This window comes from Thiomicrospira sp. S5, assembly GCF_003991075.1.
Lineage (GTDB): Bacteria > Pseudomonadota > Gammaproteobacteria > Thiomicrospirales > Thiomicrospiraceae > Hydrogenovibrio > Hydrogenovibrio thermophilus.
In genome coordinates, this window is record NZ_CP014470.1 from 573,329 (window position 1) to 804,014 (window position 230,686).

General features: G+C 51.6%; 198 protein-coding genes, 5 tRNA genes and 3 rRNA genes (2 of these 206 cut by a window edge). 115 read left to right on the forward strand and 91 right to left on the reverse strand.

Annotated features, from left to right (window positions below):
- The 4 genes from AYJ59_RS02605 to AYJ59_RS02620 form a co-directional block, all read left to right on the forward strand.
- Positions 1-727 carry the final stretch of a hybrid sensor histidine kinase/response regulator gene (locus AYJ59_RS02605; protein ID WP_029938864.1) on the forward strand. Its footprint begins 2,630 nt before the window's first position, so the window shows 727 of its 3,357 coding nt (coding positions 2,631-3,357); its start codon lies off the left edge, out of view; the stop codon is at positions 725-727.
- On the forward strand, positions 720-1,790 hold the full coding sequence (locus tag AYJ59_RS02610; protein WP_127119250.1) for an HD domain-containing phosphohydrolase: 1,071 nt from the start codon (positions 720-722) through the stop codon (positions 1,788-1,790). The genes AYJ59_RS02605 and AYJ59_RS02610 overlap by 8 nt, the downstream gene beginning before the upstream one ends.
- A gap of 242 nt (positions 1,791-2,032) precedes the next feature.
- A complete protein-coding gene (locus AYJ59_RS02615; protein ID WP_127119251.1) occupies positions 2,033-3,142 on the forward strand; it encodes a hypothetical protein in 1,110 nt (369 codons plus the stop codon).
- A gap of 65 nt (positions 3,143-3,207) precedes the next feature.
- Entirely contained in the window at positions 3,208-5,211 is a 2,004-nt protein-coding gene (locus tag AYJ59_RS02620) for a BCCT family transporter (protein ID WP_127119252.1), read from the forward strand.
- A 3-nt stretch (positions 5,212-5,214) separates the two neighbouring features.
- Here AYJ59_RS02620 and AYJ59_RS02625 read toward each other — a convergent pair whose 3' ends face one another.
- Entirely contained in the window at positions 5,215-5,934 is a 720-nt protein-coding gene (locus AYJ59_RS02625; RefSeq protein WP_029938860.1) for a ZIP family metal transporter, read from the reverse strand.
- A 158-nt stretch (positions 5,935-6,092) separates the two neighbouring features.
- Between AYJ59_RS02625 and dut (AYJ59_RS02630) the strand changes: the two genes are divergently transcribed.
- From dut (AYJ59_RS02630) to AYJ59_RS02640, 3 genes are all read left to right on the forward strand, one after another.
- The gene (dut, locus tag AYJ59_RS02630; protein WP_127119253.1) at positions 6,093-6,554 is read left to right on the forward strand and encodes a dUTP diphosphatase; all 462 of its coding nucleotides are present in this window, start codon (positions 6,093-6,095) and stop codon (positions 6,552-6,554) included.
- 86 nt (positions 6,555-6,640) lie between these two features.
- Positions 6,641-8,026, forward strand: coding sequence for a phosphomannomutase/phosphoglucomutase (locus AYJ59_RS02635; protein WP_127119254.1), 1,386 nt, complete (start codon positions 6,641-6,643; stop codon positions 8,024-8,026).
- 106 nt (positions 8,027-8,132) lie between these two features.
- Positions 8,133-8,951, forward strand: coding sequence for an HDOD domain-containing protein (locus tag AYJ59_RS02640; RefSeq protein WP_029938857.1), 819 nt, complete (start codon positions 8,133-8,135; stop codon positions 8,949-8,951).
- A 199-nt stretch (positions 8,952-9,150) separates the two neighbouring features.
- Here the strand turns inward: AYJ59_RS02640 and AYJ59_RS02645 are convergent, their stop codons facing one another.
- Positions 9,151-10,362, reverse strand: coding sequence for an aminotransferase class I/II-fold pyridoxal phosphate-dependent enzyme (locus AYJ59_RS02645; RefSeq protein ID WP_127119255.1), 1,212 nt, complete (start codon positions 10,360-10,362; stop codon positions 9,151-9,153).
- Positions 10,363-10,600: 238 nt separating this feature from the next.
- Here AYJ59_RS02645 and AYJ59_RS02650 point away from each other — a divergent pair, with 238 nt between their 5' ends.
- Entirely contained in the window at positions 10,601-11,086 is a 486-nt protein-coding gene (locus tag AYJ59_RS02650; protein WP_127119256.1) for a YajQ family cyclic di-GMP-binding protein, read from the forward strand.
- A 192-nt stretch (positions 11,087-11,278) separates the two neighbouring features.
- Entirely contained in the window at positions 11,279-12,586 is a 1,308-nt protein-coding gene (locus AYJ59_RS02655) for a hypothetical protein (protein ID WP_127119257.1), read from the forward strand.
- A 22-nt stretch (positions 12,587-12,608) separates the two neighbouring features.
- On the opposite strand, the gene AYJ59_RS02660 is transcribed toward AYJ59_RS02655, so the two are convergent.
- Positions 12,609-13,157: a YbjN domain-containing protein gene (locus AYJ59_RS02660; protein ID WP_127119258.1), complete on the reverse strand. Its 549-nt coding sequence runs from the start codon at positions 13,155-13,157 to the stop codon at positions 12,609-12,611.
- 143 nt (positions 13,158-13,300) lie between these two features.
- Here AYJ59_RS02660 and argB point away from each other — a divergent pair, with 143 nt between their 5' ends.
- Positions 13,301-14,215, forward strand: a complete 915-nt coding sequence (gene argB / locus AYJ59_RS02665) for an acetylglutamate kinase (protein WP_029938852.1) — start codon at positions 13,301-13,303, stop codon at positions 14,213-14,215.
- A gap of 35 nt (positions 14,216-14,250) precedes the next feature.
- Complete coding sequence (locus tag AYJ59_RS02670) at positions 14,251-15,006, forward strand: sulfite exporter TauE/SafE family protein (RefSeq protein WP_029938851.1); 756 nt, start codon at positions 14,251-14,253, stop codon at positions 15,004-15,006.
- A 99-nt stretch (positions 15,007-15,105) separates the two neighbouring features.
- Here AYJ59_RS02670 and AYJ59_RS02675 read toward each other — a convergent pair whose 3' ends face one another.
- The 3 genes from AYJ59_RS02675 to pyrE all read right to left on the reverse strand — a co-directional run bounded on the left by AYJ59_RS02675 (position 15,106) and on the right by pyrE (position 19,918).
- Positions 15,106-18,612: a methyl-accepting chemotaxis protein gene (locus tag AYJ59_RS02675; protein WP_127119259.1), complete on the reverse strand. Its 3,507-nt coding sequence runs from the start codon at positions 18,610-18,612 to the stop codon at positions 15,106-15,108.
- Positions 18,613-18,704: 92 nt separating this feature from the next.
- Complete coding sequence (locus AYJ59_RS02680; protein ID WP_127119260.1) at positions 18,705-19,244, reverse strand: SixA phosphatase family protein; 540 nt, start codon at positions 19,242-19,244, stop codon at positions 18,705-18,707.
- Positions 19,245-19,276: 32 nt separating this feature from the next.
- A complete protein-coding gene (gene pyrE / locus AYJ59_RS02685) occupies positions 19,277-19,918 on the reverse strand; it encodes an orotate phosphoribosyltransferase (protein WP_127119261.1) in 642 nt (213 codons plus the stop codon).
- 274 nt (positions 19,919-20,192) lie between these two features.
- On the opposite strand from pyrE, the gene AYJ59_RS02690 reads away from it, so the two are divergent.
- Both AYJ59_RS02690 and AYJ59_RS02695 read left to right on the forward strand, forming a co-directional pair.
- Complete coding sequence (locus AYJ59_RS02690; RefSeq protein ID WP_029938847.1) at positions 20,193-20,690, forward strand: hypothetical protein; 498 nt, start codon at positions 20,193-20,195, stop codon at positions 20,688-20,690.
- Between the two features lie 108 nt (positions 20,691-20,798).
- A complete protein-coding gene (locus tag AYJ59_RS02695; protein WP_127119262.1) occupies positions 20,799-21,896 on the forward strand; it encodes a hypothetical protein in 1,098 nt (365 codons plus the stop codon).
- 8 nt (positions 21,897-21,904) lie between these two features.
- Here AYJ59_RS02695 and ppx read toward each other — a convergent pair whose 3' ends face one another.
- The 3 genes from ppx to yidD form a co-directional block, all read right to left on the reverse strand.
- Complete coding sequence (gene ppx, locus AYJ59_RS02700; RefSeq protein ID WP_127119263.1) at positions 21,905-23,419, reverse strand: exopolyphosphatase; 1,515 nt, start codon at positions 23,417-23,419, stop codon at positions 21,905-21,907.
- A 175-nt stretch (positions 23,420-23,594) separates the two neighbouring features.
- Positions 23,595-25,706: a polyphosphate kinase 1 gene (ppk1, locus tag AYJ59_RS02705; protein ID WP_127119264.1), complete on the reverse strand. Its 2,112-nt coding sequence runs from the start codon at positions 25,704-25,706 to the stop codon at positions 23,595-23,597.
- A gap of 173 nt (positions 25,707-25,879) precedes the next feature.
- Entirely contained in the window at positions 25,880-26,188 is a 309-nt protein-coding gene (gene yidD / locus AYJ59_RS02710; protein ID WP_127119265.1) for a membrane protein insertion efficiency factor YidD, read from the reverse strand.
- A gap of 165 nt (positions 26,189-26,353) precedes the next feature.
- On the opposite strand from yidD, the gene AYJ59_RS02715 reads away from it, so the two are divergent.
- A complete protein-coding gene (locus tag AYJ59_RS02715) occupies positions 26,354-27,688 on the forward strand; it encodes a dihydroorotase (RefSeq protein WP_127120363.1) in 1,335 nt (444 codons plus the stop codon).
- Here the strand turns inward: AYJ59_RS02715 and AYJ59_RS12920 are convergent.
- The gene (locus AYJ59_RS12920; RefSeq protein ID WP_164730730.1) at positions 27,678-27,881 is read right to left on the reverse strand and encodes a hypothetical protein; all 204 of its coding nucleotides are present in this window, start codon (positions 27,879-27,881) and stop codon (positions 27,678-27,680) included. The genes AYJ59_RS02715 and AYJ59_RS12920 overlap by 11 nt on opposite strands.
- On the opposite strand from AYJ59_RS12920, the gene AYJ59_RS02720 reads away from it, so the two are divergent.
- From AYJ59_RS02720 to AYJ59_RS02730, 3 genes are read left to right on the forward strand one after another with little or no spacing between them, the layout of a single operon-like run.
- Positions 27,880-29,082, forward strand: coding sequence for an EAL and HDOD domain-containing protein (locus AYJ59_RS02720; protein ID WP_127119266.1), 1,203 nt, complete (start codon positions 27,880-27,882; stop codon positions 29,080-29,082). The genes AYJ59_RS12920 and AYJ59_RS02720 overlap by 2 nt on opposite strands.
- On the forward strand, positions 29,000-30,523 hold the full coding sequence (locus tag AYJ59_RS02725) for an NAD-dependent succinate-semialdehyde dehydrogenase (RefSeq protein ID WP_257791234.1): 1,524 nt from the start codon (positions 29,000-29,002) through the stop codon (positions 30,521-30,523). Before AYJ59_RS02720 ends, AYJ59_RS02725 begins: the two co-directional genes overlap by 83 nt.
- A complete protein-coding gene (locus tag AYJ59_RS02730; protein ID WP_029938839.1) occupies positions 30,523-31,305 on the forward strand; it encodes an EI24 domain-containing protein in 783 nt (260 codons plus the stop codon). The genes AYJ59_RS02725 and AYJ59_RS02730 overlap by 1 nt, the downstream gene beginning before the upstream one ends.
- A gap of 95 nt (positions 31,306-31,400) precedes the next feature.
- Here the strand turns inward: AYJ59_RS02730 and AYJ59_RS02735 are convergent, their stop codons facing one another.
- From AYJ59_RS02735 to ppnN, 6 genes are all read right to left on the reverse strand, one after another.
- Positions 31,401-31,850 carry a hypothetical protein gene (locus tag AYJ59_RS02735; protein WP_029938838.1) on the reverse strand — a complete coding sequence of 150 codons (450 nt, stop codon included), beginning with the start codon at positions 31,848-31,850 and terminating at the stop codon, positions 31,401-31,403.
- A 1-nt stretch (position 31,851) separates the two neighbouring features.
- Positions 31,852-32,478 carry a TetR/AcrR family transcriptional regulator gene (locus AYJ59_RS02740; RefSeq protein WP_029938837.1) on the reverse strand — a complete coding sequence of 209 codons (627 nt, stop codon included), beginning with the start codon at positions 32,476-32,478 and terminating at the stop codon, positions 31,852-31,854.
- Positions 32,479-32,587: 109 nt separating this feature from the next.
- On the reverse strand, positions 32,588-35,710 hold the full coding sequence (locus tag AYJ59_RS02745; protein ID WP_029938836.1) for an efflux RND transporter permease subunit: 3,123 nt from the start codon (positions 35,708-35,710) through the stop codon (positions 32,588-32,590).
- Entirely contained in the window at positions 35,707-37,074 is a 1,368-nt protein-coding gene (locus AYJ59_RS02750) for an efflux RND transporter periplasmic adaptor subunit (protein ID WP_029938835.1), read from the reverse strand. Before AYJ59_RS02750 ends, AYJ59_RS02745 begins: the two co-directional genes overlap by 4 nt.
- A 142-nt stretch (positions 37,075-37,216) precedes the next feature.
- Complete coding sequence (locus AYJ59_RS02755; RefSeq protein ID WP_029938834.1) at positions 37,217-38,425, reverse strand: DEAD/DEAH box helicase; 1,209 nt, start codon at positions 38,423-38,425, stop codon at positions 37,217-37,219.
- Between the two features lie 69 nt (positions 38,426-38,494).
- Complete coding sequence (ppnN, locus tag AYJ59_RS02760; RefSeq protein WP_127119268.1) at positions 38,495-39,871, reverse strand: nucleotide 5'-monophosphate nucleosidase PpnN; 1,377 nt, start codon at positions 39,869-39,871, stop codon at positions 38,495-38,497.
- Between the two features lie 38 nt (positions 39,872-39,909).
- Here ppnN and AYJ59_RS02765 point away from each other — a divergent pair, with 38 nt between their 5' ends.
- Positions 39,910-41,013, forward strand: a complete 1,104-nt coding sequence (locus AYJ59_RS02765) for an AI-2E family transporter (RefSeq protein ID WP_127119269.1) — start codon at positions 39,910-39,912, stop codon at positions 41,011-41,013.
- 179 nt (positions 41,014-41,192) lie between these two features.
- On the forward strand, positions 41,193-42,290 hold the full coding sequence (locus AYJ59_RS02770) for an MBL fold metallo-hydrolase (protein WP_127119270.1): 1,098 nt from the start codon (positions 41,193-41,195) through the stop codon (positions 42,288-42,290).
- Between the two features lie 172 nt (positions 42,291-42,462).
- Here the strand turns inward: AYJ59_RS02770 and AYJ59_RS02775 are convergent, their stop codons facing one another.
- The 3 genes from AYJ59_RS02775 to AYJ59_RS02785 form a co-directional block, all read right to left on the reverse strand.
- Positions 42,463-45,288: a bifunctional diguanylate cyclase/phosphodiesterase gene (locus tag AYJ59_RS02775; RefSeq protein ID WP_127119271.1), complete on the reverse strand. Its 2,826-nt coding sequence runs from the start codon at positions 45,286-45,288 to the stop codon at positions 42,463-42,465.
- Positions 45,289-45,488: 200 nt separating this feature from the next.
- Positions 45,489-46,364, reverse strand: a complete 876-nt coding sequence (locus AYJ59_RS02780) for an SMP-30/gluconolactonase/LRE family protein (RefSeq protein WP_127119272.1) — start codon at positions 46,362-46,364, stop codon at positions 45,489-45,491.
- 336 nt (positions 46,365-46,700) lie between these two features.
- Positions 46,701-48,332, reverse strand: coding sequence for a 2-isopropylmalate synthase (locus AYJ59_RS02785; RefSeq protein ID WP_237260367.1), 1,632 nt, complete (start codon positions 48,330-48,332; stop codon positions 46,701-46,703).
- A gap of 376 nt (positions 48,333-48,708) precedes the next feature.
- Between AYJ59_RS02785 and AYJ59_RS02790 the strand changes: the two genes are divergently transcribed.
- The gene (locus AYJ59_RS02790; RefSeq protein ID WP_206197895.1) at positions 48,709-49,179 is read left to right on the forward strand and encodes an Lrp/AsnC family transcriptional regulator; all 471 of its coding nucleotides are present in this window, start codon (positions 48,709-48,711) and stop codon (positions 49,177-49,179) included.
- A 99-nt stretch (positions 49,180-49,278) separates the two neighbouring features.
- Here AYJ59_RS02790 and AYJ59_RS02795 read toward each other — a convergent pair whose 3' ends face one another.
- The 5 genes from AYJ59_RS02795 to AYJ59_RS02815 form a co-directional block, all read right to left on the reverse strand.
- Entirely contained in the window at positions 49,279-51,351 is a 2,073-nt protein-coding gene (locus tag AYJ59_RS02795) for a BCCT family transporter (protein WP_029938827.1), read from the reverse strand.
- 303 nt (positions 51,352-51,654) lie between these two features.
- A complete protein-coding gene (gene folE2 / locus AYJ59_RS02800) occupies positions 51,655-52,605 on the reverse strand; it encodes a GTP cyclohydrolase FolE2 (protein ID WP_029938826.1) in 951 nt (316 codons plus the stop codon).
- Between the two features lie 167 nt (positions 52,606-52,772).
- Positions 52,773-53,813 (reverse strand): CobW family GTP-binding protein, encoded by a 1,041-nt coding sequence (locus AYJ59_RS02805; protein WP_051673426.1) that lies wholly within the window; start codon positions 53,811-53,813, stop codon positions 52,773-52,775.
- Complete coding sequence (locus AYJ59_RS02810) at positions 53,797-55,137, reverse strand: FAD-dependent oxidoreductase (protein ID WP_127119273.1); 1,341 nt, start codon at positions 55,135-55,137, stop codon at positions 53,797-53,799. The genes AYJ59_RS02805 and AYJ59_RS02810 overlap by 17 nt, the downstream gene beginning before the upstream one ends.
- Before the next feature lie 119 nt (positions 55,138-55,256).
- Entirely contained in the window at positions 55,257-55,610 is a 354-nt protein-coding gene (locus tag AYJ59_RS02815) for an ArsR/SmtB family transcription factor (protein WP_127119274.1), read from the reverse strand.
- A 234-nt stretch (positions 55,611-55,844) separates the two neighbouring features.
- On the opposite strand from AYJ59_RS02815, the gene AYJ59_RS02820 reads away from it, so the two are divergent.
- From AYJ59_RS02820 to folM, 5 genes are all read left to right on the forward strand, one after another.
- Positions 55,845-56,810 (forward strand): permease, encoded by a 966-nt coding sequence (locus AYJ59_RS02820; protein ID WP_127119275.1) that lies wholly within the window; start codon positions 55,845-55,847, stop codon positions 56,808-56,810.
- Positions 56,811-56,880: 70 nt separating this feature from the next.
- A complete protein-coding gene (locus AYJ59_RS02825; protein ID WP_127119276.1) occupies positions 56,881-57,465 on the forward strand; it encodes an MTH895/ArsE family thioredoxin-like protein in 585 nt (194 codons plus the stop codon).
- 69 nt (positions 57,466-57,534) lie between these two features.
- A complete protein-coding gene (locus AYJ59_RS02830) occupies positions 57,535-58,560 on the forward strand; it encodes an ArsJ-associated glyceraldehyde-3-phosphate dehydrogenase (protein ID WP_127119277.1) in 1,026 nt (341 codons plus the stop codon).
- An 11-nt stretch (positions 58,561-58,571) separates the two neighbouring features.
- Positions 58,572-59,780, forward strand: coding sequence for an organoarsenical effux MFS transporter ArsJ (gene arsJ, locus AYJ59_RS02835; protein WP_127120365.1), 1,209 nt, complete (start codon positions 58,572-58,574; stop codon positions 59,778-59,780).
- A gap of 119 nt (positions 59,781-59,899) precedes the next feature.
- Complete coding sequence (gene folM / locus AYJ59_RS02840; protein WP_127120366.1) at positions 59,900-60,607, forward strand: dihydromonapterin reductase; 708 nt, start codon at positions 59,900-59,902, stop codon at positions 60,605-60,607.
- Between the two features lie 45 nt (positions 60,608-60,652).
- Here folM and hemH read toward each other — a convergent pair whose 3' ends face one another.
- Complete coding sequence (hemH, locus tag AYJ59_RS02845; protein ID WP_127119278.1) at positions 60,653-61,771, reverse strand: ferrochelatase; 1,119 nt, start codon at positions 61,769-61,771, stop codon at positions 60,653-60,655.
- Positions 61,772-61,984: 213 nt separating this feature from the next.
- On the opposite strand from hemH, the gene AYJ59_RS02850 reads away from it, so the two are divergent.
- From AYJ59_RS02850 to AYJ59_RS02910, 13 genes are all read left to right on the forward strand, one after another.
- Complete coding sequence (locus AYJ59_RS02850; protein ID WP_127119279.1) at positions 61,985-62,992, forward strand: YbgA family protein; 1,008 nt, start codon at positions 61,985-61,987, stop codon at positions 62,990-62,992.
- Positions 62,993-63,187: 195 nt separating this feature from the next.
- A complete protein-coding gene (locus AYJ59_RS02855) occupies positions 63,188-63,397 on the forward strand; it encodes a cold-shock protein (protein WP_029938814.1) in 210 nt (69 codons plus the stop codon).
- A gap of 498 nt (positions 63,398-63,895) precedes the next feature.
- Positions 63,896-64,747 (forward strand): formyltetrahydrofolate deformylase, encoded by an 852-nt coding sequence (gene purU, locus AYJ59_RS02860; protein ID WP_029938813.1) that lies wholly within the window; start codon positions 63,896-63,898, stop codon positions 64,745-64,747.
- Between the two features lie 9 nt (positions 64,748-64,756).
- Complete coding sequence (locus tag AYJ59_RS02865) at positions 64,757-65,998, forward strand: FAD-dependent oxidoreductase (protein ID WP_029938812.1); 1,242 nt, start codon at positions 64,757-64,759, stop codon at positions 65,996-65,998.
- Between the two features lie 9 nt (positions 65,999-66,007).
- The gene (locus AYJ59_RS02870) at positions 66,008-66,277 is read left to right on the forward strand and encodes a sarcosine oxidase subunit delta (RefSeq protein ID WP_127119280.1); all 270 of its coding nucleotides are present in this window, start codon (positions 66,008-66,010) and stop codon (positions 66,275-66,277) included.
- On the forward strand, positions 66,267-69,152 hold the full coding sequence (locus AYJ59_RS02875; RefSeq protein ID WP_127119281.1) for a 2Fe-2S iron-sulfur cluster-binding protein: 2,886 nt from the start codon (positions 66,267-66,269) through the stop codon (positions 69,150-69,152). The genes AYJ59_RS02870 and AYJ59_RS02875 overlap by 11 nt, the downstream gene beginning before the upstream one ends.
- A complete protein-coding gene (locus AYJ59_RS02880; RefSeq protein ID WP_127119282.1) occupies positions 69,149-69,637 on the forward strand; it encodes a hypothetical protein in 489 nt (162 codons plus the stop codon). The genes AYJ59_RS02875 and AYJ59_RS02880 overlap by 4 nt, the downstream gene beginning before the upstream one ends.
- Positions 69,627-70,961 carry a type III glutamate--ammonia ligase gene (gene glnT, locus AYJ59_RS02885; RefSeq protein ID WP_127119283.1) on the forward strand — a complete coding sequence of 445 codons (1,335 nt, stop codon included), beginning with the start codon at positions 69,627-69,629 and terminating at the stop codon, positions 70,959-70,961. The genes AYJ59_RS02880 and glnT (AYJ59_RS02885) overlap by 11 nt, the downstream gene beginning before the upstream one ends.
- A 30-nt stretch (positions 70,962-70,991) precedes the next feature.
- The gene (locus tag AYJ59_RS02890; protein WP_127119284.1) at positions 70,992-71,891 is read left to right on the forward strand and encodes a class II glutamine amidotransferase; all 900 of its coding nucleotides are present in this window, start codon (positions 70,992-70,994) and stop codon (positions 71,889-71,891) included.
- Positions 71,892-72,090: 199 nt separating this feature from the next.
- Positions 72,091-72,768: a protein glxC gene (locus AYJ59_RS02895; RefSeq protein WP_127119285.1), complete on the forward strand. Its 678-nt coding sequence runs from the start codon at positions 72,091-72,093 to the stop codon at positions 72,766-72,768.
- A gap of 29 nt (positions 72,769-72,797) precedes the next feature.
- Positions 72,798-74,120 carry an FMN-binding glutamate synthase family protein gene (locus AYJ59_RS02900; RefSeq protein ID WP_029938805.1) on the forward strand — a complete coding sequence of 441 codons (1,323 nt, stop codon included), beginning with the start codon at positions 72,798-72,800 and terminating at the stop codon, positions 74,118-74,120.
- Between the two features lie 10 nt (positions 74,121-74,130).
- Positions 74,131-74,985, forward strand: coding sequence for a bifunctional methylenetetrahydrofolate dehydrogenase/methenyltetrahydrofolate cyclohydrolase FolD (gene folD / locus AYJ59_RS02905; RefSeq protein ID WP_029938804.1), 855 nt, complete (start codon positions 74,131-74,133; stop codon positions 74,983-74,985).
- 154 nt (positions 74,986-75,139) lie between these two features.
- Positions 75,140-75,832, forward strand: a complete 693-nt coding sequence (locus AYJ59_RS02910; protein ID WP_127119286.1) for a type 1 glutamine amidotransferase — start codon at positions 75,140-75,142, stop codon at positions 75,830-75,832.
- 66 nt (positions 75,833-75,898) lie between these two features.
- Here the strand turns inward: AYJ59_RS02910 and AYJ59_RS02915 are convergent, their stop codons facing one another.
- The 5 genes from AYJ59_RS02915 to AYJ59_RS02935 form a co-directional block, all read right to left on the reverse strand.
- The gene (locus AYJ59_RS02915; protein WP_029938802.1) at positions 75,899-76,351 is read right to left on the reverse strand and encodes a GNAT family N-acetyltransferase; all 453 of its coding nucleotides are present in this window, start codon (positions 76,349-76,351) and stop codon (positions 75,899-75,901) included.
- Positions 76,352-76,473: 122 nt separating this feature from the next.
- The gene (locus AYJ59_RS02920; RefSeq protein ID WP_029938801.1) at positions 76,474-77,727 is read right to left on the reverse strand and encodes an ammonium transporter; all 1,254 of its coding nucleotides are present in this window, start codon (positions 77,725-77,727) and stop codon (positions 76,474-76,476) included.
- Between the two features lie 24 nt (positions 77,728-77,751).
- The gene (locus tag AYJ59_RS02925) at positions 77,752-78,090 is read right to left on the reverse strand and encodes a P-II family nitrogen regulator (RefSeq protein WP_029938800.1); all 339 of its coding nucleotides are present in this window, start codon (positions 78,088-78,090) and stop codon (positions 77,752-77,754) included.
- Positions 78,091-78,313: 223 nt separating this feature from the next.
- Positions 78,314-78,910: a helix-turn-helix domain-containing protein gene (locus AYJ59_RS02930; protein WP_029938799.1), complete on the reverse strand. Its 597-nt coding sequence runs from the start codon at positions 78,908-78,910 to the stop codon at positions 78,314-78,316.
- A gap of 136 nt (positions 78,911-79,046) precedes the next feature.
- A tRNA-Arg gene (locus AYJ59_RS02935) sits at positions 79,047-79,123 on the reverse strand.
- A 192-nt stretch (positions 79,124-79,315) separates the two neighbouring features.
- On the opposite strand from AYJ59_RS02935, the gene AYJ59_RS02940 reads away from it, so the two are divergent.
- The 5 genes from AYJ59_RS02940 (at position 79,316) to AYJ59_RS02960 (ending at position 85,903) form a co-directional block, all read left to right on the forward strand.
- Positions 79,316-80,887 carry a pyruvate kinase gene (locus tag AYJ59_RS02940; RefSeq protein WP_127119287.1) on the forward strand — a complete coding sequence of 524 codons (1,572 nt, stop codon included), beginning with the start codon at positions 79,316-79,318 and terminating at the stop codon, positions 80,885-80,887.
- A 167-nt stretch (positions 80,888-81,054) separates the two neighbouring features.
- On the forward strand, positions 81,055-82,902 hold the full coding sequence (locus AYJ59_RS02945) for a sensor domain-containing diguanylate cyclase (protein ID WP_127119288.1): 1,848 nt from the start codon (positions 81,055-81,057) through the stop codon (positions 82,900-82,902).
- 134 nt (positions 82,903-83,036) lie between these two features.
- The gene (gene gcvH / locus AYJ59_RS02950; protein WP_127119289.1) at positions 83,037-83,423 is read left to right on the forward strand and encodes a glycine cleavage system protein GcvH; all 387 of its coding nucleotides are present in this window, start codon (positions 83,037-83,039) and stop codon (positions 83,421-83,423) included.
- Between the two features lie 108 nt (positions 83,424-83,531).
- Complete coding sequence (locus AYJ59_RS02955) at positions 83,532-84,728, forward strand: class I SAM-dependent rRNA methyltransferase (RefSeq protein WP_127119290.1); 1,197 nt, start codon at positions 83,532-83,534, stop codon at positions 84,726-84,728.
- A gap of 11 nt (positions 84,729-84,739) precedes the next feature.
- On the forward strand, positions 84,740-85,903 hold the full coding sequence (locus tag AYJ59_RS02960) for a hypothetical protein (RefSeq protein ID WP_237260368.1): 1,164 nt from the start codon (positions 84,740-84,742) through the stop codon (positions 85,901-85,903).
- Between the two features lie 19 nt (positions 85,904-85,922).
- Here AYJ59_RS02960 and lysA read toward each other — a convergent pair whose 3' ends face one another.
- Together lysA and lptM are read right to left on the reverse strand one after the other, a co-directional pair.
- Positions 85,923-87,188, reverse strand: a complete 1,266-nt coding sequence (gene lysA / locus AYJ59_RS02965) for a diaminopimelate decarboxylase (protein WP_127119291.1) — start codon at positions 87,186-87,188, stop codon at positions 85,923-85,925.
- Positions 87,185-87,451 (reverse strand): LPS translocon maturation chaperone LptM, encoded by a 267-nt coding sequence (gene lptM / locus AYJ59_RS02970; protein WP_127119292.1) that lies wholly within the window; start codon positions 87,449-87,451, stop codon positions 87,185-87,187. Before lptM ends, lysA begins: the two co-directional genes overlap by 4 nt.
- A 157-nt stretch (positions 87,452-87,608) precedes the next feature.
- Between lptM and AYJ59_RS02975 the strand changes: the two genes are divergently transcribed.
- Positions 87,609-88,283, forward strand: coding sequence for an alpha/beta hydrolase (locus tag AYJ59_RS02975; protein ID WP_127119293.1), 675 nt, complete (start codon positions 87,609-87,611; stop codon positions 88,281-88,283).
- Positions 88,284-88,358: 75 nt separating this feature from the next.
- Positions 88,359-89,291: a PilZ domain-containing protein gene (locus tag AYJ59_RS02980; RefSeq protein ID WP_127119294.1), complete on the forward strand. Its 933-nt coding sequence runs from the start codon at positions 88,359-88,361 to the stop codon at positions 89,289-89,291.
- A 44-nt stretch (positions 89,292-89,335) separates the two neighbouring features.
- Here AYJ59_RS02980 and AYJ59_RS02985 read toward each other — a convergent pair whose 3' ends face one another.
- The 11 genes from AYJ59_RS02985 to AYJ59_RS03035 all read right to left on the reverse strand — a co-directional run bounded on the left by AYJ59_RS02985 (position 89,336) and on the right by AYJ59_RS03035 (position 101,642).
- Positions 89,336-89,761, reverse strand: coding sequence for a hypothetical protein (locus tag AYJ59_RS02985; RefSeq protein ID WP_029938790.1), 426 nt, complete (start codon positions 89,759-89,761; stop codon positions 89,336-89,338).
- Between the two features lie 17 nt (positions 89,762-89,778).
- Entirely contained in the window at positions 89,779-90,723 is a 945-nt protein-coding gene (locus tag AYJ59_RS02990; protein WP_127119295.1) for a PilZ domain-containing protein, read from the reverse strand.
- A gap of 359 nt (positions 90,724-91,082) precedes the next feature.
- Positions 91,083-91,364, reverse strand: coding sequence for a FeoC-like transcriptional regulator (locus AYJ59_RS02995; RefSeq protein WP_127119296.1), 282 nt, complete (start codon positions 91,362-91,364; stop codon positions 91,083-91,085).
- Positions 91,365-91,379: 15 nt separating this feature from the next.
- Complete coding sequence (gene feoB / locus AYJ59_RS03000) at positions 91,380-93,692, reverse strand: Fe(2+) transporter permease subunit FeoB (protein ID WP_127119297.1); 2,313 nt, start codon at positions 93,690-93,692, stop codon at positions 91,380-91,382.
- Positions 93,689-93,943, reverse strand: coding sequence for a FeoA family protein (locus AYJ59_RS03005; protein WP_029938786.1), 255 nt, complete (start codon positions 93,941-93,943; stop codon positions 93,689-93,691). Before AYJ59_RS03005 ends, feoB begins: the two co-directional genes overlap by 4 nt.
- A gap of 77 nt (positions 93,944-94,020) precedes the next feature.
- Positions 94,021-94,635, reverse strand: coding sequence for a methionine biosynthesis protein MetW (gene metW / locus AYJ59_RS03010; protein WP_127119298.1), 615 nt, complete (start codon positions 94,633-94,635; stop codon positions 94,021-94,023).
- Positions 94,632-95,792, reverse strand: coding sequence for a homoserine O-succinyltransferase MetX (gene metX / locus AYJ59_RS03015; RefSeq protein WP_127119299.1), 1,161 nt, complete (start codon positions 95,790-95,792; stop codon positions 94,632-94,634). Before metX ends, metW begins: the two co-directional genes overlap by 4 nt.
- A gap of 99 nt (positions 95,793-95,891) precedes the next feature.
- Positions 95,892-96,458: a YggT family protein gene (locus AYJ59_RS03020; protein WP_029938783.1), complete on the reverse strand. Its 567-nt coding sequence runs from the start codon at positions 96,456-96,458 to the stop codon at positions 95,892-95,894.
- Positions 96,459-96,479: 21 nt separating this feature from the next.
- On the reverse strand, positions 96,480-97,316 hold the full coding sequence (proC, locus tag AYJ59_RS03025) for a pyrroline-5-carboxylate reductase (protein WP_029938782.1): 837 nt from the start codon (positions 97,314-97,316) through the stop codon (positions 96,480-96,482).
- 134 nt (positions 97,317-97,450) lie between these two features.
- Positions 97,451-98,728, reverse strand: a complete 1,278-nt coding sequence (locus AYJ59_RS03030) for a Glu/Leu/Phe/Val family dehydrogenase (protein ID WP_029938781.1) — start codon at positions 98,726-98,728, stop codon at positions 97,451-97,453.
- A 139-nt stretch (positions 98,729-98,867) separates the two neighbouring features.
- Positions 98,868-101,642: a methyl-accepting chemotaxis protein gene (locus AYJ59_RS03035; protein WP_127119300.1), complete on the reverse strand. Its 2,775-nt coding sequence runs from the start codon at positions 101,640-101,642 to the stop codon at positions 98,868-98,870.
- Between the two features lie 398 nt (positions 101,643-102,040).
- Here AYJ59_RS03035 and AYJ59_RS03040 point away from each other — a divergent pair, with 398 nt between their 5' ends.
- Complete coding sequence (locus AYJ59_RS03040) at positions 102,041-103,057, forward strand: hypothetical protein (protein WP_127119301.1); 1,017 nt, start codon at positions 102,041-102,043, stop codon at positions 103,055-103,057.
- Between the two features lie 160 nt (positions 103,058-103,217).
- On the opposite strand, the gene AYJ59_RS03045 is transcribed toward AYJ59_RS03040, so the two are convergent.
- The gene (locus AYJ59_RS03045) at positions 103,218-103,907 is read right to left on the reverse strand and encodes a YggS family pyridoxal phosphate-dependent enzyme (RefSeq protein ID WP_127119302.1); all 690 of its coding nucleotides are present in this window, start codon (positions 103,905-103,907) and stop codon (positions 103,218-103,220) included.
- Positions 103,908-104,143: 236 nt separating this feature from the next.
- Between AYJ59_RS03045 and ppk2 the strand changes: the two genes are divergently transcribed.
- Together ppk2 and AYJ59_RS03055 are read left to right on the forward strand one after the other, a co-directional pair.
- Positions 104,144-104,935: a polyphosphate kinase 2 gene (gene ppk2, locus AYJ59_RS03050; protein WP_029938777.1), complete on the forward strand. Its 792-nt coding sequence runs from the start codon at positions 104,144-104,146 to the stop codon at positions 104,933-104,935.
- Between the two features lie 35 nt (positions 104,936-104,970).
- On the forward strand, positions 104,971-105,198 hold the full coding sequence (locus AYJ59_RS03055; protein WP_029938776.1) for a hypothetical protein: 228 nt from the start codon (positions 104,971-104,973) through the stop codon (positions 105,196-105,198).
- 74 nt (positions 105,199-105,272) lie between these two features.
- Here the strand turns inward: AYJ59_RS03055 and AYJ59_RS03060 are convergent, their stop codons facing one another.
- The 6 genes from AYJ59_RS03060 to AYJ59_RS03085 all read right to left on the reverse strand — a co-directional run bounded on the left by AYJ59_RS03060 (position 105,273) and on the right by AYJ59_RS03085 (position 110,286).
- Positions 105,273-105,860 (reverse strand): hypothetical protein, encoded by a 588-nt coding sequence (locus AYJ59_RS03060; protein ID WP_127119303.1) that lies wholly within the window; start codon positions 105,858-105,860, stop codon positions 105,273-105,275.
- A 9-nt stretch (positions 105,861-105,869) separates the two neighbouring features.
- A complete protein-coding gene (locus AYJ59_RS03065) occupies positions 105,870-107,156 on the reverse strand; it encodes a dihydroorotase (RefSeq protein ID WP_029938774.1) in 1,287 nt (428 codons plus the stop codon).
- Positions 107,153-108,172 carry an aspartate carbamoyltransferase catalytic subunit gene (locus AYJ59_RS03070; RefSeq protein ID WP_029938773.1) on the reverse strand — a complete coding sequence of 340 codons (1,020 nt, stop codon included), beginning with the start codon at positions 108,170-108,172 and terminating at the stop codon, positions 107,153-107,155. The genes AYJ59_RS03065 and AYJ59_RS03070 overlap by 4 nt, the downstream gene beginning before the upstream one ends.
- Positions 108,169-108,618 (reverse strand): Holliday junction resolvase RuvX, encoded by a 450-nt coding sequence (gene ruvX, locus AYJ59_RS03075; RefSeq protein ID WP_029938772.1) that lies wholly within the window; start codon positions 108,616-108,618, stop codon positions 108,169-108,171. The genes AYJ59_RS03070 and ruvX overlap by 4 nt, the downstream gene beginning before the upstream one ends.
- On the reverse strand, positions 108,611-109,177 hold the full coding sequence (locus AYJ59_RS03080; RefSeq protein ID WP_029938771.1) for a YqgE/AlgH family protein: 567 nt from the start codon (positions 109,175-109,177) through the stop codon (positions 108,611-108,613). The genes ruvX and AYJ59_RS03080 overlap by 8 nt, the downstream gene beginning before the upstream one ends.
- A gap of 65 nt (positions 109,178-109,242) precedes the next feature.
- Complete coding sequence (locus AYJ59_RS03085; RefSeq protein WP_127119304.1) at positions 109,243-110,286, reverse strand: FAD:protein FMN transferase; 1,044 nt, start codon at positions 110,284-110,286, stop codon at positions 109,243-109,245.
- 206 nt (positions 110,287-110,492) lie between these two features.
- Here AYJ59_RS03085 and AYJ59_RS03090 point away from each other — a divergent pair, with 206 nt between their 5' ends.
- A complete protein-coding gene (locus AYJ59_RS03090) occupies positions 110,493-113,141 on the forward strand; it encodes a methyl-accepting chemotaxis protein (protein ID WP_127119305.1) in 2,649 nt (882 codons plus the stop codon).
- Between the two features lie 71 nt (positions 113,142-113,212).
- Here the strand turns inward: AYJ59_RS03090 and gshB are convergent, their stop codons facing one another.
- The 5 genes from gshB to metK form a co-directional block, all read right to left on the reverse strand.
- Positions 113,213-114,184 (reverse strand): glutathione synthase, encoded by a 972-nt coding sequence (gene gshB / locus AYJ59_RS03095; RefSeq protein WP_029938768.1) that lies wholly within the window; start codon positions 114,182-114,184, stop codon positions 113,213-113,215.
- Complete coding sequence (gene gshA, locus AYJ59_RS03100; protein ID WP_029938767.1) at positions 114,181-115,500, reverse strand: glutamate--cysteine ligase; 1,320 nt, start codon at positions 115,498-115,500, stop codon at positions 114,181-114,183. Before gshA ends, gshB begins: the two co-directional genes overlap by 4 nt.
- 233 nt (positions 115,501-115,733) lie before the next feature.
- On the reverse strand, positions 115,734-116,489 hold the full coding sequence (locus AYJ59_RS03105) for a 16S rRNA (uracil(1498)-N(3))-methyltransferase (protein WP_127119306.1): 756 nt from the start codon (positions 116,487-116,489) through the stop codon (positions 115,734-115,736).
- Between the two features lie 13 nt (positions 116,490-116,502).
- Positions 116,503-117,360: a methylenetetrahydrofolate reductase [NAD(P)H] gene (metF, locus tag AYJ59_RS03110; protein WP_127119307.1), complete on the reverse strand. Its 858-nt coding sequence runs from the start codon at positions 117,358-117,360 to the stop codon at positions 116,503-116,505.
- 85 nt (positions 117,361-117,445) lie between these two features.
- Positions 117,446-118,603, reverse strand: coding sequence for a methionine adenosyltransferase (metK, locus tag AYJ59_RS03115; protein WP_127119308.1), 1,158 nt, complete (start codon positions 118,601-118,603; stop codon positions 117,446-117,448).
- Positions 118,604-119,001: 398 nt separating this feature from the next.
- Here metK and AYJ59_RS03120 point away from each other — a divergent pair, with 398 nt between their 5' ends.
- From AYJ59_RS03120 to AYJ59_RS03130, 3 genes are all read left to right on the forward strand, one after another.
- Entirely contained in the window at positions 119,002-120,801 is a 1,800-nt protein-coding gene (locus tag AYJ59_RS03120) for a GGDEF domain-containing protein (RefSeq protein ID WP_127119309.1), read from the forward strand.
- Between the two features lie 196 nt (positions 120,802-120,997).
- Complete coding sequence (gene purE, locus AYJ59_RS03125; RefSeq protein WP_029938762.1) at positions 120,998-121,510, forward strand: 5-(carboxyamino)imidazole ribonucleotide mutase; 513 nt, start codon at positions 120,998-121,000, stop codon at positions 121,508-121,510.
- A 164-nt stretch (positions 121,511-121,674) separates the two neighbouring features.
- Positions 121,675-122,793, forward strand: a complete 1,119-nt coding sequence (locus tag AYJ59_RS03130) for a 5-(carboxyamino)imidazole ribonucleotide synthase (RefSeq protein ID WP_127119310.1) — start codon at positions 121,675-121,677, stop codon at positions 122,791-122,793.
- A gap of 19 nt (positions 122,794-122,812) precedes the next feature.
- Here AYJ59_RS03130 and AYJ59_RS03135 read toward each other — a convergent pair whose 3' ends face one another.
- The 3 genes from AYJ59_RS03135 to AYJ59_RS03145 all read right to left on the reverse strand — a co-directional run bounded on the left by AYJ59_RS03135 (position 122,813) and on the right by AYJ59_RS03145 (position 126,421).
- On the reverse strand, positions 122,813-124,297 hold the full coding sequence (locus AYJ59_RS03135) for an NAD(P)H-hydrate dehydratase (RefSeq protein WP_127119311.1): 1,485 nt from the start codon (positions 124,295-124,297) through the stop codon (positions 122,813-122,815).
- A gap of 87 nt (positions 124,298-124,384) precedes the next feature.
- The gene (locus AYJ59_RS03140) at positions 124,385-125,194 is read right to left on the reverse strand and encodes an undecaprenyl-diphosphate phosphatase (RefSeq protein WP_206197896.1); all 810 of its coding nucleotides are present in this window, start codon (positions 125,192-125,194) and stop codon (positions 124,385-124,387) included.
- 42 nt (positions 125,195-125,236) lie between these two features.
- Positions 125,237-126,421 carry a class I SAM-dependent methyltransferase gene (locus AYJ59_RS03145; RefSeq protein ID WP_127119312.1) on the reverse strand — a complete coding sequence of 395 codons (1,185 nt, stop codon included), beginning with the start codon at positions 126,419-126,421 and terminating at the stop codon, positions 125,237-125,239.
- A 182-nt stretch (positions 126,422-126,603) separates the two neighbouring features.
- Between AYJ59_RS03145 and AYJ59_RS03150 the strand changes: the two genes are divergently transcribed.
- Together AYJ59_RS03150 and AYJ59_RS03155 are read left to right on the forward strand one after the other, a co-directional pair.
- Positions 126,604-127,068 carry a FliG C-terminal domain-containing protein gene (locus tag AYJ59_RS03150; protein WP_127119313.1) on the forward strand — a complete coding sequence of 155 codons (465 nt, stop codon included), beginning with the start codon at positions 126,604-126,606 and terminating at the stop codon, positions 127,066-127,068.
- Between the two features lie 8 nt (positions 127,069-127,076).
- Complete coding sequence (locus tag AYJ59_RS03155; protein ID WP_127119314.1) at positions 127,077-127,538, forward strand: FliG C-terminal domain-containing protein; 462 nt, start codon at positions 127,077-127,079, stop codon at positions 127,536-127,538.
- Positions 127,539-127,597: 59 nt separating this feature from the next.
- On the opposite strand, the gene folB is transcribed toward AYJ59_RS03155, so the two are convergent.
- The gene (gene folB / locus AYJ59_RS03160; RefSeq protein WP_127119315.1) at positions 127,598-127,957 is read right to left on the reverse strand and encodes a dihydroneopterin aldolase; all 360 of its coding nucleotides are present in this window, start codon (positions 127,955-127,957) and stop codon (positions 127,598-127,600) included.
- A gap of 182 nt (positions 127,958-128,139) precedes the next feature.
- Between folB and plsY the strand changes: the two genes are divergently transcribed.
- Positions 128,140-128,739 carry a glycerol-3-phosphate 1-O-acyltransferase PlsY gene (gene plsY, locus AYJ59_RS03165; RefSeq protein WP_127120369.1) on the forward strand — a complete coding sequence of 200 codons (600 nt, stop codon included), beginning with the start codon at positions 128,140-128,142 and terminating at the stop codon, positions 128,737-128,739.
- A 39-nt stretch (positions 128,740-128,778) separates the two neighbouring features.
- On the opposite strand, the gene tsaD is transcribed toward plsY, so the two are convergent.
- Entirely contained in the window at positions 128,779-129,846 is a 1,068-nt protein-coding gene (tsaD, locus tag AYJ59_RS03170; protein ID WP_127119316.1) for a tRNA (adenosine(37)-N6)-threonylcarbamoyltransferase complex transferase subunit TsaD, read from the reverse strand.
- Between the two features lie 229 nt (positions 129,847-130,075).
- Here tsaD and rpsU point away from each other — a divergent pair, with 229 nt between their 5' ends.
- The 14 genes from rpsU (at position 130,076) to glnT (AYJ59_RS03240) (ending at position 143,761) form a co-directional block, all read left to right on the forward strand.
- A complete protein-coding gene (gene rpsU, locus AYJ59_RS03175) occupies positions 130,076-130,291 on the forward strand; it encodes a 30S ribosomal protein S21 (RefSeq protein ID WP_011371230.1) in 216 nt (71 codons plus the stop codon).
- Positions 130,292-130,314: 23 nt separating this feature from the next.
- Positions 130,315-130,764 (forward strand): GatB/YqeY domain-containing protein, encoded by a 450-nt coding sequence (locus AYJ59_RS03180; protein WP_127119317.1) that lies wholly within the window; start codon positions 130,315-130,317, stop codon positions 130,762-130,764.
- A gap of 134 nt (positions 130,765-130,898) precedes the next feature.
- Positions 130,899-132,638, forward strand: a complete 1,740-nt coding sequence (dnaG, locus tag AYJ59_RS03185) for a DNA primase (protein WP_206197897.1) — start codon at positions 130,899-130,901, stop codon at positions 132,636-132,638.
- Between the two features lie 140 nt (positions 132,639-132,778).
- Entirely contained in the window at positions 132,779-134,563 is a 1,785-nt protein-coding gene (rpoD, locus tag AYJ59_RS03190; protein WP_029938749.1) for an RNA polymerase sigma factor RpoD, read from the forward strand.
- 241 nt (positions 134,564-134,804) lie between these two features.
- Positions 134,805-135,164 carry a hypothetical protein gene (locus AYJ59_RS03195; RefSeq protein WP_127119318.1) on the forward strand — a complete coding sequence of 120 codons (360 nt, stop codon included), beginning with the start codon at positions 134,805-134,807 and terminating at the stop codon, positions 135,162-135,164.
- Between the two features lie 75 nt (positions 135,165-135,239).
- Positions 135,240-135,626, forward strand: a complete 387-nt coding sequence (locus AYJ59_RS03200) for a transporter substrate-binding domain-containing protein (RefSeq protein ID WP_127119319.1) — start codon at positions 135,240-135,242, stop codon at positions 135,624-135,626.
- Positions 135,627-135,641: 15 nt separating this feature from the next.
- Positions 135,642-137,009, forward strand: coding sequence for a diguanylate cyclase (locus tag AYJ59_RS03205; protein ID WP_127119320.1), 1,368 nt, complete (start codon positions 135,642-135,644; stop codon positions 137,007-137,009).
- 188 nt (positions 137,010-137,197) lie between these two features.
- A tRNA-Ile gene (locus AYJ59_RS03210) sits at positions 137,198-137,274 on the forward strand.
- 257 nt (positions 137,275-137,531) lie between these two features.
- On the forward strand, positions 137,532-138,554 hold the full coding sequence (locus tag AYJ59_RS03215; protein WP_127119321.1) for a fatty acid desaturase: 1,023 nt from the start codon (positions 137,532-137,534) through the stop codon (positions 138,552-138,554).
- An 18-nt stretch (positions 138,555-138,572) separates the two neighbouring features.
- Complete coding sequence (locus tag AYJ59_RS03220; protein WP_127119322.1) at positions 138,573-139,355, forward strand: N-acyl homoserine lactonase family protein; 783 nt, start codon at positions 138,573-138,575, stop codon at positions 139,353-139,355.
- A 97-nt stretch (positions 139,356-139,452) separates the two neighbouring features.
- On the forward strand, positions 139,453-140,313 hold the full coding sequence (locus AYJ59_RS03225; protein WP_068649300.1) for a DMT family transporter: 861 nt from the start codon (positions 139,453-139,455) through the stop codon (positions 140,311-140,313).
- A 181-nt stretch (positions 140,314-140,494) separates the two neighbouring features.
- Positions 140,495-141,472 carry an ABC transporter substrate-binding protein gene (locus AYJ59_RS03230; RefSeq protein ID WP_127119323.1) on the forward strand — a complete coding sequence of 326 codons (978 nt, stop codon included), beginning with the start codon at positions 140,495-140,497 and terminating at the stop codon, positions 141,470-141,472.
- 147 nt (positions 141,473-141,619) lie between these two features.
- Positions 141,620-142,387: a creatininase family protein gene (locus AYJ59_RS03235; RefSeq protein ID WP_127119324.1), complete on the forward strand. Its 768-nt coding sequence runs from the start codon at positions 141,620-141,622 to the stop codon at positions 142,385-142,387.
- A gap of 12 nt (positions 142,388-142,399) precedes the next feature.
- Positions 142,400-143,761 (forward strand): type III glutamate--ammonia ligase, encoded by a 1,362-nt coding sequence (gene glnT / locus AYJ59_RS03240; protein ID WP_029938737.1) that lies wholly within the window; start codon positions 142,400-142,402, stop codon positions 143,759-143,761.
- A gap of 69 nt (positions 143,762-143,830) precedes the next feature.
- On the opposite strand, the gene AYJ59_RS03245 is transcribed toward glnT (AYJ59_RS03240), so the two are convergent.
- A complete protein-coding gene (locus tag AYJ59_RS03245; RefSeq protein ID WP_127119325.1) occupies positions 143,831-144,616 on the reverse strand; it encodes a DeoR/GlpR family DNA-binding transcription regulator in 786 nt (261 codons plus the stop codon).
- Between the two features lie 263 nt (positions 144,617-144,879).
- On the opposite strand from AYJ59_RS03245, the gene AYJ59_RS03250 reads away from it, so the two are divergent.
- The 10 genes from AYJ59_RS03250 to eutC are packed head-to-tail and all read left to right on the forward strand — an operon-like array spanning position 144,880 to position 155,186.
- The gene (locus AYJ59_RS03250; protein ID WP_051673416.1) at positions 144,880-146,037 is read left to right on the forward strand and encodes an ABC transporter substrate-binding protein; all 1,158 of its coding nucleotides are present in this window, start codon (positions 144,880-144,882) and stop codon (positions 146,035-146,037) included.
- 58 nt (positions 146,038-146,095) lie between these two features.
- Positions 146,096-147,154, forward strand: a complete 1,059-nt coding sequence (locus AYJ59_RS03255) for an ABC transporter ATP-binding protein (protein ID WP_029938734.1) — start codon at positions 146,096-146,098, stop codon at positions 147,152-147,154.
- Positions 147,155-147,162: 8 nt separating this feature from the next.
- On the forward strand, positions 147,163-148,080 hold the full coding sequence (locus tag AYJ59_RS03260) for an ABC transporter permease (protein WP_127119326.1): 918 nt from the start codon (positions 147,163-147,165) through the stop codon (positions 148,078-148,080).
- A 9-nt stretch (positions 148,081-148,089) separates the two neighbouring features.
- Positions 148,090-148,914, forward strand: coding sequence for an ABC transporter permease (locus tag AYJ59_RS03265; protein ID WP_206197898.1), 825 nt, complete (start codon positions 148,090-148,092; stop codon positions 148,912-148,914).
- Positions 148,915-148,931: 17 nt separating this feature from the next.
- Positions 148,932-149,933, forward strand: coding sequence for a phosphotransferase enzyme family protein (locus tag AYJ59_RS03270; protein ID WP_127119327.1), 1,002 nt, complete (start codon positions 148,932-148,934; stop codon positions 149,931-149,933).
- A 29-nt stretch (positions 149,934-149,962) separates the two neighbouring features.
- Positions 149,963-151,219 (forward strand): class-III pyridoxal-phosphate-dependent aminotransferase, encoded by a 1,257-nt coding sequence (locus AYJ59_RS03275; protein ID WP_029938730.1) that lies wholly within the window; start codon positions 149,963-149,965, stop codon positions 151,217-151,219.
- 32 nt (positions 151,220-151,251) lie between these two features.
- Positions 151,252-152,025, forward strand: a complete 774-nt coding sequence (gene fabG / locus AYJ59_RS03280; protein WP_029938729.1) for a 3-oxoacyl-ACP reductase FabG — start codon at positions 151,252-151,254, stop codon at positions 152,023-152,025.
- Positions 152,026-152,050: 25 nt separating this feature from the next.
- Positions 152,051-153,004 carry an acetamidase/formamidase family protein gene (locus tag AYJ59_RS03285; RefSeq protein WP_127119328.1) on the forward strand — a complete coding sequence of 318 codons (954 nt, stop codon included), beginning with the start codon at positions 152,051-152,053 and terminating at the stop codon, positions 153,002-153,004.
- A gap of 14 nt (positions 153,005-153,018) precedes the next feature.
- On the forward strand, positions 153,019-154,413 hold the full coding sequence (locus AYJ59_RS03290) for an ethanolamine ammonia-lyase subunit EutB (protein ID WP_127119329.1): 1,395 nt from the start codon (positions 153,019-153,021) through the stop codon (positions 154,411-154,413).
- Positions 154,410-155,186 (forward strand): ethanolamine ammonia-lyase subunit EutC, encoded by a 777-nt coding sequence (gene eutC, locus AYJ59_RS03295; protein ID WP_127119330.1) that lies wholly within the window; start codon positions 154,410-154,412, stop codon positions 155,184-155,186. The genes AYJ59_RS03290 and eutC overlap by 4 nt, the downstream gene beginning before the upstream one ends.
- Before the next feature lie 51 nt (positions 155,187-155,237).
- On the opposite strand, the gene AYJ59_RS03300 is transcribed toward eutC, so the two are convergent.
- The 5 genes from AYJ59_RS03300 to AYJ59_RS03320 form a co-directional block, all read right to left on the reverse strand.
- Complete coding sequence (locus AYJ59_RS03300; RefSeq protein WP_029938725.1) at positions 155,238-157,193, reverse strand: amylosucrase; 1,956 nt, start codon at positions 157,191-157,193, stop codon at positions 155,238-155,240.
- A 44-nt stretch (positions 157,194-157,237) separates the two neighbouring features.
- Positions 157,238-158,122 (reverse strand): PfkB family carbohydrate kinase, encoded by an 885-nt coding sequence (locus tag AYJ59_RS03305; RefSeq protein ID WP_127119331.1) that lies wholly within the window; start codon positions 158,120-158,122, stop codon positions 157,238-157,240.
- The gene (locus tag AYJ59_RS03310; RefSeq protein ID WP_127119332.1) at positions 158,119-158,991 is read right to left on the reverse strand and encodes an HAD-IIB family hydrolase; all 873 of its coding nucleotides are present in this window, start codon (positions 158,989-158,991) and stop codon (positions 158,119-158,121) included. The genes AYJ59_RS03305 and AYJ59_RS03310 overlap by 4 nt, the downstream gene beginning before the upstream one ends.
- On the reverse strand, positions 158,988-161,168 hold the full coding sequence (locus AYJ59_RS03315) for an HAD-IIB family hydrolase (RefSeq protein WP_127119333.1): 2,181 nt from the start codon (positions 161,166-161,168) through the stop codon (positions 158,988-158,990). The genes AYJ59_RS03310 and AYJ59_RS03315 overlap by 4 nt, the downstream gene beginning before the upstream one ends.
- Positions 161,169-161,432: 264 nt before the next feature.
- Positions 161,433-162,278, reverse strand: coding sequence for a sugar phosphate isomerase/epimerase family protein (locus AYJ59_RS03320; protein WP_127119334.1), 846 nt, complete (start codon positions 162,276-162,278; stop codon positions 161,433-161,435).
- Positions 162,279-162,353: 75 nt separating this feature from the next.
- On the opposite strand from AYJ59_RS03320, the gene AYJ59_RS03325 reads away from it, so the two are divergent.
- The gene (locus AYJ59_RS03325; RefSeq protein ID WP_029938720.1) at positions 162,354-162,734 is read left to right on the forward strand and encodes a hypothetical protein; all 381 of its coding nucleotides are present in this window, start codon (positions 162,354-162,356) and stop codon (positions 162,732-162,734) included.
- Positions 162,735-162,743: 9 nt separating this feature from the next.
- Here the strand turns inward: AYJ59_RS03325 and atzF are convergent, their stop codons facing one another.
- The 10 genes from atzF to AYJ59_RS03375 form a co-directional block, all read right to left on the reverse strand.
- A complete protein-coding gene (gene atzF / locus AYJ59_RS03330; RefSeq protein WP_164730731.1) occupies positions 162,744-164,546 on the reverse strand; it encodes an allophanate hydrolase in 1,803 nt (600 codons plus the stop codon).
- Positions 164,543-168,166, reverse strand: coding sequence for an urea carboxylase (uca, locus tag AYJ59_RS03335; RefSeq protein ID WP_127119335.1), 3,624 nt, complete (start codon positions 168,164-168,166; stop codon positions 164,543-164,545). Before uca ends, atzF begins: the two co-directional genes overlap by 4 nt.
- A gap of 49 nt (positions 168,167-168,215) precedes the next feature.
- Positions 168,216-168,860: an urea amidolyase associated protein UAAP2 gene (locus AYJ59_RS03340; RefSeq protein WP_029938717.1), complete on the reverse strand. Its 645-nt coding sequence runs from the start codon at positions 168,858-168,860 to the stop codon at positions 168,216-168,218.
- The gene (locus AYJ59_RS03345; RefSeq protein WP_127119336.1) at positions 168,847-169,614 is read right to left on the reverse strand and encodes an urea amidolyase associated protein UAAP1; all 768 of its coding nucleotides are present in this window, start codon (positions 169,612-169,614) and stop codon (positions 168,847-168,849) included. Before AYJ59_RS03345 ends, AYJ59_RS03340 begins: the two co-directional genes overlap by 14 nt.
- Positions 169,607-170,080 carry a CopG family ribbon-helix-helix protein gene (locus AYJ59_RS03350; RefSeq protein WP_029938715.1) on the reverse strand — a complete coding sequence of 158 codons (474 nt, stop codon included), beginning with the start codon at positions 170,078-170,080 and terminating at the stop codon, positions 169,607-169,609. Before AYJ59_RS03350 ends, AYJ59_RS03345 begins: the two co-directional genes overlap by 8 nt.
- Positions 170,081-170,992 carry an ABC transporter ATP-binding protein gene (locus AYJ59_RS03355; RefSeq protein ID WP_127119337.1) on the reverse strand — a complete coding sequence of 304 codons (912 nt, stop codon included), beginning with the start codon at positions 170,990-170,992 and terminating at the stop codon, positions 170,081-170,083.
- A 10-nt stretch (positions 170,993-171,002) separates the two neighbouring features.
- Positions 171,003-171,983: an ABC transporter permease gene (locus AYJ59_RS03360; RefSeq protein WP_029938713.1), complete on the reverse strand. Its 981-nt coding sequence runs from the start codon at positions 171,981-171,983 to the stop codon at positions 171,003-171,005.
- Positions 171,984-172,189: 206 nt separating this feature from the next.
- Positions 172,190-173,032, reverse strand: coding sequence for an amidohydrolase family protein (locus AYJ59_RS03365; RefSeq protein ID WP_237260369.1), 843 nt, complete (start codon positions 173,030-173,032; stop codon positions 172,190-172,192).
- A 14-nt stretch (positions 173,033-173,046) separates the two neighbouring features.
- Entirely contained in the window at positions 173,047-174,192 is a 1,146-nt protein-coding gene (locus AYJ59_RS03370) for a histone deacetylase family protein (RefSeq protein ID WP_127119339.1), read from the reverse strand.
- 9 nt (positions 174,193-174,201) lie between these two features.
- The gene (locus tag AYJ59_RS03375; protein ID WP_127119340.1) at positions 174,202-174,633 is read right to left on the reverse strand and encodes a hypothetical protein; all 432 of its coding nucleotides are present in this window, start codon (positions 174,631-174,633) and stop codon (positions 174,202-174,204) included.
- A gap of 704 nt (positions 174,634-175,337) precedes the next feature.
- On the opposite strand from AYJ59_RS03375, the gene AYJ59_RS03380 reads away from it, so the two are divergent.
- From AYJ59_RS03380 to fabB, 10 genes are all read left to right on the forward strand, one after another.
- Positions 175,338-176,894 (forward strand): 16S ribosomal RNA (locus tag AYJ59_RS03380).
- A 78-nt stretch (positions 176,895-176,972) separates the two neighbouring features.
- Positions 176,973-177,049 (forward strand) — tRNA-Ile (locus AYJ59_RS03385).
- A gap of 6 nt (positions 177,050-177,055) precedes the next feature.
- A tRNA-Ala gene (locus AYJ59_RS03390) sits at positions 177,056-177,131 on the forward strand.
- A gap of 444 nt (positions 177,132-177,575) precedes the next feature.
- Positions 177,576-180,438, forward strand: a 23S ribosomal RNA gene (locus AYJ59_RS03395).
- Between the two features lie 201 nt (positions 180,439-180,639).
- Positions 180,640-180,754: ribosomal RNA gene (gene rrf, locus AYJ59_RS03400) — 5S ribosomal RNA — on the forward strand.
- The 16S, 23S and 5S rRNA genes sit together here with 2 tRNA genes alongside, the layout of an rRNA operon.
- 87 nt (positions 180,755-180,841) lie before the next feature.
- The gene (locus AYJ59_RS03405; protein WP_164730728.1) at positions 180,842-181,573 is read left to right on the forward strand and encodes a biotin--[acetyl-CoA-carboxylase] ligase; all 732 of its coding nucleotides are present in this window, start codon (positions 180,842-180,844) and stop codon (positions 181,571-181,573) included.
- A 12-nt stretch (positions 181,574-181,585) separates the two neighbouring features.
- Positions 181,586-182,338 carry a type III pantothenate kinase gene (locus AYJ59_RS03410; RefSeq protein WP_127119228.1) on the forward strand — a complete coding sequence of 251 codons (753 nt, stop codon included), beginning with the start codon at positions 181,586-181,588 and terminating at the stop codon, positions 182,336-182,338.
- Positions 182,339-182,385: 47 nt separating this feature from the next.
- Positions 182,386-182,461, forward strand: a tRNA-Thr gene (locus AYJ59_RS03415).
- Between the two features lie 119 nt (positions 182,462-182,580).
- Positions 182,581-183,096: a 3-hydroxyacyl-[acyl-carrier-protein] dehydratase FabA gene (gene fabA, locus AYJ59_RS03420; protein ID WP_029938894.1), complete on the forward strand. Its 516-nt coding sequence runs from the start codon at positions 182,581-182,583 to the stop codon at positions 183,094-183,096.
- A 1-nt stretch (position 183,097) separates the two neighbouring features.
- On the forward strand, positions 183,098-184,318 hold the full coding sequence (gene fabB / locus AYJ59_RS03425; protein WP_029938893.1) for a beta-ketoacyl-ACP synthase I: 1,221 nt from the start codon (positions 183,098-183,100) through the stop codon (positions 184,316-184,318).
- 89 nt (positions 184,319-184,407) lie between these two features.
- Here the strand turns inward: fabB and AYJ59_RS03430 are convergent, their stop codons facing one another.
- The 3 genes from AYJ59_RS03430 to ftsY are packed head-to-tail and all read right to left on the reverse strand — an operon-like array spanning position 184,408 to position 187,237.
- Positions 184,408-185,103: a transglycosylase SLT domain-containing protein gene (locus AYJ59_RS03430; protein WP_127119229.1), complete on the reverse strand. Its 696-nt coding sequence runs from the start codon at positions 185,101-185,103 to the stop codon at positions 184,408-184,410.
- Between the two features lie 5 nt (positions 185,104-185,108).
- Positions 185,109-186,122, reverse strand: coding sequence for a DUF2914 domain-containing protein (locus AYJ59_RS03435; protein WP_127119230.1), 1,014 nt, complete (start codon positions 186,120-186,122; stop codon positions 185,109-185,111).
- A gap of 5 nt (positions 186,123-186,127) precedes the next feature.
- Entirely contained in the window at positions 186,128-187,237 is a 1,110-nt protein-coding gene (ftsY, locus tag AYJ59_RS03440) for a signal recognition particle-docking protein FtsY (RefSeq protein ID WP_127119231.1), read from the reverse strand.
- A gap of 90 nt (positions 187,238-187,327) precedes the next feature.
- On the opposite strand from ftsY, the gene AYJ59_RS03445 reads away from it, so the two are divergent.
- The 5 genes from AYJ59_RS03445 (at position 187,328) to AYJ59_RS03465 (ending at position 193,769) form a co-directional block, all read left to right on the forward strand.
- Positions 187,328-188,686 (forward strand): M16 family metallopeptidase, encoded by a 1,359-nt coding sequence (locus tag AYJ59_RS03445; protein WP_127119232.1) that lies wholly within the window; start codon positions 187,328-187,330, stop codon positions 188,684-188,686.
- Between the two features lie 8 nt (positions 188,687-188,694).
- The gene (locus AYJ59_RS03450) at positions 188,695-190,014 is read left to right on the forward strand and encodes a M16 family metallopeptidase (RefSeq protein ID WP_127119233.1); all 1,320 of its coding nucleotides are present in this window, start codon (positions 188,695-188,697) and stop codon (positions 190,012-190,014) included.
- A gap of 134 nt (positions 190,015-190,148) precedes the next feature.
- Positions 190,149-190,535 carry a CidA/LrgA family protein gene (locus AYJ59_RS03455; RefSeq protein ID WP_127119234.1) on the forward strand — a complete coding sequence of 129 codons (387 nt, stop codon included), beginning with the start codon at positions 190,149-190,151 and terminating at the stop codon, positions 190,533-190,535.
- Entirely contained in the window at positions 190,522-191,259 is a 738-nt protein-coding gene (locus tag AYJ59_RS03460) for an LrgB family protein (RefSeq protein WP_029938886.1), read from the forward strand. Before AYJ59_RS03455 ends, AYJ59_RS03460 begins: the two co-directional genes overlap by 14 nt.
- Positions 191,260-191,468: 209 nt before the next feature.
- Positions 191,469-193,769, forward strand: a complete 2,301-nt coding sequence (locus tag AYJ59_RS03465) for a transporter substrate-binding domain-containing diguanylate cyclase (RefSeq protein ID WP_164730729.1) — start codon at positions 191,469-191,471, stop codon at positions 193,767-193,769.
- Positions 193,770-193,799: 30 nt separating this feature from the next.
- On the opposite strand, the gene AYJ59_RS03470 is transcribed toward AYJ59_RS03465, so the two are convergent.
- Positions 193,800-194,267 (reverse strand): hypothetical protein, encoded by a 468-nt coding sequence (locus AYJ59_RS03470; protein WP_029938884.1) that lies wholly within the window; start codon positions 194,265-194,267, stop codon positions 193,800-193,802.
- Positions 194,268-194,674: 407 nt separating this feature from the next.
- The gene (locus tag AYJ59_RS03475; RefSeq protein WP_127119236.1) at positions 194,675-194,965 is read right to left on the reverse strand and encodes a coiled coil domain-containing protein; all 291 of its coding nucleotides are present in this window, start codon (positions 194,963-194,965) and stop codon (positions 194,675-194,677) included.
- 193 nt (positions 194,966-195,158) lie between these two features.
- On the opposite strand from AYJ59_RS03475, the gene rsmD reads away from it, so the two are divergent.
- The 3 genes from rsmD (at position 195,159) to coaD (ending at position 200,329) form a co-directional block, all read left to right on the forward strand.
- Complete coding sequence (rsmD, locus tag AYJ59_RS03480; protein ID WP_127119237.1) at positions 195,159-195,782, forward strand: 16S rRNA (guanine(966)-N(2))-methyltransferase RsmD; 624 nt, start codon at positions 195,159-195,161, stop codon at positions 195,780-195,782.
- A gap of 122 nt (positions 195,783-195,904) precedes the next feature.
- On the forward strand, positions 195,905-199,771 hold the full coding sequence (locus AYJ59_RS03485; protein ID WP_127119238.1) for a bifunctional diguanylate cyclase/phosphodiesterase: 3,867 nt from the start codon (positions 195,905-195,907) through the stop codon (positions 199,769-199,771).
- Between the two features lie 78 nt (positions 199,772-199,849).
- On the forward strand, positions 199,850-200,329 hold the full coding sequence (gene coaD, locus AYJ59_RS03490) for a pantetheine-phosphate adenylyltransferase (protein WP_029938881.1): 480 nt from the start codon (positions 199,850-199,852) through the stop codon (positions 200,327-200,329).
- A gap of 70 nt (positions 200,330-200,399) precedes the next feature.
- On the opposite strand, the gene AYJ59_RS03495 is transcribed toward coaD, so the two are convergent.
- Positions 200,400-201,401, reverse strand: a complete 1,002-nt coding sequence (locus tag AYJ59_RS03495; protein ID WP_237260365.1) for an HPP family protein — start codon at positions 201,399-201,401, stop codon at positions 200,400-200,402.
- Positions 201,402-201,596: 195 nt separating this feature from the next.
- Between AYJ59_RS03495 and AYJ59_RS03500 the strand changes: the two genes are divergently transcribed.
- From AYJ59_RS03500 to modC, 4 genes are all read left to right on the forward strand, one after another.
- Positions 201,597-202,409, forward strand: coding sequence for a TOBE domain-containing protein (locus AYJ59_RS03500; protein WP_237260366.1), 813 nt, complete (start codon positions 201,597-201,599; stop codon positions 202,407-202,409).
- A 71-nt stretch (positions 202,410-202,480) separates the two neighbouring features.
- The gene (gene modA, locus AYJ59_RS03505) at positions 202,481-203,242 is read left to right on the forward strand and encodes a molybdate ABC transporter substrate-binding protein (RefSeq protein ID WP_127119240.1); all 762 of its coding nucleotides are present in this window, start codon (positions 202,481-202,483) and stop codon (positions 203,240-203,242) included.
- A gap of 71 nt (positions 203,243-203,313) precedes the next feature.
- A complete protein-coding gene (gene modB / locus AYJ59_RS03510) occupies positions 203,314-204,009 on the forward strand; it encodes a molybdate ABC transporter permease subunit (protein WP_127119241.1) in 696 nt (231 codons plus the stop codon).
- Between the two features lie 2 nt (positions 204,010-204,011).
- Positions 204,012-205,097 (forward strand): molybdenum ABC transporter ATP-binding protein, encoded by a 1,086-nt coding sequence (modC, locus tag AYJ59_RS03515; protein ID WP_127119242.1) that lies wholly within the window; start codon positions 204,012-204,014, stop codon positions 205,095-205,097.
- Positions 205,098-205,175: 78 nt separating this feature from the next.
- On the opposite strand, the gene AYJ59_RS03520 is transcribed toward modC, so the two are convergent.
- From AYJ59_RS03520 to mutM, 3 genes are all read right to left on the reverse strand, one after another.
- Positions 205,176-207,869 carry a cation-translocating P-type ATPase gene (locus AYJ59_RS03520; RefSeq protein ID WP_127119243.1) on the reverse strand — a complete coding sequence of 898 codons (2,694 nt, stop codon included), beginning with the start codon at positions 207,867-207,869 and terminating at the stop codon, positions 205,176-205,178.
- 80 nt (positions 207,870-207,949) lie between these two features.
- Positions 207,950-208,432 carry a hypothetical protein gene (locus tag AYJ59_RS03525; RefSeq protein ID WP_127119244.1) on the reverse strand — a complete coding sequence of 161 codons (483 nt, stop codon included), beginning with the start codon at positions 208,430-208,432 and terminating at the stop codon, positions 207,950-207,952.
- A gap of 125 nt (positions 208,433-208,557) precedes the next feature.
- A complete protein-coding gene (gene mutM / locus AYJ59_RS03530; RefSeq protein ID WP_127119245.1) occupies positions 208,558-209,373 on the reverse strand; it encodes a bifunctional DNA-formamidopyrimidine glycosylase/DNA-(apurinic or apyrimidinic site) lyase in 816 nt (271 codons plus the stop codon).
- Positions 209,374-209,543: 170 nt separating this feature from the next.
- Here mutM and AYJ59_RS03535 point away from each other — a divergent pair, with 170 nt between their 5' ends.
- Together AYJ59_RS03535 and AYJ59_RS03540 are read left to right on the forward strand one after the other, a co-directional pair.
- A complete protein-coding gene (locus tag AYJ59_RS03535) occupies positions 209,544-209,750 on the forward strand; it encodes a hypothetical protein (RefSeq protein WP_029938872.1) in 207 nt (68 codons plus the stop codon).
- A 126-nt stretch (positions 209,751-209,876) separates the two neighbouring features.
- Positions 209,877-212,531 carry a diguanylate cyclase gene (locus AYJ59_RS03540; protein WP_029938871.1) on the forward strand — a complete coding sequence of 885 codons (2,655 nt, stop codon included), beginning with the start codon at positions 209,877-209,879 and terminating at the stop codon, positions 212,529-212,531.
- Between the two features lie 100 nt (positions 212,532-212,631).
- Here the strand turns inward: AYJ59_RS03540 and rpmG are convergent, their stop codons facing one another.
- The 4 genes from rpmG to radC all read right to left on the reverse strand — a co-directional run bounded on the left by rpmG (position 212,632) and on the right by radC (position 214,657).
- Positions 212,632-212,784, reverse strand: a complete 153-nt coding sequence (rpmG, locus tag AYJ59_RS03545) for a 50S ribosomal protein L33 (protein WP_029938870.1) — start codon at positions 212,782-212,784, stop codon at positions 212,632-212,634.
- Positions 212,785-212,795: 11 nt separating this feature from the next.
- Positions 212,796-213,032, reverse strand: coding sequence for a 50S ribosomal protein L28 (rpmB, locus tag AYJ59_RS03550; protein WP_081836833.1), 237 nt, complete (start codon positions 213,030-213,032; stop codon positions 212,796-212,798).
- 198 nt (positions 213,033-213,230) lie between these two features.
- A complete protein-coding gene (locus AYJ59_RS03555; RefSeq protein ID WP_127119246.1) occupies positions 213,231-213,977 on the reverse strand; it encodes a lipoprotein intramolecular transacylase Lit in 747 nt (248 codons plus the stop codon).
- A gap of 2 nt (positions 213,978-213,979) precedes the next feature.
- Positions 213,980-214,657, reverse strand: a complete 678-nt coding sequence (gene radC / locus AYJ59_RS03560) for a RadC family protein (protein ID WP_127119247.1) — start codon at positions 214,655-214,657, stop codon at positions 213,980-213,982.
- Between the two features lie 60 nt (positions 214,658-214,717).
- Here radC and AYJ59_RS03565 point away from each other — a divergent pair, with 60 nt between their 5' ends.
- The 7 genes from AYJ59_RS03565 (at position 214,718) to AYJ59_RS03595 (ending at position 224,860) form a co-directional block, all read left to right on the forward strand.
- Positions 214,718-215,119 (forward strand): acyl-CoA thioesterase, encoded by a 402-nt coding sequence (locus AYJ59_RS03565; RefSeq protein WP_127119248.1) that lies wholly within the window; start codon positions 214,718-214,720, stop codon positions 215,117-215,119.
- 6 nt (positions 215,120-215,125) lie between these two features.
- Positions 215,126-216,340 (forward strand): bifunctional phosphopantothenoylcysteine decarboxylase/phosphopantothenate--cysteine ligase CoaBC, encoded by a 1,215-nt coding sequence (coaBC, locus tag AYJ59_RS03570; RefSeq protein WP_127119249.1) that lies wholly within the window; start codon positions 215,126-215,128, stop codon positions 216,338-216,340.
- Positions 216,341-216,489: 149 nt separating this feature from the next.
- A complete protein-coding gene (locus tag AYJ59_RS03575) occupies positions 216,490-216,837 on the forward strand; it encodes a DUF4156 domain-containing protein (RefSeq protein ID WP_051673430.1) in 348 nt (115 codons plus the stop codon).
- A 182-nt stretch (positions 216,838-217,019) separates the two neighbouring features.
- Positions 217,020-220,376 (forward strand): hybrid sensor histidine kinase/response regulator, encoded by a 3,357-nt coding sequence (locus AYJ59_RS03580; protein WP_029938864.1) that lies wholly within the window; start codon positions 217,020-217,022, stop codon positions 220,374-220,376.
- Positions 220,369-221,439: an HD domain-containing phosphohydrolase gene (locus AYJ59_RS03585; RefSeq protein ID WP_127119250.1), complete on the forward strand. Its 1,071-nt coding sequence runs from the start codon at positions 220,369-220,371 to the stop codon at positions 221,437-221,439. The genes AYJ59_RS03580 and AYJ59_RS03585 overlap by 8 nt, the downstream gene beginning before the upstream one ends.
- A gap of 242 nt (positions 221,440-221,681) precedes the next feature.
- Entirely contained in the window at positions 221,682-222,791 is a 1,110-nt protein-coding gene (locus AYJ59_RS03590; RefSeq protein WP_127119251.1) for a hypothetical protein, read from the forward strand.
- 65 nt (positions 222,792-222,856) lie between these two features.
- The gene (locus AYJ59_RS03595) at positions 222,857-224,860 is read left to right on the forward strand and encodes a BCCT family transporter (protein WP_127119252.1); all 2,004 of its coding nucleotides are present in this window, start codon (positions 222,857-222,859) and stop codon (positions 224,858-224,860) included.
- A 3-nt stretch (positions 224,861-224,863) separates the two neighbouring features.
- On the opposite strand, the gene AYJ59_RS03600 is transcribed toward AYJ59_RS03595, so the two are convergent.
- Positions 224,864-225,583: a ZIP family metal transporter gene (locus tag AYJ59_RS03600; RefSeq protein WP_029938860.1), complete on the reverse strand. Its 720-nt coding sequence runs from the start codon at positions 225,581-225,583 to the stop codon at positions 224,864-224,866.
- Between the two features lie 158 nt (positions 225,584-225,741).
- Between AYJ59_RS03600 and dut (AYJ59_RS03605) the strand changes: the two genes are divergently transcribed.
- The 3 genes from dut (AYJ59_RS03605) (at position 225,742) to AYJ59_RS03615 (ending at position 228,600) form a co-directional block, all read left to right on the forward strand.
- Positions 225,742-226,203 (forward strand): dUTP diphosphatase, encoded by a 462-nt coding sequence (gene dut, locus AYJ59_RS03605; protein ID WP_127119253.1) that lies wholly within the window; start codon positions 225,742-225,744, stop codon positions 226,201-226,203.
- 86 nt (positions 226,204-226,289) lie between these two features.
- Positions 226,290-227,675 carry a phosphomannomutase/phosphoglucomutase gene (locus AYJ59_RS03610; protein WP_127119254.1) on the forward strand — a complete coding sequence of 462 codons (1,386 nt, stop codon included), beginning with the start codon at positions 226,290-226,292 and terminating at the stop codon, positions 227,673-227,675.
- Positions 227,676-227,781: 106 nt separating this feature from the next.
- Positions 227,782-228,600, forward strand: a complete 819-nt coding sequence (locus AYJ59_RS03615) for an HDOD domain-containing protein (protein WP_029938857.1) — start codon at positions 227,782-227,784, stop codon at positions 228,598-228,600.
- Positions 228,601-228,799: 199 nt separating this feature from the next.
- Here AYJ59_RS03615 and AYJ59_RS03620 read toward each other — a convergent pair whose 3' ends face one another.
- On the reverse strand, positions 228,800-230,011 hold the full coding sequence (locus AYJ59_RS03620) for an aminotransferase class I/II-fold pyridoxal phosphate-dependent enzyme (protein WP_127119255.1): 1,212 nt from the start codon (positions 230,009-230,011) through the stop codon (positions 228,800-228,802).
- A 238-nt stretch (positions 230,012-230,249) separates the two neighbouring features.
- Here AYJ59_RS03620 and AYJ59_RS03625 point away from each other — a divergent pair, with 238 nt between their 5' ends.
- A protein-coding gene (locus tag AYJ59_RS03625; protein WP_127119256.1) for a YajQ family cyclic di-GMP-binding protein crosses the window boundary here: on the forward strand, positions 230,250-230,686 show its 5' portion. Its footprint extends 49 nt past the window's final position; the window shows 437 of its 486 coding nt (coding positions 1-437); its start codon is at positions 230,250-230,252; the stop codon falls past the right edge of the window.

Consider the following 230,686-nt stretch of genomic DNA (forward strand, 5'->3'; position numbering starts at 1 on the left):
GTCGAATGCCGTGAAATACAACCGTCCGAACGGCACTCTTGAGCTCAAGGCGCAGACCATTGCATTACCCGGAGGACAAAAGCATGTCCGTATTGCGGTGACGGACACGGGTTATGGTATTCCGTTGGAAAAGCAATCCCAGGTATTCGCGGCTTATAAACGGCTTGGGCAGGAAACGTCGGACATCGAAGGCACCGGTATCGGGCTCAGTATCACGCAAAAGCTGGTCGAGTTGATGGATGGTGAAATCGGATTCAGCAGTGAAGAAGGCAAGGGTTCATCTTTCTGGGTGGCGCTTCCGTTGACTCAGTCCGGCGTAACGGCCGTCGACGAGGCCTCGGAGGTGTTGACCGAATTTGAATGCTCGGATTGTCTGGTCAAGGTGTTGTTGGTGGATGATAACCCGAACAATATGCGATTGATGGCGGAAGCCAGTCATGATTTGAACGGTGTGGAATTGAACATTGCGCCGACGCTTGAATTGGGGTTGGACATGTTGACGTCCTATCAGCCGAACTTGGTTTTGCTGGGCAAACGCCTGGCACCACAAGAGGCAGCGGAAACGATTCACGCCTATAAAAACATTATGGCCGAGTCCGCCAGGATGATTTACTGTCTGATGGCCGATTTTGTTCTGGACGATGTCGATTGTATTCTGCCCGCCGAATTATCGGACTCGGATGTGACGGCCATCATCGCCAAAGCGAAAGGAATGGCCGATGTTTAGGGATCAAATTCACGAGACGAATATTCTGGTCATTGACGATCAGCAAATGAATCTGGATTTAGTACGGGATTTGTTGGATGTCGAAGGGTTTCGCCATGTCCATACCACTAAGGATCCGTTGCAGTTGAGCCTATTGTTAAATCAGCTCGACATTGACTTGGTGTTGCTGGACATCAATATGCCGATATTGGATGGATTTGCGTGCTTGGCATTGATTAAACAGCATTTCACCGTCGACAGCGTGCCGCCGGTCATTATGCTGACGGCACAAAATGACCAGGATAACCGTGTGAAAGCGTTGAGGGGCGGTGCCAGCGATTATGTGATGAAACCGTTCAATCGTTATGAGCTGTTAAAGCGTATCGAAATTCAGCTGGAAAACTGGTTGATGAAAAAGATGTTGCGCCAACAGAATAAAATGTTGGAAAAAAAAGTCTGGGAAAGAACCAAAGCTTTGGAAGATGCGCATCACGAAATCATTTATCGGCTTGGGCGGGCAGCGGAATACCGTGATAACGAAACCGGAAACCATGTTAAACGGGTCAGTTTTTATTCCGAAAAAATCGCCTTGAAGGCCGGCTTGGGCAAAAACAAGGCGCATATGATTCGGATTGCTTCGCCAATGCACGATGTCGGTAAAATCGGGATTTCCGACGAAATCATGTTGAAACCGGGCAAGTTGTCCGACGACGAATACTTTGAAATGCAGCGTCATGTGGAAATCGGGGCGGAAATTCTTGAAGGGCACGATTCGGAAGTGTTGAGAATCGCTTATGAAATCGCGCTGACGCATCATGAAAAATACAATGGCAAGGGCTATCCCAAAGGATTGCTGGGGGAGGATATTCCCATCTCCGGACGAATTGTCGCCATCGCCGATGTCTTTGACGCCCTAACCTCCGAGCGCCCTTACAAAAAAGCTTGGAGTGTTGAAAAAGCGGTGCACCTTATCGAGTCCGAGAAAGGAGAGCATTTCGACCCCTACCTGGTGGAGTGTTTTATCGCAATATTGCCGCAGATTCTGGAAATCAAAGCGGCGTATGCCGATGCCGATAACGCCTGAAACCAGGTTCTGACGGAGTGTTTTGCAAGCCGTTATTTTGACGGCCCAGCGCCAACACAGTAGAATAACCCCAATAAAAACAGTTTTGTCGCGCCATTGCGACGTCTTTTCACTTTCAAAAAGTGGTTTTTCGAGTCTTTGATCTCGGTCAAATCATGCTCAATCCAGCGAGCGTGTTCCAATTCATTCAAGCCGTCATTCGCTTGGGTGCATGTTTGAAAATCAGAACAATAAGGTGATCTATGCCATCGGTCCGTCAGGTACAACTCAGTTTATTCTCGTTATTAGCCTTACTGGGCATGTCGGCTCAGGCCGAATACAATTTTGCCGGCGGTGTCTGGTTCAACTACAACTACAGCTTTGACGACGGTTCCGACGAACCCAATAACGGTAACTTTGGGGATGAGGCCTTTATCATCTATGCGGACGGCGCGGCCGACCCGGGCAAAGGTATTTGGTCCTACTCGGCGGAATGGCGTATGGGACCGGGAAGTTTTACCGATCCGGAGCATAATTCCACCGGTAACCAAATGTCGATGAAACGGGCTTGGGTAGGGTTTGATCTGATTAAAAACAACACCCTCAAAATCGGTAAAAGCCAAGTGCCTTTCGGCTGGAAAACCTATAACTTCTGGCCGGGCGACATGCTCATCGGTGGTTATGGCGATCAAATGGATGTGGGCCTGAAATGGCACGGCCAGACGGAAAAAATCTTATACGATTTCGCTTATTACCACCAAGACGACTTCGGTGATACCAGCAGTGACACCATGGACGATAATAACCACTGGGGTTCGCACAGCGGGGGTAAAACCCGTTATCGAAAAGTCCAGACCTGGGTGGGGAATTTTGCCGTCAACGTGAATGAAGACCATCAAGTCGGGGTATCGTTACAGACCGGCCAATTGCAGGATATTTACGACGCCAGCGGCAATGATGTCGGCAACCACCCTGTGAGCGGTAACCATGCCGCCGGTGTCGTCTATTACAAAGGCCATTTCGGAGCGACATTCGTCAATGCTCAGGTGATTCAAACCCAACGCCGCTTGCCAGACCATTATGCAGACAGTGAAGGTTTGGAAAAAGACATTGAAAACACACGTTATGCCTTTGAAATTGGTCGCTCGACCGGCAACTGGACTTATTATCTGGATGCTTCCTGGGCGGATTCGCAAACCAAAGGCAATCCGGCGGGCTTGGTGTCGGCCTATGCGCCGGGCATCAAATACGATTACGGCCCCGGCTGGTTGTATGCCGAATATCTGACACAAGACGGTTATATCGGCATGGACGGGAACGTCGGCGAAGGGGATTTTTCCGCCTTATACCTCACGGTCGATTTTTACTTCTAAGTGTGGCGATTGCGCCCAATTCTCAATGCTGGAACCGACAAGCGATAACCGATAAGGACACTCCCATGAATCAAACGACATCGCCAGACAATTCATCAGAGACAAAACCGGAAGCCGCCAAACTCAATCCGCCGGTTTTTTATACCGCATCAGGCCTGGTCATTTTATTGCTGCTTTATGCGGTGGTATTGCCGACCCACGCGGACAATTTTTTCGGACACTTGCAAGACGCGATTGTCGATAACGGCAGCTGGTTTTATGTTTTGACGGTGGCGATACTGCTCATCACGGTGGTGTTCTTGGGGCTGTCGCGTTACGGCGATATCAAGCTCGGGCCGGATCACGCCACGCCCGACTATTCCAACCTGACCTGGTTTTCAATGTTGTTTTCGGCCGGGATGGGCATTGGCCTGATGTTTTTCGGGGTCGCGGAACCGGTGATGCACTTCTTATCACCGCCGGTTGGCGAACCGGAAAGCTTGGAAGCGGCGCGCAGTGCGATGAAAATCACCTTTTTCCATTGGGGGATGCACGCCTGGGCGATTTATGCCATCGTTGCGTTGATATTGGCGTTTTTCAGCTACCGACACGGTTTGCCGTTGACACTGCGTTCGGCACTTTACCCGATTATCGGTGAGCGTATTTATGGGCCGATTGGGCATGCGGTGGATGTCTTCGCCGTGATCGGTACCATCTTCGGGATTGCCACGTCGCTCGGCTATGGGGTGCTGCAGATGAACAGTGGTTTGAACTACCTGTTCGATGTGCCGGTCGGCGTCTGGACGCAGGTGGTGTTGATTGTCGCTGTGACCGGTTTGGCCGGCATTTCGGTGGCGACCGGGTTGGATAAAGGCATTCGTCGTTTATCGGAATTGAATATGGGGCTAGCCGTCACCTTGATGTTGTTGGTACTGTTTTTAGGGTCCACGGTGTTTTTGTTGCAGGCGTTGATTCAAAATGCCGGGAATTATGTGTCCAGCATCGTCAAAGAGACGTTTTTCCTGTTTGCGTATGAAAAAACCGATTGGATTGGCGGTTGGACTATCCTTTACTGGGCCTGGTGGCTGGCTTGGGCGCCGTTTGTGGGGTTGTTCATTGCACGGGTGTCGCGTGGGCGCACCATTCGTGAATTTGCAACCGGCGTGCTGTTCGTGCCGGTGGGCTTCAGTATGATGTGGTTTACTTTCTTTGGGAACTCGGCCATCGACATGATTATGAACCAGGGCATGGCGAGCTTAGGCGAAGTGGTGTCCGAAGATGTCGCCATTGCCTTGTTCGCATTCCTCGGCCATTTTCCGTTTGGGGATATCTTGTCTTTTATCGCCATTTTGATGGTGGTGATCTTTTTCGTCACCTCGGCGGACTCCGGGGCGCTGGTGGTCAATATGCTGTGTTCCAACGGGCGGGATGACACGCCGCTTTGGCAGCGATTGTATTGGGTCATCGGTGTGGGGCTGATTGCGGCGATTTTGCTATTGGCCGGCGGTCTGGGAGCGCTGCAAACCATGACCATTGCCAGTGCCTTGCCGTTCTCGCTGGTACTGTTGGTCGCGACCTATGGCCTGATTATGGCGTTACGGGTGGATTTGGCGAAACGCGAAAGCTTGCAAATGAATGTGTCGCCGGCACCGTCCGCCTTGGACGATAACTGGAAGCAACGCTTGCATAATATTGTCGATTATCCGAGTAAAACCGTCGTCAGCCGTTACATTCGTACCGTGGCGAAACAGGCTTGTGACGAAGTGAGCCGGGAGTTACAGACGCAAGGACTCGACGCGGTGGTGGAGCTGGATTCGGAGCGAGATCGGGTGAAACTGAATGTCCGACACGGGGACGAAACCGATTTTGTTTATGAGGTTCGCAGCCGTTCGCACCTGAAACCGGAGTTCACGCAAGTGGAGTTACCGGAAGATGAAATGGACGAAACCGCGCATTATTACCGGGCGGAGATTCATTTGCAGGAAGGCGGTCAGGATTACGACGTCATGGGGTGGTCGAAACAAGCGATCATCCAAGACATTATTGATCACTACCACAAGCACATGCACTTCCTGCATGTCTTGCGTTGAGACTTAGCTTGTAACCAGGCTTTGCCCCAGCAGTCCCAGGCAGAAACCAAGCACCGCGCCTAATGGCGGTGCCCAATGGTGTTGCATTCGTGACTGAGGTGCGATGTCCTGAAAAATCAAATACAGGATACCGCCGGAGGCAAACAGCATCACGGCACCGAGCAGGACTTCACTTTCGGCAAAATAGGTGTAGCCCAGCAGGCCGATGATGGGGCCTAATAGAGCCAATAGCAGCATGAAACCGAGAATTTTGCGTTTGCTGCTGCCGGGTTGAGCGACCAGTTCACGGTAGGCGTTGAAGCCTTCCGGCAGGTTTTGCAGGCCGATGAATAGTGCCAGCAACGGTGCCGTCGGTGAACCCAGCGCGAAAGCTCCGCCTAAGGCTAACGACTCCGGCAGGTAGTCGAGTAACATGGCGGTAAACTGCGGTTTTTCGCGGCGTTTCAAGCCTAAAAAACGTTCCATCATAAAAAAGAACACGCCGCCCGCCAAGAAGATCAACACGCTTCCCAAGTCGTGCTGAACGTATTCCTTTCCTTCGGGCACCAGTACCAAGGCCACGGCAGCCACCAGAATACCGCCGCCGAAAGCGATGATGGCGTGGCGCAGTTCATTTTCCAGCCATCTCGGCCGGATGCTTTCAAAATAGCCCAAAAGACCGCCCAGTGGGATACAGGCTCCGGCGAATAAGGTCAATAATAAAATCAGAGTGAGTTCGTTCACAGGCAGGCTTCCGTAAAAATGATGTTTGCAATCCTACTGGATGTCTTGGGTGGAGTCAAAGCTTCTTCGGGGGTGTGTTGCTCAGTCTATTTGCGTCTTATGACGGACTCGGTTGGTGTAGAATAAATTCGTTTTCAATTTGGAAGAAGGAAAGACGGATGACCATGCAAGTGCAATACAAAATTCTCGACCCGCGTCTGGGGAATGAAATCGAACTGCCGACTTACGGCACACGCGGTTCGGCCGGATTGGATTTGCGTGCTTGTATTGACGAGGCCATGACCATCGAGCCGGGGCAAACGGTGTTGATTCCGACCGGGATGGCGATTCACTTGGATGACCCTGGATTGGCCGCGATGTTGTTGCCGCGTTCGGGGCTTGGGCATAAACATGGTATTGTGCTTGGCAATTTGGTGGGACTGATCGACTCCGATTATCAAGGCCCTTTAATGGTGTCTTGTTGGAATCGAAGCGATCAAGCTTATACGGTTGAGGTAGGTGAGCGCATTGCACAAATGGTCATTGTGCCGGTGTTACAGCCCGTGTTTACCCAAGTCGAAGAATTCGGTGATGCCACCGAGCGAGGTGAAGGCGGTTTTGGGCATACCGGCACACACTGAACGGAACGTCCCAAAAGCTTGTCATATCCCTGTTATGTTAAGGCGGTATGATGGCGCGATGATTTTGATTCGAAACAGGAAACCCCATGGCTCACGTTGACCCGCGTATCTTTCGAACCTACGATATTCGTGGCATTGTCGACCAAGCCATGACCGAGGAAACCGTCTATTATGTCGGGCAGGCGCTGGGTTCGGAAATGTTGGTCGCCGGCGAGACGCAGATCGTGCTCGGCCGCGACGGACGCTTGTCCGGTGAACGCTTTGCGCACTTGATGTCGGAAGGGTTGCGTTCGACCGGCATCAAGGTGATTGATCTCGGCGCCGTGATGACGCCGATGGTGTATTTCGCCGCTGAGACCTTGCCCGGCGGGCATTCCTGTGTGGTCATTACCGGCTCCCATAATCCACCAGACTACAATGGCATCAAAATGGTCATTGATGGCGTCACGCTTTATGGCGAACACATTCAAAAACTGTTGCAACGTATTCAAAACGACGATTTTGTCGAATCCGCCAGGCCTGGCGATTATCAGACCTACGACATCTTTCCGGCCTACCGTGAGCGTATCCTTTCCGGTATCGCGTTAAAACGCCCTTTAAAAGTGGTGGTGGATGCCGGTAACGGCATTGCCGGCGCGTTTGCTCCAGAGATTATCGAAGCCTTGGGGTGCGATGTGACGGCGATTTTTTGTGAGGTGGACGGCTCCTTCCCGAATCACCATCCCGACCCGGCGAAATTGAAGAATTTGCAAGACCTGGCTGAAAAAGTCGTTGCGTTGGAGGCCGACGTTGGTTTGGCATTTGATGGCGATGGTGATCGGTGTGGCGTGGTGGATAATCGCGGAGAAGCTTTGTATCCGGACCGGCAAATGATGTTGTACGCACAGGATGTGTTAACCCGCCAGCCGGGTGCGGAAGTGATTTACGATATCAAATGCACGGCCTTGTTGCCGAAGGTCATTGAAGCGGCAGGTGGCCACGCCACCATGTGGAAAACCGGGCATTCCTATATGAAAGCGAAAATGCGCGAGTCCGGCGCGGCCCTTGGTGGGGAAGTGTCCGGCCATATGTTTTTTAAAGAACGTTGGTATGGGTTCGATGACGGTGTTTACACCGCCGCACGTATGTTGGAGATTTTATCGACCCAGTCGCAGACGGCGGCGGCGTTATTCGCGGCTTTGCCGAATGCCTACAACACCCCGGAAATTGATATTCCGTTTGAAGAAGGGCAGCATTATGCTTTTATGGAAAAAATTAAAGCCGTGGCCGATTTCAGTGATGCCAAAGTGTTTGATTTGGACGGTTTGCGGGTCGATTTCGAAGACGGTTGGGGGTTGATTCGGCCTTCCAATACGTCGCCGGTCATCGTGTTGCGCTTTGAGGGCGAAACGCCGGAAGCGTTGGCCCGGATTCAGCAGCGTTTTAAAGTCTTGATGTTGTCGGTTGACCCGAGTTTGACGCTACCATTTTAAGTCTATGAAAATATCCTGATTTTGTGCGTTGTTTTATATTGTGTAATGTGGCTGTCATGATTAAAATAGGATTCACGATTATATAACGATAAAACAGTGGACGTTCATGGAGCAACGACTCAGAGGGGCGATTAAAGCCATTCAGGGAGTGAAAATTCCCGATTTACCAAAAGAAATCATGGAGCTGGACTCTGCACTCTCCAGCAAATTTCCAAACAACCAACAAATCACCGAGATTATTGAAAGTAATACCAAGCTTTCCGGCGAAGTCATTCGCATCGTTAATTCGCCGATTATGAAATTGAAAACACCGGTTAAATCGATTCGGGAAGCGGTGGATGTGCTGGGTTACAACAACTTGAAAAATTTGGTGTTGTCGGCGGCGATTCAAAATTTATTTAACACCCGCGAAGTTCAAGAAATCATCGAACACTCCAAAGACACGGCGTTTTGTTGTGCCGAACTGTCGGAATATGTACACGATGTGTCACGAGATGAAGCCTATCTGCTCGGATTATTCCATAACGGCGGGTGTTTGCTGTTGGCGACCAAAGACCCGGAAAATTACCAAAAAGTGTTTTCGTTGATTAACACCAACCCGGTCAGTGGTGTCAAAAAAGAAGTCGAACGTTATGGTTCAGCACATACTGACATCGGTATTTTGATTGGTCAAAAATGGAAATTGCCGGTCGAGATGCTCAATGTGATTATGTTGCACCATATGTCGCACTCTAATATCGGGAAGGATAAAGTGCGCGGCATGATCGCGATGGTTAAAATCGCCAATGTGATTGTCAATGAAGTCTCGTTTGGTGCTTATATGACCGATGAAGCACGACAATATTTGGCCGAAGCGCAAGAAGAACTGATGCTGTCGGACGAGACCATAAATGGGTTGCGACGTGTCTTGATTGGTTCGACCTGAAATGGTTAGGCCGGACTGTTGTTCCGGCGAAATATTAAGAGAGCTTTGCACGGGTGGGGTGCGATAGAAAAATGAGATAAAATTTTTCTGAATTAGGCGGAAAACGCAGTGAATAGCTGGCTATTTGCCAGTTTTTCAACGACATTCAGGGAAATTTTAGCCATTTTTATCCGTGCATCCATCTCGTGCAAAGCTCTCATTAAGTGTTTGAAAGGGGCGCCCGCTTGCGGAGCGCCCTTTTTAGTTTTTCGACCGCGCGCCGCAATGTTTCTTCGTCCGTTGTGTAGGCTAAGCGAACATGCTGCTGGGCGCGGTAATGACCGAAATCCGTGCCGGGAGTTAACGCCACGCCGGTTTCGTGTAACAGTTCCAGGCAAAAGGCTTCGGCATTATCGCTGAAAGCCGAAATGTCCCAGTAAAGGTAAAAAGCGCCATCCGGGCAAAGGCGGGGTGCAAATCCGGCTTCTTGCATGGCTTGCATTAAGGTATCACGGCGTTTTTGGAAGGTTTGGCGACGTTGTTCCAGTTCGGCCAGTGCGTCGGGTTTCAAAACCGCCAAAGCACCGTATTGCGATAAGGTCGGTGCGGAGAGAAACAGGTTTTGGCCCAGACGTTCCAGCGTGGGAACTAAGAAAGTCGGCGCGACGATCCACCCGAGGCGCCAGCCGGTCATGCAGAAAAATTTTGAAAAAGAGTTGATGACCAATACATTGTCCAAGTGGGCGCAGCGGCTGAGAATGGATTCGGCCGGGCGGTCATACACCAAGCCCTGATAGATTTCATCCACCAACAAATAGGCACCTTTTTGCGCCGCAAACTCGGCCATGGCGACCAACTCATCGGCTTCAATAATCGTGCCGGTGGGGTTGGAGGGGCTGGCGACCATCACCACTTTGATGCCGTCTTGCCAGTGCGCTTTCAATAACGGCAATGTCAGCTGGTAACGCGTACTTTCGGTGACGGGCACGCTGATGAGCTGGCCTTTCAGTAAACGCACGAATTCGCGATTGCAGGGATAGGTCGGGTCAGTCATCAAGACCTTGTCTTTGGGGTTCAACAAGGCGGTCAGCAACAGCTGTAACCCGCTGGAAGAGCCGGGTGTCAACATCATGCGTTCTGCCGGCACTTCAGCACCGTAGAAGCCTCGGTAGAAATTGGAGAGTGCCGCGCGCAGTTCCGGTAAGCCCAGTGTGGGGGTGTAATGTGTTTGTCCGGTTTCCATGGCATCTTGAGCGGCCTTATGCACTTGTGGCAAGGAACTGAAGTCGGGTTCGCCGATTTCCATGTGAATAATGTCATGCCCTTGCGCTTCAAGGGTTTTGGCTTCGCCGAGAATTTTCATGACATGAAAGGGCTGAATCTGTTGGGCGGTGTCGGCAATCGGGTAAGGTTCTGGTGAGAAGGATTTCATTGCGGAGTGGTTCTGATATTTGGGTTGCTGAAAAAGAATATCCTATCACGTTCCGGTAGCCTTTCGGAATGCTCAGTCGGTTGTAAAGTACATCCTGGCGATGTTAAGTGCTAAAATACGATTTTTGAAGTGGTTCCCAAAAGGGTAAGTGGTTCCCAAAAGGGTATCCGGCTTTGTGACTTGAACCAAAACGCCCAGGCCTGGCCGTTTTTAGGGATGATTATTTTTAGGAGAACTTATGCCTTCATTCGACATCGTTTCCGAATTGGACCAACATGAACTGACCAATGCCGTGGACCAAGCCAATAAAGAAGTGACCACGCGCTATGACTTCAAGGGAACCGGTTCCAGTTTCGAGCTGAAGGATTCCATCGTGACCATGAAAACCGAGTCCGACTTTCAGTTGCAGCAGATGTTGGACATTTTGATTCAAAAAGCCAATCGCCGTGGCATCGATGTGAAATGCATGGACGTCAAGGATCCGGACATTCAGTTGAAATCGGCCAAACAGGTGGTGGAGATGAAAGAAGGTTTGGATGCGGCCTTGGCGAAAAAAATCATTAAAGCCATTAAGGATTCCAAGTTGAAAGTGCAAGCGGCCAAGCAGGAAGACAGCATTCGTGTGACCGGCAAAAAACGCGATGACCTGCAAGGGGTGATGCAGTTGTTGAAAGGCATGGAAGACCTGGAAATGCCATTACAGTTTAATAATTTCCGCGATTGATACTCAATAAAATCCTCCGACGGTCGATATAGACATCAGGCTTGGTGATTAATAATACACAGAGAGGCTAACCTCCAAACGCCAGGCTGTCACAGTTCATCGACCAGAAATGAAAATGTGATTCTACGATTCACGGTGTGTGGTGCCGTGATTTAAACAAGGGAAAGTTGTTTAATATCGTGGAGTACACTTATGATTATCCAATCTTCTGCTGTTCAGCTCGAGCAGTATCATCGCTATGACGCGCAACGCTCGGATAAAACCGTGGTGGCCGTCGGCGAGAGCATCAATACGGCGCCAGGTGGTTTGAGAGCCTTGAACCTGAGTGTCAATTTTCAGCAATCCGAGCAATTCCATTATCGTAACGATTCCCGTCAGAGATTTGAGTCGGCGTCCGAAGTCACTGATGGTGACGTTCAAACCGTACACCAGCGCGAGTACTTGACGAAACAGCTCGTTCAAGTCAGTTTGGCCGGCGAAGCCGCCAGCATCGCCAACCAGAGAGTGTTTCCGGCCGGAGACGGTCCGAATTTGAGTGTCAGTGGTGAGGTGACCTTCGAATTTGCGCATCAATTGACGATTCAGACCCAGTCCTATTCCGCTATGTCAGCCGGAGGTCAGGTGACACTGGCCGATGGCCGCAGCATCAATTTCAATTTGTTTACCTCGCATACCTCGATGACAAGTATTTCCGCCGAGACCAAAGCCACCATGAGCGCTCAGGTGATGAGCGACCCGTTGGTCATCAATTTCGGAACGGATTCGGTGGCCTTGAGCGATCAATATTTCGAGTTTGATTTAAATGGTGACGGCGACGAACAGTCGCTGGCGCAGTTGGGAAGTGGCAGCGGCTACCTGGTGCTGGACCTAAATGGCGACGGTCAGGTGAATGATGGCTCCGAGCTGTTCGGCACCGAAAGCGGTAACGGTTTCACCGATTTGGCGAAGTATGATGTCGACGGCAACGGCTGGATTGATGAGGCCGACCCGATTTTTAAACAATTACAACTTTGGACGGATCAATCGAACGACGCTCAATTGGTGAGTTTGGCTTCCAAAGGCGTGGGCGCGATTTATTTGGGTAACGTTGAACAAAGCGGCGATTTACGTAGCTCACAAGGGGAACTGTTGGGGCAGGTAAAAGCCGCCGGGATGGTCTTGATGGAAGACGGCGAGGTGCGAACGGCACAGTCCATCGATTTGAGTGATCGTGTCTCGGATGATGAGTTGGACGTCGAAGCGACGGGTTTGTTTTCGGAGCGTCAGGTGGAGCAGTTTGAAGCTTTTTCGGTGGCGATGAACCAAATGCAGCAGGCTCAGAATAGCTGGCAGGCACGTCTGAATCAAGCCGGTCAATCGATATTTGATACCACCGAATCGGACAAGCCCGACGACGCGAAAAACTTTTTCGAACAGTTATTCGAATACATTCGACAGGCTATCGCCGAGCGAAAGGCGTTGCTGGAAAAAATCGAAAGCCGCTATTCCGACGGAACCTGATTCGCACACCGTCGGTGAGTGTTTACTGGCGGGAGGTGTGCTTGATCATGTCCAGCGCTTCGCGCGGAACCATCTGTTTGACTTCCGCCAAGCTGTCGTCGAACCAGGCAATGAATTGCTTGATTTCATCCAATGATACGGTTTCGTGGGCGAAGGTGATGGCGGTTTGCACATGGCCGGCCCGGTTACCGGGCAGAATCGAGAATTTGGCAAAGTTCAGATCGCGGTTCAAGGAGGTCACGAGGACAAACAGTTTCGGCGAGTGCTGATATTCTTCTTTGATTTCAAACAAACGGCTGACCACGATGCGGCTCAAGCTGTTTTTCATCAATTTCGGTTCCAGAATGTAATTATGCTGGTTATAGGTCACGATGAATTGATCCTGGGAGACTTTGCGCACGGTGTAGCCGTTATCCTGCAAGACATTGGACAGAATTTTGGTGGCATCGGCATTGTTTTTGTCTTTGAGGTCAATCATGACGTCATCTTGCGGAGAAGACGGTTGTTTGGAAAGGCTTTCGCAGCCGGTGACGAGCATTGTGGCCGTCAGAAGTAAGGCGAGGAGTCGCATACATGCATCCTAAATTTGTGTGAATGCTTGCATTGTAGCGATGCTCAGGCTTTGACTCAAGCAAAAGCCAATCGGTTTAAGGGGTTGACGGCGCTCAAAAATGGTAGAATAAGCGCTTTAACCCCTTTTGTTAAGAGTCCGTCATGAGAGTTCAGAACACCATGAATTTAAATAAAGCTCAAGCTCAGAACATCGCTTCCGTTCTTGCGGAGGCCTTGCCTTATATTCAACGATTTGCCGGTAAAACCATCGTGGTGAAATATGGCGGCAATGCCATGACGGAAGAATCGTTGAAAAACGGCTTTGCGCGTGACATTGTTTTGATGAAGCTGGTGGGTATGAACCCGGTGGTGGTGCATGGCGGCGGCCCACAAATCGGCAACCTGTTGGAGAGAGTGGGTAAGGAATCCGAATTCATCCAGGGGATGCGTGTAACCGACTCGGAAACCATGGACATCGTGGAAATGGTGTTGGGCGGTATGGTCAATAAAGAAATCGTTAACCTCATTCACCAGCATAAGGGGAATGCCGTGGGATTGACCGGCAAGGACGGTAATTTGATTCAGGCCCGTAAACTGGAAATGACCACCTTTAACGAATCCTTGAATGCGCCGGAGTTAATTGATTTGGGGCATGTCGGTGAAGTGGTGCGCATCAATACTAAGGTCTTGGATATGTTGATTCAGGACGATTTTATTCCGGTCATCGCACCGGTCGGGGTCGACTACGAAGGTCATTCCTATAACATCAATGCCGATTTGGTGGCGGGCAAGGTCGCGGAAGCGCTGCAAGCCGAGAAACTGATGTTGTTGACCAATACCCCGGGCTTGTTGGACAAGCAAGGTGAATTGCTCACCGGGTTGAATGCCAGCACGGTGGACGCGTTGATTCAAGACGGGACTATTTACGGCGGTATGCTGCCGAAAATCCAGTGTGCATTGGATGCGGTGCAAAGCGGCGTGAAATCGGCCCACATTATCGACGGGCGTGTCGAACATGCGGTGATGCTGGAAGTCTTCACCGATGAAGGTGTTGGCACCTTAATCACTTCGCGATAGTGGTTCGATTTAACGGCTGGAACGGGTAACGACACATGCAGGATCAGTTGCTGTTATTCGTTATTTCGTTTGTGGCCAATCTATTATCCGCCTTGGCGGGCGGGGGCGCCGGTCTGTTACAGCTACCGGCGTTATTGTTTTTGGGGTTGCCGTTCAGCGTGGCCCTTGCGACTCATAAAGTCGCCAGTGTGTTTCTCGGGCTGGGCGCCACGGCCCGGCATTTGCAATCCTCTCAATTTGATGTCCGTTTTGTCGGTTTGATCCTGCTGTCAGGCTTGCCGGGTGTGCTGCTAGGCGCCAACCTCATTTTGCAGGTGGATGACCGTTGGGCGCAATTGGCGCTGGGAATATTGACGCTGAGTCTGGGAGCTTACTCTTATTTTAAACCCGATTTAGGGCATGTGTCCGATCCTAAACACCGAAACCTGCCAGGCCTGCTGTTGGGCGGTTTGGTCCTGTTTGCAATCGGTGCCGTGAATGGCTCTCTGACATCCGGTTCCGGGCTGTTCGTCACCCTTTGGTTGATTGTGTGGTTTGGTTTGGACTATAAGGCCGCGGTGGCTTATACGTTGGTATTGGTGGGGATTTTTTGGAACGGCTTTGGTGCCGCCACGTTAGGATGGCTTGGCCACATTCAATGGGATTGGTTGCCGGCCCTGATTCTGGGGTCGCTAATTGGTGGCTATCTGGGCGCGCATTTTTCAATTATCAAAGGCAATCAACTGGTGAAACGCAGTTTTGAAGTGGTCACGGTGTGTGTTGGTGTCGCTTTGATTGTAAGAGCCGTTTGAGCCAGTCAATTTAGTCGTGTCTATGTTATAAAAAAGCCCCTTCAGATTTCTGAAGGGGCTTTTTTGTTTGCGGGTTGAAATGGGCTAAGCAATGAGGTTTTAGAATTCACCCCATTCATCACCCTCATCTTGCTTGGGTTGTGAAGGTGCCGGTTTTTGCAAGCCTGTTTCTGGAGTCGAAGGCATCGGCTGACGATAAACGGTTTCCGGCTTATCCTCTGGTTTGGCGACCGGTTTTTCCGATTTGATTTTCGGAGTATTGGACGTGCTCAGTTTGGGAGTCGGGCGACCGTTAACCGCAGAAGGCGGCATGGTGTTTTCATGGGTTCTAGCTTCTCGGGCCACGGCTTTTTCGGCCAAGGACAAGTGTTTAATGACTTCTTCACTGGCTTGGTCGAGATTACGGAATTCACGTTTGATGGCTTCGGTGTCGCCGACTTTATTGGCTTCCAAGATGCGTTTAATGACAGCGTGCAACTCGGCGTGCCATTTCTCAACATCTTTCATTTCCTGAAGGTGCATGTATTTCTGACCTTCCGGGCCGTAATACCATTGACCGAGCGCACATTTGTGGTGGTCGGTGGCGGCTGCGTGGTCAAATTCAATGTCAAGGCCTTCCACATAAGCGGTGATGATGCCTTTCCATTGACGGTGGGCGCGGCGTGCGTGGGCAAAGGTAAAGATACCGCTTTCCATCGCCGTCCGGAAAGCGATTTGATCCAAATCGATTTTGAAGGTGCCAATCAATTCATCGACACTTTCGGCCAAGCGACTCATTTCCGTGGTTCGGTCGGCGGTTTCATCGACCAGCGTGGAGTTTTGTTGTGTGACCTGGTCAATACTGCTGATAGCGATATTGACCTGTTCAACCCCTTTGGCTTGCTCGGCTGTTGTTTGTGAAATCTCACTGACGTAACTGCCAATGCGGGCAATGGAATCGTTAATCAGTTCTAATGCCTTACCGGATTCATCCGCCAGCTTTGCGCCTTCATGGACTTTTTCAACCGTATTGTCGATCAATTGACGAATGTCTTTTGCGGCATCGGCCGATTTTCCGGCCAGCGTTCGTACCTCACCCGCCACGACGGCAAAACCGCGACCGTGGTCGCCGGCACGCGCGGCTTCCACTGCGGCGTTCAATGCCAGCAGGTTGGTTTGGAAAGCGATGCTGTCGATCAAGGTGGTGATTTCGGAAATTTTGGCACTGGCTTCGTTGATTTCATTGATGGACTCAATGGTTTTGTGTACCACCTGATTGGCTTCGCGCGCTTCCGATAAAGATGCCGTGGCGGCTTCATTGGCTTCTTTCGCGTTGTTAGCGGTCTGCTGGATGGTGGAGGTGATTTGTTCCATACTCGCGGCGGTTTCTTCCAATGACGCGGCCTGCTGCTGAGTGCGAGCTGACAAGTCGGAGATGTCGTTGGAAATCTTGATGGTTCCATCGGACAGTTTTTTAATGGAATAGGTCGATTGTGACAGTAAGCTGGCAATATTGGTGACGGAGTTATTGATACCTGCTTTTAGTACGGCTAAAGTACCGTCGGTTTCCATGTCAATGCGGGTCCGTAAATCACCGGTGCCTTGGGCAATCATGACTTGAGTGGTCTGCTGAATGATGCTTTCCAGCTTGTCCAAGGAGGCATTAATGTTGTCCTTCAATTCTTGAATTTCACCTTCGGCTTTGGAGGTGATTCGGCGTCCGAAGAAACCTTCCGCAACTTGACTCATCAGTTCGTTGACTTCGTAGAAAACCCCTTTCAGGATGGTCATGGCCGCTTGGGCGTCTTTCATAGCGTCGCTGAAATCGCCGCGGGTCTGGTGGTGTGTTTCGTAGTTGAAGTTACCGGCACGGATTTCTTTAAGAATGCCGCGAACTTCGCCAAAGGTTTCCTGCAAGGCTTTGGAGGCATTGTTCAGGTTGGTTTTCATCACCTGATAATCACCGGTCATCGGAATGATGGTTTCGGTTTTCAGGCGGCCTTCGGAGATGTCTTTCATCATGCGGCCAGCTTCACCCAGTGAGACTTGTGCGGATTGCATCTGGTTGTTATAAGCTTCGGCCAACTGCCCCATTTCATCTTTATGGGACGCGTCGACACGGGTACTCAAATCGCCGGATTCCGTGGCGTGAGTCATGACGTCGACAATACGCTTCAACGGACGAATGACATTGGTTTTGATGAGTAATAGGAAGATGATGATCAGTGCCAGCATTGAAACGCCGACATTGACGACCGAATCGATGGCCGCGTTGGCGGCCGCTTTGTTTAAGCCATTGAGTTTGGCCATGTCCTCAATGAAAATGTGGTAACCGATCATATCTCCATTGGTATCGGTAATCGGCTTCAACGCGTAGAAAGCGCCGTTGGCAATCAACTGACCTTTATCAATCAAGCGATTGATATCGATGGCTTTCAATTTTTCGACGGTTTCCGGTGCGAAATCCGTGGTGCTGGCCAGCGTCAGGTTACCGAATTTCGGATTGTCTTTGGCTTTGACCGCGATATCCAACGCGTTAGGGGTGAACAGTGAAACGTAATCAATGGCGTCGTTTTGTAAAAACTTCACCAGAGATTTAATGCTGGAGACGATTTCGACGGAACCGAGGAACGTGGAGCCGTCTTCGCTGAAGATTGGTGACAAGCTGCGGATAGCGGCACCGGCACGGCCCAGCTCAATGCCGGTCACGGCTGTTTGGCGTTCGCGAACCTGGTTGACGGTATAGCGGAACGATTTCAGGTCGTCACCGGATTTATCGCGCCAGGAACGTAGGAAAGAGTGGCCGCGTGCATCATGGATGTGAGCACGAACCGTTTGACCGGATACCTTTTTAATCAAATTGAAATCTTCGTCCAAGGCTTTTTTGGCGAGACGGTTATCGCCGCTTTCCAGTGAACGAATCACATCCGGGTTGGCGGCTAATCCGATGGCTGTATTCAAGCTGACGAGTTCATATTTGGAGACGTAGTTGTCGAGATCGCGAACAATCTGTTCTTTACGAATTTGTGCGTTTTCGTCTTCCGCCTTTAAGTAGTCGATTTCCGCAAGCGTGGCGCTGATGGCAAAACCGAGCACCACCAAAATCAAACCGGTGACCGCCAGTTTGCTCATGATTTTCATGCGGTTAAACGGATTGAGTTGGTCGAAACGATAACGGGATGGTGTTTGGATTTTGCCGCGGTGAATGACTAGGCGCCCGGCATTAATGCCTTTATAGGCCGCCGAGGCGGTGGCGATTTCTTCTTTGGTGGCGGGCGTGCGGACGGAAATGTAACCGACGGATTTGCCGTTTTCAACAATCGGAGCGGCGTTGTCCTTGACCCAATAGTGGCGACCGTCTTTAGTGCGGTTTTTGACGATTTGCGTCCAGGAAAGTCCGGCTTTCAGCGTATCCCAAAAGTCCTTGAAGACGGCTTTTGGCACGTCCGGGTGACGCAAAATGTTGTGGGGTTGGCCGATGATTTCATCGGCGGGATAGCCACTGACCTCGATGAATTCGGAATTGGCTTCCAAGATGGTTCCTTGAAGGTCGGTTCGGGAAATGATCCGATAGTAATCCGGAATTTCGACTTGTTCATCGATAAGGTGTCTGTTTGCTTGTGTCATACCGGTGCCTCTGACAGTTTTATTGAGTTGTTATCGTTGTTATTGTCTTATTGAATCAATCGCTTAGCATAAAGTATGCCCAGCCAAATTTGTCAGCTTGCGGGAGCGTCCTTTTCCTTGCAGGGCCGAGCGATGTCTTTCGGGCGGGTTATGTGCGATAAACGTCCGTCACCCGCGGATAAATGTTGCCAGTTATGGCCTAATACCATTTGTGCTAACGCCGCCGTCGGCAGTAATTTGGTACCGTCTTCTTTCGGGTCGCCAATGAGAAAATGAATCAAGTCCTCAAAGCCGGGGTTGTGGCCAATCAGCAACACCCGCTCGAATCCATCCGGTATCTTGGCCAATAAGGCCAGCAGTTGGGTTCGATCGGCCATATACAAGGCGTCCTGGGTTTCGACCGGAATGTCTTTTGGCAAATTCAGGCGCTTGAGCGTTTGTTGCGCACGTTTGGCCGGTGAGACCCACACCAGGTCTGGCCAAATGTTCTGTTCGCCGAACCAATGAGCGATTTTGCAGGCGGCTTTTTTTCCTTTATCGGAAATCGGGCGGTCGATGTCGGCCGTGTCCGGTTTTTTCCAGTCGGATTTCGCATGCCGCAATAACAGCAGCTCTCGAAGTTTATTTGCCACGTCGTCGCTTACTCACTGGTTGTTTACATTCGTCAGGCGTCAATGCCGTAGTTGGCACGGTAATCTTTCATGGATGCCAAAATGGTCGAATCATCGCTTTGTTCGGTCAAAAAGTCGATGATATCGTTCAGGTCAATCACGCTGAAGACCGGAATGCCATATTCCGCTTCCACTTCCTGAATGGCGGATTGGGTTCCCTGGCCGCGTTCCATTCGATCCAATGCAACCACCACGCCGGCCGGCCGGGCACCGTGCGAACGGATGATTTCCATCGATTCGCGAATCGCCGTACCGGCGGTGATGACATCATCAATAATCAGCACATCGCCTTCCAACGGGTGGCCGACAATGGTGCCGCCTTCACCATGATCCTTCGCTTCTTTGCGGTTAAACGCATAGGGTTTGTCCAAAGCAAAATCTTTCGCCAATGCGACGCTGGTGGTGGCCGCCAGCGGAATGCCCTTATAAGCGGGGCCGAAGAGAACGTCGAACCCGACACCGCTGTCGGAGATGGTGGCCGCGTAAGCTTCCGCCAACTGGGCAAGTTGCCCGCCGGTGTTGAAGAGACCGGCATTAAAAAAATAAGGGCTCTTACGGCCCGATTTCAATGTGAATTCGCCCAGCTTCAAGACGCCGGCTTCCATGATAAATTCAATAAATTTTGCTTTGTTCATTCGTGTGTATTCATTCCTTTTCGTCAGGTTATCTTAACCATGCGGTTTTTTTTTCTCAAGCACTTTAGGGATAAAGTTTTTTGCCACTGAAATCATATATTTTTTTATGCATTTATGTCCGCTCGAAAGGCGCTCTATCAGGCATTCGTTAAATCGCGTAGTGCAGAAAAAACGAAATTGGCACACATCCTGCAAGTGATGTCACAAAGACAATTCAGGTGACGGAATATTGACACTTTTTGTCACCTCGCATCACTCATAAAAGGACGGAAAAATGGCTATTGACCTCAGTAAAGTGGAACCTCTCGGCTCGAAAAGCGTGTTGTTGGAACAGGCGCTCAGACGTCATCGTGCCCAGAACCAGGCGGAGGAGTTCAATTCGATTGATATGGAAGACATGGTTTCGCCGGATTTCGAGTGGCTGAAAGACGATAAAGTGGCGATTCAAAGTCTGGTCAAACAGATGGATGCCTCCATTGGTCAGTTGGCGAAACAAATGCATGACCTGGAAGCGGTTTCCGAAAAGTCGCGTGATAAGGTCGAAAAAGAGCAGCAATTACTGTTCAAGCAGATTCGGACCTTGAACAGTTTGCTGAAAAAACAAGTCGATATTTTCGCCGCCGTCGAGCGTCAAATGTCCGACATCGAAATCAAAAACAATAACCTGATTCCGCAGGTCGGTATCGGGTTGATTTCCGGGTTGATGTCGGCGGTGACCATTCTGGCCACTGCGCCGTGGCTCAGTGTGTTGATTGAAAACCTGCGTGGCTGATTCAGACCGATTTCTTTTTTGTATCCTTATTACTCTCTTGGCAACGGTTTTGTAAAAAAGCCGTTGCATCCTATAATGGATGGCCAACACGAATCGTGAGGACATTCCATGCAAGCCAAAGTGCTATTCAACGAACTTTTGACGCCTGACCATCCGGAAAAAGATGTGTTTCACATCGGTCTGGAAACCGAAGACGCGCTCGATTACCTGCCAGGAGACTGGTTGATGGTGTCGGCCGAAAATTCCCCCGAGCTGGTCGAGTTGGTGTTGCAGAAACTGGAACTGTCCGGCGACGAACGGATTGAGCTACGGCGGTTGGGTGAAATGCCGGTGCGCGAAGCCTTGCATTATCATCTGGAACTGACGCAGTTGAGTCCGGCGATTTTGAACAAGCTCAAACGTCACGAAGGATTGGACGATTGGGCCGACCGTGCGGAGATGATGGCGTACGCCGAAGGGCGCGACATCGTCGATCTGCTGGAGGCGTATCCTCAATTCAAAGGCTTGTCCTTTTGTGAACTGTTGGCGCCCTTGGCTCCACGATATTATTCCATTGCTTCCGCCCCGAAGGCGGTGGGCGACAAACGCGTGGATTTGGTGTATCGCAAGGTGGCGTTCGAGCGCGCCGAGCGGGAACGCAAAGGGTTAGTCACCACGGCGTTGAGTGCGTTGCAGTCGGGTGACGTCATTGATGTCGCCTTGAGCAAAAACCGTAACTTCAAATTGCCGCATGCTTTGGAAGATGCGTTGTGTGAACCGGCGCCGATCATTATGGTGGGTGCGGGTACCGGTATTGCGCCGTTTATCGGTTTTTTGCAGGAGTGGTTTCTGGAAGAGCGTTGTGTGCAAAATCACCAGGCCTGGCTGTTTTTCGGGGAAACCCATCGAGATAAAAGCCATCTGTTCGAGACCACTCTGGCGGAGTGGGAAACCCAAGGCTTGCATTTACGCACCGCCTTTTCCCGCGACCAGGCGCATAAAGTGTATGTGCAGGATCGACTTTGGGAAGACCGTGCTGCGGTTTGGAAATTATTGTCGGACGGAGCGTTCTTTTATTTGTGCGGCGACAAAAACCAGCTCAAAGTGGGTGTGGAAAGCGTGTTGCTGAAGATATTGCAAACCGAGGGCGGGTTGGACGAAGCGGCCGCCGAAGCACTGTGGCACGACTGGAAAAAGAGCCGACGGGTGCAGTTCGACGTTTACTGATTGTGATTCTACTGATACGTCAGTTCAAAACCGGCGGCGGCCAAACGCCCGGCTTCGACATCCAAGTCAAGCTGGGTGAGCGGGTGCTCCGGCAGCCAGTCGTTTTCGAATTGCAGGCGAATGCTGCGCTCGTCTTCAATGTAGAGCAGAATGTCCGGAATGTCGGTTTCACGCCCGCGGTGAATACGCACCGCCAAGCGCAGCAAGACGGTCAGGTATTTGAGTTTGTTGTTGTGCGGCGCATCGAACTTGTCGTAGACATCCGGCACGAACTTGCCGCGATGGTTCAATAACATGGCCGACAGCATCTGCTTTTCTTCCTGGGTGAAACCCGCCAATTCGGAATTTTCAATCAAATAGGCACTGTGATGGCGGTAACGCTTGTAGCTCAGCGCCATGCCGGCTTCGTGCAGGCGCGCCGCCCAGTTCAATAACTTTTCATAACTGTAATCGCCGTCGTGCAATTGCCAACTGTTGTGCGCCTGTTTGTACAGCATCTCGCTGGTACGGGCGATGGCGTTGGCCTGTTGTAAGTCGATTTTTAACCAGGCCTGGGCGGCAGCGACACTGGTTTCGCGCACGTCTTCCGCGAACAGGCGGCCAAGGGTGTCGAATATCAGGCCTTCGCGCAAGGCGTTGGAAGACACCTGCATCTGATCGATTTTCAGTTCCTCAAAGGTGGCGATGAGAATTGCCAAGCCGCCCGGCAACACCGGCACCCGTTCGTCTTTCAAGCCTTGAATGCCGGAAGTGGCCAGCGAGTCCGAGGCAATCATCGCGTCCCGCAACTGGTACATGCCGTCTAAGGTGATACCGGAAGGGCTCCAGTCATTGTCTTTCAGGATGGTGCCGATGGCCTTGATGGTGCCGGAAGCGCCCAGAGCGCAGTCCCAGCCAAGGCGTGTCAGTTTTAACAGGTGCGGGCGGATGATTTGACGGCAGGCGGAAATCGCTTTGTTCATGCGTTTTTCCGTAATGTCTTCTTTGGAAAAGAACTTTTGGGTGATGCTGACACAGCCCATTTCGGTGCTGGTGAGGTGACTGTAGGTGAAGTTCTGACCAATGATGTATTCGGTACTGCCGCCGCCGATGTCCATCACCAGGCGTTGTTCGTCGTTTTGCGGCAGACCGTGCGCCACGCCGAGGTAAATCAGGCGAGCCTCTTCCTGTCCGGCGATGATTTGGATGCTGTGGCCAAGGGCTTGTCGCGCCTGGCTGAGAAACTCATGGCTGTTCTTGGCGTTGCGCAGGGTATTGGTGCCGACGGCGCGGACTTGGTGGGACGGAATGTTTTTAATCAACTGGCCGAAACGTTCTAGGCATTCGATGCCGTTTTGAAAGGCCTGCGGGGTCAAATAACCTTTTTTGTCCAGGCCTGACCGCAACCGAATCATCTCTTTATGCTTGTCGATGATCTGGAGCTGACCGTGGACTTCGCGAGCGATGACCATGTGGAAACTGTTGGAGCCGAGGTCGATGGCGGCGTAGATATTTTGATTCGGTTCGGCGGTCGTTTCTGTCATTTTAAGCTACTGAGTTGGCGAAAAAGGGGCATAGTTTACTCGCTTTTGGCGAAAATGAAAATCGGCCGTCCCTGACCTGTCTGTTACAGCTTACTGTGAAAGTGGATGATTCGCAAACGATGAACCACGCCGACTGACCGTCGGCGCTCAGTCGGTTAATGGCGGGTCAGCCGTTTTAGCTGGAATATTTTTCAATCAGCCAGCGCTGGGCGTTGAAGGGTTCTTCGCCGTCGGCCGGGGCTTTTTGAGTGTAGGAGCCATCGGCCTGCAGTTGCCAGGCGCCGGTGTTGTCGTTCAGGTAAATGGCCAACCCTTCGGTATAGACTTGCTGGAAGTGTTTTTTGTCCAGAATCGGGAAGCAGGTTTCCACGCGCGAGAAGAGGTTGCGGCGCATCCAATCGGCACTGGAACAGAAAAGTTCCGGCTCGCTCTGGCTGTTTTCGAAGTAATAGACGCGGTGGTGTTCCAGGAAACGACCGATGATGCTGGTGACCCGAATGTTTTCCGATAAGCCCGGCACGCCGGGGCGTAAGCTGCAAATGCCGCGCACGATTAAGTCGATTTCCACGCCGGCCTGCGAGGCTTCGTAGAGAGCGTCAATCATGCCTTGTTCCTGCAAGCCGTTCATTTTGGCAATGATGCGCGCCGGTTTGCCCTGTCGGGCGTTTTCCGCTTCGCGTTGAATGCGTTCAACCATGCCGCTCTGTAAGGTGAACGGGGACTGCAACAGCACCTGCAAGTTTTTGGTGTCGCCCAAACTGGTCAGTTGTTGGAAGATTTTTGAGACATCACGTCCCATTTCCGGGTGGGCGGAAAACAACCCGAAATCGGTGTAAAAACGTGTGGTGATGTGGTGATAGTTACCAGTGCCGAGATGGACGTAATGGCGTAACTGCTCGCCTTCGCGGCGCACCACCAGAATCATTTTGGCGTGGGTCTTGTAACCGACCACGCCGTAAACCACATTGACCCCGGCATCCTGCAGGCGGTTGGCCTGAATGATGTTGTTATCCTCGTCGAAGCGGGCACGCAGTTCCACCACGGCGGTGACTTCCTTGCCGTTTTTGGCGGCTTTTTCCAAGGCGTCGATAATCGCCGATTTTTCACCGGTTCGGTAAAGGGTCATGCGAATCGCCAGTACGTTCGGGTCTTTGGCGGCCTGTTGCAGGAACTCGATGACCGGCGTGAAAGAATCGTACGGGTGGTGCAACAGGATGTCGCGCTGTTGAATTTGGTCAAACAGGGTTTGCGGCGCCTTGTTGCGGGTAAAGAGTTTAAACGCGCCTTGTTTGGCTTCCTTGACCGTCAACTGTCTCGGTGAATAAGGTTCGAACAGCAGGTCTGGTCGTTTGGCCAAATCCGGCACGGCGTTGAGACGGTGCAGGTTCACCGGACCGTTGACCTGATAGAGTTGTTCTTCGTTCAGGTTGAAGCGGTCCATCAGGTATTCGTACATGTTTTTCGGACACTTGTCGGAGACCTCCAGACGAATGGCGCCGCCGTATTGACGGCTGCTCAGTTCGCCTTCCAGTGCGCTCATAATGTCGTCCACTTCCTCTTCGTCGATGAACAAATTGGTGTTACGGGTGATACGGAATTGGTGACAGCCGGTCACGGTCATACCCGGGAAGAGGTTGGAGACGTTGGAGTGCAACACGGATGATAGGAAAACGAAATCGTTCGAACCGTCGGTGGCTTCCGGCGGCAGTTTGATGATGCGCGGCAAGGAACGCGGTACCTGTACGATGGCTAAACCGTTGGAGCGTCCGAAAGCGTCTTTGCCTTCCAACGAGACGATGAAGTTCAAACTTTTGTTGAGCAGTCTCGGGAACGGATGCGACGGATCGAGCCCCATCGGGCTCATGACCGGTTGCAGGGATTTGACGAAATAGTCGCGAATCCACTCCTTTTGTTGTTCGGTCCAGTGGTTGCGGCGCAGAAAACGAATGCCTTCCTTTTCCAACTCGGGAATCAGTATGTGGTTTAAGGTGTGGTACTGGTCGTCCACCAATTCATGCGCTACGTCCGACAACACTTCAATGGCGTCGTGCGGCGTCAGATTGTCGGGTTGGGTGCGTGCGGACGGATCTTTGCACAACTCATACAGACTGGCCAGGCGCACCTCAAAAAATTCATCCATGTTGCTGCTGGAAATACATAGAAATTTCAAGCGTTCCAACAATGGAATGTCGGGGTTTTTCGCTTGGGCCAAAACGCGACGGTTAAACTCGAGTAAGCTTCGTTCTTGGTTGATGTAAGGGGTGTCAATCGTCGTTTCGGTTTCCATGGCGTCCTCTGATATTGTTGTTATGGTCGACTGTGCAGCTGGCCGAGTGCCAACCTTCATATTTTCCTCTTTCTAGGCCGATTTACAAGAGGGATTCGGTGTGGCGTTGCAAAGACAGCCGTTCGTGACAGGCAGTATAGAGCCGCTAGATGACGATAAAATGAAATTTGCGTTCAGTCTTTCGAACGGTCTTCGTGTTCTGGTACGGAAGCCGGGACCTTGTCGGCGGTCGAAGCCTTCTTGTCATGATGCGAGCAACCGCATTCCGGCACCGGGTCAACACCGCCAGGGTTGCCGGGATGGCATTTGGAGACCCGTTTGACGCCCAGCCATAATCCACACAAGACACCGTGTTGTTGTATCGCTTCAATGGTGTAGTGAGAGCAGCTTGGGTAAAAGCGACAGCGCGGCCCCAGTAATGGACTGATGAACAACTGGTAAAAGCGAATCGGCAATATGGCCAGCCATTTGAACGGGTTCATGGTCGAAGCGGTTTTCTCCGTTTAGGATAAAATGTTACTTTATCACATTTGATATTGTGCCAAGATGATTTTACCAGGATACGAAATTTTCATGGGTTTTCTCTATGCAAATCGGTTCAAGGGTTTAAAATGATGCCATTCGCATTGCAATACAAGAGTCCGTTTATGAAAAGTCTATTGATTACCCAAGCCAAAATCGTTAACGAAGGCCGAATTTTTGAAGCCGATGTGTTCATTCAAGATGGTGTGATTGCGCAAATCGCACCGCAGTTGTCGGTGGCGGCGGACGTGACCATCGACGCGGCCGGCCAACATTTATTGCCTGGGTTTATCGATGACCAAGTGCATTTTCGCGACCCTGGGTTCCCGGCCAAAGGCAGTATTGCGACTGAATCGAAAGCGGCGATCGCGGGCGGTACAACGACCTTTATGGACATGCCGAACGTGAAACCGACCACCACCACGTTGGAAAATTTGGAAGCCAAGTATGAACTGGCCGCCAAAACCGCTTGGGCCAATCACTCGTTTTATCTGGGCGCCACCAACGACAACATCGAAGAAGTCAAAGCACTGGATCCGAACGCGACCTGCGGAGTTAAGATTTTCATGGGAGCGTCCACCGGGAACATGCTGGTGGATCGTGAGCAGGCGTTGACCGATATTTTCACCCACAGTCCGACCTTGATTACCACACATTGCGAAGACACGCCGATGATTAAAGAACAGGAAGCCTTGTATCGCGAAAAATACGGTGATGCGATTCCGATGCAATACCATCCGGACATTCGTTGTCGAGAAGCCTGTTACAAGTCGTCGTCTTTTGCGGTCGATTTGGCGAAGAAAACCGGGGCCGATTTGCACATTCTGCATTTGACCACCGCCGAAGAAATGGCGTTGTTTGCACCGGGGCCGGTCGAAGGCAAAAAAATCACCGCCGAAGCCTGTGTGCACCATTTGTGGTTTACCGCCGACGATTACATGGAAAAAGGCAGTTTGATCAAATGTAACCCGGCCATCAAACAACAGTCCGATCGTGATGCCATTCGCCAAGCGGTGAAAGAAGGGCGGATCGACATTATTGCCACCGACCATGCGCCGCACACCTGGGAAGAAAAACAAAGTGACTCCTACTTCGGCACGCCGGCCGGTTTGCCGCAGGTGCAGCAATCGCTGACGGCCTTGCTGGACATGGTGCATGACGGGGTGTTCGATTTGGAAACCGTGGTGCAGAAAACCTCGCACAATGTCGCGATTCGTTACCAGATTGAAAAGCGTGGCTTTATCCGTGAAGGGTATGCCGCCGATTTGGTGTTGGTGGACATGAACCGTCCGCATACCGACACGCGTGACAACAACCTTTATCAATGCGGTTGGTCGCCTTGGGAAGGTCACACCTTCAAATCGTCGGTGATGAGCACCATCGTCAATGGTGAATTGAAGTATCACCAAGGCAAGTTTGCCGAGTTCACACCGGGGCAACGCCTGACATTTACCCGTTAAGCGGAATCCGAATTTCCACCAGGCCTGGCGGAAAGTCAGATGATTTGGCCCAACTTTCGGATTGGCCCAACCATTTTTGCTTGCGTTCGTTCTGGCTCGGCGTTAAAGTTTGAAGTACGCGTGAAAACGTATCAAACATAACAATATCGTCGTCGACGAAAGCGTCACTCTGAGTGCAATAGGAATGAATCATGTCAGAAGTTTTTATTGGCCGCCAACCGATTCTTGATCGTAATATGAAAGTCTTTGCGTATGAGCTGGAATTTCATCAAGGACTGAACCCCAACCAAACCACCATTGAAGCCACTGAACAATTGTTGGAAAAGACCGAATCCGAAATCGGGTTTCAGTCGATTGTCGGTTCTCATGCGGCGGTGATGCAGTTGCCGCGCGAGTTGATTGCCAAAGCGAAATGGCCGAGTTTCGACCAGAATCATAACATCGTGTTGGAAATCCCCAACGACGTGAATAAGGACGTCGAGATTCTCAAAAGCTTGAAGGCCTTGAAGCTGGAAGGTTCCGCCATTGCGCTGGATAACTTTATCGATGATGAATCCAGTGTCAAGCTGGCCTCGATCAGCGATTTCGTGAAAATCGATAACGAAGCCCACTCCGAAGTCAAAATGAAGTCCATGTTGCAAGATTTGCATGAAAAAGGCGTCAAGGTGATTGCGGAACGGGTGGAAACCGAAGAGATGTTCAATTATCTCAAACGTATCGGTTTCGATTATTTTCAGGGCTACTTTTTCACCAATCCCGTGGTGATGAACGGTCAGAAATTGACCGGCAACAAGCTGACCTTGTTGCAGTTGATGTCCAAAATCAACGACCCCAAAACCAAATTCGAAGAACTGTCCGGCATTTTGAGCCAGGATGTCGCCTTGACGCACAAGTTATTGGTGGCGGTGAACAATCCGGCGACCATGATTCCCATCAAGGTCGAGTCGGTTTCCGATGCTTTGAAATACATGGGGCTGAAGCGTTTGAAGTTCTGGGTCAATATGATGATGCTTGGCGATTTGGAAGATGCGCCGAAAGAACTCTTGACCACTTCGTTGATGCGCGCCAATTTTTGTGAAAAACTGGCCGAGAAAACCGGCCATGCCCGTGAACGCGACACGTTCTTTCTGGTGGGGCTGTTTTCCAATTTAGGCGCGTTTTTCCGCGCCCCGATTGCCGAAATTCTTGACGAAATGCCTTTGTCCGATGAAGTGAAAGAGGCCTTGATTCATTATCGTGGCCCGATGGGGGAAGCTCTGTCGTGCTTGAAACAATTGGAAAGTGCCGGAGAGACCGTCGCCAACCTGCGTTATGGCGAAGTCGGCATTTCCGATTTGGCCAATTTGCTGTTATCGGCTTCGGCCTGGGCACAGCAAGCCATGGATAACCCTTAACCTTTTCGGCGGCGAGTCCGCCATCCCGAATGGACCGCATTTACGTTCGGCCGTAACCAAAGAAGGAACGACTATGATGCAATCAATCAATCCCGCAACCAATGAACTGTTAGCCGAATTCGATACCTGGGATCAGGCCACACTCGACGAGGTGGTCACGCAAGCCGGTTACGGCTTTGCCGACTGGTCGAAACTGACGCCGCTGTCCGACCGTATCGCATTGTTGAATCGTTTGGGTGATGTGTTGTTGGACGACAAGGAAGTCCTGGCGGAGTTGATTACGCTGGAGATGGGGAAACGCTATTCCGAAGCCGTGGCGGAAATCGAAAAGTGCGCCTGGTTGTGCGATTACTATGCCGAAAATGCCGAGCGGTTTCTGGCCGATGAAATGATTGAAACCGATGCCAGCAAAAGCTATGTGGCCTATTTACCGCTGGGCGTGGTGCTGGGTGTAATGCCGTGGAACTTCCCGTTCTGGCAGGCATTGCGGTTTGCGGTACCGACCGTCACCGCCGGTAACATCGGTTTGTTGAAACACGCTTCCAACGTACCGCAGTGTGCTTTGGCGATTGAAGAAGTGTTCCGTAAGGCCGGATACCCGGACGGGGTCTTCACGACCTTGATGATCGGTTCCGATAAGGTGGAGTCGGTGATTCGCCATCCGGCGGTCAAAGCCGTGTCTTTGACGGGGAGCGAACCGGCCGGCCGCAAAGTGGCGAGTGTCGCCGGGGAAGAATTGAAAAAATCCGTGCTGGAATTGGGCGGCTCCGATGCCTTTATCGTGCTGGATAACGCCGATATTCAAACCGCGGTGGAAAATGCGGTGAAAGGGCGTTTCATGAATATGGGGCAAAGTTGTATCGCTTCCAAGCGCTTTATCGTGGACGCGGGGATTATCGATGACTTTATCGAGCGTTTTAAAACGGCGGTGGAGTCACAGTTCGAAGCGGGTGATCCGATGGAACCGGATGCGACCTTGGCGCCGATGGCGCGCCAGGATTTGCTCGACGAGTTGCATCAACAAGTCACCAAATCGGTTGAAATGGGGGCGAAAATCGTCACCGGCGGTTATCAGTTGGATCGTCCGGGCTGTTATTATGCGCCCACCATTCTGACGGATGTGACCAGCAATATGCCGGCGTTCAGCGAGGAGTTTTTCGGGCCAGTCGCCATTGTATTGAAAGCCACCGAGCCGGCGCATGCACTTGGGCTGGCCAATGCCACCGACTTCGGTTTGGGCGGTTCCATCTGGTCGAATGATTCGGCCACGGCGGAAACCATGGCACGTGGCATGGAATCGGGCGCGACCTTTGTTAACAGCATTACCTTTTCCGACCCGCGCATGCCGTTTGGAGGCATTAAGCATTCCGGTTACGGGCGTGAACTGTCGGGACAAGGCATTCGCGAATTCACTAATATTAAAAGCATTTGGATTAAATAATGACATTGCTCTGGAAAACCCTGGTCGATTTGAAAGAACCGACCATTCTGATTCGGCTGTTTATTCCGTTCGCCGTTGGCCTGGTTTTGGTCTCGTTGATGGGGTATGGCGTATTCGGCCTGTTGTTGACGAGTGACTTTATTACGCAGAGTGCGTTTGTACAGGACTTTGAAAGTTGGAAGCTTCAAGCCGAGAATACCATCGGCGCGATTCCTCTGGTGGGCGGATTGGTGCTCTGGTTTTTGGGCTTTACCGTCGCGGTGATTGCCGGGTTGCTGGGCATTGTGCTCGGCAGTTATCTGGTGCTGTTGTTCGCGATGATCGTGACCGGTTTTATGACCGATTCGCTGGTGAAAGCGGTGCATGACAAACATTACCCGCACACCGAATACCACGGTCACGGCTCGATGTTGGGCATGATTTGGAAACTGGTGAAATTCGGGTTGTTGATTTTGCTGCTGTTGATTGTGACTTTCCCGCTGCTGTTTGTGCCGCTCATCAACGTGGTGTGGTTCTGGCTGATCGGGTTCTTGTTTTTCCGTTATGCCGTGGTGCTGGATGTGGGGCAGGTGATTCTGCCGGAAGCCTTGTTCAGCCGCTTGAAGCCGTTGACGAACTGGCCGCCGACTTTTGCCGTCGGGGTGCTCTATGCCTTGAGTGTGTTTCCGATTATCAGCTTTTTCGCGCCGGTACTGGCGGTCATCGCCTTGTCGCATTATTATTTCGACCAGCTGTCATTGGAACCTGGATTGAAAAGCGATGCGGATACCATTATCGATTAACGACTCATCGTTTTCCGGTTCGTTTCGTGAACCGATTCACCATTTCAACGTCCGATGAAGTTGGGCGTTGAAATGGCAATTCTGACCAGGCCTGGTCACTTTTCAGTCAAGGTTGCCGTGGCTTTTACTTGATACGCTGCGTGGCAGGCGATGCAGTTTTTTTGCAGTTGCGCGAGGCGTTCCAATATCACCGTTGAATCTCCAAGGGTTTCCGCCTCGTTGGCAATGGCTTCGAACCCGCGATGCACCTTGGGCCCTAGAGCTTTAAAGCCTTTTGGCAGTTTGGCTCTCAAGCTGGGCGGTGTCGAGCGCATTTGCTGAATGCCGACGTTACGAGCGGTTGCTTCAACCGTTTCCATGTCATCTTTCAAGCTGGCCGCTAGAATTTTTTGGCTGGCAACCAAAAACTGGCGCATTTCGCTGAGCAACATGGCTTGTTCTTCTTCGTTGAGCCAGACGACGGTTCGGTTATCGGCTGAGAATGCAGGAAGTGAGATTAGAGTGAGCAGGGTGCTTAATGCGAGGCGTTGTAATACGGTTTTCATGTCATGCTCCTTTGGTGGTTTTGGCCAGGCCTGATTGTAAAATTCGAATCAGTTGGTGCGTAAATTCGTTCAGTTCCGGGTCGATCTTTTCCGGGCTGTCGATGCGATCGCGCATGGGTTGGCTGGTGAGGAAAAAGCACAGACTGCCAATGACCATGAAATGCGGTGTCAAAGCATTGAATGACTCGAATATAGCTTCTTGTTGTCCCTGGTTTAATAGGTTTTTCAAGGTCGAGAGTAAACGCTGCATTTGTTGACGCGCGGTATCGGGCATGTGTTGGCCTCCGGAAGCGATTTCGCGCATTAATATCGACGGCATGGCGGGTTTTTCACGGGCTTGTTCGGCAAAGCTTTGAATGAAGATTGCAAGTTTTTCATCGGGCGTTGAAGCCTGGTCGACGGCATCGGCAACCGGGGCGGCCACGCTGGCGAACAGTTGGGTCAGGCAATGTTCATAGAGCGTGGCTTTGTCGCGGAAATGGTAGTAAATACTGGCCTTGTTGACTCCGGTTCGCTCCGTCAACTCATCCATGATGGTGCCTTCATATCCTTTTTCAGCAAACATTTCGGTCGCACAAAGCTGGATTTTCAGGGCGGTTGCGTTGGGTTTTCGGGTGTTTGGTTTCATAACAATCTTTAAAAAAATTAAAGGCCTTTGGATAAAAAACTTTTAACAAGTGGTTATATATTAATATCTCATTGCTTAATGAACTATGCTAGCTGATCAGTGTTTTGAATTATTTTTGCTTTGAACTTTTAAACACGATAGGGGTTACTAGACCAACATCATCTAAAATTACATATAAAGCTGGTAAAACCAAAAGTACGAGTACAGTGGACGTCAGTAGTCCAAATACAACGGCAATTACTAGCGGAATAATAGCAACGGCTTGTGTTGATGTTTCAGCTAAAAGTGGTAATAACCCTGCAATAGTCGTTGATGACGAAATAAATATGGCGCGCATGCGTGCTCGGCTTGCTTTACCGGCTGCGCTAATAATATCCAACTTTTCTTTATCGCGATAATGTTTAATGAAATAAATTAAGAGAATGGCATTATTAACTACAATCCCCGCCAATGAAGCTGCACCCACCAACGAAGGCATGGAAAGATTGTAACCCATGATTGCATGCCCCCAAATTGCGCCGAGAAAGGCCATTGGAATCGACACCATTACAATCAAAGGTTCAATGTAACTGCGAAATTGGTAGGATAGAATCAAAAATACTCCCAGTAACCCGATCAGTAATCCACGAACAATTGATTGTTTGGTCTCGGCAGATCTAGCAACTTGCCCTTCGTAGGTGATATTAATGTCCGGATATTTATTTAATATATTTGAAGCGTGGTTGTTTTTAAAATCTTTAATTATGGCTTCGGCATTGTTTCGTTGCACGTCTACATCCGCTGATATGGTCACAGTCCGATCGCCATTGATTCTGGTGATTTGTCCCCATTGTCGTACCGATTTAATATCGACAAGCTCAATCAAGGGAATGGGGCTTCCTTTTGGAGAAATAATAATGGATTGTTCAAGAAAATCTGGACGTGATCGTTCGGATTGAATTTGGCGAACAACTAGATCGACGGGTTGATCGCCAATTTGAAGTGTTGTTAGACGTTCACCAAGCAAGCCTGTTCGCAGTTGGTTCGCGATTTCTTCTGCGGTAAATCCTTTTGCGTAAGTACCAGAGGTTAGGCTTAACTGTTGTTGTGGTTTACCCGGCCGTAAGTCGTCAATTACATTATAGACCCCTACGTATTTTTTCAGAGTGTTCTGGGTTTCTATAGAAGCTTGTTTTAGCTGGTTTAGATTGCTGCCTGCCAAACGAATTTCAATGGGAATCCCCGCTGGACCGAAACCAGGTTCTTGAATATTTAAACTGATCAAACCATAGATAGTCGGAATTTTCTCTTGCCAGGCCGAGGTTAATTCATCGAGTGTTACTGTACGTTTTTCGGCCGTTAACAAGTCGACAGAAACCGTTGCTACATGTGGACCACTTTCATTGGCGCTGGCATTTTGACCAAAGTGAACTTGAATGCCTTCTATTAACCCTTTTTCGTCAGCTCGTTTGAATTTGTTGTTTTCAACTTGTTGGATAGCCTCAACGACTTGCTGAGTAACCTCTTCGGTGCGAGATAAAGGTGTACCTTGAGGCATTAAAATACGTGCTTCCAAGACGTCTCCATCAATGTCTGGCATGGCTTCCATTTGGATGTTACCACCTGCAATAAAACCAATTGATCCCAGTAAAATCACTATCAAGCTTGCAGCCGTAATATAGCGTCGGCGAATTGCTAGGTCTGCGGTTCGCCCTACTTTCTCCTTAAACCGTTCAAAACCGCGATGGAAACTTCCATAAAAGCCAGGAGCCTGTAAAGGGTCTTGGGTGAAATCATGGTGTTCAGCGCTTTGTTTTAAGTGATGAGGTAAAATCCAAAAGGCTTCAATTAAACTAGCTGTTAACGCTGCAATTAATACGACTGGAAGCACCTGAAGTACAGCTCCAAGTTCCCCGGCTAGAAAAGATAAGGGTGCAAACACGGCAACTGTTGTTAAGAATGAAGAAAGCACTCCAGGGAGTATTTGGCGAGTACCCAACGTGACGGCTTCTAAGGTTGAAGAAGTGTTTTTGAGTTGTTTTACGATCTGATCGGTCAGAACTACGGAATCATCCATAACAATTCCTACCGCCATCAATAGAGCAACTAAAGTAATCATATTGAGTGATAAGCCAAACAGGTTCATGGCAATTATGGCGCCTGCAAAAGCGGCGGGGAGACCCATAATGGCCCAGAGTGCTAGACGAGGTCGAAAAAATAGACTCATTACCAATGCAACCAGAGCCAGCCCTGTTATGCCGTTTTTTACAAGCATTTGTAATCTATCTTCTACCAAAGATGTCATATCTTGTGTAATCGACAGAAAGATGGTGTCTCCTTTCTTTATGCGCTCTTCTCTAAGGAATTGACGTAAATCCGCCATTACGGTCAAAGCGTCATCTTCTCGGTTTTTAAAGACTTCAAGTACTATGGCTCGGTGGCCATTATAGTCGACTCGTTTTTCTGGACGCTCGTAGCGTATGCTTATGTTTGCAATGTCACCTAATGTGATTTCTGCTCCAGAGTCAGAACGAATAACCGGTAAGCTTGATAAGGCGTCAACATTGCGACGTTGATCAACGAAACGAAGCTGAATTTCCTTATCATTTGTTTCGATGGTTCCGATAGGTAGATCAATATTTTGGCGTTGGATTGTTTGGGCAATATCTTTTATAGACAGCCCGTGTTGTTGCAATTGGTCTCGTGAAACTTGAATTTCCCACCGACGATCTGAAAGTCCTGATAACTCGATGTCATTGACACCGTTAATGTTTCGAAGCTTTGCCTCCAGTTGCCGAGCATAACTCTCTAGGTGAGGTAGAGACGTTTGAGCATGAATTGCGATGGCGGCAACCAAATCTTTACGATGTCGTTCACGGATAATAGGCGGCCTTGCTCGCTCGGGAAAATCGATGATTGTGTCTATTTCTGTGCGAAGATCATCTAAAAACTGGCTGCTATTACCACTGGGTTTCATTTTAGCGTTCGCGTCAGCAAGATTATCTTGAGCACGGCAGGTCAATTCTTCCAGGTGATTGACGCCGCTGAGAGCATTTATTAAACGTAAGCATATGTTTTCTTCAACGTCGACGGCTGTGGCACCGCGATATTCGATAGAAATATTGGCTTCGACCGGTTCGTAATCAGGAAAGGTTTCGCGTTTTAGATTAGGTGCACTGATTAGTCCTGCTGCCAAGATTAATATGAGTAGTAGGTTCGCAGCAGTTGGATGATTGGCAAACCAACTGATCATGATTGAATTTCCTTAACTTGGTTGGCAAGTTTTTCGGCTTCGTCTGTTGCATGAGTGGTTGACAAGGGCATGCCTTCTATTGCTGGGACAAGGTCATCAAGAATTACTTTGTCTCCTTGATTAAGGCCAGAATAGACTAATACCCAATTACCTTGGGGAAGGGAGGTTTTGACAGCCTGTCGTTGGAGTCGATTTTTTTTATCCACCAAGTAAACGAAACCTTGGTGGACTGTATGCGTGGGGATGACTAACTGTGGTTGGCTTACAGTTCGAGATAAGACTCCTTCTACAAAATCTCCAGAAATCAATGGTGGTAGACTAGGAGGGTTAGCCTTTCGATAAGGTTCTTCAACACTTAAAATAACTTGTAAGGTACGTGCATCAGGGTCAACTTCTTCAGCTATTCGAGTGATTTTGGCAGGCCAAAAAAAATGTCGGTTATTTGTTGGGTAAATCCGGGCTTCGATTTGTCTCAGAGCTTGAATGGAAAGAAGAAGGTCATTCATGTTAACGGCACCCGGCTCAAAAGTGGCCATGAGTTCCTGTATGAGGTCCAAAGTAATCTGAACTGGTACTTCGGCTGTTTCGATGCCCTCGCTATCGAATAAAAGCTGAGTTTGATTGACTTGCTGTCCCTTCTGAACTTTAACGCTTCCGATACGCAAGTCAAACGGTGCGTATATCTGTGTGTCTTCAAGGTCTTTTGTGGCCAGCATGCGTTGTATTTCGAGCTGGGCTTGTTTCGATTTTAGTTTTTCAAGCTTTATCGGGATCTGGTTTAGCTGGTTTTGCAGAGTTTGAGTGGATTGACGTTGCTGTAACGTTGCACGTTTCTGAATATCTACTTGGTTCTCTGACATCATATCGCGTTTTGCTAATGATTGGATACGTGCTAATTCTTGTTCTGCTAAAGATAGTCGATCGCTTTCCAGCTGGTAGAGCGCTTGGGTATTTTTCTTTTCTTGGTTGAGTTCTTTCAGATCGGCATTAATTCCTCTGAGGTCAGCAATGATCTGTTCAAGCTTAAGTTGATAACGACTAGGGTCAACGGTTAAAAGATGGGTTCCTGCCTTCACAAAGGCACCGTTTTTAAGTAGCGAACTAAATTCAGTGATGCGGCCGGAAACATTAGCAATGGCCTGCCATGGTCGGGCGGACTGGACAACTCCATATCCGCGAACGCTGAGTTTGGCAACCATCGGGCGTGCTTCTATATACCTGACAGGGGTCGAAGAATTTGTATCCGGTATTTTTGGTGGGGGTTGGCGGGTAAAAATAAAAATAGCCAAAATTAAGGCTCCGACGATTAGTCCGGCGGTAATCGTAACGTAACGAGTGGTAGATTGTTTAAAAGCTTCTAGCATGTGTGGATTCTCTTGAATCTGTTGGCGGCATTAAATTAAATGAATTACAACTTTTTTATTTGACTATATAGTTTAACTATTTAGTTAAATTTTTCCAGCCGAAAAGTGTGAAAGAAATGTGCAGGGAAAAGTGGGAGAGGTTTTAGCGTTTTTTCTTCGCTTTGGTGTCTTTTTTCTTTTTCTTCTTCGGTTTTTTCAGGGTGTCTTTGAGCTTGAAGTTGGGCTCCAACCCCGGGATTTTGGCCAGCGGAATGCGCTGTTTGAGATGATATTCGATGCGTTGCAGGTTGGATAGGTCATGGCGTTCCACCAGATTGATGGCGATGCCGACTTGTTGTGCGCGGCCGGTTCGACCGATGCGGTGGATATAAGTGTCTCCACGGAAAGGCACGTCGTAGTTGATGACGTGGGTGACATTGAGAATGTCCAAGCCGCGAGCGGCGACATCGGTGGCGACCAGCACCTTGATTTTGCCTTGTTTGAATTTATTGGTCTTTTCCAGTCGTTTGGCCTGGATAAAGTCGCCATGCAGAACGGTGCTGGACACGCCTTCGGCCTGTAACCAATCCGCCAGTTCGATAGCGCGGTCTTTTTTGTTGCAGAAGACAATCGCGCTCTGGCAGGTGTCGTCGTTTAGAATCGCTTTCAGTAAGGCTTGCTTATGTGCCTTATCATTCGCGAGATAGGCGAATTGCTGGATTTGGTCGGATTGTTGGTTCGGCGCATTCACTTGAATGACGCTGGGTTCATCCAAAATCTCTTCGGCGAATTTCGCCAGGCCTGACCCGCCGAGGGTGGCGGAAAAGCAGGCGGCTTGAAAATCGCCGGGAATGGCTTCAATCAAGGCCAGCACATCCGGTCCTTGTCCCATATCGAGCATGCGATCGGCTTCATCAATGATGAGCAGCTCCACATCGGACAAATCGATGAATTCCTTGGTCATGATGTTGAGCAGACGGCCCGGCGTGGCGACCAGTATGTCCATGTTGGACTGTAAAACGTTCAATTGTTTGTCGGAAGCAAACCCTCCGGTAATGATGTTGGATTCGAATGGGCAATGCGTACCGAGTTGTTTAACCACTTTGTGAATTTGGAAGGCCAATTCACGTGTTGGAGCCAGAATCAACACGCGAGGGTGTCGGCTGGGTTTGGGGGTGTCCAACAGAAATTGTAGGGCCGGTAAGACAAAAGCGGCGGTTTTCCCCGTACCCGTCGCGGCTCCGGCCAGGACATCTTTACATAACAGCATTTCGGGGATGGCTTCCGCCTGAATCGGCGTGGGTTTGTGGAAATGCTGTTCTTCGATGGCGCTGAGCAACGCCGGGTCAAGGTCTAATTCTTCAAATGTCATGCTGGACTCACGTGATGGCTTGAGCACGGTTGATCGGTCGGGCTTGTAAAATAAACGCGTTTCGTTTGCTTATTGACCCGTGACGATATTATAGCAGGGCTCGTAATGTTCCGTGCCTAATTTCATGCGGCGCTGGGCCACGAATGATTTGAGCAGTTTGTCCATGCGTTCCATGATTTCCGGATCACCATTGATTTCAAAAGGACCTCGTTCATTGATTTGTGCGATGCCTTCGCTTTTGACATTACCGGCCACGATGGCGGAGAACACATTGCGTAACTGCCCCGCCAAATGGTAAGTCGGTTGGTCTTTGTGCAGCTCCAGCGCGGCCACGCTGTCATGCGTCGGCACGAAGGGTTGTTGCAGTTCGTAAGGAATGTGCAGATTCCAATTGTAATAGTAAGCGTCGCTGGTGGCTTTGCGGAAGGCCTTGACGTCCTGGATGCCTTCTTCGATGAAGTCGGCGACTTCCTCCGGGCGATCGATGAGAACGGTCAGTTTGCGCACCGCTTCTTTTCCGAGGGCATGTTCGATGAACTCCAGTACCGCATCGAAGTAGGCCCGGCCGGACTCGGGTGCGGTCAGGGCCACTGGGAAAGGAATATTGTTGTTTTGCGGGTGTAATAATACGCTCAGCAAGTAAAGGATTTCTTCCATGGTGCCGGCGCCGCCCGGGAAGATAATGATGCTATGCCCCAGCCGCATAAAGGCTTCCAGACGCTTTTCGATGTCGGGGAAGATCGCCAGTTCGGTGACAATGGCATTCGGCGCTTCGGCGGCAATGATGCCCGGCTCGGTCAGGCCGATGAAACGGGCGTGTTTGTAACGTTGTTTACCGTGGCCGAGTACCGCGCCTTTCATCGGTCCTTTCATGGCACCCGGTCCGCAGCCGGTACAGATGTCTAAACGGCGTAAGCCGAGGTGATAGCCCATTTGTTTGGTGTATTTGTATTCTTCCAACGGAATGGAGTGGCCGCCCCAGCAGGTGACGATGTTTGGATCGAGATCAGGTTTCATCAAACAGGCGTTGCGGGCAATGTGGAAAATGGCATTGGTCAGACCAAATGGCGTTTCCAAATCGAATTCCTGGCTATCGATGATTTCGTTTTGGGCGTAAATCAAATCTCGAATGACGGCTGTCAGGTGTTCTTGCAGACCTTCAATCATCTCGCCGTTTACAAAGGCGTTTTCCGGTGCATTATCGATTTCAATCTGCAAGCCGCGGCCTTTGGTGTGTACCTGTATTTGAAAGTCCGGATGGGCCTCCAATAAGGCCAGGCCGTTGTCGTCTTTGGTGCCGGTGTTCAGAACCGCCAAACTGCAACGACGGAAGACTTCGTTCAAGCCTGTTTCGGTCTGGTCACAAAGCTGTTGGGCTTCTTTGTAGGAAAGGATTTGCAGGGCGCCGGCCGGGCGAATTAAAACTTTTTTGATAATGCTGTTCATGATAGATTAGTGCTTGTTTTCTCTGACAGGTTGATATTATGCGCTCAAACGCACCCTACGAAGAAGGTTTTTTGATCCTTTTGTTGCTGACGGCCATCATTGGATTGCTGTGGCTCTTCTCGCCGTTTCTGGAAGCGTTGTTGTTCGCGATGATTCTGGCGACCGCGACCTATACAATGTATTTGAAGATTCTACCCAAAGTCAACCGTTCGGAAACTTATGCGTCGGCGATCATGAGCACGGTGGTGTTTTTGACGGTGATTGTACCGGTCACCTATTTGCTGCTGGAAGTGGGCTTGCAGGTAGGGCATATCTTCGGTCAGGCACAGCAATGGTTATCCCAGCAAACGCCGGACAGTTTTGCTCGGTTGAACCAAAATCTGGTTAATATCATTCCGATTCCGGCGGATACTCAGGCCCAGTTGATTGAACAGTTGCGTGAGAATTCCGGCAAGATCATTAAGTTCGCACAGGACACCATCGTGTTTTTGGTCAGTGGGGTTTTTGGCAGTACCACGTCGTTTCTGACCTTTGTTTTGCTGGCGGTGTTCGCTTTGTTCTTTTTCTATCGTGATGGGCACCGTATCGCCCACCATCTGAAAGTCTTGTCGCCGTTGGAAAACTACTACGACACCATGATAATGAACCGCTTTGCCAATCTGTCGAGTATCTTGCTGTTGTCGGTGTTGGGCATTGCGTTGCTGCAAGGACTGGTGTTTGCGTTTGTTTCCTGGGGGCTTGGTTTGCCCGGCCTGTTTATCGGAATGGCGATTGCCATCACGTCTTTTATTCCGATTGTCGGTGCCGCACTGGTTTGGATTCCGTTGACGTTGGTATTGCTTGCGCAAGGGAATTATGTCGGTGCCGGAGTGGTGGTGTTTTTCGGGGCCTTGGTGAACGGGTTTGTTATTGATAACATTGTGCGCCCCATGCTGATTCAGAAAATTGCCCGCTCCATCGGCAGCGGAACGGATGATTTGGCGGTTGCCAACCATACTCTGATTACGGTGTTGTCCACCTTTGCCGGGTTGATTCATTTCGGCATGATCGGTTTATTCTTCGGGCCGGTGATTGCGGCCATGGCGATTACCATCTTTGATGTTTACGCCCATAAAAACTCCGATTTGCTCGACCGGACCTGATGGAATCATTTTCTTTAGGACTTTGACCCATCGAAAACTTTTGTTAGCGATTAAAAACATCAATGGGGATAAGGCATTACGAATGTTATCATGCCTGTAACTGAACCTGTTTCAGCCCTAGGTTATTTAATAGATAAAAGATGTGAATTCACACACAAAAGACAATAGATGGAGGAAAGATGAAAGTCATTTCCAAGTTAGGTACGATCATTCTGATCAGCAGTGCTCTGGTCAGTCCGCAGACGTTTTCGGCCGATACGGAAGACCCTTATACCGCCGGGTTTGAAGCCTGGGCTAAAGAGATGGGGAATGGTAACGTAGCTGCCAGCGCGGCCAATACCTATGTGAATGAAGTCAAATCGACCATGAAGAAAGCCGGTTACATTGGCGACGAATTGCCGTTGCCGAAAGCGGTGAAAGTGACCGATGGTGTGTACACCATTGTCGGCAGTCAAATCTGGCATAATCCGTCCAACTTTGGACTGAACAATAATATTTCCTTTGTCCTTTTCAAGGATGGTGTGTTTGTTTTTAACGCTGGGGCCAATCCGGCGATTGCCTACAGCGTGCATCAGCAAATCAAGCGCATCACCAATAAACCGGTTAAGTGGGTCGCGGTCGAAAACAACCAGGGCCACGCCTATCTGGGGGCCAGTTATTGGTGGGATGTGGGCGTGAAACACCTGTATTCCAGCGATTTGGCCAATATGCAGTTCGGTCAGTCGTTCGACGCCATCAAGTCGGAGTGGGCTTTGCGAGTCGGGAACTCCATCACCAATATGGCGCGAAATGTCTCCGATAAGTTCACTACCTTCAATAACAAGTTGAGCGTCGATGTCGGCGGTGGCGAACAGTTCATCTTGATGGATTTCGGGCCGGGGCATACGCCCGCTTCCACCAGCGTGTACATTCCGAGTCGTAAGGTGTTGATGACCGGGGATTTGGGCTTTAACGAGCGGATGCCGGTGATGTTTGCTTACACCAACAGCATGGACTGGGTGGCGTCTTTTGAGAATATGATGTCGCAGATTCCGTCCGATGTGTATGTTATCCCTGGGCACGGAACGCCGACCGATATGGCGACGGTGAAAAAGCAAACCTACGATTACTTCAAGTATGTGCAGAAAGAAGTGCAGAAAGTCGTGGATAACGGGGGTAACCAGGAAGAGGCTGAAAACATCGATCAGTCGATGTATAAAGATCGTCCGGTCTTCGACCAGGCGGCGAAAAACAATGCTCGACGCATTTACAATGAAATCACCGGCGGTGATTTTTAAGTCAATGTTTTGAGTTCGATACGAATAAAAAAGGGCCGGAAGGCCCTTTTTTTTGCCTGGCGGATTGATGCGGCGAATGAAAAATGCACCAGGTCTGGTCGGTTTGGGAATCTAAAAGGGTTGACAGACCAGGGCTTCAAAAGAAGTGGCTTCTAATGCGAGGTTCTAAAACTCATGAGTGGTTTTGAATAAAGTCGCAAACTTCCTTCAATGGCATGGGCTTGGCGTAATAATAGCCTTGAATAATGTCACAGTTCAGTTCTTTGAGTACCTTGAGTTGTTCTTGGGTTTCAACGCCTTCTGCAATCACTTGTTTTCCAAGCGCGTGCGCCATGGATATGGTAGCGGAGACGATGGCATAGTCATCCGCATTGCAATGCACTTCGTCAATAAAGGCTTTGTCGATTTTCAGATGGCTGGAATGAAACTGACGCAGAGAGACTAAAGACGAGTAGCCGGTTCCAAAATCATCAATGCCCATTTCGAGCCCTTGTTTTTCAAGACTTTCCAAGACAGAAATTTCAGCCGACGAAAGTTTCGCATAGGCGGTTTCGGTGATTTCAAAGGCCAGTTGCTCAAAGGATAAGTTATTGTGTTCAATGACTTCCAGAAGTTCCACTAGATTTTCGATGTGGCTGAGCAGTTCGCCGGAAATGTTAATGGCGATTCGACCATTTAAGCCGGCCGCTTGAATGGCTTGCATTTCTTTGACCAGTTGACCAAATTGCCAAAGCGTAATGTCGTGAATCATGCCCCGTGTTTCGGCTACGGGAATAAAGTGGCTGGGAGAGCTTAGGGGCACTGTTATGTCGGCTTTTGGAAACCAGCGCAGTAAGAGCTCTATGCCAATGACCTTTTCGGTTTGAGTGTGAATTTGCGGTTGGTAATAAAGCTGGAATGAGTGGTTTTGAATCGCTTGTTTAAGTTCATTGTATATTTTGACATCTTCATGCACTTTGGCAGACATTTCCGGTTCGTAATAGATAAAGTTGTTTCGTCCGTTGTATTTCGCTTCGTAAAGTGCAATATCGGCTTGGGAAATAATATCGTCTGCCGAATATTGGGGTTCGCAAAAGGCAATGCCAATGCTGGTACTGATGGGAATGGATAAGTGGCGTATTTGAAAGGGCCGTTTAAACAGCTCTAAAATGCGTTCTGCCAGTTGTGTGGCTTCCACCGTTGCAGTGGCTTCTTGCATGAGAATGGCAAATTCATCTCCCCCTAAACGGGCAAAAATGTCATTTGGTCGTAAAATGTTGCCAATGCGTTTTGTAATCGCTTTAAGTAATTCATCCCCAACAGGGTGCCCTAGCGTGTCGTTAATGTCTTTAAAGTGGTCGATGTCCAGCATCATTAACACTGGGTGGCTGGATGAGTTCGAAGCTTGTTTTAATTGCTTTTGGAGATGTTCATTAAAAAAGCGACGATTAAATAACCCCGTTAAGTCATCGTGAAACGCCAAGTATTTGATGCGTTGTTCCCGTGCACGGCGATATGAAATATCGTGAAAGGTGATGACGCCACCGACAACTTGATTGTTGCGCCGGATAGGGTTGACGTGATATTCCACTGGCAGGTGTGAGCCATCTTTTCGCCATAATATATCGTGAGCGCCGTGTTCAGTTTTTCCGCTGGTCACGGAGCGGATGATACGGCAGTTGGCAGGTGAGATTTCTGCGCCCGTTTCATCTGTGTGGTGCAAAAAGGTGTGAATATCCTGCCCAATGAGTTCGGATTCTTCGTAGCCGAGCATTTTCAGCGCGGCTGGGTTAACGAAAGTGGCTCGTCCTTTGGTATCAATGCCCAAAATGCCTTCATTTGTCGTGCTGAGCAGTAAACGACTAAATTCTTGAGCCTTGAGGTAATCGGTCATATCGATTAAATAACCGTAGATCGCTTGAATATCTCCGTTGGGGGCATATTCGATCAGCGAGTAATCGTAAACTTTGCGGTATTCACCCGAGTAGGTTTTTAATTGATAGGTTTGTTCAAACCGATGGCGTCGGTTGATTTGGTGATTTTTAAACTCTTGGGTAATTTTGTCCAAGTCGTCGGGATGGATTAAATCCGCGAACACCAGCTTGTGGCTGAGAAAATCATCCGGGGGGTAGCCGAAAGTCTTTTGCACATTCGGTGAAACATATTCAACTGGCCAGCCAGGCTCTGGGCGCCATCGAAAAATAACGGTTGGGCCATCTTGAAATAATTGACGCTCTAAATTGAGATTGGTTTCCGTCGCTTTAATGTCCGAAATGTCATCCACCACCCAGACCACGCCTTTGCTTAAATCGGCCGGCTGGCTTTTATCCAACGCCATACCGCTGAGGCGACACCAGACAGGGGAACCATCTTTTCTACGCAGTTCATAATCCACATGCAGGTTTTTATGATCACTTAGGGTGTCGTAATTATCTTTTCCGTAGGCTTCAAAGCGCTCTTTGGATAGGTGGAGGGCTTCCATTGACAGCCCAATCATTTCTTCTGGGGTGTCGTACCCAAGGATTTCCGCCAGTCGCTGATTGGCTTGGTGCAAAATGCGATAGCCTTTGAGCAGCATAATGCCCACTTGGGAGTTGTTGAATAAGGCTTCATATTCTTGGGTTTTTTCGGTTAATGCCTTAAGAGCTTGCTGTCGTTGTTTAATCGGGGTAAAGACCGCTACCATCAAACATTGGGTGTTTTGTTCCAGCAGGTTAGCGGTGATTTCGACAGGGAGCTCTTGTCCATCGGCTGTGAGAATGACATCTTCGGTTTGTTCAATCTGATGATGTTCGCGTAATTGTTTCTGATGTTGATGGAAAGTGTTGGGACGATTTTTGGGGTGTAGTATCGTTTGAGGCTTTCCTGCCAGTTCGGCGTGTCCGCGTCCAAAGAGTTTTTCGGCTTGCGGGTTCACATAGAGGATTTCCCCCGTTTCACAGTCGGCCACGGCAACGGCGGCTGGCAAGGGGGTTAACAGATTCAAAAGTGCTGAAAGTTGCAACTGAGGTTCGGTCATATATGTTTTTCTATTTGTTTATGCCGTAGAGAAGAGGGTGCGCTTAATTTTAGAATGAATCATAATTTTACTCTGAAACCTTGAGAGGGTGAGAAAAAATGATTCAAACAGTTTCCCTGAGGTGAGTGTTTTGTGGCTAGACCTAAATGAATCAAAGGCCTGAGACAACTTAAAATCACCAGGCCTGGATCGCAGAGTCTTTAGTCGTCCAGTGAGTAAATGACCACTTCGTCCTTCAGGAACAACGGAATCAACAAGCGGTTGCGTTGGCTGTCGTAGCCCAAGTCCGCCGGAGATTCCAGGTCGCCGACAATCAATTCCAAATGGTCGTCCGGGGTGATTTCGTAAACCCCTTTGGCTTTCCAGCTGGAGGTGATGAGGCGGTTGTCATTGGTCACAATCAAACCGTCCAGACGATTGAACGGTAAGGTCATGCGCGATTTTTCCGTGCCGTCCAGCGTCATGGTGCGTAGTTGGCCGGAACCGAGGGTGACCATCCAGAGAGTATCGCCTTTGGCGTAAACACCGTTCGGGTGGCCGAGTTTACCGCGTTTCAGTTGGGTGACCTTGCCATTGGCATCGACCTTATAAAGCGCTTCGGTGCCCGAGGGTTTAAAGCCGGGGGCCATGCCGCTGTCGGTGACGTATAAGCCGCCGTCCGGTGCCGGGCTGACACCGTTAATGAAGCTACTGCCGGGAAAGACGATGTCGTCCAATTGTTTTTTGCTGCTCAAATCGAACACGCGCAAACGGTCAATGTCGGCCACATAAAGCTTGCCGTCTTGCGTCACCATGCCTTTCGGCGCGTTGAGTGCGATGTCGTCGCTGGCGCCATCCAGCCATTTCAATTCAATCACTTTGCCGTCCGGTGACAACTTGGAAATAAAGCCGTTGTCGTCTTTTTCAAACGGGCTACCGTTGATGTTGGCGACCAGGTAGGTGTCGCTGTCGGCGTCGTATTCCATCGCTTCCGGTGTGGCGAATCCGACGTCTTTAATGTGAATCGTTTCAGCCTGCACTGAAAACGGCAGAGTGACGGCCAACAACCAAGGTAAAGCGGCGTGTTTGAATATCATGGTGTTTCCTTTCCGTAAGTGAAAAAACGTTGCCAATCTGATTTTAGCAAAAATCCTTCAAGCTTTATGCAACGAATATGAAATCACACAAACCGCCAGGCCTGGGGAAAAGCTGATTTGAACCACAGAGGCACTGAGGCATTTATGCCCTCTGGGTACAGAGTTTTAAAACGGTGTCATGCCGAACCTCACGGCGGTCATGTTGAGCGAAGTCGAAACATCTCACGCCGACAAACGTAAACCGTTCAGACGATGCCACCCTGCTTGAGACCCTTCGGCTTCGCTCAGGGTGACGCGGCTTGTGGCCAGGCCTGGCAAAAAGAACGGTTTTGGCCATCACGTTTTGACGGTGGACAGCAGCGCCTGAATCATGGCCGAAACGGTGTCGTCCGCCGTGGCGATGCCGATGGTGTTTTGCGATTTCTGTTTCACATACACATAGGCGATGGCTTTCGCTTCCTTGCCTTGCTGCATGGCATGTTCGCTGTAGTCCAACACGTCCACTTGCTGTCCGGTGCGTCTTTGCCAGGCATCACACAGCGCGCTCAAAGTGCCGTTGCCTTGTCCTTGCCAGGTTTCGCCGTTGACCTCCACGCTCAAATGTTCTTTGCCGTCTTTTCGGGACAGTTGGTAATTGTTCAAGGTGGCTTGCGGTTGGTTGATGCCGTAATGACGGTTGAAGGCCTCGAACAGCGTTTGATGACTGACAATGCCGCCGGCGTCTTCCGCCACCGATTGTGCGACGGGCGCGAAATCCTGCTGAACCCATTTCGGCAGATTCAATCCGTATTCCTGCGTCAGTACAAAGGCGGCACCGGCTTTGCCGGATTGGCTGTTGACGCGGATAATCGCTTCGTAACTGCGATGGATGTCCATCGGGTCGATCGGTAAATAGGCCACGTTCCAGGGTTGGTCGTCCTGTTGGCGCATCAAGCATTTTCGGATGGCGTCCTGATGACTACCGGAATAGGCGGTGTAAACCGCTTCGCCGACCCACGGGTGTCGAATATGGGTGTCGATGCGGGTGACTTCCTCCAATACCGGAATCCAATCGTCGGGGCGCGACAAATCCAATTGCGGGTCGATGCCTTCGCTGTAAAGGTTCATCGCCAGCGTGACAATGTCCATATTGCCGGTGCGTTCGCCGTTGCCCAGCAAGGTGCCTTCCACGCGTTCGGCCCCGGCCAATATCGCCAGTTCCGCAGCGGCCACGGCGCAACCACGGTCATTGTGAGTGTGGACCGAAATAATCGCCGCATCGCGGTTTTTCAAATGGGTCACGAAATACTCGATCTGGTCGGCATAACGGTTGGGCGAGGTGCTTTCCACGGTGGACGGCAGGTTCAAAATGCAACGGTTATGCACCGTCGGTTGCCAAACGTCCATGACGGCCTGGCAGACCTCCACGGCGTAATCGGTTTCGGTTTGGGAAAAGCTTTCCGGGGAATATTCAAAGGTCCATTGGGTTTCCGGGGTTTGCTCGGCATAGGCTTTCACCCACTGCGCGCCCTGAATGGCCATGGTTTTGATATCCGCTTTCGATTTGCAGAAAACGTTTTCGCGTTGTACGGTAGACGTGGTGTTGTAAACATGCACCACGGCTTGTTTCACGCCTTTCAGCGCTTCATAGGTGCGTTTGATCAAATGCTCCCTGGCCTGGACCAGAACCTGAACGGTCACGTCCTCGGGGATGCGATTTTCCTCAATCAAACGGCGGGTAAAGTCGAACTCCAATTGGCTGGCCGACGGAAAGCCGATTTCAATGGTTTTGAAGCCAATCGCAATCAATTGATCCCACAGCTTCAGCTTTTGCTCGACAGTCATCGGGTTGGCTAAGGCTTGGTTGCCGTCTCGTAAGTCGACACTCACCCAAATCGGCGCCTGGGTAAGGCGACGGTCCGGCCACTGACGATTGGGTAAATCGGGTGTCTCGGTTGGGCGATATTTTTCAGGTCTCATGCGGTTCATCGGTTTTCCTGTCGCTTTAAAAATTGGAGTTCTGTTAAAGGGAGCCGTTATTGATTCATGAACAGGCATCTTGAGTCCAAAATTCGTTCTATCTGCGTTGGAAATCTTCGCAATAGCTGGCTATTACGTGCGATTCCCGCCTTGAGAGCACAAATTTTGACTCTCAATCTGCTCCGTCCAGAATCAATAGCGGTTCCCTAATAGAGTTCGCAAGTTCTTTGCTCTCTGGAAAAAAATTGTAACAACTTCTTGAAGCGATTAAATTGTGAAAACGTGATTAAAAAACACCTTTTTAGCAATTTAATTCCAATTTTATCTATTTATTTGATATTTTATTTCTAGGATAAAAATAAACGTTAAATAAATGGTTAAGACTATGCTTAATAAGCTGGATAAATACGACAAAGCCATCCTCAATGCGTTGCAAAATAACGGCCGCTTGAGCAACCAGGAATTGGCCGACCAAATCGGTTTGTCGCCGTCGGCGTGTCTGCGCCGTTTTAAAGCTTTGGAAACCGCCGGGGTGATTCTCGGCTATCGTGCGCTGTTGGACGCGCGTTCATTGGGGTTGGACTTAATGGCGTTGGTGCACATTTCCATGGATAAACACACACATGAACGGTTTGAAGCGTTTGACGATGCGATACAAGCCTTGCCGAATGTGGTGGAGTGTCTGCTGCTCACCGGCCAAACCGCCGATTACCAGTTGAAGGTGGTGGTGAAGGATTTGGAAGCCTATCAGGATTTGCTGCTGAATCATATTACCCAAATCGAAGGCGTCAGCGGGGTGCACACCAGTTTTGTGTTGCGTAAGGTAGTGGATAAAACAGCCTTGCCTATTGGGTGATGGCGTTTTGGCCATAACAATGAAAACGACCAGACCTGGGGATTTGCTCAGTGTTTTGCCCAGGCCTGGTGGTTTGTTGCACAGTTCTTGCAAGGTTTTTTAAGTTTTTTCCTCGTCGCTCTCGGGTTTGGGTTGCAACTGTTCGTCGTGTTGCTCCATACGCCAAGGCAGCAGGCCTGGTGAATTGTTTAAAAAGTGCAGATAGCGTTCGAAGTGATCCAAAATGTCGCTGATGATGTCGTTACGGTCATAACCGTACACATCATAGGCTTGTCCACCGCGACGCAGGAAGACTTCAGCACGATAATAAAGGGATACGTCTTCACTTTCCGCCTCCATTTCGGGGTAGGCGAACAGTGGAATGGTAAATTCGCACAGACGAATTTCGTAGATGAAATCCATCTGATCCTCTTTCAACACTTCAATGCGGACTCTGAGAGGGGCTTCTTCATGATGAATCTGGGCTTCCCAGCCGCGTCGTGACAGCTCTTTCTGCACACTGTTCATAGCCGGTAATGCGGTTTCTGTAATAAATTGGCTGACGGTGGTTTCGTCCGGGTAGTCCACCAGACTGTCCAGACGGTCTTTCCAGCCATACCCTTTGCGCTGATGAAAGTGCCGACTTTGCTGCAAGGCCTGCTCCAGGCTGCTGTCGCGGTGGGTTTCAATGCTGAGCGCTCGCCACATGCCGAAAGCGGCAATCAGCATAATCACCGCAAACGGCAGGGCGCTGACAATGGACGCGGTCTGCAGGGCTTTCAGGCCACCGGCCAGCAACAGCACGGCGGCGACAGTGCCCAGTAAACCCGCCCAGAAAATACGCTGCCACACGGGTGTTTCCATGGCACCACCGGAGGCCAGCGAGTCCACCACTAGTGAGCCGGAATCGGCCGAGGTGACGAAAAAGGTAATGATGAGCAGTACCGCCAACGTCGAGGTGACAGTTGATAACGGCAGGTGTTCAAACAACTGGAATAACGCAATGGCGGTGTCGTTCTGAACTTCGCCGATTAAGGCGGTATAGCCTTCTTGCATAATCATGTAGAGTGCGGTGTCTCCAAAGACGGAAAACCAGAAGAAGGTGAAGGTGGTGGGCACCAGCAAAACGCCGAACACGAATTGGCGAATGGTGCGCCCTCGGCTGATTTTGGCGATAAACAGCCCGACAAAGGGCGCCCAAGCAATGGTCCAGCCAAAGATAAATAGGGTCCAGTTACCAATCCAGTCACTGTGGACATAAGCTTGTAGGTTAAAAGTGCGTTCTACAATGCCGCTTAAGTAGCTGCCGGTGTTTTGTAAAAATGTTTCTAAAATAAAAATGGTTGGGCCGGTCAAAAATACGAAAATCATTAACGCCACGGCGAGACCGATATTGATGAGCGAAAGCCGTTTAATGCCTTTGTCCATGCCGGCGACTACGGAAATGGTGGCCAGCAAGGTAATAACGGCCAGCGCCAGTATCTGTACATTTACCGAGACAGGAATGGATGGAATCAAATAATTCAGTCCAGTGTTGATTTGCGCCACCGATAACCCTAGGGTAGTGGCTAAGCCGAAGACGGTGCCGAGAATGGCAAAGGTGTCCACCGTGTGCCCCATCGGGCCATGAATGCGGTCCCCAATTAATGGAAACAGCGTTGAGCGCATGGACAGTGGCAGGCCGTGACGAAACGCAAAATACGCCAGTGTCAGTCCGACCAATCCATAAATGCCCCAGATATGAAATCCCCAGTGAAAAAAAGCAATCTGCATGGCTTGTTTTGCGGAGTCGATGCTTTCGGGCGAGCCTTGTGGTGGGGTGGCATAGTGTAAAACCGGTTCGGCGACGCCAAAAAATAACAGGGCAATACCGTAACCGGCGGAAAACAGCATCGCAAACCAGGCGGTGAAGCTGTACTGGGGTTCGGCATGGTCTGGCCCCAGTTTGATTTTGCCCCAAGGTGAGGCCGCCACCGCAAAAATAAACACCAGGAAAATGGCGACAGACAGCATATAAAACCAGCCGAAATTCTGGGTGATGCTGGCCAGCACCTCAGCAAACAGCTCGCCTGCCAGTTGCGGATTGCTGAGGGTGCCGATAATCATTAGAAAAATGACACTGACAGCCGGAATGAAAACCGGCAACAGCAGGGCGGATTTGAATTTATGGGAGGGTGTTGGTGCGGTGTCCAAATTAGAATCCTTTCTGCTTTAAATGGATTAAAAGCGACGTTTATTAGGGTTGAAATCGTAAGTGTTTTTTCTAAAAACTTGCCTTGATGTGAAGATTGTAACAAAGTTAAAATGAGTTTGCGATTACGCCTGTTTGCTGGGGTATTGACCCAATTTCGGCAAAGCTCTCATAAATGTAAGGTAAAAAGGATTGGGCAAGTCCTGGAGTCAGCTTTAAGGTGTTTAAGCCTGTGCAGGCAAAAAAAGACAAAACCGCAGTCAGCGGTTTTGCGATGGCTTTAATGCAAGATTAAGTACTCGAGTTTAGTGCTCGAAACGATCCATAAAGTTGGGTTCGTCGGTGTAACCGCCCGGCACGTTTTTGGTGACAATCGCCACCGCATCGTGCGGGTGCAGGCTTTCCAAGTGGTTGACGCGCACCCAGTAGTCTTGATATTCGGTGCAGCTTTCCAGTTTGGCTTGCATGCGACGCGCGGCGTCTTCACAGAACATCAGGTTGGTGGCGTTCAAACGGGCAAATTCCTGTTCGTCTTCACGTTTGACGGTGGATTGCACCGGCGTTTTCACCGCGTCTTCAATCTGATTGATGACGGTGGAGAGGTTCAGGTCGTGCGACGCATCCACTTTCAGTTTGATCTGCGCATAAGAGCGCTGGCTGTGCGGTGTGGCGCAGATGCCTTCCGGCGTGCCGAGCCATTCCAGCACCTGATTGTAGTCCAGTGCCTGACCGTTGAATTGCTGTTCGAAGGCTTCCTGAATCAATTGACGAGACAGGGCCGCAGAACACGGGCAGGTGGAGGAATAGGGCACGCTGATGCTGACTTCGCATTCGTATTGTCCGTCGCGCATTTCACCGCGCATCGTACAGGGATAGTGTTTCCAGCCGGAGTTATCGGATTTCAGGGAGCGGCGTCTTTCGTAATAGTCGAAACGGAATTCGACAAAAGCGTTTTGGCTGAGCCCCTGATGCGATTCGATAAAGGCTTGTAGCATGCTTTGGATGCTGGCCGGTGTTAACGGCGCTTTCGAGCCGGTTTCATCCAAAATCAGATACAGGCGCGACATGTGGATACCTTTGCTTAAAGGGTCGTCCAAACTGACGTAGGCTTGTACCTGCGAGGATAGGGTTAGGGTGTTTTGCGAATCTTGTTGTAGCTGGATTGGCAGTTCAATGCCACTCATTCCGACCCAGTTGAGTTTTCCCTGTGGGTCTTGGTGGGGTTGGCAAGCGATATCGGGCATGTGCTTCGTCATGCAATTTCCTTCGGCTTTGATTGAGGTCTTTGTTCGGTCCGCCCGGATAAAACAAAGTTGAGCTCATATTTTAAAAAAGAGGAGAAGTATACCATATCTTGTGGGAATGGGTATCATTTACTGTGAAAATAATTCATGATAATAAATAAATTTTCTCATAAGTGATTTTAAGAACGGTCGATCAGGCAGGTGCTGAGAGCCGTTTCCAGCTGGTCGATAAGGGTATTCGAGTCGTTTTCTGAGGCGGTGTCCGAAGCGGTTTCGAGCAATAATTCCAGCCGGCTGTCCTGCCGCCAGGCGATATCTTGCCATCGGATTTGGTTATTAATCACATTCAGCAATTGCCATTCGTTGCCGGTGCGCAGGATGCCTTTGGCGCGAATCAGATGAGTGTGCTGTTCGATAAACGCTTTGAGCGCCACGCGGTTGAACTGGATGTGGGCGTCGAACTGCCAACCAACGCTGGTGGTGTGGCCGGTTTGCACTTGGCGTTGCAGGCAATGCGACAGTTTGGATTCGCCGGGGAGAGCGCAGGTTTCGGTTTGTTGCTGGTGTTCATGCAGGCCGCTGAGTAAGGTAAAGGCCGGTTTGGTTTGTTTAAAATCCACCAGGCCTGGTGGAAAGTCACATTCGGCATTCAAACGGGTGTGCAAAATCGATTCTTTCGGCGGGTAGGTTTGTTGCAACAGTTGTTCGGCCTGGCGGATGTCGTCGTCATTGGCGAGGTCGGTTTTATTAAGCAGAACCGTATCGGCGAGGTTGACCAGGTCGCGCATCACGGCAGATTTGGCCCAGCGTTCCGGCGTAAGTTGTTGCGGGGTGATGACCAGCAATACACCGGCGATGCGAATATGCGGTTGGAATTGTTTTAAGGTGTCGATAACCTGCGCCGGATGACCGAGCCCGGTGGGTTCGACCAAAATGCGGTCCAGTGGATGCTGTAACAGCTTTTGCAAAGCTTGGCGATAGCCGAACTGAGCGCTGCAACAGATGCAACCGCCGGTGACGTCTTCAATCCATGGGCTATCGGCATTGAGCGTGGCGGCGTCAATGCCGATCTCGCCGAATTCGTTGATGAGCAGCCCCCAGTTTTCACCGGCGGGGCGCTGTTGCAACAGCCGGTGAATGGCGGTGGTTTTGCCACTGCCGAGCAATCCCGTTACCAGCGTAACGGGAATGGGGACGTCCTGCTTATAGGTCTTTGCCATCCAACAGATCGTTGACGAGTTCGTCGTGTTTCAGATTTACGCCGAGACGTTCACAAATGATTTTGGCGTCGCGATAGGCGTTGCCCAGGCAGGTGGTGGCACCTGGCGACGGTGTCATATTAAAGATGATGTTGTCGTGCTCGGGTACGATGCTGGCTTCACCCAGTTTCAATTCTTTGGTGGTCTTGTCGATGACCTGTGGGCGCACACCGCCGTAACCTTCCGCATAAGTCAGGTCTTTGGTGGTCAAATCCGGTAGGATTTTGCGGGCATCTTTGACAAACAATTTTTTGTTCAACCACGGCACTTCAAACAGGAAGTTGCGGAAAATGTAATTGCGGATGGTGCCGTCTTTCATCAAATCCCAGAACACGCGCAAGACTTTGGTGTCCAGTTTCAACGAGCGCCAGAAGTCCATATAGGTGCCGCCGGTGTAGCGTTCCAGTTTTGGCAGAACCAGGGCGGTTGGCCCTAGGCGGGTTTTGTCCGGCTCGGTTAAGTCGGGGTCGCCATGCAGTGCGGCGAACGGCAGTTTGTCGTTTTGCATGGTGTAGACCTTGCCGTTCAGCATTTTCGGTGCGAAATAGAAACTTCCGGCCATCGGCAAGGTGGACAGGTTCATGCCATGCCCGAGTTGGTTGGCCAGTAACAAACTGTGCGCTCCGGCGGACACCACGGCAAAACGGCCGACATAAGTGCCGTGCGCGGTTTGTAGTTCGTAGTGGTCTTCCAGTTCGATGATGCGGTCCACTTTGGAGCTGAGGGAAACCCGGATGTCCTTGCCGGTTTTACGGGCGCTGTCGATAAAGGATTTTGACAGGTTGCCGTAGTTGACGGCGGAATATTCGTCGGTACAACCGCTGGCTAAAATGCGTTCCGGGCGTGGTTTGCCGTCTTTCAGCGCAACCTTGGGTTCGACTTCGGCGATTTTTTCGGCGTCCCACAGTTCCATGTACGGGAAGCCTTCCTTGAATTCTTCGTGGCGTTTTTCCAGACGCTCGCATTCATCGTCGCCGACGGCGAGAATCATTTTCGGGAACTTATACAGGAAATCGTTTTTATCGACCTGTTCGGCATACTTCACCAGCATATTGGCGGTACGCTTGACGGAAATGGCTTTTTCCAAAGTGTAGTTGGTTTCGATGTCGCCGCAGTGCAACGTTTGGCTGTTGCTGCGCGCATTGGAGTTTAACGGGGATAAAGAGCCGTATTTTTCCAGGATGGCGATGGACTTGATGTCGGTGTATTTAGCCAGTGTATAGGCGAGCGCGGTTCCGGTGATACCACCGCCGACGATCACGACATCAAATGTACGATTTTGCATAGGAATTTCAATCCATTCGAATTCAGGGAGCCAAGTATTATATAAAATTCTTTAGGGTTTGACTAATCGCGATGAATGCGAATTTTCTGATGTCGTTGGATTGAATGCGGTTATGGGGTTCAGCTGAGCTGGCAGCTACGGGGTTGAATTTTCTCATATTCTTGCAAAGCGGCGAAGTCGGTTTCGCATTCCGGCAACTGGGTCAGGTGGTTTTTCAGGGTTTCGAAGGACAGCGGAGCCGGGGTGTTATTGACCAGTTCGTAATGCATCCAGGTGCCTTCTCGCCAGGATTTCACCAGGCCTGCGTTTTTCAGATACGTGAGGTGGCGCGAAATGGTGCTTTGCCCTTGTTCTAAAACGGTAACCAAGTCACAAACGCACAGAGAATCCCGGAGCAACAGCAAATGCAGGATACGCAAACGCAGCGGTTCGGAGAGAGCTTTAAAAATCTGTGCAGTTCGGTCTAAGGCCACGGGTGGAATTCCTATGTTGTGCTAGCGTTTATCATAGCGCCGGATAGCCATTTGAGCAAATATACCCACAGGTCTGGCTCGGCAAAACAGTATTAATTGTTACGTTATTGTATCAATTTTGTGATTGATTTGATTGTATTTTCCGTTAAGAGGTTTTAATATATCTGTTTATGCAGATTTAGTGTTGTTTAAAAGCGCTTTCTGATTTGTGCGGCGTGCTTATGGAGAAATGGAATGTTTGACATGATCGGAAACCAGGTTGCGTTCGAATGGCTGGGGCTTGGGAAAGAATCCGCTCTGGGCAGTGCCGTTCAGTTTTTTGTGATGGATACCCTGAAAATTTTTGTCATGCTGGTGGTGATTATTTATTTGATGGGGCTGTTACGGGCCTTTGTCTCGACCGAAAAGGTGCGTGAAGTCGTGGCCGGCAAGCCGAAGTGGCTGGGCCGTTCGTTGGCGATTGGGCTGGGCGGTGTGACGCCGTTCTGTTCCTGTTCTTCCGTGCCGTTGTTCATCGGTTTTGTGGAAGCGCGTATTCCGCTGGGCATCACCTTCGCGTTTTTGATTGCCAGCCCGATGATTAACGAAGTGGCGGTGGTGTTGCTGATCGGCATTCTCGGCTGGGAAGTGGCGTTGTTGTATGTGTTGGCCGGCGTGGTAGTGGCTTATGTCGGCTCGATGGTGATGGAATGGTTCAAACCGGAGCGCTGGGTGGAAGCCTATGTCTGGGACATTAAAATGCGTCAGGTGCAGGAAGCTCAGGCACAAAGCGGCGGCTTTTCGCAACGGCATGCATTCGCGTGGAACGAAGTGAAAGTCATCGTCAAACGCATTTGGCTTTGGGTCTTTGCCGGTATCGGTATCGGGGCGGCTTTTCACGGTTATGTGCCGCAGGCCTGGATCGAATCCACTTTGGCCGATGCGGGCCACTGGTGGAGTGTGCCCGCGGCCGTGCTGGTCGGTGTGCCGCTGTATTCGAATGCGACCGGAGTGATTCCGATTATCGAGGCCATGTTGAATAAAGGCGTGCCCATCGGCACCAGTTTGGCGCTGATGATGAGTATTGCCACCTTGTCGCTGCCGGAATTGCTGATTTTGCGAAAAGTGATTCGCTGGCCGGCGCTGGCCGTGTTCGCCGGTGTCTTGACGGTGGCGTTTATTTTGGTCGGTTATGGCTTTAACGCCGCTTTTACGGTGTGACCGAAGTTTGGTTGATTTTAGCCAGGCCTGGGCGATTTAGAGAGTGTTGAATGATTAGGAGAGTGAAACAATGAAAGGGAACTTAATGGTGCGGATGATGACGTTGATGGTGTTGTTGGCGATTGCGTTGGCGCACGCCACCGGGCAAACCGATTTGACGCGCTGGAATTGGCTGTGGCTAGCGGTGTTTGCCGCAGGGATGGGCTTGCAGGCGACTTTCACGGGCTGGTGTCCGTCGAATCTGGTGGGCAAGCTGTCGAAAACCGGCGAATGCTGTCCCAGCGGGAGTTGTGATACTTCTGGCTCAAAGGCGTCTTCCAAATCAGCAGCGGCGTTGGATGAGACGCCGTGTTGCGGAGGTGATACAGGTGCGGATGAATCATCGGTGCAAACCACGGCCTGTGGTGCGACCTATGATGACAATGCCAAGGTGGTGAAAGTGCTGGGCAGTGGTTGCGCCAATTGCGAAACCACCGCGAGATTGATTCAGGCGGTGGCCGAAGAGAAAGGCGTGGCCATTGAGTTGGAAAAGGTGGAAGACATCGCCGAAATCGCCGGTTACGGTGTGATGAGCACGCCAGGCGTGGTCATTGACGAAGTGGTGGTGCATACCGGCAGCGTACCGGATCGGCAACGTATCGCCAGCTGGTTTTAATCAAATCGTCATTTCTGGATGACGGCAAAGCCGTAAACTCGAAACGGATTGAAATTGAGGAGACAAAAGATGGTCAAGGTGGCAATCAACGGATTCGGACGCATGGGCCGCTTGGCCTTGCGTGAGGCCTACGACTGGCCGGATGTGGAATTTGTGCACATCAATGAGACGGCGACCGATGCTGAAGGCTCGGCGCATTTGCTGCATTTTGATTCGGCGCATGGACGCTGGTGGCATGACGCCGAAGCGGAGGACGGCGGCATTCGGGTGGAGGAATCGCTGATCGGTTACTCCTCGAATGAGGCGGTGGCCGACACGCCTTGGGGCGAGCTGGGCGTGGATGTGGTGATTGAGGCCACCGGGCGATTCCGTACGCGTGAAAGTTTGCAGCCGTATTTCGACCAGGGCGTTAAGCAAGTGATTGTCGCCGCACCGATGCAGGAAGGGGTGAAAAACATCGTCATGGGCATCAACGATGCGGTGTTTTCACCAGGCCTGGACCCGATTATCACGGCGGCTTCCTGCACCACCAACTGCATTGCGCCGGTGATTAAGGTGATGCACGAACAAATCGGCATCAAGCACGGCACCATCACCACCATGCACGACCGCACCAACACGCAGAAGGTGGTGGATCACGGCCATAAGGATTTGCGCCGCGCGCGTGCCTCGTTTGAATCGCTGATTCCAACCTCCACCGGGTCGGCCAAAGCTATCGGCACGATTTTTCCGGAACTCAACGGCAAGCTGAACGGTTTGGCGGTTCGGGTGCCGTTTATGAATGCCTCTTTGACGGACTTGGTGTTGGAGATGCAACGGGAAACCTCGGTGGACGAAGTTAACCGGATGTTGAAAGCGGCTTCGGAAACCTATTTGGACGGTATTCTCGGCTACGAAGAACGCCCATTGGTGTCGGTGGATTATGAAGGCGAAAGCTGTTCGTCGGTGATTGATGCGCCTTCCACGATGGTGGTGAACGGCACTCAAGTGAAGCTGCTGGCTTGGTACGACAATGAGATCGGCTATGTCACTCGCATGATGGAACTGGCGGTGAAGGTCGGGGATCTGAATCAGCGGGTGGCAGAGCAGGAGTAAGACGGATGGCGATGTCTTTGAAACAACAATACGGCTTGATTACCGCGAATTATTGGGCCTTTACCATCACCGACGGCGCTTTGCGTATGTTGGTGTTGTTGTTTTTCTACCAGTTGGGTTACAGCCCGCTGGAAATTGCCATGCTGTTTTTGTTCTATGAGTTTTTCGGCATTGTTACCAATTTGTTTGGCGGTTGGTTGGGCGCTCGTCTGGGCCTGAATGTGACCATGAACATCGGTCTGGGTTTGCAGGTCATCGCCTTGATGATGTTGGCGGTGTCGCCGGAATGGTTGTCGGTGGCTTATGTGATGGCGGCGCAGGCCTTGTCCGGCATTGCCAAAGACCTCAATAAAATGTCGGCGAAAAGTGCGATTAAAAGTCTGGCACCGGATACGGACGGGCAGTTATATCGTTGGGTGTCGGTGCTGACCGGTTCGAAAAACGCCTTGAAAGGGGTTGGCTTTTTTATCGGTGCCGTGTTGCTGGGCGCGGTGGGCTTTCAGTATGCGTTGTTCGTGTTGGTGATGTTGATTCTGGTGCCGCTGTTCTTTTCGATTATTTATCTGGACGGGCAATTGGGCAAGGCGCAAAACAAACCGAAATTCCAGGAAATGTTTTCCAAGTCGCCGGCCATTAACTGGTTGTCCGGCGCGCGCTTCTTTTTGTTCGGCGCACGCGATGTGTGGTTTGTGGTGGCTTTGCCGGTGTATCTGCAAGGCGTGTTGCAATGGTCGCACACCGAAGTGGGCACCTTTATGGCGCTGTGGATTATCGGTTATGGCGTGGTGCAGGCGACCACACCGAAATGGACCGGGTTGAAAAAGGGGCGCGACGCCGACCAAGAACACAACCCGACGCGCACCACGGCGATGAAACTGGCCTTGGCCTTAGCCGTTGTGCCCGCGCTGATGGCGGCGACCTTGTCCTATTCACCGCAAGTGATTTTGGTGGGCGGTTTACTGGTGTTCGGGGTGGTGTTTGCCTTGAACTCGGCGGTGCATTCGTATTTGATTGTGTCGTATGCCGATGCGGACGGCACTTCTAAAGACGTCGGTTTCTACTATATGGCCAATGCCGCCGGGCGGTTGGCGGGCACGGTATTATCCGGCTGGGTGTATCAGGTGTCGGGTATGGAAATGACGTTATGGTTGTCGGCGTTGATGGTGTTGTCGGCCGGGCTGTTGGTGCTGAAAGCGCAGCCGATGCCAAAAACCGCATAAAAGGGCGCATAAAGTCGTTAGAATAGGGCAATATGAACTTTGCCCAGGCCTGGCGAAAATGCTTAAACGGCCTTGGCTGGAAAATGGTCTGGAAATAAGGAGCTGTCGCATTGACTGCCATGCTAAAAGACGCCGTTTTGATTACCGGAGCCGGGCAGCGCATCGGCTTGTATCTGGCGAAACAATTTTTGGCGCAAGGCCAAGTGGTGGTCTTTACGTACCGCACCGAACGTCCGGCGGTGGATGAGCTGAAAGCGCAGGGCGCTTTGGGGTTTCAAGTGGATTTCACCGATTCCGCTTCTTTGAACACCTTCTTACAATGTTTGCCGCAGCAGGTCGCGAGCTTGCGTGCGGTGGTTCACAATGCATCGCTCTGGGCGACCGATGTGCAAGTGGACGCCAACCCGGGCTTGCTGGCCGATTTGCTGGCGGTGCATGTGGAAGCGCCGTATCGAATCAACCAGGCCTGCCGCCCGTTACTGGAAAAAACGTCCGCGGCCACGGCGGATATTGTGGCGTTGACGGATGTGAAAGTGGCAGACGGCCATGCCGATTATGCAGCTTATCTGGCGTCGAAGGCGGGTTTGGCCTCCTTGACCCAATCGTTTGCCCAGGCGTTTGCGCCGCACATTAAAGTCAATAACATTGCACCCGGCCTGGTGATTTTTCATCCTGAAGATTCCGACGCGTATCGCCAGAAGCGTTTGGCGGAAAGCGCCATTCCGGTGGAACCGGGCGAGGCATCGATTTGGCAAGCGGTGCGATTTCTGATGGACAGCCCGAATGCTACGGGCTCGACCGTGTCACTCGGGCAGAAAAAAGCGTAACGCCGTTTCGTTTAACGCGCTTGTCGAACGTCGGTGGAATGCCTTTTAATGCTTCGCGCCTTGCGCACGGGTCAGCTTGGCTTGCAATTCCCGTTCGGCCTGCGCGGCCGCTTCGTCAAAACCGTCTCTTTCCGGCCAGCCTTTGGTCTGTTGCAAAATTACTTCCATTAAGGCGCTGGTGTGATCGTCGCGGTCGTTCAACGCCGGGATGTAGCTGAAGGTTTCGCCACCGGCTTCTTCGAAATACTCGCGGTTTTCCTGGTCGATTTCTTCGATGGTTTCCAAACAATCGGCGGAGAAGCCCGGGCAGATGACTTGCAGGTGTTTGACGCCTTTGGCCGGTAAGCCTTTCAAGGTGGCGTCGGTGTAAGGCTTGACCCATTCCTCTTTCCCGAACAGCGACTGGAAGGTGACCATGTAATCGTCCGGGCCAATACCGAGTTCTTCGGCCACCAGTCGTGAGGTGGCGCGGCATTCGCATGGGTAAGGGTCGCCATTATCGAAATAACGTTTCGGGATGCCGTGGTATGACATCACCAGTAAATCCGGTTTGCCGTGCTTTTCCTGGTGTTCGCGGATGCTGTTCGCCAGCGCTTTGATGTAGCCGGGATGCTTATGGTAGTTGCGCACAAAGCGCATTTCCGGAATCCAGCGCCAGGTTTGCAGTTCGGCGGTGACAGCGTCGAAGGTGGAGGCGGTGGTGGCACCGGCGTATTGTGGATACAGCGGCAACACAATCAGGCGTTGCACATTGCGTTCCTGTAAGGATTTGAGTGCATCGGCAATCGACGGATTGCCGTAACGCATGCCCAGCGCAAATTCAACGCGACCGCTAAAATGGCCGCGCACCTTTTCTTCGATGTCGGCTAACTGACGGTTGCTGATGTCCAATAAAGGCGAGCCTTCGCCGTAATGTCCCCAAACTTCTTCATAGGCTTCCGCCGATTTCGCCGGGCGGGTGTTCAGAATGATGAGGTTCAGAATCAATTTCCATAACCAGCGCGCCGGTGGCGGTTCCACGACGCGGGGATCCATCAGGAATTCTTTTAAATAGGGTTTCAGCGCTTCTTTGGTGGGGGCGTCGGGTGTGCCCAGGTTGGTGATCAGAACGCCGACAGCGGGTTCCGAACCGTGTTGGTAAGCGGTGTAGTTTTTGTATTCCATAAGGGGTCCTGTACTGGTTCCGGATAAGGGCTTGCGCCATTTTAGACCGATTTTACCGTCAGGTAAACGGCGCGACGGTTTCCTTTCGCTTGGGAAGGATGTCAGTCGATGAGAAAAGAGTATAATTGAATTGTAGTGGTTGTACAATATTGTATATGTTTTGTATAACATATCATTCTTGGAATGATTTTGTCATATTGTAAGGAGCCGATTATGCCGACGTCGACGTCATTGCCCGCTTCCGGGGAACACTTTCCGAGATTGAAAATTGCCGTGTCCGACTGCTTGCGGGGAACGGAATGCCGTTATAACGGTGGTCATGCTCAGGACGACTTTATCAATCAGGCTTTGGCGAAATACGCCGACTTTTTGCCGTTCTGCCCGGAAGCGCCGGTGCTGGGGACACCAAGAGAGACCATTCGGCTGGTGAATGTCGACGGTACGATTCGTGTGCGTGGCACGCGCACCGAGCAGGATGTGACCGAGGGCATTCAACGTTATAACGACAAAATGGTGCCGAAGCTGTTGCAGCAAGGGGTTGACGGCGCCGTGGTGAAGTCGCGTTCACCCACTTGCGGGCTGGAACGCATCAAGATTTATCGTCCGAGCGGGGAATGGTTCGGTTCGCAAGATAAAATGGGCCAGGGGTTGTTTACCGCGGAATTGCAACGTCAGTCACCTGAATTGGCGGTGGAGGAAGAAGGCCGTTTGCAGGATGCCTGGTTGCGGGAAAACTTTATGATGCGGGTCTTCACCACCGCGCGCTGGCGTGAGTTCATGTCGGGGCATCCTTCGGTGGTGGATTTTCAGGCCTTTCATCGTGATCATAAATATCTGCTGTTGTCGAAGTCTGAATCGATTTATCGGGAGATGGGGCCGATTGTGGCGGAGACCACTCAGGAAAACCTGGCGGATTGTTTGAAAGCGTATGAAACCAAATTGCATGCGTTATTGGCACACCGCTCCAAGCGCGGCAGTGTGATTAATGTGCTGGACCATCTTTACGGCTACTTCAAAAAACAGCTGACCGAACAGGAAAAGACACATTATCGGGAAACGGTTGAGGAGTTCCGCAATGGTATTGTGCCGTTGATTGCGGTGATTAAGGTGTTGCAGCAGTTCTTGAGTCATTATGGTTCCGACTATCTGGAAACACAGGTGTTTTTCCAGCCTTATCCGGCGGAGTTGGCTTTGCGGTCCGAAATCACTGCTTATCGTTAGAGGGTATTCAGCGGTTAAGCTGTTGTTCTGTGGCTTTTTTACGACACTTTTGACTTTTTTCGGAAATACGAAAAATTAATAAGAATTTCTATGGATTTTCCTTATAATGAAATTTCCTAAGTTTTTGACAAGTTTAAATTTTTTAAATTTCAGTCAGGGTTTGGGAGTTGTTTTATTTGTTAGAAAGGAAAAAGCATGTCAGATTTAGTTACAGGCAAAGTTAAGTGGTTCAACGATGAGAAAGGCTTCGGCTTCATCGAGCAAGAGGGCGGAAAGGATGTGTTCGTTCACTTCTCAGCCATTAACGGAACCGGCCGCAAGACATTGGCCGAAGGTCAATCGGTTACCATGGAAGTGACGCAAGGTCAGAAAGGACCACAAGCAGAGAACGTTACCGCCGTATAATCTCTGTTTTACATTCTTAAGCCCTTTTATTGGTTCTCAATACGAGGGTTTTTTTGTGCCCGCATTTCAGCGTCCGGTTACTCTTCCCCCATTTTCAAAAGCATTTTATTGTCCCGTTATTAAGAAGACGTACAGTCTGCTAAGGGCCTTTCCATAAAGCGCCTCTCTTTTATATTCACTCTCTTATACATTTATATAACTGTCTATATAACGAGACTGTCGATATTTTAATCGTCAAACGGTCGGTATACCTTTTTGGGTGTTTCATTTTCGTTTTAACCGACCTTATATAAGTCATCATCATTTGTTTTTTTCGACGTTTCTTCTTTCAAGCCCTGTCTAACCGGGCGGTCTCGCTATTCATTTCCTTCTCCTTAATCTTTGGTTCAGTCCGGCATTTCGTTACGTTAAAAATATTTTCATAAAATGAACAAAAAGTTCTTGAAATGAAAATGAAGAAGTCTTAATATATGAATCAAAGTTTCTCGGGGGGAAATAATGCAGCAAAATTCATATGTTTTAACCATCTCATGCCCGGATCGTGTGGGAATCGTCGCCAAAGTGTCGACTTTTTTGGCGGAAAACGATTGCATGATCGCCGAGGCGAATCATCACGCGGATAGACACACCGGTCAGTTTTTTATGCGTAACGAAATCACCGACATCCAAATGGATGAAACGGCGTTTCGCGAAGCCTTTTCCAAAATCGCCGACGAATTCGACATGAAGTGGCAGTTGACGGCCTCAAGCCGTAAAAAACGAGTGTTGATTATGGTGAGTAAGCAGGATCACTGTCTGGCGGATTTGTTGTATCGCTGGAGCAGTGGCGAAATCGACTGCGAGATTCCGTGCGTGATTTCCAACCATTTGGATATGAAAGGCTTGGTCGAATGGTACGGCATTCCGTATCTGCATATTCCGGTGACGCCTGAGAACAAACCGCAGGTGTTTGACGAGGTCGTCAACTGGGTGGATCACTATCAAGCGGATACCATCGTGTTGGCGCGTTACATGCAAATCATTCCGCCGGCGTTATGCCAAAAATACCCAGGCCAGATTATCAATATCCACCACAGTTTCCTGCCGTCGTTTATCGGGGCCAAGCCTTATCATCAAGCGTACGAGCGCGGGGTGAAGCTGATTGGGGCGACTTGTCATTATGTCACCGAAGATCTGGATGCCGGACCGATTATCGAGCAGGACGTGGCGCGCGTGTCGCACAGCGAGTCCGCCGAAGAGATGGTGGTGCTCGGGAAAGATGTTGAAAAGAATGTATTGGCACGCGGCTTGAAGTACCACTTGCAAGACCGAGTGTTGGTTTACGGCAATAAAACCGTTGTGTTCGCTTAGGAGACTTGAATGCCACTCAGATTACTGAAATACGCCTGGAAAAAATCGGAAGACGAACCGCGTTTTTTCCCGGAAGAAAAGCCGCTGAAAAAGGCTTATGACGTCGTGATTATCGGCGGCGGCGGTCATGGAATGGCCTGTGCTTATTACCTGGCTAAAGAACACGGTATCACCAATGTGGCGGTTTTGGAGCAGGGGTATATCGGCGGCGGAAACACAGGTCGTAATACCACCATCGTACGCTCGAATTACCTGACGTCTGAAGGGGTTAAGTTCTACGACGAAAGCCTGAAATTGTTCGAGGATTTGAGCGACGATTTCGATTTGAACATCTTCTATTCGACGCGTGGCCATTTTACCTTGGCGCACACCGATAGTGCGATGCGCACCATGAGATGGCGTGCAGAGGTGAATAAACATCACGGCATCGACAGTGAAGTCGTCGATGTGGATACCATCAAAAAAGAAGTGCCTTACATGGACATGTCCTGTAACGGTCAGCATCCGGTGATGGGCGCTTTGTACCATGCACCGGGTTCGGTGGCGCGTCATGATGCGGTGGCCTGGGGGTATGCCCGAGGCGCGCAAATGCGTGGGGTGGAAATTCATCAGAAAACCCAGGTGACGGATATTAAAACCAAAGGCGGCAAGGTTGTCGGCGTGGAAACGGACAAAGGGTTTGTCGAGGCCAAGAAAGTGATTTCGATGGTGGCAGGTTCCACGCCACGCATCACCGAAATGCTGGACATTAAAACCCCGATTGAGATTTTCCCGTTGCAGGCCTGCGTGACCGAACCGGTGAAGCCGTTTATGGACACGATTGTGGTATCCGGCAGTTTGCACGTTTACGTCAGTCAGTCGTCGCGCGGTGAGTTGGTCATGGGGGCGTCGGTGGATCCGGCGGAATTGCATTCGACCCGATCGACCCTGGATTTTGTGGAAGGTCTGACCGACCAGATGATGGATTTGTTCCCGTTCACCAGTCGCTTGAAAATCATGCGTCAGTGGGCCGGGATGAGTGATATCACACCGGATTTCGCACCGATTATGGGTAAAACCGATGTGGAAGGGTTCTATCTGGATGCCGGTTGGGGAACCTGGGGCTTTAAAGCGACACCGGTCAGCGGAAAAACCATGGCGCATACCGTGGCCACCGATTCGACACACGAATTGATCAAGCCGTTCAGTCTGGATCGCTACGCCAAGTTTGAGTTGGTGGGTGAGAAAGGCGCGGCGTCGGTCGGTCACTAAGGAGACAGTATGAAATTTGTTACGTGTCCAAGTTTGGGAAGAAGAGCCTTGAGTGAGTTCACTTACGGTGGGCGACTTGAACGTGAACCGGATCAGGAAGCCGTGTCGGAAAAAGAATGGGCGGATTATGTTTTCTACCATAACGGCGCGCCGCAAACCCAGACCGAATGGTGGTATCACCGTCCGACGGGAATCTGGTTTTTATTTGAACGAAATACGTTGACCGATCAAATCACACAGGTCGATTTTGCGAATAAAGGAATTGCACATGAAGCTTAGACTCGCGCCACAGCCATTGGAATGGATTGATCGCAAAGCGTCGGTTACCTTCGAATTCGAAGGTAAACCGGTCAAAGGTTTCAAGGGAGATGTGATCAGTAGCGCTTTATGGGCCGAGGGCACGAAAGTGTTGGGCCGCAGTTTTAAATACCACCGTCGTCGCGGCGTGATGAGTTTGGCCAACCACGACGTCAATGCTTTGTTTCAGGCCGAGGACAGACCGAATGTCCGCGGTGATGTGGTGGCGCCGGAAAATGGCATGTCACTGACCGCTGTCAACACCTTTGGCTCTTTGGCGAACGACAAGGGTGCATTGGTGGAGTTAATCGGAAAGTTTCTGCCGGTCGGTTTCTACTATAAAGCCTTTTATTCGCCGAAATTTCTGTTCCCGAAATGGGAGCGTTTGATTCGTGAAATGGCAGGCCTGGGCAAAGTGGATACTCGCTGGACTGAAGAGCGTAAGCCAAAGCGTTATCGTCATTGTGACGTCGCGGTCATCGGCGCCGGGCCTTCGGGGATGGCGGCGGCCATTCAAGCGGCCAAGCAAGGCGTGGATGTCTGTTTGATTGACGAAAATCCACACATCGGCGGTTCGTTGGATTATCAGTTTGTGAACGAAAGTGCGCAGACATTGAACCGCCATTACTTGAAAGAAACCATCGAATCCACACCGAATATCCATGTAATCACATCGGCCTATGTGGCCGGGTATTACGGCGACCATTGGTTGTCGATCAATACCAATGACGGTTTGATTAAATTGTCGGCGCAGTCCGTGGTGGTCGCCACGGGCGTGTTCGAGCAACCGGCGGTGTTCCGTAATAATGATTTACCGGGGGTGATGAATGCTTCCGCCGCGCAACGTCTGATGACGCGTTATGCCGTCGCCCCTTGTACCGAATCGGTGGTGCTGACCGCTAATGCCGAAGGCTATCGTGCCGCGCTCGACTTGCATCAGAACGGTTTGGTGGTGAAGGCGATTATCGATACCGGGCGCACCGAAGGCGAGTGGGTCGAGCAAGCCAAACAGGCCGGCATGGTGGTGTATGAAAACGCGGAAATGGTCGAAGCGCTGGGGCGCAAACAACTGGAAGGGGTGATTTTCAAAACCAACGGCACGGAAAAACGTTTGTTGTGTGACGGCTTGTTGATGAGCGTGGGCTGGGCACCGGCCGGCGCACCTTTGTATCAGGCGGGCGCTAAATTCGGTTACAACGCCACCGTGGAGCAGTTGTTGCCGGTGACCTTGCCGGAAGGTGTGTTCGCGTGCGGCCGCATCAACGGTGTTTACGACATTGAAAACCGGATTAAGGACGGTGAACAAGCTGGGCTGGCGGCGGCTTTATATATGAAAGGCCAGGCATTGCCGGAAGTTGAAGATTACCGTGCCACAGCCGCGCATTCGCATCCGTACCCGATTTGGGCGCATCCGAAAGGCAAAGAGTTTGTCGACTTCGATGAAGATATTCAGATCAAGGATTTGAAAGGGGCGATTGCGCAAGGGTTCGACAATATCGAGTTGATGAAACGTTTCTCAACCATCGGTATGGGGCCAAGCCAAGGCAAACACAGCAATATGAACGGCATCCGCATGTTGGCGAAACTGACGGGGAAAACCATCGACCAAACCGGTTCCACGACCGCGAGACCGATGTTTCACCCAACACCGGTTTCGCACTTGGGTGGGATGCGTTTCCGTCCGGAGCGTTTGACGCCGATCCATCCGTTTCACGAAGAAGAAAATGCCTGTTTTATGGAAGCCGGTAACTGGTTGAGACCGGAATATTATCCAACCGAAATGACCCGTGAAACCTCGATTCAGGCTGAAGTCGAAGCGGTACGGAATTCCGTCGGGTTGATTGACGTTTCGACGCTGGGCAAGCTGGATGTTTTCGGACGGGATGCCGGGGAGTTGATGGACCGACTGTACACCATGCGCATGTCGAATATGGCGATTGGCGCCAGCCGTTATGCCTTGATGGTGGACGATTCCGGAGTGGTCATCGACGATGGTGTCGCGATTCGCTATTCCGACGAACATTTTTATGTGACCACCACGACGTCAACGTCGGATTCGGCCTACCGCTTGATTCAGAAAAAAGTCATCGAGTGGGGCTTGAAGGTCACGGTATTGAACCGCACCGGGCAGATTGGTGCCATGAACCTGGCCGGTCCGAACAGCCGCAAGATTCTGGAAAAGCTTTGTGATATTGATTTATCGACGGAAGCCTTCCCGTATCTGGCGATGCGCCAAGGCAAAATGCTGGGGTTGGATGTCACCTTGATTCGGGTCGGTTTCGTGGGCGAATTGGGGTATGAAATCCATACCGATTCGCAATCGGCATTGACCATTTGGAAGGCGCTGATGAGTGCCGGTCAAGCCTATGGTATCAAGCCGTTCGGTGTGGAAGCGCAACGACTGCTTCGTTTGGAGAAAGGCCACATCATTGTCGGCCAGGATACCGATGGCTTGACCAACCCGTTCGAGGCCAATATGCCATGGGCGGTGCATTTCAAAAAACCGTATTTCCTTGGCAAACCGAGTTTGGTGAGATTGAAAGAAACCAAGATGCGTACCTTGGTTGGGTTCGAATTGTTGTCTGACAACCCGAACGACCAGCCGCTGGAATCAAACCTTGTGATTGAAGCCGACGAGATGATTGGGCGTGTGACCAGTATCGGTAGCAGTGCCACACTGAAAAAGGTCATCGGTTTGGCGATGATTTCAACCGATTATTCAATGGCGAATAATGTGCTGAGCATCAAATTGACCGACGGTCGATTTGTGAAGGCAAAAGTGGTTAAAACCCCTTTCTATGATCCGGAAGGGTTAATGCAAAAACCGGACGAAACAGCAGAAGGAGACGCGGCATGAGTTTACAGATTACACCGAAGACAATGCCGACTCTAATGCATTTTCGCGGGGAAGGCCTTAATGATGTTTTGGCTTCCTTCGGGGCGTCAGGCCTGGAGGTTTTTCAATATCAATCGGTGGCGAAAGACCAATTCGTCGCCAAATTGGGTGAAGAAGAACTCTATGTCTGCGTTGAACAACCGTTGGAGGCTGTATCCGAAAACAACCAATATGCATTCCAAAGAGGGGATGCGATTTTTGAACTGTCGGGCAACTGGAAAGCTTTGATGTCGGAAGTGTGTATTTACGACTTCCGTCAAAGTCAGCCGGGTGATTTCCTGATGGTCTCGATTGCGGGTGTCTCGGCCTGGCTGTTGGTTCCAGAAGCCGATGCACCGCTCATTCTTGGGTGTGATCCGACTTTTGGATACTACTTCCAGGAAACCTTGAGCCAGCAAATACAAAAATCCCCTTTTTTAAAAATGGAGTGCCAAGATGACGATTGAAGAAGCCAAAAAATTCCTTGAAGACAACCAGATTAAATACATTCTGGCCCAGTTTGTCGATATCCACGGTGTCGCCAAAACCAAGTCGGTTCCGGCCAGTTGCCTGGAGTCGATTGTGGAAGACGGTGCCGGGTTTGCCGGGTTCGCCGTTTGGGGCTTGGGCATGGAACCGCATGATGGCGATTATATGGCCAAAGCGGATTTAAGCACTTTGAGTATCGTCCCTTGGCAACCGGGGTATGCGCGTGTGGCCTGTACCGGTCACGTGCATGATAAGCCTTACGAATACGATACGCGCCACATCATGTTGAAACAAATCGAGCGTTTGAGCGAAAAAGGCTGGACCTTGAACACTGGGATCGAGCCGGAATTCAGCTTGCTGAAACGCAATGAAGACGGGCATTTGATGCCGTATGACGAAAGCGATACCTTGGACAAGCCATGTTACGACTATAAAGGGTTGTCGCGTTCCCGTGCGTTTTTGGAAAAATTCGTCGATTCCCTGCAGCAGGTCGGATTCGATGTTTATCAGATTGACCACGAAGACGCCAACGGTCAGTTCGAAATCAACTACACCTATTCCGACGCGAAAACTTCGGCAGACCGCATCACTTTTGTGCGCATGGCCGGCAGCGAAATCGCCAATGAAATGGGCATGATCTGCTCCTTCATGCCGAAACCGAACGCCAACCGCACCGGGAACGGGTTCCATTTCCACTTGTCGATTACCGATGACCAAGGAAATAACCTGTTCAAAGACGATTCCGACAAAAATAACATGGGATTGTCGGAACTGGCTTATGACTTCTTGGGCGGATTGATGCATCACGCGAAAGCGTTGTGTGCGTTTGCCGCGCCGACGGTGAACTCCTATAAGCGTCTGGTCGTCGGGCGTTCGCTGTCCGGCGCGACTTGGGCACCGGCGTTTATCAGTTACGGCGACAACAACCGTTCGGCGATGGTCCGCGTGCCTTACGGGCGTTTGGAATTCCGTTTGCCGGATACCGGGTGCAACCCGTATCTGGTGACCGCCGCCATCATTGCCGCCGGTTTGGACGGTGTGGCGAAAAAATTGAACCCAGGCGAGCCGCAAAACATCAACCACTACGGCTTGTCGTTGGATGAAATCAAGGCAAGAGGGATTGATACCCTGCCGCAATCCTTGTCGGAAGCCTTGGACGAGTTGGAAGAAGATTCGTTGTTCGTCGAACAGTTCGGCGAAAACTTCATGAAAGAATTCATTGATATCAAACGCATGGAATGGGTCGAATACCAGCGCCATGTGTCCGATTGGGAGTTAAACCGATATGCAGAATATTTTTAAGCCGCAGAGTATTTTTAAAGGAGAAGGCTCATGTGTGGAATTGTAGGGTTATATTTAAAAAACAGCGCACTTGAGAGTCAACTCGGCAAGCTGTTCGAGCCGATGCTGATTGCCATGACTGGGCGCGGACCGGACAGTGCCGGGTTCGCGATTTACGGGGACGAAGTGTCCGACGATATGATTAAGCTGACGCTGCAGCATGAAGATGAGCATTATCCTTGGCATATGTTGGCCGAAAAGCTTGAAGAAACCTATAGCACGCCGGTTTCGGTGATGCACAACGCCAATGCGGCGGTGCTGAAAATGAAAGCCGAAGAAGCGCCGGTACGTGAAACCATCGCTGAATTCGATTCGACTATCCGCATCATGAGCGTGGGGCGTTCCATTGAGATTTTGAAAGAAGTCGGCTTGCCGGAAAACATCGCCGAGCGTTTCAATTTGGCAGGCATGAAAGGGTCGCACATTGTGGGCCACACCCGTATGGCCACCGAAAGTGGCGTGACGATGGAAGGGTCGCATCCGTTTTCGACCGGGATGGATTTGTGCCTGGTGCACAACGGTTCCTTGTCGAACCATAACCGTTTGCGTGAAGAGCTGGAGCACAAAGGTATCCAGTTCGAAACCGAAAACGATTCCGAAGTGGCGGCCGGTTACCTGACCTGGCGTTTGCGTGAAGGCGCCAGCGTAAAAGAAGCGTTGGAAGGGGCCATTGAAGATTTGGACGGTTTTTTCACTTTTACGGTCGGAACCAAAGACGGGTTTGCGGTGGTGCGTGACCCAATCGCGTGTAAGCCGGCGGTCATGGCGGAAACGGACGATTACGTGGCCATGGCGTCTGAGTACCATGCGTTGTCCTCCTTGCCGGGCATCGAGAACGCTAAATTGTGGGAACCCGATCCAGGAAAAGTGTATTTCTGGGGTAAAGGCTGATTGAGAAACAAACGAGAGCTTTGCAGGAGGTGGATGCACGGATAAAAATGGCTAAAATTTCCCTGAATGTCGTTGAAAAACTGGCGAATAGCTCGCTATTCGCTGCGTTTTCCGCCTAATTCAGAAAAATTTTATCTCATTTTTCTATCGCGCCCCACTCATGCAAAGCTCTCAAAACGAATAAGAAAAAGGAATTGCCATGGAATTTGATTTGAAAACACAAACGGTCAGAGAGGTGAATCAAGCCTTGCATGATTTGCCGAAAGACAAAACCACGGAAGTGGTGGTGAACGGCATCAGTGGTGACCACAACCTGGCGGTCGGGATGGACCAGCCTGCGAAGATTACTTTGAACGGTCATGCCGGTTACTATTGCGCGGGCATGAACAAAGAAGCGGAAATCATCGTTAACGGTAACGCCGGTCAAGGCGTGGCGGAAAATATGATGTCCGGTAAGGTGCACGTCAAAGGCAATGCCAGCCAGTCGGCTGCAGCCACGGCACATGGCGGCCTGTTGGTGGTGGATGGCGATGCCGCCGCCCGTTGCGGTATTTCCATGAAAGGCGTCAACATCGTTGTGAAAGGCTCGGTCGGTCACATGAGTGCCTTTATGGGGCAGTCGGGTTGTTTGGTTGTCTGTGGTGACGCCGGTGAGGCGTTGGGGGATTCCTTGTATGAAGCCCATTTGTATGTCAAAGGTAAGGTCGAGTCCCTGGGCGCGGATTGCATTCAGAAAGAAATGCGTCCGGAGCACATCGAGGAACTGTCCGCATTGTTGAAAGAAGCCGGTAGTGATGAGGACCCGAACAGCTTTACCCGTTACGGTTCAGCTCGCCAGCTGTATACCTTTAAAGTCGATAACGCCTCGGCGTATTAAGGCATTAACCTAATTGCAAGGAGTCAGATATGACGATGAAACAACCTGGATTAATCGAATCCGCAACTTTTAGCCGTGACGTGATTCATGAAATTCAACGTGCGGCGGAAACGGGCATCTACGACATTCGCGGTTTCGGTGCGAAGCGTAAAGTACCGCATTTCGATGATTTATTGTTCTTGGGCGCCAGTATGTCGCGTTATCCGTTGGAAGGCTACCGTGAGAAATGCGGTACCGACGTGACCTTGGGCACGCGTTTCGCCAAGAACCCGATTAAGTTGGATATTCCGGTGACCATTGCCGGGATGAGTTTCGGTGCCTTGTCCGCCAATGCCAAAGAAGCTCTGGGACGCGGTGCCAACATGGTGGGCACCAGTACCACGACCGGTGACGGCGGGATGACGCCGGAAGAGCGTAAAACGTCCAAAACGCTAGTTTATCAATACTTGCCGTCTCGTTACGGGATGAACCCGGATGATTTGCGTAAGGCCGACGCCATTGAGGTGGTATTGGGGCAGGGCGCCAAGCCGGGCGGCGGTGGGATGCTGTTGGGGCAAAAAATTACCGACCGTGTCGCGCAGATGCGTAACCTGCCGAAAGGCATCGACCAACGCAGTGCCTGTCGTCACCCGGACTGGACCGGACCGGACGATTTGGCCATCAAGATTCAGGAATTGCGTGAAATCACCGATTGGCAAGTACCGATTTACATCAAAGTGGGTGCAACGCGTACTTACTACGACGTGAAGTTGGCGGTGAAAGCCGGTGCGGACGTCATCGTTGTCGATGGTATGCAAGGCGGTACGGCGGCGACGCAAGACGTCTTTATCGAGCACGTCGGGATTCCGACCATGGCGGCGATTCCACAGGCGGTTCGTGCCTTGCAGGAAATGGACATGCACCGTAAGGTTCAGTTGATTGTTTCCGGCGGGATTCGCAGTGGCGCCGATGTGGCGAAAGCCATGGCGTTGGGCGCGGACGCTGTCGCCATCGGAACGGCTGCATTGGTGGCGTTGGGCTGTAACCACCCGAAATGGGATGCCGAGTACCAAAAAATCGGTTCAGCGGCCGGTTTCTACGACGATTACCACGAAGGTAAATGCCCAGCGGGGATTTCCACGCAAGACACCGAATTGGCGGCGCGTCTGAATCCGGAAGAAGCTGGTAAGCGTTTGGCCAACTATCTGCAAGTGCTGACGATGGAAGCGCAAACGCTGGCGCGCGCCTGTGGTAAGTCCCACTTGCACAACCTGGAACCGGAAGATCTGGTGGCTTTGAATGTGGAAGCGGCGGCCATGGCCGGTGTGCCTTTGGCAGGAACAGGCTGGATTCCGGGTAAATCAAACTATTAAAGGTTGAGCCATGAGCGCAAAGATTATTGACGGTAAGGCTGTCTCAAAAGCGGTTCGCGACAAAATCAAAGATCAGGTCGATATGCGTTTGTCGCAGGGCTTGAGAGCGCCAGGCCTGGCCGTTATTCTGATTGGTGACGATCCGGCGTCGTCGGTTTACGTGAACAACAAGAAACGGGCGTGTGAGGAAGTGGGCTTCGTGTCCAAGTCCTGGCATTGGCCGTCTTCGACCACGCAAACCGAGCTATTGGATTTGATTCGCCAATTGAACGACGACAGTTCGATTGACGGGATTCTGGTTCAGTTGCCGTTACCGGAACACATCGATGCCGAAACCGTGATTGAAAACATCCATCCCGATAAGGATGTGGATGGTTTCCACCCGTATAACATCGGCCGTTTGACGGTGCGGATGCCGACCTTGCGTCCCTGTACGCCATACGGTTGCATGACGCTGTTGAACCATTACGGTTTGTCCGCCAAAGGCAAGCATGCGGTGATTGTCGGGGCTTCCAATATCGTGGGCCGCCCGATGTCGCTGGAGCTGTTGTTGGCCGGTGCGACAACCACGGTTTGCCACCGCTTCACGGCGGACTTGAAAACCCACGTCGCCATGGCCGACATCCTGGTGGTGGCGGTCGGTAAGCCGGGCTTTATTCCGGCGGATTGGTTGAAACCGGGCTGCATCGTTATCGATGTGGGCATCAACCGTTTGGAAGACGGCTCCCTGACTGGCGATGTCGATAAGGCGGCAATGGACGTGGCGGCGCATGTCACGCCAGTACCGGGTGGTGTGGGGCCGATGACCATTGCGACCCTGCTGGAAAACACCTTGATCGCTTGCGAGCGACATCAACTGTCTTAAAAATGATGGTTTCTTCATAAGCTTGTATTTTTCGTTTCGTTTGCCGTGTTAGCCATTTCATGAGTGTGGCGCACGGCTTTTTTGTTTTAGGCGGTTAGGATTTTTGATTAATATGTGTCTGATAAACAGGCAATGACTTGATAGGAGATGGGGCATGAATGTGGTGGTGTTAAAGCACGCGCCGTTTGAACGGCTCGGGCAAATCGAGGTATGGTTGCAGGCGAAATCGGCCTCGGTCGAAACCGTGGTTTTGTATGAACCCAACGTGCGTTATCCTGATTTGGCATCCACGGACCTGGTGATTGCATTAGGCGGTCCGATGAGCGTGAATGACGAGGTCAATTACCCTTGGTTGGTGGCGGAGAAGCAGTATATTCGCGATGTGATTGAAGCCGATATTCCGTTATTGGGCATTTGCCTGGGCGGGCAATTGATTGCCACGGCACTGGGCGCGAAAGTCACCGATAGCCCGGAAGTGGAAATCGGTTGGCATACCGTCTCGAATGTGAGCGACAATGCGACGGTTTTCCGCTTTCCGGACGCGCTGGAGATTTTCAACTGGCACGGTGAAACCTTTGCGTTGCCGGAAGGTGCCAAGCGTCTGATTGAAAGTAAAGTTTGTCCGAATCAAGGGTTCCAGCTTGGTGAACGCATCATCGGTTTGCAATGCCATCCGGAAGTGACGCCGATGATTATTCAAGAGTGGGTTGATGAAATCGGTGAGCAGATGACGGAAGGGGATTATGTTCAGCAACCCGACGTGATGTTGGCCGAACCGGAAGTTAAAATGCTGACGGTGCGGCCGGTATTGTTCGATTTGCTCGATTATCTGGTTCGGGACGCTTGAGGCGTTCTGTCGGAACTTCTTTAAATTTGTGATACATGGCGCTCGAGATTCCTCGGGCGTTTCTTGTTACTCGGCCGGGTGAATCTTCAAAACGCCGAGATTCGTCATTTGCCAGCCGGCTTTCTCATAAAACGCAATGGCGTTGGTGTTGTCTTTGTCATACACCAGTTGTGCTCTCGTGCAGCCCTGCTGTTCACACCAGTCCAGTATCGCGTTCAATAACAGTTTGCCGATCCCTTTGCCTTGATGGGTCGGGTGGACGATCAGATCTTCGATCCAGGCGGATTTGGCGCCTTCCGAAGTGGAATACACCCATTGTGCACTGCAGATGCCGATGACGTGGTTATTCGATTCGGCCACCAGATAACAGCAATCCTTGTTCTCGATGATGAAACCGATTCCTTTGACTTGCTTGTCGATATCGAAATCGAAATCGGCTTCCAGCGCGAATAAGGATTTGAGTAGGACGACCATTTCGGGAATGTCCTGAAAAGAGGCTTGTCTGATCTGCGTTGACATCTATTGTAGTTACCTTTTAAAAACACTTAATAAAAAATCCCGTTTTTATTAAGGGCTTTCAAAAATGAAAAAACCGCCGTATGAGAACGGCGGTTTTTCGTTTCTTTACATCTAAGTCGGACTTAGTTTTTCTGGTTGAATTCTGGGTAAGCTTCCATACCACATTCTTCAACGTCCAAGCCTTCTTGTTCTTGTTCTTCAGTTGGGCGTAGGCCAACCGCTTTCTTGATGATGTAAAGAACAATGAACGAAGCGATGAACATCCAAGCGAATGTTGCAACCGTACCGATCAACTGACCCATGAAAGTCGCGTCGGAGTTGCTGAACAATACCGCGAAGATACCCCAGATACCGGCGGTACCGTGAACGGAGATCGCACCGACTGGATCGTCAAGCTTCATTTTGTCCATACCGATGATGGAAAGTACCACGATGATACCACCGACCATACCGATGATCAGAGCTAGACCAGGTGTTGGCGCTAGCGGTTCAGCCGTGATGGATACCAGACCGGCCAAGGCACCGTTGATCGCCATGGTCAAGTCGGTCTTACCGAACATGAAGCGTCCCAACAATGCAGCGGCAATCATACCACCGGCAGCAGCCGCATTCGTGTTTACGAAGATCGCAGCAACGGCGTTCGCTTCGTCAACATTGGAGATCATCAGCTCAGAACCACCGTTGAACCCGAACCAGCCCATCCAAAGAATGAACATACCTAGGGTTGCCATCGGAAGGTTCGCACCTGGAATCGCACGGACTTCACCGTTAGGACCGTATTTACCAAGACGTGGTCCGACCAGGATTACAGCAGCCAAAGCGGCAGCGGCACCAGCCATGTGAACAACAACGGAACCAGCGAAGTCTTGGAAGCCTAGCTGATCCAACCAGCCGCCGCCCCATTTCCAGTAACCTTCCATAGGGTAGATGAACGCTGTCATGACAACTGCGAACACCAAGAAAGGCCAAAGCTTCATACGCTCAGCAATCGCACCGGAAACAATCGACATCGTCGCAGCCGCGAAAACCGCTTGGAAGATGAAGTCAGACATACCTGAGTAGTAAGGTGCACCGTCTCCGCCAGCGACTACGGCGTCAACCGCATTGTCCGCGCCCAACAGGAACGAGATGTTAGGTAGGTAAGCGCTGATTGGGTCGCCAGGGTACATGAAGTTATACCCGACAATCAGGTACATAGTACAGGCAACACTGTAAAGCAGTGCGTTTTTGGTTAAGATTTCAACCGTGTTCTTGCTGCGAACCAGACCGGCTTCCAGCATGGCAAACCCGGCGGCCATCCACATGACGAGCACGGCGCTCATCAAAAAGTAAAACGTATCCAGTGCATAGGATAGTTGTAAAAAATTTCCTTCCATAAAATTACTCCATGTTCACTTCTTTTATAAAGCGTCATCTCCCGTTTCAGCGGTACGAACTCTGATGACTTCTTCGATTGGCATGACAAAAATTTTGCCATCTCCCACTTTCCCGGTTCTGGCTGTTTCGGATATGCAAGCCACGACACTGTCGAGCGCATCGTCCGAAATCGCCAATTCAATCATAATCTTGGGTACATAAGAGATTTCGTATTCTGCACCGCGATAGATTTCCTTTTGTCCTTTTTGACGACCATAACCCTTCACTTCCGTTGTGGTCAGTCCGTAGCTTCCTAAATCGGAAAGCGCGTCACGGACATCATTCAACTTGTAAGGATTAATGATCGCTTTCACTAACTTCATATGCGACCTCCCCTGAACGAGAAACTAAAAAGAACCAAATTACCTTTGATAGCAAAGGTAATTTGGTTAAGTTTTTTTAGGTATGGAACAAATACCTGCGAGGAAGAAAGGAAGTTTAGTACCAAGAATTAAATTGTATTTAATTTCAAGGTATTAGTTTTAATCTGAAAGGAATTTGAGATGAAATCGGAAAGTTGTTGCACCGGGTTGGAAACGGAGTTTTTTATTCTGGTGCACTCTGGTTGTAGTAGATGATGTTGAGAAATTTAATCGGCACTTGCAGTAATTCTTCCGGTCCGTGGGAGATTTGTGCGTTGTAGGTCAAGGAGTCGCCCGGCTTCATGTGATAGGTCTGTTTGCCGTGACGATAGATCATTTCACCTTCCAACAGATACATGAACACCGAACCTTCGTGCGCAAAGGTCGGGAAGATCTCGCTTTTGTTATCCAAGGAAATTAAGAAAGGCTCGAAGGTTTTGTGAGGGCCCGAGTCGTAAGCCAGCAGGTGATAAGTGTGCCCGACTTTGGTGCCGCGACGAACCACCTCAAGCGCTTCTTCCGCTTTCACCAGTTGAGCGCCTCCTTCCTCCGAATCGAATTCCTTGAAGAACGCCGAAATCGGCACGCCGAGCGCGCGTGAGATTTTCAACAACGAGTCCAGACTTGGGGACACCTGTCCGTTTTCAATCTTGCTCAACATCCCACGGCTGACGCCGGACTGCTCGGAAATTTCCGCGATGGTCAGGCCTTGTTTTTTACGAACGTTATTGATGATTTTGCCGATGTAGAGGTCAAGGGATTGATTGTCTTTTGCGCTCATTGAATCTGTCTTTTCTTGGAGGTAATGGCGATATTATACCCAATCTGGCACGCTAGAAAACTAAGTAATTTTTTATAGCACGGCTAGGGGAGAGTATGGCCGAATGCGTTATTGATGGATAAGAAAGGCTGTGTAATGGCGCGCCCGAAGGGATTCGAACCCCAGACCTTTGCCTCCGGAGGGCAACGCTCTATCCAGCTGAGCTACGGGCGCGTTTGGGAAGTGTTTTTGAAACGCGCTCATTATAAGGGTTTCGTCAGCGTATTAACAGCAGAATCCATCGAAAAGCGCAGAACCGCTGTTAAGTGTGTTGTCGTGAAGGCTGGCGAAAACCCAATAGGTTTCATTTGGTTGTCAATTTCGGTGGCTATTCTGAAATCATGTTGGGTTGAGTGCGAGGCGGCTATGACGCATTTTGAAATGAAACCGGGGGAAGACGTTTCCCTGGAAAGTTTATTCGTTCGGTTGAAAGCTTTGAGGGCGCGTATCCTTGGCGAGACGCAAACCGAGCTGCAATCAATCGATGTGCAAACAAACGACGACGGGCGGTTGTTCAGTTTGCACAATTTGCTCAATTATCAGGTCATGCGCCGGGAAAATCTTCATGCGTTGCAATCGGGGTTGGCGGCGGCCGGGTTGTCGTCCTTGGGGCGAGTGGAGCCGCATGTGCTGTCCAATATCGATGCGGTGCTGAATGTCCTATCGCTTGCGGTGGACGGCGTGGCTTATGTCCCCGAAAAGGCCGAATGGTGCCTGGGATATGAAGCCGGTTATCATGCGTTGCAAAAGCGGGCAGGTCGTTTGTTCGGTGCTCGGCCAGAAAACCGGAGCGAATACATTTTGGTGACTTTGCCTTCCGAAGCGGCCGATCACCCGGCCTTGGTGGAATCGCTCTTGGCGGCGGGCATGAATTGCGCCCGTATTAATTGTGCACATGATAATGACCAGGCCTGGTCAAAAATGGTTCGTCATATTCGTGGTCAGGCCAAGGCGTTGGGTGTGACCTGTCCGATTTTGATGGACTTGGCGGGGCACAAAATCCGCACCGGGGACATTCAGGTCGGCCAGGCGGCATCGCAAAAAACACGTGAAAAATTCGCAAGCGGGCAAAAGGGCCAAAAAGGTGTTTACCCGAAAGTTCACCGACATGACAAAGTATTATTGTGCCGTGATCAAGCGCGTTTTTCCGAGATGGAAGCGGTTTTTGGCCTGTCGGTGCATGCCATGGTAACGGTCACTTGCCCGGATGTGATTGCGATGGTGTCCATCGGTGACAGCGTCTGGTTTGATGATGGCAAAATGGGCGGTGAGGTGATGGATAAACGGGATGAGGCCCTGTTGATCGATATAACTCAGGTGGGGCCGGGCGGCGTCCGTTTGAAACCGGAAAAGGGCCTCAACTTTCCGAATACGGATTTGGCGTTACCGACGCTCAGCGACAAAGATGAGCATGATCTCGATTTCGTTTGTCAGCATGCGGATATGGTCGGTCTGTCGTTTACCGAATGCGCGGAGGATGTTTTACGGTTACACAACCGGATGTGTGAAAAAGGTGTGGAACCTTTGCCGATTCTGGCGAAAATCGAAACGGCGAAAGCCGTGCGTCAGCTCCCGACGATTTTGGCCGTCAGCTTGGCGCGGAATATCGAACTGGGCGTGATGTTGGCGCGGGGGGATTTGGCAGTGGAGCTAGGCAGTGTTCGCATGGCCGGGGTGCAAGACCAGATTTTAAGGGTGTGTGAGGCGGCCCATATTCCCGTTGTCTGGGCCACACAAGTGATGGAATCCTTTGTCAAAGACGGGCGTATTTCGCGCCCGGAAATCACTGATGCCGCTATGTCGCAACGTGCTGAATGCGTGATGTTGAATAAAGGTCCGTACATTACCGAGGCGGTACGGTTATTGAGTGACGTTTTGCAAAAAATGGAATCTCAGCAGTTCAAAAGTCATACCCATATGGATGTCTTGCAGCTATGAACTGCGTTCGGTGATTCAGGTACTTGGCGATAAGGCTTGGGGCTGACAGGTTCAAGAAGCTGGTCAAGGGAGTAAAATTAGTTTATTTTATTCTTGTACTTTAGTCTTTTATTGGACGCGGGAGCCGAAAAACAGGACAATTTCCTTTATTTTTTAAAGCCTATTCTATGCCGAACTTTTTTCGCCTGATCAACCAGCATTTGTATTGGCTGATGCTATTGGGAACTTTGTTGCTTTCCCCGGTAGTCTATATGCTCTACGCATGGCAGGTCGACGAGGCGCGCAATCAGGAATTCCAATTCTATCAATCGTCCCTGATTGAAAAAGTCGATGTCTTGATCAAAGAAAAGCAAAACACTACCCAGGCGTTGGCCGTGGCGATGACCTCGCCGCCGAATTTCAAAAATGCTTTGCTCAACGGTGACCCGGATTTACAGAAAAAACTGGCTCATTACACCCATCAGTTAAAGACCCTGACCAAATACAAAGGGGTGTGGATTCAGTTGGTGGACAAAAACGGTGTGAGTTTGGCGCGGAGTTGGACCACTAAAAAAGGCGACAACCTGACTCCGGTGCGAAAAGATATCGCTTCCATGATTGAAAACCCGCGCCGGATCAATAACTTCAGTGTCGGAAAGTTTGCTTTGACGTTTAAATCCATGGTGCCGATTTTCGATGATAACGACCGGTTTTTGGGGATGGTGGATGTGATTTCGCAAATCGACTCCATCGACCAGGCCTTGTCGGAAATGAGTCATGTCCATTCGGTGGTGCTGGTGGATAAACGCTATCGTAAGCAATTGACCAACGCCTTCACGGGCAAATTCATCGATGATTATTATGTGGCGAATATCGATGCCACCGAACCGGATGTCGCGTTGATTGAACGTTACGGGGTCGAGCGTGCGTTTAAGCACTCCGGTTATATGGTGTTTGACGGTTATCTGGTGGTGACTCGTCATATTTCCGATCTCAGCGGTCAACCGATGGCGACCTGGGTCACCTTGAAGCCGTTGGACAGCTTTGAATTCATCCACGTGTACGATACCCAGAAGCAGTTCATCGTTATGACGCTGTTCATCGTACTGTTGCTGATTTTCCTGCTGGCGATGATGTATTTCAAGCGTCAGGCCGAGCTGGAAAAACGCTTTTTCTTCGAGGTGTTCGATACGTCGACGGAAATCGTGTATGTCTCGAACCATCGCCGCATTCTGTTCGCCAATCGTCGGTTTTTCGAATTCTTCGATACCTTTCAGAACGTCGAGGAATTTCATCAGTCGTATCATTGCATCTGCGAGCTGTTCGTGCCGGAAGAGGGCTATTTGCGGCGCTATATGGACGGCACCTACTGGTTTGATTATGTGGTGGAAAACAAGGATAAATCGCACTACGCCAAGATTCGATGGCACGACCGGGATTACATTTTTTTGGTCAAAGCCACCGATATTTCGTCGCACTTCGGAACCGATTACGTCAGTGTGCTGATGACCGACATCACCGAAGAAGAACATTATAAGAGCCGCTTGGAACACTTGATTGTGCACGACGAATTGACCGGTGTGCACAATCGGCATTATTTCAATCAATACCTTCAGAAGGTCATGGCGGAACGTCCGAACCCTTTCTGTATGGTCTTCCTGGATGTCGACCACTTCAAACAGGTGAACGATGCCCACGGTCACGATATGGGCGATAAGGTGCTGGTGGAAGTGGCGCAAACCCTGAAAAGTCTGTTGCGTGCCCGAGACGAAGTCTGCCGGGTCGGTGGTGAAGAATTCGCCGTCATGCTGCCGGACACTCAGTTGGAAAGCGCCTTGATTCTGGCGGAACGCTATCGTGAAGCCGTGGCGGATTTGGCGGTCGATAAAGGGCAGCTTTCGGTCACCATCAGTCTCGGGGTGGTGCAGCTTCAGGCCAATGACAGCCTGCAAAGCTTCTATAAACGCGCCGACCGAGCGCTGTACCTGGCCAAGCAGCAAGGCCGTAACCGGGTGGAAATCGACCGTACCCTGTAACCTCCCTTTCGTCCGAAAACCACCAGGCCTGGTGGTTTTTTCGCTGGATTCCGCTTCCGGTCTTTATCGGTTTTTTATCGCGTTTTTTGGTATGATTTGCGGCAGATTCGAATTTAATTGTATGGAGTGTCGCCGTGAGCGTTTTACCAAATCATTTGAAGTATGCGGAGTCGCATGAATGGGTGTATATCAATGAATCCGGTGAAGCCGTTGTCGGTATCACCGATTTCGCTCAGGAGTCGTTGGGCGATTTGATGGCGGCGCACCTGCCGGAAGTCGGTACCGACATTTCCCAGGGCGAAGAAATCATGTCGTTGGAATCGGTGAAGGCCGCTTCCGATATCTTTGCGCCTTTGAGCGGTGAAATCGTCGAGGTGAATACCGAATTGGAAGACGAGCCGGAACTGGTCAACGACGAACCTTACGATGGCGGCTGGCTGTTCAAAATCGCCCCGCACGATGCGTCCGAATTGGACAACCTTCTATCGGACCAAGACTATCAAGCGATGATCGACCAGTAAGTCGACGTTCGTCGCATTATTTCAAAAGGGCATAAAGCCTCGCGGCCGTTGCGCTGCGGGCTCGATGCCCTTTTTGTTTAGGGCACCACATTCACTTAAGGAAACACTATGACCGAAGCGGTTTTAAGACTGAAAAAGAACGAAGAAAAACGTCTCAAACAAGGCCATCTGTGGATTTTCAGTAACGAGGTCGACACGCAGGTCTCACCGTTGAAAAACTTCGAACCCGGGCAGGTGGTGACGGTGGAAGCCGCCAACGGAAAAGCCATCGGTGTGGCCTACATCAATCCGAATACCTTGATTTGCGGGCGTCTGTTGAGCCGTAACCCGAAAGTATCGTTCAATCAGGCGTTTTTGAAAAAACGCATTCAAGCCGCGCAAGCTCTGCGTGAACTGAATTACGATGCGCCTTATTATCGTTTGGTCTTTGGTGAATCCGACGGTTTGCCGGGCTTGGTCATCGACCGTTTCGGCGACGTTTTCGTGGCGCAAATCACCACGGCGGGTATGGAAGCCATGAAAGACGAACTGGTGCAAACCATCGAGAACCTGTATCACCCACAGGCGTTGGTGTTGCGTAATGATACCGGCAGTCGTGGACTGGAAGGTCTGCCGCTGTACACGGAAGTGGCCATCGGAACCTTACCGGAATCCATTCAGATGCAAGAAAACGGCGCCCGTTTTGTGATTCCCGCCGAAGACGGTCAGAAGACCGGATGGTTTTACGACCACCGTTCGGCGCGTTCACGCTTGCAGTCATTGGTGAAAGGCAAGACGGTGCTGGACGTGTTCAGTTATTTGGGCGGCTGGGGCGTGGAAGCGGCCGTGGCGGGTGCTTCGGAAGTTACCTGTGTGGATGCTTCGGCCTTTGCACTGGACGGTTTGGAACAAAACGCCGTGCTGAACGAGGTGATTGATCGTGTCATCACCGTCGAAGGCAATGCGTTTGATGTGTTGAAAGCCTTGTTGGCCGAAGCGCATAAATACGACGTGGTCATCGTCGATCCTCCGGCGTTCGTCAAACGCAAGAAAGATTTCAAGGCCGGTTCGGAAGGCTATCGCCGCATCAATGAATTGGCCATGCGTTTATTGAACACCGATGGGATTCTGGTGTCGGCTTCCTGTTCGCATCATATGAGCCGAGACGCTTTGCTGAATCAAATTCAGCAGGCCAGCCGTCATGTCGACCGTCAAATCCAGTTGTTCGACCAATGTCATCAGGCGCCGGATCATCCGGTGCATCCGGCGATTCCGGAAACCGAATACCTCAAGTCCTTCTTCTTTAAAGTCGGCAAAAGCTGGTAAGACGGAGTCCTATGATGAAACCCGCCTTGTCCATTCAACAGAAACAGTTAGCCAAACACTGTTATTGGGATGTCGATGCCCAAGTGCTTTGGGTGGATGGGCGTCAGTGGATGCCGAAAATGGGGGTTTTAGGCATTCCCGGCTGGGACAATATGATGGTCGGTTCCGAACCGGTGCCGGACTATCCTGACGACTTGGCCGTCTTGAGTTGGCCGGATTACGGTCAACTCGGTGCCTGGCGAAAACAGATTCCGAATTGGGTCAAAGACAGTTGTGCCTTGTTCCCGACCCATCAATTGGCGCTGTTGCATTATGTGGGGCGCTATCCGCAATTGCTGGAGCTATTGGACCATTCCCCGATGCTGGCGTGGCGACTGGTTGCCTCCGGGTTGCCGGAGGCGGAAATCGTTGCATTGTTGAATGATAAACGTACTCAGATGGTGGCGGAAATCGGCTGGCCGGGCAAGCAGGAAACCGTGCAGTTTCTACGCAAGTTGCGCTTACGGTATGTGACCGAAGAAATTTCCGATTTTGTGGAAGTCTGCGTGATGGATGAAGACCGTTTGGAGGGCTTGCAAACCTTGCCAAGGGTGAATTCCATGGCCTTGTCCTTGGCAGCGCGCTTTCCGCAACTGATTGGTTCCCGCTTGCATCGTTCCCTGGCGCAATTGCCGTGTCGGCCGATGCAATGCCAAAGCCTGATTGCCCAGTTGGAGGATGTTTATCGCGCGGCCGAATGGTTACACGTATCGGCGTCCGAATTGGATGCCATCGGTGCTTGTCGTTATCTGGTGGATGTGGAGAAAATCTACCAGGCCTGGTGGTTTTCCGAATCCGCATCGCACGCGTTGCCGCCGGAGGACTTGTGCAGTCATCCGGTGCGTTTGACGCAAAAAGCCGAATGGGAGGCCTTGAGCCATTTGCAGAAACATTACTGGTTGACTGATTGGCCGGATTACGAAGCCGGTAAAGCCGCGTTATGGGTATGGCAGTTGCATGGCGAGTTGGTGGGCATCTTGTTGCACCTGTCCGAAACGGCGTCGAAGGGAGACGCGCCGGGAGAAATGCTCAAGCTGGCGCGGGTGCGTCAGGGAGAAAACCAACTGCCGACGCCCGAGCAACTCAGTGCCATTCATCTTTGGTTGGCCGGGCGTTATGAAACCCCGGCAAACTAGCCCGGAAATTTCTTATCTTTTAGACGGTCGGTAATAATTTTTCCGATCCCATCAAGTCGTCGTAGGTTTCGCGCGGACGGATTTCATAAGCCTGGTCGCCGTCCACCAACACTTCGGCCGCGCGCGGGCGAGTATTGTAGTTCGAACTCATCGTGAAACCGTAGGCGCCGGATGACATGACCGCCAAAATGTCTCCGGCTTTCAAGTTCAAGCGGCGGTCTTTGCCTAAAAAGTCGCCGGTTTCGCATACCGGCCCCACGATATCCCATTCGGCCTCGTCACCGTCTTTGCGTTGTGTAACCGGCTGAATGGTCTGGTAGGACTGATACAGTGCCGGGCGAATCAGGTCATTCATGGCGGCATCGATAATGGCGAAATTCTTGTGCTCGGTCGGTTTAAGGTATTCGACTTCCGTCAGCAGAACGCCGGCGTTTCCGGCAATAGCCCGGCCCGGCTCGATAATGACTTCAATCGACGGGTCATTCAATTTGGTGAGAATCGCCTGGATGTAATCGCGCACCGCCGGCGGCTGCTCGTCGGTGTATTGGATGCCCAAGCCGCCGCCCAAGTCCAGATGGTGCAGGTGAATGCCTTGTGCTTCCAAAGCGGCTTTCAGCTTCAAAACTCGTTCCAGCGCATCGACAAACGGGGTGATTTCAGTCAGTTGCGAACCGATGTGGCAGTCGATGCCGATGATATCGATATGAGACAGTTTTTGGGCATCGGCATAGAGTTGCGGGGCGGTGTTGATGTCCACTCCGAACTTGTTATCTTTCAAGCCGGTCGAAATATACGGGTGGGTTTTGGCGTCGACATCCGGGTTGACGCGAATTGAAATCGGCGCAACGATGTCGAGGCGCTGCGCGACCGATTGGATGCGGTCCAACTCGGCGTGGGATTCGATATTGAAGCAGCGGATGCCGACGGTCAAGGCGCGTTCGATTTCAGCCGGTTTTTTCGCCACACCGGAAAACACCACTTTGGCCGGATCGCCGCCGGCTTTCAAGACGCGTTCCAACTCGCCTTGCGAGACGATGTCGAAGCCGGAACCCAGGCGTGCCAGAAGGTTCAAAATCGCCAGATTGGAGTTGGTCTTGACCGCGTAGCAGACCAGATGCGGTTGGTCGCCGAAAGCGGTGTCGAACGCTTGCCAGCGTTCTTCAAAGGCTTCACGCGAGTAAACGTACAGCGGGGTCCCGTATTGCTGAGCCAGACTCTCCAGCGGGCAGCCTTCGGCATAAAGGGTGTCGTTCTGATAATGGAAAGGTTGTGGGATTTGGCTCATGGTGTTTCCTGTTTGGGTTCGGTCGATTGTTCGGTCAGTTCTGTATCCGGCGCTACGGCTGCCGCGTTGTCGGTGGCCGTCTCGGTTGTGGGCGATTCCTCGGTCACTTCCTGCGGTTTTTCAGGCAGGTATAAAGGCCCTTTTTTTCCGCAGCCGGAGAGGCTGATGCTGCCAATGGCAAGCAAAAGAACGCCGAATAACGCTTTGATGGCCGTTGCCCGGCGCGTCATGTGTTGAGAACCTGCATTTTGGAAGCGAAACATGGTCGGCCATCCCCGGTGTGATTAAAGGCGCTATTTTAGCCTATCCGTACCGCAAATGAAAAACATTGCATCTTGCGCCGGAAAGTTGGCGGAGCAGGCGCGGGTTTGGGTAAAATATCGACAATCAACGGACGTGAACAGGGAATGAGGAACTCGAATGCCGGAAGGAAACCCGCCCATTATCATTGAACCCCGCCAAGGAACCGCCTCCGCCTGCGTGATTTGGCTGCATGGTCTGGGAGCCGACGGTCATGACTTTGAAGGGTTGTTGCCGCACCTGGGGTTACCGGAAAACCACGGCATTCGTTTTGTGTTTCCGAATGCTCCGGTGCAGCCGGTCACCGTGAACTTGGGGGAACCCATGACGGCCTGGTATGACATTAAGACCATTCATCTAACGGAACAGGTTGATTGGCCGGGTATTGAGCAAAGTCTGGCCCAAGTACACGATTGGATTCGGGCGGAACAGGCGAAAGGGATTCCAAGCGAGCGCATTCTGCTGGCTGGGTTTTCGCAAGGCGGGGTGATTGTCCTGCAAGCCGGGTTGCGTTATGAAGCGCCGCTGGCCGGTATCATGGGGTTGTCGACTTATTTTCCGCATCAGGATGCGCTGGCGGATGCTTATGTCCAGCCGGATGCCTGCCCGATTTTTCTGGGGCATGGGACGGCCGATCCGATTTGCCCTTTCACCGTGGCCGAGTCGTCACGCGACGCCTTGCAAACGCTCGGGCGGGCGGTGGAGTGGCACGTCTATCCGGGGATGCCGCATCAGGTGTGTGCCGAAGAAGTCCGTGATATTGCCCATTTCATTCAACGCCATTTGCTGATATAAAAATACAGTGGTCGAAAAATGACCAGGCCTGGCTAGAATCACGATTAAGCAAGCATAATAAAGGACGGCCCAAGAGTGGCGAATGTAAGACGTTTTTTTCGATACGATGTGGAGATTCCGCTGTATTTTGAAACAGTGGATGTGCAGGGCCGTCATTTGCGCGTGAATCGCGATAAGCTGATTAAACGTCAGGAAGCGTTTCATCTTGAAGAACTGGATCATGACATTCGGGAGTTGTTGAGCGAGGCTTTTTCGCCGACATCCGATGCGTTACGAATTTTCCACATGCTGAATCACCGCATCGATTACATGGCCTGGTTGCTGGACGACATCATCGAAGGGCACGATCCGCGTTTACGCCACGACTATAAGTTCCGGTTACGCGAAGACCGCAAAATCACTCCGCCGGAAGTCAGTAACGTTTCCAAGGTCGGCCCGTTGATCGAGGGCTTTTATCTACAGGTCAGCGATCACCTTCATGAGTTGATTGAGTCGGTGCAGAACAGCATCGACGGTAAAATTTTCCTGTTTCCGCGTAAAATCAAACCGAACTTCGACGAGACCGATTACGTATCCAATTTAGGTGAATTAAGCGAACGCGGCATTTTGCCCGCCAAAGCACTGGAATTATTGATTCAAAAACTCAATTTTTACGAAACCGTTTTCGCCCGCTTGAAAGAGGCTTACCATTCGATTTCCGATCCGGGCTCCTGGCCGGTGATGTCGGTCAATATCAGTGCGGGCGGTTTCAGTTTAAATACCAACGAGACTTTCGAAAAGTTCGCGCACATGAATATTTTCATGCAATTGGACGATAATATTTTGGTGTGCCGCGGCAAAATCGTATTGAATAAGGCGCTGAAAAACAGCGAGTTTGCCTATAAGATCGGAGTGGAGTTCGAGTTTCTCAGCCGTGAGCACGCCGAAATCATCACACTGTTCGAGCAGCACCGTGAACTGCAGGATGCCATGTCTTTGGCGTCAAAGAACGGCTTGGCACTGTTCTGACATTTTCTCTTGATTGTTGGAGCCACTGATTGAATCAGAGGTTGCTAGAGCAGGCCTTTGGCTTTGGCGTGTTTGACGAACTCCATACGAACTTCCTGCACTTGTTTCAGCCAGTCGGCGAAAAAATGATAATCCTTTTCCACCAGTTGGTAAATTTCCGATAAAGGCGCGCCGGGATGGTGTAACGCAAACGCGGTGATTTCCAACAGTTTGTTGATGTGTTTGGGGCTCATTTGGGTGGTGACGTCGAAATAACTTACTTTGGTGAGGATGACGGCGTCCAAAATTTCAAACCACTGTATCGGTTTCAGGTCGAAGCGATCCTGCACTTCCGGGTAAACGCCGTTCTGGCGCATGTCCAGCAATTGACTCAGACGATAGAAATGCAGGAGGTCGGCGGCCGCGTCTCGGTAAGAGGCGGGGAGGGCGTCCAAAAATCCGGCTTCGACTGTGTGATTGCGACCTGGCATAGTGTAATCAAATTCCTCTAAGCGAAGTTAAAGTGCATGCATTCTTCGATTTCGAAGCGCTGAATTTCATTTTGCAGGAAATCCTGACTCTTGCCATCCGGAAATTCAAAGTTGATGGCGACCCGTTCCTTGTAAGCATCGTCGATGGTACGGATATCGACAATATTGCCGCTGAACTGCAAGGTTTTGTCGTGGGACGGGAAATAGAAAAACACATCGACCTTTTCGAAAGGCCGAAAACGCTTATTCAGTAAAACCGCCAGGCCTGAGGCGCTGACGTTGGCTTGTTGCAGTCGCCATTCTTGCGGGTATTGCCGCATCACATTGTCGTCGTTGATCTGGCGATAGGCTTCCAGATAGGTATCCATCAGGGAGCACAGCGAATAAATGGATTGCACCAGCGGAATTTTGGCGAATTTCTCGTTTTTGAACAGCTCGATGGTTTCGTCGATTTTAAAGGCGTAGGGCAGTTGGATGTTCGCTTCGAACTGGCTGGCCGTGGAGTGGGTGATGCTGTGGATCATCGACTCCAGAAACGTCATGTATTTCTCTTCAATCATCTTGAAATAACGGTAGGTCTTTGGTGACGACTGGTGAAGCGCCTCGACCTTTTGGAAGCCTTGTTTCTTCTGATTGATCTGCACCCAGTACTTTGGGTCCAGACGGGGGTTGATGCCTTGGGAAAGTGACTTGGCGCACTCGCCGAAAAACTCCACAAAGTCGATGACCTCGTTGAACAATTCGGTGACCAGGACTTTTTGGTCTTGGATGCGGCCCAGCCAATACAAGGTGTCGCTTTTTTGTTCGGCAATCAGCTTTTGGACAATCGGCGGAAAATAATCGACGCCGGTGGCATAAATTTCCCGATCCTTAATCGGAGACGACGGGGTGATGAAAAGCCGAACCGGCATGTCGATTCGGAAAAACCGTCTGGAATTGCCTTTTTGAAACCATCTATTCATGGGAGCGGTGCTACTTCGTTTCGTTGTAGGATTAGGGCACCTCGATTAACCCCCAATGAATTCTGGCAACGCCAAGTTTGTCAGATCAAGGCGTGAACGTGAAGGAATGTCTAGACCTTGCAAACGTTCACAACGTAGAACTGGCGAACTTGGCTAAGCCCCTTCGGGCGGGGCTTAAAGACCACTTCTTCGTTGTTACGACTCTTGGCCATAGAATGACTAAGACCGGCGAGTCGCGCCTAGAATAAGTGACCTTTAAGTCCCGCAGAATTTTATTCGGGGTTAATCGAGGTGCCCATTATAGTTGTCCAACCTACATGCAAAGTCAATGCCAATTCCCGGAATGGGGTAAAAAATTTTTAATGGGCGGCGGGTTGGATTTCCAATGGAATCGTCAGGGATTTGTGGCGTTTGTCGGTCCAGAAGTAGTGTTTGTCGGCGTCATTGTGTCCGCAGCCGGATTGGCATTGTCCGCTGGCGCAACTGGCTTGGGCGAAAGACTCCTTGATGTGGCCTTGGTCGATGAGGGGGCGAATCAAGCCTTCCAGCGTATCGGGGGAGATGTCAAAATGGTTCAGAATGTTTTCTTCTGTGACATTTTGGTGTGTTCGGATGTAACGTTTCAGCTCCAATAGAATCATTGGACCCCACCTTGGTTAAAATTGGGTATTAATCGAATGATACGACTTTTGGCCGATGCGTTTCAAGAGGGCGTATAGTAATAGATAACCGGCGGCGAAAATCCCCAGCCAAACACTGCTGGTAACCGGGTGCGCATTGAACGTCATGATTTGATAGAAGCTTACGGCCACGCTGTAACCGAGGAAGAGGCTCCAAACGCCGCTGTAACTTGCCCAGCGCCAGCCCAGTTCTTTTTTGATGGCGGCGAAGGTCGCCACGCACGGGAAGTACAGCAGGACCAACAGCAAATAGGCATAAGCGGCGACTTCACCGTTGAAGTGTTTGACCATCTTATCCAATGTCGTGGCGGCGATGTCCAGTTCTTCGGCCGCTTTTTCGGAATCGGAGGTGCTGGTGAGGGCTTCCAAACCAAGTGGATCGGTCAGGTCGGTGATGAATTTTTGCAGGTTTTCCGGAATCGTCTGGAAAGCGGCGGCGATTTCACCCCAGAAATCGTATTCGTCGGTGGTTTCCGCTTGCGGCACTTCGTCCATGGATTGATACAACGCATCCAGCGCGCCGACCACGACTTCTTTGGCGAGAATCCCGGTCAACAAGCCGACGGTCGCCGGCCAGTTGTCCTCATTCACGCCCAGCGGTTCGACGATAGGGGTCGCGGTTTTGGCAATGCTGCTCAAGACCGAATCCGACTGGTTTTCATGCCCGAACGAGCCGTCCGTGCCCAGGCTGTTGAAGACATTAATCAGTAAAACGATGACAACGATGATTTTACCCGCGCCGAAAATAAAGCCTTTCATTTTGTTGTAGGTGTTCAGCCCGATGTTCATCAGTGACGGACGGTGGTAAGTCGGCAGTTCCATCAGCAGCGGAGCGGTTTCGCCTTGCAGCAAAGTGTGTTTCAGCAAAAGCGCGGTGACGACCGCGGCTAAGATTCCGATCAGGTACAGCGAGAACACGAGCAGTGTGGCGTTATCGGCGAAGAAGGCGGTGGCAAACAGCACATAAACCGTCAAACGGGCGCTGCAAGACATAAACGGCGTCATCATAACGGTCATGATGCGAACCCGTTCGTCCGGCAAGGTGCGGCTGGCGAGCACGGCCGGAATGTTACAGCCAAAACCGACCACCAGCGGAATGAACGCTTGGCCGGACAGGCCGAGTCGGCGCATGAAGCGGTCCATGATAAAAGCGGCGCGTTGCATGTAACCGGTTTCTTCGAGTATCGATAAGAGCAGGAATAGGCCGCCGATGACCGGGATGAACGTCGCTACGACTTGCAAGCCGCCGCCAACACCCTGGGTCAGTAATACTGTCAGCCATTCGGGGCTGTGCAGAGCGTTCATCACCTGAGCCGGGCCATCTACGAATAAGGCTTGAGCGCCGATGTCGAAAAAGTCGATGAAGACGTTACCGATGGTAATCGACAAGGCGAAAATCAAGTACATGATGCCGAGGAAAATCGGCATGCCCAGCCAGGGGTGTAGCGCCCAATGGTCGATAATCGAGGTGGTGTCGCGGGTGAATTTGTCGGTATGGGTTTGACTGGTGTGCGCAGCCTCGTGGGCGAATTGAAAATATAAATCGGCCGCAATCAGAGCCAGTTCTTCATCGTAATGGTCTTCCAGGCGCTGTTTTTCGTCCGCGGCAAAGGTCCGTAACGAAAAGGGCGCTTTGTTCGGGTCAATCAAGTATTGCAACGCCAGCCAGCAGGACTCGGCACTGGGCTCGTCATACAAACGGTCGCGGATGCTGTGAACCGAGTGGTGCAGGGCATCCGGCAGGTCGAAATGCAGGGGTGTATGCTTTTCCGCCAGGCCTGGTAGATTTTCTTTTAATTCGTCGATGCCTTGATTGTAATAGGCGGAAATCGGTAGAACCGGGCAACCGAGTTTTTCGGACAAGGTGTCGATGTCAATCTCGAGGTGGGCCTTTTCCAAGCGGTCCATGCGGTTCAACGCCACCACTACCGGCAGCCCCATGTGCAGCAGTTGTGCGGTCAGGAACAGTTGGCGCTCCAGACAAGTGGCGTCGACCACATTGATGAGTAAATCCAGGTGTTCGTGTTGCAGGAAGTCGCGCGCGACCTGTTCGTCCAGCCCTGAATGGGAGGAGTTTTCCAGGCTGTAAATGCCCGGTAGGTCGGTCAGTTGATAAGCTTCATGGCCGACTTGAAAATGACCGACTTTTTTCTCGACGGTCACACCCGGCCAGTTGCCGGTGGTCTGGTTGGCCCCGGTCAAGCGGTTGAAAAGCGTGGTTTTCCCGGAATTCGGGCTGCCGATCAACGCGATATGATGCGGCGTTGCATTCGGAAGCGGTCGTTTCATGAAAGCAGTTGGACCTGGATATTCTTGGCGAGGCTGGCATCCAATGCAAAACGGCTACCGTCCACGGAAACAATGTAGCACTGATTGCGAATCATGCTGAGTTTCAGGTGGCTGTCGGTATGAAAGCCCAGGTTGACCAGGTGCAGTTTGCAGGCCAAATCGCCGGTCAACGCAAGGATGCGGCAGGTCTGATCCTGGCGGCAATCCGCGAGGCTGACGGTTTCCTGATTGAGCTTTGTAATTGGATTCATAAAATAAATGATAATTATTATTGATTTTGGATGTGAAATCTTAACAAAAATTTCATGTTTGTCAAATGACAAAAACTTTATTTACGCTGGATTTGATACAGGGCAATTTCACCCAGCCAGTTCGGCGCAAACTTCATTGCCAAAGACGGCTGGTGTTTGCTGTTGACCACGGTTCGGGCCACGACTTCGATGTCTTTTTCTTCGCAGAGGTCTTCGAAATCGTTGAAGGTGCAGAGATGGATATTGGGTGTGTTATACCAGGGGTTCGGCAAGCTGGCGTTCTGCGGCATACGTCCGCCGAAGAACAGTTGCGCGCGGTTGCGCCAATGCGCGAAGTTCGGGAAGGTGATGATGCTTTGTTTGCCGACGGTGAGCATTTCGTCCAGCAATAAGTCGGGGCGGCTGACCACTTGCAGTGCCTGGGTCATGATGACGAAATCGAATGAGTCTTCATCGAAATAATCGCAAATATCGTGGCTGTTCAGATTGCTTTGAATGACGTTGATGCCATTCTCAATCGCCTTGATGTTGTTTTGCGGGTCGATTTCCATGCCATAGCCGGTGATGTTATGGGTCTGTTTCAAATAGGCCAATAATTGACCTTCGCCACAGCCCAAGTCCAGCACGCGGCTGTTGGGTTCAATCCAGTCGGCGATCAATTTGAATTCGGGGGAGATGTGATTGAAAGTCATGCGCGCTCCTCCGTGCCGGACGTTTCCTGAATATCGGTCAGCACCCGCTTCATGTAGGTGCGGAAGACGCCTTCGTAATGGTCGTTCGGCAATAAAAAGGCGTCGTGACCGTGCTGCGAACTGACTTCGGCGTAACAGACGTCGGCATCGTTATCGAGCAACGCCTTGACGATTTCATGCGAACGTTCCGGCGAAAAACGCCAGTCGGTGGTGAAGGAGACCACCAGGAATTTCGCCGTGGCACCCGCTAGGGCTTCGGTGAGGTTGTCGTCGTATTCCGACGCCGGATCGAAGTAGTCCAGGGCTTTGGTCATCAGCAGGTAGGTGTTGGCGTCGAAGTTTTGTTTGGTGGCAAATTTTTCGCCTTGGTAACGCAAGTAACTTTCCACCTGGAATTCGACGTCGAAATTGTATTTGAGTTTGCCTTCGCGTAATTCTCGACCAAACTTCGAGCCCATCATGTCGTCCGACAAATAGGTAAGATGCCCCAACATGCGAGCCAGCGCCAAGCCACGTTTCGGGGTGGTGTTCATTTCAATGAAACGCCCGTTGTGGAAATCCGGGTCGGTCATAATGGCGCGGCGCGCCACTTCATTAAAGGCGATGTTTTGCGCGGAAAGTTTCGGGGCCGAAGCGATCACGACAGCGTGGCGGATTTTATCCGGATAGTCCATGGCCCACTGCATGACCTGCATGCCGCCCATCGAACCGCCGATGACCGCGGCCCAGCGATCAATGTTCAAATGCTCGCGTAGGGTGTTTTGACTGTGTACCCAGTCCTTACAGGTGACAATCGGAAAGTCCGGGCCGTAGACCTTACCGGTTTCCGGGTTGATGCTGGCCGGGCCGGTGGAACCGTGGCAACCGCCCAGATTGTTGGAGCACACCACGAAAAATTGATCGGTATCGATCGGTTTGCCGGGACCGATATAGCCGTCCCACCAGCCGCGGGCTTTTTCGCCTTCGTATTGACCGGCGACATGGTGGTTGCCGCTGAGGGCGTGACAGATGAGCACGGCATTGGAGGCATCGTCATTCAAGGTGCCATAGGTTTCGTACACCAGGTCGTATTCCGGCAATACGGAACCGCTGACCATTTCCAGAGGGGTCGAAACATGCATTGTTTGAGGCGCGACGAGGCCAATCGAATCTGTCATCTGTTGCGTTACAATCTTCGTTGAGTTAAGGGTTCATCCATGAACGTGCCATGAGACGGGGTGGCCGACGGTTTGCCAGAAACCGCCAGCGTGGCGTTATTATAGTAAGCTTTGCCCCAGTTGAGCAATGGACCCCACCACAATAATTTGGGTCAGCTTGATGGCGATGATGGCCACAATCGGCGATAAGTCCAGGCCGCCGATCGGCGGAATCACTTTCTGGAAAGGGCGCAGAATCGGTTCGGCCAGTTGATAGAAAATCGCCGTATTCGGGTTGTAACCTTGCGATACCCAGCTTAACACCACTTGAATGATGATCAGCCAGAACATCATGTCGAGCATTTGATTGAGAATTTCCGTCACCGAGGAAATCGCAATCAGTCCGACGGAGAAGCTGCGGTCGGTTAAGAAGCCCAGTAGTACGACGAACAAAGCTTGAACAATCATGGCTGTGAGCAACGCACTCCAGTCCCAGCGGCCCGGTTTCGGTAACACCAGATTCAAGGGCGCGCACAGCGGGTTGGTGACTTTGGCGACAAAGTTGACGATCGGGTGGCGCCAGTCCACATGCGTGGCACGCATGAAAAAGCGCAGAATCAAGACGAAAATCACCAGGCCTGCTAAAAATTGAATGAGAAATAAACCGCCTTCACCGACTGGGGACATGCTTTGCTCCTGTGTACTCGATTAGGAATTGTTGTGGGTCGTGCCCAATTCATCGGCCAGACTGATGGCGCGATCTTTCGCGGCGGTCATGGCCTCCTCAATGATAGCACGTAAGTCGTGCTGTTCGAATGTCTGAATGGCTTTTTCCGTGGTACCGTTCGGCGACGTCACTTTCTGGCGCAAGGTGGCGCAATCATCTGGACTTTCCAGGGCCATTTTCGCCGCGCCGAATGCGGTCTGAATCGTTAGCAGACGGGCGGTGGACTCATCCAGTCCGAGTTTCTGGCCGGCGGCTTGCATGGCTTCCATAAACAGAAAATAGTAAGCCGGGCCGCTGCCGGAGATGGCGGTGACAATGTCCAGGTCGCTTTCCTGTGGTACCCAAACCGTCAGGCCAGCAGCGCGCAGAATGTTTTCGGCCTGGTCTTTCTGAGCGTCGGAGACCGACGCCGTGGCGAACAGGCCGGTGGCGCCGCTGCGAATCAAGGCCGGGGTGTTGGGCATGGTGCGGACGATGGCCGCTTCGCCGCCTAGCCAGAAAGCGATGTCACTGGTTCGGACACCCGCCGCGATGGAAATCACCAGTGCGCCTTTCGCTTTCACCGTGTCGGCCAGTTCCTTGCAGACCGGTTCCAACTGTTGCGGTTTGACCGCCAGCAGGATGATGTCGGCCTGAGCGGCCGTTTCGGTATTGCTTTCCAGACAGGGGATACCGAGTGACTGGGTGACTTCCTGGCGTCGATCCGCGCTGGGGTCGGTCGCCAGAATTTTATCCTTCGGGTAGCCGCTGGCCAGCAAGCCGCCCATGAGGCTGAGGGACATATTGCCCGCACCGATAAAGCAGATTGTCGAATCCATAGAAATCACCTCGTGTCTGTCGTTGGCTGGTTGGGCGTTTCACGGTCTGTACCGTTTTCCGAGCCTGTCCAAATGGGAATGGGTGTCTATTATAGCGGCAACGGACTGAAAAAACAGTCCGTCGGATGGGGGAATCAGATAGGTTTTTTGAAGAGTTTATGATTGCCGCGTTGATCGATGGCGCCGGCCAGGCGGTCGATGCCGTGAATGTAGGCGGCGGTTCTTAAGCTGGTTTGATAGCGAATCGCTAAATCGTAAATCACGTTGGCTTCGCGTCGCATGATTTTATCGAGGCGCCGTTCCACTTCGTCGGCGTCCCAATAAAAACCGGAACGATTCTGGACCCATTCGAAGTAACTGACCGTCACCCCACCGGAGTTGGCGAGTACGTCGGGAATGACTTGGGTGCCTTTCGCTTGCAGGATTTCATCCGCTTGAGGGGAAATGGGGCCGTTGGCGATTTCCAATAGGGTTTTCGCACGAATTTTATCGGCGTTTTCCTGAGTGATTTGGTTCTCCATAGCGGCCAGCACCAAAACATCGACGTCCATTTCCAACAGTTCTTCATTGGTGAGGGTTTCGTGTTCGATCACATTGCAGACCGAGCCGTCGCAATAGACGGAATTCAATTCACTGGTTTCGTCTTTGAATTGTTTGATGTCGTCGATGTTCAGTCCGCTGGCGGTGCAAACCGCCCCTTTTGAATCGGACACGGCAATGACGCGATAGCCGGCCTGTTGCGCCAGACGGGCAAAATGGTAACCGGCGTTACCGAAGCCTTGCACGGCGATGGTGGTGTTTTGAATGTCCCAGCCTTGGCGGCGGGCGTATTCGCTCAGACAGAACAAGGCACCTTGTCCGGTGGCTTGGGTGCGGCCTTCCGAACCATTCAAGTGCAGCGGTTTTCCGGTGATGATGCCGGGAATCTGGCGGCGGGCGATGACGGAATATTCGTCGGCCATCCACCCCATGATGGTGGCGTTGGTGTACATGTCCGGTGCGGGAATGTCCCGCGTTTCCCCCAGCACATCGGCAAAGGCGCGAATGTAGCCTCGTGACAAACGTTCGATTTCCAATTGCGACAGTTCTTTCGGGTTGACGGTGATGCCGCCTTTGGCGCCGCCGAAGGGTAACCCGGCCACGGCGCATTTGACTGTCATCCAGAAACTCAGGGAGGTGACCTCGTCCAGATTGACGCGCGGGTGATAACGAATGCCGCCCTTTGTCGGGCCGCGAGTGTCGTCGTATTGCACGCGGTAACCGGTGAATATTTGCAAACTGCCGTCATCCATTCGTACCGGGATACTGGCTTTGATGGAACGTTTCGGAACCGATAACCGGTTGATGACCTCTTCGTCCACTTCAATGTGTTTGAAGACTTCTCCTAATCGCTGCTTTGCAATTTCGAACATGCACACTCTCCGTAATCGGGTAAAACGGTTTAAACTAAGACGGTCTAAGCATAAGGGAAAATACGGCGTTTGCAAACAAAAACGCCCCTTAAATCCATCTTTCAGGGGCGTTTTTCACTTTGAGGAACAAATGTGGTTTTTAAAAATCGTTCCAGTCGTCCTCCGGTTCCGAGGGGGACTGGGGCGTGGCGGCGGCGAGATCCAGGTCTGGGTGTTCTTGTTTAATCGGCGCCGAGGCCTGGTGGATTCGCGTAACCTTGTTCGGCTGTGTTTGACTGGATTCAGGCGCTTGAATTTCGGGTTTAATGGCCGTTTGCGGTCGGCTTTCACCCATTGATATTTCATCTTCCAGTGCATGAATGTGCTCAATCACTTCGAGACTGAGGCCTTCCAGTTTTTGCATTTCGTCATTGGCTTGTTCCATATCGCCGATGTCTTTCAAATCGAAAATGCGGCCGATGAAGGCATGCAGGTTGGCGTGGGATTTTTCCAGTACCTGAAAAGACGGCAAGCTTTGATACGTCTGACCTTCTTGATAGAGCCAGGTGCCGAGGGGGCAGAGCGTCGGGTCATCGGCCGATTGTCGGTTGAAGTCGATCTCGAAGTCGTTCAGGTAAGCACGTACTTTGACTCGCCACTGGCGGTGCGCCCGGCGAGCCGCGGCAAAGTCGAAGTTACCGACTTTCAGGGCATTGTGTTCGTGTGTGGGCGGTTTCAAGGTAAATTGGGCGACATTGGATTCCATGGACTCGGCCATGCCGCTGAGGTCTTCGGCCATGGCGGTGGTTTCCTCGACCAGTGCCGCATTTTCCTGAACGGCACTGTCGATGTCGGCGATGGCCTGGTTGGCTTGTTTGACGCCTTCCGATTGCTCGTGGCTGGACACGGCAATGTCGTCAATCATTTCGTTAACGTTTTCGATGGCGGCGACAATGTTATGCAGTTCTTCGCCGGAGGCACGAACCTGGTCGGTGCCTTCCGATACTTTGGAAACCGTGTCTTCAATCAACTGGCGAATATCGCGTGCCGCTTCCGAACTTTTACCCGCCAAACTGCGCACTTCGCCGGCGACGACGGCAAAGCCTTTGCCGTGCTCGCCGGCACGGGCGGCTTCCACGGCGGCGTTCAGCGCCAATAGGTTGGTTTGGAAAGCGATGCTGTCGATCAAACCGATGATTTCGTTTATTTTCTGGCTGGATTCGTGAATTTGCTTCATCGAGTCTTCCGCTTTGCTCATGACGGTTTCACTTTGCGCCGCTTGGCGTGCGGTGGTCTGGGTGACCTGACTCGATTTGCCGGCATTATCGGCGTTTTGTTGTACGGCTGAGGTCATCTGTTCCATGCTGGCGGCGGTTTGCTGCAAAGAGGCGGCCTGGGACTGAGTACGCTCGTTCAAACTCAAACTGGATTGGCTGATTTCATTGGCGCAGGTGTTGACATTATGGATGGCGATGCGGGTCTGGTTCATCATATTGGAGAGATTTTCCACGGCAACATTCAGACTGTCTTGTAATAGGGCGAATCGGCCTTTGAATTCACCTTGCATGTGCTGGGTCAAATTGCCTTCCGAGAGCGCGACCCCTAGGTCCACAGCTTGGCTGATCGGGTGTTCGATGGTTTCCATCATTTCATTGATGGCGCCGCTCAGTTCGCGGGCCAACCCCGACACACGGCTCAGGTCGATGCGTTGATCCAAGAGTCCGTTTTTGGCCGCGTTGACCGTTTTCTGTACCTGGTTAATCAACTGGATTTCCTGGGTTTTATCTCGCCATTCCGCCAAGGTGGCGGTGCGACTGCCGGCACGATTGAAAATGGGGATGGTGTTCACTTCCAAATGGGTGTCGCCGATTTGGATGTTGGCGACATAAGGTTCTTTCAATTCGTTGAGCAATTGACGTTGATGCTGGGCGTTGCGGTGAAAAATATCGATGTTCTGGCCAATGAGGTCGCTGGCCTCGAATTGTGGGAGATACTCTTTGAGCTTGGCTTCTTCCGTCTGCATGAAACGCTGCATTTCATCGTTCATGTAAACGATGTTGAGGTTGGCGTCGGTAATCATTAAGTTGCTGGAAATCTGGTTGATGGCGGTTTGCAGTTTGGCCGCTTCATCGACTTTGGCCTGATTGTCTTCAATCGCATAGCGAATCGAAATGGCGGCTGAAATTACCGGGTTGATGAGTTGCCCGACGAAGTGTTTAGGACGATGGCAGCTCATATTGATGGGTTCGTTGGCGGAGACATTTTGCAGGGCTTTTTGAATGCTTTGTTGAAAACGGGACAGCCGTAAACCGTAAAGAAAGGCGGGAATCAACATCATGGCGCTGATGGCTGCCAATAATCCGACGGACAAAAAGTGTTGCGTCAGCCAGATAAACGGGATGACGGCAAAAATTGTCATCAAGAGCGTCAGTTGCCATTGCGGCGCCATTTGAGCCATCCAATTCAGCTGCGGCCAGTTGATGCCTTGATAGACTTTACCGTACTGGATATGACGTTTTCCGGCATTGATTTGGCGGTAGGCTTCGGCTGTGGCGGCTTTCTCGGATTCCGAGACGTGGGTCCGAAACGATAGATACCCGACGTGCCGGTTGTTTTCATAAATGGGCGACACATTGGCTTTGACCCAGTAGTAACCGCCGTCTTTGCGGCGGTTTTTCACCACTTGAGACCAGGTGGCCCCCATTTTCAAGGTGTGCCACATGTCTTTGAACACCCGCTTGGGTACGTCCGGGTGGCGTACGATGCTGTGAGGTTGGCCGATCAATTCCTCCCGGCTGAAACCGCTGGCCAGCTCAAAGGCATCATTCACTTCGGTAATGGTGCCGTGCAGGTCGGTCTTGGAGACGAGAGCGATATTGTCGGGAACGAGGTATTCGTTTTCAGGGGCGTGTGTTTCAGGGTGTGCTGGGTTCATGTTGCCGTCCATCCTGTCGCAGGTTGTTATGCGTTGATTATTATGGAATTTTTTATATAAGCATATTAGCGTAGGTTGATAAATTCATCAATGAAGTTAAGGTTTTTATTTCTTATTGATTAATAAAGAAAATTAATATTTGATTCGAAAAAGTGCGGATGTTCGAATTTGAACGTCGCCTTAAAACCTTATAGAATGGGCGTTGGAAAGGGACTTAAATCTAATTGATTGATTTTAATGAAAAATCGTTAAAGTCTTTTTCGTTTTGGCCGTTAAAACCGATACACACCGAAAATATAATCAAATGGTGTCGAATAATAACAATAGCCCAGTGTGGTTTCCGAGCCTTGTCATGAACGAGTGTTATCGTGAAACATTGTCAGAAAAGGAAGATTAGTATGTCACTCATTAAGCCACAAAACGATTACATCAGTTCGTTGCTGAATGGTGCGTCGAACAACAAGTCCGCCAATGGTTTGGAAGGATTGTTCAAAGCCAGTCAGCAAGCCGATGAAAAGGCGCTGGAAAACAGTCAGGCACTGCCGAACCTGTCGGATTTCTTTTCCGCTTCCTCTCAAGGTTTGCAGGCGGTTTCCGGCAGTACCCAATACCAGCAATCTTACGCCTACAGTCAAACCATGACGATGCAGATTCAAACGCAGGAAGGCGATACGGTTCAGGTCGACTTCCGTCAGTTGTATGCTCAATACCAATCCTACAAAAGTGAATACGGTCAGGAAGAAGGACCGTCCGGCGCACGTTATTTTGAAAGCACCGAAGAAATGGAAGCCACCGCGTTTGAAGAACGTTTTGGTTTTTCGGTACAAGGTGATTTGAACGAAGACGAACTGAATGCCATTTTCGATGTGTTCGAGAAAGTGGATGCCTTGTCGAATGAATTCTTCAACGGCGATATCGAAAAGGCCTTTGCCAAAGCGCAAGAGCTTGAAATCGATTTCGGGCAGATTCAATCCTTCAGTCTGGATATGCAGAAAACCGAAATGTATGCGGCTAATTATCAGCAGGCTCAGGCGTATCAGGGTGTGCAGGATACCGAAACCGGTGACGCCGTTTCGGGTGGTCAAATCGCTCAGTTACCGCCTTATCTACAGAATATGCAGGATGCTGTCGAGAAGCTGGACGAGTTCTTTGCCAACGCACGTGAAAAATTCGATGAATGGCTGGCCGACAGTTTGGCGCAGCGTGCCGGAGAAGAAGGTCAGGCTGCAACCTGGTATGACCGTGTGAAAGAATTCCACGACCAGTTGGCGAACGCGGCCGGGTTGGATACGGTCACCTTGAAGCCGAGTGGTATTGAAGTGCCGGCCGGCCCGACGTTTGATTCAATGGATGACGCTTCCGGCAACGAAAGCGCCGAGAGTGAAGCGGCTGAAACCACTCAAGATACCGAGTAATCGGCCGATAACATTATTAATCGGGATACGTGCCGCATTTAGAAAAGGCACGATGTCGATGGCCGGTATGGCGGTTTTCGTGCCGGTTCAAAAAGGAGAGCGCCGAACAGAAATGTTCGGCTTTTTCGTTTTTGGATTTTGGTTTCGGATTTTTGGTGGACTAGGCGTAGTTGCGTGCGCCGAAAATATCGGTTCCAATCCGTACCAGGGTGCTGCCTTCCATAATCGCCGCTTCCAGATCGGCGGACATGCCCATCGACAAAGTGTCCAATGGCGCCTGCGGAAAGCGCTGTTGCATTTCCGTCAGCAACTCGCGCAGTTGGCGAAAGGGCCGGCGCTGCGCTTCCATTGACTCGGTACGGGCCGGAATCGCCATCAAACCACGCAACGAGAGGTTTGGCAGCGCCATCACTTCTTCGGTCACGTCGAGGATTTCCTCCGGCCGGAATCCGGACTTGGAGGCTTCCTCGCTGACGTTCACTTCAAGTAATATCTGCAAATCGCCCAGGCCTGGTGGTCTTTGCGCCGACAGACGTTTGGCGATTTTCAAACGATCCACGCTGTGTACCCATTGGAAATGCTCGGCAATAGGCTTGGTTTTATTGGACTGGATGGGGCCGATAAAATGCCATTCCAAATCCGGTCGTTGAGCGATTTTTTCCAAGGCTTCCTGCACATAGTTTTCACCGAAGGCTTTTTGTCCGGCCTCGGCCAGGGCTTCGATGTCGGCCAGCGGTTTGGTTTTGCTGACGGCCAGCAGAGTGACCGGGTCATGGCGACCGCTGTCTTTACGGGCGGTTTCGATTCGGTTTAAAACCTGTTGATAGCGGCTGAGCAATGTGTTGTTCATCTCGTTTCCTGCGGATTGGAAGGCGTGAATCATGAATAATCTTAACGTTCATTTTAACATTTCCAAGGTCGGCTGTCGGCTTCTTGCCGGGATAAGCGCGCCTTATTCCGGACAATTGAATGGTTTTTATGGTACTGAGCGGTCGGCGGGCGTAAAATGAAAAAAATACACCTAAAAAAATTGGTTGCATCGGTTGCGGTCATTCATCGAAAACGTTTTGAGTCAGAGGAAGCTTCATGAAGAAAATCAAATCCAGCGACGTAAATTATCCCTATAAAGAAAAATTGAGCCGTTCGGAATACGAAGAAACCAAAGAACAGTTGCAAATCGAGTTGTTGAAATTGCAGAAGTGGATCAAGCACAATGGCGAGCGCTTGATCATTTTGTTCGAAGGTCGTGACGCGGCCGGGAAGGGTGGCACCATCAAACGGATTATGGAGCACCTTAATCCTCGTGGCGCACGTGTGGTGGCGTTGGACAAGCCCAGCGAAACCGAAAAGGGACAATGGTACTTTCAACGCTACATTCAGCACCTGCCGACCTCTGGCGAAATGGTTTTGTTCGACCGTTCCTGGTATAACCGTGCGGGCGTGGAGCGGGTCATGGGATTTTGTACCCCGCCGCAATACAATCAGTTCATGCACCAGGCACCGGAGTTCGAACGGATGATCACCGCCAGCGGGATTCATTTGATGAAGTTTTGGTTTTCGGTGGGGCGTGACGAGCAACTACGCCGGTTTAACGCACGCAAAAACGATCCGTTGAAACAATGGAAGTTGAGTCCAATGGACTTGGCGTCCCTGGATCGATGGGAGGACTACACGCGTGCCAAGGAAGACATGTTTTTTTACACGAATACCAATGAAGCGCCTTGGACGGTCATCAAGTCGAACGATAAGAAACGCGCGCGCTTGGAAGCCATGCGTTATGTGTTGAACTATTTCCCTTACGACGATAAGAACGAAGACATTTTGCAACCTGATCCGTTGATTCTCAGCAGCGGCGAAGACGTATTTAAAGAAGACTGAAGCCAAGGCTTCATTTGAACGAAAGGAATTTCATCATGACGAAAATGCATTATCACGGCCATGCGAAAGAAGTGGTGGCCCGTTTTCAACGGATGTTGAACCAGGAACAAAAAGACGCCATCGGCGAAGAGCATTTCGAAGAGCTGGAGATGCTGATCAGCGCCGCTTTGGGGGTGGTGCATTCGGAACAGTCGCATCGCGCCGCCAAGTTGTTGGAAGAATACGCCCACGAGTTGCGACGTCAGTCCAGCGAAGTGGAATAAGCCGACAAATAAGCCATATCGATTTCCGCAATCCGTGACAGCCGGTCGAATTGTTTAGACGATGTTGGTCGGTCTCACGCGGTGGTGGGCAGGTGGTCGCAGTCCACTTGCTGCCAATGCGGCGGTGGTGTCCATTGTGACCAAAGGTCGCCGAGGCGGCCATCGAAACAGCCCGGTAACGCGGCTTCACTGCACAGTCGGTTGGGGATTTTCCAATCCTCCAACAGGGTCGCGGCACCAATGGCCTGAGCCGGAAAATCCGGGAACAGGAAACGGGCCGGTTTCACCACAAAGGGAAAGGCCGATTCGCTGGCCAATACCGCGCGGACATCAAACGTTTCCCGGAGCCGGTCGGCCAGATAAAATACCGTGGCTAAGGCTTGATGGCTTCCGGTAATTAACACCGGTTGCGATGGGGATAAGCTTACGGTGAGGTCGTTTAAAAACACCCAGGCCTGGGCGTTTTTCGGTTGTAATTCGGTGGGTTCGGGAAAAGGCTGTTCGGTCATGAACAGCAGTTTATTCCCCTGTTGCCTGAATAAAATCGCCTGTCGTTCGCCGTCGGTGACGGCGAAGTTGACCGGACGTTCGGTCTCGTCGTCTTGTTCAACCTCAATCAGATAAAAGCCGTTCGGCTGTTCCTGTTGCCCAATCCAACGCACGTTATCGTCTCAGACCTGGTTGTTGCGGTAGACCGGACGGCCTTGGAAGTAAGTGGCTTCGATTTCACCATTGAACTCCCAACCGCTGAAGGGTGAATTGTCGCCCTGGCTAATCATTTCCGAGCGCTCCAGCGTCCAGATGGCCTCCGGGTTATACAGGCTGAAGTCGGCGTAATGCCCCTCGATTAAACTGCCGTTTTGAATGCCGAGAATGTCGGCCGGACGCTGTGTCAAAGCCGCCAGTGCGGTGTGAATGTCCAAAACGCCTTCCTGTACCAGTTTCATGGTCAACGGCAACAGGGTTTCCAATCCGCTGATGCCCGGTTCGCTTTCGCCGAACGGTAATAGTTTGACGTCGCGGTCAAGCGGCGTATGGTCGCTGACGATGGCGTCGATGATGCCGGTTTTGACGCCGAGACGCAACGCTTCCTTGTCTTCATGGGTGCGTAGCGGAGGCGAAACATGGAACAGGGAATCAAAGTCCATCACATCGTATTCGGTCAGGTGCAGTTGGTGAATTGCCACGTCGCAGGTGACTTGCATGCCGCGCTTTTTCGCATCGGCAATCATTTCCACCGAACGAGCGGTGGAAATTTGCGATATGTGGATGCGTGCGCCGGTTTCCTCGGCGAGAATCAGATTACGCGCCAGCGCGGTGGTTTCCGCCGAGGCTGGGATTTCAGGCAAACCGAGACGACTGCTGATGACGCCGCTGTGCACTACGCCCTTGTTTTTCAGTTGCGAGTTTTCACAGCGCATCATCAAGAGCACGTCATTACTGACGGCATAGGCCATGGCGTTTTTCAGCGTCAAGGCATTCTGAATCGGTTGGGCGGCTTGGCTTAAGGCGATGCAGCCGGCGTTTTTCAATGCCGCCATATTGCTGAGCATTTTGCCTTCCAATCCTTGCGTGATGGCACCCAGCGGCAGAACGAAAGCTGTGGCGGCCTGGCGCGCACGGCGCTGGATCAGTTCGGTCACCGCCTGGGTGTCGTTGACCGGGTTGGTGTCCGGCGGGCAGCAGATGGTGGTGATGCCGCCGGCGACGGCGGCTTTGGTTTCGGAGGCGATGCTGCCTTCGTAACGACTGCCGGGTTCGGCCAGACGAGCATGCAAATCCACCAGGCCTGGGAAAATCCACTTGCCGGTGCCGTCAATCGTTTGGTCCGGCGAGAAGCCTTCCGGTGCCGTGTCGCTGATGGCTTGGATGCGGCCGCGTGCAATATACAGATTGGTGACCTGGTCAAGTGACTGACTGGGGTCGATGATTCGTGCATTTTCGATTAACAGTCTCAAGCTTCTGTCTCCTCTGTCGCTTTCGCTTCACTCAGCTTGCTTTCGTTCAATTGTCTCGCGTTTTCGATGATGACACTCATCACCGCCATGCGCACGGCGATGCCGTAGGTGACCTGTTCGAGTATCACCGATTGGTGTCCGTCCACGACTTCGGAGTCGATTTCCACCCCGCGGTTGACCGGGCCGGGATGCATCACGATGGCGTCGGGCTTGGCGTAGCCCAGACGTTCCTTGGTCAGGCCGTACAGGTTGAAAAATTCCTTGCCGCTGGGTAGCAGGGCGCTTTTCATGCGTTCGCTCTGCAGGCGGACGTTGATGATGACATCCACGCCGTCCAGGCCTTCTTCAATGTGTTCATAGACGTGGACGCCGAGCGCTTCCGGATGTGATGGCATCAGGGTTTTCGGGCCGATGACGCGGATTTCGCGCGCTTCGAGAATGCTCAAGGCTTGAATTTGTGAGCGCACCACGCGGGAATGTTGCACGTCCCCGATGATGGCGACCTTCAGGTCGTAGATATCGCCTTTGTGTTTGCGGATGGTGAACATGTCGAGCATCGCCTGAGTTGGGTGGGCGTGCTGGCCGTCACCGGCATTGACCACGTGGACGTGAGGGGCGACGTGTTTTGCGATGAAATGGGCGGCGCCGCTTTCGCTGTGACGCACCACGAAGACATCGGCCAGCATGGCTTCCAGATTCCAAAGGGTGTCCAGCAGGGTTTCCCCTTTTTTGGTGGACGAGGTTTCGATATTGAGGTTCACCACATCGGCGGACAAACGTTTTTCGGCGATTTCGAAAGTGGTCAGCGTGCGCGTGCTGGGCTCGAAAAACAGGTTCATGATGGTCTTACCGTGCAGGTTCGGCACTTTTTTGATTTGGCCGGTGGCCGGGTCGATGAAACTTTCCGCAACGTCCAGGATTTCCGTCAAATGATGTTGCTTGAGGCCTTCCAGTGTCAGGAAATGGCGCAGCTTTCCTTGTTCATTGAGTTGGATGTTGGGGGTTGTGAGTCTCATGATGTTTCCTTCTGTGTCGTGAGCGCGTCTAACCAGTTTTCAAGAATAATTTGGGCCGCATGGTCGTCAATCGGTTGGGTCGTGTTTTTGGCGCCGGCGTTGCGTTGTTCCGCTTCGATCGAGCTGAGTTGTTCTTCGATATAAAACACCGGCGTATGGTAGCGGCCGCTGAGGCGCTGGCCGAATTTTCGGGCCGGTTGCGTCAAGGCCTGTTCTTCGCCGTTCAATCGCATGGGTAATCCCACCACCACCGCCTGGGGCTGCCAGGTTTCGAACAGGCGAGTGATGTGTTCCCAGTCCGGTTTGCCGTCCCGGCTCTGAACGATGGCTTCCGGCGTGGCGGTGCGGGTAATGGTTTGGCCAACGGCCACACCGATGCGCCGCAAACCGAAGTCGAACCCCAGAATAACGCCGTCGAGCGTTTGGGGATCGATGGCCTTAGTCATGGCCGGCGTCCATGCTGAGAGATTCCGGTGAAATCCCCAGTGTGTTGAGTGCGACTTGCCATTTTTTCTTGGTCGGCACATCAAACAGCAGGGCTTCGTTATAGGGAATCGTCAGCCAGTTGTTGGCTTGGATTTCTTCATTGAGTTGTCCCGCTTCCCATCCGGCGAAGCCAAGACAGACCACCAGTTTCTCGGGCGCATCACCGCTGGCGAGTGACTTGAGAAAGTCTTCCGAGACGGTCATCGCCAATCGGTCGCGTAATGGCAGGCTTTTTTGCCAGTGCCCTTGCGGTTCGTGCAGGATAAAGCCGTGCTCCATGTCGATGGGGCCGCCCATCATGATGTTCTGTTCCAAAAGCGGCGACGGATGCTCAATGGTGAGCTCAAAATGTTCCAGCAATTGTTCGACGGTCAAACCGTGTTCCAGGTTGACGACCAGTCCCATCGAACCATGTTCGTTGTCCTCAACGATGTACACCAGCGTTTTGTCGAACCAGCTGTCGGCCAGGTTCGGCATGGCGATGAGAAAATGATGTTCGAGAGAGTTCAGCTGTTCCATAGCCGTAAATTATATCAGCTTGCCAAATCGCGTTGATTTTTTAGTGGCCGGTTTTGACGGTTTTTTTACGAGTTTTTCGCATCCAGTAAGTGCAAACGTTTTTTCATGGTCGGTGTGGCGTAGGTTTGACGGTTTTCGTCCACCATAAAGGCTTCGTTGATGCCCATCTGACGGGCGATTTTTTCCCAGCCGGACGGCCCGGCAATCATCAGGGCCGTGGCGGCGGCGTCGGCGGTGGTCGCATCCGGGTGCACCACCGTGACGGAAATGAAGTGATCCGCCGGGTAACCGGTATTCGGGTTGATGATGTGGCTGTAACGCTTGCCTTTCCAGGTGAAATAACGCTGATAGGTGCCGGACGTGACGATGCTTTCGTCGCCGTTGATTTGCAAGCTCGCCAAGGCGGTGTTCGGGTGGTCCGGGTCTTGGATGCCGATGCGCCAGGCCTGGTGGTTTTCCGGGTTTTTCGAACCGATGATGCGCATGTCACCGCCGATGTTGACGATGGCGTTTTCAATGCCGGCGTGCAATAAACTTTCAATCGCCAAGTCGAGCGCCAATCCTTTGGCATTGCCGCCGAAGTCGAGACGCACATTCGAGTTTCGACTGTAAAGGGTGTTGCCTTTGAAATAAATGTCGCGAATGGACGGGCGCGATTTTAGCCAGGCCTGGAGGGTTTCTTCATTGGGCGGCGGCCCGTGCCAGTCTTCGGAGTGAAAGCCCCAGAGCTCAATCAATTGTCCGATGCCGGGATCGAACAGATAATCCGATTCGGCGGCGAGGGTTTGCGATTTGAGAATAAAGCGTTTGACGCTGTCGGCAATGGTAATCGGTTGCCGGGCGGCGATGGCGTCGTTGATGTTGCCGAGAATGCCGCCTTTTTCCCAGGCGTGCCAATCCTGATTGAATTGCTGGAAGGTGGCTTCGATGCCCTGAATGGCGTGTTCGGCTTTGGCTTGCGGCGCGTCGACGATTTCGACCCGCACTTCGGTGCCGAACACGTAAAACACTTCCTGAACGGTTTGGGGGGGCGGAGAACAGGTGGTCAGTCCCCAAAAGGCGAGGACAGCGATGGTGAAGTGTTTGAATGGAAAACCGTTGAATTTCATATGGAATTTACTTGAAATGTATTGGATAAAACAAAATTTGGGTTTTTATAAAATATGTTTATAATGAGAAAAGGTTCATCCGCGTAAACAAATATTCGTGATTGTTAAAACGTATTAACCCTCGAATTTCCGATGAAAATGTCCGCGATGACCAGAGTATTCAGTGTGGTTATTCTAACCCTTAAAGGGTGAAAGAACGGTTAAAAATGAAAAAAGTAGAGCTGACAGGAAACGAACGAGAGGTGAAGCCGGGGTCGACGATTATTTCGACGACGGATTTGAACGGAACCATTGTTGAGTGTAATGACGACTTTGTCGACATCTCCGGTTATACCCGCCAGGAGTTGATAGGGCAGCCGCACAATATTTTGCGGCACCCGGATGTTCCGGCGGCGGTGTTCAAAGATTTATGGCAAACGCTCAAGCAAGGCAAACCCTGGACGCAGTATGTCAAAAACCGTTGTAAGAATGGCGATTTCTATTGGGTGAAAGCCAACATCACGCCGGTATTGCGAGCCAACGAGCTGGTTGGGTATCAATCGGTTCGGACACGCATTTCCGATGCGGAAAAGGCCTCGGCCGAGGCGCTTTACAAACAGATTCAAAATGGCAAGGCGTCGATTCGTCAGGGCTATTTGATGAGCCCGTCCCGACGTTTCAATCTCTTCCATCACATTCATCCGGTCAACGTCATGGTGTCGTTGATTGTGTTCTTAATCGCCTTGCAAGCCGTGACGTCGGCCGGGTTGTTGACGATTCCGGCGGCGGTCGGTTTGCCCGTCGCGGCGATTCTGTTGGTGGGCACCTTTATGGGGCGGCGTTATGTTTTCTCCCGCTTGAAGAAAGCGCGCCAAATCATGACGCAAGTGCGCAGCGGCAATTTCCATTCCGATTTGGAGACCTACGGTTTTCATTCCCTGAGCGGGGTGTTGGCCTCGGTGAAAATGATGCAGACGCAAGTCGGTGCGGAAACCGCACAACGCACCCGCCAGCTGCATGAAAACACCCGATTGAAGGTTGCGCTCGACAGCGCCACCACTAATATGATGGTGGCCGACCAGAATAACGACGTCATCTATTTGAACCACGCCCTCCACGATTTATTGAAACGTCACGCCTCGGCGATTGCCGAAGAAGTGCCCGGGTTCGATGCCGATAATTTGGTGGGTAAATCGATTGATGTGTTCCATCGCCATCCCCAGCATCAAAAACAGTTGTTGGCGAATTTGACCGATAAGCATGTGGCGGAAATTTCGGTCGGAAATTTGATTTTGAAATTGACCATGCAGCCGGTCATCAATGATGAACAAAAACGCATCGGCACCATTGTCGAGTGGATGGATTTAACACAGCAACGTAGCATTGAAGAGACTTTGAACAATGCTTTGTCATTGGCGTCGAAAGGGCATACCGATATTAAGTTGAACACTCAGGGGCTGGAAGGGTTTTTCCACACCACGGCGACGGACATCAATGCCTTGTTGGCGACCATGAACGGGGCTTTGGAAGACATGGTCGGGGTGATGGTCAATCTGGCGTCCGGCAATATGACCACGCGGGTGGAAAAAGATTTGCAAGGTTCTTTGGCGGCGATGAAAGGCGCGATGAATGTGTCGCTGGATAATTTGAGCGTCATCATGCTGCAAATCAAAGAAGTGGCGGCGTCGGCCAGTAATGCGTCCAGCGATTCGGCCAAGGCCGCCAACGATTTGTCGGTGCGTACTCAGCAAGCGGCCGCCACGCTGGAAGAGTTGAACGCCACCATGCAGAACATCAACCAGTTGCAGATTGAAAACACCCAATCCTTAACCGAAGTATCCGGCTTGACGCGGGAAACCATGCAGGAAAACGATAAGGCCGGCGAAGTGATGTTGGCGTCGGTGGAAGCGATGGAAAGCATTCGTGAAACCTCCGCCAAAATCGGCGACATCATCGGCATGATCGACAGCATCGCTTTCCAAACCAATTTGCTGGCGTTGAACGCTGCGGTGGAAGCGGCGCGTGCCGGAGAGCATGGGCGCGGTTTTGCGGTGGTGGCGAATGAGGTGCGCACGCTGGCGGCCAAATCCGCCGATGCCGCGCAGGAAATCAAAAAACTGATTGAGGATTCCGGGCAACGCATCAATGAGGGTGCCGACCGGGTTCAGCAATCGCATGAAGTGTTCAAACAAGTCAATGAGAGTGTCGCCAAAATCGGAAGCACTCTGGAGACGGTGACGGCTTCCATCAGCGACCAGCAACAAAGTGTGTCGGAAGTGACCCGCGCCCTCGGGTCCTTGGATGAAAACATTCAAAACAACGCCGCGCTGGTGGAAGAAACCTCGGCGTCGGCGGAATCCTTACATGACCAAGCCAGTCTACTGACCAATGAAGTACAGAAGTTCCAAATCAGTGAAAGCCTGATGCAGGGGAAAGCGCAAAGTTATCCGGCGGTACACGGTGTCCGGCTGTCCGAAGCCCGTCAGAAAATGCGCATCTGGCGTACGATGGTTCAGTCTTATCTGTGCGGTATGGAGGTGGACATCGATTTGCAGGCGGCGGTGGATCCGACGCGCTGCAGTGTCGGCCAGGCATTGGGGCAGTTATTGAGCGCCGACCCGTCTCTGGAAGCCTTGGATCAAATGAAGGAAGTCATGGAGTTGCACGTCCGGCAGCATAATCTGGTGAAATTGGTGCTGGAGTGTCGTGACGCCAAGTGTCTGCCGGAAGATTTCAACACCTTGTCCCTGCAGGACGGCATGTTGGATGAGTTCGTTATCGTCACCGAGAAGCTCGACAAGGCGCTCGGCGTTTTGGAACAGGTGGTGTTCGAGCATAGTCGCACCGAACCGCTTCCGGCGTTACGCGCCGGATAAACGGAAAAACGCCCAGGCCTGGGCGTTTTTCATCTTCGGATTCAACAAACGTAATCGGTGAGCAATCGGTTTTAAGCCGGTGGCATTAAGCTTTCGAGATGGTCGAACAGTGCACCGGCGATGTTCAACCCATATTGTTCGTCCAACTCCCGAATGCAGGTCGGGCTGGTGACGTTGATTTCGGTGATGTAATCGCCGATGACGTCCAATCCCACAAAGTGCAGCCCTTTACGACGCAAGGTCGGCGCAATCTGTTCACATAACCATTCATCCCGTTCCGTTAAAGCTACGCCCACGCCTTGGCCGCCGGCGGCAATGTTGCCGCGGGTTTCCCCTTCGGCGGGAATGCGCGCCAGCGCATACGGCATGGGTTCGCCATTCACCAATAGAATACGTTTGTCACCCTGTTTGATTTCCGGTAGATAAATTTGCGCCATAATGTGATGACGCCCGTGATCGGTCATGGTTTCGATAATGACGTTGATGTTCGGGTCTTGTGCGGTGACCCGGAAAATCGACGCGCCGCCCATTGCATCCAAAGGTTTCAAGATGACATCCTGGTGGTCTTGGATGAATTGCTTCAAGCGAGCGGCATCGGCAGCGACCAGTGTCGGCGGAATGCACTGCGGGAACCAGCTGGCGAACAGCTTTTCATTGGCGTCGCGCAGGGACTGCGGTTTGTTGACCACCAGTACGCCCTGTGCTTCAGCCAGCTCCAGCATATGGGTGGCGTATAGATAGTCGTTATTGAACGGCGGATCCTGACGAATCAAAATAATATCCAATTCGTTCAAATCGGTTTCATGGCTAGCACCGAAACCATAGAACTGTGAGGTGGTGTCGCTTTTGGCTCGGTCCCAGACTTTCAGTTCGGTGGTTTCGGCAAAGGGCCGACCGTTCTTTAAAAACAAGTCGGTCGGTTCCATATAGTGCAGTTGGTGGCCGCGGCGTTGGGCTTCCAGCAGCATGGCGAAGGAACTGTCTTTATAAGGTTTGATGTCCGCGATCGGGTCCATCACGATGCCGACGTTCAGTAAACTCATGAGGCGGCCTTTTTTTCGTCGGAAGCTTCGCGTTTGGCATCGGCGATTTCACGTGCCGCGGCCAGCAAGGCCAGACGGGCCACTACGCCGTAGGCATAAAAGCGGTTCGGGCTGGCATCCGGAGCCTGGGTTTGGTCCGGCATCACGCAGGAAGTCGCAAACGAAAGGGATTCGAAATGCATGCCCGGGGAATTCAAATTGTCGGTGGCGGTTTTACCGGTGTGCACTCGGTAAAAGCCTCCGACCACTTGGTTATGAATCATGTAGACCACCGGCTCCGCCACGGCGTCATTGATGGTTTCGTGGGTGTAAACACCTTCCTGCACCAGCATTTGTTTGGCAACCAATCCTTCCTTGGCGGAGGACATCTTGTTGCGTTGTTTGCGGTTGAGGTTCAGAACGTCTTCCGGGGTATCGACCGACATGATGGCCATGCCATAAGTGCCGCTGTCGGATTTGACGATGGCAAACGGCTTACAGGCGATGTCGTGCTGGTCATAATAACGTTGGGTTTCCTGCAAGACGGTATTGACCGCGCCGGCCAGACATTCCAACCCTTCACGCTCCTTAAAGTCCACCGGACCGCATTGCATCGACATGGGGTTAATCAACCAAGGGTCGATGTCGACCATTTTCGAAAATTCGTTGGAGACGTTTTTGTAGTGGTCGAAATGCTCGGTTTTAAAGCGATCGGCCCAGCCCAGGTCCAGCGGCGGCAGTAAGGTTTGATCGATGTTCTCCAGGATTTCCGGGCGGCCGCTGGACAAATCGTTGTTCAACAGGACGGCGCATGGAAAGAAGTCGTCGACCCCGACGCGGTCGTCCTGTTTTTCCAGAGGACGAAGCACCAGCGTTTTGCCGGACGGCAGCTCGATTTCGGTGCGCTCGGTGATTTCTGGGTTCAGGCTGCCGATGTGCACTTCGTAGCCGGCGGCAATCAGGATTTCCTGCAAGACGGCGAGGTTCTCCAGATAAAACTGGTTTCGGGTATGGTTCTCCGGAATCAGCAGAACGCCGTCGGCAATCGGACAGGCTTGGGTGACGGCGCTTTGCGCGGCTTGAATCGCCAAAGGGCGTAAGTCGGGGTGTAGGTTGTTGAAACCGGCCGGGAACAGATTGGTATCAACCGGTGCCAGTTTATAACCGGCGTTGCGCAAATCCACCGATGCATAGAAAGGCGCGGGCGTTTCTTTAAATTGTTTTCGGAACCAGCATTCGATGTCCGCCTGGTGATTAAGCAAATGTTCTTCCAGTTCCAGAAGGGGACCGGTGAGGGCCGTTTGCAGGTGGGGGACTTGATTGGTTGATAATGGCATAGTGTTCTCGAATGTTAAACAGTAAAGGTTATGAGAGCTTTGTACGAGATGATTACACGGATAAAAATGGTTAAAAACCGCCTGATTGTCGTTGTAAAACTTGCCAATAGCGAGCTATTAGCTGCGTTTTACGCCTTGATCAGTCAGTTTTTTCCTCATTTTTCTCTCGCATCTCACTCATGCAAAGTTCTCATTATACAAAATCGTTTCCGGTTTGCAGGTCGCTGTTTGCGTCATGAGGCGGTCATCGGGGTGTTGAAATCCCCCCATAGCGTTTGCAAGGCGGCGAGAATCACCGGGGCGGCGGTTTCGGTGCGCAAAATGCGCGGCCCAAGTTGGATGGCCGTCAAGCCCGCGGCCACGGCTTGGTCGACTTCATCATCCGTCAAGCCGCCTTCCGGCCCGATGAGCAAGTGAATGGGACTTTCCGCCAAACTTGGGTTTAATGTGGTCAGGGAGTGCTCCGCCGTAGGGCTGAGCACCAGTCCGCTCGGAGCGTTCGCGGCTTTCAGCCAGGCCTGGTAGGTTTCGGGTTGGGCAATTTCCGGCACCACATTGCGGTTGGATTGCTCACAGGCGTTGATGGCGATGTCTTGCCATTGACGACGTTTCTTGTCCTGTTTGTCGCCGCTCAGCTTCACATCACAGCGTTCGGTGAACAGCGGTTGAATGCGGGTCACGCCGAGTTCCACCGCTTTCTGGATGCTGTAATCCATACGGTCGCCTTTGGAGATGCCTTGCAATAAAACCGTTTCCAACGGCGATTCGGTCACCGGTGACGCCGTACTTTCGATGACTACGTCGGCGGTGCGGCGGCTGGTGTGCAATAGTGTGGCTTGGGCACAGGTGCCGCGCCCGTCAAAGACTTCGACCGGTCGGTCATGTTTCAAGCGCAACACCGTCAGAGCGTAATGCGCCTGATCCTTGTCCAAAGACAGGGTTTGCCCGGCGGTCAGGTCGGCGGGCAGATAGAAACGCGGAATTCTCATGATGCGCCCGAAATCAGCGGTCTTTAAACGTCAGTTGGTTAACGATATTCAACACCGGTTTGGATTGGTTCATGCTGTAAAAGTGCAGACCGGGGGCACCGGCGTCCAGCAAACGTTGTGACAGTTCCGTGACCACGTCTTCACCGAATGCTAGCAAACTTTCCTGGTCGTCTTCAAAGCTTTCCAGACGACATTTCAACCAACGGGGCACTTCCGCGCCACAGCCTTCGGAGAAACGCACCAGGTTTTCATAGTTGGTGATCGGCATGATGCCCGGCACAATCGGAAGGTCGATGCCGGAGCGCTCGCAGTTGTCGATGAAATACAGGTAGCTGTCGACATTGTAAAAATATTGGGTGATGGCGGAGTCGGCACCTTGTTCCACCTTGTGTTTGAACCATTTGATGCCGATGTTGCAGTTACGCGCTTGCGGATGGGTTTCCGGGTAGGCGGCCACTTCCAGCTTGAAGGTATCGCCACGCTCGCGTCGGATGAAGGCGATGAGGTCGCTGGCGTATTTGAATTCGCCCGGATCCATCATGCCGGACGGCAGGTCGCCGCGCAGAGCGACGATGCGCTTGATGCCCATGGCTTCGTAAGTGTCGAGCAACTCCAGAACACTTTCCTCGGACGCGCCGATGCAGGTCAAGTGTGGCGCCGCTTCGTTATCGGTTTCGGTTTGGATGTAACGCACCGTATCGATGGTACGGCTTTGGGTGGTGCCGCCGGCACCGTAAGTCACGGACATGTATTCCGGCTGAATCGGTGAGAGTTCCTGAATAACGGTTTTCAGCTTTTCCATGCCTTTTTCGGTACGGGGCGGGAAGAATTCCAAGCTGATTTTTTGTTCATATTGTTGTTGTGACTGCATGTGTTTTCCTTGCGCTTTTCTGGATGATCGCCGTATTAAACGGCGGTCAGGCGATGAGGCGGCCGGGGTCAGCGAAACAGGTCGCTTAGAGTCCGGCGTCGGCTTTCAGGGCCTCGGCTTTGTCGGTCTTTTCCCAGGTGAAATCCGGCAATTCGCGGCCGAAATGGCCGTAGGACGCCGTCTGGCGATAAATCGGACGATACAGGTCGAGCATCGCGATCAGGCCTTTCGGACGCAAATCGAAATGTTCGCGCACCAGTTGTTCGATGCGGCTGACCGGAATGCGTTCGGTGCCGAAGGTGTCGATGCTGATGGAGGTCGGTTCCGCGACGCCGATGGCGTAGGAGACCTGAATCTCGCATTTGTCTGCCAAACCGGCCGCGACGATGTTTTTCGCCACATAACGACCGGCATAGGCCGCGGAGCGGTCCACTTTGGATGGGTCTTTGCCCGAGAAGGCTCCGCCGCCGTGACGGGCCATGCCGCCGTAGGTGTCGACAATGATTTTACGGCCGGTCAAACCGGCATCGCCCACCGGTCCACCGATGACGAAACGCCCGGTCGGGTTGATGTGGTATTGAGTATCGGCATGGAGCCATTCGGCCGGGAGCACCGGCTTGATGATTTCTTCCATGACCGCTTCGTGCAGGTGTTTGTTGTCGATGTCCGGCGAATGCTGGGTGGACAATACCACGGCATCAATGGCGACCGGTTGGCCGTTTTCATAGCGCAAGGTTACTTGGCTTTTGGCGTCCGGTCTCAGCCAGTTCAATTGGCCGGATTTGCGGCAGTCGGCTTGTTTTTCCATCAAGCGGTGAGCATAAAAAATCGGCGCCGGCATCAATACCTCAGTTTCGTTGGAGGCGTAACCGAACATTAAGCCCTGATCGCCCGCACCTTGTTCGTGGTCATTGGATTCGTCCACGCCCTGGGCGATTTCCGGGGACTGTTTACCGATGGAACTCAGTACCGCGCAGGTGCTGCCGTCAAAGCCCAGGTCGCCGTGGTTGTAGCCGATGTCATTCACGACTTTTCGTACGAGTTCTTCCTGGTCGACCCAGGCTTCGGTGGTGATTTCCCCGCCCAGCATGACCATGCCGGTTTTGACAAAGGTTTCGCAGGCGACGCGTGCTTTCGGGTCCTGTTTTAGGATGGCGTCCAGCATGGCATCTGAAATTTGGTCGGCGATTTTGTCTGGGTGGCCTTCGGAAACGGATTCAGACGTAAATACAGTGGTGGTCATGGATAACTGTCCTCAAGTTTTAGTATTGCAAAGTTGAGATACGGAATATCAGGCGGGAAAGGATGAAACGTCTCCTCGCTTTAGCCGTACTTATTTAGGCGCCCGCAAGCTGATGAGTCAAATCGGCGCTAGGCGCAATTTTCGTTAAATTGTGCGGTAGATGCAAGTTTTTTATCGAATTTTGGGGAATTTAGACTTGGTTTTATTGGGGAAATGTCTGGAATTGCTGGGCCTAAAAACCGTAAGGTGTTTACTCTGAATGCTATGGTATGCCGTGAATGGCGGGGGAGTATCATCAAACTGTCATATTGGCGTGACTGGCATTTTGTTACCATTCGCTTCAAATTGGGTCTTTGGGCGCAGGTGCCGGAGGCAGAGAAATTGAAACGGAGTGAGTCGTGGAAAGAGTGACTTTGCCGGACGAAAAATGTTCCGGCTTACAACATTCGCCATTGGGCCGGGAATTGAAAGATATTTTCGATCACCAGCGGATTCAAACGCATTTTCAGCCGATTGTGGGCCTGAAAACGCGTTCCGTGTTTGCGTTTGAAGCTTTAACGCGCGGCCCGGATAATTCCGCCTTGTATTCACCCGCCCATCTGTTCCGTTTGGCGTCGGATCACGGCTGCTTGCTGGAAATGGATTTGATGGCGCGCCGGGTGTCCATTAAAAACTTTATGAAAGCGGTGGCACAGCATCAGAACCAGGCTAAGCTGTTTCTGAATGTGTCGGTCAGCTCGTTGATGAATGTCGACCACCGTTCCGGCCTGACACTGGATTGCTTGAATTATTATGGTTTGAATATTCATCAGGTGGTGATTGAAATTACCGAATTGCAGCCGGTGGAGGACAGCGGCCTGTTTCTGAACGCCATTCAACATTACCGCAAGATGGGGTTCAAGGTCGCTATTGATGATTTAGGGTCCGGTTATAACGGCTTGAAGCTGTGGTCGGAGGTCAAACCCGATTTCGTAAAAATCGATAAACACTTTATTGCCAACATCGACAAGCAAGCCGACAAATATCGGTTTATGGAAACCATTCTGACTCTGGCGAAAAGCATGGGAACCAAGATCATTGCAGAAGGCGTGGAAACCGAAGCCGAATTGCAGATTTTGGAAAAACTGGGCGTGGATTTTGTGCAAGGGTATTTGTTGAAACGCCCGTCGCCGTCCACGGCCCTGACATTGGATTACAAGTGGAACGAAGTCGTTCAGGATGTGACTAATCCGAAAGAAACGGTGAAGTTGTTGTGTCGGGAAGCGTTCACCATGCCTTTGAGCACGACGATTGATCAGATGACGGACGAGTTGTTACAGCGCCCGGGAGTGGATTATGTGCCGATTGTCGAGAAGGGGCAAGTGCATGGCATGGTGTGGCGGCGCGAATTGACCGAGCTGCTGGCCAGTAAATTTGGGCGCGATTTGCACGGCCGCAAAAACATCGCTAAATTGATGGACCCGTCGCCGCTGGTGTTCGATATCAATACGCCATTGGTGGAAGCGAGTCGGGAAATCACCGAAAACGGTTCCTACGATAAGGGCACCTTTATTTTGACCGATAAGGGCAATTACAAAGGCTGTGGTTCCTTTATGGAATTGTTGCGGGTCATCACCGACTTGAAAATCCGCAGTGCGCAGTACGCCAATCCGCTGTCCGGTTTACCGGGCAATGTGCCGATTCAGAATATGATTCAGGAATACCTCGATCGTCAGTCGCCGTTTGTGGTGATTTACGTCGACGTCGATAATTTCAAGCCGTATAACGATTATTACAGTTTCGAACAGGGGGATCAGGTCATCAGCGCGGTGGCGCGGGTGTTGAAAGAGTCCCTCGGTGTGCAGGAAGCCTTTATCGGGCATGTCGGTGGGGACGATTTTGTGGTGGTGATGCCGGATATGCAATATGAAATGGTGTGTCAGCGCATTTTGAAAGGCTTCCAGTTCGCCAGTTTGAATTTTTACACTCAGGAAGACCGTCATCGCGGCGGCATTTATGCCGAGGACCGAGCGGGTGAAAAGGTTTTCTTTCCAATGATGTCGTTATCGCTGGGGGTGTTGCTGGTGCATCCCGGCGTGTTCGACCACACTCAAAAACTATCGTCTTACGCCACGCGCGCCAAAAAAGGTGCCAAATCCCAAGGGGGCAACACCTATTATGTGGTGGACTCCCGTCAAGTCGGGCTGATGCGCGCCTGACCGAGTCAATTCACTTCTTTTAAGCTTGTTTGAATCGTGTGATAGGATGTTGCTTTTGGCCAGGCCTGGTCGGTTTTGGTCTTTTAAAAAATCAGTCATAACAAAGACTTGGGTTTTACCCGTTGAATCTTTTTTGCTTGCAAAGTGGTCAGGTTCATGTAAAATTAGCCGCTTTTTTCAAAACAGGTACGAAATTATGTCGACCGTGAAAACTGAAAATCAAACACCGTTGGTCGGTGTCATTATGGGGTCCAAATCGGACTGGCCTACCATGAAAAACGCCGTGGACATGCTGGAGCAATTCGGTGTGCCTTATGAGGTCAAGGTGGTGTCCGCGCACCGAACGCCGGATTTGATGTTTGAATACGCCCAAACGGCTGAAGCCCGTGGCTTGCAAGTCATCATTGCCGGTGCCGGCGGTGCGGCGCATTTGCCGGGCATGGTTGCCGCCAAGACCATCGTGCCTGTTTTGGGTGTGCCGGTTCAATCTCGTGCCTTGAGCGGTGAAGATTCGCTGTTGTCCATCGTGCAGATGCCGGGCGGCATTCCGGTCGGTACCTTGGCCATCGGCGACGCCGGTGCCAAGAACGCCGGTATCCTGGCGTCGCAAATGGTCGGCACACATATCCCGGCTGTGCGTGAAGCCGTGCGCGCTTTCCGTGAAGCACAAACCCAGTTCGTGTTGGATAACCCGGATCCGCGCGACTGACGTTTCGCGAGTAGATTCCCTACCCAGTTCGCGGCTTTTCACGTAAAATACCTGTCTTGTCCTTTTCCGGTCGAATAACCGGAAAAGGCGCTCAATGTCATGCATGACCATCGGTCGAATGAATAAGTCATCACCACAGCAAACAACGGAAATTGAGGAGCGATATGACGCCTATCACAAAGAAAATCGGTGTTTTGGGAGCCGGCCAATTGGGCCGTATGTTGGCGATTGCCGGCTATCCGCTCGGGCAGAAGTTCGGTTTTTTGGGCACCAGTCATGACGAACCATCCGCCTTGCTGGGGCAGATGTACACTGATGAAGTCGAGTCCTTGAAAGACCTGGTCAAGTTTTCCGATGTGATGACCTATGAAAGCGAGAACACCTCGGTGGAAATGGTGCGTGAAATCGCTCGTAGCATTCCGGTGTATCCGGGCGAAAAGTCGTTGTATTATTCTCAGCATCGCGGCCGTGAAAAAGGCTTATTCGATGAACTGAGCATTCCGTGTGCGCCTTACCAAGTGGTGGATTCGTTGGAAAACCTGACTCAGGCGGTGGAAGAAATCGGGTTGCCGGCCATTCTGAAAACCACCACCGAAGGGTATGATGGCAAGGGGCAATTCGTCCTCAAGGAAAAGTCGCAAATCGACCAGGCCTGGAAAGCCATCGGCGGCCGGGAATTGATTCTGGAAGGATTCATCGATTTCAGTCGCGAATTGTCGATTGTCGCGGTGCGCAATGCCGATAACGAGCACGTTTACTATCCGTTGGTGCAGAACGTTCATCATGAGGGCATTTTGCGTTACACCATTGCGCCGGCTCGGCAAATTTCCGAGACCGTCCAGACGCAGGCTGAAGCCTATATGAAGGCCTTGCTGGACAAGCTGGATCATGTTGGCGTGCTGACGTTGGAGTTATTCGAAACGGTTGATGGGTTAGTCGCGAATGAAATGGCGCCGCGTGTGCATAATTCCGGCCACTGGACCATTGAAGGTGCTTTGACCAGCCAGTTCGAAAACCATGTGCGGGCCATCACCGGACTGCCGTTGGGCGATACGTCGCCGCGTCAACCGGTGGCGGCGATGATTAACATCATCGGCGAAACCGGCCCGGTGGCGGAGGTGTTGAAAATGCCGAACGCTTTCCTGCATTTATACGATAAAGCCGAAAGAGCGGGGCGCAAGCTGGGGCACATCAATCTAGTTGCTGATTCGGAAGACGCGCTGTACGAACAGATCAAACAGTTGAGCGCATTTTTGCCTGCCGAGGACAAGAGCGAATCTTAAGCAGAGACGTCCGATTTGGTTACGACTGGGTATAACTGAGCAGTTGACTCATGGTCAACGCCAGGTCGGACGGAATCACGCCGGCCTGGCTGGTTTGGTTTGCCAGCACGTCACCGCTGTGGGCGTGTAACGACACGCCCAAACACGCCGCTTCAAACAAATCCATGCCTTGCGCCAGAAAGCTGGTGATGGCGCCAGTCAATACATCGCCCATGCCGCCGACTGCCATACCGGCGTTGCCCGCCGTACACAGTTCCATACGTCTCCCGTCATACACCAAAGTGCCGTTGCCTTTTAACACCACCACGCCGCCGTAACGTTTTTGCAATGCCATCACTGCTTTGAAACGGTCTCGCTGGATGTCTGCAGTATCGGTGCCGAGCAAGCGGGCAGCTTCGCCCGGATGTGGTGTCAGCACCCAGTTAGGTTGTGTTTGCGGCTGCTTGGCCAGTAGGTTCAGTGCATCGGCATCCATGACTTTGGGAATGGATTGGGATGATTCAGCGTCCAGAATACATTGGAATAAGGCCTGCGCCCAGTCGTCCTGACCGAGGCCGGGGCCCAATCCGATGGCGCTGGTTTGCGGCAGAAGATCGGTTAAATCGTTTGGTAAATAGGTCATCAATTCCGGTTGCGCTTGGGTGAGCGCGACCAAGTGTTCCGGTTGCGTGACAATTTTCACCAGGCCTGCTCCGCTGGTTAAGCTGGCCAAACCGGCCAGTTGGATGGCGCCCATCATATGGTGATTGCCGCCCGCTAATAATACGGTGCCTTGGCGGCCTTTATGGCTGGAAGCGGTGACCGGCGGTCGTTTCGCCAGCCAGTCTTTCAAAGAGTGGTTGTGCGCGATGGGCGTTTGCGCTTGGTAGCTGTCCCGGCTGAGGAATAGCGGGCTGAAATGAATCTTGCCGGCGGTTTCCGGGCCCATATGGGTGTATAACCCAGGTTTCTGGGTGATGAAGGTGCAGGTGTGCGACGCGCGGATGGCGGTGCCGAGAATGTGGCCGGTGTCGGCGTGTAGGCCACTGGGAATATCGATGGCCAGCACCGGTTTGTGGGCGTCGTTCACCTGTTGGAATATCTCGGCGAAGTCGCCGGAAACCGGCTGATTCAAGCCGGTACCGAAAACCGCGTCCACGACGATATCGGCATCCTGTAACCGGTTGCTGTCAAAGGGAGTGGGCGACAAGCCGAGCGCTTTGAGCTCCTGTAACGCCGCGAGGGCATCGCCGCGAATCTTCGTTTCATCCCCTAACAGTACCGCCGTGACCTGACGTCCTTCCAGCAGGGCGTATTGCGCCAGCACCCAGCCGTCGCCGCCGTTATTGCCACTGCCGCACAGCAGGAGAATTTTTTCGGCGTTCGGTTGGGTTTCTTTCAATGTCTGGTAGGCGAAATAGGCGGCACGCTTCATCAGCAGCAGGCCTGGCTGTTTTTGGGTTTCGATGGCGTAGCGGTCGATGGCGCGGCTTTGGGCCGCAGTGTAAAAATCAATGGTCGGCATTCGGCACCTGCTGAGTTTGGAAGCGTGGCGGAAAAGACGATCGCGGTTTACGCGTCGTCATGTTGTTCATTATACGCTGGGTACCTTTTAAATAAACAGGGCGATGAGTATTGCGCCGAGAATAAAGCGATACCAAGCAAAAGGCGCCATGCCGATGGAATTAATCCATTTCAGAAAGAGTGCAATCACGGCGTAAGCCGTCAGGCCGGACAGAATGACGCCGCCGATCATGGCATCCCATTGCACCGGGTGGGCGCTGTCGAGAAGGTCTTTTAGTTTTAACAGACCGGCGCCGAGGATAATCGGAATGGACAATAGGAAAGAGAAGCGGGCCGCCGCTTCACGTGTCAACCCGACCATCAGCGCGGCGGTGATGGTGATGCCGGAGCGCGAGGTGCCGGGAATCAGCGCCAAAGCCTGTGCAAACCCGATGATGAGGATGTCTTTGAAACTTAAGCTGCGTTCGTCGCGAATGCGTTTACCTTTGACGTCCGACCACCAGAGCAGAGCGCCGAACCCGATGGTGGTTGCGGCGATAATCAGCGGGTCGCGTAGCGCTTCTTCCAAACCGTTGTTGACGATGAATCCGAAAATGACGGCCGGTAAGGTGGCGAAAATCACCCACCAGGCTAGGCGACTGTTGCTGGTGGGTTGACGGGTGACTAACGAGGTGCTCCAGTCGCGGGTCATGAGCCAGACGTCCTGTCGGAAATACAGTAACACGGCGGACAAGGTACCGATGTGAACCGCGACGTCGAATGCCAAGCCCTGGTCTTGCCAGCCGAAAAGCTGGGGGATGAGGATCAAATGCCCGGAGCTGGAAATCGGCAGAAACTCGGTCAGGCCCTGAATGATGGCGAGAAAAGTGATTTGAATCCAGTCCAGTGTTTGTTCCATGCCGCGTCCTTGTATGAATGGTTTGTTTGGGGCTTTGTCGGTTTAGAGTTGGTGTCTTAAATCGCGGAGCTTAAAGCCCATCAACGACAGGTCGCACCCTTTGGTGAGGGCGATGACTTTGAAGCTTTCGCCCATTTCATCCGGCAGGGTCAGGGTTTTGATTTGCTGGGCGATTTTCAACGATTCGGTAATGTCCATTTCCGGGTCGCCCGACATTTCCAGTAAGCCGCTGCCCATTAAAAAATGCGCTTGGGTGGTGAAGCCGGCTACCTTGAAACCGGCGCCGAAAGCGGATTCCGCCACGGCGGTGAAATCGACGTGGGCGGTGATGTCTTGCAGGCCTGGGTAAAAGAAAGGGTCGCTGTGGGCGCGGTGCTGATAATGGCATCGTAAGGTACCCATGCGGCGGGCCGGCTGGTAGTACTCGCGTCGCGTGTAGCCGTAATCCACCAGCAGTAAAGCGCCGTGGCTCAGAAAGTCGGAAATGGATTGCAGCCAAGGTTGAATGTTGAGGTTGATTTCAGTTTCATAGCCTTGTGACGGTGGGTGGCCGATCTGGTTGAGAATGCCGTTGGCGGCCTTTTGCAAGGTCGGGTCCGTTACCGGATGATACTCCCATTCGAAGCGTTGTTTGCTTTCGTTGTAGGCGACGTAGCCGCGCAGGCTTTGTTCGGCCTCTAAACGTAATTTTTCAACCGGCATGGCATCCAGCACTTCGTTGGCGATGACAACGCCTTCCATGGGCTTTTTGGGTAGCTGATCCAGCCAGACGACTTTTTCGAACAGGGCTTCCGGCAAGGTTTTCAGGGTGGCTTCTTGCCGGGCGCGCAAATCGGCACTGAGTTCGACGATAAAGTAGTGTTCAACCGGTTGTTGCAAAGCGTCCAATTCCAGCAGGATATCCTTGGCCATGGTGCCTTTTCCGGCGCCGAATTCGATGACGTTGGGTTGTTCCAATGATGCCAGAACCTGTGCGGCTTGGCGAGCCAGACAGCGCGAAAAAATCGGTGAAATTTCCGGCGCGGTGATGAAGTCGCCTTGCGCGCCGATTTTAGGTAAACCGCTGGAATAATAGCCCAGGCCGGGTGTATAGAGCGCCATCTGCATGAAGTGGGCGAACGATAAAGAACCGTGGCGTTTGAGCGTTTGGCGGATTTTCTGGGCCAGGGCGTCGCTGCGTTCTTGGTTTTCGGGGGGCGGGGTTGGAAGCTGGTGATTCGGTTTCATGCGAGGCCATTCGATATTTAAATTTACAGGGCAAGTCAATTAAATTCCGCAGAATCTCACTGGGGATTAATCGAACTGCCCTATTATAGTATAGTATCCGTTGAGATTGGATTGGGATTTGGCCGTCTTTTTGCTTAGTCATTATTCAGTCAGAATTTATAGTGCATGAGGCTTGAGCAGACATGAAGTTAGGGATTAAAAAAGTCCATGAAAACGAGTGGTTGGTGCATATCGGTTATGCGTCGATTCGGCTTGACCGTTTTTCGGTGGAATTGCTGAACATCACCTTGGAGCACTTGGTGGCGTTGGAGCATGGCCAAACCCACTCGACCCTGACAAGTTATATTAAACTGGGGTGCCGTATCCGAGAGTTGGACGATGCCGGTGTGCAGTTGCTGGTGCGAGGTGTCGATAACCAGGATTTATTGAAATTGATGGTGATCGCTCAGGACGAGGAATTGAACGAGGCGGTGCTGCGGAATGTCGGCGGCATTCTCGCCAAACAATTGAAAGCGGATATGGCCAACCCGGTACCGCCCAATAATGACGAAGCCAAAGCCGCCATCAAACGGGTGGTCGAAAAGATGTTTGAATTGGAATGTCTGGGCAAAATTGAGTTTTTTGATAAAAATACGCAGTACATTTAGGAAGACGCATGGATATTACCGCCAAACGAGATCACGACGGTCAATACATACTGGAAATGGGACCAGTGTTTTTTGAATTGCCGTTGGAGTCACTGGAATTGTTGCACAAACTGGTCGATGAACGTCTTGGCGGCCAAGCCTCCGACGACATGGAGGGTTTGAATAAAAAATTGAACGCTTATCGTGCGTTGGCAAGCAAGTTGGTGTCGATGGATGACCGCGTATTACAGAAGTTGGCGACGGAAGTGACGCCTGAACAACTGGTGACCATGGTGCGCCTGGCCGATGGCGAGCGCTTGTTTCATAAAGTGATTCGCAATTTATCGCGCCAGAATGGTCAGCAATTCCAGCAGGATTATCACGACTTAAACAAAATTACCGTGCATCAGGCGTCCTTGTATATGGAGCAGGCGGTGCCGAAAATTCGCCAAGCCGCTCAAGAGCAGAAAGCGTTGATGGGACAAGGTTGATAACCGGTTGGGTGTGATTGTGAAAAACGCCCAGGCCTGGGCGTTTTTTGGGTTAGGCTTCAGCGTTGACGTCGGATTTTCAGCCCCACTGAGTCAGCTTCGATAACGGCATTGGGTTTGTGCAATGTCAGTTCAATGGCCGACACGCCGGCATGGTGTTCAAAAAGGTGTTGGCAGATGGCTTCTGCCAGAGATTCAATCAATTCAAAACGGCTGGCGGCGACCAGTTCGATGATTTCATCGCTAATGGCTTTGTAATTAACGGTGTCCGCCAGTCGGTCGGAATTCGCCGCCGCACGCAAATCGGTGCTGAGTGCCAAGTCGAAAATCAGAGGTTGCCTGAATTGTTTTTCCCAATCGTACACTCCGATGATGGCTTGGGTTTTTAAGCCTTGTACGAAGATAGTGTCCTGTGTCATAAATCCCTTCTTATGCCGTTCTGGTCAATCATTTGGTTCGTCTTGCCGGGGAGAACCATGAATTCTATTCGAAATTATCGCATATTTCGTTAAAATAGCGCTTCCAAATCATGGACGAATGTCTCGATTAACCGAGATCAAGACAAATATTAAAAGGATTCTTTAGAGTGGATTTTACAACAATGCAATGGTTGGCGATTTTGGCGGCTTACGGTCTGGGATCGATTTCTTCGGCGATAATCGTTTGTCGGCTGATGGGCTTGGGCGACCCCCGTCAGGACGGTTCCGGGAACCCGGGGGCGACCAATGTTAAGCGGTTGTACGGCTCTAAGCCGGCGGCGGTGACCTTGTTGGGGGATATTCTGAAAGGTTTTGTGCCCGTCGCGTTGGCAAATTATGCCGGTTGGTCTCCGCTTTTGGTGATTTTGATCGGTGTCGCGAGTTTTCTCGGGCATTTGTATCCGGTGTTTTTCGGCTTTCGTGGTGGCAAAGGGGTCGCCACCATGTTGGGGGTGATGTTCGGTTTGTCCTTTCCAATCGGCATTGCCGTGGCGGGGACTTGGCTGTTCGTGGCCAAGGTGTTGAAAATTTCCTCCTTGTCGGCGTTGGTCGCCACGGCTTTGGCGCCTTTGTATATTTATTTTCTGTCGGATGGCGAAATGAGTTGGGTCGGGTTGACGACCTTGATGACGTTGATTCTGTTCTGGCGCCACCGCAGTAATATCCAGCGCCTGCTGAAAGGCGAAGAAGATTTGATTAAAAAAACGCCCAAACCGGATTAAGTTTGGGCGTTTGATGGGGGCTTTAAGTTGGTGTTTGGTTCAGTCGGCTACGTTGTCGATGGGCGCGAGGGATTCCAGGTCCCAGCGCGGTTGGCAGGCAAAGTTTAAATCGTCCGCTTGACCGGCCGCCAAACGTTTTGACCCAGCGTAAGCGATCATGGCCCCGTTGTCGGTGCAGAATTCTAAACGTGGGAAAAAGACTTCGCCGTGGCGTTTGTCCATCAGAGCGCTGAGTTGTTCGCGAATTTCACGGTTGGCGCTGACGCCGCCCGACACCACCAAACGGTTCAAGCCTTCCTGTTCCAAAGCGCGTTTGCATTTAATGCGCAAAGTGTCGGCCACCGCCATTTCGAAGGCTCGGCAAATGTCGGCTTGCGTTTGTTCGGTGGCATCGTTTTCGTTTTTTGCTTTTAACCAAGTGTTCAATGTGTAGGTTTTTAAACCACTGAAGCTCATGTCCAGGCCGGGACGGTCCACCATCGGACGTGGGAATTTGTAGCGGTCCGAAGCACCCTGCAAGGCGCGTTTCGAGACTTCCGGGCCGCCCGGATAGCCCAGCCCGAGCATTTTGGCGGTTTTGTCGAAGGCTTCACCGGCGGCGTCGTCAAGGGTGTCGCCCAGTAAGCGGTAACGACCAATGCCGTCCACGCGGATAATCATGCTGTGGCCGCCGGAGACCAATAAACAAATAAACGGGAATTCGGGCTGGGTGTCTTCCAGCATGGGGGCGAGCAAATGGCCTTCCATATGGTGGACGCCAACGGCGGGAAGCTGCCAGGCAAAGGCCAGACTGCGCGCGACCGCTGCGCCGGAGAGTAGTGCGCCCATTAACCCGGGGCCGCGTGTGTAAGCAATGCCGGTGATGTCTGACGGTTGGATCTGGGCTTTGTCCAATGTTTCACGTACCAGCGGAAGGATTTTACGAACATGGTCGCGCGAGGCCAGTTCCGGCACCACACCGCCGTATTCGGCATGTAATTTGACCTGGCTGTACAGGGAATGTGCCAACAAGCCTTTTTCGGAATGGTAGAGGGCAATGCCCGTTTCGTCGCAAGAAGTCTCAATGCCCAGTGTCAAGGACGGCGTGTTGGTGTCGGTTGTTTGCATAATCAATGGTGGTTGTGAATTGGTTTTATTAAGCGGTGGCCGTTGGGGGATATTCCATCAATTCCATTCCGGCAGCGCTTTTGTTGTTTGAAAGACTCGGAATTTTAACAAAAACACCGGAAATGTCCGAAGTTTTGTTTGCAAAATTAGAAGGTTAATTTTATAATTCGCGTTTTCCTGGTTTTCCTATTGAAAATCGTTAAACGAATTTAAAAGTAAAGAGTAGATTATGCCAAGCGTAAAAGTAAGAGATACCGAACCATTTGACGTAGCCCTACGTCGTTTCAAACGTGCTTGCGAAAAAGCCGGTGTATTGACCGAGTCTCGTAAGCGTGAGTTTTATGAAAAGCCTACTTGGGCTAGAAAGCGCATGAAAGCCGCGGCTGTTAAGCGTCTGGCTAAGCGTTTGTCGCGTGAAAACCGTCGTACGACTCGTATGTACTAAGCATCGGTTTCAGGATTGAATTGATGTCAGAATTAAAAGCGACACTGACTTCCTCGATGAAGGAAGCCATGAAGGCGAAGGAAAAAGAGCGCCTGGCGGTAATCCGTTCCATGCTGGCGGCCATCAAACAAGTTGAAGTGGATAAACAAACCACACTTGAAGACGATGCCGAAGTATTGCCGATTTTGGATAAAATGTTGAAGCAAAGACGGGATTCGCACCAACAATATTTGGATGCGGATCGACCGGAGTTGGCTGAACAGGAAGCCTTTGAGATGACGATCATCCAGGACTTCTTGCCACAAGCTTTGACGGAAGCGGAAATCGCTCAAATGATTGATGAAGCGATTGCGGAAGTGTCTGCCAGCTCCATGCAGGACATGGGCAAAGTCATGGGGCTGTTAAAGCCGAAAATGCAAGGCCGCGCCGATATGGCCGAAGTGAGCAAGTTGATTAAGTCGAAGCTCGGCTAAGCGCTTTTAGTTCAAAAATTGGTTACAATCGTATAAACCCGCAGGTGTGAGCACTGGCGGGTTTTTTGCGTTTAAGGGGTGTGTATTTTTCTGTGGATAAGCTGTGTTCAGATCAAATGAAGGAGCGACGTTAAGTGGCTGGAAAATCGCCTAAGGGCAGTATCCCACGTTCTTTTATCGAAGATTTGCTGGCGCGCGCCGATATTGTGCAAGTCATCAATCAGCGCGTGCCATTGAAAAAGGCCGGTAGCACCTATAAAGCCTGTTGTCCGTTCCACGACGAAAAAACGCCGTCTTTTAATGTCAATCCGCAGAAGCAGTTTTACCACTGTTTTGGTTGTGGCGCCAGCGGGGATGCCATCAAGTTCCTGACGGAATATGACGGTTTGACGTTTGTCGAAGCCGTGGAGACTCTGGCGGCCATGAACGGTATGGAAGTGCCGCGCGAAAAGCTTTCACCGAAAGAAGCCAAACAGCAACAGGCGACGCGTGATTTATACGATGTCATGCATTCGGTCACTAAATTCTACCGCCAGCAACTCAAAAGCCACCCGGCTTCCGAAGAAGCCAAGCAGTACCTCAAACAACGTGGTCTGACGTCCGATATCGCCAAAACCTTCGTCATTGGGTTTGCGCCACCTGGATGGGATAGTTTGGTGTCAGGCCTCAAAGCCGACAATACATTGAAAAAGCAGTTGGTGGAAACCGGCATGTTGGTGCAAAAAGACGATGGTAAGACCTACGATCGTTTTCGCCATCGCATTATGTTCCCGATTCGGGACGGTCGGGGGCGGGTTGTGGCGTTCGGCGGGCGCGTTCTCACCCCGGAAGATCAACCCAAGTACTTGAATTCGCCAGAAACGCCCATATTTCATAAGACATACACGCTTTATGGTCTGTACGAAATGCGCCAGTCGCGCGAAAACCCCGACCATATTCTCGTTGTGGAAGGCTATATGGATGTGGTGGCGTTGGCGCAGTTTGGCATTCGTAATGCCGTCGCCACCTTGGGCACCGCGATTACGGCGGAGCATTTAGATATTCTGTTCCGTCAAGTGAACGAAGTGGTGTTCTGTTTCGACGGGGATGAGGCTGGCAAAAAAGCGGCCTGGAAAGCCTTGGAACTGGCCTTGCCCAATATGGTCGGCACTCGTTCGGTGCGGTTTTTGTTTTTGGACCAGGGCGAAGACCCGGATTCCACTGTTCGCAAAGAAGGCGTGGATGGCTTCAACGCACGGGTCAAGCAATCCATGACCCTGTCCGACTTTTTGTTTAAGGGGTTAATTGGGCGCCTGGGATTGCCATTGACGAGTGCAGAAGGGCAGCAGCAATTAATTGCCCTGGCCAAACCTTACATAACATCCGCGCCGGATGCGATGCCGGATTTGTTAACCAAGATTCTGTCGGATTACGTGGAAATGCCGGTGTGGCGTCTGGGGCAGGTAATGGGCATTCGGGTCTCGTCGACGGCGAAGACGTCAGCGAAACGATCCGAAAAACCGGTGAGTTTAAAAGCGACCAGCGTGGTGTTGAAATTGATTCGCTTGCTGTTGGCTCGGCCTTCGTGGGGCGGCGTGTTTTCCGAGGCTTTGATTGCGGATTTGAAGCGCTCCGATAATGCCGAATACCGCTTTTTGGCACAATTGGTACAGGTATTGCAGGCCAATAATTATGTGCCGGAAGCCGTCACGGCCTGGTTGGGTGAAGCCCCGCGTGAACGGGTGTTGAAGCAGGTTCACGGCATTGAAATACAAAACGACGATACGTTTATCGAAAATGAATTTAAAGCCATCGTGCTGAGAATTGGAACCGAGCTGCAGAAAGAGCGCGACAGAAAGGCCCTGACGGAAAAGTTAATGGGCAAAAACGATTGAGATTCGCGCGGTTTAATTCAGTCTGTTTCCAGGTTTGATTTTGATGAAAATTCAAAATCTTATTGAAAATCTAGTATAATATTCTGTTCTATTTTTTGGAGGGTTCGGTTCCTTCCTTAGAATCTAAAATTGAGGCAAAGATGACAAGAGTAGAAAGAAAGCAGCAGTTAATCGACTTGATTGAAAGAGCCAAGGATCTGGGTTACTTGACGTTTTCCGACGTGAACGATGTTCTGCCGGATGACATCGAGGAAGATCAGCTTGGACAAGTATTAACGATTCTAAGGGATTTCGGGATTCAATTGTTCGAATCCGCGCCGGACTCCGACGAACTTTTGACCAAAGAAGGTGAAACCTTCGACGATGCCGCCGCTGAGGCCGCGATTTTGGCACTGGCGGAAGTCGATGCCGAATTCGGTCGTACCACCGATCCGGTGCGTATGTACATGCGCGAAATGGGGTCGGTCGAACTGTTGACGCGTCAGGGCGAGGTTGAGATTGCCAAGCGTATCGAATACGGCATCCGCGACATGCTGGAAGCCATGGCGAAATACCCGGTGGTTGCGACCGATTTGTTGAACTCTTTCTCTCGCATCGACGAAGGGGAAGGGAAAACCGCCGACTTGATTCAAGGGTTTGTGCGTCCGTCAGACCTGGTGGATATTCCGATTGAAGAATTGTCGCCGGATAACGATTCCGGTGAACCGAAAGAAGACGGTATCAATCAGGAAGAGCTGGACGAGTTCTTGAAAAATCTCGACAAGCTGAATACCGAAACGTTAAAGATGGAGGCCGAAAAAGGCTATTCCGATCCGAAGTCGGTCAAGCAGCGTGCGAAAGTCGTTGAATTGTTGGCGACGGTCAAATTGTCGCCGGTGTTCGTCAACCGTACGATCAAGACCATCAAAATGAAAATCGCCGGCATTCGCGAGCAGGAGCGTAACATCGTAAACGCGGCGATGCGTCAAGCCGGTGTGCCGCGTCCTAGCTTCTTGAAACTGTTCGTCGGTTCCGAAACCGATTACGAATTGATTGATCGTTTGAAAGAAGCGCATTCGGATAAAGCTGATGCGTTGGAAGCGGTGCGTTCCGAAGTGAAGCGGGCGCAAAAGCGTTTGGCGATGATTGAAAAATCGGAAAAAATGCCGATCAACGAATTCAAAACCATCTACAAGGATTTGAGCAAGGCCGAGAGTCAGGCACGTGTCGCCAAGCGTGAAATGATTGAGGCCAACCTGCGTCTGGTTATTTCCATCGCCAAAAAATACACCAACCGTGGTCTGCAATTCCTGGACTTGATTCAGGAAGGCAACATCGGCTTGATGAAAGCGGTGGAAAAGTTCGAATATCGTCGTGGTTACAAGTTCTCCACTTACGCGACTTGGTGGATTCGTCAGGCCATCACCCGTTCGATTGCCGACCAGGCGCGTACCATCCGTATTCCGGTGCACATGATTGAAACCATCAACAAGCTGAACCGAATCCAGCGTCAGTTGTTGCAAAAAATGGGTCGTGAACCGACGCCGGAAGAACTGGCCGAAGAAATGGAAATGCCGGAAGACAAGGTTCGCAAAGTGATGAAAATCGCCAAAGAACCGATTTCCATGGAAACCCCGGTCGGCGACGATGAAGATTCCTCATTGGGCGACTTTATCGAAGATTCCAATATCCTGTCTCCGCAGGATTCCGCCGATTTGGAAGGCATGGGCGAAACCGTTCGTGAAATGCTCAGCACCTTGACGCCGCGCGAAGCTAAAGTGTTGCGTATGCGTTTCGGCTTGGGCATGAACACCGACCACACGTTGGAAGAGGTTGGTAAACAGTTTGACGTAACGCGTGAGCGTATCCGTCAAATCGAAGCCAAAGCCTTGCGCAAACTGCGCCACCCAAGCCGTGCCGAGCGTTTAAAAAGCTTTTTGGACTGATTTCCAAACCGCCTAAAACACGGCAAACATTATGGGCTCGTTCGTAATGGGCCTCTGAAAAACCACCAGGCCTGGTGGTTTTTTCATTTCTTTCCAACGTTTTCATTTCTGACCTGTTCTCGCCTCTAACGCCATTTTATTCGGTCAATGAATCACGCATTTCATTCGAAATAACTCTTATGGAAGTATTCGGGTGGAAACCCTATAATGGAAAAACCTTACTTTTATTTGGAGTATCACCATGCGTGCGCAAGCCAAGCAACCCCAAACCTCTCTGAGCTTCGGCTTGATATTGACCTGTCTTATGGTCATTCTCCCCACTTATGCGTTTTCGGATACCCTTCGCATCGCGACCGATGAATGGTGCCCTTACGACTGCATTCCCAGTCAAAACCAAGGCAAGGTCGGTTATTTGGGCGATTTGATGGAGGAGGCACTGAAAGCGAGAGGGCATGAGGTGGAGTTTGTCGAGGTTTCTTATTACCGAGGTTTGCAACTGATTAGAGAAGGCAAGCTGGACGGCACCATGGCCTGCTTCCGAGAAGAAGCGCCGGATTTCGTGTTTCCCGATTTTCCGTTAGGGATGTGTATTAGGGGCTAAAGCAACAGCACCTTTTTCAGTCAGAAAGACGCGTCCTGGCGTTATACCGGAACCGACTCGCTCAAGCAAGCGAAAATGATCGGCATCATCAAAGGGTACGATTATGTGGATCCGACGGTGATGGACTACATTAATCAAAATCCGGAAAATGTTCTGGCCATTACCGGCGAAAAGCCTCTGGAAAGATTGATTGAAATGCTCATCAATGGCCGTTTGACCGCCATCATTGAAGATAAAATCGTCTTGGAATATAAGGCCAAACAAATGGGCAAATCGGACCAAGTGAAAGTGTCCGGCACCACCAGCGCGGTGATTGATGTTTACAGCAGTTTCTCGCCGAAAAACCCTAAGTCCGAGGAATACGCCAAAATTCTCTCGGAAGAAACCCTGAAAATGCGAAAAAGCGGTCGTTTACAAGAATTGCTGGAGCGTTACGGCATTCAAGATTGGCAAGCACAATAAAGAATGATGACTTAAATGCGTGGCTTACTGAATCGTTATCGCCAATCCATTGCGCTCCACCTGTTGACCGTCATCTTCGGGTTTTATTTTTTGGTGGCGGTATTGGTGACGGTGATTCAGCTTTACAAAGAATACGAAAACACCAAAAAAGAGTTTTATGAAGAAATCCAAACCTTACCGGCCACCTTTGGTAAGGGCATTTCCGATTCGGTTTGGACGTACAATCAAGAACTGTTGCGCTCCATTTTACAAGGCATGTACAACCTTCCCATCGTGGTGGGGGTTAAAATCGAATCGCTCGACCACAAGATGGACTTGCAGATCGGCACCGTATTCAATGAACAAAACGAAGTCACCTACTTTGACTCGATGGGCAACCCCACTGAGCAGCAGCTTTTCGGCCTGGGCGCCAAATCGCTTTTCGATTACCAATTCCCCATTCATTATCAAGGCCCGGCGTTTGACGAAGATATTCCCTTAGGAAAGGTGACACTTTATTCCAATGACCATCTGGTATTCGAACGGGTCAAATACGGCTTCTTTCTGATTCTGATTAACTCCTTAATCAAAACCTTCGCGCTTTGGTTCATTATTTATTTCTTCATCAGAAAATATTTAGGGCGCCCGCTGCAGGAATTCACCCTGAAGATTCAGCAGCAAAACACTCAATCCCCGCAGTCCATTGACTTGGAAATTCCGTGGACGGATAAAAATGAACTGCTTATTTTAAAAGACAGTTACAATCAAATGATCCGGCGATTGAACGGTCATCAACACGAGTTGTTAAAGCTGAACCAAGAGCTGGATGAAAAGGTCAAGGCTCGTACGCTCGATTTAGAACAGGCCAAAGAAAGCGCGGAAAAACTGGCGTACAGCGATCCGCTAACACAGCTCAGCAACCGCCGTGCGTTTTTTGATTTTGGGCAACGGATGTTGGATCAAGCGTATCAGCAAAAAATGCCGTTGAGTTTGATTATGTTGGATATCGATTATTTTAAAAAACTCAACGACACCTATGGCCACGCTTTGGGGGACAAAGCATTGCAAGCGTTTGCCAACACGCTTCAAAACCATCTACGTCCGGCCGATTTGTTGGGTCGGTTAGGCGGGGAAGAATTTGCGGTGCTGTTGCCTAATACCGCTGAAACGGAAGCATTGGCTATAGCGCAAACTCTTCGCCAGCAAATCAGTCAAATCGAGTTAGAACATAATCAGCAGTTTATTCAATTTACCGTCAGTCTAGGGGTGGTTGAAAGTAACCGGGAAAGCGCCAATATCGATGGACTACTTGCTCAAGCGGATAAAGCGCTGTATGTCTCAAAAGATAAAGGGCGCAATCAGGTCACCGCGTATTCTGAAATCGACCATGATTCGATGCCATAAACCTTGATAAGGCGTCCTTGCGAAATAGGATTAGCGCCCTGTTTTTGAGTGCGTTTTATGAGAGCGATTTGGGTGCTCGCCAAAAAACATGATGAAAACCCTGTTATTTTCTTTATAATATCGTCCTTTTCAATCGCTGTATCTGTCATCCTGTATCAATCAGGATTTCAAAAATTGCACGTCAATCTGCCTCCTTAGCTCAGTTGGTTAGAGCACCCGACTCATAATCGGTAGGTCCTGTGTTCAAGTCACAGAGGAGGCACCATTTTCATTCATGGTCTTTTTTGTTTCATGAGTGTGTTTGTCTAGCACCAGTTTAGTGCGTTTTAGAATGGTACTCATCTGTACTTTTTAACTTAACCTTTCAAAATCAATCGCTTAATTCTATGGCATGCAAAATGCTTGCAGATTTGCACATAATTTTATTATTACTAAATTTAACTTTCATAATAATGTGTGAATCGACTGAATAATCACCAGGCCTGGCGGTTTTGGGAAATCAGTGGATTAAGTGAGGCGAAGATGGTGAAAACAAATAAGGCAACCGGTTTGTTCCGGCATGACGATGCAGCCTTGCCGAATGCGTTGGCATTTGGGTATGTGTTATTGACCTATGGATTCGGGTTGTATTTTATGCTGTCCGATTCGGGCTGGCTGAATGCGGTGGGGGTTTTGGCGCTGGCGCATTCGATGGTGATTGCGGCCTACTTGATTCATGAAACGGCGCATTTGAGTTTGTTCCGGAAAAAGGAGCATAACCAGTGGTTTGCAGAAATTCTGTTGTGGATTACCGGCACCAGTTATTCGCATTTCGACGATATTCGTAATAAACATAACCGCCATCATATCGACCGGGCGGATGTGGTGTCGTTCGACTTTCGTCCGTTGTTGGAAAAGCATCCACGATTTTTGAAACTGTTGAAAACTCTGGAATGGTTTTACATTCCGGCGTTGGAAGTCTGGATGCATTTTCTGGTCATCGTCTTGCCGTTCATTAAAGAAAGCCGTCGTTCCAGACGGGCGCGCGTGGTGTTCTTTTTGGTCGTTCGCGTGGCGTTTTTCTGGGCGCTGGCTTCGGTGTCGATCGATGTGTTGTGGCTGTATCCGATTGCGTATTTGATGTTCTTGACGGTGATGCGCTTTATGGATGTGCATCAGCATACTTATGAGGTGTATGAAACTCTGGATCAAAAGCGCGGGCCGGAAGCGCGTCTGCGCGACGCTCAGTTCGAGCACGACAATACCTATTCCAATCTGCTGTCGGAAAAGTATCCTTGGGTGAACTTGCTGGTGCTGAATTTCTGTTACCACAATGTCCATCATGACAGCATGTTGCAGCCCTGGTATCGATTGCCGAAATTGCACCAGGAATCCTATGGCGATGATGATCGTCAAGTGCTGACGTTCCGCCACCTCATGAAAAGTTTCCACCGTTATCGTGTGCCGCGCATTTTAAACGCCGACCCTGTCAATTTGCCGGTGAAGCAGGATGAAGGCGAGAGCTTTATCGGTGTGGATGGCGTGTCTTTCCTGACCGCGCATTAAAACGAGATTGGAGCGAATATGACCCAAGTAACCAAATTTTGGCCAATTCTCACCGGCCGTCATACCTATGAAAAAACCTTGTCCACGCGTGGGCGCGGACAGGGTGAAATCATTCAGGCGCCGATTTTGGCCTATTTGATTGAAACCAAAAACGGTCGCATTCTGTTTGATGTGGGCTGTGATTATCAAAAAATTCAGCAAAAAGAGCAGCGTGCCCATTATTACGAGCACGACGGTTTTCCATTCGGGCCACCGGAAATGGATGAGGAAGAACGTTTGCCGAATCGTTTGCAGGAACTGGGGTTGAAAACCGAAGATGTGGATTTGGTGTTTTGCAGTCATTTGCATTTCGACCATGCCGGCGGCTTATGCGAATTCTGCCATGCCGAAGTGCATGTCCACGCTCAGGAAATGGCGGCGGCGAAAGAGCCGGCGGACGATGCTTATTTTGCGTCCGATTTCGAGTTGCCCTTGAATTGGAAGTTGCAAACCGGCGAGTACGAGTTAACCGACGGAGTCAGCGCGATTGAAACTCCGGGCCATACTGCGGGGCATATGTCGATGCTGGTGGAGTTGCCGAAAGGTCCGCCGATTTTGTTGGCAGGCGATGCGGCGGACTTGACGGAGAATATCGAAGACGAAGTCGCGCCCGGTTTGTGCTGGCAGGATAACGAGCAATTGGCGATCGAGAGTATCCGTAAATTGAAATACCTCAGTGAAAAACAGCAGGCGGCGCTTTGGCCGAATCATGATTGGGCATTTTTCCAGCGCCATAATCGATTCCCGAACTTTTTCGAATAGAAAGGCGGAGCCGTCAGGCCCGCTTTACGTTAGTAACTTACCCGGCAGCGTCACGCTGTCTTTTTTTTGGATGATGGATTTTTAAGGATTTTAGGTTATGGAACTTGTCGCCACGGTGGTGCTGTTTTTTTCCTCGGTGTTATGGGGCCTGGCTTGGTTGCCGTTGAAGTATTTGCATGAAATGGGGTTTGACGGGATTCCGCTGACCTTGTTTTTGTACACCATTATGTTGGTGGTGATTTTGCCGTGGATTTGGCGCAAACGTTCGGAAATTCGCCCGTCCTGGAAAATCTTGCTGGCCATCGGTGTGCTGGGCGGCGGGGCGCAGTTGGCGTTCAATACCGCGATGATTTACGGCGAAGTGATTCGGGTCATGGTGCTGTTTTATCTCTTGCCGGTTTGGGGTGTGATTGGCGGCCGTCTGTTTTTGGGGGAAGCCATCGACCGGGTGCGTTGGTTGGGATTGGGGCTGGCGGTGTCCGGCGCCTTCTTGGTGGTGGGCGGTTGGAAAGCCCTGGAATCGCCGCCGTCCTGGATTGATGCGCTGGCGCTGTTGTCCGGTTTTTTGTTTGCCATGAATAACATTGCTTTCCGAGTGTCGCCGAAGGTGGATGTGTCGCTGAAGTTGGCCTTTATGTTCGGCGGTTCGGTGTTGATGGCCAGCGGGGTCATTCAGGTGATGTCCTTGCCGACCTTGCCGGATGTCAGCCTTCAGGCCTGGGGAATTTTGTTCTTGTTCGGCGCGGTTTGGATGATGATGGCCAACCTCGGAACGCAATGGGCGGTGACGCACATGGAAGCCGGACGTTCTTCAATCATCATTATTATGGAGCTGGTGACGGCGGTCTTGTCGGCCAGTATTCTGTTGAATGAAACCATGAGTCCGACGGAAATGGTCGGCGGCTTGTTAATTGTGGTGGCCGCGTTCCTGGAAGCACGTCGTGCAAACGGGCACTGAATTGCACCATATGAAAAATATTTGACCCAAAGTAATGCGATTTAACCGATCTTAGGGTTGGTTAAAATCACGTTATTTTTGTTATATTGTTGAAAAATAAAGACAAAAAGTTTTTTGGTTCGACCTGTGTTTATAAATTATTACCTTTCTCTTAAATTGTAATAACTAAGGTGGTGTAATCATGTTCTCATATAAAAAGCTATTAGGTGGTCTTGCGGGGCTGTTGCTTTCCGTTCAAGCGATGTCGGTCAGTGCCGAGCCGTTGAAGATTGGATACAGTGACTGGCCAGGATGGGTGGCTTGGCAGGTCGCAATCGAAAAAGATTGGTTTAAAGAAGAAGGCGTGGACGTCAAATTCGAATGGTTTGACTATGTGGCGTCAATGGATGCCTTCGCGGCCGGACAGTTGGACGCGGTTGGCATGACCAACGGTGATGCGTTGGTAACCGGTGCGACCGGTGCGCGCAGCGTCATGTTCTTAATGAACGACTACAGTAACGGTAACGATATGGTGATCGGTGCGCCGGGCATTGAATCCGTTAAGGATTTGAAAGGCAAGAAAGTCGGCGTGGAAGTCGGTTTCGTGAGCCACCTGTTGTTGCTGAACGCTTTGAAAGCCAATGGCATGAGCGAAGGTGATGTGGAGTTGGTGAATGTGCCGACCAATGAAACCCCACAAGTCTTGGCGTCCGGTCAAGTGGATGCGATTGTCGCTTGGCAACCAAGCTCCGGTTCGGCATTGAACTTGGTACCGGGTTCGAAAGCCATCTATACCAGTAAGGATGAGCCAGGTTTGATTTACGATATGTTGTGTGTCTCGCCAAGCAGTTTGTCGGCGAATCGCGACGATTGGGTAAAAGTGGCCAAAGTCTGGTATCGCGTTGTGGACTTCATCAAGGATCCGAAGCACTATGACGAAGCCATCGAAATCATGTCTTCTCGTGTCGGTCTGTCTCCGGACGAGTACAAAGGGTTTGTGGACGGCACCAAAATCCTGACCTTGGAAGAAGCGAAGAAACACTTCCAAAAAGGGGATGGTTTCAGTTCTCTGTATGGTTCGACGCAATTGTCTGATGACTTCAACGTCGCCAACAAAGTTTACGATACGCCACAAGACGTGAACGCTTATATTGACCCTTCCATCACAACGGGTCTGTAATCGGCTGAACGGCTGAAGCGGACTCAAAAGGCCACTGGTTCCAGTGGCCTTGTCTTTTAACACCTCTCTGTTTTCTGTTATTCGCAACGTACCTGATATGGGGTAAGGGCTGCGGCTGACTTGAAAACCGAGTTGAAGGAGAAAACCATGAAGTTATGGCATGACCTGACGTGGGAAGAAATCGGCGAGTTGGTCGAACAGGGTATGGATGCCGCATTGCTGCCGGTCGGTGCGACCGAGCAGCATGGCCCGCACCTAGGGTGTGGCATGGATTCGGAAATTGCCCGCCACTTGAGTGAGCAGGTCTCGGCCAAAACCCAGGTTGCGGTGCTGCCGACTTTGCCTTACGGCTGTTCCATCGGGCACTCGCATCGCTGGCCGGGCACCATTGCCTTGCAGCCGAAAACCTTGATTGATGTGGTTAAGGAAATCGGCGATTGGGTGGCGGCTTCCGGGTTCAAGCGCCTGTTCATTCTCAACAGTCATGTGTCCAATTTCGCACCGTTACGCTGCGCGTTGGAAATGCTGCGTGCCGAACACGACGGCTTTATGGTGGCGCTGATTAATTCGTCCACCGTCAGTGAACGCGTCAAGGCGCGGCATTTCGACGATGCCGAGGATTGGCACGCTAATGAGGCGGAAACGTCATTGATGATGGCGTTGGCGCCGAACCTGGTGCGGGACGATAAGTTAGCAACCAGTGATGACCCGGATCGGACGGAAGACTGCGTGTTTTCCCATCCGGTGAATCGCACCAGTTTGAATGGCGTGACCGGAAAACCGAGCGACGCTTCGGTTGAAAAAGGCCGGGAGCTGTTCGATTGGATGGTGGATGACCTCAGCGCTCTGGTGATGAAAGGTTTACAAGAAGAGGCGCCTTTGCCTCACGGCTATTTTGATCAAACAAAGGGATAAAAGGATAAACAAATGAATTCGAAAATTGATGTGGATGCCATGCAACGCCGCTTAAAGGACATGGGCATCAAATATTGTTTGGGCGCTTACGTGGACATTCACGGGATACCGAAAGGCAAATTCGTGCCAATCGATCATTTGCACCATATGGTGGAAGGGTCGGAATTGTACACGGGGTACGCGCTGGATGGTTTGGGGCAGATGCCGAACGACGATGAAATCGCTTCGGTGCCGGATCTGGACAGTTTGATTCAACTGCCTTGGCAACCGGAGGTGGCTTGGATGGCGGCCGACAATACCTTGCACGGCGAGCCTTATGAAATCAACACGCGTGTTGCTTTGAAGAAAGTCTTGGCGGAAGCCGAAGAAATGGGCTTTGGGTTTAACCTCGGCATCGAGTGCGAGTTGTTCGTGCTGAAAGAGGAAGAAGACGGCTCCTTGTCCGTACCGGATAAGGACGATAAGCTTATCAAGCCGTGTTACGACGTGCGCAGCTTTATGAACCGCTTCAGCTGGCTGGATAAGATGGCGACCACCATCAACGATTTGGGCTGGGATTTGTACTCGCTCGATCATGAAGACGCCAACGGTCAGTATGAATTCGATTTCAAATTCAGTGATGCGCTGACCATGTGTGACCGTTTTATTTTCTTCCGTTACATGGCGAAACACTATGCGCAGGAAGAAGGCTTGCTGGCGACCTTTATGCCGAAGCCGTTTGCAAATAAAACCGGTAACGGGGCGCATTTCAATATGTCGCTGTTCGATAAGGATACCGGCGAAAATGTCTTTGCCTGTGATCCGAAAGACGATCCGCGCGGTTTGGGCTTGACCGAAATCGGTTATCACTTCATCGCCGGTGTTTTGAAGCACGGTCCGGCTTTGTGTGCGGTTTTCTCGCCGACGGTCAACAGTTACAAGCGCTTGATTCGCCAAGGAGCGATGGCAACCTTCTCCTGGGCGCCGGTGTTCAATTCCTTCGGTTCCAATAACCGAACCAATTCGGTGCGAGTGCCGATGGGCGGCGGGCGTTTCGAGTCGCGTAATGCCGACGGCTCGGTGAATCCGTATCTGGCGGCGACGTTGGTGTTGGCGGCCGGTTTGCAAGGGGTGCGTGAGAAATTGGATCCTGGTATGCCGCAGGAAGACAATCTGTATGAGTTGTCGGAAGCCGAGCGTTTGGAAAGAGGCATTGAGTTCTTGCCGCAAAACCTGGCGGAAGCGGTGGAAGCCTTTGCGGCAGATCCGTTTGTCGAGGAAGTGCTGGGTTCCGAACTGCGCAACGAGTTCATTAAATACAAAACCGAAGAATGGGAGGAGTACCACCGCACGATTTCCGAATGGGAAATCAAGCGTTACAGCCACTTGTTCTGATTGGCTGTATTCGATTCATTCTGTTCAGCTCGGGCCAAGGCGGGAAATCGCCAGGCCTGGGCGTTTTGGTTATTTGACCACGGTCCAGCTGACGTCGTTCTGATTCAGCGCTTTGGTGACCGCTTCCGGCATCGGTTGGTCGGTGATCAATAAATCCACGTCTTCAAACCCGCAAACTCGTTCCAATTTCCCCAATCCGAATTTTGAATGGTCCGCCAGTATCGATGTTTGGCGTGAGCGTTTAATCATTTCCCGTTTTAACGCGGCCACGTCTTGGTCGTACTCGGTAATGCCTTCCAATGTAATCGAGCCGCAGCTCGAAAAACAATGATCGGCATTGAATTGCTGGACGGCGGAAACCGTCGCGGCGCCATAGCAACTGCCTTCCGATGCACGGTATTGGCCGGGCAGCATGATGATTTGATGGGTCGGGTTTTCCGACAGCGCGATGGCGATGGAAAAGCTGTTGGTGATGACCGTCAGTTCCTTTTTGGTGATGGCGAGGCGATTCGCCAGAAAGGTGCAGGTCACGCTGGAATCGAACATTAACACTTGCCCGTCGCTCACTTGCTTTTCCGCTTCCTTGGCGATGCGCATACGCTCTTCCGGAAAAATATTCTTGCGTTGATTCAGTACGCCTTCCTTGGCGGTCGACATATTCGCGGCACCGCCGTGGGTACGCTGCAACAGCGATTGTTCGGCTAAAGCATCAATGTCGCGTCGAATGGTTTCGATGGAGACATTGAATTCCTGCGCCAATTCGGAAATCAGCACCACCGGCTTGATTTGCAGCAGATGCAAGATGCGTTCGTGCCGTTGGTTTTTGTTTAAACGAGCGGGAGCGATGGGTTGCATGTCGAAGTCCGTAACAATTGATTTGTGCTTATCTTACCGTATTTAGGTGGAATATTTTGTGGTGATTACAACATTTTTATGTAAATTTTGGTGCAAAAGCGGGCATAAAATGTGGCATTAATATGGTTCATATTGAGATGAAAAATATTAATATGTTGATTTAAATGAATTATTTTTTATTTGGGTGCATGTTTGCTTTTTTGCTCAAAACCAAGTTTTTGTGGTTTTTACCAATTTTATTGATGTCTCATAGGAGGTTTGCAATGGCAAGTTCTAATTTTGGAAGACGTGATTTTCTGAAAGCTGCAGCGGCAATGTCGGCGACGGCGGCAATTCCAGGGTTGTTTCCAGGGGTGGCGAATGCCGCTCGTACCAACGAATTGAATATTTTGGTGTGGGAAGGTTACAACTCGGACAATGTTCTAGACCCGTTTCGTCGTGAGTTCGACACCAAAGTGTCGGCGGAAAACGTCATTTCCGACCCGGATGCCGTGAATAAACTGCGCGCCGGCGAAACCAAGGTATGGGATTTGATTAACCTGAACAACCCTTGGGCACGGGAACTTCTCTATCCGGAAGGGTTGATCAAACCACTGGATCAGGAACGGTTTAAACCCTATTTCGACAAGATGATGGACGAGTTCAAGTGGCCTTACAAGTGGGCCATGAGTCTGGACAACAAAGAGCTGTTGGGGATGACGCAACGTTTCGGGCCTTTGTCTTTTGTAGTGAACACCGATGTGATTTCGCGCCCGATGGCGGAAGACCAAGGGTTCAACCTGTTTATGGATCCTAAGATGAAAGGGCGTTACGGGATTCTGACCTGGGCGAACTGGAACATCTACCACATGTGTATCACGGCCGGCTTCTCGCCGTTCAGAAAACACACCAAGGAAGAAATGCAGAAGTTCAAGGAAGTGGCGACTTACATCTTCAAAAACGCCAAGCTGGCGTCGGATGACCATTTGGCGATGAACCAGGCCTTGATTACCGGCGAAATCGACGCTTACTTTACCGGCGGAACCTATTCGTGCTCCGTGGCGCGTTACGACGGTTTCTCAAATGTTCGAGGCATTACGCCGAAAGAAGGGCCGATTGATGGCAAGGGTGGGATTGTCTGGGTGGAAGTGACGTCCATCGTGAATAACCCGAACCTGTCCACCAAAGCGGAAGATTTCCTGGAGTACGTGCAAAGACCGGATGTGTCCAAGAACGTAGCGTTTGCGGAAGGGTCTCATAACCCGGTTACCCAAATGGGGATTCCGGAAGTCATGAACGCTTTCACCAAGAAAGAATTGGATGCGATTCAGTTCGACAGCCTGGAATGGGAGTTGGAGCATTGCGCCGATTACGACGTGAACCCGGATTACGCCGAAATGTTGGAGCTGTACACGGCCGCGCGTCGTGAAGCGAAAGGATAAATCGTAATTGAAACTGGCGGGCACGTCTAACGTGCCCGGCTTGAAAGAGAGATGGACTATGGATCAAGAAACGGTTCTGAAGTTAAAAGACGTCGACAAATTCTTTAACGATTTTGTGGCGGTCGACCGAATCAATCTCGATGTGAAAGACGGTGAATTTTTTACCATCGTCGGGCCGTCGGGCAGTGGGAAAACCACCATGATTCGTATGTTGGTCGGCATGGACAAACCGACAAATGGCGAAATTTCGCTGCGAGGCAAGGTCATCAACGACGTGCCGGCCAATAAACGGCCGACCTGCATGGTGTTCCAGTCTCTGGCGCTGTTTCCACATAAAACGGTCGGTGAAAACATCGAGTTCCCGATGAAAATCAAGGGCGAACTCAAGAATTACCGCAAGGCACGAGCCATCGAGTTGCTCGAGCAATTGCACCTGTCGGAAAGTTATTACGACAAGATGATTACCGAATGTTCGGGTGGGGAAAGACAACGTGTCGCTTTGGCGCGTGCCCTGGCATTCGACCCGGAGATTTTGTTCTTCGACGAACCTTTGTCGGCACTGGATTACCGTCTGCGTAAGACGCTGGAAAAAGAGCTGAAAGACATTCAACGTAAGACCGGCAAAACCTTTATTTACATCACCCACTCATTGGAAGAGGCGATGGTGATGAGTGACCGCATCGGCATTATGCGCCGCGGTCGACTGATTCAAGTGGGCACGCCCGAAGAAATCTACAACAGCCCGGTGAATGGCTTTGTGGCGCAGTTCATGGGTGAGGTCAATCAATTTGAAGTGGATGTGCGCGGCGACGAACTGGCCGACTCGAAAATGTTGGCGACCTACCGTTCGCCGAATCCGGCTTACGACAATTCTTCGGGCATTCTGATTGTGCGTCCGGAAGACATGCGTTTGCTGTCGCCGGAAGACACGGCGGAAAACGAACTGGAAGGCACGTTGGTGAACCAGTATTCGCTGGGCTCACGCACCCAATACCAAGTGATGGTCAACGGCAAGACGCTGCTGGTGGAAATGCTCGGTGCCGGTGTTGATGTATCCGAAGGGGATGAGGTTAAGGTGGGCTGGTCCACCGACAGCGCCATCCTGTTGAAAGAATAAGGTGTGTTATGAAAACGACATCCGTAAAAGAAGAAAGCAGCGCCGAAACGCCTAAGCGTTTTCGCCAGGCCTGGCTGAAAGACTGGTTGAAGCAGACCGGGTTCTTGTTGTCGCTGCCGGTGATGATTCTGTTTTTCGCCGGCTTCATCGGGCCTTTACTGTTGGTCGGCATCTACAGTTTCATGCCGTCGAAAGAATTCGGACTGGACCATCTGCCGACGCTGGAAAACTACGCCGATATTTTCAGCAGCAGTTATTACCTGTCGTTCGGTTGGTCGCTGATTCTGGCGTTGGTGACCACGGTGTTGTTGATTCTGATCAGCTGGCCGGTCGCCTATGGTTTGGCGAAAAGCTTTAAGCGCTCGATGATTTTGACGCTGATTTTGGTGTTGCCGTTATTCGTATCGGAAAACGTGCGTCTGTTCGGCTGGGTGCTGATGCTGGTGAATCACGGGGTGCTGGACGGCTCCCTGAACGCCATGTTCGGCGTGGATTTGCCGAGTTTGCTGTACAACGTGCCGGTGATTCTGCTGGGCCTGTTGTACACCTATCTGCCGTTCATGTTGTTCCCGATGGTGTTGGGCATTTCCATGATTCCGGAATCCTGTCGCGAGGCCAGTTTTGACATGGGCGCCAACCGCTGGCAGGTGTTCAAGGAAATTGAATTGCCGCTGGCGATGCCGGGCATTCTTATCGGTTCCCTCTTGACCTTCGTGTTGGTGATGGGGTCGATTTCCGAAGCCAAAATCTTGGGCGGCCAATCCATCATCATGATTTCGCACGATATCGAAACCGCGTTTACCTATGCGCAGAACTGGCCGTTAGGATCCGCATTGGCGACCCTGTTGATTTTGTTGATCGGGGCTTTGGTTCTGACTCTGTTGTCGAAACTGGATTTAGACCGTTTGTTCGGTCGTAAGAAATAAGGAAATCGTATGTCAGCCATGTATCAAAGTCGATTCACCTCCGCCAACCAGAAGCTGATGCGCTGGTGGACGGTGATTGTCATTTTGTTCCTGTATATGCCGATGCTGGCCGTGGTGTTGGCATCTTTCTCGAAGATCAAGTTTTTCATGTTCCCGGTGAATATTTGGTCGACCAAATGGTATGAATCGGTCTTCAATTCTTTGTCGATTCGGGAGTATGTTTTCACTTCTTTGAGTATCGCCGCCGTGGTCACCGTGATTTCGGTGGTGATGGCCATTTTTGGCGCCCTGGCGTTTGCGCGTTATGACTGGAAAGGGCGCAGCATCTACCAAAAAATGATTCTGTTGCCGATTTTCTTTCCGCAGGCGGTGTTGGGCTTGGCGATTCTGTTGTGGACGTCCTCATTAGGCATTACGCCGACCTGGCACACCGCGATTTTCGCGCACCTGGTGTGGATTGTGCCGATCGTCACACTGGTCATCGCCATTCAGGTCTACGGTTTCGACCCGTCGGTGGAGGAAGCGGCTTATGACCTGGGCGCATCCCGTGTGCAGGTCTTCAAGGAAATAACTTTGCCGATTCTGTGGCCGGGCATTTTTTCCGGTGCCTTGTTCGCTTTCTTATTGTCCTGGGGGAATTTCCCGCTGTCCACCTACACCACCGGGGCCGATCAAACCGCGCCGGAATGGCTCTACGCCAAAATGGTGGCCGGTTATACCCCGCAGGTTCCGGCATTGGGATCGCTGACCGTGTTGATGGCAGCAATCATTCTGTTCGGCAGTTATTGGCTGGGCATGCATTTTAAAAAGAAAAAACAACGAGCAAAGACGTGAGGTAGCCGTAAGGATCTATGTTTGAACAAATGAGTTATGACGCGCAACTGGCCTATCTGCAAGGCGTTGCGGAAAAAGCGTTGCAAAAGTGGGCGCTGCCCGAACCGACCGGTTTGAAGCTGTTGAGTTTGTCGGAAAACGCCACTTACCGTGTCGATTTACCGGATCGTGATCCGTTGATTTTGCGGGTACACCGCACCGACTACCATTCCCGCGATGGGATTCAGACCGAGTTGGATTGGATGAAAGCCTTGCAGGAAGACGCCGGTATCCAAACGCCACAGTCCATCGACGGTCGTGACGGTTCCGCGATTCAGGAAGTGGTGTCGGCGGCTTTGGACGAAGTGCGTTATGTGACGTTATTTCATTTTATCGACGGCGACGAACCGGATGAATCGGACCTGATCGAACCCTTCAAAAAGTTGGGCGAAGTCACCGGAAAAATGCACAACCACGCACGCGGCTGGACGTTGCCGAGTTATTTTGACCGTTTGGTGTGGGATTACGATGGTTGCATCGGCGACACGCCCAATTGGGGCGACTGGCGAAAAGGGCCAGGCCTGAAGCCGGAAGATGTCGGAACACTGGAAGCGGTCTCCGATTTGATTAAACAGCGGCTGGCGGCCTTCGGGCAATCGCCGCAACGTTTCGGCTTGATTCACTCCGATATTCGCTTGGCGAATCTGCTGATTTGCGGTGACGACACCCGAGTCATCGATTTTGACGATTGCGGGTTGGGCTGGTTTTTATATGACTTGGCATCTGCGGTCAGCTTTATCGAAACCAACCCTGGGTTGGATAAGGTGATTGACGCGTGGGTGGAAGGCTATCGACGTAGCGCATCGCTTTCCGAAGAAGAGGAACGGGAAATTCCGACCTTCATCATGATGCGGCGTTTAACGTTATTCGCCTGGCTGGGCTCGCACCCGACGGCGGATTTGGCTCAGGAGTTAGGCGATTCATTCGCACAGGGTACGGTGGAGTTGGGTAACGCCTACCTGACACAATTTCAATCATAACGCAGTGATTTAATGTAAGGATTTGACTAATGGCAAGTGAACAAAAACAGGCCTTTTTAGAGAGAACCAAAAAGGTTTGGAACCCGGGGAAAACCCAGGATTGGATCGATACCGGCGTCGATATTGTCATCGACCGACGCGAAGGCTATTGCTTTTGGGATATGGACGGGCACCGTCTGATCAATATGCATTTGAACGGCGGGGTCTATAACCTCGGGCATCGCAACCCGGAAGTGATTCAGGCGGTGACCGACGCCATGGCGCATTTCGACATCGGTAACCACCATTTTCCGTCTTTGATGCGTACCGAACTGGCGGAAAAACTGCTGGCGACGGCACCGGACAATATGCAATACGCCATCTTTGCCAGCGGCGGAGGTGAGGCGATCGACATCGCTTTGAAATCGGCACGCCATGCCACCGGCAAGAAGAAAATCGTGTCGTTGCAGAACTGTTACCACGGTCATACCGGTCTGTCGGTGAAAACCGGCGCGCCGCGTTTCAATGAGATTTTCTTAACCGAACCCGAAGCCGACCAGTTCGTTCAGGTGCCGTTTAATGATTTGGACGCAATGGAAGAAGCGTTGTCCGGGCGGGATGTGGCTTGTGTCATCATCGAAAGCATTCCGGCGACTTACGGTTTCCCGATGCCGGCACCCGGCTATTTACAAGCGGTGAAGACCCTGTGTGAAAAATACCAGGCCTTGTATGTGGCGGATGAAGTACAGACCGGCCTGATGCGAACCGGCCAGATGTGGTGTTGCACCGGCTATGGTGTGGAACCGGATTTACTGGTCACCGGTAAAGGCTTGTCCGGCGGGATTTATCCGATTGCCGCGGTGTTGGTGACCGAGCAGTCCGGCCAATGGTTGACCGAAGACGGTTGGGCGCATATGTCCACTTTCGGTGGCTCGGAAATCGGTTGCGCGGCCGCCATCAAAACCTTGGAAGTGGCGCAGCGCCCGGAAACATTGGAAAACATTCAACGTATCAGCGATTATTTTGATCAGGCGCTGGCCGATTTGCAGGCCAAGTACCCGGATTTCTTCGTCGGTGTTCGTAAGAACGGCCTGGTGATGGGGCTGGAATTCGATTACCCGAGAGGGGCTGAACTGGTGATGCAGGAACTTTATAAACAGGGCGTTTGGGCGATTTATTCTGCGCTGGACCCGAGAGTGTTGCAGTTCAAAGCCGGTTTGTTGATGTCGTTGGAGTTATCGAAAGAGGTCATGGACATTCTGGAATGTTCCATTGACGCAGTGGTGAAATCGTTACCGAAGACCTAAGCCGTTATTGAAGTCGTTTAAAAGGAGGTTATATGTTGACATCCATTCAAGGAAAAACCGTTTTAATCACCGGTGCCAGTAAGGGCATCGGGCGTGGCATTGCCAAAGTGTTCGCCAAGCAAGGCGCCAATACCGTCATCGTAGCGCGGCATTTAGACGCCGCTCAAGCCGTGGCCGATGAATTAAAGGCCGCCGGTTACGAAGCCATGGGCGTGGCCGCCGATGTGGCCGACAAGGCTTCATTGCAATCCGCGGTGCAAACCGCGGTTGAAGCCTACGGCGGTTTGGATATTCTGTGTGCCAATGCCGGGATTTTCCCGTCCGCCAGTTTGGAAGAAATGACCGAAGAGGATTGGGATACGGTGATGAACACCAACCTGAAAGGGACATTGTTCAGTGTGCAAACCTGTTTGCCGGAATTGAAAAAATCCGGGGCCGGACGGGTGGTGATTACGTCGTCGATTACCGGGCCGATTACCGGATTCCCCGGCTGGAGCCATTATGGTGCCTCCAAAGCCGGGCAGCTCGGTTTTATTCGCACCGCCGCCATCGAATTGGCGAAATACGGTATCACTGTGAATGCCGTCATGCCGGGCAATATTTTGACCGAGGGTCTGGAAGACATGGGCGACGATTACCTGACGCAAATGGCTTCCTCGATTCCGCTGAAACGTTTGGGGTCGGTTGAGGACATCGCCAATGCCATGTTGTATTTCGCGTCGGAAGAAGCGGGTTACGTCACCGGGCAAACCATCGTCGTCGACGGCGGACAAGTGTTGCCGGAATCTCTGGAAGCGGTCGGTTAACCGCTAAACGGATTGGGATAACATTATGTGTCAATGCGGCCAACATACGATTCATGCGCTGGGCAAACAGCAAAGCCATTGCGGATGGGATTGTGATAATCGTCCGGAATTGACGGTGGTGTCCGGCGATTGTCTCGACATAGAGGTGCACGATGCGTCGGGCGGTCAGTTATCGTTGGATTCCGGCGTGGACGATGTCATTAATTTCGATTTCGATCGAATCAACCCAGTCACCGGACCGGTTTGGGTGGAAGGGGCCGAACCCGGCGATGCCTTGAAGGTCACGTTGCTGGATTACGAGCCGTCCGGCTGGGGCTGGACCGCCAATATTCCGGGATTCGGGCTATTGGCGGACGAGTTCGAAGACGCGGCCTTGCATCTTTGGCAGTATGATCCGGACAGCTTGTCGCCGGCGTTATTCAATGAATTTGCGAAAGTGCCCTTGAAACCCTTTGCCGGCACCATTGGCGTGGCGCCGCCGGAAAAAGGGTTTCACAGCATCGTACCGCCGCGGCGTTGGGGCGGAAACATGGATATTCGTGACCTTGCCAAAGGCAGCGAGCTTTGGTTGCCGGTCGGTGTTGAAGGCGCCTTGTTCTCCATCGGCGATACCCACGCCGCGCAAGGCGACGGTGAGGTGTGTGGCACCGCGATTGAAAGTCCGATGACGGTATCGGTGAAGCTGGAGTTGGAAAAAGCGCAGAATCTGCCCGCGCCGAAATTTGCCACACCGGGGCCGGTCACGCGCCATTTGGATGCCGAAGGGTATCACGTCACCACCGGCGTCAATCATGACTTGATGACCGCCGCCCGCGATGCGGTGCGTTACATGATCGACGAGTTGCAAAAACAGCATCAGTTGGCGGCGATGGATGCTTATATGTTGTGCAGTGTGTGCGGCGATCTGAGAATCAGTGAAATCGTCGATGCCCCCAACTGGATCGTCTCGTTTTATTTTCCGAAATCGGTTTTCTCATAGGTTTTTCGCAATTTATGGCTCAGTATCACTACACTTTAGGGCAACTGGTCTATCGCTTTGACGACTTGAAGGATTTGATGGCGAAAGCCACCCCCATGCGTTCCGGCGATGTGTTGGCGCAAGTGGCGGCCAAAACCGAAGAGGAACGGATGGCGGCCCGTTTCGCGTTGGCGGAACTGCCGTTGAAAACGTTTGTGAATGAAGCCGTGGTGCCTTACGAATCGGATGAGGTGACGCGCTTGATTATGGACGATTGGGACGAAACCGCGTTTGAACCGATTGCCCATTTGACGGTGGGCGACTTCCGGGACTGGTTGTTGGATTATGATACCGATGCCGCGGCCTTGGCGACGGTGGAAGCCGGGTTGACTCCGGAAATGGTGGCGGCGGTCTCGAAGCTGATGCGCAACCAGGATTTGATTCTGGTGGCCAGCAAAAAAGAGGTGGTCACGCGTTTCCGGAATACCATCGGCTTGAAAGGCGGGCTGTCGACACGTCTGCAACCCAATCATCCGACCGACAGCACGCAAGGCATCATTGCCTCGACCTTGGACGGCTTGCTGAACGGTTCGGGCGATGCGGTCATCGGCATCAATCCGGCCACCGACAACGTTCAGGCGGCCTCGGCTTTGATTCGGTTGCTGGATGAAGTGCGGCAACGTTACGACATTCCGATGCAGTCTTGCGTATTGACGCACGTCACCAACAGCATGGTGATGATGGAACGGAACGAGCCGGTGGATTTGGTGTTTCAGTCGATTGCCGGAACCGAAGGCGCCAATAAAACCTTCGGCATTGATTTGGCGGTGCTGGCCGAAGCGCATGAGGCGGCCTTGTCGCTGAAACGGGGCACGGTTGGCGATAATGTGATGTATTTCGAAACCGGTCAGGGCAGCGCCCTGTCGTCCGGATTTTTTCATGGCGTCGATCAGCAAACGTTGGAAACGCGAGCCTACGCCGTGGCGCGCAAGTTCCGACCGTTGTTGGTGAATACGGTGGTCGGTTTTATCGGCCCGGAATATCTGTTCGACGGTAAGCAGATTATCCGCGCCGGGCTGGAAGACCATTTCTGCGGCAAGCTGCTGGGCGTGCCGATGGGGTGCGATATTTGTTACACCAATCACGCCGAAGCTGACCAGAACGATATGGATAACCTGCTGACGTTGCTTGGCACGGCCGGGGTCAATTTCATTATGGGCATTCCCGGCGCCGACGATATCATGCTCAATTATCAGACCACGTCCTTCCACGATGCCAATTACTTGCGGCAGGTGTTGGGCAAAAAACCGGCACCGGAGTTCGAGCGCTGGCTACGAGATATGGGTATTCAAGATGCGGCCGGGCACCTGTTACCCGAAAATCAGCCGACGCCGTTATTGACGAATCAAACGTTTGGGGGCGAAGTATGAAGGCGTCTCAGCCGCAGGTTTTACAGGACTTGGCGAAACTCAAACACATCACCGAGGCGCGCATCGGTTTGAAGCGAGCGGGTTCCAGTCTGGCGTCGAAAGAGGTGCTGACGTTCGATTTGGACCACGCCCGTGCGCGCGATGCGGTGCATTTGCCGTTTCAACCCGAAGCCTTGGCAGAGCCAATCGAGGCGTTGGGCGTGTCGACCCTGACGATTCAATCCGCCGCCGTGGACCGCATGACTTATTTACAGCGCCCGGATTTGGGACGTAAGCTGGGGTTGGAGTCTCGTACTTTGTTGCAGGAGCAAACACAGGCAGAAGAAAGTACGGAAGCCGATGTCTGCATTGTGATCGGGGATGGCTTGTCGTCCAAGGCGATTCAACAGAATGCCGTGCCCTTTTTATCGGTTTTGTTGCCGTTGTGTCGGGCCAAAGGCTGGCGACTGACGCCGGTGCATCTCGCCACTCAGGCGCGTGTGGCCTTGGCGGATGAAGTGGGAGAGCAGTACGGTGCGAAGTTGGCGGTGATTCTGATTGGCGAACGCCCCGGTTTGAGTGCGGCCAACAGTATGGGCATTTACATGACTTACGAGCCGCGTGTCGGCCGTTCCGATGCCGAGCGCAACTGCATTTCCAATATCCGACCGGGCGGGCAAAGTTACGAGCAGGCGGCGGATTTGCTGGTGCGGTTGATGGAAGGTGCTTTGCAAAAGCGGTTGTCCGGCGTCGGTTTGAAAGACGATTTCGAAGAAACGCCGTTGATTGAATAAACACCCGCGCGAAAAACGATTCACTCAAAACGGCCAGGCCTGGCCGTTTGATTACATCTCGTATAACCAATAGAAACTGAAACCGGGAATGACCAGGGTGTTGTTAAAGATTTCCGGTTTGTGGCGTGTCACCAGATCAATCAATTGACCTTCCGAATAGGTGCCCCAGCCCGCGACTTCCTCCATATTCAGGTTTTGCGGTTTGCCATTGAAATTGGCCACCACCAGAACCCGGTCCGTGTATTTATGCGGGTCGAAGCGGTTGATGACGAACAGATTCGGATTTGCGACGTCAATCAATTCACGGTTGTTGAAATCGGCAAAGACGTGGATGTCTTTACGCACGGCAATCAATTTTTTGATGGCGCTGAAAATTTCGTATTCGACCGCACCCGGTGTATTGCGTCGTTCGGCCTTTTCCCAGTTGATGGAGGGACGATGCACCCAACGGTTATCATCCATTTTATTCGGGTCGGACAAATAGGAGTCGTCGTTGAGAGTGCCGATTTCATCGCCATAATACAGCAGCGGCATGCCGCCGAACGAGAAAATCATGCTGTGCATCAGAATAATCAGTTTGATGGCGTCGTCTAGGGCTTCGATATCGCCGGTTTCCAGCGCGTATTGCAACCCGACCAAGGAGGCGAGTGAACCGGAAATACGCGCGTCGCCGGTTTTGGCATTGGCGGCAAACGGTAAGCCTCGGGCGTGGGAGTTGTCGAATTTCCCGATCAGATAGTCGATGAGGAAACGGCGGTGCGAATGCGGTTCGTATCCGGCGCGGATGATGTCTTTGTCGTCAAACCCGAGGCCGATGTCATCGTGGCAGCGCACGTAATTCAGCCAGGTGGCTCTTTCCAGCTTGACCGGCAGGCTCTTGATGCCTTGATTGAGCAGCTTGGCGTTTTTGGTGGCGACGGCATCCCACATCAAGGCCATAAAGGTAGCGTTGTAGGCGATTTCGCACTCTTTGGCGATGACGGCGTCTTCACCGAAGTATTTGGTGACTTCCACCGGCGCGACGATGGCTTCGGCAATGAACAACACACCCGGTGCCGTGACTTGGCAGCAATCTTTCAACAGTTGCAGAATCAAATGGGCTTCGTGTTCGTTTTGGCAGGTGCTGCCGATTTTCTTCCAAAGGAAAGCCACCGCATCCAGGCGCAGAATGTCCGCGCCCTGGTTGGCCCAGAACAGAATGACATCGAGCATCTCGATGAACACGGCCGGGTTACTGTAATTCAAATCCCACTGATAGTCGTTGAAAACCGTCATCACCCAGCGTTGCATTTCCTCGTCCCAAGTGAAATTGCCGGGCGAGGTTTCCGGAAAGACCTCCGGCATGCTTTGCTCGAACATATCCGGGATATTGCGCGATTCGAAGGTGTAGTAGTAGTCCTGATATTTGGCGTCACCGGCACGGGCTTTCTGGGCCCATTCGTGTTCGTCCGAGGTGTGGTTCAAGACCACGTCCAACGCCAGCAGCATGTCGCGGTCGCGCATTTCACCGGACAGGGTGGTGAGGTCGTCCAATGTGCCGGCGCGCTCGTCGATTTCACGGAAATCGCTGACCGCATAGCCGCCGTCGCTTTCGCCTTCCGGGCATCGCATGATCGGCATGATGTGCACCATGTTCACGCCGAGCTCCTGAAAATACGGCAGGTGGGTTTGCATGCCGTTGAGGTCGCCGGCGAAACCGTGCGCGTACATGGCCATGCCGACCCATTTTTGGCTGAGGAACCAGTTGTAGTCCTTTTCACGTTCGATATCGAGGTCTTTCAGACAATCGGGACGCTTGATGTATTGGCGTGCCATGGTTTCCACCAGACGCAGCGCCTGGTCGTTGAAGTCTGGCCGGTGGCCGTACAAGCGTTCGAATAAGGAATGAATGGCGTAGAAGTTTGCGCCCAGTCGGGTGTAGAAATGCCGCAGGTCTTCTTCGTAGATATCCGGTTTAATTTTATTGAGGATATCGTTCAGCAGCGAATGTGAGATTTGCTCGTACATAGCTTCCCCGGTGCGAGAGTTTGAGGGCCTGTCGTCGCGAAGACTCAGGCGTGCATTTCGAGAATCGTTTTATAAAAGGCCCGGTTGTCGGGCGTCGCGCCGCGTAAACCGATGACTTGACTCGCAAACGCCTGTGCTGCGATCAAGGTGTCTTGAATAGGCCAGGATTCTATTAGACCATGAATGAAAACCGCCGTAAAGGCGTCTCCGGCGCCGACGGTATCGACAAATTCGGGAATCTCGCCCGGTGTCTGGCTGAAGAAACCTTCGGGGGTGAGGACGGAGGCGCCTTCCGAACCGCGGGTGACAATGACCTGCTCCAGTTCGAACTGGGTTTGGAAATTACGCATTGCCACTTCCAACACAGGTTCCTGAAAGCCGAGTTCACGCAGTTCGTCGACATTGAGTTTGACCCAGCGCGCGGACTGAATCCAGTCGAACAGGCTGGCTTGATCCCACCAGGGCGCACGGAGGTTGACGTCCAAAAACACCGACCAGTCGCCGGATTCGCGCAAGGTTTTGAATTGCTGTTGGGCATAAGGGCTTCTCAGCGCCAGAGAGCCGTGGTAGAGCAGGCCGCTGCGTTTGGTCAGTTGAACCGATTGCGCGGAAATGAAATCGTAGGCGCTGCCCGGCGTGATGTCGTAATGGGGTTCATCGTCGTGGACGGTGATGTCGACACGTCCGGTGGGGTGGGCTTGGTCAATTTGAATGTTGTCGGTTCGCAAGCCCCAGGCCTGGGCGTTTTTTAAAATGGTTTTGCCGAGGGTGTCGTCGCCGATTCGGGAGATGAATGTCGGGTCGTCGCCCAATGCCTGTAAATGCCAGGCGACATTGAAGGGCGCACCGCCCAATACCTGTTTGCCATTGGGAAAGCAGTCGAATAAGACTTCGCCGAAAACGGTGATGGATGAAGGATTCGCATTCATAAAGGCAGGACCTGTTCGTTCAGAGTGGGTTGAAAACGGGGCGCGTAATAGCCGACGCCTTGCAACACGCCGGCGGCATAGTTGCCGTTGTGGTCTTGAAGGTTTTGGGCTTGATAGAACGCCGATTCGGTATGGCGTTGCACACATGCTTGCCAGGCTTGGTGTTTGATGTCTTCCGAGGCGTTGGCCACCAGCACCGATTGTATGTGGCTGGTGAGTACCGGTAGGTCGTTGCCGCTGTCACCGGCGAAAATCACGTCCGCTAATGCGAAGTCCAATTGCTGTTGCAGAAATTCGATGGCGTGCAGTTTGGTGGCGTTTTGCGGTAAAACGTCCAACAAACCCACATCGGCGGCTTCGTCGATGCTCCAAATCAAGCTGGCCCGAATGTTTAACGGTGCGAGGGCGGCCTCGGCCCGAGCGAGGTAGTCGGATTCGCTGGCCGCGGACAAATCGGCGTAAAAACTGACTTTGTGAGTGTTTTGTTTTTCGCTTTCCTGCAGTGTCAGACCGTCCAATTGCATTAAGGGTTGGGCGATGTCATCGTGTCGGCAATTCCCCCAGGCCTGGCCGATTTCGGTTTCCCATTCCTCGACGGCTTGCCAGTGGCCGTTTTCACGGTGACGAATTTTGGTGCCGACATCGGTGATGGCGTAATCGGGTTGTGGCAAGTCATAAGCATGAATGGCTTCTTCCATCAGTGCGAGATGCCGCCCGGTAACGTACACCAAGGTGATTTCCGGCTGTTGGCAAAAGGCTTTGAAGGCCGCGCGTGCGTGCGGATGCTCCGGTTGCGCGCCATTGGGAATGACGGTGCGGTCCATGTCGGTGCAGAGCAATAAGGTCGAAGCGTTTTGTGATGCGGTCATGCGTCCTCCACCACTTTTTCGTATGTGTGCTCTGTCTCCGGCGGACGGCAGCTGTCGAAAAAGTCATAGTATTCAAGTGCTTCGAGAATGCCTTCTTCATACGGTTTTTTGGCGAAATAGATGCGGTCGATGTCAATCAATTGCGACAGTTCTTCATCGTGCCGGTTCGCCACCACCGCCGCAAGGGCGTTACCGCGCATCATGTCCTCATCCGCGCCGGAACCGCCTGCCACCAGAATGCGTTCCAGCGGAATTTCCCAGCGGTCGGCCACGTAACGTAAGGCCATGCCCTTCGAGGCCCGAATCGGCAGGATGTCGAGGTATTGGCCGAATGAGAGTTGTACGTTGACGGATTGTTCTTCCTGATGGAGATAGCGTTTGATTTCTTCCAAATCGGCGATTTCCGGGTCGATGTAGTAACTGATTTTGAAACGGTTCTGTTCCGATTTCGGTTGGCGCTCCAATCCGGGGTAATTATCCAGCAAAGAGCGCACTTTGTGCGGCACCCAGTGGTAATCGATGTGCTCTTCCCAAGCGGTGTCGGTGGTCAGCTTCGGTGCGTAGCTGATTTCCGTGCCGCTACTGGAAATGAGAATGTCCGGTTCGGGAATATTGTGCTGTTTCATCAGGCGTAAGGCCGAATCGAGGCGGCGGCCGGTGGCGACAATGAACAGCGTGGACTTTTTATGCGCTTTCATTTCCGCCAGTAAGACTTTCAAGGCATCTGGATTACCCATAAGGTTTTGGTCAAGGCTACTGACAAAGGCCCGGTCGCGGTACAGGCCAGCACGACGCGAAATATGGCGGCGTTCCAGACGCTCGGATTCCTTGACAATTGGGCAAATCAAATCGAGATAACGATCGGCGTGGGCTTGCCAGGCATAATGTTCCAGAACGCCGACCAGGCCTTTGTGAATGAATTCCTGTTGTGTTTTCGGTGACTTGAGAATCGTAAGCAGGGCATCGGTAATGGTTTTCGGTTCCAGCGGGTCGATGAGCAGACCGTTGTGGCAGTTGCCGATGATGTCGCGCGGACCACCGTCTTCGGTGGCGACAATCGGTAGGCCCGACGCGGCCGCTTCTATCAAGGTGAGGCCGAAGGGTTCGGTCAGTGCCGGGTTGACGAAGACGCCGCCGGAGGCGGCGGCAATACGGTAAATCATCGGTACGTCGTTTCGGCAATGGTGTTTGGGCAAAGCGACTTTGCCGTAAAGGTCATGGCGGTCGATGGCGGCCCAGAGTTCGTGGAACACTTGTTGTGCACCGGGCTCCAGGTCTTCGACGTCGTCGCGATTCCCGGCGATGATGACGAGATTCGCGCGGTCTTGTAAGTCTTTCGATTGGCCGTAGGCTTCAATCAATGAAGCGATATTTTTGCGATGGTCAGGTCGAGAGAGCGCTAGGATAATCGGTTTGTCCGGTTCCTTGAGATGCTTGACCAGCATCTGATAAAGGTCGCTGTTGAGTTCGTTGCCCATCGGCGGCATGAAATGTTTGAGGTTGGTGCCGGGCGGCAGCACGCGCATTTGTTCGGGTTGATAGAAGTCGTAGAGCTCGTATTGCTCTTCGATTTCCTGATAGGTACTGGTAATCACGCGTTCCGCCGAGGCCAGCGTGTGTTCTTCGGCGTCAATGCGTCGCGCCATATTGTAACGTTGTTCGATTTCTTCCGCGCTCAGGCCGCCGGCAATCAAGCGGGCACGTTTGACCCGACCCAATGAATGGCCGGTGTGGATCAGCGGAATCGAGAGCTGGTGCGCCAGATGGGAACCGACGTAACCGGCATCGGCATAATGGCTGTGGACGATGTCCGGGGTGCGCTCTTGTTGACGGAAATAGTCCGCCATATTGTCGGCGAAGGTGTCGAGGTGATCCCAAAGTTGTTCTTTGTGGATGTATTCGTCCGGCCCGGCTTCGATGCGAACAATTTGTAAGGTATCGGACAGTTTTTCAAACGGTTCGGCGTATTCGGGTGAGACGTGTTCGTCCCGAACCAAGCGGGTGAAGAGTTCGACGCGCGCCACGCCGGGTTTTTCGGCGAGGGCTTGCGCCAGTTCTAATACATAAAGCGTTTGCCCCCCGGTATCCGCGTCGCGGCCGAGTTCCAGATTGTTGCCACGGATCAGTCCGTGGACACTGATTAAGGCGATGTAAAGACCACCTGTGGTTGGGTTCATAATGTTTTCGGTACGTTACGTTAAAGAAGCCCGTTAGGGGCGCAGTTTGATGTTATGGCAATTCAATGAAACGGTTAAATGCGTTGCCGTTTTCGGCATTTGTTTGACGCAAAAGAAGAGTTGAAAGTGTCGGAAAATCAAGTGTTTCCGAATGCTGTTATGAACGAAACTTTAAAAGAGCTTTAGAATGATTGTACAAAACCCGGCGCAGAAAACAAGCCCAATCCGTTATTTGACCAGGCCTGGATGTTTCGGGCATTGGTGTTAAGCGGTTCGGGACCAGTCCGCAAAATGCGTCGTTTGACGTTGGCCCATCCATTGGTTGATTTCCCAGAGATCGCCGACCGGCATATCGGTGAACGGTAAGGTGTGCAAATACCCATCCGGACCGAACTCGGGGGTGAGGGTGCTGATTTCGTAACCTTGGGCTTGTTGGGCTTGCCATAGGGTTTCCCATGCGCGTTCGTGAGACGCCAGCGCGTCAGCGTATTCCGGCGCGGCCGGGTGCGGAACCTGTGGGCCTTGGTCGTAACCGACGCGACCGTGGATGTGGTGGGCGTTGGGTGCGATTTCCTCAATGACGTCCCATTCGCTGTCCATGAGTCGTTCGCAGACCACCGCCCAATGGCTGAAGTCGCAGGTGATTTTCAGCTCCGGTAAGGCGCGTAACACGTCGCGTGTGACCCAGGGGGTGAAAAAGGAGCGGCTTCGATGGGTTTCAAAACTGCAGAGCAGATCGTGTTTTTCGGCCAATGCCTGTGCGCGCTGGAAAAAATCGATTTGGGTGTCGAGCGGCCAGGCATCGCAGCCGCCGATCACGTTGCAAAACTGTGGTGATAATTCGCGGCTGAGCTGTAACTTTTTTTCCAAGGACGCCAGGTGTTCGTCCGGCGTCGCTCGGCGGTCCGGCACGTAGCTGCCGGCGGTGCAAATTTCGGCAATGTAATCCAGCCGGTTGTCGGCGAGCACTTGCCCCAATTGCGCCAGCTGGTTATGATTATCCGGTGCGGGGGCTTCCAGACCGTTGAAATCGGCGGCCAACGCCATGTCGGCCGCTTCTTGATAGGTGCCGTCATGGCCCCAAAGGGTTTTGAATAATGTCAGTTTCATGGAACTGTCTCCGGTTTGGATGTTTCAAGCAATCAATCAGTTTCGGCCGTTGCCCGATAGACGAAAGGACGTGGAATGACCACACACGACAAGACGGAACAACATCGCATCAGGGCGGCGGAAGCCATCTTCAATATCGATATCTTCTGGGCGGAAACCTTTGCCGATACCGATATGCGCGATTTGAACTACTGCGATCTTTTGAGCCAGCTGTGGATTCACCGTCACGAAGCGCCGAAAACCAAGACCGAGCTGTATGATCTCATGCCGAACATCAGTCGCCGAACGGCGGTGAAATACGTTCAGAAAGCCATTGAGCAGGGGTTTCTGGCGGAAACACCTTGCGAGGCGGATCGCCGTATCCGGCTCATCACCTTGACGCCGATGGCACTCGAAAAAATCGAAGTGTTCCTCGATTATTCCAGTCGTTGTTTTTTGGCCGTTCAGCCGAGCTGAGCGCGAGGGTTACAAACCCTTCGCTTCGCGTTCTTTCATCCAGTTGCGCCAACCGCCGGTATGGGTGATGTCGGTGGCGCCTTCAATGCCGTAAGGTTCGCAGATAAAGCCGACCACTTGTGAACCGTCAATCAACTTCACTTTGCCCAGCCCCAGCGGGGAAGGAATCAACGCCAAAAAGGTGCCAAGATGTTGCTTGGGCATGGACCAGACTTCCACTTCGATACTGGCGCCGTCAGTACCGGTTTTCACCAGGCCTGGCTTCAGAATCGGGCCGCCGGCCAGTTGGTAAAAACGGTATTTCGGTGCGGTTTGGGTGGTTTGCAACAAGGTTGCACCGCGTTCGATTAATTGTCCGTTCAATGGAAATCCGACCAAATGGGCGCCGACCACCGCCAATGAAATGGTGTGTGGCGTGTCGAACAATTCGGCTTTTGGAGCCGGAATCGGCAGTGCTTTGGCGCCCGCCGTTTTGTTGAACTGGTTGTGTAATGCGTCGGTTAGTTTCAACAGGGCGCGATCACTGCCGGCGGGGGCGAAAAAGGTTACACCGGTCGGTAAGCCATCGTTTCGCAAGCCGCTAGGCATGGCGACGGCGGCGTAATCCAATAAATTCATGAAATTGGTGTAGGTGCCGAGCACCGAATTCAGCCCCACCGGGTCTTGTTCGATTTGCTCGGTGCTGAAAATGGTCGGCGTGGTCGGCGTCATGAAACAATCGATGTCCTGCCACACGGCGCGGGTATCGCGTTGCGCCTGCTGCAGGGCATAGCTGCCTTTGTAGGCATCGGCGGCACTTAAGTTGCGCGCACCGGCGATAATGCCGCCCACCGTCGGGTCGAGTTGGGTTTCATGGGCTTCGAAAAACGTTTCGATGGCGGCGTAGCGCTCCGCCACCCAAGCGCCACCGTATAAGAGTTTGGCGGTTTCCAGCCACAAGGTGAAATCGATTTCCTTGATTTCAAAGCCTTGGCTTTTCAGTTGTGTGACCGTGGCCTCAAAATTGGCTTGCGCCTCGTGGTCGTCATAAAAGATCAAACCAGCGGCGTCGGGAATGCCGATGACGGGTTTGGCTGCCCAGGCTGGGGGTGTCAGGGCCATTTCGTCTCGGCTGAATTCGTCGGTGTCATCCGGCTGAGCGGCGACGTCAAACACTTCGTAAGCGTCCTGGGCATTCAAGGCAAAAATGCTCACCACATCCTGCGAGCGAACCGCAGGCACCACGCCGGACGTACTCAAAAGGCCTTTGGACGGTTTTAGGCCAATCAGGTTGTTGAACGCGGCGGGCACTCGACCGGAACCGGCGGTGTCTGTGCCCAGCGAAAAACTGCATAAATTCAACGCCAGCGAGGCGGCCGAACCGGAGCTGGACCCGCCGGAAATCATGTTGAAATCAAACGCATTGTGGCACACGCCGTAAGGCGAACGGGTGCCGACCAAGCCGGTGGCAAATTGGTCCATATTGGTTTTGGCAAGCGGAATGGCACCGGCGTCAATCAACAGTTGCACCACCGTGGCGGAGTGCTCCGGCACGTAGGCGAATTCTTCACAGGCCGCCGTGGTGGGAATGCCCGCCAAATCGATGTTGTCTTTGATCATAAACGGAATGCCCCACAGCGGCAGGCTGTTGGGTTCCGATTGCTCCAATCGGTTCAGGTAAGGCGCCAGTTCTTCATCCGTCAACACATGGATGAAAAGGTTGTAATCCGTGTAATGGCTCGCCTGTTGATGCAAGCTCTCGACCACTTGACGCGGCGTGAGTTGGCCTTCGCCATAGGCCTGGCGTAACGACGCGATGCGACAATCGATCATTCCGATACCTCCATGACCAATAAGGCCTGGCCATTTTGAATCAAATCCCCCTCGTTGATGAGAATTTCGGTGACGGTGCCGTCGTATTCCGCTTCAATCGGAATTTCGATTTTCATGGTTTCCAGAATGGCGATGACATCGCCTTCGGCCACCGCATCGCCCGGTTTGACCTGAATTTTCCAGACGCTGCCGGTAATCGGCGACAGGGCGGCTTCAAAGCCTTCCGGGATTTCGGCCATCGGTTCGTTTTGAATTTCCTCTTGGGATGACGTGTCTTCGTAGTTGGCTTGGCCGTTGGCTTCCCAACGTTGGCGTTCGGCTTCGAAAGCGGCTTTTTGCTTGGTCTGGAATTCGGCGATGCTGTCGGCTTCTTCGGCCAGGAACGCCTGATAATCGGCCAGAGACAAGGTGGTTTCTTCAATGTCTATGTCGAAACGGCCCAACGGGAAGTCGTGGCGTGCCTGTTTCAACTCGTCTTCACTGACCGGATAGAACTGAATCTGGTCGAAGAAATCCAGCAACCAAGGTTTGCCCTGTGGGAAATATTGGGTGTTGCGATAGGCGTTCCACATTTGGATAGTGCGCCCCACAAACTGATAACCGCCTGGGCCTTCCATGCCGTAAACACACATATAAGCGCCGCCGATGCCCACGGCATTTTCCGGCGTCCAGGTTCTGGCCGGGTTGTATTTGGTGGTGACCAAGCGATGGCGCGGGTCTAATGGCGTGGAGACCGGCGCACCAAGGTAAACGTCGCCCAACCCCATGACCAGATACTTGGCTTCGAAAACGATGCGTTTGACGTCTTCAATCGAATCCAACCCGTTAATGCGGCGGATGAACTCGATATTGCTCGGGCACCAAGGCGCATCCGGGCGCACCGAATTCATGTATTTTTCGATGGCCAGGCGGGTGCTCGGATCATCCCATGACAACGGTAATTTGACGATGCGGCTTTTCACCGTGAGGTCTTTGGCGGATGAAATCTCCGCTTCCAGATCGACCAGCTTTTGAATCAGATCGTTTTGGGCAATTTGGCGCGGGTTGTAGTGCACCTGCAAGGAACGGATACCCGGCGTTAAATCCTTCAAAAACGCCCAGGCCTGGTCGTTTTTGAGTTCTTTCAATTTGTCGGTCAGCACCTGAATGCGGAAGCGCAACGCCAAGTCCAGTTCCATGGCGCCGTATTCGATGAGCACATGGCTGTCGCCGGAACGACGGTATTTGACGCCGAATTCGTGTTCGCCGGCGGGCAGTTCTTTCGCCAAGCAGGGTTGTTCGGTCGGTTCCGACAGATAGGTCAGGTCGGAAACGGTCGTGGCCTCCAAGGCGTTGATGGCGGCGTCCTGCGCTTTGAGTGCGGCTTCGGCGGTGTCGATGGACACCGGCTTGAAGCGCACGGTGTCGCCGGGACGTAATTGCCCCATTTTCCATTGCTCGGCTTCGATGATGGTGGCGGGGCAGACAAACCCGCCCAAGCTCGGGCCGTCCTGCGCCAGGATGACCGGCATGTCGCCGGTGAAGTCGATGGCACCGATGGCGTAAGCGTTGTCGTGAATGTTGGATGGATGCAGACCGGCTTCGCCACCGTCCGTTCGCGCCCAGGTCGGTTTCGGACCGATCAGGCGGATGCCGGTTCGGCTGGAGTTGTAGTGGACTTCCCAAGCGGTGGAGAAGAAGGTGTTGATGTCGCCTTCGGTGAAGAAATCCGGTGAGCCTTGCGGACCATAAATCACCGCGATTTCCACCTCGTTTTCCAGGTTGGGAATCAGTTCGGCCGGAATCGGCTGGGTGGCGCTGATGCCGGCGGTGTCCGCCGGAATGTGCAGGACGTCGCCGGCGCGCAGCAACCGTCCGGCATGGCCGCCGAAGCCGCCCAGCGAGAAGGTGGTTTTACTGCCCATGTAATCCGGTACGCTGAAGCCGCCTTGGATGGCGAGATACGCCCGCTGTCCCAAGGATTTGATGACTTTGGATTTCAGTTGTTGACCGGCTTTCACTTCCACGGCTTGCCACTGCGGAATTGGCTGTTTATCCAGCGTCGGTTGCACATCGGCCCCGGTGATGCAGATGACGGCATCGCGGTCGAAGGTCATGCTGACGCCGGATACGGTCATTTCGATGGTTGCAGCGTCATCGGCATTGCCCAGACAGCGGTTGGCCAATCGGTGTGATAGGGCGTCCATCGGCCCGGACGGCGGCACGCCGATGTCCCAATAACCGGTTCGGCCCGGATAACTAATGAGCATGGAGTGGGTGCCGGCGTTGGTGATCTCGACCGTATCGGGCTGATGGGTAAAACCGTTCAAAAAGCGCGTATAGAGGTTTTCGGCTTTGATGAACGCTTCGGCATGGCTGAGGGTTTTCAAATAAGTCGCATTGGTTTCGAAACCGTCGATGCGGGTTTCGTTCATGGCGGTTTGCAGTTTGGCCACGGCGTCGTCACGGTTTTGGCCTTTGACGATGATTTTTGCCAGCATCGGGTCGTAGAAGGAGCTGACTTCCTGACCGCTGCTGCACCAGGTATCCACTCGGCAGTCACTCGGCATTTTCCAGCCGGTGAGACGGCCGGAACTTGGCTGGAAATTCTTGAACGGGTCTTCGGCGTAAACACGGACTTCAATGGCGTGGCCTTGCGCCGGTTTGACCAGGCCTGGGAAAGTTTGGTCAAAGGCGACTTGAATCATCCATTCCACCAAGTCGACGTCGCGCACCGCTTCGGTGATGCCGTGTTCGACCTGCAAACGCGTGTTCACTTCGAGGAAATAGTATTGTTCGGTGTCGGCGTCATAAACGTATTCCACCGTGCCGGCGGAGCGGTAGCTGACCAGCTCGCCGAGGCGCACGGCGTGGGCTTCCATTTCCGCGACCTGTTCGCGGGAAATGCCCACGGCCGGGGTTTCTTCAACGACCTTTTGGTTACGGCGCTGCAAGGAACAGTCACGCTCGCCGAAGGAAACGACTTGGCCCAGACCGTCACCGAAAATTTGGATTTCGATGTGACGGGCGTTGACGACGAATTTCTCCAGAAAAATGCCGCTTTGGCCGAAGGCGTTTTGGCTCAAACGCGCAACCTGTTCAAACGCTTCGGAAAGCGCGTCGGCGTCGTCGCAACGCTGCATGCCGATGCCACCACCGCCGGCCGTGCTTTTCAGCATGACCGGGTAACCGATGCGCTCGGCCTCTTCTAATGCCGCTTCGAGCGATTCGAGCAAATCGGAGCCGGGCAGTAGGGGCACTTCGGCTTTAATGGCCAGTTCGCGTGCGGTGTGTTTTAAACCGAAATCGCGGATGTGTTCGGGCGTGGGGCCGATGAATCGGATGCCCATGCTTTCACAGGTTTCGGCGAAACCGGCGTTCTCACTTAAAAAACCGTAGCCCGGATGGATTGCTTCGACGCCCAATTCCTGAGCGTGCTCCAGAATCAGCGGCACGTTCAAGTAGGTTTCGGTGGCGACATTGCCCGGTAGGGAAATGACTTCGTCGGCTTCCAGCACGTGCAGCGATGTACGGTCGGCGTCGGACGCCAGCACCACCGATTGGATGCCCATGGCGCGAAGTGTGCGGATAATCCGGGTAGCGATGGCGCCACGGTTGGCGATGAGAACTTTCTTAAACATGTGTTTTCCTTTTCAGCGCGTTCTGAAGAGTGTTGGGAAGCGTATTGCGTTATTCCCAGATAATCATTTCAACCGGTGTCGGGTTGTAGCCGTTACAAGGGTTGTTCAATTGCGGGCAATTGGACACCAACACCAACACATCCATATGGGCTTTCATTTCCACATAGCGCCCCGGTGCGGAAATGCCGTCGTCGAAATCGAGATGGCCGTCCGGTGAAACGGGCACGTTCATAAAGAAATTGATGTTGCTGGCGAGGTCATCCTTGGTCATTTGCTGACCGTGGTTGCATTCACATTCTCCCAACGCCATCAGGAAGGAATCACGGCACGAGTGCATGTGGCGTTTTTCAATGGCGTAGCGCACGGTGTTGCTCTCCGCCGAACAGGCACCGCCGATGGTATCGTGGCGGCCACAGGTGTCGTCGGTGATGGTCAGCATCGGGTTGACCAAGTTGGATTGCAGTACCGAACCGGTGGTCAAATAAATATTGCCTTGTTCGCGGATGGTGTCCGCCGCCGAATAGCGCTCGCTGTGGTCGTGGGCGTTGTAAAACAGGGTATCGACCGCCTGGTTACCTTCCAGGTCTACAATGCGGAAATGTTGCCCGGCTTTGACTTCGTGCATCCATGGTTTACCCGCTTCGACCACTTCGCGATAGACAATACGGCTTTCATCAACGTTAGATGTCGTCATTTGGGTTTTCTCCATAGTAAATTTTGGTGTTGTAGTAAGCGCGTTCGTTTTCGGCACGGTGGAGGCGACTGGCGTCGTCCTGCGTGACCGGTTGCGCTTTGAACACGGTCAGTTGAATCGGTTTCGGAGCGTATTCCGGGTTCGGATCCAACGGATGTTGTGCGGTGGATAAAGAGACGATGCTGTCCATTTCAAAGCGCAAATCGACGTAGTCGCCCGCTTTGGAGTTGTTCGGGACAAAAGTCATTTGGCCGTCGTCTTCGACGCGCACTTTGCTGAACCAGTTGATGTTCGGCATGATGTCGCTGGCGTTTAGGCCCCATTTGCCAAGCTCGTTCAACAGGCTGTCGTAGCCGTTTTTGTAGTAGTCGTTGTGGGCTTCCTGGTAAGACTTATCGCCGTATTTTTTATGCACCAATGCCGCGTGCGACAAGCCGCCGATGGTGTCGTGCCAGCCGCAGGTGTCTTCGATAATCGAGCACATCACGCGCCCCATATCGCTGAAACACATGTTCGGTCGGGTCAGGAAAGCGGTTTTCTGCGCTTTCAATGTGTCCGGCATGTTGTAGCGTTCGTTTTTGACTTCCAGGTTGTTGATGAGCATGGCGACATTGGCGCCGCCTTCCACATCGGTTAAACGCAAAACGGTGCCGCGGCGAATGACGCCGGACCAGTGGCCGCCACCCGGCAAGCTTTCTTGCCAGATGAAATCACCAGGCCTGGTGGTGGTTTTGAATGAAGTGTTGTCAGTCATTTTGAGTCTCCTGTGACGAGTCGGTGACCGAGGTGTGAATCGGTGGCAGGGCCGAATGGGTCAAGTAAAGGTTGCCGGTTTTCACGCCCCGGTTGGAAATCATTTCGTGGCTGATGCGGTTCAGCTGGTCGGCCGCGCCTTGCATCAGATTGACCTCCAAGGTGTGGTGGTCCATTAATTGAATTTGGGTGGAGGAGATGATTTCCGCCACGTATTGATGCTTAAGCTGATTCAGCTTGACCTGCAAGCCAGGCACGGCGTGGTCATACACCAGTGTCAGGGTGCCGGCCATGACTTCGTTGGTGTAGTCTTGGCGATACGCCGAGACTTCCTTTTGAATCATTTCCGCCAGGAGGGCGGAGCGGTTATTGAAACCGCGGTCGATCACGAGCTGATCCAGGTCTTCCAGTACCTTGGCAGGTAGGGAAGCGCTGGTGCGGACAAGGCCTTTGTTGTTCTGAGTCATTTAAAATACATCCGGAACTTCTGCGTTAACGGGAACGAGGCGGACCATGCTGAGTTTTTCCTCAAAGTCCAGCTCGGGCTCGGGGGGATGCACGAGGCTTTCCAAATATTCTTTGGTGGCCATGAACGCCGGGCTGAGCAGCGTGTCGTCTGCTCTCGGACGCGGTAATGGCACATTGACCACTTCGCGCACCCGGCCCGGGTTGGCATCCAATACCAGGATTCGGTCGGCCAGATAAATGGCTTCGTCCAAATCGTGGGTGATAAAGAAAATGGTGATGTCGATGTTCTGCCAGATTTCCAGCAGATACTGTTGCATCTTTAAACGGTTCTGCGGATCCAGCGCCGCGAAAGGTTCGTCCATCAGCAGGATTTTCGGTTGGTTGGCCAGGGCGCGGATAATCGCGACACGTTGCTTCATGCCGCCCGACAGTTGGTGCGGATAGGCTTCGGCGAACTTCTCCAGCCCGACCAGGTCAATCCATTGCAACGCCTCGGTTTCGGCGGTGTTTTTCGACATGCCGCCTTGGGTGAGACCGAACATGACGTTTTCTTTTACCGACATCCACGGGAAAAGCGAGTAGCTTTGGAAAACCATGCCGCGATCCGGGCCGGGCTCGACCACTTGTTTGTTTTCCACCAGAATGTCGCCGCTGTCCTTGGTTTCCAAACCGGCGATGAGGCGAGCCAAGGTCGATTTACCGCAGCCGGATGGCCCGACCACGCAGACGAATTCACGCTTGAAAGCGGTGAAATCGATGCCGCCCAGAACTTTGTTGGTTTTGCCTTTATGTTCGAAAGACATTTCCAGGTTTTGGATTTCAAGCGCCTTGGGACGTTTGAGAATGCGTTGGTTACGGTCCTGGATTTCCGGCGTTTGCCATGTGTCTAAGGGATGTTGTGCTTGTGTCATTCTATGCTCCTTAGTGTGAACCGTGCCAAGGGAAAAGGCGTTTGCCGATGCGGGCCAGAACCAGGTCGGTCACCAGGCCGATAATCCCGATAATTAAAATCGCGGCGAAAACATTGTCGAAGTTTTTGTAACGGGCTTGCTGGGTAATAAACCAGGTAATCCCGGAGCTGGTGCCGATGAGCTCGGCGACGATCAAGTAAGTCCAAGCCCAGCCCAGCAGAATACGCATGTCGCGATACAGATCCGGCAGAATGCCAGGAATGATCACACGGCGAATCAGGGAAAGCCCTTTGCAGCCCAACGTCAGCGAGGCTTCGATGAGCGCCATATTCAGTTTGCGTGTGGTGTTGGCGGTAATCAACACCATTTGGAAAAAGGTTCCGATGAAAATAATGGCGATTTTCGGGGCGTCGTAAATCCCTAAAATGGCCACGGCCAAGGCGCCGAAGGCCGGAGCCGGTAAGTAACGGAAAAATTCGGTGAACGGTTCGATAACACGTGACGCCGATTCATAGGTGCCGGCCAGAATGCCGAGCGGCAAACCAAAGACCATTGACCAGAAAAAGCCCCAAGCGATGACTTGAATCGAATGTCCCAGGCTTTCGTGAAACCAAGGCTCGTTACTGCGTTTGGGCGGGGTCGTGAAGGCCGTGTAAAGCGCGGTCAGCACTTCGTGTGGTGCGGGCAGGTAAACCGGGTTGGACGGAACGCCTTGCGGCAGCTTGACCTCAGCTTGTTCTTCCGCCTGTTTGGTCAGCAGTTTGTCCATTTCGCGATAATAGATTTCTTTATCAATCAGGCTGTCTTTGCGGAAGTAGGAAACATCGCCGGGATCGGAGATTTTCATTTGCGGATGCCAGATGTAAGGCGAGTAGCTCACCAATGACCAAAGCAGAATCGGAATGGCGAAGCTGGCGAAGGTCAGCCAGATTCGCGATGTTTTATCTAAGGGAACGCGAGGCGTTGTCCAGGATTTTGAAAATAATGCCATAGCTTGCTCTCTCTCGAAATGCTTATTTATGCCTTCTGCTTCGGAGGATAAATTTATTACGTTTTTCTTTAATCGTAATAAGCAATCGCTGTACCAAGCTAGTTATTGTTTGTTTTTCAATAGTTTATGTGTTTTGGGTGATATTTTGAATGCGGTGCTGCATTCTTTTGGTGCCCCTGTGTGATGCATTGGGGCAGGTTTGGGGGTTAGGGCGTTAAGTCCGGGCGATCGAATAGCTTCAGTGCATTTTGGTAGGCAATTTTATGGGCTACATCCGGTGGCAATTGGCTCAGCCAGCGGCGCATTTTCGATAAGGTATGGCCGACGGTGAGCCAGCGTAGTGTGCTGAAGGTGTCGACGGCGGCCAGTAATCGATCTTGGTGTTGGATGAAAAAACCTTCCCATTCGGGGTTAAGACGACCTCGGTCGTCAAAAAACTCGCCATCTCGTACCGAGGTGTCAATGTATAGGTTTTGGGGGTGACGCTTCAGGAGCGAAGCCAGAAAGTCCGGTGTCGGTTTGGTGCCGAGGTGGGCCCAAATGACTTGAGCATTGGGTGAGATCTCGAATATGCGGTCGACGATTTCCGCATCGCCGTGGATTTGCAGCATTAAGCTGCGCTCGTCAGCGATTTGAATGATGCGTTTTAAAACCGGGCTGTAAGTGTCTTGCTTGAAGATGTGGAACTCGCCGATGCCTTGGTAAGGGAAGGCATCAAGTTGGGCTTCAATGTCGTTTAAGGTATTGAGGTCCAGCATCCAGTTGGGTTTGTTGGCTTTGGTTTTGTATAAGCTCAAAAACGGAATAATGCGTTTGGGGGCGTGTTGATACAGCAATTCGGCTTTCGATGTCGGGGTGCTGGAAATCACGGCGCCGATGACATTGTACTTGTCATAGCGCGAAATGATTTGCGCCGGGCTGAGAACGCGGCTGTCGGCCAAGGAGTAATGCGAGTGGCTGTCGAAAATCGGCAGGGTGTTGGCCTGGCTCGCTGGTATCAATGCAGCCAGGCTGGTTATCAATAAGGTGTGTCGCAAAAAAGCTTTCATGGTCATCGTGTTGTTTAGGTTTTGAGATGGTGCTGAGCCAGTTTTTGAATGGTTTGGCTGTAATCGGCTTCGGGCGTCGGCGACTCACCCAGCGGGTTGAGACGTTTTTCCGGGTTGTTCAATAATGTGTGGAAAGTGCCGACGGTGCAGTGTGCCAAGGGTTCCAGATTATAGCCTCCACCCAGAGAAAAACTGATGCGGCCTTTACATAAGGTGTCGGCCGAGTTCAGGCACTTTTCCACCAGTTGATTGAAACCGGCCACCGAGAGTTGGTGTTCGGCCAGTGGGTCCTGCCAGTGGGCGTCGTAACCGGCGAATACAATAATATGATCTGGCTTGAAGGCTTCGAGTTTGGGTTGGATGACTTCATCGTAAACCGATAAATAAGTCGTATTGCCGGCCTTTTTTTGGAAGGGGCAATTGACGACTGTGCCTTCCGCGCCGTCTTTACCTGTGAATTTGGCACCGCCGGTCATTGGCCAGTAAGGGTGCTGGTGGATGGAAATCGCCATAATGGAAGGGTCGTCCGCGACCAAGTCTTGTGTGCCATTGCCGTGGTGGACGTCGAAGTCGATGATGGCGACCCGCTCGACATCACGGTATTTCTGGAGCACGCGGGCGGCGATGATGTCGGAATTGAAAATACAGAAGCCCATGGCTTTATTCGTCAAGGCGTGGTGTCCGGGTGGGCGTAATAAGGCGAAACCACGGTCAACTTGGCGGTCGTATACGGCCAGGTTCAGGTTGATATTGCTTCCGGCCGCCATTTTAGCGGCATCGAAGGTGGCGTGGTTTAAATAGGTGTCTTGATTATAAGCGTCATAGAAGCCGCCGCCACCTTTGCTTAGGATTTCGATTTCATGGATGTAGTTCTGCTGGTGGGCGAAACGTAACTCTTCCTGTGTCGCCATGCGCGTGTCGACCGGTGTCAATTGTTCCCAGATTTTCTGGCGTTCCATCTCGTCGTTGATGGCGACCAGCCGTTGGGCGGTTTCCGGATGCTTGGGTAAATCGTGTTTCAGAAACAACGGGTCAAGCACCACGCCGACCGAATAATCGCCAGGCCTGGCCGGTTTGCCATAACTGATGGGGCTAAAGGCTGTTGCTCCCAGTGCGCCGAAGGCGGCCAGCTGTTTGATGAATGCGCGTCTTCCTGACATAACCACTCCTTAAAAGCAAAGAGATTCATTCGAGGTAAGTAAATAGTTTAGCCCTTTCAGAGAAAATGTATAGTCGTATTCCCCTAAGGAGTGATGTGCGATTTTAATATGAAGGGTTTGACCGTTTTTCAACTGATTGAGTAATTGTTGATAACTTTGCTGCAATTGTTGGAAAGTGCCGATTTGTTGGGTTGGAATTTCCAGACGAATTCGATTCTGTTTTAGATTGTTTTGTGATTGGATTTTTAAAATGCCTTGTAACGGAATCGGCGCGCGCTTGTCGGATGGTCGAATTTGATATTGGACGGTCATTAATTTCGGGGTTGGGCTGATGACCGCCTTATTTAATAATAGGATTTGCAAAGCAGGTAATGAATTTCCCGCGCTGCAGGTGAGACCGAAGAAAGCCTCGCTGGAGGCCTGTTTCGTGAATAATTCCACTTGGTCGGGTTCTTGGGTGTAGGGGTTTAAGTAAGTCGTTAGACTGTAGTCTTCGTGAAACGTTTGCGTCGCTTTGGCAAAAGAGTGCGTGGATAACAATAAAGAGAGGGGTAAAGTAAAATACTGTGATGCGTGTCATGGGTTGATAACCGTTTATGAATATGGATTGAATGTCATGTGACAGGATTGTATCGTTTTACACCAAACAATGACATCCTGTGGATAACTTTTTGGATAAAATCCTGAAATTCACCGAATTTGAGGTGGGTTTTAAAAAAGTGATAAAAAAATGTCAAAAAAGTGCAAAAAGCTATTGCAAAAAACTGGAGAGGCTATAGAATACGCATCTCTTTCACGGAGACGCCAAAACAACACTGTAAAGGGAGTTGAATTGAGCGGAAACGGGGAAGAAAAAAAAGCGTAAAAAAAGCTTGACGGAAACAAAATCAAGCGCCTATAATACGCGGCTTACCGAGACAGGGTGCGACGCACTGAGTTGAGGAAAAGCAAGACCAAGAGTTCTTTAAAAATCAGGTAATTCAGAGATAATTTATGTGGAAGTTGCTTAGGTAAGTGGCTGTCCAAAAATAAATATCTCGACAACTATGTATATGGTTAATCACATTTATGTGAAACATGTACCTGTTAATTTCGAGTGTTTAATTCGTGCAGACAAGCACACAAAAAAATCGAGTAAAAAGATTAAACTGAAGAGTTTGATCCTGGCTCAGAATGAACGCTGGCGGCAGGCCTAACACATGCAAGTCGAACGGAAACGACAAGAACAAACTCTTCGGAGGGCGATCTTGGGCGTCGAGTGGCGGACGGGTGAGTAACGCGTGGGAATCTACCCTTTAGTTGGGGACAACATATGGAAACGTATGCTAATACCGAATATGCTCTACGGAGTAAAGGTGGCCTCTACTTGTAAGCTATCGCTAAAGGATGAGCCCGCGTTAGATTAGCTAGTTGGTGGGGTAAAGGCCTACCAAGGCGACGATCTATAGCTGGTTTGAGAGGATGATCAGCCACACTGGGACTGAGACACGGCCCAGACTCCTACGGGAGGCAGCAGTGGGGAATATTGCACAATGAGGGAAACCTTGATGCAGCCATGCCGCGTGTGTGAAGAAGGCCCGAGGGTTGTAAAGCACTTTCAATTGTGAGGAAAGGTTAGTCGCTAATATCGGCTAGCTGTGACGTTAACTTTAGAAGAAGCACCGGCTAACTCTGTGCCAGCAGCCGCGGTAATACAGAGGGTGCAAGCGTTATTCGGAATTACTGGGCGTAAAGCGCGCGTAGGCGGACTGTTAAGTCGGTTGTGAAAGCCCTGGGCTCAACCTAGGAATTGCATCCGATACTGGCAATCTAGAGTTTAGGAGAGGGAAGTGGAATTCCTGGTGTAGCAGTGAAATGCGTAGATATCAGGAGGAACATCAGTGGCGAAGGCGACTTCCTGGCCTAAAACTGACGCTGAGGTGCGAAAGCGTGGGTAGCGAACGGGATTAGATACCCCGGTAGTCCACGCCGTAAACGATGTCAACTAGCTGTTGGCCTTATTAAAAAGGTTAGTAGCGTAGCTAACGCGCTAAGTTGACCGCCTGGGGGAGTACGGTCGCAAGATTAAAACTCAAAGGAATTGACGGGGGCCCGCACAAGCGGTGGAGCATGTGGTTTAATTCGATGCAACGCGAAGAACCTTACCATCCCTTGACATCCTGCGAACTTTCTAGAGATAGATTGGTGCCTTCGGGAACGCAGTGACAGGTGCTGCATGGCTGTCGTCAGCTCGTGTCGTGAGATGTTGGGTTAAGTCCCGCAACGAGCGCAACCCTTATCTTTAGTTGCTACCATTTAGTTGAGAACTCTAAAGAGACTGCCGGTGATAAACCGGAGGAAGGCGGGGACGACGTCAAGTCATCATGGCCCTTATGGGATGGGCTACACACGTGCTACAATGGGGGGTACAAAGAGCAGCTAGCTGGCGACAGTGCGCGAATCTCATAAAACCTCTCGTAGTCCGGATCGGAGTCTGCAACTCGACTCCGTGAAGTCGGAATCGCTAGTAATCGTGAATCAGAATGTCACGGTGAATACGTTCCCGGGCCTTGTACACACCGCCCGTCACACCATGGGAGTGGGTTGCAAAAGAAGTGGGTAGTCTAACCTTCGGGAGGGCGCTCACCACTTTGTGATTCATGACTGGGGTGAAGTCGTAACAAGGTAGCCCTAGCGGAAGCTGGGGCTGGATCACCTCCTTTAAGACAAAGACGGCCGCGAGCCTAAGTTAGCTTTCACATAAATTGTCTCTGAATTACTGAGAAAAACGAGAACGACCTGGGTCTGTAGCTCAGTTGGTTAGAGCGCACCCCTGATAAGGGTGAGGTCGGTGGTTCAAATCCACCCAGACCCACCAATGAATGGGGCTATAGCTCAGCTGGGAGAGCGCCTGCCTTGCACGCAGGAGGTCTGCGGTTCGATCCCGCATAGCTCCACCACTACACCTGTGAATAGGTTCTGACTTTAAGTCTAAAGCAGAGGTTATTCACAGTCGTATTGGTGACAATAGACTGAAGAAAGAAATAGATCTTTAACAATTAGGAAAAATCTCTAAGTGACTGTCGAGCGTCACGTTTGGTTTAACAATTTTAAAAAGTTAAATTGAAAAGACGCACGACAGTGTAGTTAGAAACATACAGAATACCGGACATATTCTGTATGACCGGCATTCAAGCAAATTCCAACAGCTTGAATGCCAAGGTAACAATGTATCTTAAAGAGTTCAAACACACGCAAGTGTGATGATACAAACTCAAGCGAGAACATGTCAGCGTAAAACTTTAGTCATTGCAGCGAAATAGGCTTTGATTGAGACATGGTTTTTTATGTATTTAAAAGATGATGGATCAACACAAAAGGTCAAGGTTATTTTTGAGTTGTATAGTTAAGTGACTAAGCGTACACGGTGGATGCCTAGGCGGTAGAAGGCGACGAAGGACGTAGTAACTTGCGATAAGCCACGGGGAGTTAGTAAACAAGCTTTGATCCGTGGATTTCCGAATGGGAAAACCCATCCTTTATGGATATCCCCTTGGTGGGAGGCTAACCCGGAGAACTGAAACATCTAAGTACCCGGAGGAAAAGAAATCAACCGAGATTCCCCAAGTAGCGGCGAGCGAACGGGGACCAGCCCTAAAGCATTTATTAAGATAGCAGAACAGTCTGGAAAGTCTGACGATACAAGGTGATAGTCCTGTATGCGAAATCTTATTAAGTGTTATTCGAGTAGGACGGAACACGTGAAATTCTGTCTGAACATGGGGGGACCACCCTCCAAGGCTAAATACTCTCTACCGACCGATAGTGAACCAGTACCGTGAGGGAAAGGCGAAAAGAACCCCTGGAGGGGAGTGAAATAGAACCTGAAACCGTGTACGTACAAGCAGTAGGAGCCCTTCGGGGTGACTGCGTACCTTTTGTATAATGGGTCAGCGACTTACGTTATGTTGCGAGGTTAACTGAATAAGGGAGCCGAAGGGAAACCGAGTCTTAAATGGGCGACTAGTAGCATGGCGTAGACCCGAAACCGGGCGATCTATCCATGGCCAGGTTGAAGGTGCCGTAACAGGTACTGGAGGACCGAACCCACGTATGTTGAAAAATGCGGGGATGAGCTGTGGATCGGAGTGAAAGGCTAATCAAGCCCGGAGATAGCTGGTTCTCCTCGAAATCTATTTAGGTAGAGCCTCATGTCTCACTGCTGGGGGTAGAGCACTGTTATGGTCTAGCGGGCCGTCAAGGCTTAGCAGCCCATTGCAAACTCCGAATACCAGCAAGTGCAATCATGGGAGACAGACTGCGGGTGCTAACGTCCGTAGTCAAGAGGGAAACAACCCAGACCACCAGCTAAGGTCCCTAAACACTACTCAGTGGGAAAGGATGTGGGAAGGCTTAGACAGTCAGGAGGTTTGGCTTAGAAGCAGCCACCCTTTAAGAAAAAGCGTAATAGCTCACTGATCGAGTCGGCCTGCGCCGAAGATTTAACGGGGCTAAGTAGTGTACCGAAGCTGTGGATGCCATTTATGGCATGGTAGAGGAGCGTCGTGTAAGCCTGGCGAAGGGGTGTTGTAAAGCATCCTGGAGGTATCACGAGTGCGAATGCTGACATGAGTAGCGATAAAGGGAGTGAAAAGCTCCCTCGCCGAAAGACCAAGGTTTCCTACGCAACGTTAATCGACGTAGGGTTAGTCGACCCCTAAGACGAGGCCGAGAGGCGTAGTCGATGGGAAGCAGGTTAATATTCCTGCACTTTTTATAACTGCGATGGAGGGACGGAGAAGGCTAAACTAGCTTGCTGATGGTTGCAAGTTTAAGGTAGTAGGCAGAGATCTTAGGCAAATCCGGGATCTTAATGCTGAGAACTGATGACGAGTCCTCTTTTGGACGAAGTAGTTGATGCCATGCTTCCAAGAAAAGCTTCTAAGCTTCAGGTTATAAAGAATCGTACCCCAAACCAACACAGGTGGTCAGGATGAGAATTCCAAGGCGCTTGAGAGAACTCGGGTGAAGGAACTAGGCAAAATAACACCGTAACTTCGGGAGAAGGTGTGCCCCTGCCGGTGATGAGACTTGCTCTCTAAGCTAGTGGGGGTTGCAGAGACCAGGTGGCTGCAACTGTTTACTAAAAACATAGCACTGTGCAAAATCGAAAGATGACGTATACGGTGTGACGCCTGCCCGGTGCCGGAAGGTTAATTGATGGGGTTAGCTTAGGCGAAGCTCTTGATCGAAGCCCCGGTAAACGGCGGCCGTAACTATAACGGTCCTAAGGTAGCGAAATTCCTTGTCGGGTAAGTTCCGACCTGCACGAATGGCGTAATGATGGCCACACTGTCTCCACCCGAGACTCAGCGAAATTGAACTCGCAGTTAAGATGCTGCGTACCCGCGGCTAGACGGAAAGACCCCGTGAACCTTTACTACAGCTTTGCACTGGACTTTGATACTATCTGTGTAGGATAGGTGGGAGGCTTTGAAGCAGTGACGCCAGTCATTGTGGAGCCATCCTTGAAATACCACCCTGATATTATTGAGGTTCTAACCTAGGGCAGTGAATCCTGCTCAGGGACAGTGTATGGTGGGTAGTTTGACTGGGGCGGTCTCCTCCCAAAGTGTAACGGAGGAGCGCGAAGGTACCCTCAGCACGGTCGGACATCGTGCAATGAGCGCAAGAGTAAAAGGGTGCTTGACTGCGAGACAGACACGTCGAGCAGGTGCGAAAGCAGGTTCTAGTGATCCGGTGGTTCTGTGTGGAAGGGCCATCGCTCAACGGATAAAAGGTACTCCGGGGATAACAGGCTGATACCGCCCAAGAGTTCATATCGACGGCGGTGTTTGGCACCTCGATGTCGGCTCATCACATCCTGGGGCTGAAGTCGGTCCCAAGGGTATGGCTGTTCGCCATTTAAAGTGGTACGCGAGCTGGGTTTAGAACGTCGTGAGACAGTTCGGTCCCTATCTGCCGTGGGCGTTGGAGAATTGAGAGGGGCTGCTCCTAGTACGAGAGGACCGGAGTGGACGAACCTCTGGTGTTCCGGTTGTCACGCCAGTGGCACTGCCGGGTAGCTATGTTCGGAAAGGATAACCGCTGAAAGCATCTAAGTGGGAAACCTGCCTCGAGATAAGTTCTCCCTAGACTTTAAGTCTTCTTAAGGGCCGTTAAAGACTATGACGTTGATAGGCTGGGTGTGGAAGTTCAGTAATGGATGAAGCTAACCAGTACTAATTACCCGTGAGGCTTAACTATACAACTCAAAAGTAACTTTTGAGCAATGACTCGAAGTATGACGTGAAGACGTGTTCGAGCTTGAGTTTAGTATTAAGAACGCTTTAAGCGCATTGTGACATCATGTGAGATAGCATGAGATAAGCTGACTCGAAAAGCTTAAGAGATTTTTCCGAATTCAGTGAGCTGTCTGTTTAATAGACAACTTACATAACCAAATTGCTTGGGGACCATAGCGAGATGGAACCACCTGATTCCATTCCGAACTCAGTAGTGAAACGTCTTAGCGCCGATGGTAGTGTGGGAGGTCCCATGTGAGAGTAGGTCATCCCCAAGCTTATATTCCTAAAAACCCGTCTTTATGATGGGTTTTTTTTTGCCTGGGATTTATACAATAGGGGTTCCAGGTTTTGAAGAGATGTGTATGTCGTTTACGTCTGAATTGTATCAAACGATTGAATTAAGCGAAGTTGATTCAACCAACCGTTATCTGAAAACCGAATTGTCCGAGGGGCGGTTGACGGGACCGATTTTTTGCCGTGCGCACAGTCAGACAGCAGGTTATGGCCAGCGAGGCCGTGCGTGGACGCAGTCGTTGGATTCGCTAACGTTTTCAATTGCGCTGCCTTTCGACGGTCGTATTGGCGAAATGCCGTTTATTTCAGCGCAAATTGCCTTATTGCTACGACAATCGATTGCCGGGGCATCTCATGCCACGAATTTGACCGTTAAGTGGCCAAATGATGTCTTTCTGGATGGAAAAAAGGTGGCAGGCTGTCTGATTGAAATGCTCAGTCCGTCACCTTCGCGTAAGGAAGGTTATTTGATTATCGGGGTGGGTGTGAATTGTTCTCCGGTATCGGGTGACGGATTTGATGCCCAATATGTGAACGATTTGGATTCGGAGCGTTTTTTTCAATCGTTTTCAGTAGCACTATATGAATTGTTCATGGTGGATGTGCCCCCTGTTTTTAAATTGAGCGAATGGCGAAATCATGATTTTTTTACGCCGGGGCAGGAAGTGATTGTGTATCATAACGACTCGTCCGAAACAGGCCGATACGACGGGTTGGATGAGATGGCATGTGCCATGGTCGAGATTGAAGGCCGAGTGAAACGTTACCAGTCCGGTGCGGTTTCCATTCGGCCGTTATGAGTGAGATAAAGAATGTTGATTTTTTTTGAACTGGGAAATACACGGCTGAAAGCGGCTTCGTTGAAAAAGGGCCGTTACGACTATCTGGGATCAGTCAATCATGCCGAGATGACTTCAGACAGCTTGTTGACCGATTTGGGTTTACAGGGTGTTGATGTGGATGCCGTGTATGTCTGTTCTGTGGTGGATTCGGAGTCCAATGCGAAGTTCAATGAATGGATTCAACAGGCATTTAAACTCTATCCGACGTATCTTGCAACCCAGCCGAACTGCTGTGGTATCCAGTGTGGCTATGACGCTTTTGAAACGTTTGGAGTCGATCGTTGGATGGCCATTATCGGTGCCTGTTCCGGGCAAAATAAGCCAACCTTTATTGTGGATGCCGGGACGGCGATCACCGTGGATGTCGTCATTGAAAAAGAGCACATTGGCGGCTTTATCGTGCCAGGCCTGGCGATTATGAAGCAAAGCCTGTTGGACCAAACCGCACTGAAACCCGAGGCGATACAGCTGAAGGATGAGACCATGTCTTCCGGTTTATTGGCCACCAATACCGCTGAAGCCGTGGCTGGCGGCACGCTTTATATGGTGGCGGCTTATCTGAACGCTCTTCTGGCAGACTTGGAAAAGGAAACCGGTCGACGATTCGATTGTGTGGGGACTGGCGGGGACTTTCCGATCATTGAACCCCTGCTGGATAAGTCGTTCGATTATGTCGAAGACCTGACGTTACAAGGCATGGTCGAGGTCATCGAAAGTTTATAAAAAACAGTTGACATAAATCGGTAAGAATTTATAATACGCCGCATTCAGCCGACATAGCACAATTGGTAGTGCAACTGATTTGTAATCAGTAGGTTGGGGGTTCAAGTCCCTCTGTCGGCACCATCTTCCAAGCCCGCATTCCAAAAGGGAATCGCGGGCTTTTTTGTATGTGGGAATTGCGTTGTAATGGAAATCTCACTACTGTTATAATAGGATTTATAACTTGTCAATTTGGAAAATACATGGAAAAGCAGTCTAGCTATAATAAAGAAGAACTTTTATCTTGCGGGCGCGGCGAATTATTCGGCCCAGGTAACGCCCAACTTCCATTGCCACCGATGTTAATGTTTGATCGTATCAGCCACATTTCCGAAGAAGGTGGGGCTTATGGGAAAGGAGAAATCCGCGCTGAGCTAGACGTAACTGAAGACCTGTGGTTTTTCGAATGCCACTTCAATAACGATCCGGTCATGCCGGGCTGCCTGGGGTTGGATGCCATGTGGCAGTTGATCGGTTTCTACCTAGGGTGGACCGGTGGTCCTGGACGCGGCCGTGCGCTAGGCGCCGGTGAAGTCAAATTTTATGGCCAGGTCTTGCCGAAGGCCAAAAAAGTCGAATATGTGATTGATATCAAGCGGGTCATCAAACGTAAGTTATATATGGGCATTGCCAATGCTCATTTGTTCGTGGATGGGCGTGAAATTTATTCAGCGGATGACTTGAAAGTCGGATTGTTTACAAATACGGATAGTTTTTAACATGAAAAGAGTTGTTATCACCGGTGTTGGGATTGTTTCCAGCCTTGGAAACAATAAAGATGAAGTCACGGATTCCTTGAAAAACGGACGTTCCGGGATTGTGTTTGCCCCAGAATACGAAGAGAACGGTATGCGCTCGCAAGTTCATGGCGCGGTTAAGAACCTGGATTTCAAAGAGCATATCGATCGTAAGCAACTGCGCTTTATGGGCGATGCCGCTGCTTACTCTTACATTGCGATGAAACAAGCGGTGGAAGATTCCGGTTTGACCGAAGATCAAATTTCAAATCCGAGAACCGGCTTGGTAGCCGGTTCCGGCGGCGGCTCCAACTCAAATGCAACGGAAGCCGTCAGCATCGCCAAAGAACGTGGCGTTAAGCGTATTGGGCCTTATATGGTAACGCGTACCATGGGTAGCACTGTGTCAGCCTGTTTGGCAACGCCGTTCAAAATCCAAGGCATTAACTACTCCATCAGTTCGGCTTGTTCCACATCGGCACACTGTATCGGCACTGCGGTTGAGCAGATTCAACTGGGTAAGCAGGATGTGGTGTTTGCCGGTGGTGGTGAAGAGTTGCACTGGACCATGTCGGTCTTGTTCGACGCCATGGGGGCTTTGTCGACCAAATATAATGACACGCCTGAAAAGGCCTCCCGTGCTTACGACGCCGACCGTGATGGCTTTGTCATCGCCGGTGGCGGTGGTATGGTTGTGGTTGAGGAATTGGAACACGCTTTGGCGCGTGGTGCGAAAATCTATGCGGAAATCACCGGTTACGGTGCCAATTCCGATGGTTATGACATGGTTGCCCCTTCCGGTGAAGGGGCGGTACGTTGCATGGAGCTGGCGTTGTCGACAGTGAACGGCGACGTGGATTACATCAACCCGCATGGAACGTCCACCCCGGTGGGCGATACCAAAGAAGCCGCGGCGATTCGTGATGTATTCGGTGCCAAAGTGCCGAAAATCAGTTCAACCAAGTCATTGTCCGGCCACTCTTTGGGTGCAGCGGGAGTACATGAGTTCATTTACAGCTTGATGATGCTGGAAAACGATTTCATCGCACCATCGGTTAACATCGAGACCATGGATCCGGAATGTGAAGGGATGCCAATCGTGACGGCACTTGAAGAAAATGCCGGGTTGACGCGGATGATGAGTAACAGCTTTGGTTTCGGTGGAACCAACGCATCTCTGGTCTTTGAAAAATACCAAGGATAATCGAGACGCGTTATTGCGCGGAGATCGAGTGTACAAAAAAGCCGCTGAAAAGCGGCTTTTTTGTATCTGTTTTTTGACGCTCTGGCAATTTAACAGTAAGGCCAAGGCGCATTGCATTCTCCTCGGCTCTTGGCTTGTTGAGTACGGTTTTGAACGACCGGTTCAGCCTTCTTGGGCTTCGGTGCCGGAGTCGTTACAGCAAGCTTGTCACAGACTTGTAACTGTTTTTTGTACAGCATTGAGCGTTTAGTGACTTTATAGGCGACTTTCTTCAGCCAGGTCTTATTTTGATAGGTCTTGCGGGAGTAACCGCCTTGGCCTTCGTGATAGGCCAGGTAAAGGTTGTAAGGGTCGTTTCGTGAAATGCCGTTGCGCTTGTAAGATTGATAGTTGTACCAACCGATAAAGTCGAGGGAGTCCTCAATGTCAGTGCGGCGTGCCGACCAGTTTCCGGTGGCTTTTTGGTAATCGTACCAAGCCGGGTCCTGCGCTTGGCAGTATCCGTAAGCGGATGAGCTTCTCGGTAACGGAATTAATCCCAATGCATACTCCCGTGGTGGTTGGGCATCGTGTGTGAAACGGGATTCCTGGTGGATAAACGCCATCAGAATGTATTCCGGTGTGCCCCATTTCTTGGCCGAGTCGTGCGCGGCTTCTTCCCAGTCGGAATCGTGATCGTAAATATAGCAAATGTTATCGTGGGTTTCTTTTGGCGGGTTGCTGGAGCAACCGGCCAATCCAATGAGTGCAAAGAAGATCAAGGCGGGTTTAATCTGACGAATCATGGTGCTTACGGTCTCTCGCTTTCTGTTATGTAATTGAACGAGTATCGATAGATGACTTGTTCTTGGTTATCCAATACCTCGACATGCCATTGTCCCGGCCAGGCACTGCTCAGGCGCTTGCTGGACCAGGTTCGGAAGCGTTGGCTGGTGATTTTCAACGGCACCGTGGCCATCACCCGGTCTTTGTAAATCCAACGATGGTATATCGTCTGGTCGGCGGCATGGTCGACTTGGGTAAAGAAAAACACTTTCCGTACATACTTCGGTACGAAGGGGCCAAGCGGTTGAGTTGGTGTCAGGTTCGACACCTCTTCAGCCAAAACGGCTTGTTCAATTCGAATGTCGCTGGCTTGAACCGGAGCCATGGAAACGCGTTTTTCCGATTGATTATAAAGGACTTCTTCACGCGTTTGGGCTAAATCTTGCCGTGCCTGATGGGAGAGCAATGACAAACCATCGTTTGTTGCCTCTGTTTTCTCTGGAAGCGAAGGTGATGGTTCGGTGGGCGCTTTGGGTGTCATGGCTTCTGGAGAAGGTATTTCAGGCAAAGAAGTTGAGTTGGCTGGTGCGGTTTCGATTAGACTTAAATCCGCGGTATTCATGGCGGTGTCAGTGGTGGGTTCGGGAGATGGCTCCGATTTCACTTCTGGGGCCGTGGAAGCGGTATTCTCGCCAGGCCTGGCGGTTTCAGCATTCGCCGGGGCATCGATACGTGCTTGTTGTTCGGCTTTTTTGTCGTTGATTTGCGTAATCATCAGTGATGCGGTGCCGATGCCGGCGAGCATCATCATCATGAACCAGGCAAAACGACTTCGCCAAGGTGTTTTGGCATCGTCCTCTTCGCCGTTGGCGACCTCTTCCTGCAGTTGGTTCCAGCCCATTTGAAAGTATTCCCGTAAAGCGGCATCCCGGCGGATGCTGCTGGGCATGTGCGACATGGGTTTACCATCCAAGGCCAGGCGATAGCCTTTTTTAAAGGCGTAATGGTAATGGGCGTTATCCGTGTCCGGCAGGTTCATGGAAATCAGCTATCGGTCTGATCGAACAGCGCTTCAGCAAATTCATCGGCTTGGAAAGGTCGCAAGTCGTCAATTGCTTCGCCGACCCCAATAAAACGAACCGGAATGCCGAGTTGTTCGGCCAGAGCGAAGACAATCCCCCCTTTGGCGGTGCCGTCCAGTTTGGTCAGGGTCAATCCAGTCAAATCAACCGCTTCATGGAATTGCTGTGCTTGGCTCAAGGCATTTTGCCCGGTGCCGGCATCGAGTACCAGCATGACTTCGTGTGGTGCGTTGGGGTTGACCTTTTGAATGACGCGCTTGACCTTTTTCAGTTCTTCCATCAAGTTGGATTGGGTGTGTAAGCGTCCGGCGGTATCGGCAATGAGGACATCGACTTTTTTCGCGGTGGCGGATTGAATGGCGTCGAAAATGACGGCGGCGGAATCGGCTCCGGTTTTCTGGGCAATGACTGGCACTTGGTTGCGTTCGCCCCAGGTTTCCAGTTGTTCTACAGCGGCGGCGCGGAAGGTGTCCCCGGCCGCCAGCATTACGGACTTACCTTCGTTTTGGAATTTTTTCGCCAGCTTGCCAATGGTGGTGGTTTTGCCGACGCCGTTGACGCCGACCATTAAAATCACAAAGGGCCCGTCGTCGTTTGAAAGGCTCAGAGGCTGTGAAACCGGTTCCAATAACGCTTCCAATTGGCTTTTTAGTGCTTGAATTAACGCTTCGGGTTCTTTAAGCTCTTTGCGTGAGACTTGGTCCGTCAGGTTTTGGATGATTTTGTCGGTGGCTTCGACACCCACATCGGCGGTGAGTAGAATCATTTCCAGCTCATCCAGTAAATCCGCATCGATTTCTTTGCGCCCCATAACCAAGGTTGACAGACTGTCGGTAAAGTTACGACGCGTTTTACTCAGGCTGTTTTTCAGCCGGGTGAACAGGCCGGGTTTGCGAGGCGTTTCGTCCGCATCTTCCGCTTTATCGGATGGTGCTGCCGGCATCTCGTCGATTGTCTCGACCGGATTGGGGGCTTCGATGGATGTGTCCGGATTTTCCGGGAGGCTGGTTGAATCGTTTGGCTGGGTTTCGTCGGATGATGGTTTGTCTTTGCGTTTTAAAAAACTGAACATGTCGCTTCCTGTTTTAAAGCTTCGTCAATACTTGCGGCAATCAATTACGTTATTATAAATGAAATTCGTTTAATTTTAGGAGATTCCCCTATGGTGAGAATTGGATTATTCGGTCTGGTGATGGCGTTGGCATGGCCGGTTCACGCCAGTATATCGAAGTTCAAACTCGACAACGGCATGCAAGTGCTGGTCAAAGAAGATCATCGTGCGCCGGTTGTGGTACAGCAGGTCTGGTACCGGGTCGGTTCCAATTATGAATACGGTGGCATTACCGGCATTTCGCATATGCTGGAGCACATGATGTTCAAAGGGACGGAGTCGTTGGAACCGGGTGAATTCTCCAAAGTCGTGTCGAAGTTGGGCGGTCAGGATAACGCTTTTACGTCGAATGACTACACCGCTTACTATCAGGTCGTCGGCACCCAGAATCTGGAAAAAGTCATGGAGTTGGAATCGGACCGCATGCGCAACCTAGTCATTAAAGACGAGGAGTTTCAAAAAGAGCGTGATGTGGTGACCGAAGAGCGCCGCTGGCGTGTTGAAGACCGCCCGGGTTCCAAACTCTATGAATTGTTCAAAGCGTCGGCCTATGTGAACAGTCCGCAGCATCATCCGGTTATTGGCTGGATGTCGGACATCCGTGCCTATACGGTCGACGACTTACAGCAATGGTATCAACAGTGGTATGCGCCGAATAACGCCACCTTGGTGGTGGTCGGTGACGTCGACCCGAAGCAGGTCTACGAATGGGCGAAACGCTATTACGGCGCGCATAAGCCGGAAACCATTACCCCGCCAAAACCGCGTGTGGAAATCGAACAGGAAGGCGAGCGCCGCATTCAGATGAAGGGCGCGACCAAATCGCCGAGCTTGATTATGGGCTTCCATGCGCCATCGTTGGTGACGGCTAAAGACAGTCAGGAAGTCTATGCGCTTTCGGTGTTGAACAGTGTTTTGGACGGCGGTGACAGCGCGCGTTTGCCGCGCCACTTGGTGCGTGGTTCGAAAGTCGCGGTCTCCGCCGGCGCCAGTTACGATGAAACCAGCCGTCTGGAAAGCCTGTTTATGGTGAATATCACGCCTTCTGAAGGGAAAACGCTGGAAGAAGCCGAAGCCGCGCTTTGGGAGCAAATCGAGCAGTTGCAACAACAGCCGATTTCCGAAGACGAACTGAAACGGGTGCTGGCGCAAAGTGAAGCCCAGTATGTGTTTCACCAGGATTCGATTCAATCTCAAGCGATGATTTTGGGCTCGCTGGTCAGCATCGGATTGCCGACCGAAACCTACGATAACTGGGTGGAAAATTTACGTCAGGTCACGCCGGAGGCGGTGCAAGCCGTGGCGAAAAAATACCTGACGCGCGATAAAGTCACGGTGGCGACCTTGCTGCCGAACGGGGAAGGCGTGCAAACCCCGAGTGTACCGGTGATGGAAGGAGGGGTTCGATAGTGACGAGAATGAAGCAACTGACCGTGTGGGCATTCGCGTTTGCCTGCTTGTTAAGTACCCAGGCCTGGGCGAAAGTCGATATTCAAACTTGGCAGACCGCCAAAGGCACCAAGGTGATGTACGTCCATGCGCCGCAACTGCCGATGGTGGATGTGGAATTAATGTTCGATGCCGGTTCGGCACGAGACGGCGACCAATGGGGCGTCGCCTCCTTTACCTCGAATTTATTGGGCACGGCGACGCCGGAGCATGACGAAAATCAGATCTCCGAAGCCTTTAACGACTTGGGCGTGCAAATCGGTTCCAATGCAGGGCGCGATTCCGCCAGCATTCATTTACGCAGTCTGACGCGGTCGGAAATTTTGACGCCGGCGATGACGTTGTTTGCCGAAATCGTCGGACAACCGGTGTTTCGCCAAAACATTATGGCGCGTGAAAAAGCGCGTCTGATGACCGGTTTGAAGCAAAAAACCGTCAAGCCGCAAGCGATGTTGTCGGATGAACTCTGGGCCAAGCTCTACGGCGACCACCCATACGCTCATCCGGTACCGGGCACCTTGAAAACGGTCGAGGCCTTGACGGTCGAGGACTTAAAAGCCTTTTACAAACGTTATTATGTGGCCGCCAATGCGCAAGTGACCATTGTCGGCGCGGTGGATCGCAAGCAGGCCGAGCAAATGGTGGAAGATTTGACCCGTTCCTTGGCGACCGGCGAAAAAGCGGCGGCGTTGCCGCAACCTAAGCCGCTGGATAAAGCTCAGGCGAAAATCATCCGTTTCGGCTCGACCCAGACGTACTATACCTTGGCGCAACTGGGTGTGGAGCGCGGAGACCCGGACTATTATGCGCTCTTTCTCGGCAACCATCTGTTGGGAGGTAGCGGCTTCGGTTCTTTGTTGATGGAAGAAGTGCGTGAGAAACGCGGCTTGGTGTATGGGGTGTCGAGTGGCTTTTATCCGATGAAAGTGCCGGGGCCATTCCAAATCGGCTTGTCCACCAAAAACGCTTCGGCCAAAGAAGCGGATGAAGTCGTCAAACAAACGTTGGCGCAGTTTATGAAGGATTTTCCGGATGAGAAGTTGGCCGAAATTAAAAGTAACCTGATTGGTGGCTTTCCGCTCCGCATCGATAGCAATTCAAAAATCGCCGGATACATTGCGATGATCGGCTTTTACGATTTGCCGCTGGATTACTTGGAGCGTTTTCCGAAAAAGATGGCGGAACTGACCAAGGAAGACGTCCTTGAAGCCTGGCGTAAGCATATCCATCCAAACAAAATGCTGACGTTGATGGTCGGCGAACCGAATGTGAAACCGATCGAAAAGTGACCACTTAAGCTTTCCGTTGTTTAAACCGCCAGGCCTGGCGGTTTTTTTTATTCCAAAACTGTGTCAATTCGTCTTGAAAGTTATAATGAGAGCTTTGCACGAGATGGATTCATGGAAAGGTTTGGAAATCGAAAATGAAGTTTTTATACGGAATAACTTGGTTGCTGATTTTTCAGCTTGTAGGCGAATCGTTGGCGATTGTATTGAATCTGCCGGTGCCCGGGCCGGTCATCGGCATGATGCTGTTGTTTGCCTCACTACTGTGGCGAGGGCGCAGCTCCGAAGCGTTGGATGAGGTGTCCGACGGTTTGTTGAGTCACTTGTCGTTACTGTTTGTGCCGGCCGGGGTCGGCATTATGGTGTATTTTCACCGTATTGCCAGCGAATGGCTGCCCATCGGTTTGACGCTGTTGCTCAGCACCGTGATTACGATGGTGACAACCGCCCTGACCATGTGGTGGGTGATGCAATGGTCGCAAAAACGATTGGCGAAAAAGGCGGCGGGTGATGGCGGAAAGTGATTTGACTTATCTCTGGGTCTACCTGTCGGCTTCGCCGTTGACCGGTTTGACGATGACGTTGGTGGCCTACACCTTAGCGCTGAAGTTGTATGAGCGTATGAACCGAAATGTCCTGCTGCATCCGGTTATTACCGCCATCGGCTTACTGATCGTATTTTTAACCCTGTCCGAGATGGATTACGAAGCCTACTTCGAAGGCGGGCAGTTCATTCATTTCTTGTTGGGGCCGGCGACCGTGGCGCTGGCGATTCCCCTGTATCAGCAGTTCCCGAAATTGAAAAAAATCTGGTTGCCGGTGACGTTCGGTTTGTTGGCCGGGGTGTTGACGGGGGCAATCAGTTCGATTGCCATTGCGCACGTTACCGGCGCGAGCCTGGAAACCTTATTGTCGCTGGCGCCAAAGTCTGTAACGGTGCCGATTGCAATGGGGATTTCCGAAAAGATCGGAGGCTTACCGTCGTTGACGGCCGTATTGGTGGTGGTAACCGGTATTCTCGGTGCCGTGATTGGTCTGAAGGTGTTTCAGTGGTTGGGCATTCGAGACGACAGCATCAAGGGAGTCGCCATGGGGGTAACCGCACATGGCATCGGTACCGCGCGCAGTTTTCAAATCAGTTCGGAAATGGGTGCCTTCTCCGGCTTGGCCATGGCGCTTTCGGCGGTGTTGACGGCCATTGTGCTTCCAACGTTGGTGCCATTGTTACATTGGCTAGCCTTGTTTTGAAACCGAATTTTCAGGTGGTTGAACGCCGGATTTAACCAATTCAATTTTAAGGTTTTTCTGTCGCCGAGCTGGTGCAGCAAGCCGGTTCGGTTTATCATATAAAGAATATTGATAATAGATAAAAACGGATGACTTCAGTGGTAGAGGTGACATGCCTGAACAGGCCCCGAACATGGCAGTGGTTAAGGGGGGCGATAATCCAAGCGGTATTGGCCTTTGTCATTTCATCCTTGTTTTTCTCCCTACCGGTGTCGGCGGACAATACCCTACCGGTGTCGTCCGGTCCTAAGCTGGAAAAAGTCACCGTCAAACTCAAGTGGCGCCATCAGTTTCAGTTTGCCGGATATTACGCGGCGCAGAAGCAAGGTTATTATCGAGACGAAGGTTTGGAGGTTGCGCTACATCCTCGTGACCTGTTGGAAAACAACATCGAACAGGTCTTGAAGGGCGACGCGCAATATGGAGTGTCCGACAGTATCTTATTGTTGTATCAATCCCGCCAAAAACCCATCGTGATCGTTGCGCCGATTTTTCAGCATTCTCCACAAGTCCTGTTTACCCTCAAGTCTTCCGGGTTGGACAGCCCTTATAAATTAAACGATAAATTACTGGCCTTTTATAAAAAAGACACGGACGGTTTGGCGATTTTGGCGATGCTGGAGGAGCTGGGCGTCAAACCCGTGATGGATCGGGTGATTATCGATAAATCGCCTATCATGCTGGTGCGTAAGGAAGTGGACGCCTATGCCGGTTACCTGGCGAATGAAGCTTACTTCTTCAAGAAAAACGGTGTGCCCTACGATGTCATTAACCCGATGAACTATGGCATCGATTTGTATGGTGATATGTTATTCACCACGCGGGATGAGGTCGAACAGCATCCGGAACGGGTTGCCAAAATGCGCCGGGCGACCATTAAAGGTTGGCAGTATGCGATGGCGCATCAAGAGGAAATGGCGCGCTATATCCTGAAACAGTACGGCTTGAAAAAATCCTTTCAGCACCTGATGTTTGAAGCGCGGGTGATTGAAAGCGTGATGGACTTGAATAGTGTGCCCATCGGCACTTTAAACGAAGGGCGGCTTCGATACATTGCCGACTTGTTCCAGAAACAAGGGCTGTTGAAAGGCTCGGTGGATTTGCAAAAAGGCATTTATCGGCCGGAGGATGAAACACTTCAATTAACACAGCGCGAAAAAGAGTGGATCAAGCAACATCCGGTGATTCGTATCGGTGTTGATCGCGCTTATGCTCCGGTTGAGTTCGTGAACGAACAAGGGCAGTATTCCGGCATTACGCCCGAGTTTCTGGATTTTATATCACAGCGTACCGGCTTGGAATTCGTGCCGTCACTGCATTTGAAGTGGCCGGAAGTCTTGGCCGAGTTCAAGGCGCATCGGCAGGATGTGTTGCCGGCGGTGATTGAGACCGAGGAGCGCAAGGCCTATATGAACTTCACGCAAGCTTACTTGAAGTTTCCGATGGTGGTGGCGACGCGGGATGGGGTGCCTTATATCGCCAATTTCAACCAGTTGCGCTCCAAAACCATTGCCGTGGTCAAGAATTATGCGGCGCATGAAAAATTACACAGTGTGTTTCCGGATGTGGCATTGAAGTTGGTCGATAATGCCAAAGAAGGTTTGGAAGCCGTCGCCAACGGGGATGTGTTCGGTTACGTCGATAATGTTGCGGTGATTGGCTATCACATCAAAAAGTACGGTCTGACCAATTTGCAGATTTCCGGGGAAATGCCGTTCCACGCCAATATCGCCATGGGCGTTCGCCAGGACTGGCCGGAACTTTTGAGCATTTTTCAAAAGGTGTTGCAACAAATACCGAAACCACGTTATGTCGAAATGACCAACAGTTGGCTTCAGATCAATTACAAGAAAGAATACAGTTGGACACAGCTGTTGCTCATCCTCGCGCCGGTTTTATTGTTATTGGCGGTGTTTATTTTCTTTAACCGCAAGTTGCGACATACTCAAGACGAGCTTCGCGCCTCCAATGAGAAGTTGTCGGTTCTGTCGGTGACGGATCACTTGACCGGAATTTATAACCGTCAATACCTGGATCAGGTTTTGGATGCCGAAGTGGAGCGAGTGGATCGTTATCATTCGAAGCTCAGTCTGGTGATGATGGATTTGGACGATTTCAAGCGAGTCAATGACACTTACGGCCATCTGGTCGGGGATGAAGTGTTGGTCAAGAGTGTTGAAACCATCCACCATCTGGTGCGGAAGACCGATACTTTCGGACGTTGGGGCGGAGAGGAGTTCATTTTGATTTGCCCGGAAACCGATTTGCATCAAGCCTCGCAACTGGCTGAAAAGGTGCGGGCGGCGATTGAGACGACTGAATTTTCGCAAGACATACGCTTGACCTTCAGTTTGGGGGTGGCGCAATACCACGCCGGAGAGTCGGTCAACGAGTGCGTGGACCGAGCTGACCGCAACCTGTATCGTGCCAAGCGCAACGGTAAAAACCAGGTGTCAGCGAGCGAAGATTGATAAGACGCGCGTTGAACGCGCGCCGGTTCCTTAGGTTTCTTTCTCAACGGTCGCGCTCAATTTCTGGTAAACCCCCAGGCCGACGATCAGAACCACCGCGGCGAGCACCAATGTCGTCGGATAGACCAATAAGGTAATGTCCTGAATCCCGGCTTTGAAAATGAACACCAAGCCTTCAATGCCGACCGCAATCGACAGAATGACAATCACTTTGGTGATGGTCTGGCGTGCTTCAACCGGCGAACGCAACTCCTTATTGCGAAAGACCTCTTCTTCAATCATGTACTTGGCGACGTCGATAATCGCCACCGAAATGACGGTGGCGCCGACGGCCTGCAACATCATCGACACAAATTCGCCGTCCAATAGGTTGTCGTTGTCCACTTCGGACACGACTTCGTAAATCGACCAGCCGATAGTGGTGAAGGCCATGGCGAATAACACTAATGCGGCGGCGGAGTAACTGATGCTGATGATGAGTTCAAACATTTTTTTCATCTCATTCCTCCTTTGCCGCGAGTGATCAGAGCTGCGGCGTGTTGGGTCAGGGGTCTTCCGATACAGGGTGTAAAAGGCGCTTCAAGTGCCGACGTCCCTGTCGGCCGGAAGCTGATTGTGAGATGTTGGGCTTTATTGAGCGCTTCAAACTTTTGCGGGTTTGGCGCTGGTTTAATGTATGAGACAGCGTTTTTGTGGTTTGGTAACGGGTTGAGTGTTGCATGGTGCCTCCTTTGACTTGTCCAATACGGTTTGTCATGGTTAGCGATGGCCGGGATGAATCGAGTCAACCGCAACCCGGTGGTTTTGCCCGGCCCTGCTTCGGCTATTTAAACGGTTGGAATTTAAGCGGTTAGCATCCGGAAAGCCTTTCGAATCTTTCCAGCGGTGGTTTTGACTGCTGATGTTTAAAAACGGTCAGTGGCCGCCTGTAACGCCCGCTTTAGGTTGTCGTGTGCTTGCTCGATGCCTTGTTTGAGATCTTGCCAGGCCTGGTCGCCCGCGGTTTTGAGTTCGGCCAGTTTGGCCTCAGCTTGATGTTGATAGGTTTTGAGCGTGTCGATGTCCGCTTGAAGGTCGATGCGGGCCTGCGCATCGGCTTGTCTGGCTTTGGCTTCCAAAGCATCAATATTGGCGGACCACTCATCCAGTTGGGCTTGGAGTTTCGCTTGATAAGCTTGTTTGTTACTCGTACTCATCTTTCACCTCGTCGGATCAATTTCGTGCGTGTAAAGGCCGCTTCTATGAAAGAAGCGGTTTCAACTCCCTGTGCCCACCTTACTAATGATGGGGAGGGTTTGTCAAACCGAGGTGTTTTTCGGGCTTTTAGTCGCAGACCTGGTGAGAGTTGGTTATCATGGGCGGGAAAGATAACGATACTGGCTTAACAAAATGACGAAAAAACGACGCACACATGGTTCTCAGGGCCGACAAGCTGGCAAAAAATCCGTGCAGATGGGCGCTGTCCGTATTATCGGCGGTGACTGGCGGGGGCGTAAGCTACCGGTGTTGGATGCGCAAGGCTTGCGGCCGACATCCGACCGGGTGCGGGAAACACTGTTCAACTGGTTGCAGTTTGATGTGGAGGGTGCACATTGCCTGGATGTATTTGCCGGGTCCGGTGGACTGGGGTTTGAGGCCTTGTCCCGTGGCGCGGCCGCGGTGACTTTTTTGGAGTTGTCCAAGTCGAATGCCGAGCAGCTCAAGCAGAATGTGGCGACACTGCAAGCCAAGAACGCCGAGGTGGTGCAAGCCGACAGTTTGGTTTGGTTGGAACAACCTGCCAGACAACTGTTTGACATGGTGTTTCTGGATCCGCCGTTCCATCAAGGGTTGATGCAGCCGGCGGTGGATAAGCTGTTTGCCGGGCAGTATTTGAAAAACGACCAGGCCTGGCTGTATTTGGAACAGGAAAAAGCGCTGGACTGGCCGACCTTGCCCGACGGTTGGGTGTGCCACCGTGAGAAGACCACCCCGGAAGTGCGTTACGGATTGTTTTGTATATCCGGCCATTAAGAGAAATGTTAGGCAAGCCTGAGCCGTTGCGTTAGAATAAAATCAGGAGAGGTTGCCATGACGCGCGGGAGGCTGTCATGGCGACCGAAGCCGTTTATCAGAAGGCAAGAGGGACTTAATGGATGCAAATGTCGCTCAAACGATTTAGTGTGTTATGGCTGGCCGCATGGATGTTGATGGCATCTTGGGCGGTGAAGGCGCATCCAACGTTTCAAGCCTTTTTCCAAGACAGCGGTTCTGTCATGTTGCTGATTGATCCGGCCAATGGCGACATTGTCGAAGCTAACGCTGCCGCGGCCAAATTCTACGGCTATTCCATTCCGCAACTTCAGCGGATGACCATTCAAGAAATCAATCAACTGACTCCGGAGCAAGTCGCCGAAGAGCGCCGCCTGGCGAAATCCGAAGGCCGTAATTATTTCATTTTCCGCCATGAGCTGGCGGACGGTGAAATTCGTACGGTCGAAGTCCATTCCGAACCCTATGATTTCAATGGACGCACCTTGCTGCTGTCCATGGTTCACGACATGACCCCCCTGCGCGAGAAGACGGAAGATTTCTGGCACTACCAAACCCGTTTGGAAGAAATGGTCGATGCCCAGCGTCAGGAGCTTGAAGCCTCCTATGCGCGCCAAACCTGGATTCTGGTGGCGGGCATTCTGATTCAGGCGCTCTTGATTTTGTTGTTGCTGTGGGTGATGCACCGGCGTCAAAAACTGCAAAAGTCTTTAAACGGTGTGGCTTCACTGCTGACTAATATCATGAATTCAGCCACCGGGATTGGCATTATCGCGACGGATACTGAGGGGATGATTACGGCTTTCAACCATGGTGCCGAAAAGCTGTTGGGGTATCGCGCGGATGAAATCATCGGCAAAGTCACGCCGTTGAAATTTCATGACAAGGAGGAAGTGAAGGCGCAACAAGGCGTGCTTTCGCGTCTATTGGGGCGCCCGGTGAACGGCTTTGGTGTCTTTGTCCAGCAGTTGGAAGGCAATCAACATCGTCAAAGCGAGTGGACCTATATTCGTAAAGACGGCTCTCGTTTTTTAGTCAGCCTGTATGCCTCCAATATCTTGAATGAAGCGGGTGATGTGATCGGATACTTGGGGTTGGTTCAGGATATTTCTGAATTGAAAGCCTCACAGTTGGCACTGGAAACGGCACGAAATGAGCTGAAAGCGACATTCGATGCCTTGCCGGATTTGTTGTTTGAGGTGGACCTGAATGGCGTGATTCTCAGTTATCATTCGGCGGAAGCAGATCATCTTTATGTGACGCCGGATGTGTTTTTGAATAAGACGGTTGAAGCGGTTTTACCTGAAAAACCGGCGATTGTGATTATGACGGCTTTGCACAATGCCCATAAATCCGGTCAATCCTTCGGATTACAGTACGCACTGGATTTTGAAGATGGACGGCGATATTACGAACTGTCCGTGTCACGGAAAACGCCGTTGGATGTGACCGAAACACCAAGGTTTGTGGTGCTGGCGCGGGATATTTCCTTGCGTAAGCGTCAGGAACGCCAGTTGGCGGAAAAAGACCAGCGTCTCAATCTGATTTTGGAAGCCAGCAATATCGGGCAATGGGATTGGGACATCGTCAATGACGTCATGCTTTGGGATGCACGTTCTTATACCATGCTCGGTTTTAAAGAAAATGCGTTTAAAGTCAGCTTCGAGAAATGGCGGCAGATGTTGCACCCGGATGACTGTCACGCGGTGGAGCGCTTGCAAGCGCATTTGGAGGATAAAGATACCTACAGTGTTGAGTATCGGCTTGCGACGGTGGACAACGACTGGCTTTGGATCGAATCGCGCGGGCAGGTGGTCGAGCGCGACGATGAAGGCCATCCGACCCGGATGGTGGGGATGCACATGGATGTCTCCGACCGTAAGCAGGTCGAAGATATGATTGCCATGAATGAAGAGCGCTTGAGAACCATTTTTGAAATACTGCCGATTGGCATTTCCCTGACCGATCGTGACGGACATATTTTAGAATGCAATTCCGCGTCGGAAAAACTGTTGGGTATTACCCGAGAAGAGCATACCTCGCGGCGTTATGACGATGACGTATGGCAGATTTATCGGGAAGACGGTACCCCGATGCCGCCGGATGAGTATGCCAGTGTTCGTGCTTTACAGGATCACACAACCATCAAAAATCAGTTGATGGAAGTTCGACGCATGGACGGCAGTACCTGGCTGAACGTCAACGCCACGCCGTTGGATCATCCTCAGTATGATCTGGTCATCAGTTATGAAGATATTTCCGATAAACGTGCCGCCGAAGCCCGTTTGAATCTCGCCGCCAGTGTATTCACGCATGCGCGAGAAGGCATCACCATCACCGATAAGAACGGATTGATTATCGACGTCAATCGCGGCTTTACGCTGATTACCGGTTACGAACGTGACGAAGTGATCGGGAAAAATCCGAACATTCTCAGCTCAGGGCGTCAGCCCAAAGAATTCTACAATACCATGTGGAAAACCCTGTTCGAGAAAGGGCACTGGACCGGTGAAATGTGGAACCGTGACAAGAACGGTTCGATTTACGCTCAGCTCATCACCATCAGTGCCATTAAAGACAGCAACGGCTCCATCCAGAATTACGTCGGCCTGTTCACCGACATAACCTCATTGAAAGAGCAACAACAGCAACTCGAACACATTGCCCATTACGATGTGCTGACGCAACTGCCGAACCGCTCATTGTTGGCCGACCGGTTGAATCAGGCCATGCTCATCATTAACCGTCATGGCGGTTATCTGGCGGTGTTGTTTATCGACCTGGATCAGTTCAAAGCGATCAATGATTCCTTCGGGCACGACATTGGCGACGATTTGCTGGTGGAGGTGTCCAAGCGGATGCGAATCGCTTTACGAGAAGAGGACACGCTGGCTCGAATTGGGGGCGATGAATTTGTGGCGGTGCTGGCCAATCTGGAAGGGATTCAGGACTGTGAGGAAATTTTGGACCGGCTGTTGGTGGCCGCTTCCGATCCGGTTGAAGTTCAGGGGCATAGTTTGACGGTGTCCGCCAGTATCGGTGTGACTTTCTATCCGGATGACCAGGGCGATGCCGACCAATTGATGCGCCATGCCGACCAAGCCATGTATCAGGCCAAGCAGGAAGGCAAGAACCGTTACCATTTCTTTGATGTCAGCCACGATTCGATGGTCAAGTCGCAAAGTCGCATCCAGCGCGAAATGGCCGATGCCATTGAACACAATCAGTTGGAATTGCACTTTCAGCCCAAGGTCAATATCAAGGAAGGTCGGGTGATTGGTGTCGAGGCCTTGGTGCGTTGGCCGCATCCGGAGAAAGGCCTGCTGATGCCCGCCGATTTTCTGCCCAGCGTGGACGGTTTGCCTCTGAGTATCGAACTGGATAAATGGGTGTTGCGCACGGCGTTGAAGCAAGCGAATATATGGCATGAACAAGGCATGCACATCAATGTGAGTGTCAATATCGGCGCCTACTTCATCCAACATCGCGATTTCATGGAAACGTTACGCGAATACGTGGCGGATTATCCGGCTTTGCCGCCGTTTACATTGGAAATCGAAATTTTGGAAACCAGTGCGCTGGAAGACGTCGTCAATGTCAGTCTGTTGATCTGGGAATGCCATGAACTGGGCGTGCATTTTGCATTGGATGATTTCGGCACCGGTTATTCCTCCCTGACTTACTTGCGCCACCTGCCGGCCAAAATCATCAAGATTGACCAAACCTTTATCCGCGACATGCTGATGGATTCGGATGACCGAGCCATCGTGGACGGAATTTTGAAACTGGCCCAGGCGTTCGATCGCGAAGTGATTGCCGAAGGGGTGGAAACCGAAGCGCATTTTGAAGCCCTGTTGGCGATGGGATGTGAACTGGCGCAGGGCTATGCCATCGCCAGGCCGATGTTACCCGAGGCGTTACCGGATTGGGTATGCGAATGGGAAAAGTCGCCGCAGTGCGAAAAATCATAACCGACCGGATTTGGCATGGAACCGAAATCGTATCTCAAGTAGAATAGGCGCCATTCATTACCCTGAAAGAGTGAAATTATGTCGATCACAGCGGTTTACCCTGGCACCTTCGATCCCATTACCTGCGGCCATTTCGATTTAATCGAAAGGGCGGCGCGTTTTTACGACCGGCTGGTCATCGCCGTGGCGGATAACCGCAATAAAACCTCTTTGTTTTCGCTGGAAAAGCGTGTGGCGCTGGCGAAAGAGGTGACGTCGGGCATGGACAATGTCGAAGTCATCGGTTTCAGCGGGTTATTGGTGGACTTTGTGCGTGAGATTGACGGCAACGTGCTGCTGCGGGGACTGCGAGCCGTCTCCGATTTCGAGTACGAATTCCAGTTGGCGTCGATGAATCGTAAACTGGCCCCGGAAGTGGAAACCATGTTCATGACCCCGGCGGAACAATACGCTTTTATTTCCTCCAGTCTGGTGCGGGAAATCTCTGCTTTAGGTGGGGATGTTTCGGAATTCGTGCACCCGGTGGTTGCCAAGGCGCTGGACGAAGCCAGTCTGTAAACAGCCGTTTTCGCCAGGCCTGGTCGATTCTTCTATTATTCGTTGATAAGGTTTCAACGCTCCCTCTCAACTATTCATTCCGTGATTCCGGACGTGGTTCTGACGAGGTTTTTCGGTGCCAAAGCCCGTTTTCCTGCACCATTTCATATTTCGCCCAATGCGCGAATTCCTCGCGGGTGACGCAATCGGTGGTTTTGCGTTCCTGACCGGCGATTTGTTTGAAAATCACAAAGTCCTTTTCCGGATCGTCACTGCCCGATTCGTCAATGATGCGACGCATCGACCAATCCCGACCAATCAAGCCATTGCTGTAAACTCGACCGAGTTCGATGTCTGACGACGAAAGCTGCGTGTTCGGATGACCAATCAAAGCCAGAATGCGACGCAAATCGTATTCATTGATGTCCACGAACGAATCGATTTCCTTTAAGGCATTTAAAAAATCGCTGTGGGAAAAGCCGTCCTGCGATGCCGGTTGGGGCTCGGTCTGTTGTTGGTACCAGTAAGCCGGATAGCGCCGCCAATGAAAAAAAGCATTGAACAACACGGCAATCGCCAGGATGGAAAACACATTCAATAATACCGGCGTCAACAGAAACTCGTAACCCAATGCATGGATGCTTTCGCTGCCGATGACGGCGGTTAAGGCGGTGGCCCCGCCCGGCGGATGAATGCATTTCAAATAATACATGGCGGTGATGGACGCGCCGACGGCGACGCTGGCGGCGAGAATCGGCGGGTCGATCAAGTGTGCGCAGCTGACGCCGATGAAGGCGGAAATCAGGTTGCCGCCAATCAACGGCCAGGGTTGTGATAAAGGACCGTGTGGAACCGCAAACAACAAAACGGCGGAGGCGCCCATGGAGGCGACCACGGCCAACGCATCCGGGAGTGCCAGAAAGCGGTGGCTGATCAGCAGGATGACCAGAATCGCCAGAAAACCGCCCAGGCCTGAAATGAGTTTTTCGGAATGGCTGCTGCCGGCTTCGCGGACCCCTAGGTAGCGGCGAATCGTTGACCGCAAGTCGGCCATGCGGTTGTTTTGCGGTTGTTTGGGGGAGAGGCTGTCCATCTTCGTCCTTGAGAGATAGCGCATTAAAAGCGTATCTTAACATGATGCCTGGCGGCGGTTAAAATTGAGTTTTACCAGCCAGGTCGGGAATTTATTTGGCGATTAAATAATTTAAACACCTAAGCGTTGCGGTTGGTCAATCGCTCGACTATAATGCTTCGCTATGTACTTAAAGTTATAAAGAAGGCCGGACATTTGAACGCATCCAATCTCCCCGAACAGCTTGTGCAATCTTTCTTGATGGGCAGCAAACAGTCTCGCTCCGGGCAGCGTCGTTTGGAATTGTTGAACAAAGTGGAGTCACTGGGTTCCCTGTCGGCGGCGGCGAAAGCTTGTGGGATGAGTTACAAAGGCGCCTGGCAAGCCATTGAAGCCATGAATCAGCTGGCGGAAGAGCCGTTGGTGCACACCCAGAAAGGCGGTGCTGGCGGCGGCGGAATGGTGTTGACCCAAGCCGGTGAAGCCTTGTTGGCGGCCTATCGATTATTCAATGAACAGATGCAGCATTGGATGCGGGAGCTGGAGGCGATGTCGCCGAACATGCTCAGTCAATTGGAATTGATGAGGAAAATTTCCATGAAAACAAGTGCACGAAATTTATTCCACGGAACCGTTACCGAAATTGAAAAAGGGGCGGTGAACTGTGAGGTGACCCTGTCGGTGGGGCAAGGTAACGAAGTGATCGCGCAGATTACGCTGGACAGTTTGGAGCGTCTGGGGCTGGAAGTCGGTTCCGATGCGTATGCCCTGATTAAAGCCAGTTGGGTCATTCTGACCGAAGACTTGAACGGCACGGTGAAAACCAGCGCACGGAACCAGTTCTGCGGCGTGGTCACCAAACTGGATGAGGGCGCCGTGAACAGTGATGTGTCCATTCAACTGGAAGGGGAGCAAATGATTTCTGCCATCGTGACAAACCAGAGTGTCGAGAATTTGGGGCTGGCCGTGGGGGCAAGATGTTGCGCCCTGGTCAAAGCCAGTCATGTATTGTTGGCGGTTTCCGACTGAGGTCGGATTTTTTTGATTTAACGATATGTATCAAACGTAATATGTATTAACTATCATAACGGAGTGACTGTATGAAAACGATGATTCGTACCCTGGCCTTGGCTATGGGTGTTTTGAGTGCCTCGATGGCGTATGCGGAAACCGCCAAGATTGCGGTGGCGGCCAATTTCACCAAAACCATCGAAGAGGTCGGCAAGGTGTTTGAAAAGGAAACCGGTCATCAGGTGAAATTCTCTTTCGGCCCGACCGGTAAACTCTATGCCCAAATTAAAAACGGCGCGCCTTTCGATGCCTTCTTCGGTGCGGATGAACGTCGCCCGAAAAAAACCATTGACGACGGGATTGGCATTGCCGACAGTTATTTTGTTTATGCACAAGGTCAAATCGTACTGTACAGTGCAAAACTGCCGGTGAAAAACAGCCCGATTGAGGTATTGAAAGCCAAAAAATACAATCACTTGGCGGTGGCGAACCCGAAAACCGCTCCTTATGGCGAACGTGCGGTCGCTTTCTTGAAAAAAGAGGGTTTGTATCAGGACGTGAAATCGAAAATCGTCAATGGTGAAAGCATCGCTCACGCTTTCCAATACGTCGCCACCGGCAATGCCGAAATCGGGTTTGTCGCCATGTCGCAAGTGGTGGACCCGCAAAGTCCGGTGTACAAAAAAGGTCAATACTGGGTGGTGCCGCAGTCGGACTATAAGCCGATTAACCAAGGCGCGCTTCTGACTAAACAAGGTGAAAAGAATGCGGCCGCCAAAGCCTTTATGGCATTCATCAAGACGCCGAAAGCCATCGAGATTATCAAACGTTATGGCTATAACGTCAGCTAAGTTACAATAGCCTTTGTCTGAAAAAACGACCAGGCCTGGTCGTTTTTTTATGGGAGCGGAAAAGAGACATCATGTTGGAAATCTTCGGTACGGAAATCAATTTACAACCCATTTGGCTGACGCTGGAAGTGGCGACCATGACGACCATTGTTTTATTGGTCTTGGGGACGCCTTTGGCCTGGTGGATGGCGCAAATGCGCTCGTCCAATAAGGTGTTTCTGGAAGCGCTGGTGGCCTTGCCATTGGTGCTGCCGCCGACGGTGCTGGGGTTTTATCTTCTGATTCTGTTCAATCCAAATGGAACCGTGACCGAAGTGTTGCACTGGTTCGGTTTTGAAGGACAGTTGACCTTCAGTAAAACCGGCCTGGTGATTGGGTCGGTGTTTTATTCATTACCCTTTGCCATTCAACCGCTGATGCATGCCTTTGAAAATATTCCACATCGTCTACTGGACGCGGCCGCCACCATGCGAGCGTCGTTTCTGGACCGTTTCTGGACCATTGTTTTGCCCTTGTCGCGCCGAGGAATTCTGGTGGCCGCCACTTTGTCGTTTGCGCATACGGTGGGGGAATTCGGGGTCGTGCTAATGGTGGGGGGCAATATCCCGGGCGAAACCCGCATGGTGTCGATTGATATTTTCGACCATGTGGAAAGTCTGGAATATGATCAGGCGCACATTTTGTCGGCGATGATGTTGATTTTCGCGTTGAGTGTGCTGATGCTGGTGTACGGCTTGAATCGTCGTTTCGGTGTGAAGGTAGGATAAAGATGAGTGATATACAAGCGCTGATGAAAGGCGATTTGACGCTGGATCTGGGCAGTTTTCGTCTGGACTCCGGCTCGTTTGAAATTCCGCTGCAGGGCGTGACGGTATTGTTTGGCCGTTCCGGTAGCGGCAAAAGCACCTTGTTACGTGCCATCAGCGGGCTGGATAAACGCACTGAAGGGCACCTCACGGTGAATGGCGAGATATGGCAGGATGAAGCAAACGTTTTGCCAACGCAAAAGCGTCATATCGGGTTCGTATTTCAAGATGCCGCCTTATTTCCGCACATGACCGTACGACAAAATCTAATGTACGGAGTCAAACGTTTGCCGAAAGACATCACGCCGGAAGATTTTGACGACATTGTTCAACGCGTTGGTATTGCCGACAAGCTGAATCGAGCCGTGACGTTTTTGTCCGGTGGCGAACGTCAGCGAGTGGCAATTGCCCGTGCGTTGTTGATGCGCCCGAAGCTGTTGTGTATGGACGAACCGTTATCGGCACTGGACTGGCGTGCCAAAGCGGAGATGCTGACGCTGATTGAAGAATTGGTGGCGGCCTACCGTTTGCCGGTGCTCTACATCACTCATGCGCCAGCGGAAGTCGAGCGTTTGGCCGACCGGGTGCTGTTCATGCAAAACGGTCGGGTTGAAACCGTCGAGACGTTGCAACAGGCGTTGGCGCGTCCGGATTCGCCGTTGTTTGACGAGCAGGGCGCGGTGTCGGTGTTGCAGGCGAGTCCGTTGCCAATGCAGGACGGCTTGCAACCGGCCCGCTTTGGGGAAACCGAAACCATTTGGTTGTCGGAAGCCGTGCCGAAGGGTAAGGAAACCATCCGGGTGCGGGTATTGGCGCGGGACGTCAGTTTGGCCCTGTCCGACCCGAAAGACCTGAGTATCATTAACCATTTTCCCGCGGAAGTCACCGAGCTGATTCCGCAAGGCCAGCACCGTTTATTGGTGCGCTTACGCTTGTCGGACGGCCAGCAACTGTTTTCGGAAGTGACCCAACACTCGGCGGAACGACTGAAGATTCAACCAGGCCTGGCGGTTTTTGCCCTGATTAAATCGGTCGCGGTGACCGAATAAATCGTCGAATCCCCCTTTCTTGTCGGACGGACCATCTTTCCGGAAAATGCCCAGGCCTGGGCATTTTTTTCGTCGGCGTTACAGCCATTTCATGTGAAATATTTCTTTCAGGCCGGACAGAATGAATGTCGGCAGTGCGGCGATGAACAGTGTCATCAACAAATGCTGAGGTTCCAGCGGCGTGGTGCCGAGCGCCAGGTTGCCGAACGGTGTGTAGACCATCAACAATGACACACAGGCCGATCCGAATACCGCCAACAGCAGCAAATGATTGCTGAACGGGTTGCGGTGATAAAGCGTGGTGAAGGTGCGCGCGTCGAACACATGCACCAGTTGGCCGAAAATCAAAGTCATAAAGGCGAGTGTTTGAGCGTATTCCAGTGACAGGTTCAAATTGAGCGCGTACATGAACATCGCAAAGGTCAGGCCGCCCATAATCAACCCCCGTATCACGATGCGCGTGCCGAGGTTGTCGGCGAAGAAGCTTTCGTTGCCGGCCCGCGGTTTACGTTGCATCACGTCGCCTTCCGCTTCATCGACGCCCAGCGCTAGCGAAGGCATCCCGTCGCTGACCAGGTTGATCCAGAGAATCATCAGGGGCGCCAATGTCAGCAGCGGTTCGCCAATCATAATCAGAAACGAGAAGAGTATCGCCGATACCTCACTGACGTTGGCGGTGAGGCCCTGGCGGATGAATTTGCGGATATTGTCGTAAATACGGCGGCCTTCTTGCACGGCATGGACGATGGTGGCGAAGTTGTCGTCCAGCAAAATCAGGTCGGCGGATTCTTTGGCGACGCCGGTGCCGGTGATGCCCATGGCGATACCGATGTCGGCCTTACGCAAAGCCGGAGAATCGTTGACGCCGTCGCCGGTCATGGCGACGACTTCGCCGTTGGACTGCAAGGCCTTGACGATGCGCAGTTTGTGTTCCGGTGTCACCCGTGCGAAGACCGAGGTTTTCGGTGCCAATCGCTGCAGTTCTTCATCGCTGATTTGATTCAATTCGGCTCCGGTCATTACCAGTTCGTCGTCCGAATCGATGATGTCCATTTGACGGGCGATGGCTTTGGCGGTGATGGCGTGGTCGCCGGTGATCATCACCACGCGAATGCCGGCGGAATGGCATTCTTTGACCGCTTGGGTGGCTTCGGGGCGTGGCGGGTCGATAATGCCGTGAATGCCGGTGATGATGAGACGGTTTTCCAACGCTTCCAACGGCTGTTCAATCTCATCGGGACGCAGCGGGCGATAAGCGACCGCCAGTGTACGTAACGCCTGAGTACCGAACTCGTGGATGACGTTGTCGATTAGGTTGGGGTTACTGACGATGTCGCGACGTTGGTCGGCGTATTCGATGACTTCGGAGTGCTTGAGGATGACGTCCGGCGCGCCCTTGACGATGAGCGTGTGGTTGCCGTCCGCATCACGGACGATGACACTCATCATTTTGCGTTTGGGATCGAACGGGTGGGACACGACTCGTTGATGGGTGGTCATCAAGGCCTCTTTGTCAATACCGGCTTTGGCCGCGGCCACCAAAATCGCGCCTTCGGTGGGAACGCCCTGAATCCGGTAATGACCGTCTTCTTCCAGTAAGGTGGTATCGTTGCAGAGCGCGGACATTTCCAGCATGCGATTGAGATGAAAGTGGTGTTTCGGGGTTCGGGTGCGTCCGTGGATGTCGGTGTAGTCGCCGGTCGGGTCGTAGCCTTGTCCGCTGATTCGGTAATATTCGCCCGCGGCCCAGACACTGACGGTTTGCATCTTGTTTTGGGTCAAGGTACCGGTTTTGTCGGAGCAAATGACTGAAGTGGAGCCCAATGTTTCCACCGAGGCCAGTTGTTTTGCCAGGGCTTTGTTCTGCATCATCTGCTTGGCGCCCAGCGTCAGCACGATGGTGACGACGGTCGGCAAGCCTTCCGGTATGGCGGCGACGGCTAAGGATATGCTGGTGTTGACCATGCCGATGGGGTCCAGTCCTTTCAGCAGACCGATGCCGACAATGACGGCGACGATGAACAGGGCGGCCCATATCAAGGTGTGTGACAGTTTGGCGATGCGGTTTTGGAGCGGTGTCAGGCGGTTGTCGGTGCTTTGCATCAAGCTGGCGATTTTGCCCACCTCGGTTTTCATACCGGTGGCGGTGACCACGGCCAAACCGTGACCGTGGTTGACGGAGGTGCTCATGAACACCATGTTGACCTGATCGCCCAGTGTCGGGTCAGCCTCATTCAGGGCTTCGGTTTTTTTATGAATCAAGTCCGACTCGCCGGTCAAGGGGGCTTCGTCGACCTCCAAACGGGTGACCTCGATTAAACGACCGTCGGCGGGAACGATGTCGCCGGTCTGTAACTTGATAAGGTCGCCCGGCACCAATTCGGCGGCGGAAATCTCTTGCCATTTTCGCTCGCGGCGAACCATGCACTTGGGGGCGGCCATGTCCTTAAGGGCGTCGATGGATTTTTGCGCTTTGAGTTCCTGAAAAAACGTAATCAGGGCGTTGATGAGAATGATGATGGTGATGGCGATGGCATCGACAGTATGCCCGGTGTAAAACGATAAGAGCGCGCCGAAGGCCAGCACCACCAATAATGGATTTTTCAGCTGCTTCAGGAATAACCGAAACGGTGAAATGCTTTCGGTTTGAGTGAGACTGTTCGAACCGAAGGTCTGTTGGCGTTCGGTGATGTGCTCGGGGGAAAGACCTTCCTCTCGGTGGCTGTCGAGCTGTTGTAAAACCTCGTCAGGTGTTTTTTGAAACCAGTTCATCTCAAACCTCTTACAGCGATAAGTTGTTGGACAGAATGATTTTATTCTGACACAAACGCCGGAGGCTTTTAAAGAATTATTCAGCGATTATGCGTAACCAATAAGAAGGGCGCTTGAATGACTTCGCCATCTTCCTGAGTGGCGATGACGGTCAGTTGCCAGTCCATGCGGTCATTGGTGCAGAAGGCCAGCATGGATTTGCCTTCGTAAAAACCGGGTTGGCCCGGTAATGGGAAAAGGGTGACGCGGTTATAGCCCATGTACATATTCAAGCCGGAAATATCGAGTTCCACTTTGCTGGCGTAGATGTTGTCGAGTTTGACGCGGACGGTCAAGGTGCGCGCCACCCGGATCGGTTTAGGACGGATGTCGATGGTGATGTTTTGCTTTTCATGCTGAGTTTGGCAGGCGGATTGGTGCAGTTCACAGGCGTCGTTCAAGGGCCATTGCTCGATATTCGATGGCGAGGACGAGTCGCAACTGGACAGTGCAAACGTCAGTGATGTCAGTCCGACGGCGAGCCAGACAGGAAACGAGCGGATTGTCGAGAAGAAGGTGTTCATATGGCCTGCGTCGGAATCGAAGTGTCCAGTGAAATCTATGTGGCTATATTAGAAGCTTTTTTTCATGCGCTCAAGTCGCTTTTTGGTGTCAGGGACGACACGCAGGCTATCTTCAGGGTTGTGCATTACTTTTGACAATGTTCGCAGAAGTAGGCGGCTCGCTGATTCAGCACCGTTTTTTGCACGGGACGGCCACAGGTCGGACAAGGTTGTTTGTCGCGGCCGTATACGTGCAGCTTTTGTTCGAAATAGCCCGGCTGGCCACTTGGGCTGAGAAAGTCTTTCAAGGTGGTACCGCCTTGTTCGATGGCGGCGGCCAACACCTGTTTGATGTGGCCGACCAACTGTTCGGCTTCCGGGCGCGTCAGGCTGTGCGCGGGGCGTGTCGGATGCAGGCCGCTGAGAAACAAGGCTTCGTTGGCGTAGATGTTGCCGACACCAACGACCACGGAGTTGGTCATGATGAAGGTTTTGACGGCCACTTTTCGGTTTTGAGCTTTTTGCAACAGGTGGTCGGTGTTGAAGGCATCGGTTAAAGGTTCTGGCCCAAGCGCTTTAAGTAAATCGTGCTCTTCGGGGGCAGTTTCCGTCCACAGCCAGCAGCCAAAACGACGCGGGTCGTGATAACGCAACAGATAGCCGTTGTCCAGAACCAAATCGATGTGGTCGTGTTTGACGGGCGGATGGTCGTGCGGCAAGACTCGTAAGTTACCGGACATGCCTAAATGGATGATGAGATGACCGCGCTCGGTTTCCAGCAGCAAGTATTTGGCGCGGCGGCGAATTGCGGAAATCACCAGGCCTGGGAGTTTTTTCGGCAGAGTCGTGTCCACCGGCCAACGCAGGCGGGCATCGCGAATAATGATGTCGCGGATGGTTTGTTGTTCGACATTCGGCTGAATGCCGCGTTTGGTGGTCTCGACTTCCGGTAATTCTGGCATGTTTCTTTCTTGAGGTTGTTAAACGATTTCAGGTGTCAATATTCTAATGCAGTTGGCGCAAAAAGCCAGTTTTCAGAATATGAGGCCTTAACCTTTCCGTTAAATGGTCGATAGCACTATTAAGGCAAGGGAAAAAATAAAAAACCTTCGAGTATCAGGAGGGTGAACAAATGAACACACAAGATTATTATGTGGACTGCGATGAATTAGGGTATTGCGTTGCCAATAACGACGGCGTGGTCGCGAGTTTCAGCTTGATTGAAGACGCTTATAATGCATTGCGTGAATTTCAGTCCAAGGATTTTCCGGAAAACTGGGCCAAGGTACCGCCGGCGATGCGGGAAGCCAAACGCCGTTTGTATGGCGTCGTTTCCTGACGCCTGCGTTCAATGCATACGTGATTGAACGCAGGACAGCGTGAATTTATTCTAATTAATCTCTTTTAAAGTAGGGTAAATTTTTTATAATGATGGCAAACACAATAATAACGGTTTGCACTCGCTATGCCCTTTCGCCCTTTATGGATTTCCGCACTGCTGGTCGGCTTGGTGTTTTCCGCCAAGGCTTTCTCTCAGACACTGACGCCCATCACCGTTCAGGTTAACTGGAATCATCAATTTCAATTCGCCGGTTTTTACGCCGCCATCAAGCAAGGTTATTATCAAAATGCCGGGTTGGATGTGACCGTCAAAAGCTGGAAGCCCGGCACCAATATGGTCAATGAAGTGGTTAACGGGCGGGCCGACTTTGCCACGGCTTACAGTTCGGTGATCGTCGATTACGCCAAAGGCGCGCCGATTAAGCTGGTGATGAGTTCTTTCCAGTTTTCGCCGATGGTGTTGCTGGCCCACAAGCCGGTTGAAGACCTCAAAGACATGAGCGGCATGGATGTCATGCACTTCAGCAACCTCCAGATTCAAAGCCTGATCAACAAAGCCAATACCGTGACCCAAAAGCCGTTGAAGTCGATTCCTCCTTCGGGTGATTTGAACGACTTTATCAATCACCGGGTGGACTTGTATGGCGCCTACATGACCAATGAGCCTTTTCGTCTTCAGCAAGAGGGCATCCCTTATTATGCCGTGGACCCGAAAACCTTCGGGGTGCAAAGTTACGGCGATTTGATTATCACCTCCGAACGTTTTGCCAACCGTCACCCTGAAGTGGTGCAGCGATTCAAGGAAGCCACCATTCGCGGTTGGCGCTATGCGTTGCAGCATCAGCCTGAAGTGGTGGATTATATTTTGGCGCATTATCCGGTGGTCAAATCGCGGGAAGCCTTGCTCAACGAAGCCAAGGTGACGGTGCACTATGTGAAATCCGGGTTGACGCCGATCGGGACGATTGAACCGGCAAAACTGTTGGCCACGGCGGCCGAAGCCAAGGAAGTCGGGCTGATTTCGGCTTCGGTGTTCAATCAACTCGATATGAAGGACTTTATTTTCAATGCGGCCAGTTATGTGTTTACACCGGAAGAATTGGCGTATATCGAACAGAACCCGGTAGTGTATCTGGCGAATGACATCGATTGGGAGCCGTTTGAGTTCATCGATTCCAAAGGACGTTACCGAGGCATCGCCGCCGAATATTTTCAACTGTTGTCGCAAAAAACAGGGTTGCGTTTTCAGGTCGACCAAACTCGACCTTGGGCCGAGGTGTTGAAATTGGCGCAGGAGGGGGAATACGATGCCTTTTCCTGCGCCGTGGCGACCCCGGAACGTTCCGAGTATATGCAGTTTACCGAACCGTATCTGTCGTTCCCGATGGTATTGGTCGGGCAAAAAGAGCTGTCGGTGATTCCGGATTATGAACAATTAAACGGCCACACGGTAGCGGTGGTGAAAGGTTATTGGTCGCATGAGACATTGGCCAAAAACTACCCGCAAATCAAGTTGCTGCCGGTGAATTCGGTGAAGGAAGGCTTGGAAGCCGTGATTGACGGTCGAGCCATGGTGTACTCCGGTAACCTAGGGGCGATTAACTACGCCATCAACAAATATGGTTTGACCGGTATTCATGTCATCGGGCAATCCGAACACCGTTTCGAGCTGGCCATCGGGGTGCGCAAAGACAAGCCGGCTCTGTTCAGTATTCTACAGAAAGGATTGGCATCCATCAGTGATGAGGAGCGCCGGGAAATTTTTAATCATTGGATTCAGTTGGAAATGGTGAATCGTCTGGATAAACGCCAGTTGTTTGAGGTCGCTTTGGTGATTTTGGTGGTGGTGTTGACCATGCTGTTTTTGGTGATGTTTTATCGTTATCAAAAAAACAAGCAACAGGTTTACATCAATCAAATCCACGAGTTGACCTATGCGACCTTGATTGATCTGGAATCCTTGACCTTCGATTGGGTGAGCGAGTCCTATTGCCGTTTGACCGGTTATAATGAGCGGGAGCTGTTGGGACGCTCTTATCTCGACTTGGCCGCACACGATCTGCCGAAAAGTAAACAGGATTATATTCAGAACTGGGTGCTGGCGGGACGCACCTGGCGCGGGGAAATGGAAGGTCGTACCGCCGACGACAAACCTTATTGGGTGGAGTTGACCTTGACGCCGGTACGCAACCTCTGGGGGCGGGTTGACCAGGTCTGGGCGACTCGGGTGGACATTTCCGACCGTAAGCGTATCGAGCAGATTTCCATTACCGATGACCTGACCGACTTGTATAACCGTCGTTATTTCAATCAAGTGTTCGGGCGGGAGTTGAAACGATCGCAACGGGATGCAGTCCCTTTGTCGGTGGCGATGCTCGATATCGATTTCTTCAAAAAAATCAATGACCATTACGGTCATCAGAAAGGGGACGAAGTGTTGAAGCAAGTGGCGGATTTGCTGAAAAAACACTTTGCCCGTGAAACCGATGTGATTTTCCGAATGGGCGGGGAAGAGTTTTTTGTGCTGGCGAACTTCAAGTCACAAGCCGCGTTACAGGAGCACTTGCAAGACCTGTGCCGGGACGTGGAAGGGCTAAAAGTTCGGAATGAAAGCTCGCAACATGGTTATCTGACGATTTCCGTGGGAGCTGCCTTCCTGCAACCGCAAGACCTGTCGGGGACCGATCAGGTTTACCATTTGGTGGACGAAGCGCTCTATGCGGCCAAACAGCAGGGGCGCAATCAGGTGGTGATGGTGAAGCCGGACGCTGTCGCTTGAAACGCAGGCATTGGGGTGAGGAAACCGTGTCGGAGCCTGAATTTCAGGCATAAAAAAACCCAGCCTTTTGAGCTGGGTCATCATCTAAGTCGGATAGAACTTATTTGATTTTGGCTTCTTTGAAGAGAACATGCTTGCGCAGAATCGGATCGTATTTCTTGATCTCGAATTTTCCGGCCATGTTACGCTTGTTTTTATCGGTTGTATAAAAATAAGCGCTTTCTGTCGATTGAAGTTTAATTTTATCGCGCATGTCGGGCTCCCTTAAACTTTCTCACCACGTGCACGCATTTCTGCAAGCACTGACTCAATACCGTTTTTATCAATAACACGCATTCCAGAAGTGGAAACGCGTAGTTTTACAAAACGGCTTTCGTTCTCAACCCAAAAACGGTGAGTTTGTAGGTTAGGTAAAAAACGACGACGAGTTTTACGATGAGAGTGGGAAACATTGTTACCGACTACAGGCTTCTTTCCTGTTACTTGGCAGACTTTGGACATTTCTCAATTCCTCTCAAAAAAGGTTAGCGAATCTCGCTACCCCTGACATTAAAAATATTCGAATATTTCTATGTTAAAACAGCCTGGGTAAGACTGTGAAAAACAAGAAGCGGAATTATCCATAAAATCCAATCAAAAAGCAAGCGTCTCGCATGGAAATGTTGTGTTGGGGGTTAAAAAAATCTTTTTTCTGTAAATTCAACGGCTTTTTAGGCGGCCCGCCTGTGTTTGGAAGCGTTGTGCGGTGTAGAGTAGCAAGCTAAAAATCAATCCGGCGGTCACGACCAATGCGATGGTGATGTACGCGAATAAATCCGGCGCCTTCATCAAAGTGCTCATTAACGAGTCTTCGTAGAAAAAGAACCAGGGATGTTCCGGCGGAAACACCCAAACATGCAGTTGGTAGAAGACCTTTTCCGCTCCGAGCAGAGCCAAGAGCAGTGCGATTAGGGCTAAGCCGGTTCCCAGAAACCACCAGGCCTGGCGGAAAGTTGTGTATTGATGGCGCTTGAGTTGCCATGCACTGACAAGAAGCCAAATGCCGAAAACGACCAGGCCTGCCCGGTTCAACCAGGAGACCAGATTGGCGACATCCTGCAAGTGAGCGATTTCCGGTGGGCGCAGTAATAAAACGTTTTGCCCTGCATGACGGTAAGCCAGCGTTTCCAACCCTTTCCCTTGGTGTTGAATCGACTCGACAATGCCGTGAAACAGCGCCAGACGTTCGCCGCGCGAGGTATTCTCAAACCCTTCTCGGTAACGGTTGTCGGGGGCATAACGTTCAATGTTTTCGTGAATGCCGGCGTGGTCGTACCAAACCGGATAGAAGAAATCCGCTTTGGCCAACAGGTGCCAGCTGATCCAAAGCGATAGCAGAAACCCCGTCCAAACCCAAATAACACCTAACCAAAAAGAGGGCGTTATCCAGTATCGGGCTTGGTGCATGGTTACAAATGCCCTTGCTGTGCAAGGGACGTCCACCGTCCATGATCGCCCAAAATAATGTGATCCAAGCAACGCACATCAATCATGTCCAAGGCCTGCTTCAAGCGTTGGGTCAAATCCAGGTCGGCTTGGCTGGGCGTTGGGTCGCCGGACGGATGATTGTGCGCCAGTATCACTGCCGCTGCCTGATGGTCCAGAACGGTCTGGATGACTTCACGGGCGTGTACCGAGGCTTGATTCAGGGTGCCGGTAAAGAGCGGGACAAAGGCGATAAAATGGTGTTGCTGGTCCAGCAAGACCAAACCAAAGGTTTCCCGTGCCTGCTGGCCGATGTGGTGTTGCAATAACCGGGCGACGTTTTCCGGGTCAGTCAAGGCGTCGCCTTTGGTCAACCCGGATTCAAAGTGGCGCCGTGAGATTTCCAAAACCGCTTGGAGTTGAACGAATTTGGCTTGCCCGAGTCCCTTGGCTTCGCAAAATTCCGTTTCGTCGGCATTGAGCAGTTGGTGCAGACTACCGAAGTGGTCCAGTAAATCCTGCGCCAGTTCGACGGCGCTTTTGCCTTGCACGCCGACGCGTAGGAAAATGGCGAGCAGTTCGGCGTCACTGAGGTGTTCGGGGCCGAAGTTGAGGAGTTTTTCACGCGGACGGTCGTTTTCGTGCCAATCGGTAATTGCCATGTTTTTACGGAATTTTTGGTAAGATAATCGCCATCTTAATGAAAAGGGTTTTCACTGGCAATGTTTAAACTTGAAATGGCCGTCCGCGATTATGAGTGCGATCTGCAGGGCGTGGTCAATAATGCCGTTTATCAAAATTATCTGGAACACGCGCGTCATGAATTTTTATTGGCGAACCAAGTGGATTTCGCAGCTTTGGCGGCACAAGGCATCGATTTGATGGTGATTCGGGCCGAAGTGGATTACAAGGCTTCCTTGCGGCCGCACGACCGTTTTTATGTGACGGTGGAAATGGTGCCACAGGGGCGTGTCAAAGTGGTGTTTGTTCAGAATGTTTATAAAGAAGACGGCACCTTGATGGTGGCGGCGAAAACCTACGGTGCCACCGTGCAAAACGGTCGCCCGGTGCGAATGGCGCCGGAGTTATTGGCGTTGGCTTCTCAGGCCACGGAAGCCGGGTAGTTGTAGATGAACGTGTTACTGGGCGTCACCGGCGGTATTGCCGCGTATAAGGCATTGGAATTGGTGCGACTGTTTGTCAAAGGCGGGCATGAGGTGCAGGTGGTGATGACCGAGGGTGCCAAGGCCTTTATTCAGCCGTTGTCCTTTCAAGCCCTGTCGGGCCATCCGGTGCGTGACCAGTTGTTTGACGAAACCCAGGAAGCCGGGATGGGCCACATTGAATTGGCGCGCTGGCCGGATGTGATTTTGGTGGCGCCGTGTTCGGCGGAAACCCTCGCTAAGTTCCGAATGGGGCGCGCCGATGATTTGTTGACGACTCTGTGCCTGGCGTCGGATAAGCCGAAAATGTTGGCACCGGCCATGAACCGTTTGATGTGGCAAAATGAGGCCACTCAGGAAAACCTGGCGGTACTGCAGCAACGCGGTTGGCAAGTGATTCCGCCGGGAGAAGGCGAGCAGGCCTGCGGCGAAACCGGTGCCGGGCGCCTGCCGGAACCCCCGGCGATTTATGTGGCGGTGGAGCAGCAGATCGCGGACATCACGAAAAACGCCCAGGCCTGGGTGGAATTGGCGAAACATTGGCAGGGCAAACGTTTGTTGGTGTCGGCGGGGCCGACGCAGGAAGCGATGGATCCGGTGCGTTTTCTGGGGAACCGCAGTTCCGGAAAAATGGGGTTTGCCATTGCCGAAACCGCCCGGAAGTTAGGCGCGGACGTGACGTTAGTAGCCGGGCCCGTGGCGCTGTCCGCCCATCCCGATATTCGGCGGGTGGATGTGGTGTCCGCTCAGGAGATGTTGGCGGCGGTGACCGAGCAAGTCACTTCTCAGGATGTGTTTATCAGTGCGGCGGCGGTGGCCGACTTTCGGCCGGAAACCGCGCATGACCGTAAGTTGAAAAAACAGGCCGGTCAGGATGACATGACCTTGCGTTTGGTGAAAAACCCCGATATCGTCGCCACGGTGGCGCGGCAGTATCCGGATGTTTTCGTGGTGGGATTTGCCGCCGAAACGGACGATGTGCTGGCGCACGCGCGAGAAAAACGCGCCCGAAAAGGGCTGGACATGATTTGCGCCAACCGTGTCGGCGACGGGCTGGGGTTTGAAACCGATGATAACCAGTTGACCTTGATTTCCGAAGCGCAGGAACGGGCATTGACGCCGTCGTCCAAGTCGCAACAAGCATTCGAGCTGTTGGCGTTCATTGCGGAAGCGTCCTTTTAAAACGCCCAGGCCTGGGCATTTTTAGACTAGCGTATTTAATGTTCATTTACATGAGAAAGGAAGGGACCGTATTTAACGTCCGCCGTTTCTCGCGTACAATTTGATACGAACTCCCTGTTTCAAAGTAATCCTAAATTAAGTGAGGCATTATGAAAGCACCAGCGTTGAAGCAACGTTTCATTCTTCCATTGGCGAGCGTGGTTGTCGCGTCCTTGTTAACGGTCAGTGGCTGTACTTTTAATAAACCGACCGAGGCATCGAAAAGCGTTTCTGTGGTGAAAGCGTTTAATGTCACCGGCTGTGAAAAGCTGGGCACCACCACGGCTCAGGTTCAGAGTTCGTTGGGGGGCGTTGAATTTTCGGAAGAGAAGGTTCAAAAAGAACTGATCAATATCGCTAAGAACGACGCCGGTACCATGGGCGGCGATTCGGTGGTTGCGGTTTCCCCCGTGATTGGCGGCATGCAAAAGTTCGACATTTATAAGTGCGCGAAATAATCGTGTGACGACTTCGTCGACGATTAAGCCCTTTCGGGTGGGTTTTCGGGCTTTATAATCGGAAACCCTTTCCATTCATTGGAATTTTTTATTTCCTTACTAAAATTATGTGTATGTGTATAATCTGATAAAAAGCAAATGGATAGGACAATCCAATCCGGCTGAAAAATAGATTACAGACTATGCACTCGTATCAACCGAAACAAGCCGAATTCCGGACGTTGATTCTTCAGCGACTGGATGAGGTGATCGAACCGTTTTCAGATTTCGATTCCATCTCGTTCGAGATGGAACTGGACACGCTTTTCTGCGTGTTGGATTCTCTGTCTTACACGTTGAAATCTTATGGCATGAACGCTTTTTCCGACGGGTTTGCCCGTTTGAAGCGGCGGATGATGAAGGATATCCATCCGACGTTTGAAGGGTTCGATGACTTTTTGGTGGAGTTGAAGGCGCTCCGGAACCGACTGGCGGAAAGTGTCGAGACGGAATCCTTGCGGAAAGAGGACGCGCCAAGACTGTGTTTTTACGGTGTCCCGGATTCACAAATCAACGACCTGTCGCGCCGAACCAGCGGCTTGAGTTTGCAGGAAGTGATTTTCCACTCTCCGACGGAATTGTCCGGACTACGTCGACGGGATATTCTGGTCTTCTCGTTGCCTGAAAACGAACAGCACAATCTGTCGTTTCTCGCCAATGTCATGGCGCAGCATTTTCCGTTGGAACAGGCCATTTACTTGGCGTCCAGTGAAGACATGGCCTTGCGATTGGATTTATCCCGGCACGGGTTCCAATTCTTTTTTGTCTGGCCGGAAGACAGTTTCTATTTCCGGCGTCATTTTTATCAGCTTTATCATAATATTGCGGCACAGTATCAACCCTATCGCGTTTGTTTGATCGGTCAGGGCGATGAATGCCGGGACTTGGAAACGCATTTGCGTGGATTGGGGGTGCACACGGCGCATTACTACGAAGCGGCGCAAGCGTTGGCGGCCGTTCGTAACGGCCTGCCGAACGCCATCGTGCTGAATCAGGATGCGACGGATGACGCGGCCTCCATGCACACGGCGTTGCGCCAGTTTCCGAATATGAAAATGGTGCCAGTGTTTCATTTTCAGACCGTCCCGGAGCATTTAGCGAAACTGGATGCCTTTAATCACTATCAGGAAGATGTGGTGTTGCCGAAAGGGACGTCGGTTTACCGTTTGGGGGCGCAAATCCTGGCGCGTTTGGATCATGAACGGGATTTGCGTTATTTCACCGAGGCGGCCGATAACGCTCTGCAAAAAGCCATCGACTATAAAACCGGGTTGGATTTCCATAACATTATTTCCGTGGCGGATCGCAAAGGGCGCATCATCGAAGTCAACGACACCTTCTGTCGTGTCAGTGGCTATACGCGGGATGAGTTGTTGGGGCAGGATCACCGCATTGTCAACTCAGGGCGACACCCGCAAGAGTTTTTTGCCGAGATGTGGCGTACCATCGCTTCCGGGCGCCCTTGGCGAGGTGAAGTGTGCAACCGAGCTAAGTCGGGCGAACTCTACTGGGTGGAGTCGAGTATCATCCCGATTCTCGATACCAAAGGCCGCCCGGAAAAATACATTTCCATCCGAACCGACGTCACACATATCAAGCGAACCGAGCAGCGTCTGTTGGACGCGCAGTCCATGGCCAAAATCAGTTATTGGCAATTGAATGTGAATGATCAGACTTTGGAATGGTCCGACACCATTTACGATATTTTCGGTTACGACCGTGAGAGTTTCCCACCGGATATCGAAGGGTTCGAGTCGATTGTCCATCCGGACGACTACGATTATGTGGTCGCCGCCAAAGCCAAACTGGCGGACCCCGAAGGTTATGCGTTTGTGCATCGCATCATTCGAGCCGATGGAACACTGCGTTACATCCAGCAACAAGGCCATCCGGTGTTTGATGAGGCTGGCAATGTGATTTTCATTTCCGGTTTCGCGCAGGATGTCACCGATGTCAAACTGGCGGAAAGTGCTTTGAAAACCAGTGAAGATCGTTTGAGCCGCAGCCAGAGTTTTGCCAATATCGGTACCTGGGATTGGAATATTCAAACGGGCGAACTCTATTGGTCCGACCGGATTGCGCCTTTGTTTGGTGGCGAACGTGTTGAAATGGAATCCAATTTTGATAATTTTGTCGACGCCTTGCATCCAGACGACCGACAAACGGTGTTGGATGCCATTACCGCCTGTGTCGAAAAGGGCGAGGACTACAATGTGGAACACCGGGTGGTCTGGGGTGACGGTACGGTGCGCTGGTTGCAGGAACGCGGTGATGTGGTGCGATCCGAAACGGGTGAAGCCATCAAAATGCTCGGTATCGTGCAGGATGTCACAGAACGTAAACAAGCCGAACAGAAGTTGATTGAGGCGGTCAAACGCGCGGAAAAAGCCGACCAAGCCAAAAGCGATTTCTTATCCAGCATGAGTCATGAACTTCGGACGCCACTGAATGCGATTATCGGCTTTGCCGAGTTGCTGAAAGATGACGGCTTGGCGGAACGTCAGTTATGGCAGGTGCACAATATCGCCGACAGTGGTGAGCATCTGTTGGCACTGATTAACCAGCTACTGGAGCTTTCCAAAATCGAGGAAGGGGAAGTCGATATCAATATCGAGCCGACGTGCTTGGAGAACCTGGTGAAAAGTTGCCTGTCGACCATCGAACCTTTGGCGAAAAAACACCGTGTCGATGTGTTGCCAATCGCCTGGTCGGATTTCGACCGTAAAATCGATGTGGATGGGTTGCGATTCAAGCAAGTGTTGCTGAACTTATTGTCGAATGCCGTGAAATACAACCGTCCGAACGGCACTCTTGAGCTCAAGGCGCAGACCATTGCATTACCCGGAGGACAAAAGCATGTCCGTATTGCGGTGACGGACACGGGTTATGGTATTCCGTTGGAAAAGCAATCCCAGGTATTCGCGGCTTATAAACGGCTTGGGCAGGAAACGTCGGACATCGAAGGCACCGGTATCGGGCTCAGTATCACGCAAAAGCTGGTCGAGTTGATGGATGGTGAAATCGGATTCAGCAGTGAAGAAGGCAAGGGTTCATCTTTCTGGGTGGCGCTTCCGTTGACTCAGTCCGGCGTAACGGCCGTCGACGAGGCCTCGGAGGTGTTGACCGAATTTGAATGCTCGGATTGTCTGGTCAAGGTGTTGTTGGTGGATGATAACCCGAACAATATGCGATTGATGGCGGAAGCCAGTCATGATTTGAACGGTGTGGAATTGAACATTGCGCCGACGCTTGAATTGGGGTTGGACATGTTGACGTCCTATCAGCCGAACTTGGTTTTGCTGGGCAAACGCCTGGCACCACAAGAGGCAGCGGAAACGATTCACGCCTATAAAAACATTATGGCCGAGTCCGCCAGGATGATTTACTGTCTGATGGCCGATTTTGTTCTGGACGATGTCGATTGTATTCTGCCCGCCGAATTATCGGACTCGGATGTGACGGCCATCATCGCCAAAGCGAAAGGAATGGCCGATGTTTAGGGATCAAATTCACGAGACGAATATTCTGGTCATTGACGATCAGCAAATGAATCTGGATTTAGTACGGGATTTGTTGGATGTCGAAGGGTTTCGCCATGTCCATACCACTAAGGATCCGTTGCAGTTGAGCCTATTGTTAAATCAGCTCGACATTGACTTGGTGTTGCTGGACATCAATATGCCGATATTGGATGGATTTGCGTGCTTGGCATTGATTAAACAGCATTTCACCGTCGACAGCGTGCCGCCGGTCATTATGCTGACGGCACAAAATGACCAGGATAACCGTGTGAAAGCGTTGAGGGGCGGTGCCAGCGATTATGTGATGAAACCGTTCAATCGTTATGAGCTGTTAAAGCGTATCGAAATTCAGCTGGAAAACTGGTTGATGAAAAAGATGTTGCGCCAACAGAATAAAATGTTGGAAAAAAAAGTCTGGGAAAGAACCAAAGCTTTGGAAGATGCGCATCACGAAATCATTTATCGGCTTGGGCGGGCAGCGGAATACCGTGATAACGAAACCGGAAACCATGTTAAACGGGTCAGTTTTTATTCCGAAAAAATCGCCTTGAAGGCCGGCTTGGGCAAAAACAAGGCGCATATGATTCGGATTGCTTCGCCAATGCACGATGTCGGTAAAATCGGGATTTCCGACGAAATCATGTTGAAACCGGGCAAGTTGTCCGACGACGAATACTTTGAAATGCAGCGTCATGTGGAAATCGGGGCGGAAATTCTTGAAGGGCACGATTCGGAAGTGTTGAGAATCGCTTATGAAATCGCGCTGACGCATCATGAAAAATACAATGGCAAGGGCTATCCCAAAGGATTGCTGGGGGAGGATATTCCCATCTCCGGACGAATTGTCGCCATCGCCGATGTCTTTGACGCCCTAACCTCCGAGCGCCCTTACAAAAAAGCTTGGAGTGTTGAAAAAGCGGTGCACCTTATCGAGTCCGAGAAAGGAGAGCATTTCGACCCCTACCTGGTGGAGTGTTTTATCGCAATATTGCCGCAGATTCTGGAAATCAAAGCGGCGTATGCCGATGCCGATAACGCCTGAAACCAGGTTCTGACGGAGTGTTTTGCAAGCCGTTATTTTGACGGCCCAGCGCCAACACAGTAGAATAACCCCAATAAAAACAGTTTTGTCGCGCCATTGCGACGTCTTTTCACTTTCAAAAAGTGGTTTTTCGAGTCTTTGATCTCGGTCAAATCATGCTCAATCCAGCGAGCGTGTTCCAATTCATTCAAGCCGTCATTCGCTTGGGTGCATGTTTGAAAATCAGAACAATAAGGTGATCTATGCCATCGGTCCGTCAGGTACAACTCAGTTTATTCTCGTTATTAGCCTTACTGGGCATGTCGGCTCAGGCCGAATACAATTTTGCCGGCGGTGTCTGGTTCAACTACAACTACAGCTTTGACGACGGTTCCGACGAACCCAATAACGGTAACTTTGGGGATGAGGCCTTTATCATCTATGCGGACGGCGCGGCCGACCCGGGCAAAGGTATTTGGTCCTACTCGGCGGAATGGCGTATGGGACCGGGAAGTTTTACCGATCCGGAGCATAATTCCACCGGTAACCAAATGTCGATGAAACGGGCTTGGGTAGGGTTTGATCTGATTAAAAACAACACCCTCAAAATCGGTAAAAGCCAAGTGCCTTTCGGCTGGAAAACCTATAACTTCTGGCCGGGCGACATGCTCATCGGTGGTTATGGCGATCAAATGGATGTGGGCCTGAAATGGCACGGCCAGACGGAAAAAATCTTATACGATTTCGCTTATTACCACCAAGACGACTTCGGTGATACCAGCAGTGACACCATGGACGATAATAACCACTGGGGTTCGCACAGCGGGGGTAAAACCCGTTATCGAAAAGTCCAGACCTGGGTGGGGAATTTTGCCGTCAACGTGAATGAAGACCATCAAGTCGGGGTATCGTTACAGACCGGCCAATTGCAGGATATTTACGACGCCAGCGGCAATGATGTCGGCAACCACCCTGTGAGCGGTAACCATGCCGCCGGTGTCGTCTATTACAAAGGCCATTTCGGAGCGACATTCGTCAATGCTCAGGTGATTCAAACCCAACGCCGCTTGCCAGACCATTATGCAGACAGTGAAGGTTTGGAAAAAGACATTGAAAACACACGTTATGCCTTTGAAATTGGTCGCTCGACCGGCAACTGGACTTATTATCTGGATGCTTCCTGGGCGGATTCGCAAACCAAAGGCAATCCGGCGGGCTTGGTGTCGGCCTATGCGCCGGGCATCAAATACGATTACGGCCCCGGCTGGTTGTATGCCGAATATCTGACACAAGACGGTTATATCGGCATGGACGGGAACGTCGGCGAAGGGGATTTTTCCGCCTTATACCTCACGGTCGATTTTTACTTCTAAGTGTGGCGATTGCGCCCAATTCTCAATGCTGGAACCGACAAGCGATAACCGATAAGGACACTCCCATGAATCAAACGACATCGCCAGACAATTCATCAGAGACAAAACCGGAAGCCGCCAAACTCAATCCGCCGGTTTTTTATACCGCATCAGGCCTGGTCATTTTATTGCTGCTTTATGCGGTGGTATTGCCGACCCACGCGGACAATTTTTTCGGACACTTGCAAGACGCGATTGTCGATAACGGCAGCTGGTTTTATGTTTTGACGGTGGCGATACTGCTCATCACGGTGGTGTTCTTGGGGCTGTCGCGTTACGGCGATATCAAGCTCGGGCCGGATCACGCCACGCCCGACTATTCCAACCTGACCTGGTTTTCAATGTTGTTTTCGGCCGGGATGGGCATTGGCCTGATGTTTTTCGGGGTCGCGGAACCGGTGATGCACTTCTTATCACCGCCGGTTGGCGAACCGGAAAGCTTGGAAGCGGCGCGCAGTGCGATGAAAATCACCTTTTTCCATTGGGGGATGCACGCCTGGGCGATTTATGCCATCGTTGCGTTGATATTGGCGTTTTTCAGCTACCGACACGGTTTGCCGTTGACACTGCGTTCGGCACTTTACCCGATTATCGGTGAGCGTATTTATGGGCCGATTGGGCATGCGGTGGATGTCTTCGCCGTGATCGGTACCATCTTCGGGATTGCCACGTCGCTCGGCTATGGGGTGCTGCAGATGAACAGTGGTTTGAACTACCTGTTCGATGTGCCGGTCGGCGTCTGGACGCAGGTGGTGTTGATTGTCGCTGTGACCGGTTTGGCCGGCATTTCGGTGGCGACCGGGTTGGATAAAGGCATTCGTCGTTTATCGGAATTGAATATGGGGCTAGCCGTCACCTTGATGTTGTTGGTACTGTTTTTAGGGTCCACGGTGTTTTTGTTGCAGGCGTTGATTCAAAATGCCGGGAATTATGTGTCCAGCATCGTCAAAGAGACGTTTTTCCTGTTTGCGTATGAAAAAACCGATTGGATTGGCGGTTGGACTATCCTTTACTGGGCCTGGTGGCTGGCTTGGGCGCCGTTTGTGGGGTTGTTCATTGCACGGGTGTCGCGTGGGCGCACCATTCGTGAATTTGCAACCGGCGTGCTGTTCGTGCCGGTGGGCTTCAGTATGATGTGGTTTACTTTCTTTGGGAACTCGGCCATCGACATGATTATGAACCAGGGCATGGCGAGCTTAGGCGAAGTGGTGTCCGAAGATGTCGCCATTGCCTTGTTCGCATTCCTCGGCCATTTTCCGTTTGGGGATATCTTGTCTTTTATCGCCATTTTGATGGTGGTGATCTTTTTCGTCACCTCGGCGGACTCCGGGGCGCTGGTGGTCAATATGCTGTGTTCCAACGGGCGGGATGACACGCCGCTTTGGCAGCGATTGTATTGGGTCATCGGTGTGGGGCTGATTGCGGCGATTTTGCTATTGGCCGGCGGTCTGGGAGCGCTGCAAACCATGACCATTGCCAGTGCCTTGCCGTTCTCGCTGGTACTGTTGGTCGCGACCTATGGCCTGATTATGGCGTTACGGGTGGATTTGGCGAAACGCGAAAGCTTGCAAATGAATGTGTCGCCGGCACCGTCCGCCTTGGACGATAACTGGAAGCAACGCTTGCATAATATTGTCGATTATCCGAGTAAAACCGTCGTCAGCCGTTACATTCGTACCGTGGCGAAACAGGCTTGTGACGAAGTGAGCCGGGAGTTACAGACGCAAGGACTCGACGCGGTGGTGGAGCTGGATTCGGAGCGAGATCGGGTGAAACTGAATGTCCGACACGGGGACGAAACCGATTTTGTTTATGAGGTTCGCAGCCGTTCGCACCTGAAACCGGAGTTCACGCAAGTGGAGTTACCGGAAGATGAAATGGACGAAACCGCGCATTATTACCGGGCGGAGATTCATTTGCAGGAAGGCGGTCAGGATTACGACGTCATGGGGTGGTCGAAACAAGCGATCATCCAAGACATTATTGATCACTACCACAAGCACATGCACTTCCTGCATGTCTTGCGTTGAGACTTAGCTTGTAACCAGGCTTTGCCCCAGCAGTCCCAGGCAGAAACCAAGCACCGCGCCTAATGGCGGTGCCCAATGGTGTTGCATTCGTGACTGAGGTGCGATGTCCTGAAAAATCAAATACAGGATACCGCCGGAGGCAAACAGCATCACGGCACCGAGCAGGACTTCACTTTCGGCAAAATAGGTGTAGCCCAGCAGGCCGATGATGGGGCCTAATAGAGCCAATAGCAGCATGAAACCGAGAATTTTGCGTTTGCTGCTGCCGGGTTGAGCGACCAGTTCACGGTAGGCGTTGAAGCCTTCCGGCAGGTTTTGCAGGCCGATGAATAGTGCCAGCAACGGTGCCGTCGGTGAACCCAGCGCGAAAGCTCCGCCTAAGGCTAACGACTCCGGCAGGTAGTCGAGTAACATGGCGGTAAACTGCGGTTTTTCGCGGCGTTTCAAGCCTAAAAAACGTTCCATCATAAAAAAGAACACGCCGCCCGCCAAGAAGATCAACACGCTTCCCAAGTCGTGCTGAACGTATTCCTTTCCTTCGGGCACCAGTACCAAGGCCACGGCAGCCACCAGAATACCGCCGCCGAAAGCGATGATGGCGTGGCGCAGTTCATTTTCCAGCCATCTCGGCCGGATGCTTTCAAAATAGCCCAAAAGACCGCCCAGTGGGATACAGGCTCCGGCGAATAAGGTCAATAATAAAATCAGAGTGAGTTCGTTCACAGGCAGGCTTCCGTAAAAATGATGTTTGCAATCCTACTGGATGTCTTGGGTGGAGTCAAAGCTTCTTCGGGGGTGTGTTGCTCAGTCTATTTGCGTCTTATGACGGACTCGGTTGGTGTAGAATAAATTCGTTTTCAATTTGGAAGAAGGAAAGACGGATGACCATGCAAGTGCAATACAAAATTCTCGACCCGCGTCTGGGGAATGAAATCGAACTGCCGACTTACGGCACACGCGGTTCGGCCGGATTGGATTTGCGTGCTTGTATTGACGAGGCCATGACCATCGAGCCGGGGCAAACGGTGTTGATTCCGACCGGGATGGCGATTCACTTGGATGACCCTGGATTGGCCGCGATGTTGTTGCCGCGTTCGGGGCTTGGGCATAAACATGGTATTGTGCTTGGCAATTTGGTGGGACTGATCGACTCCGATTATCAAGGCCCTTTAATGGTGTCTTGTTGGAATCGAAGCGATCAAGCTTATACGGTTGAGGTAGGTGAGCGCATTGCACAAATGGTCATTGTGCCGGTGTTACAGCCCGTGTTTACCCAAGTCGAAGAATTCGGTGATGCCACCGAGCGAGGTGAAGGCGGTTTTGGGCATACCGGCACACACTGAACGGAACGTCCCAAAAGCTTGTCATATCCCTGTTATGTTAAGGCGGTATGATGGCGCGATGATTTTGATTCGAAACAGGAAACCCCATGGCTCACGTTGACCCGCGTATCTTTCGAACCTACGATATTCGTGGCATTGTCGACCAAGCCATGACCGAGGAAACCGTCTATTATGTCGGGCAGGCGCTGGGTTCGGAAATGTTGGTCGCCGGCGAGACGCAGATCGTGCTCGGCCGCGACGGACGCTTGTCCGGTGAACGCTTTGCGCACTTGATGTCGGAAGGGTTGCGTTCGACCGGCATCAAGGTGATTGATCTCGGCGCCGTGATGACGCCGATGGTGTATTTCGCCGCTGAGACCTTGCCCGGCGGGCATTCCTGTGTGGTCATTACCGGCTCCCATAATCCACCAGACTACAATGGCATCAAAATGGTCATTGATGGCGTCACGCTTTATGGCGAACACATTCAAAAACTGTTGCAACGTATTCAAAACGACGATTTTGTCGAATCCGCCAGGCCTGGCGATTATCAGACCTACGACATCTTTCCGGCCTACCGTGAGCGTATCCTTTCCGGTATCGCGTTAAAACGCCCTTTAAAAGTGGTGGTGGATGCCGGTAACGGCATTGCCGGCGCGTTTGCTCCAGAGATTATCGAAGCCTTGGGGTGCGATGTGACGGCGATTTTTTGTGAGGTGGACGGCTCCTTCCCGAATCACCATCCCGACCCGGCGAAATTGAAGAATTTGCAAGACCTGGCTGAAAAAGTCGTTGCGTTGGAGGCCGACGTTGGTTTGGCATTTGATGGCGATGGTGATCGGTGTGGCGTGGTGGATAATCGCGGAGAAGCTTTGTATCCGGACCGGCAAATGATGTTGTACGCACAGGATGTGTTAACCCGCCAGCCGGGTGCGGAAGTGATTTACGATATCAAATGCACGGCCTTGTTGCCGAAGGTCATTGAAGCGGCAGGTGGCCACGCCACCATGTGGAAAACCGGGCATTCCTATATGAAAGCGAAAATGCGCGAGTCCGGCGCGGCCCTTGGTGGGGAAGTGTCCGGCCATATGTTTTTTAAAGAACGTTGGTATGGGTTCGATGACGGTGTTTACACCGCCGCACGTATGTTGGAGATTTTATCGACCCAGTCGCAGACGGCGGCGGCGTTATTCGCGGCTTTGCCGAATGCCTACAACACCCCGGAAATTGATATTCCGTTTGAAGAAGGGCAGCATTATGCTTTTATGGAAAAAATTAAAGCCGTGGCCGATTTCAGTGATGCCAAAGTGTTTGATTTGGACGGTTTGCGGGTCGATTTCGAAGACGGTTGGGGGTTGATTCGGCCTTCCAATACGTCGCCGGTCATCGTGTTGCGCTTTGAGGGCGAAACGCCGGAAGCGTTGGCCCGGATTCAGCAGCGTTTTAAAGTCTTGATGTTGTCGGTTGACCCGAGTTTGACGCTACCATTTTAAGTCTATGAAAATATCCTGATTTTGTGCGTTGTTTTATATTGTGTAATGTGGCTGTCATGATTAAAATAGGATTCACGATTATATAACGATAAAACAGTGGACGTTCATGGAGCAACGACTCAGAGGGGCGATTAAAGCCATTCAGGGAGTGAAAATTCCCGATTTACCAAAAGAAATCATGGAGCTGGACTCTGCACTCTCCAGCAAATTTCCAAACAACCAACAAATCACCGAGATTATTGAAAGTAATACCAAGCTTTCCGGCGAAGTCATTCGCATCGTTAATTCGCCGATTATGAAATTGAAAACACCGGTTAAATCGATTCGGGAAGCGGTGGATGTGCTGGGTTACAACAACTTGAAAAATTTGGTGTTGTCGGCGGCGATTCAAAATTTATTTAACACCCGCGAAGTTCAAGAAATCATCGAACACTCCAAAGACACGGCGTTTTGTTGTGCCGAACTGTCGGAATATGTACACGATGTGTCACGAGATGAAGCCTATCTGCTCGGATTATTCCATAACGGCGGGTGTTTGCTGTTGGCGACCAAAGACCCGGAAAATTACCAAAAAGTGTTTTCGTTGATTAACACCAACCCGGTCAGTGGTGTCAAAAAAGAAGTCGAACGTTATGGTTCAGCACATACTGACATCGGTATTTTGATTGGTCAAAAATGGAAATTGCCGGTCGAGATGCTCAATGTGATTATGTTGCACCATATGTCGCACTCTAATATCGGGAAGGATAAAGTGCGCGGCATGATCGCGATGGTTAAAATCGCCAATGTGATTGTCAATGAAGTCTCGTTTGGTGCTTATATGACCGATGAAGCACGACAATATTTGGCCGAAGCGCAAGAAGAACTGATGCTGTCGGACGAGACCATAAATGGGTTGCGACGTGTCTTGATTGGTTCGACCTGAAATGGTTAGGCCGGACTGTTGTTCCGGCGAAATATTAAGAGAGCTTTGCACGGGTGGGGTGCGATAGAAAAATGAGATAAAATTTTTCTGAATTAGGCGGAAAACGCAGTGAATAGCTGGCTATTTGCCAGTTTTTCAACGACATTCAGGGAAATTTTAGCCATTTTTATCCGTGCATCCATCTCGTGCAAAGCTCTCATTAAGTGTTTGAAAGGGGCGCCCGCTTGCGGAGCGCCCTTTTTAGTTTTTCGACCGCGCGCCGCAATGTTTCTTCGTCCGTTGTGTAGGCTAAGCGAACATGCTGCTGGGCGCGGTAATGACCGAAATCCGTGCCGGGAGTTAACGCCACGCCGGTTTCGTGTAACAGTTCCAGGCAAAAGGCTTCGGCATTATCGCTGAAAGCCGAAATGTCCCAGTAAAGGTAAAAAGCGCCATCCGGGCAAAGGCGGGGTGCAAATCCGGCTTCTTGCATGGCTTGCATTAAGGTATCACGGCGTTTTTGGAAGGTTTGGCGACGTTGTTCCAGTTCGGCCAGTGCGTCGGGTTTCAAAACCGCCAAAGCACCGTATTGCGATAAGGTCGGTGCGGAGAGAAACAGGTTTTGGCCCAGACGTTCCAGCGTGGGAACTAAGAAAGTCGGCGCGACGATCCACCCGAGGCGCCAGCCGGTCATGCAGAAAAATTTTGAAAAAGAGTTGATGACCAATACATTGTCCAAGTGGGCGCAGCGGCTGAGAATGGATTCGGCCGGGCGGTCATACACCAAGCCCTGATAGATTTCATCCACCAACAAATAGGCACCTTTTTGCGCCGCAAACTCGGCCATGGCGACCAACTCATCGGCTTCAATAATCGTGCCGGTGGGGTTGGAGGGGCTGGCGACCATCACCACTTTGATGCCGTCTTGCCAGTGCGCTTTCAATAACGGCAATGTCAGCTGGTAACGCGTACTTTCGGTGACGGGCACGCTGATGAGCTGGCCTTTCAGTAAACGCACGAATTCGCGATTGCAGGGATAGGTCGGGTCAGTCATCAAGACCTTGTCTTTGGGGTTCAACAAGGCGGTCAGCAACAGCTGTAACCCGCTGGAAGAGCCGGGTGTCAACATCATGCGTTCTGCCGGCACTTCAGCACCGTAGAAGCCTCGGTAGAAATTGGAGAGTGCCGCGCGCAGTTCCGGTAAGCCCAGTGTGGGGGTGTAATGTGTTTGTCCGGTTTCCATGGCATCTTGAGCGGCCTTATGCACTTGTGGCAAGGAACTGAAGTCGGGTTCGCCGATTTCCATGTGAATAATGTCATGCCCTTGCGCTTCAAGGGTTTTGGCTTCGCCGAGAATTTTCATGACATGAAAGGGCTGAATCTGTTGGGCGGTGTCGGCAATCGGGTAAGGTTCTGGTGAGAAGGATTTCATTGCGGAGTGGTTCTGATATTTGGGTTGCTGAAAAAGAATATCCTATCACGTTCCGGTAGCCTTTCGGAATGCTCAGTCGGTTGTAAAGTACATCCTGGCGATGTTAAGTGCTAAAATACGATTTTTGAAGTGGTTCCCAAAAGGGTAAGTGGTTCCCAAAAGGGTATCCGGCTTTGTGACTTGAACCAAAACGCCCAGGCCTGGCCGTTTTTAGGGATGATTATTTTTAGGAGAACTTATGCCTTCATTCGACATCGTTTCCGAATTGGACCAACATGAACTGACCAATGCCGTGGACCAAGCCAATAAAGAAGTGACCACGCGCTATGACTTCAAGGGAACCGGTTCCAGTTTCGAGCTGAAGGATTCCATCGTGACCATGAAAACCGAGTCCGACTTTCAGTTGCAGCAGATGTTGGACATTTTGATTCAAAAAGCCAATCGCCGTGGCATCGATGTGAAATGCATGGACGTCAAGGATCCGGACATTCAGTTGAAATCGGCCAAACAGGTGGTGGAGATGAAAGAAGGTTTGGATGCGGCCTTGGCGAAAAAAATCATTAAAGCCATTAAGGATTCCAAGTTGAAAGTGCAAGCGGCCAAGCAGGAAGACAGCATTCGTGTGACCGGCAAAAAACGCGATGACCTGCAAGGGGTGATGCAGTTGTTGAAAGG

Bases quoted from the DNA above. Each gene is read 5' to 3' on its own strand.
- AYJ59_RS02875 (WP_127119281.1), top strand. From the start codon at position 66,267: ATGAAGCTTAGACTCGCGCCACAGCCATTGGAATGGATTGATCGCAAA.
- AYJ59_RS02785 (WP_237260367.1), bottom strand. From the start codon at position 48,332: ATGAACCGCATGAGACCTGAAAAATATCGCCCAACCGAGACACCCGAT.
- coaBC (WP_127119249.1), top strand. From the start codon at position 215,126: ATGAACGTGTTACTGGGCGTCACCGGCGGTATTGCCGCGTATAAGGCA.
- glnT (WP_029938737.1), top strand. From the start codon at position 142,400: ATGAATTCGAAAATTGATGTGGATGCCATGCAACGCCGCTTAAAGGAC.
- AYJ59_RS03275 (WP_029938730.1), top strand. From the start codon at position 149,963: ATGGCAAGTGAACAAAAACAGGCCTTTTTAGAGAGAACCAAAAAGGTT.
- AYJ59_RS03320 (WP_127119334.1), bottom strand. From the start codon at position 162,278: ATGAAACTGACATTATTCAAAACCCTTTGGGGCCATGACGGCACCTAT.
- AYJ59_RS03360 (WP_029938713.1), bottom strand. From the start codon at position 171,983: ATGGCATTATTTTCAAAATCCTGGACAACGCCTCGCGTTCCCTTAGAT.
- AYJ59_RS03405 (WP_164730728.1), top strand. From the start codon at position 180,842: ATGTCGTTTACGTCTGAATTGTATCAAACGATTGAATTAAGCGAAGTT.
- AYJ59_RS03040 (WP_127119301.1), top strand. From the start codon at position 102,041: ATGTCACTCATTAAGCCACAAAACGATTACATCAGTTCGTTGCTGAAT.
- AYJ59_RS02620 (WP_127119252.1), top strand. From the start codon at position 3,208: ATGAATCAAACGACATCGCCAGACAATTCATCAGAGACAAAACCGGAA.
- AYJ59_RS03235 (WP_127119324.1), top strand. From the start codon at position 141,620: ATGAAGTTATGGCATGACCTGACGTGGGAAGAAATCGGCGAGTTGGTC.
- AYJ59_RS02715 (WP_127120363.1), top strand. From the start codon at position 26,354: ATGAAAAGTCTATTGATTACCCAAGCCAAAATCGTTAACGAAGGCCGA.
- rpmG (WP_029938870.1), bottom strand. From the start codon at position 212,784: ATGCGCGATAAAATTAAACTTCAATCGACAGAAAGCGCTTATTTTTAT.
- AYJ59_RS03370 (WP_127119339.1), bottom strand. From the start codon at position 174,192: ATGTCAGGAAGACGCGCATTCATCAAACAGCTGGCCGCCTTCGGCGCA.
- purU (WP_029938813.1), top strand. From the start codon at position 63,896: ATGCAGCAAAATTCATATGTTTTAACCATCTCATGCCCGGATCGTGTG.
- AYJ59_RS02805 (WP_051673426.1), bottom strand. From the start codon at position 53,813: ATGGCAAAGACCTATAAGCAGGACGTCCCCATTCCCGTTACGCTGGTA.
- AYJ59_RS03205 (WP_127119320.1), top strand. From the start codon at position 135,642: ATGCGTGGCTTACTGAATCGTTATCGCCAATCCATTGCGCTCCACCTG.
- mutM (WP_127119245.1), bottom strand. From the start codon at position 209,373: ATGCCAGAATTACCGGAAGTCGAGACCACCAAACGCGGCATTCAGCCG.
- AYJ59_RS03495 (WP_237260365.1), bottom strand. From the start codon at position 201,401: ATGGACAGCCTCTCCCCCAAACAACCGCAAAACAACCGCATGGCCGAC.
- AYJ59_RS03460 (WP_029938886.1), top strand. From the start codon at position 190,522: ATGGCGGAAAGTGATTTGACTTATCTCTGGGTCTACCTGTCGGCTTCG.
- AYJ59_RS02725 (WP_257791234.1), top strand. From the start codon at position 29,000: ATGGCGAAGTCGGCATTTCCGATTTGGCCAATTTGCTGTTATCGGCTT.
- rpoD (WP_029938749.1), top strand. From the start codon at position 132,779: ATGACAAGAGTAGAAAGAAAGCAGCAGTTAATCGACTTGATTGAAAGA.
- pyrE (WP_127119261.1), bottom strand. From the start codon at position 19,918: ATGAACAAAGCAAAATTTATTGAATTTATCATGGAAGCCGGCGTCTTG.
- dut (WP_127119253.1), top strand. From the start codon at position 225,742: ATGACCATGCAAGTGCAATACAAAATTCTCGACCCGCGTCTGGGGAAT.
- AYJ59_RS03580 (WP_029938864.1), top strand. From the start codon at position 217,020: ATGCACTCGTATCAACCGAAACAAGCCGAATTCCGGACGTTGATTCTT.
- AYJ59_RS03270 (WP_127119327.1), top strand. From the start codon at position 148,932: ATGTTTGAACAAATGAGTTATGACGCGCAACTGGCCTATCTGCAAGGC.
- rsmD (WP_127119237.1), top strand. From the start codon at position 195,159: ATGACGAAAAAACGACGCACACATGGTTCTCAGGGCCGACAAGCTGGC.
- AYJ59_RS02670 (WP_029938851.1), top strand. From the start codon at position 14,251: ATGCAGGATCAGTTGCTGTTATTCGTTATTTCGTTTGTGGCCAATCTA.
- AYJ59_RS02635 (WP_127119254.1), top strand. From the start codon at position 6,641: ATGGCTCACGTTGACCCGCGTATCTTTCGAACCTACGATATTCGTGGC.
- AYJ59_RS03520 (WP_127119243.1), bottom strand. From the start codon at position 207,869: ATGAACTGGTTTCAAAAAACACCTGACGAGGTTTTACAACAGCTCGAC.
- AYJ59_RS02915 (WP_029938802.1), bottom strand. From the start codon at position 76,351: ATGTCAACGCAGATCAGACAAGCCTCTTTTCAGGACATTCCCGAAATG.
- lptM (WP_127119292.1), bottom strand. From the start codon at position 87,451: ATGTTTCGCTTCCAAAATGCAGGTTCTCAACACATGACGCGCCGGGCA.
- AYJ59_RS03155 (WP_127119314.1), top strand. From the start codon at position 127,077: ATGGATATTACCGCCAAACGAGATCACGACGGTCAATACATACTGGAA.
- AYJ59_RS03590 (WP_127119251.1), top strand. From the start codon at position 221,682: ATGCCATCGGTCCGTCAGGTACAACTCAGTTTATTCTCGTTATTAGCC.
- AYJ59_RS03430 (WP_127119229.1), bottom strand. From the start codon at position 185,103: ATGATTCGTCAGATTAAACCCGCCTTGATCTTCTTTGCACTCATTGGA.
- AYJ59_RS03245 (WP_127119325.1), bottom strand. From the start codon at position 144,616: ATGCAACCCATCGCTCCCGCTCGTTTAAACAAAAACCAACGGCACGAA.
- AYJ59_RS02615 (WP_127119251.1), top strand. From the start codon at position 2,033: ATGCCATCGGTCCGTCAGGTACAACTCAGTTTATTCTCGTTATTAGCC.
- AYJ59_RS03035 (WP_127119300.1), bottom strand. From the start codon at position 101,642: ATGAACCCAGCACACCCTGAAACACACGCCCCTGAAAACGAATACCTC.
- AYJ59_RS03565 (WP_127119248.1), top strand. From the start codon at position 214,718: ATGTTTAAACTTGAAATGGCCGTCCGCGATTATGAGTGCGATCTGCAG.
- folM (WP_127120366.1), top strand. From the start codon at position 59,900: ATGCTAAAAGACGCCGTTTTGATTACCGGAGCCGGGCAGCGCATCGGC.
- AYJ59_RS03475 (WP_127119236.1), bottom strand. From the start codon at position 194,965: ATGAGTACGAGTAACAAACAAGCTTATCAAGCGAAACTCCAAGCCCAA.
- gshB (WP_029938768.1), bottom strand. From the start codon at position 114,184: ATGAGTTTACTGAACGTCGGCATCGTGATGGACCCGATCGCGGACATC.
- proC (WP_029938782.1), bottom strand. From the start codon at position 97,316: ATGGATTCGACAATCTGCTTTATCGGTGCGGGCAATATGTCCCTCAGC.
- AYJ59_RS02920 (WP_029938801.1), bottom strand. From the start codon at position 77,727: ATGGAAGGAAATTTTTTACAACTATCCTATGCACTGGATACGTTTTAC.
- AYJ59_RS03540 (WP_029938871.1), top strand. From the start codon at position 209,877: ATGCCCTTTCGCCCTTTATGGATTTCCGCACTGCTGGTCGGCTTGGTG.
- AYJ59_RS02810 (WP_127119273.1), bottom strand. From the start codon at position 55,137: ATGCAAAATCGTACATTTGATGTCGTGATCGTCGGCGGTGGTATCACC.
- AYJ59_RS02675 (WP_127119259.1), bottom strand. From the start codon at position 18,612: ATGACACAAGCAAACAGACACCTTATCGATGAACAAGTCGAAATTCCG.
- folE2 (WP_029938826.1), bottom strand. From the start codon at position 52,605: ATGACGAAGCACATGCCCGATATCGCTTGCCAACCCCACCAAGACCCA.
- folB (WP_127119315.1), bottom strand. From the start codon at position 127,957: ATGACACAGGACACTATCTTCGTACAAGGCTTAAAAACCCAAGCCATC.
- AYJ59_RS02650 (WP_127119256.1), top strand. From the start codon at position 10,601: ATGCCTTCATTCGACATCGTTTCCGAATTGGACCAACATGAACTGACC.
- fabG (WP_029938729.1), top strand. From the start codon at position 151,252: ATGTTGACATCCATTCAAGGAAAAACCGTTTTAATCACCGGTGCCAGT.
- AYJ59_RS02940 (WP_127119287.1), top strand. From the start codon at position 79,316: ATGACGCATTTTGAAATGAAACCGGGGGAAGACGTTTCCCTGGAAAGT.
- AYJ59_RS03250 (WP_051673416.1), top strand. From the start codon at position 144,880: ATGGCAAGTTCTAATTTTGGAAGACGTGATTTTCTGAAAGCTGCAGCG.
- fabB (WP_029938893.1), top strand. From the start codon at position 183,098: ATGAAAAGAGTTGTTATCACCGGTGTTGGGATTGTTTCCAGCCTTGGA.
- AYJ59_RS02735 (WP_029938838.1), bottom strand. From the start codon at position 31,850: ATGAAAACCGTATTACAACGCCTCGCATTAAGCACCCTGCTCACTCTA.
- tsaD (WP_127119316.1), bottom strand. From the start codon at position 129,846: ATGCAAACAACCGACACCAACACGCCGTCCTTGACACTGGGCATTGAG.
- AYJ59_RS03150 (WP_127119313.1), top strand. From the start codon at position 126,604: ATGAAGTTAGGGATTAAAAAAGTCCATGAAAACGAGTGGTTGGTGCAT.
- ppk1 (WP_127119264.1), bottom strand. From the start codon at position 25,706: ATGGAAACCGAAACGACGATTGACACCCCTTACATCAACCAAGAACGA.
- AYJ59_RS03090 (WP_127119305.1), top strand. From the start codon at position 110,493: ATGAAAAAAGTAGAGCTGACAGGAAACGAACGAGAGGTGAAGCCGGGG.
- AYJ59_RS02740 (WP_029938837.1), bottom strand. From the start codon at position 32,478: ATGAAACCAAACACCCGAAAACCCAACGCAACCGCCCTGAAAATCCAG.
- AYJ59_RS03200 (WP_127119319.1), top strand. From the start codon at position 135,240: ATGATCGGCATCATCAAAGGGTACGATTATGTGGATCCGACGGTGATG.
- AYJ59_RS02640 (WP_029938857.1), top strand. From the start codon at position 8,133: ATGGAGCAACGACTCAGAGGGGCGATTAAAGCCATTCAGGGAGTGAAA.
- AYJ59_RS02850 (WP_127119279.1), top strand. From the start codon at position 61,985: ATGCCGACGTCGACGTCATTGCCCGCTTCCGGGGAACACTTTCCGAGA.
- rpsU (WP_011371230.1), top strand. From the start codon at position 130,076: ATGCCAAGCGTAAAAGTAAGAGATACCGAACCATTTGACGTAGCCCTA.
- AYJ59_RS02990 (WP_127119295.1), bottom strand. From the start codon at position 90,723: ATGAATAGATGGTTTCAAAAAGGCAATTCCAGACGGTTTTTCCGAATC.
- AYJ59_RS03315 (WP_127119333.1), bottom strand. From the start codon at position 161,168: ATGAACCCAACCACAGGTGGTCTTTACATCGCCTTAATCAGTGTCCAC.
- feoB (WP_127119297.1), bottom strand. From the start codon at position 93,692: ATGAAACGACCGCTTCCGAATGCAACGCCGCATCATATCGCGTTGATC.
- arsJ (WP_127120365.1), top strand. From the start codon at position 58,572: ATGTCTTTGAAACAACAATACGGCTTGATTACCGCGAATTATTGGGCC.
- AYJ59_RS03265 (WP_206197898.1), top strand. From the start codon at position 148,090: ATGTCAGCCATGTATCAAAGTCGATTCACCTCCGCCAACCAGAAGCTG.
- AYJ59_RS02855 (WP_029938814.1), top strand. From the start codon at position 63,188: ATGTCAGATTTAGTTACAGGCAAAGTTAAGTGGTTCAACGATGAGAAA.
- AYJ59_RS03285 (WP_127119328.1), top strand. From the start codon at position 152,051: ATGTGTCAATGCGGCCAACATACGATTCATGCGCTGGGCAAACAGCAA.
- AYJ59_RS03045 (WP_127119302.1), bottom strand. From the start codon at position 103,907: ATGAACAACACATTGCTCAGCCGCTATCAACAGGTTTTAAACCGAATC.
- plsY (WP_127120369.1), top strand. From the start codon at position 128,140: ATGCAATGGTTGGCGATTTTGGCGGCTTACGGTCTGGGATCGATTTCT.
- AYJ59_RS03180 (WP_127119317.1), top strand. From the start codon at position 130,315: ATGTCAGAATTAAAAGCGACACTGACTTCCTCGATGAAGGAAGCCATG.
- AYJ59_RS02765 (WP_127119269.1), top strand. From the start codon at position 39,910: ATGCGCTCAAACGCACCCTACGAAGAAGGTTTTTTGATCCTTTTGTTG.
- radC (WP_127119247.1), bottom strand. From the start codon at position 214,657: ATGGCAATTACCGATTGGCACGAAAACGACCGTCCGCGTGAAAAACTC.
- AYJ59_RS03070 (WP_029938773.1), bottom strand. From the start codon at position 108,172: ATGAGACTCACAACCCCCAACATCCAACTCAATGAACAAGGAAAGCTG.
- AYJ59_RS02820 (WP_127119275.1), top strand. From the start codon at position 55,845: ATGTTTGACATGATCGGAAACCAGGTTGCGTTCGAATGGCTGGGGCTT.
- AYJ59_RS03435 (WP_127119230.1), bottom strand. From the start codon at position 186,122: ATGAACCTGCCGGACACGGATAACGCCCATTACCATTACGCCTTTAAA.
- AYJ59_RS02985 (WP_029938790.1), bottom strand. From the start codon at position 89,761: ATGCCAGGTCGCAATCACACAGTCGAAGCCGGATTTTTGGACGCCCTC.
- modA (WP_127119240.1), top strand. From the start codon at position 202,481: ATGAAAACGATGATTCGTACCCTGGCCTTGGCTATGGGTGTTTTGAGT.
- AYJ59_RS03615 (WP_029938857.1), top strand. From the start codon at position 227,782: ATGGAGCAACGACTCAGAGGGGCGATTAAAGCCATTCAGGGAGTGAAA.
- AYJ59_RS03310 (WP_127119332.1), bottom strand. From the start codon at position 158,991: ATGACCGCATCACAAAACGCTTCGACCTTATTGCTCTGCACCGACATG.
- AYJ59_RS03305 (WP_127119331.1), bottom strand. From the start codon at position 158,122: ATGAATGCGAATCCTTCATCCATCACCGTTTTCGGCGAAGTCTTATTC.
- AYJ59_RS03135 (WP_127119311.1), bottom strand. From the start codon at position 124,297: ATGCCGACCATTGATTTTTACACTGCGGCCCAAAGCCGCGCCATCGAC.
- AYJ59_RS02945 (WP_127119288.1), top strand. From the start codon at position 81,055: ATGCCGAACTTTTTTCGCCTGATCAACCAGCATTTGTATTGGCTGATG.
- purE (WP_029938762.1), top strand. From the start codon at position 120,998: ATGTCGACCGTGAAAACTGAAAATCAAACACCGTTGGTCGGTGTCATT.
- AYJ59_RS03225 (WP_068649300.1), top strand. From the start codon at position 139,453: ATGGAACTTGTCGCCACGGTGGTGCTGTTTTTTTCCTCGGTGTTATGG.
- eutC (WP_127119330.1), top strand. From the start codon at position 154,410: ATGAAGGCGTCTCAGCCGCAGGTTTTACAGGACTTGGCGAAACTCAAA.
- AYJ59_RS02720 (WP_127119266.1), top strand. From the start codon at position 27,880: ATGTCAGAAGTTTTTATTGGCCGCCAACCGATTCTTGATCGTAATATG.
- AYJ59_RS03030 (WP_029938781.1), bottom strand. From the start codon at position 98,728: ATGTTCGAAATTGCAAAGCAGCGATTAGGAGAAGTCTTCAAACACATT.
- ppx (WP_127119263.1), bottom strand. From the start codon at position 23,419: ATGACAGAAACGACCGCCGAACCGAATCAAAATATCTACGCCGCCATC.
- AYJ59_RS02955 (WP_127119290.1), top strand. From the start codon at position 83,532: ATGACCGAAGCGGTTTTAAGACTGAAAAAGAACGAAGAAAAACGTCTC.
- glnT (WP_127119283.1), top strand. From the start codon at position 69,627: ATGACGATTGAAGAAGCCAAAAAATTCCTTGAAGACAACCAGATTAAA.
- AYJ59_RS03575 (WP_051673430.1), top strand. From the start codon at position 216,490: ATGAAAGCACCAGCGTTGAAGCAACGTTTCATTCTTCCATTGGCGAGC.
- AYJ59_RS03610 (WP_127119254.1), top strand. From the start codon at position 226,290: ATGGCTCACGTTGACCCGCGTATCTTTCGAACCTACGATATTCGTGGC.
- AYJ59_RS03535 (WP_029938872.1), top strand. From the start codon at position 209,544: ATGAACACACAAGATTATTATGTGGACTGCGATGAATTAGGGTATTGC.
- AYJ59_RS03145 (WP_127119312.1), bottom strand. From the start codon at position 126,421: ATGAAACCGAATCACCAGCTTCCAACCCCGCCCCCCGAAAACCAAGAA.
- AYJ59_RS02825 (WP_127119276.1), top strand. From the start codon at position 56,881: ATGAAAGGGAACTTAATGGTGCGGATGATGACGTTGATGGTGTTGTTG.
- metX (WP_127119299.1), bottom strand. From the start codon at position 95,792: ATGACAGATTCGATTGGCCTCGTCGCGCCTCAAACAATGCATGTTTCG.
- AYJ59_RS03130 (WP_127119310.1), top strand. From the start codon at position 121,675: ATGACGCCTATCACAAAGAAAATCGGTGTTTTGGGAGCCGGCCAATTG.
- AYJ59_RS02775 (WP_127119271.1), bottom strand. From the start codon at position 45,288: ATGACCGAACCTCAGTTGCAACTTTCAGCACTTTTGAATCTGTTAACC.
- AYJ59_RS02730 (WP_029938839.1), top strand. From the start codon at position 30,523: ATGACATTGCTCTGGAAAACCCTGGTCGATTTGAAAGAACCGACCATT.
- AYJ59_RS03350 (WP_029938715.1), bottom strand. From the start codon at position 170,080: ATGACTCAGAACAACAAAGGCCTTGTCCGCACCAGCGCTTCCCTACCT.
- modB (WP_127119241.1), top strand. From the start codon at position 203,314: ATGTTGGAAATCTTCGGTACGGAAATCAATTTACAACCCATTTGGCTG.
- AYJ59_RS02755 (WP_029938834.1), bottom strand. From the start codon at position 38,425: ATGACATTTGAAGAATTAGACCTTGACCCGGCGTTGCTCAGCGCCATC.
- lysA (WP_127119291.1), bottom strand. From the start codon at position 87,188: ATGAGCCAAATCCCACAACCTTTCCATTATCAGAACGACACCCTTTAT.
- AYJ59_RS03555 (WP_127119246.1), bottom strand. From the start codon at position 213,977: ATGCACCAAGCCCGATACTGGATAACGCCCTCTTTTTGGTTAGGTGTT.
- AYJ59_RS03005 (WP_029938786.1), bottom strand. From the start codon at position 93,943: ATGAATCCAATTACAAAGCTCAATCAGGAAACCGTCAGCCTCGCGGAT.
- yidD (WP_127119265.1), bottom strand. From the start codon at position 26,188: ATGAACCCGTTCAAATGGCTGGCCATATTGCCGATTCGCTTTTACCAG.
- AYJ59_RS02975 (WP_127119293.1), top strand. From the start codon at position 87,609: ATGCCGGAAGGAAACCCGCCCATTATCATTGAACCCCGCCAAGGAACC.
- AYJ59_RS02870 (WP_127119280.1), top strand. From the start codon at position 66,008: ATGAAATTTGTTACGTGTCCAAGTTTGGGAAGAAGAGCCTTGAGTGAG.
- hemH (WP_127119278.1), bottom strand. From the start codon at position 61,771: ATGGAATACAAAAACTACACCGCTTACCAACACGGTTCGGAACCCGCT.
- AYJ59_RS03485 (WP_127119238.1), top strand. From the start codon at position 195,905: ATGCAAATGTCGCTCAAACGATTTAGTGTGTTATGGCTGGCCGCATGG.
- AYJ59_RS03340 (WP_029938717.1), bottom strand. From the start codon at position 168,860: ATGACGACATCTAACGTTGATGAAAGCCGTATTGTCTATCGCGAAGTG.
- AYJ59_RS03230 (WP_127119323.1), top strand. From the start codon at position 140,495: ATGTTCTCATATAAAAAGCTATTAGGTGGTCTTGCGGGGCTGTTGCTT.
- AYJ59_RS03140 (WP_206197896.1), bottom strand. From the start codon at position 125,194: ATGGAACAAACACTGGACTGGATTCAAATCACTTTTCTCGCCATCATT.
- AYJ59_RS02995 (WP_127119296.1), bottom strand. From the start codon at position 91,364: ATGATTCTATTGGAGCTGAAACGTTACATCCGAACACACCAAAATGTC.
- AYJ59_RS03215 (WP_127119321.1), top strand. From the start codon at position 137,532: ATGGTGAAAACAAATAAGGCAACCGGTTTGTTCCGGCATGACGATGCA.
- AYJ59_RS02925 (WP_029938800.1), bottom strand. From the start codon at position 78,090: ATGAAGTTAGTGAAAGCGATCATTAATCCTTACAAGTTGAATGATGTC.
- AYJ59_RS03620 (WP_127119255.1), bottom strand. From the start codon at position 230,011: ATGAAATCCTTCTCACCAGAACCTTACCCGATTGCCGACACCGCCCAA.
- AYJ59_RS03345 (WP_127119336.1), bottom strand. From the start codon at position 169,614: ATGACTGACAACACTTCATTCAAAACCACCACCAGGCCTGGTGATTTC.
- AYJ59_RS02610 (WP_127119250.1), top strand. From the start codon at position 720: ATGTTTAGGGATCAAATTCACGAGACGAATATTCTGGTCATTGACGAT.
- metW (WP_127119298.1), bottom strand. From the start codon at position 94,635: ATGACTTTCAATCACATCTCCCCCGAATTCAAATTGATCGCCGACTGG.
- AYJ59_RS02780 (WP_127119272.1), bottom strand. From the start codon at position 46,364: ATGATATTCAAACACGCCGCTTTACCTTGGTTGTTGGCCGTCACTCTG.
- AYJ59_RS02880 (WP_127119282.1), top strand. From the start codon at position 69,149: ATGAGTTTACAGATTACACCGAAGACAATGCCGACTCTAATGCATTTT.
- AYJ59_RS03595 (WP_127119252.1), top strand. From the start codon at position 222,857: ATGAATCAAACGACATCGCCAGACAATTCATCAGAGACAAAACCGGAA.
- AYJ59_RS03455 (WP_127119234.1), top strand. From the start codon at position 190,149: ATGAAGTTTTTATACGGAATAACTTGGTTGCTGATTTTTCAGCTTGTA.
- AYJ59_RS02690 (WP_029938847.1), top strand. From the start codon at position 20,193: ATGGCTATTGACCTCAGTAAAGTGGAACCTCTCGGCTCGAAAAGCGTG.
- ppnN (WP_127119268.1), bottom strand. From the start codon at position 39,871: ATGAACAGCATTATCAAAAAAGTTTTAATTCGCCCGGCCGGCGCCCTG.
- AYJ59_RS03525 (WP_127119244.1), bottom strand. From the start codon at position 208,432: ATGAACACCTTCTTCTCGACAATCCGCTCGTTTCCTGTCTGGCTCGCC.
- AYJ59_RS12920 (WP_164730730.1), bottom strand. From the start codon at position 27,881: ATGATTCATTCCTATTGCACTCAGAGTGACGCTTTCGTCGACGACGAT.
- AYJ59_RS03085 (WP_127119304.1), bottom strand. From the start codon at position 110,286: ATGAAATTCAACGGTTTTCCATTCAAACACTTCACCATCGCTGTCCTC.
- AYJ59_RS03410 (WP_127119228.1), top strand. From the start codon at position 181,586: ATGTTGATTTTTTTTGAACTGGGAAATACACGGCTGAAAGCGGCTTCG.
- dut (WP_127119253.1), top strand. From the start codon at position 6,093: ATGACCATGCAAGTGCAATACAAAATTCTCGACCCGCGTCTGGGGAAT.
- AYJ59_RS03300 (WP_029938725.1), bottom strand. From the start codon at position 157,193: ATGTACGAGCAAATCTCACATTCGCTGCTGAACGATATCCTCAATAAA.
- fabA (WP_029938894.1), top strand. From the start codon at position 182,581: ATGGAAAAGCAGTCTAGCTATAATAAAGAAGAACTTTTATCTTGCGGG.
- AYJ59_RS02830 (WP_127119277.1), top strand. From the start codon at position 57,535: ATGGTCAAGGTGGCAATCAACGGATTCGGACGCATGGGCCGCTTGGCC.
- AYJ59_RS02745 (WP_029938836.1), bottom strand. From the start codon at position 35,710: ATGATCAGTTGGTTTGCCAATCATCCAACTGCTGCGAACCTACTACTC.
- AYJ59_RS02750 (WP_029938835.1), bottom strand. From the start codon at position 37,074: ATGCTAGAAGCTTTTAAACAATCTACCACTCGTTACGTTACGATTACC.
- AYJ59_RS02660 (WP_127119258.1), bottom strand. From the start codon at position 13,157: ATGCGACTCCTCGCCTTACTTCTGACGGCCACAATGCTCGTCACCGGC.
- AYJ59_RS02645 (WP_127119255.1), bottom strand. From the start codon at position 10,362: ATGAAATCCTTCTCACCAGAACCTTACCCGATTGCCGACACCGCCCAA.
- AYJ59_RS02890 (WP_127119284.1), top strand. From the start codon at position 70,992: ATGTGTGGAATTGTAGGGTTATATTTAAAAAACAGCGCACTTGAGAGT.
- AYJ59_RS02770 (WP_127119270.1), top strand. From the start codon at position 41,193: ATGAAAGTCATTTCCAAGTTAGGTACGATCATTCTGATCAGCAGTGCT.
- AYJ59_RS02960 (WP_237260368.1), top strand. From the start codon at position 84,740: ATGATGAAACCCGCCTTGTCCATTCAACAGAAACAGTTAGCCAAACAC.
- modC (WP_127119242.1), top strand. From the start codon at position 204,012: ATGAGTGATATACAAGCGCTGATGAAAGGCGATTTGACGCTGGATCTG.
- atzF (WP_164730731.1), bottom strand. From the start codon at position 164,546: ATGATCGATTGTCGCATCGCGTCGTTACGCCAGGCCTATGGCGAAGGC.
- AYJ59_RS03080 (WP_029938771.1), bottom strand. From the start codon at position 109,177: ATGGAACAGCTGAACTCTCTCGAACATCATTTTCTCATCGCCATGCCG.
- AYJ59_RS03470 (WP_029938884.1), bottom strand. From the start codon at position 194,267: ATGAAAAAAATGTTTGAACTCATCATCAGCATCAGTTACTCCGCCGCC.
- AYJ59_RS02790 (WP_206197895.1), top strand. From the start codon at position 48,709: ATGCTTAATAAGCTGGATAAATACGACAAAGCCATCCTCAATGCGTTG.
- AYJ59_RS02895 (WP_127119285.1), top strand. From the start codon at position 72,091: ATGGAATTTGATTTGAAAACACAAACGGTCAGAGAGGTGAATCAAGCC.
- AYJ59_RS03020 (WP_029938783.1), bottom strand. From the start codon at position 96,458: ATGTCCCCAGTCGGTGAAGGCGGTTTATTTCTCATTCAATTTTTAGCA.
- gshA (WP_029938767.1), bottom strand. From the start codon at position 115,500: ATGCCATTATCAACCAATCAAGTCCCCCACCTGCAAACGGCCCTCACC.
- AYJ59_RS02865 (WP_029938812.1), top strand. From the start codon at position 64,757: ATGCCACTCAGATTACTGAAATACGCCTGGAAAAAATCGGAAGACGAA.
- metF (WP_127119307.1), bottom strand. From the start codon at position 117,360: ATGCAGTCACAACAACAATATGAACAAAAAATCAGCTTGGAATTCTTC.
- argB (WP_029938852.1), top strand. From the start codon at position 13,301: ATGAGAGTTCAGAACACCATGAATTTAAATAAAGCTCAAGCTCAGAAC.
- AYJ59_RS03195 (WP_127119318.1), top strand. From the start codon at position 134,805: ATGCGTGCGCAAGCCAAGCAACCCCAAACCTCTCTGAGCTTCGGCTTG.
- AYJ59_RS03260 (WP_127119326.1), top strand. From the start codon at position 147,163: ATGAAAACGACATCCGTAAAAGAAGAAAGCAGCGCCGAAACGCCTAAG.
- ftsY (WP_127119231.1), bottom strand. From the start codon at position 187,237: ATGTTCAGTTTTTTAAAACGCAAAGACAAACCATCATCCGACGAAACC.
- folD (WP_029938804.1), top strand. From the start codon at position 74,131: ATGAGCGCAAAGATTATTGACGGTAAGGCTGTCTCAAAAGCGGTTCGC.
- AYJ59_RS02930 (WP_029938799.1), bottom strand. From the start codon at position 78,910: ATGAGCGCAAAAGACAATCAATCCCTTGACCTCTACATCGGCAAAATC.
- ruvX (WP_029938772.1), bottom strand. From the start codon at position 108,618: ATGACTAAGGCCATCGATCCCCAAACGCTCGACGGCGTTATTCTGGGG.
- AYJ59_RS02910 (WP_127119286.1), top strand. From the start codon at position 75,140: ATGAATGTGGTGGTGTTAAAGCACGCGCCGTTTGAACGGCTCGGGCAA.
- AYJ59_RS02900 (WP_029938805.1), top strand. From the start codon at position 72,798: ATGACGATGAAACAACCTGGATTAATCGAATCCGCAACTTTTAGCCGT.
- AYJ59_RS03290 (WP_127119329.1), top strand. From the start codon at position 153,019: ATGGCTCAGTATCACTACACTTTAGGGCAACTGGTCTATCGCTTTGAC.
- AYJ59_RS03055 (WP_029938776.1), top strand. From the start codon at position 104,971: ATGACGAAAATGCATTATCACGGCCATGCGAAAGAAGTGGTGGCCCGT.
- AYJ59_RS03450 (WP_127119233.1), top strand. From the start codon at position 188,695: ATGAAGCAACTGACCGTGTGGGCATTCGCGTTTGCCTGCTTGTTAAGT.
- uca (WP_127119335.1), bottom strand. From the start codon at position 168,166: ATGTTTAAGAAAGTTCTCATCGCCAACCGTGGCGCCATCGCTACCCGG.
- AYJ59_RS03325 (WP_029938720.1), top strand. From the start codon at position 162,354: ATGACCACACACGACAAGACGGAACAACATCGCATCAGGGCGGCGGAA.
- ppk2 (WP_029938777.1), top strand. From the start codon at position 104,144: ATGAAGAAAATCAAATCCAGCGACGTAAATTATCCCTATAAAGAAAAA.
- AYJ59_RS02695 (WP_127119262.1), top strand. From the start codon at position 20,799: ATGCAAGCCAAAGTGCTATTCAACGAACTTTTGACGCCTGACCATCCG.
- AYJ59_RS03355 (WP_127119337.1), bottom strand. From the start codon at position 170,992: ATGACACAAGCACAACATCCCTTAGACACATGGCAAACGCCGGAAATC.
- AYJ59_RS02655 (WP_127119257.1), top strand. From the start codon at position 11,279: ATGATTATCCAATCTTCTGCTGTTCAGCTCGAGCAGTATCATCGCTAT.
- AYJ59_RS03445 (WP_127119232.1), top strand. From the start codon at position 187,328: ATGGTGAGAATTGGATTATTCGGTCTGGTGATGGCGTTGGCATGGCCG.
- AYJ59_RS03105 (WP_127119306.1), bottom strand. From the start codon at position 116,489: ATGAGAATTCCGCGTTTCTATCTGCCCGCCGACCTGACCGCCGGGCAA.
- coaD (WP_029938881.1), top strand. From the start codon at position 199,850: ATGTCGATCACAGCGGTTTACCCTGGCACCTTCGATCCCATTACCTGC.
- AYJ59_RS03220 (WP_127119322.1), top strand. From the start codon at position 138,573: ATGACCCAAGTAACCAAATTTTGGCCAATTCTCACCGGCCGTCATACC.
- AYJ59_RS03365 (WP_237260369.1), bottom strand. From the start codon at position 173,032: ATGAAAGCTTTTTTGCGACACACCTTATTGATAACCAGCCTGGCTGCA.
- AYJ59_RS03585 (WP_127119250.1), top strand. From the start codon at position 220,369: ATGTTTAGGGATCAAATTCACGAGACGAATATTCTGGTCATTGACGAT.
- rpmB (WP_081836833.1), bottom strand. From the start codon at position 213,032: ATGTCCAAAGTCTGCCAAGTAACAGGAAAGAAGCCTGTAGTCGGTAAC.
- AYJ59_RS03255 (WP_029938734.1), top strand. From the start codon at position 146,096: ATGGATCAAGAAACGGTTCTGAAGTTAAAAGACGTCGACAAATTCTTT.
- metK (WP_127119308.1), bottom strand. From the start codon at position 118,603: ATGACCACCACTGTATTTACGTCTGAATCCGTTTCCGAAGGCCACCCA.